Origin of the sequence: Variovorax sp. PMC12 (assembly GCF_003019815.1) — a bacterium.
GTDB lineage: Bacteria > Pseudomonadota > Gammaproteobacteria > Burkholderiales > Burkholderiaceae_C > Variovorax.
Genome location: NZ_CP027773.1, coordinates 781,980 through 1,004,970 on the forward strand (window position 1 = coordinate 781,980; position 222,991 = coordinate 1,004,970).

Genomic DNA, 222,991 nt, shown 5'->3' on the forward strand with positions numbered 1-222,991 from the left:
CATCACCGCCACCGGATTGCCCGGCAGGCCGAACAGCACGGCCGGCCGCGGCGAGCTTTCACGCGGGATCAGGCCCACGGCCAAGGGACGGCCGGGGCGCATCGCGACGCGCCAGAAGGCCATGTCGCCCAGCTGCTGCATCACGTCGCGCGTGTGGTCGGCCACGCCCGCGCTCACGCCGCCGCTGCTGACGATGGCGTCGGCCTCGCGCGCGGCGCGTTGCAATGCCGCGGCGAGCGTGGCCGGGTCGTCGCGCACCAGGCCCAGGTCGATGATGTCGCAGCCAAGCCGGCTGAGCAGGCCGAACACGGTGTAGCGGTTGCTGTCGTACACGGCGCCTTCGCGGGGTGCGTCGCCCAGGCTCAGGATCTCGTCGCCGGTAGAAAAATACGCCACGCGCAGCCTGCGCAGCGCAGGCACGCCCGGCAGGCCCAGGCTGGCGACCATGCCCAGCGCGGCGGGCGACAGGCGCTCGCCCTTGCGCAGCGCGGGTTGGCCCTGCATGAGGTCTTCGCCGGCAAGGCGGCGGTTGGCGCCGCGGCGCAGCACGCGCGCGGGAAAGCTCACCTTGTCGCCGTCGACCTTGCAGAACTCCTGCGGAACCACGGTGTCCAGCCCCGCCGGCATCATCGCGCCGGTCATGATGCGCACCGCGTCGCCGGCCGCCAGCTCGCCACGCCAGGCCGCCCCGGCCAGCACGGTGCCGGCCACGCGCAGAGTGACGGAGGCGTCGATGGGCGCATCGGCGGGCAGCACCGCGCCGTCGAATGCGTAGCCGTCCATCGCGGAGTTGTCGTGCGGCGGCACGCTGATGGGCGAGACGATGTCTTCGGCCAGCACGCGGCCCAGGGCGTCGAACAGCGAGACGCTTTCGCGCTGCGTGACGACGGCCTTGGCCGTCAGCTGCGAGAGAAAGGCATGGACGGCCTCGACGCTCAGGTCGGCGGCGTCGTAGCCCGAAAGGGTGGAGGCGATGTCTGCGATGCGACTCATGGGCTCATCGATTTTCGAGTGCGTGCAGTTCGGCAAGGGTGTTGGCGTTGAAGAAGGCGTCGGGCGCGTCGCCCGGCCGGTCGAAGGGTACGCGCACGGTGCGGTGCTGCGCGGTCCAGGCCTGGACCTTGCGGCCGCCGGCTGCGGTGTAGCGCCGCAGGCTTTCCAGCAGGTCTGCGCGCAGCAGGCAGAAGACCGGCTGGGGGCGCAGCATGGGGGCAGCGTCTCCGGTTCCGGAGGCTTCGGGCGCGACGGCCATCGCGATCTCCGCGTCGCCTGTGGCGGCCGCTTCGGCCAGCCGCGCGGCCAGGTCCGGCGGGAACAGCGGGGTGTCGCAGGGCACGGTCAGGAGCCAGGGCGTGCGGCAGTGCGCAAGCCCGGTCAGGAAGCCCGCGAGCGGGCCGGGGTAGCCGGCCAGGACGTCGGCATGCACCGGCGCGCCGAAGGCCTCGTACTCCTGCAGGTTGCGGTTGGCATTGAGCATCAGCGTGCCGACCTGCGGGCGCAGCCGGCGTATGGCATGCAGCGCCAGCGGCTCGCCGTTGAACGGCTGCAGACCCTTGTCGATGCCGCCCATGCGCGAGCCGAGGCCGCCGGCCAGCAGCAGCCCGGTGATGTCGGCTGGCGCGATGGCGTGCGCGGGCATGGCGGGCGCCTGCGTCATCCGCCGATGTAGCTCATCTCGACGCGGCGGGGTGCCTTGTCGCCGGCAGCGTCGTCGGCGTCTGTGGTGCGCAGGGCGCGCAGCTCGGAATAGCGGTCGGCGCGGCCCTGCCAGATGTGGCCGATGGCGGAGGCGATGTCTTCATCGCTGGCGGTGCCGCGCAGCAGGGGGCGCAGGTCGTGGCCGGCGCTGGCGAACAGGCACAGGTAGAGCTTGCCCTCGGTCGAAAGGCGCGCGCGGCTGCAGTCGTGGCAGAAGGCCTGGGTGACGCTGCTGATGACGCCGATCTCGCCGCCGCCGTCGGCATAGGCCCAGCGCTGGGCGGTCTCGCCGGGCGCGCTGGCCTGCAGCGGCACCAGCGGGAACTCGGCGTGTATGCGCGCAATGACCTCGGCCGAGGGCAGCACCTCGTCCATGCGCCAGCCGTTGGTGGCGCCCACGTCCATGTATTCGATGAAGCGCAGCACCACCTTGCCGCCGTGCTGCTCGCGGAAGTAGCGCGCCATCGGCAATATCTCCTGCTCGTTGGTGCCGCGCTTGACCACCATGTTGACCTTGATCGGGCCCATGCCGACGGCCAGCGCCGCGTCGATGCCGGCCAGCACGTCGGCCACCGGAAAGTCGACGTCGTTCATGTGGCGGAACACGGCGTCGTCCAGGCTGTCGAGGCTCACGGTCACGCGCTGCAGGCCGGCGCTCTGCAGCGCGGCGGCCTTGCGCCGCAGCAGCGAGCCGTTGGTGGTGAGCGTCAGCGCCAGCGGCTCGCCGGCGGGCGTGCGGATCTCGGCGAGCTGCGCGATCAGGCCCTCGATGTTCTTGCGAAGCAGGGGCTCGCCGCCGGTCAGGCGGATCTTGCGCACGCCGTGGCTCGCGAACAGGCGGGCGAGCCGGGTCATTTCCTCGAAGCTCAGCAGCGCGCTGTGGGGCAGGTACTGGTAGTCCTTGTCGAACACGTCCTTCGGCATGCAGTAGCTGCAGCGGAAGTTGCAGCGGTCGGTCACGCTGATGCGCAGGTCCGTCAACGGCCGGCCCAGCCGGTCCAGCAACTGGCCGTTGGCGGGGACGGCGATTTCCGGCACGGCCACGGCGGGATGCGCGCGGCCGACCGCGGAGATCGGGATGACAGTGCTGCTGCTGTGCTTCATGTGGGGTAGGGGGAGGGCCCGATTTTGCGCCATCGCCCATGGGCCCATTGGCTGCAGGCTACTTGCGCCCGCCGCGGTGCGCCCGGGGGTTATCCCCTGCAGAGCTTCAGGTTCGTGCGGGCGGCGCGCACCACGGGCAGGAAGATCTCGGCGTCGGCGGGCGGATAGTTTTCCTTGATGCCGTCGTCGGTGCGGGCGGCGTCCTCGGCCAGCGGCTGCAGCGTCTTGAGGCAGGCCGCGCGGTCATTGAGCTTGAACTGCGTCAGCGCGATGTCGTTGCGTATCCAGTCCTTGGTGATCCAGTCGAGCGTCTTCTCGCACTCCGAAAGCAGCGGCGACAGGGTGGCCAGGGCGGTCGAATAGTCTTTCGCGTCGTATTGGCGCTTGAAGCTCTTGCGCGAACTGGCCACCGCCTTGTCGGTGCAGGCCGGGGTGGGGCGGGTGTAGGTGCCTTCGAAGGTGGCGCGCATGCCGCAGTTGTCGCGGCATTGCTCGTCGCCGTTGGTCGAGACCGCCACCTTGTCGGCGTTGACCGCGAAGCTGACCACGCAGCCGCTGTCGGCCAGCTTCGCCTTGCCGCGCACGATGGTGCCGTCGAGCGCGCAGGTGTGCGCGTTGGCGCCGATGGTGGTGATGTCGAAGCGTCCGTCGGCCTTGACGCGGAGGGCGCCGCTGCCGCCCTCGTAGATGTAGTCGCCGGCCGGCGGCGTGGAGACCTGCGCCGAGGCCGGGCCGGCGCCGAGCAGCAAGGCAAGCGCCAGTGCGAAGGGCAGGGTGTTCTTGAATTTCATCGTTGGAATCTCCCGGGGAAACATGCCGCGGGGCAGTGTATCGATCGTTGCCGGAAGTTTTCCGACGCTGGCCGGTTTTCGCCATCCCCGATGAGATGTCTTGACGGAGCCAATGAGAATTCCTATCATTTGAGCGCCTGAATACGCAGCACGTCGACAACGCAAAGGGCTCTTCCAACCAAGGAGCCTCCCGACCGTGCCGTACACCCTCCCAGCCTTGCCCTATGCCTTCGATGCGCTCGAGCCTCACATCGATGCGCAGACGATGGAAATCCACCACGGCAAGCACCACCAGACCTATGTGAACAACCTCAATGCCGCGTTGAAAGACACGCCGCACGAGGGAACGCCGGTCGAAGAACTCATCGCCGGCGTCGAGCAACTGCCCGAGCCGCTGCGCGCCCCGGTGCGCAACAACGGCGGCGGCCACGCCAACCACAGCCTGTTCTGGACCGTGATGGCGCCCGTGGGCCAGGGCGGCGGAGGCGCACCCGCGGGAGCGCTGGCCGAGGCCATCGACGCCGACCTGGGCGGCTTCGACGCCTTCAAGGACGCCTTCACCAAGGCCGCGCTCACGCGCTTCGGCAGCGGCTGGGCATGGCTGACGGCAGGCCCCGGCGGCAGGCTCGCCGTGGAGAGCAGCGGCAACCAGGACAGCCCGCTGATGCGCGGCATCGGCTCCGGCAACACGCCGATCCTGGGGCTGGACGTGTGGGAGCACGCGTACTACCTCAAGTACCAGAACCGCCGCCCCGAGTACATCGCGGCCTTCTACAACGTGGTGAACTGGGCCGAGGTGGCCCGGCGCCACGCCGCCGCAACCGGCGGCTGAGGCGCGCGGCCATGAACGACCCCCGGCAGGTGGCGGTGGCGGGTACGCGGGCCAGGCCCGCCCGCCCGACGCGCGAGTGGATCGGCCTTGCCATCGTCGCCGCCGGCGCGCTGGTGGGGCTGTCGCGGTTCTGGACATTCGTGCGCGGCGATCCGATGGTGTGGAACGCATTGCTTGGCGGGTCGGTCGCGGCGCTGGCCACGGCGCTCGGCACGCTGCCGGTGCTGTTCTCGCAGAAGCTGCCCGAGCGGCTGCAGGACACGCTGTTCGGCTTCGGTGCCGGCGTGATGCTGGCCGCCAGCGCCTTCTCGTTGATCATTCCCGGCCTGGAAGCGGCCAGGAACGTGGGCGTTTTCGGCGGCGGCAGCTGGGCGGCGGGCGGCGTGATCGGCTCGGCCATCCTGCTCGGCGGCGCCGCGCTGATGCTGATGGACCGCATGCTGCCACACGAGCACTTCATCAAGGGCCGCGAAGGCCATACGGCGCGGCAGCTGCGGCGCACATGGCTCTTCGTGTTCGCCATCGCGCTGCACAACGTGCCGGAAGGGCTGGCCATCGGCGTCGGCTATGCGGCCAACAACGGGCTGCGGGCGGATGCGCTGGCCACCGGCATCGCGATCCAGGACGTGCCCGAGGGGCTGGTCGTGGCCGTGGCTCTGCTGGCGGCCGGCTACAGCCGGGTCTTCGCGGTGCTGATCGGCATGGCTTCGGGGCTGGTCGAGCCGCTGGGCGCCGTGCTGGGCGCAGCGGTGGTCGGCCATTCGGCGATGCTGCTGCCCTGGGGGCTGGGCTTCGCGGCAGGCGCGATGCTGTTCGTGATCAGCCACGAGATCATTCCCGAATCCCACCGCAAGGGGCACGAGGCCTTCGCCACCAGCGGGCTGATGGTCGGCTTCGTGCTGATGATGCTGCTCGACACGGCGCTGGGATAGCGCCGCAGCCGCTCAGCCGTGCTTGACGGCCACGGTCTTCAGCGTGGTGAAGCCGTACAGCGCCTCGAAGCCCTTTTCGCGGCCGTAGCCGGAAGACTTTACACCGCCGAAGGGCAGCTCGACACCGCCGCCCGCGCCATAGTTGTTGATGAACACCTGGCCGCTGCGCACGCGCCTGGCCATGCGGAACTGGCGCGAGCCGTCGGCCGTCCACACGCCGGCCACCAGGCCGAACTGCGTGGCGTTGGCAAGCGCCACGGCCTCGTCTTCATCGGCGAATTGCATGGCCGCCAGCACCGGGCCGAACACTTCTTCCTGCGCCAGGCGATGGTCCACGGGCACGTCGCGCAGCAGGGTCGGCGCCTGGTAGAAGCCGGTCTCGGGCGCTTCCTCGACCACGATGCCCTGCGCCACCATCGGGATGCCGGCATGTTGTGCATCGCTCAGGAAATCCCACACGCGCTGCTGCTGCGTCTGGCGGATCAGCGGGCCGACGTCGAGGTCCATGGCGGCGGGGCCCACGCGCAGTGCCTCGAAGGCGTGGCCCAGGCGTTCGAGCAGCGGCTCGTAGATGTCGCGCTGGATCAGCACGCGCGAGCCGGCCGAGCAGGTCTGCCCGGCGTTCTGCACGATGGCGTTGATGACCACGGGAATGACCGCGTCCAGGTCGGCATCGGCGAACACGATCTGCGGGCTCTTGCCGCCCAGCTCCAGCGTGACTGGGCAGTGCCGCTCGGCCGCCACCTGCTGGATCAGCGTGCCGATCTTCGGGCTGCCGGTGAAGCTGATGTGGTCGATGCCTTCGTGCCGCGCCAGCGCGTCGCCCACCTCGTGGCCGTAGCCGGTCACGATGTTCAGCGCACCGGCCGGGAAGCCGACCTCGGCCGCCAGCTGTGCCACCCGGATCAGCGAGAGGCAGGCGTCTTCCGCCGGCTTGACCACGCACACGTTGCCCGCCGCCAGGGCGCCGCCCACGCTGCGCCCGAAGATCTGCATCGGGTAGTTCCAGGGAATGATGTGGCCGGTGACGCCGTGCGGTTCGCGCCAGGTGAAGACGCTGTAGCCGTCCTGGTAGGGGATGGTTTCGCCGTGCAGCTTGTCGCAGGCGCCGGCGTAGAACTCGAAATAGCGCACCAGCGCCACCGCGTCGGCCCGGGCCTGCTTGACGGGCTTGCCGCAGTCGCGCTGCTCGATGAGCGCGAGTTCGTCGACGTGCTCGGCGATCTTCTGCGACAGCTTGTAGAGCAGGCGGCCGCGGTCGGCGGCGCTGACCTTGTGCCACACGCCCTCGAAGCAGTCGCGCGCGGCGCGCACGGCCGAGTCGATGTCGGCGGCGTTGCTGCGCTGGATTTCGTCGAAGGCCTGGCCGTCGGAGGGGTCGATGACCGGCAGGGTGCGGCCGGAGGAGGACGGAACGTCCGCGTTGGCGATGTAGTTGAGCTGCATGGGGCTGGATTTTGCGCGAAGCGCGCAAGAAGCGTGGGCGCCCCGGCCGCCGGCCCTACCTGGCGGCGGCGCTGGCCCGGGGCAGGGCGCGCACGGCGTTCAGCATGCGCTCCACGTGCTTGTCCGGGTTCAGGTTCTGGTAGTAGTAGGCCACCTTGCCGTCCGGTGCGATCACGTAGGAAAGCCGGTTGGCGAAATCGGGCTTGGTCTGCATGAGGGCGTCGAAGCCCTGGATCACGGTCTTCGACTCGTCGGACGCCACCGGAAACCGGCTCTGGCACGACTTGACCGAGAACTTCGACAGCGTGCCGATGTCGTCCGCCGATACGCCGATGACGGTGGCGCCCAGCGCGGCGAACTTGTCGATGGCTTCGGCGAAGGCGTGGGCCTCGATGGAGCAGTCGTTCGAGTCGGCCGCCGGGAAGAAATACACCACCACCGGGCCCTTGGCCAGCGCGTCGGCCAGCGAATAGCGGAAGGTCTTGCCGCCCAGCGCGGCGTCGGCGGTGAAGCGGGGCGCCGGGTCGCCGATGTCGAGCGCGGCCCAGGCGGGATGCGAAAGCATCGCAAAAACAGCCGTCAAGGCGATGCGTGAGAGGTTCGTTCGGGCCATGATGCAACTCCGCAGCTGTGTGGCCGGAATTCTAGGCTCCAGGGGCGGCGCCTGAAACCGTCACCCCACGGCAGGCGTACGGAACAAGACACGGACACCTGGACCAATGAAGCAACGGAAGCACTTTTCATGAACGCCTGGCTTCTACCTTTGCGCATCGCGCTTGCCGGCCTGCTGGTCGCGGCGCTCGGCGCCTGCGGCTCGCTGCCGGTGGCGCGCGAACGGCCCGCCGAGAATTCCGCGGCTGCGGATCCGACCACCTCGCTCGCGAAGATCGTGGCCGCCTCCACCCCGCCCGGGGAGCATTCTGGCTTCCGGCTGATGCCGCTGGGCGTGTACTCGCTCGACGCCCGCATCCAGCTCGCCCAGCGGGCCCAGCGCTCGCTGGTGGTGCAGTACTACCAGCTCGAGAACGACGCCGTGGGCCGCCTGCTGCTGCGCACCCTGCGCGAGGCGGCGGCGCGCGGCGTGAAGGTGCGGGTGCTGGTGGACGACCTCTACACCGTCAAGAGCCAGCAACTGCTGCTCGCGCTGTCCGAGACGCCGAATGTCGAGGTGCGGCTCTTCAATCCGTTCTGCTGCGGGCGCAACGGCTTCCTGTCGCGCTTCGCGGCGTCGCCGTTCGAGATCGGGCGGCTCAACCACCGCATGCACAACAAGCTCTTCATTGCCGACGGCGCGATGGCGGTGGTGGGCGGGCGCAACATCGCCGAGGAATATTTCGTGCTGAACGAGGCGCAGAACTTCATCGACATGGACGCGCTGGTCGTCGGCAAGGTGGTGCCGCAGCTCGAATCGATCTTCGACGCCTACTGGAACAGCGTGCAGGTCTGGCCGATTGCCGACATCGTGGCGGGCGAGGGCGGCCGCAAGCCGGGCACCGCCGATTTCGACGAGTGGGTGGACATGGCCGCGCCGCCGCCGAAGATCGTGCTGCCGCCGTCGGACATCCTGGGCTACGGCCCCATCGCCGAAGAGCTGGACGGCGGGCGCATGGGCCTGCTGTGGGGCGAGGCCCGCGCCATTGCCGATCCGCCCGGCAAGCCAGCGACCATGACGGCCGACGAAGCCATCGCCACCAGCGTGACCATGCAGGTCTGGGCGCTGATGCTCGACGCCAAGACCGAGGTCGACCTGACCTCCCCGTACCTCGTGCCCGGCGAGCGCGGCATGGCCGCGTTCCAGGAACTGACCCAGCGCAAGGTCAAGCTCACGCTCGTCACCAACTCGCTGGCCGCCAACGACGAGCCGCTGGTGCACACGGGCTACGCGCGCTACCGCGAACGGCTGCTGCAAGCGGGCGCCGACCTGTACGAGCTGAGCCCGCAGCGCACCAGCGCGGGCGAGCGCTTCGGCATGTTCGGCAAGTCGCTCGGGCGGCTGCATGCCAAGACGGCCGCCATCGACAAGACGCGCATCTTCATCGGCTCCATGAACCTCGACCCGCGCTCGGCCAGCCAGAACACCGAGATGGGGCTGGTGGTCGACAGCCCGCAGCTCGCGCGCGAGATGCTGCGGGTCATCAACATCAGCAAGCTGCAGAACTCCTACCGGCTGCGGCTGGCCAAGGGCACCGGCACGCTGCAGTGGCTGACCAACGACGGCGAGAAGGAAATGATCCTGACCTCCGAGCCGGAGTCGAGCTTCTTCCAGCGCTTCTACAACATGCTCATTGCGCCGGTGGTCCCCGAGATGCTGTTGTAGCCTCGGGGGATGGCGCAGACTTTCACTTCGTTGTCGGCCCCGCAGGTCATGCGGTGGGGCCTGCTTTTCTTTGGCGGGATCTATCTCTGTTTCGGCGGACTGACCTGGCTGCTGACGAAGCGCCTGCTGCCCGCGCTGGGCATCGGGCGGCCGCTCGATCCGCGGCCGCTGCAGCCGGGGCAGTTGCGGCGCGAGCTGGGGCAGTCGGGCGTGTCGGTGCTGATCTTCGGGCTGGGCATGGTGTTCCCTTGGGGCTTGCTGCAGCTGGGCTGGGCGCGGCTCGACGGCGATGCGGGCTGGCTGCAGATCACGCTCGAGATTCTCGTGCTCGCGGTCTGGAACGACGTGCATTTCTGGGTCAACCACCGCCTGCTGCACACGCGCTGGCTGCGGCGCTTTCACGGGCCGCATCACCGGTCGTTCGTGACCACGCCATGGGCCACCTACAGCTTCCACCCGATCGAGGCGCTGATGCTGGGCAACGTGATCCTGCTGCCGATGGTGCTGCACGACTTCAGCTTCTGGTCGCTCGCGGCGGTGCCGGTGTTCAGCCTGTTCTTCAACTGCGTCGGGCATTCGAACTACGACTTCTTCACCGGCGTGTCTTACAGCCACTGGTTCGCGGCGAGCCGGCGGCATCATCTGCACCATGCCGTGCACAACGGCAACTACGGCTTCCAGTTCACCTTCATGGACAGGCTCTTCCGCACGCGCATTGCCGCGGACGCCGCCGAACCGCTCTTCCGGGCCTTCCACAAGAAGCATGGCGCGACCACCGCCTGACGCGCGACCCCGGCTGCCGAGGCTGCGCCACTGGCGGGACTGGCAGAGCCTTGTCTACCTCGCGGCGCTGCCCGCACTGGCGGCATGGCAATGGGTGCACGGCTTCAACATCGTGATGTATGGGCTGATGTTGTTCCTCACGCTCGGCGTCGGCGTCATCCACCACAACCACGTGCACCTGCGCATGTGGCGCGGGCGGCGCCTGAACCGGCTGACCGACTTCTGGATCACGCTGCTGCAGGGGCACCCGACCTTCGTGTTCTGGCCCGCGCACGTGGCCAACCACCATCGCCATCGGCATGGGCCGAAGGACGTGGCGCGCACCTACCGTTTCGGCGGCGACACCAACCACCTGTGGGGCTACCTGCTGCATCCGTTCCAGGCGGTTTGGGTGCTCATGCCGGTGTTCTTCGGCTGGCTCGCGCGGCTGCGGCGGCACCGGCGCGGCGCGTGGCGCTACTGCATGGCGCAGTACGCGCTGTGGCTGGTCAGCTGGACGGTGCTGCTGGCCGTCGACTGGCGCAAGGCGCTGCTCTTCGTGATCGTGCCGCAGCTGCATGGGCTGCACTGGCTGCTGGCGACCAACTACCTGCAGCATGCGCACGCCGACGGCCGCAAGCCGGCGCCCAACGGTGTGGCCAAGGGAGCGCCGGGCGATACCCCGGGTAGCCGGCTGAACTACGCCCGCAATTTCGAGGGGCTGGTGAACCCATTGCTGTTCAACATCGGCCTGCACACCGCACACCACGAGAACCCGCATGCCCATTGGTCCGAGCTCACGCATCTGCATCGCACGCGCTACCGCGCGCGGGTCGATCCGGCGCTCAACGAGGGCGGGCTGGTGCCGTACATGGCGCGCGTTTTCGTGCTGGGGGCCGTGTGGCCGCGTTTTCGCAGCCGCTCGCTGATGCCTCCCGATTCCCCAACCCACTGAACCATGCCTGTTTCATTCCAACGCGTGTACCTAGAGAGCGCCGGCTACTTCATGCCGGGCGAACCCATTCCCAATGACCGCATGGACGCGTACATCGCGCCGCTCAACCGCATGTCGGAGCGCATCAAGCGGCGCATCCTGGCCGAGAACGGCATCCTCACGCGGCACTACGCCATTGACGCGGAAGGCGTGACGCAGCAGACCAACGCGCAACTGGCGGCCGGCGCCATCCGCGACTGCCTGCGGCGCGGCGGGGCCGAGCTGTCGCGGGTGTCGATGCTGGCCAGCGGGTCCTCTGGCGGGGACACGCTGATGCCGGGCTTCGCCAACATGATCCAGGGCGAACTGGCGGCGCAGCCGATGGAAACGCATTCGGTGCACGGCATCTGCGCGGCGGGCGTTTCGGCGATCCAGGCGGCGGCGCAGGGCATCGAGCTGGGCGCGCACCGCTCGGCGTTGGCAGTGGCCAGCGAGATGCCGTCGCGCCTGTTCAAGCGCTCGCGCTTCGCCGCGCGCGGCTACGAGACCGACTTCGACTCGCACTTCCTGCGCTGGATGCTGTCCGACGGCGCGGGCGCGCTGCTGCTGTCCGACGGCTCGCCGGCGCTGGCCGGGTCGCCGGGGCTCAGGCTGCGGCTGAAGTGGGTGCACCAGCGCGCCTTCTCGGGCGACTATCCGGTGTGCATGCAACTGGGCCTGACCGAAAACCGCGATGAGCACGGACGAGGCCACCTCGACTTCGGCTCCTGGGCCGAGGCCGAAGCCGCGGGCGCGCTCTCGCTGCGGCAGGACATCCGCCTGCTGCCGCACCTGTTCGACATCGGCATCCACGAATACGCGGGGCTGGTGCGCGACGGCTGGGTCGATCCGAAGCGGGTCGACCACTTCCTGTGCCACTACTCGTCGGAAAAATTCATCCCGGTGGTCGAAGACCTGATGGCCAAGGCCGACCTGTCGATTCCGCGCGAGCGCTGGTGGAGCAACCTCGCGTGGCGCGGCAACACCGGGGCGGCGTCGATCCTCGTGATGCTGGCCGAGTTCCTGCACACCAAGACGCTGAAGCCCGGCGAGCAGATCTTCTGTTACGTGCCGGAGTCCGGGCGCTTCATGGCGGCGTACATGCTGCTCGAAGTCGAAGCGGCCGATGCCGCGCCCGTGGCGGCCGCGCCCCGTGCGACCGTGGTGCCCGACGACGACCTCGTCATCGCCCCGCCGCACGACCCGGCCGCCGCGCCCGAAGGCCTCGGCGCGCTGCTGACCGAACTGGCCGCCATATGGCACGACTACCGCTCGCGCGTGTGGCGCACGCCGCTGGTGCGCCAGATCCGCGAGCGCCGCTTCGCCGTGCCCGACTACCTCAACTGGATGGAGCAGTGGGTGCCGCAGGTGCGCGAAGGCAGCCTGTGGATGCGCGAAGGCGCGGCATCGCTCAGCGAGCCCTACCAGATGCTGGCCTCGCTGATCGGCGTGCACGCGGGCGAGGAGCAGAACGACTTCAACATCCTGTTCAGCGACTACCGCAAGGCCGGCGGCACGGTCGAATCGATCGACGAGCTGCGCCGCAACCCCGGCGGCGAGGCGCTCAATGCCTACCTGCACGGCCTTGCGGCCACGCGCGACCCGATCGGCCTGCTGGGGGCGATCTACATCATCGAGGGCACGGGCCAGCGCATCGTGCCGGCGCTGCTGCCGCTGCTCAAGGCCAGCCTGAAGCTGCCGCCCGACGCCTTCCGCTTCCTCGAGTACCACGGCCACAACGACGAGCACCACCTGGGCCGCTGGCTCACCGCCGTCGAGATGGTCATGGCCGTCGAGGGGCAGGCCCGCGCCGCCCGCCAGATCACCGACACCGCGCGCCACACGGCCGCGCTGTACCTGATGCAGTTCCAGCACATCACGGAGCGAATGACAGATGCCCAGCAGAACGCCTGATTTCCTGACCCAGGCGCACGACGAGCGCGACCCCAGCCCCTGGCTGGCGCTCTACCTCGACCAGAGCACGCCGCTGCCCGACAACGTGAAGGAGGCATGGCTGGCCGATTCGAGCTCCGGCTCGCGGCAATACCTGCTGCCGTTCCTGCGGCCGATTGCGCGGCTGACGATCATCCTGATCCAGATCGTGAAAGTGTTCGTGCCGCGCAACTGGTCGCACTCGATGCTGCTGCACCGCTTCCTGGCCTGGGGGCTGAAGCGCTTTGTCTCGCCAGAGGCCAACTGGCTGATATTGCGGCACTTCCACCTGGGCTCGCAGGTGCTGGCCTTCATCGGGCGCAATTCGCCGGCGCCCGTGGCCACCAACCCGCTGGAGCCGGCCGACATCGACGCGCTGAAGGACGAGATGTTCCTCAAGCACGACCTGAACCTCTTCAACTTCGTGATCCGGCTGAACACGGCGCTGCGCGACAGGGGGCTGACGCTGTGCAAGGCGGATAAGGTCGATTTCTCGATGATCAAGGAGCCGCCCCTGCGGCTGGAGGACATGCCGCAGGGCAGGCTCAATTTCCTCGACCTGCAAAGCGCCATCGAGCTGTTCACGCCGCTCTACCAGCTGATGCTGACGGACAACGATTTCTGGCGCGCGGCCAATTCCTTGCAACTGGACGAAACCATCGGCATCTACACCGCGACCATCCTCGCCGCGCCGGAACACCTGATCCTGGTCAACAACAAGCATCCCCTGGTGCCCCTGTCGACCCTGCGGGCCGGGCACCGGCTGGTGATCCACGGGCTTTCGACCGAAATGCTGCACAGCCTGCTCCAGCGCATGCAGGCGGCGCAGCAGGCGGGGGAAGGGGAGACATCCCTGTACGACCAGCCACTTGCATAGGCGTATGCTGCCCCCAGATGCAAACCATGAACACGACCCGTAATCCGTCTCCCAAGACCGATCTGGCAGTGACCCACGTGCTGGCTCAACTGCTGGAAAAGCTCGAGCACAGCCCCGTGCCCGTCGGCGCCGAGCAATACCGCTCGGTGGTCGAGCACCTCGTCCACGAGTTCGAGGATGTCGAACAGGGGGCCGAACTGGGCCGCCTGCTCGACGCCTACCCGGCCGCGGCCGAGGTGTACGAAAATCTCAACTATCAGCACGCCGGCCTTTGCCGGTCGGCGCTCGACGCTTCTCTTTCGGCCGAAGTCAGTGCCCGTGAAGCCATTGCCCGCGCCATGCGCGGTGCCCAACCGAACAACAAGGACAAGACGCATGGCGAAGGGTGAAGTAAAGACGGCGGTGGTGGCGGACGGCCTGCGCTACAAATCGAAGACGCCGGGCTCGCCGTTCCGGGCCTCGGCATCGTTCAGCGGGGCGACCATGTCCTGCTTCATGTGCGGCAAGCACCGCGTGCGCTCGCAGTTGCGCACCCGCCAGGTGCTGGGCAAGTCGCAGACGGTTTGCGCGCCTTCCTGCAAGGCGCTCGACGAAGCCCTGGAATAAGCCCGTTCGGTCTTGCCGCTAGCACGGTGGCGAGACGTTTTGGCGACATTTCCTTGCGCCCGGGTCACGGATTGGCTTCCCCGGCGACTCGATTTGGATATACAGTTGGAAACAAATAATGCACGTAATTGCATTTATTCAAAAGTTCTAATTTCAGTCGTCTCAATGAATTGCAGCCAAGCCGTTGACGTCCTTCGCAGGGCGTGGATTTCAACGCTCGCAAAGGGGTTCAGCCATGGCTAAGCCGCGTCATGTCGTCATGCAGGTGGTCAGGCGTTCATCGGGTAGCGCCACGCACCATGTCGAATTCCTCATGGACGACAACTTCGCGGAGCGGCTGCGCCAGCTGCGTTCGCTGGTGCCGCCTCTCGGCAGCCTCAACAAGCAGCGGGATCTCGTCATCGACAAGGTGCGCGTGCGCCTGCCGAATGCCATCTGGCGCTCCGGCAACGAGATCGACGCGGACGGGGGCGTGGACGGTTCCTGCATCGTCATTGCGGCCGAAGGCTCGTTCAACTGCGGTGGCAAGGACCGCAAGACGCGCGAGAAGCTCGTGACGTACAACTTTTCGATTGCACGACTGATCGAGCTGCATGCCGAGCGCGCCGAGGGCGAAACGCTCTACATCCGTGACGGCGTGTTCGCCAACGACGAGCCTGCCGAGTCACCCGCCGGCCGCTGGGTCGCGTCGATGCACGAACTCGAAGTGGTGATGCGGGTGCCCGACGCCCCGTCGGACTTCGACACGCTGCACGACCTCACGCTGCGCCCCGAACACCAGCAGTCCGGCGGCAACACCACGCAGCGCGCCACCTTCTTCTGATCTTCTGACGCGGTAGTTCTCAGCAGCGCGCCGCGGCCGCTTCCGGCGCCGGGCCGCCGACGGGCGTGTACTGCGCCCGGTTGTTCTCCAGCCAGCGTTCGGACAAGGTGCTGTCCTGCTGCATCGGATGGAAGTCCGCGCGCAGGTAGCTGCGCCAGCCCGCGAGGTTGCCGCGCAGCAGGCCATCGCGGCTCAGCAGAATGCGCGCCGCGCTCTTCCAGGTCGACCATTTCCACAGCTGCTTCTCGTGGCGCAGGTTGTCGACGGTCTGGCGCATCAGGTCGCCCAGGAACATCATCGTCACGCGGCGGAACCAGCGCTTGCGCCATTCGTCGGAGCCGCCAGCAGCCTTGTAGATGTCGAAGGCGACGCTCTTGTGCTCCAGTTCTTCGGCGCTGTGCCAGAGCCACATGGTGCGCAGCCGGGGCTCGGCGCCGTCGAGAATGCCGGGGTGGGCGAGCAGCCATTCGGCGAACATGGCGGTGAAGTGCTCGGTGGCAGCCGTGACCGCCAGCGCATGGCGCGGATCGGCGTCTTCCATCAGTTTCAGGCGCTTGCTGGCGCGTGCCGTCCAGCCGTCGACCAGGCCCTGGCTCTCGAGATGGCTGTTGAACAGCGAGTGAATGCGCCGGTGCGTCGCTTCCTGGCCGATGAAGCCGCGCACGTCGGCGCGGTGCTGTTCCTGCACCTCGGGCGGCAGGGTGGCCACGGCGTCGCGCACGGCGTCGATGAAGAATTGTTCTCCGAAGGGGAAACTCATCGACAGGGCATTGAAGAAAGCGGTCGAGAATGCATCGCCGCCACACCAGTCTCGGGCGAACGGCGGTTGCAGGTCGATCAGAAGGCGTCGGACAACGAGCTCAGTCATGAAATCAAGCCTCGAAGAAAGCACGCAATGCGTGGGAGGAAGGTTGGTACATCTTCGTACCGCATGCCTCCATGGTGCGGTCGGTTGTTGGTACTGTCAAGTACCAGGGCGTAGGAAAATGTTCCATCCATGAGCGAAACCATTGAAAAGGCCGTGACGCCCAAGTCTCCCGACGGCCCGGCGAGCGAGCATTACAACCGGCTTCTCCAGGGCATGGCGCAGGCGGTGGCGGCCAAGGGCTATGCCGAGACGACCATTGCCGACATCGTGCGCGAGGCGGCCGTGTCGCGCCGCACGTTCTACGAACATTTCAGCACCAAGACCGAATGCCTGATCGCGCTGTATGAAACCGCGAGCCGGCTCGCCCTGCAGGCGGTGAGCGAAGCCTTCGACCCGGTGCAGCCCTGGCATGCGCAGGTCGAGCAGGCCATGACGGCGTATTTCGATTACCTCGCGCAAGACCCTGTGCTGCTGCGCACGCTCTTCGTGGAGATCCTCGGGCTGGGCATGCCGGGGCTGGTGGTGCGCCGCCGGGTGAACGACGAGATCGCCAACTTCATCCAGGTCGCCATCAACAGTGCCGGCGGCGCCGAAGAGCCCTCGGCACACCTGACGAGCGAGATGGCGATGACCGTGGTCGGCGGCATCAACGAACTGGTGCTGCAGGCCATCGAGCAGGACCGCGCGGGCGATCTGCGCGAATTGGTGGCGCCCGCGACCCGGCTGGTGCGGGCCGTGGCGGCCGAAAGCCTGCGCTAGGCGCTACGGGCTTGCGTGCTGCCGCGCGGGGTGGCCGCCAGCCACAGCGCGAGCAGGCCGGCCAGCGTCAGCGCCAGCAGTGCGCCGAGATAGGGCAGCACGTCATGCAGCGGCGCCCCCATCTGGTTGAGGCGCAGCGAGCCCTGGATGCCTGCGGTGCTCGGGAACAGCCAGCGCAGCGCCTGCAGCGGCTCCGGCAAGGCCTCCACCGGCCATGAAAAGCCCGAGAGAAACGCCATTGGCAAGGCGGTGAACAACAGCACCTGCAAGGCCCGCTCGCGGTCGCGGAACCAGCAGCCCAGCAGCAGGCCGAGCGTGCAGATGGCAGGCACATAAAAAGCGAGCAGCACCATCGCCCCCAGCGGGTTGCCGCCGCGCGGGTAGTCCTGCAGGAAGAACACCCAGCCGAAATAGAACAGCCCGCTTAGGAAGCCGAAGCCCGAAAGCGCCCCCAGCCGGCCCAGCCACGCGCCCATGGAAGCCCGCAGCCGTCCGGCTTCGGCCCAGGTGCCGGCCAGCATCGCCGCGCCCATCAGCAACGTCTGCTGCAGTATCAGCAGGGCCACCGCCGGCACCACGTAGCTGCCGTAGCCTTCGGTCGGGTTGAACAGCGCCACCAGCTGCGTGTTGAGCGGGCTGCGGCTGCGCGCCGCCTGCACCGCGCTCTGGCCGCCGGCCTGCAGCTTGCGTATCTCCACGCCTGCCGACACGGTGCCGACCGCTTCCGAGAACCCGTACAGCACCGCCTTGTTCAACAACGCATACGCGCCGTTGCCTTCGATGGTGACCACCGCCGGGGTGCCGCGCAGCACGTTGCGCTTGAGGTCCGCCGGCAGCAGCGCGTAGCCCTCGATCTCGCCGCGCCAGAGCGCCTGCTGCGCCTCGTGCACGTCGGAGGTGACCATGCGCACGTCCAGCCGCGGATTGGCCATGGCGAAGCGCGCGATCTGGCGCGACAGCGCGCTGTGGTCCTGGTCGACCACCGCCACCGGCACGCGCGTGACGGCCTGCGTGCCGTAGGGCCACGGATAGAAGAAGCCGTAGATGACCGGCGCGATCAGCATGATCAGCAGCACGCCCTTGTCGCGCAGCACCGCCAGGGGGGTGTCGCGCCAGGCGGCGCCAAAGCCGGTGCGCTCGCCCGTCGTCATCAGCGGCCTCCCCAGGTGCCGGGCGCGCGGGCCGCGCGCACCAGCGCGGCGGCCGAGGCGGCCAGCAGCACGGCCGTGCCCAGCACCATCCAAAGCGGCGTCGCCACCGAATAGAGCACCGGCGCGCCCATCTGCAGCTGTTCCATCTGCACGCGGATGTAGTGCGTGTAGGGCAGCAGGTTGGCCCACATGCGCGCGAACAGCGGCATCGCGACCAGCGGAAAGCCAACGCCGCCGAAAGCGAACGCCGGCGCGGTGATGAAGCCCGTGGCCGACAGCGCGGTGCGCAGCGAGCGCGTGAGGCTCGACACGAAGGCGCCGAGCGCCACCGACAGCGCCAGGAACACCACCAGCGCGAACAGCGTCCAGCCGAGCGAACCGACCGGGTGCCAGCCGCGTCCCGCCGTGATCCACAGCATGGCCGCGATCGCCACCGCGCAAAGGCTCAGGAAGGGCAGCGCCAGCTTGCCCGCCAATGCAGCCAGCGCCTCGTGCCAGCGCGGCGCGGCGCCGAGCCATTCGCCGATGCTGCGGTCTCGCAGCTCGCGGCCCACGGACCATGCGCCGGCCGTCATCGCGAGGATGTGGAGCAGCGCGGGAATCAGCGCCGCGCCGAGGAACTGTTCGTAGTCGGTCGAGGTGTTGAACAGCGCGACCATGCTCGCCTTGACCGGCTCCATGCTCGCGCGCGCGGCCCTCATCGATTCGCCGCGCTTGTTGCGCACGGTGAGCTCGACCCCGCCCGACACCGTCGCCACGGCGGTGCGCACGTCGCGCTGGATCAGGCTCGAATGCGTGCCCAGCTGCGCGTTGTGCAGCAGCACGACCTGGCCGACGCGGCCCTGCTTCACGTCGCGGCTCAGGTCCCGCGGCAGCTGCACCGCCGCGTCGACGGCACCGCTGGCCAGGGCGCGCGACATCTCGCCTTCGTCGCTGTATTGCTGCACCACGCGCAGGCCCGGCGTGGCGTCCAGAAAGCGCACCACCTGGCGCGAGAGCGAGGAGTGGTCCTGGTCGAGCACGCCGATGGGCAGGCGCTCGGGCAGGCCGGCGGAAAAAATCCACCAGATCAGGAAGACCGCGAGCAACGGCACCCACGAGACCATGGCCAGGTCCCAGGGGCGCGTGCGCAGCAGCGCGAACTCGCGCCGTGCGCTGGCAGCGGAAAAGCCGCGCAGGCTCATCGCGGACTCAGTCGACCAGCACGCTCATGCCGGGACGCGCGCCGTCTACGGGCTTGAGCGGGCGCGCGCGGACCTCGAAGGTGCGCACGTCGAAGCCCGCGCCGCCGCGCGTGGCGCGCCAAGTCGCGAAGTCGGGCAGCACGGCGCTGTAGTAGACCTTGAAGCGGGCGGTGCGCTTGCCTTCGGGCAGCGCGGGCAGTCGTGCGTCGAATTCATTGCCGAGCGCGAAACGGGAGAGCCGGTCTTCGCGCACGTTGAGCACCACCCATTGGTCGCTCAGGTCGACCACGGTGACGACCGCCACACCCTGCGGCGACAGTTCGCCCACCTTGGCCAGCACCTTCGCCACCTCGCCGCCGACGGGGCTGCGAAGCTCGGTCTCAGCCTTGGCGGCTTCCGCCTCGGCCACCACGCCGGCCACCTGGCGGGCCTGTGCGCTGGCGGCGGCCTTGTCCTCGGGGCGGGCGCCGGTGCGCGCCATGTCGTACTGCGCCCTGGCCGCGATGGCAGCGTCGCGCGAGGCTTTCCAGTTGGCTTCGGCCTCGTCGCGCTTCTGGTCGGCCACCAGGCCTTCGCGCGCCAGCCCGTCGACGCGGCGGAACGAGGTCTGCGCCAGTTGCGCGGCCGTTTCGGCGCGCTGCCATTGCATGCGCGCCATTTCCACTTCCTGCGGGCGGGCGCCGTTCTGCGCCTTCTCTGCCACGGCCTGCGCGGCCTGTTCGGCGGCGGTGGCCTGCGCGAGCTTGGCGCGCACTTCGGGGCTGTCCATGCGCACCAGCACCGCGCCGGCCTGGATGCGGTCGCCTTCCTTCACTGCCACTTCGGCCACGCGTGCCGTCACCTTGCCGGCGACGTCGGTCTCGCGCGCTTCCATCTGGCCCTGGAACACCTCGGGCGCGGGCTGCGACGCGCGCCAGAAACCCCAGACCAGCAGCGAAAGCACGAGCAGCGCGACCAGGATCGCGATCAGTTTTCGGGTCTTGGCACTCATCATCAATTCACCTTCACGTCTGCACGCGCGATGTAGTCGGAAAACTTCTCGGACAGGCCCGCGCTTTCGAGCAGTTGCGCGAGCGCCTGCACGTAGTCGTTGGCGGCTTGCGCGCGTTCGGTCAGCACCTTGGCCTGGTTGGTCTCGGCATCGATCAGGTCGAGCGTGGTGCTCGTGCCTTCGCGCAGGCCGGAGGTGCGCAGCTTGACGACCTCTTGCGCCAGCTCGACCGAGGCCTTCATTTCCAGATACTGGCGGCGCGCGTTTTCCAGCGCGCGCCAGTTGCGCTCGACCAGCAGCGCGATGTCGCTGCGCGCCTGGGCGCCGGTGCGCTCGGCCTGCTCGACCTGCTTGAGCGATGAGGCGGATAGCGCGTCGCGGTCGACCGAGTCGTACAGCGTCCAGCGCACGCCGACGCCGGCCACCCAGTCGGCGTTGCCGCTCTTGATTTCGCGCGTGCCGAAGGCGATGACCTGCGGGCGGCGCAGCGCTTCCTCGCCTTCGTGCAGTTGCTCGGCCTGCGACTTCTTGGCCGCGACCTTGCCCAGGCCCGGATGGCGCGTGAGCGCCGAGTCGATGAAGTAGCCCAGCGGCTCGACAGGCGTGCTGATGAGGAACAGCGGCGTCTGCGGCACCACCGTGCCGTCGGCGCGCAGCGTGCGCGCGAGCGCCACGCCGGCCAGCGCGGCGTCGTTCTCCGCCTTGCGGGCGTTGCGCCGCGCTTCTTCATAGGCGGCGCTGGCCTGCAGCCGCTCCACGCGCGAGATCACGCCGGCCGCGAGCATCTTCTGCGCCGCCGAATCGTGCTGCGCGATGGTGCGCTCGGCCTGCGCGCGCAGCACGGCCGCGCGCTGCGCCAGCTGGGCGCCGAAGTAGCGCTGCACCAGCAGCGTGTCGACCTCGTGGCCGGCCTGCTCGGCATCGGCTTCGGCCTCCCGCGTCTGCGCCGACACGAAGCCGCGCACCGCATCGGTCGCGCCGCCCAGGTAGATCGGCCACACGGCGGAGATCGAAGCGTTGGCGCCGCTGTCGTGCCGGTTCAGCGTGTAGCTGTTGGGCAGCTGCGGAATCGGCACGCGCGAGACAAGGCTCTGGATCGACGACGGCAGCGCCGAGCCGATCTGCCCGAGCTTCTGGTTGAGCGGATCGAGGTCGAGGTTCAGGTTGGCGTTGTAGGCATAGGCCAGCCCCGAGACGGCGACCGTCGGGCCGCCCAGCCCCTTGAGGCCCTGGCTCTGCAGTTCCTTGGCGTCGACGGCCGCGCGGGCGGCGGCCAGCTTGTCTGAGCGGTCGACCATGCGGGCGCGGGCGGCGTCGAAGCTCAGGGCCAGGGCGCTGTCGCCGCGGGGCTGCGCCTGGGCCTGCGCGAACGCCGGGCCGCCCAGCATCAGCAGCGCCGGCAGCAGCAACAGGGAGGGATGAAGGGGGCGGGAGCTTGTCATCGGTCAGGCGGTCTTGTGCAGCAGGGCGTCGAGTTCCTGCTGCAGGATCACGGGGAACGCGGCTTGCACCGCGCCGGTGGCGAGCGGCCGCGCCTTCTCCAGCAGCTGGGCCGTGCGCTCGGGGTCGATGGCGTCGCCCGTCAGCAGGCTGTCGGCCAGGGTGCGCAGCCAGTGCCTTGCCACGGTGCGCAGGGTGCGCGCCATGGTTTCCTGCATGCCGATGACCTGCTCCAGCGGCAGGCCGAGGGCGGCGAGCTGCTCGGCCACCTGCCCGAGTGCGGGGCTGAGCATTTGCACCTGCCCGTCGGGCAACTCGCGCATGAGCCCGGCCTTGCTGGCGCGGGCGAGCAGGGCGGGCGTCATCTGGCCGTTCCACTTGGCAGCGAGGCTCTTGGCGGACACGACCACGGGCGTTTCCGAAGCGAACAGGCTGCCCGACATCGAGCGTGCGACCGAGACGAGGTCACCCCACACGGAAGCCGGTGCACGCCCGAAGATGCGGCGGATCGCCTCGATGCCGAAGCCCTGGTCGCGCAGCTCGCGGATCAGCGCGAGGCGCTGCGCATGGTCTTCGCCATAGAGCCCGAGGCGGCCGCGCAGACGGGGCGGCGGCAACAGCCCCGCGGTGGTGTAGGCGCGGATGTTGCGCACCGTGACGCCGGTGCGCGTTGCCAGTGCCTCGATGGAAAGATCCTCGGCGGCAGGGGTGGCATCGGCAGCGGGCACGGCGGGCGTGTTCATCCGACAGATTGTATGTTACATCGGAAGTGTTGTATTCATCAGACCTGGATCGTGGGCTTGTAGTCGGCCAGCAGCACGTCTTTCCACCTGCCGAAGATGGCCATCAGCCCGACCGCCACCGCGCCCGACAGCAGCACCACGCCGCAGGCATGCACCCATCCGTTGTCGAAGGCGCCGAACATCACCGCCCGGAAGGCCTGCACCACCCAGCTGAACGGCAGCCAGCTGTGCACCGTGCGGAAGAAGCCGGCCGACAGTTCCACCGGCAGCACGCCGCCGCCGGCCGAAAGCTGCAGCGTGAGCAGCAGCACGGTCAGGATGCGGCCGAAGTCGCCGAACACATGCAGGATGGCGAACAGCACCACCAGGAACACCAGCGAGGCCAGCGCCATCGTGAGCGCCAGCGCCGCCACGTGCGGCGCCTGCACCTGCAGCACGCCCAGCAGCGTGGCCAGCACCAGCGCCGCCTGCAGCAGCACGATCAGCGCGGGCATGGTGATCTTGCCCAGCGTCTTGGCGAGCTTGGGGTAGTGCGTGTGGTCCGACAGGACGATGCGGATGTTGAACAGGTAGCCGGCCATCACCGCGCCGATCCACAGCGCGACCGACACCATGTTCGGCACGAAGGCGCTGCCGTTGTTGGCCACCGGCGCCACCACCTCCACCCTGGGCTCGACCGAGTCGGCCAGGCCCGAGGCGCTGCCCTGGATGCGGGTGATCGAAGCGGGCAATGCGGCTTCGATGGTGCGCACGCCGGTCAGCAGCCTCTGTGCGCCCTGTGCGAGCTGGGTGCCGCCCTGCACGAACTCATCGAGCTTGCGGTCTTCGGGCAGCTTGCCGGCCATGGTACGGATGCCGGCGGACAGCGCGCCCATGCCGTCGGTGAGCTTGCCGACGCCGTCTTCGAGCGCCGTGGCACCGGCGTCGAGCTTCTGGCTGCCGTCCTGTGCCTTGCTCATGGCGGCCTGTGCCTGCTCGAGCCCGCCGCGCAGCTTGTCCGCGCCCCCCGCGAGCTCGCCGGCGCCCTTGGCGATGCGTTCGCCCACGAAGGGAATGTCGGCCGACTCCCGCTGCAGCCGGCGTGCGCCGTCGCCCAGTTGCCCGGCGCCGCCGTGGAGCTGGTCGAGGCCGTCGCCGATCTGCACCAGGCCCGAGCCGAGTTCGTGCTGGCCCGCCGCGAGCTGTTGCGCGCCGGTCTTGAGCGCGCGAAGGTCCGCGTCGGCCGGCAGCTTCGACTGGATGAGGCGGATGCCGCCATTGACCTGCTTGAACCCGTTGCCCACCTCCCGCGCGGCGGTGCTGTATTGCGCGGCGCCAGCGGCGAGCGTCTGCGAGCCGTCTCGCAGGGTCAGCAATGCCTGCTTGAGCTGCTCCAGCCGCTGCTGCGAGCCGGCCGCCGCGTTGAGCACGAGAGTCCAGCGCTGCTCGTTGAGCATCTCGTTGACCTGGTGCCCCAGTTCGCCCGCGAAGCGGCGGGCGAGGCCGGCGGAGCTGTAGTTGTTGCCCTCGGAGGTGTAGACCACCAGCCGCCCCGCGCCGCGCTGCGCGCCGGGCACCGCGTCGGCGCTGAAGTCCGGCGGAATCAGCAGGGCGAAGGCGAGCGTGCCGCGCCGCACTTCGGCGCGCGCCTCTTCTTCGTCGGTCATCACGCGAAAGCCGAAGGCGCGCTTGGCCAGCAGGGTGCTCGTGAGCTGCTCGCCGACGTTGACCGAATGCGCCATGTAGGTCACGCCCCGGTCCTTGTTCACGATGGCGGCGGGCAGGTCGGCCGTGTGGCCGGCCGGGTCCCACACGCTCGTCAGGTAGATCAGCGCATAGATCGCCGGCACCATGCCGACCGCGACGATGGCCAGCAGGATGCGCGGAAAGCGCCGCACGACCGCAAGCTCCGCACTGGCAATGGCCAGGGTGCCGGCGACGAGGGCGCGGAGGTAATTCATGGAGCTACGGAGTCTTCAGCGCCATGGACGGGGCGGCGTGCGGGAGGTTTCAGGCCGGCTTCTTCTGTGCCGGGTCGTAGAAGAACTGCTCTTCGGCGATGCGCTCGCCCTCCCAGCGCTGCCATGCGATTTCTTCCATGCGCATCTTGCCGCCGCCCTTGAAGCTGAACTCGAAGATCCAGTGAATGGCGACGTGGTCGCCATTCACCAGCACCGGCCGCACGCAGGTGGACACCACCGACTCGGTGCGCGCCAGCACGGCGCTTTCCTGCGCCACCAGTGTGCTGCGGCCCCGCCGCGGCTCGGCCTGGTTCTCGCCCATGGTCGCATCTTCGGTGTAGTAGTCCTCGATGGCTTTGGCATGCGCGCCGCCTTCTACAGCGGCGATGAACGATTCGAGTCGGGCGGGTGTGGGCATCTCAAGACTTTACTTTGACTTCCACGCGGCGGGCCTCCGAAGGCGGCCCGTCGGCCTGCGATTGCTCGGGCTTGGCGAGCTCGATCTTGTCTTCGGGCGCGCCGGCCGCCTTGAGCGCGTCGCTCACGGCCATGGCGCGCTGCTTGGCCAACTCGGCATTCCTGGCCGGGTCGCCGCTGGCGTCGTGGTAGCCGCTCACCAGCACGGTGCTGCCGCTCTGCACCGCCTTGATGACGTCGGCCAGGGCTTCCTTGGCGTTGGGCGCCACTTCGGCGCTGGCGGTCGCGAAGTAGAACTTGACGACGCCGTTCTCCACCTTCACCGCGGCGGTTTCCACGGCCGACACGGCGCCTGCAGCCACCACCGCGCCGGGCGTCGACGGCGCCATGGCTGCCGGGGCCGTCGCGGCGGGCGGCGTCTCGATCTTCGTCGGCACGGCGGCCGCCGCATCGCCGGCGTGGAACTTCACCACCAGCGGCACGATGAGCAGCGCCACGATGTTGATGATCTTGATCAGCGGGTTCACGGCCGGGCCGGCGGTGTCCTTGTAGGGGTCGCCCACGGTGTCGCCGGTGACAGCCGCCTTGTGCGCCTCGGAACCCTTGCCGCCGTGGTGGCCGTCCTCGATGTACTTCTTGGCGTTGTCCCATGCACCGCCGCCCGTGCACATCGAGATGGCGACGAACAGGCCGGTGACGATGGTGCCCATCAGCAGCCCGCCCAGCGCCTTCGGCCCGAGCAGCAGGCCGACCACGATCGGCACCACCACCGGCAGCAGCGACGGGATCATCATTTCCTTGATGGCCGCGCCGGTCAGCATGCCCACCGCCTTGCCGTACTCGGGCTTGCCGGTGCCTTCCATGATGCCGGGGATGTCGCGGAACTGGCGGCGCACTTCCTCGACCACCGCCCCGGCCGCGCGGCCGACGGCTTCCATGGCCATCGCGCCGAACAGGTAAGGGATCAGCCCGCCGATGAACAGGCCGACGATCACCATCGGGTCGCTCAGGTTGAAGCTGATGGCCTGCCCGAAGCTCTCCAGCTTGTGGGTGTAGTCGGCAAACAGCACCAGCGACGCGAGCCCGGCCGAGCCGATGGCGTAGCCCTTGGTCACGGCCTTGGTGGTGTTGCCGACTGCGTCGAGCGGGTCGGTCACGGCGCGCACGCTGTCTGGCAGTTCGCTCATCTCGGCGATGCCGCCGGCGTTGTCGGTGATGGGGCCGTAGGCGTCGAGCGCGACCACGATGCCGGCCATGCTCAGCATCGACGTGGCAGCCACCGCGATGCCGAACAGGCCCGCCAGCGAGTAGGACGCCAGGATCGCGATGCACACGAAGATCACCGGCCAGGCGGTGGAGCGCATCGACACGCCCAGGCCCGCGATGATGTTGGTGCCGTGGCCGGTGGTCGAGGCCTGCGCGATGTGCTGCACCGGCTTGTACTGCGTGCCGGTGTAGTACTCGGTGATCCACACCAGCGCTGCCGTGAGCGCCAGGCCCACGAAGCAGGCGCCGAACAGCTTCAGCTGGCTGCCGCTCGGGGCGATGGCGTTGTCGGGAATCAGCCAGCTCGTGACGAACCAGAACGCGATCAGCGAGAGAACGCCGGCCACGGCCAGGCCCTTGTAGAGCGCCGGCATCACGTTGGTCATGCCCGGCGAGGCCTTGACGAAGAAGCAGCCGATGATCGACGCGATGATCGACACGCCGCCCAGCGCCAGCGGATAGAGCACCGCGTTGGTCGGCGCGGCCGTGACCATCAGCGCGCCGAGCACCATGGTGGCGATCAGCGTCACCGCGTAGGTCTCGAACAGGTCGGCCGCCATGCCGGCGCAGTCGCCGACGTTGTCGCCCACGTTGTCGGCGATGACGGCCGGGTTGCGCGGGTCGTCCTCGGGAATGCCGGCCTCGACCTTGCCCACCAGGTCGGCGCCGACGTCGGCGCCCTTGGTGAAGATGCCGCCGCCCAGCCGCGCGAAGATCGAGATCAGCGATGAACCGAAGGCGAAGCCGATCAGCGGGTTGAGGATGGCCGAGAGGCTCTGGCCCGCAGCTGGCGTGCCGCTCGCCAGGAACCAGTAGAAGCCCGACACGCCCAGCAGGCCCAGCCCCACCACCAGCATGCCGGTGATGGCGCCGCCGCGGAACGCCACGTCAAGTGCGGGGCCGATGCCGTGCGTGGCCGCCTGCGCGGTTCGCACGTTGGCGCGCACCGACACGTTCATGCCGATGAAGCCGCAAGCGCCCGAAAGCACCGCGCCCACGATGAAGCCGACCGCGGTGGTCAGGTCGAGGAAGAGGGCGATCAACACGGCGAGCACCACGCCGACCACCGCGATGGTCGTGTACTGCTTGGCGAGGTAGGCGGAGGCGCCGGTCTGGATGGCCGCCGCGATTTCCTGCATGCGCGCGTTGCCGGGGTCCTTCGCGAGAATCCAACTTCGGGCCCAGAAGCCATATGCCACGGCCACGAGGCCGCAGACGACTGCCAGTATCAGGGGGGTGTTGCCGATCATGCCTTGCTTCTCCATTCGTTCGTTGCGACTAGTGGAGACGGGCAGCATGGGCCCTTGCGTGCAACGCGTACGGGGCCATGCTATCCGTCGCGTTGCTTCCTCGAAGCTCGCTGCACCGGGGTGCGGAGCCGATTGGCCAACGGTTGCAATTTACAGGCAAAAACAGATGCGCGTGCGACCGGCCGGTGACACGGAAAGTAAACTCCGGGTTTGTCCCCATCCGTCTCATACTTTTCAACTACTCGAAAAACGTCATGTCCTTCGACAAAGTTTCCCCCGGCAAAAACGTCCCCGATGCCTTCAACGTCGTGATCGAAATCCCGATGAACGCCGACCCGATCAAGTACGAAGTCGACAAGGAATCGGGCGCGATCTTCGTCGACCGCTTCATGACGACGGCCATGTACTACCCCGCCAACTACGGCTACGTGCCGCAGACCCTGTCGGGCGACGGCGACCCGGTCGACGTGCTGGTGATCGCGCCGTACCCGCTGCTGCCGGGCGTGGTCGTGCCGTGCCGCCCGCTGGGCATCCTGATGATGGAAGACGAAGCCGGCGTCGACGGCAAGGTGCTGGCCGTGCCCACCGACAAGGTGCTGCCGATCTACAGCCACTGGAAGTCGGTCGACGACGTGAACCCGATGCGCCTGAAGGCCATCAGCCACTTCTTCGAGCACTACAAGGACCTGGAAGCCGGCAAGTGGGTCAAGGTGCTGGGCTGGGAAGGCATCGACTCCGCCAAGAAGGAAATCCTGGACGGCATCGCCAACTACAAGAAGTAAGTTCTGCTGCCGCAAGGCAGCTCTCCGGGGGCGGAATGCCCCCGGCTCGGCGGCTTCAGGCCCGGACCGCGTCCGAGGCCAGCCGCATCCACTCGCGATTGACCGATCGCGCGTGCGAGTTCCAGTGGCGTGCCGCCTGCTGTAGCTCTTCCCAGTGGCGTTGCGCGCCGCCGGCATCACCTTGCTGTGACAGCCACGCGATATAGCGGGCCCGGGTCTCGACCGTGTTGTATTGGCTCAGGGCGCTTTCGAAGGCTTCGCGCGCCTCTTGCTGACGCCCGTTGGCGGCCAGTGCGCGGGCGTTGAGCAGGGCGACTTCGTCGCGCCGGTAGTCGTCGCGCGTGGCGCGCAGGGCCTGGATCGCCTGCAGGGCTTCCTGCCCGGAGGCCGGACCGCCAGCGGCGAGCAGCGCGCTGGCAAGGCCGAACTGAAGCTCGGGGTCGGATGCCAGCGGGCCTTTGAGCGCATCGCGGTAGTGGCCCACGGCTTCGGCGGGCTGGCCCCGGTCCAGCGAAGCCTTGGCCAGGCGCAGCTTGTTCTGGGCGGTGGGCGCGAGGTCGTAGGCATCGGCAGCGGCGCGGTATTCGCGTTCGGGATCGATGAACCCGATGGCCGCGCTGGCCACCTTGCCGGCGGTGCGCTGCATGCGCGAGGCCGGCAGGTACTCGACCACGAAGTAGACGAGGCTGCCGAGCAGCGGAAAGCTGAACAGGATGATCAGCCAGTTCATCTGCTTGCCGTGGCGCATGGCATGCACGGCAAAGAACAGCGCGACAAGAACGTGCAGCCCCAGTCCGACGAATGGCATGGTGCGTTTCCCTTGGTGTTGTTGTGGATTCGGGCGTTTTTATAGCAGGCCGACATGGCACGAAAACCAGTCCGCGGTCAGGCGGCCTTGAAGGGACTGCGCTCGCCCAGGTGGTCCATGTAGTTCTCGATGCCCGCGCCCTCGCGTTCAAGGAAACGCTCGACCGCGTCCGCAAACGACGGATGCGCCAGCCAGTGGGCGCTGGTCGTCTTGACCGGCATCAGCGCGCGGGCCATCTTGTGCTCGCCCTGTGCGCCGCCCTCGAAGCGTTTGGCGCCATGCTCGATGCACCAGGCCAGCGGCTGGTAGTAGCAGGCCTCGAAGTGCAGGCAGTCGACGCGTTCCAGCGCCCCCCAGTAGCGGCCATAGGCGACCAGGGGTTCGTCGGGCTGGGTCGAGAGGGCGATCAGGCTCGAGGCCATGGGCTTGCCGTTGCGCTCGGCGATGAACAGCAGCCACGCTTCGGGCATCGTGCCGGCCATGCGGCGGAAGAAGTCGCGCGTGAGGTAGGGCGGGTTGCCGTGCTCGCGGTAGGTGCGCTCGTAGCAGCGGTAGAAAAAGTCCCAGTCGGCCTTCGAGATGTCTGCGCCGCGCGACCAGCGAAAGCTCACGCCCGCGTCGGCCACCTTGCGGCGCTCCTGGCGGATCTTCTTGCGCTTGTCGTGGGAGAGGCTGGAGAGGAAGCTGTCGAAGTCGGCGTACTGCGCGTTGGTCCAGTGGAACTGCACCGTGTTGCGCAGCATCAAGCCGCTCTCGGTGCATGCGGCAATGTCTTCGTCGGCGCCGAACAGCAGGTGCAGCGAGGACAGTTCTCCCTGCTTGCACAGGGCCACCAGGCCCTGCACCAGCAAGGTGCGGCTTTGCGCGTCCCGGGCCAGCAGGCGGGTGCCGGGTACGGGCGTGAAGGGCACCGCGACCACGGCCTTCGGGTAGTACGCCAGCCCGTGCTGCTCGTAGGCGTTGGCCCAGGCCCAGTCGAACACGTATTCGCCGTACGAATGGTCCTTGATGTAGAGCGGGCACGCTGCATGCAACTGCTCGCCGTGCCACAGCGTGACGAACTGCGGCATCCAGCCGCTCGCGGGCGTGGCGCTGCCGCTTTCATGCAGCGCCGAGAGGTATTCGTGGCGCATGAAAGGCGAAGACTCGGCCTGCGTGGCGAGCAATGCGTTCCATGCCTGCGGGCTCACGTCCGACGGCGACGACAGAACCCGAATGACATAATCGTTCAAGCCTTTTTCTTCCTTCTGCAATGACGCTCAAGCTCGCCATCGCGCAACTCAATTTTGTGGTGGGCGACCTCGCCGGCAACGCGAAGAAGATCGTCGATGCCGCGCGCGAGGCCTATTTGCAAGGCGCGCGGCTGCTGCTGACGCCGGAACTTTCCATTGCCGGTTATGCGGCAGAAGACCTGTTCCTGCGGCCCGCCTTCACTCTAGCTTGCGATGATGCCGTGAAAGGCATTGCCGCCGCTCTGGCCGACCTCAAAGACATGGTCGTGGTGGTGGGGCATCCGACCGGCGGCAGCCTGCGCAGCCGCTCGGTGGCGGTACAGCTTCGGCACAACGCGGCCAGCGTCATCAGGGAAGGCCGCGTCCTCGAGACATACGCCAAGCGCGAGCTGCCCAATTACCAGGTGTTCGACGAGCGCCGCTACTTCACCCCGGGGCAAGATACCTGCGTGTTCGAGGCGGGCGGCGTCTCGGTCGGCCTGCTGATCTGCGAGGACGCCTGGTTCGACCAGCCGGCCGAACTCGCCCGCGAAAGCGGCGCCGAGGTGCTTGCCGTGATCAACGCCTCGCCGTACCACGTGGGCAAGGAAGGCGAGCGCGTGGCACGCATGGCCGACCGGGCGCGTGCTGTCGGGCTGCCGCTGGTGTATGCGCACCTGGTGGGCGGGCAGGACGAAGTGGTGTTCGACGGCGCCTCTTTCGCGCTGCAGGCCGACGGTACCGCAGCTATGCAGGCCGAGAGCTTTCGCGAAAAGCTGGTGTTTGCCCAGCTCGAACGTACGCCGCAGGGTGGCGTGGGCTTCGTCGCCGAGGCGGGGGCCATTGCCGCGCCGCGCGACGCCGAGGCGCAACTCTGGGACGCGCTGGTGCTTGGCGTGCGCGACTACGTCGGCAAGAACGGTTTTCCGGGTGCCATCCTGGGGCTTTCGGGCGGCATCGACTCCGCCCTGGTGCTCGCCATCGCGGTCGACGCATTGGGCAAGGACAAGGTGCGCGCGGTCATGATGCCTTCGCCTTACACGGCTGACATCAGCTGGATCGACGCGCGCGACATGGCGGGCCGGCTGGGGGTGCGCTACGACGAAATCTCGATCAGGCACACCTTCGAGTCCTTCAAGGACGCGCTGGCCGAAGAGTTCAGGGGCATGCCCGAGGACACGGCCGAAGAGAACATCCAGGCCCGCATCCGCGGCACGCTGCTGATGGGGTTGTCGAACAAGTTCGGCTCCATCGTGCTGACCACCGGGAACAAGAGCGAAATGGCCACCGGCTATTGCACGCTCTATGGCGACATGGCGGGCGGTTTCGCGGTCATCAAGGACCTATTGAAGACCACGGTGTTCGCGCTGGCGCGATGGCGCAATGCCCACGACCCCTACGGCACCGGCGCCGAGCCCATTCCCGAGCGGATCATCACGCGCCCCCCCAGCGCCGAACTGCGGCCCGACCAGACCGATCAGGACAGCCTCCCGCCCTACGACATCCTCGACGGCATCCTGGCACGCTACATGCAGGACGATGAAGGCATCGACGAGATCATCGCCGCCGGCTACGAGCGCGCGGTGGTCGAGCGGGTTGCGCGGCTCATCAGGATCAACGAATACAAGCGGCGCCAGGCGCCCGTAGGCATTCGGGTCACCCATCGAAGCTTCGGCAAGGATTGGCGTTACCCTATCACCAGCAAATTCAACGAAACCGCCGGAGCAAGAAAACCATGAAGCAGATCACCGCCATCGTCAAACCCTTCAAGCTCGAGGACGTGCGCGAGGCCTTGGCCGAAGTGGGCGTTACCGGCCTGACAGTCACCGAGGTCAAGGGCTTCGGCCGCCAGAAAGGGCACACCGAGCTCTACCGCGGCGCCGAGTACGTGGTCGACTTCCTGCCCAAGATGAAGGTCGAAGTGGTCGTCAACGAGGCCGACGTGGAGCGCTGCATCGAGGCCATCGTCAATTCCGCGCGCACCGGGAAGATCGGCGACGGCAAGATCTTCGTGACCGAGGTCGAACGCATCGTGCGCATCCGTACGGGCGAAGAGAACGAAAACGCGGTCTGAAGCAAAAAAGCCTCCGGTGACGGAGGCTTTTTCAGGGTGGGCGGGCGTCAGAGGTTTTCCGACAGCCTGTCTTCCCGCGGATGGAGCGGCACCTCGGCGCGCAACGCGGCCAGAAGCTCGGTCACCTCGGTGCCGGTGCGGATCAGTTCCATCTGCCACTCGCCCATGAAGCCTTCGCGCACGCTGTGGGCCAGGAAGCCCAGAAGGCCGTCGTAGTAGCCGGCGGTGTTGAGGATGCCGGTCGGCTTGTCGTGATAGCCGAGTTGGCGCCAGGTCCAGATCTCGAAGAGTTCCTCGAAGGTGCCGATGCCGCCCGGGAGGGCGACGAAGGCGTCGGCGCGTTCGCCCATCATGGCCTTGCGTTCGTGCATGGTGTCGACCACATGGAGTTCGTCGCATAGCGAATTGGCCAGTTCCTTGTCGACCAGCGCCTTGGGAATGACGCCGACCACGCGGCCGCCGGCGAGGCGGGTGGCCTCGGCCACCGTACCCATCAGGCCGGTTCGGCCACCGCCGTAGACCAATTGGCCGCCGTGCTTGCCGATCCACTGGCCGACCGCTTGCGCGGCCTGGGAAAACTCGGGGCGCTCGCCGGGGCGCGAGCCGCAATACACACAGATCGAAAATTCAGGATTCATCCTGCCATCATGCCGCAGCCGGCATGCCTTCTCATGACAGGAAGCGTTGCCACAGCGCGGCGGCCCAGATGCCGCCGCAGAGCACGAGCGACAGCAGCACGGCCGCGCTGCCCATGTCCTTGGCGCGCTTGGACAGGTCGTGCCATTCGGGGCCGATGCGGTCGATGGCGGCTTCGACGGCGGTGTTGAGCAGTTCCACGATCATCACCAGGAGCGCGCTGCCCGCGAGCAGGGCCACTTCGACCCAGCTGCGGCCAAGCCAGAAAGCCGCCGGGATCATCACGATCGACAGGATGGCTTCCTGGCGGAAGGCGGGCTCGCTCCAGCCGGCGCGCAGGCCGTGCAGCGAGATGAGCGTGGCGTGCCAGACGCGCTCGAAGCCCTTGCGGGCCTTTTGCGGATTGACGGCGGGATCGGGAAGATTGGGCAAGGCACTCATCGGCGGCTCATCGGCTTGGAGGTGATGAGCCGCGTACCGGCCCAGGCGTCGTGCCAGAACTGGCGGTCGGGGTGAAAACGTGCAAGCAGGGCCCATATTGCGACCCAGCCGAAGATCAGGAGGGTCGATTCGCCGCCCGAGAGCTTGAAAGGGGCAAGCGCGGCCAGCGGTGGCAGGAACCAGATCCAGCTCAGCAGGTAACGTGCAAGCGCCCGGCGCTGGCTGATGGGCCGGCCTTGCAAGTCGACGATGCGGATGTTCCAGGTTTTCATGGCGAGGGTCTGGCCCTTGGTCCAGAACCAGACGAAGTACACGCCAAAAACGACGAAGAGGAAAGCCTGGAAAAGATGGCGCCGCGAATCCATGGCGTCGCGCATCTGTCCCAGCGTGCTGAAGAGCCAGCCCGAGACGAACACGACCGCGAAAAGCAGCATGCCTTCATAGAGCCAGCAGGCCATCCGGCGCCACAGGCCGGGGACTGTAGGGACGGGAGCGCTGCTTGCTGGTGGGACGGGCGAGGCCGGGTGATCGGATCCCGAGACTTCGGGAGTACTGGAAACCATCGAGGCCCTTGTGGTCAGGGAGAAGTGGCAGCCGGTTCGGCCGTGGCCGACGAAGGGGGCGGCACCTGTGCTTCCGCAGGAACTGGCGGCGCCGAGACGCCGGATGGCTGCGGCGCCGCGGGGGTCACCACGACAGCCGGAGCTGTCGAAGGCGAGCGTTCCGGCGGGGTGGCGACCATGAGTGTGGCGGGCGGCGCCGGAGGGGCGGGCGGCGGCGTCAGCAGGATCCTCGGCGTGTGCTGTACGCCGGGCGTGACCGCGGGCACGGGCACGAGCTTCTGCGAGGAAACAGGGCGCACCGGGATGGCGGCACCGCGCGGCTTGGGAGGAGCGCGCTCGGCCAGCTTTCGCTTTTCTTCCTCGCTCAGGGCTTGGTACTGCTCCCATTTGGCCTTGCGCTCGTCAGCCGGAATGCGCTTGACCTCCGCAAAGTTCAGGCGTGCCTGGGTGCGCTGCTGGTTGCTCAGTGCGGCCCACTCGATCATGCGGCTGTGAAGCGTCTTCCTGTCCTCTGCCGACATTTCCGAGTAATTGCGCGACAGCGCCAGCCATTTACGCTTTTGCCCGATGTTCAGGGTGTTCCAGTGGGGGCCGAGCGGCGCGAGGGCCTGCTGCTGCCCCGAGGTGAGTTCGCTCCAGAGCGGCTTGGTCGTCGACACGGCCTTGGGGCTGCTGACGCCCGCGGTGGCCGCAGCGGTCTCTGCACGGGGCTGTGCGCCGGCAGTCGTCAGCCCAAGGGCGGCGACCGCAAGCGCACTCGCCCAAACGACTGCGCCCGCCTGAAGCGGGCGCAGCGGGCGGGAGGAGTTCGCGCTGGGAGAGGGGCGGCGTCGCATTCGGTCAGTGAAAAGTTCAGTCGGAGGCGCTGTCGGCCTTCAGGAATTGAGCAAAACCGGGGTCGGTATAGGCAGCAGGCGGCAGGTCGCCGGTGAGCAGTGCCGAATCGACTTCGGCGAGTTCGCTGGCGCGGTCGTCGTCCTGCATCACGCTGATGGTGATGAGGCCGGCCACGAGCGCAATGAGCGGCACCACCGAGCCGATGCGGGTCCACCAGCTGCCACCCAGTATTGCCGTGTGGCCCGACTGCACCACCACGGGGGCCGCCCGCAGTTGCGGGGGCAGCTTGCGCGCGGCCACGGCCTGCGCACGAGCCACGCGGAGCCGTTCGCCGATGTCGTGCGACAACTCCTTGTTGCCGGCCGAGAGGCGGGCAGCGAGGCGCCGTCCGAACTCGTCTTCGGCGGTGAATGAGGAGGGTGAAACCTTAGTATTCATAGCGATATTCCCTTGGCCTTGAGCGCTTTGCTCAGAGCGTGAACGGCTCGCGAGCAGTGGGTTTTGACGCTGCCTTCGGAACAGCCCATCGCTGCGGCCGTCTCCGCGACGTCCATTTCCTCCCAGTAACGCATCAGGAAAGCCTCGCGTTGACGGCCCGGCAATGCTGCGATCTGTTCCTCGATCTCGTGGAAGACCTGGGCGCGGCGGGTGGTGTCTTCGGCGCTCTCCGATTCCCTAGAGTCGGTCGGCGAGACGAAGTTCTCCAGCAGGTCGAAATCGCCGTCGTCGTCGACCGAGTCGAAGTCGCTGAGGTTCGAGAACAGGGCGCGGCGGGTCTTCTGGCGCCGGAACCAATCGAGGGTGCAGTTCGACAGGATGCGCTGGAACAGCATCGGCAGTTCGTCGGCCGGCTTGTCGCCATAGTGCTGCGCCAGCTTCATCATGCTGTCCTGCACGATATCGAGCGCCGCTTCTTCATCCCGCACGTGGTAGACCGAGCGCTTGAAAGCGCGTCGTTCGACGCTTTTCAGGAAGTCGGAGAGTTCTAGTTCAGTGGCCAAGCGAGAGGGGGCGCAGGTCGCGCCGCGTGGGAAGAGGGGTCTAGCGATCGCGTATGTTTACCGCCGCGGATTATGCCTTTGTCGCTTTACGCAAGAGCTGAAGCGAATCTGAACGCCCGGAAATGTCATAATCCGCGCTGCAAGTCAAAAGGCAAACGGGTCACGGTCCGGCGGAACATCAGTCCGCTCATGGCTTTGGCCTCAAGTCCTGGCGCGGCCTCACAAGGGTTGGCAAGGGGCACCCAAGGTATTTCGTTCCCGAAATAAACAAAGGTTGATCATGGAAATCTCCAAGGCGGAAATCCTCTCCGCTGCCGCTGCGTCGTCGCACGCCGGCAACGCCACGCAAGAACTCATGGGCGCTGAAGTGCTGGTCAAGGCACTGCAGGCCGAAGGCGTGCAATACGTCTGGGGTTACCCCGGCGGCGCCGTTCTCTACATCTACGACGCGTTCTACAAGCAGGACACCATCCAGCACGTGCTGGTGCGTCACGAGCAGGCAGCCGTGCACGCGGCCGACGGCTATGCGCGCGCGACCGGCGAAGTCGGCGTGGCGCTGGTCACTTCCGGCCCGGGCCTGACCAACGCGGTCACCGGTATCGCCACGGCGTACATGGACTCGATCCCGATGGTGATCATTTCGGGCCAGGTGCCGACCGCGGCCATCGGCCTCGACGCCTTCCAGGAATGCGACACGGTCGGCATCACCCGCCCCATCGTCAAGCACAACTTCCTCGTCAAGGATCCCAAGGATCTGGCCATGACGATGAAGAAGGCCTTCCACATCGCGCGCAGCGGCCGTCCGGGCCCGGTGGTGGTGGACGTGCCGAAGGACGTTTCCTTCAAGAAGGTTCCCTACGCAGGTTATCCCGACAAGGTCGAGATGCGTTCGTACAACCCGGTGCGCAAGGGCCACGGCGGACAGATCCGCAAGGCGCTGCAACTGTTGCTGGCCGCCAAGCGCCCATACATCTACACGGGCGGCGGCGTGCTGCTGGGCAACGCCACCAACGAGCTGCGCACCCTGGTCGACATGCTCGGCTACCCGGTCACGAACACGCTGATGGGCCTGGGCGCCTATCCGGCGAGCGACCGCAAGTTCCTCGGCATGCTGGGCATGCACGGCACCATCGAAGCCAACAACGCGATGCAGAACTGCGACGTGCTGCTGGCGGTGGGTGCGCGTTTCGACGACCGCGTCATCGGCAATCCCAAGCACTTCGCGCAGAACGAACGCAAGATCATCCACGTCGACATCGACCCGTCGAGCATCTCCAAGCGCGTGAAGGTCGACATCCCGATCGTCGGCGACGTGAAGGACGTGCTCACCGAACTGATCTCGATGATCCGCGAGAGCACCGCCAAGCCCGACGCCGGTGCGCTGGCCGGCTGGTGGAAGACCATCGAGGCCTGGCGCTCGCGCGACTGCCTCAAGTACGACCGCGGCAACAAGGACGTGATCAAGCCGCAGTACGTGGTCGAGACCCTCTGGAACATGACCAAGGACGCCGACGCGTACATCACGTCGGACGTGGGCCAGCACCAGATGTGGGCCGCCCAGTACTACCGCTTCGACGAGCCGCGCCGCTGGATCAACTCCGGCGGCCTGGGCACCATGGGCGTGGGCATTCCCTATGCCATGGGCATCAAGCTCGCCAAGCCCGATTCGGAAGTGTTCACCATCACCGGCGAAGGCTCGGTGCAGATGTGCATCCAGGAACTATCCACCTGCCTGCAATACAACACGCCGATCAAGATCTGCTCGCTCAACAACCGCTACCTGGGCATGGTGCGGCAGTGGCAGGAGATCGAATACTCCGGCCGCTACAGCCACAGCTACATGGATGCACTGCCCAACTTCGTGAAGCTCGCCGAGGCCTACGGCCACGTCGGCATGCTGATCGAGCGTCCACAAGACGTGGAGCCCGCGCTGCGCGAAGCACGCAAGCTCAAGGACCGCACGGTGTTCATGGACTTCCGCACCGATCCCACTGAAAACGTGTTCCCGATGGTGAAGGCCGGAATGGGCATCACCGAAATGCTGCTGGGTTCCGAAGATCTCTGATCCGCGGAACATTCGCTCAACTCCTTACTGACGAATCTATTGCCCGCCGAGCCCGCGCATTACCGTGCACGGGGGAGGGCGGCGAAAAGAGGAGTCACGCAAACATGAAACACATCATTGCAGTGCTGTTGGAAAACGAGCCGGGTGCTCTTTCCCGCGTGGTGGGCCTGTTCTCGGCCCGTGGCTACAACATCGAATCGCTGACAGTCGCGCCGACCGAGGACTCGAGCCTCTCGCGCATGACCATCGTCACGACCGGCTCCGACGACGTGATCGAGCAGATCACCAAGCACCTGAACCGCCTGATCGAAGTGGTGAAGGTCGTCGACCTGACCGAGGGCGCCTACACCGAGCGCGAGCTCATGATGGTGAAGGTGCGCGCGGTCGGCAAGGAGCGCGAGGAAATGATGCGCATGGCGGAAATCTTCCGCGGCCGCATCATCGACGTGACCGACAAGAGCTACACCATCGAACTCACCGGCGACCACGGCAAGAACGACGCTTTCCTGGAAGCGATCGAGCGTAGCGCTATCCTCGAAACTGTCCGCACCGGTGCCAGCGGCATCGGGCGCGGTGAGCGCATCCTGCGCGTGTAGGGGGTGCAGATCCCCTCAGTTTCATCGTTTCATCGACACATGAGGAGAACGTGATGCAAGACTTGCTGGGATTCGACAAGATGGTGACGCCCATCATCATCCGGATACTGTATTTCCTTGGATTGCTGGCTGTGCTCGCAATGACCGCCACGGCGCTGTTCCAGGGGCGGATCCTGGTCGCCATCGGGGTCCTGGTTTTCGGCGCGATCATTGTTCGCGTCTACAGCGAATTGCTGATCCTGCTGTTCCGCATTCACGACAACCTCGTGTCCATCAATCAGCAAATGAAGGCCCGGAATACTTCCGGCCCACTGTGAGTGAATGCGTCCCCGCTGTTGGGGATGCTCGAGATTAAATAGGAAAGACGCATATGAAGGTTTATTACGACAAGGACGCGGACCTCAGCCTCATCAAGGGCAAGACGGTCGCCATCATCGGTTACGGCTCGCAAGGCCATGCGCACGCGCAGAACCTGAACGACAGCGGCGTCAAGGTCGTGGTCGGCCTGCGCAAGGGCGGCGCCTCGTGGCCCAAGGTCGAGAAGGCCGGCCTGAAGGTCGCTGAAGTCGCCGACGCCGTGAAGGCCGCCGACGTCGTCATGATCCTGCTGCCCGACGAGCAGATCGCGAACGTCTACAAGAACGACGTGGCTCCGAACATCAAGGAAGGCGCTTCGCTGGTCTTCGCGCACGGCTTCAACGTGCACTATGGCTTCGTGCAGCCGCGCGCCGACCTCGACGTATGGATGGTCGCTCCCAAGGCCCCGGGCCATACCGTGCGCAGCACGTACACCCAAGGCGGCGGCGTGCCCCACCTCGTGGCTGTGCACCAGGACAAGACCGGCAAGGCACGTGACCTCGCGCTGAGCTACGCCACCGCCAACGGCGGCGGCAAGGCCGGCATCATCGAGACCAACTTCCGCGAAGAAACCGAGACCGACCTGTTCGGCGAACAAGCGGTTCTGTGCGGCGGTACGGTCGAGCTGATCAAGGCCGGTTTCGAAACGCTGGTGGAAGCCGGCTACGCGCCCGAAATGGCGTACTTCGAATGCCTGCACGAGCTGAAGCTGATCGTCGACCTGATCTATGAAGGCGGCATCGCCAACATGAACTACTCGATCTCGAACAACGCCGAGTACGGCGAGTACGTCACCGGCCCGCGCGTCGTGACCGAAGAGACCAAGAAGGTCATGAAGCAAGTGCTGAAGGACATCCAGACCGGCGAATACGCCAAGAGCTTCGTGCTCGAAAACGCTGCGGGCGCTCCCACGCTGATCAGCCGCCGCCGCCTGAACGCAGAGCACCAGATCGAAGTCGTCGGCGAAAAGCTGCGCGCGATGATGCCCTGGATCAAGAAGAACAAGCTGGTCGACCAGACCCGCAACTGATCATCCGGTTGAAGGGCGCTTCGGCGCCTTTTCCCGAGGGCCACCCGTCGCGGTGGCCCTTTTGTTTGAAGGGGGCGAAGAGGTCCCCTGAACTACACTGCGAGCCATGCGATTCACAGATCAAGATGCTATCGATTGGATAGCTGTACGTGGCGTGCCCATGAGGGACGGAGGCAATTTCAATGCATGACGATACGGTTCCCGACGACGTGCAACCGCGCAAACGCCGCAAGGGCATCTACATCCTGCCGAACCTGTTCACGCTGGCGGCGCTGTTCGGCGGGTTCTATTCGGTGGTGATGGCCATGAACGCGCGCTTCGACCTCGCGGCGCTAGGCGTGTTCGCCGCGATGGTGCTCGACAGCCTCGACGGCCGCGTGGCCCGCATGACCAACACGCAGAGCGCGTTCGGCGAGCAGATGGATTCGCTGTCCGACATGGTGTCGTTCGGCGCCGCGCCCGCGCTCATCGCTTACGAGTGGTCGCTCAAGGGCCTGGGGCGCTGGGGCTGGATTGCCGCGTTCGTGTATTGCGCCTGCGCGGCCTTGCGGCTGGCGCGCTTCAACGTGAACACCGGCGTGGTCGACAAGCGTTGGTTTCAGGGACTTCCGTCGCCGGCGGCCGCGGCACTGGTGGCCGGCTTCATCTGGCTGGTGAATGAATGGGGCAAGCGCGGCGGCGACGTGCTGTACCTTTCGTGGACGCAGATCACCTGGGTCACGTTTGCATTCACGCTGTATGCGGGTCTCACGATGGTCACGAACGCGCCGTTCTACAGCTTCAAGGACATCCAGATGAAGAAGAGCGTGCCCTTCGTGGTGATCGTGCTCATCGCGCTGGGCATCGCGGTCATCAACATCAACCCGCCGACGGTGCTCTTCGGCCTGTTCGTCGCCTACGGCCTGAGCGGCTATGTCGTGTATGCCTGGCGCAAGGCCAAGGGCCAGCCGGCAAGCGTGATCAGTACCTCCACCGAAGAGCCCGACGAGCGCGGACTGCATAACTGAGGCCAGGGCAGGCCCGCTCAGCCTGTGCTACATTCGCAACCCTCATGACCAAGATTTCGCTGCTGGCCCTACTAGCCCTCCCTCACGGGCGGAGACGGTAGCGCACGCGCAAATCCCTCACCACGGCCCGTTAGCACCAGCAACGGGCCGTTTGTTTTTTGGGGTTGCTGGTCGATTACCAACCATCACAGAGAAATCGACATGCTCAAGCAACCTCAAAGCAAATACCGCGCATTCGCCCCGATCGGCCTCAAGGACCGTACCTGGCCCGATGCCGTGCTGACCAAGGCGCCCATCTGGCTGTCGACCGACCTGCGTGATGGCAACCAGGCGCTGGTCGAGCCGATGGACATCGCGCGCAAGATGCGCATGTTCGAAACCCTCGTGGCCATCGGCTTCAAGGAAATCGAAGTCGGTTTTCCCTCGGCATCGCAGATCGAATTCGACTTCGTGCGCAAGCTCATCGAGGAAGACCGCATTCCCGAAGACGTGACCATCCAGGTGCTGACGCAGGCACGCGACCACCTCATTGCACGCACCTTCGAGTCGCTGCAAGGCGCGCCGCGCGCCATCGTGCATCTCTACAACGCAGTGGCCCCGGTGATGCGCCGCGTGGTCCTCGGCATGAACGAAGACCAGATCGTCGAGCTCGCGACCACGCACGCGCGCATGTTCAACGAGTTCGCAGCGAAGCAGCCGAACACCCGGTGGACCTTCCAGTATTCGCCCGAAATGTTCTCGGGCACCGACGTGGCGTTTTCCAAGCGCGTGGTCGATGCGGTAACGGAAGTGTGGGCACCGACGCCGCAGCGCAAGTGCATCGTCAACCTGCCGACGACGGTCGAGCATTCCACGCCGAACATCTTCGCGGACATGATCGAGTGGATGCACCGCAACCTCGCGCGGCGCGATTCCATCGTGCTTTGCGTGCATCCGCACAATGACCGCGGCACCGGAACCGCGGCCGGCGAACTGGCCCTCATGGCCGGTGCCGAGCGAATCGAAGGCTGTCTCTTCGGCAACGGCGAGCGCACCGGCAACCTCGACCTCGTGAACGTCGCGCTCAACCTCTACACCCAAGGCGTTTCTCCGGAACTCGATTTCTCGAACATCGACGAGATCCGCGCGACGGTCGAGCACTGCAACCAGATTCCCGTGCATCCGCGCCACCCTTACGTGGGCGACCTCGTCTACACCTCGTTCTCCGGCTCTCACCAGGACGCGATCAAGAAGGCTTTCGCGGCGCGCAAGGAAGGCGATATCTGGGACATGCCTTACCTCCCCATCGATCCGAAGGACGTGGGCCGCAGCTACGAAGCCGTGATCCGCGTGAACAGCCAGTCCGGCAAGGGTGGCATGGCCTATCTGCTCGAGAGCGAGTACGGCATTGAAATGCCGCGCCGCCTGCAGATGGAATTCATGCAGGTCGTGCAGCGCGTGATGGACGTGGCCGGCAAGGAACTCACCGCCGCCGACCTCTGGGACCTGTTCGTGCGCGAATACGGCATCGAGACGGCGCAATCGCTCCAGCACCGTGTGATCGAGGAAGAAGGCGAGGGCGCCAACGCTTCCGTGGTCCTGCGCGGCGATCTGCTGTGGAATGGCGAAACGCGTGCCATCGAAGGCCGTGGCAACGGACCCATCGACGCCTTCACCCAGGCGCTGAGCAAGGCCACCGGCCACACGGTCCGCGTGATGGACTACCACCAGCATGCGATCGGCGCCGGTGCCGATGCGAAGTCCGTGGCCTACCTGGAACTGCGCGTAGATGAAAGCCAGACGCTGTTCGGCGTGGGCATCGACGCCAACGTGATCTCGGCGTCGCTGAAAGCGATTGTTTCGGGTGTCCAGCGTTCGCGGGCCCGGGGCGCGCACAGCGCACAATCGGTGGTTGAAGTCGCCTGACGTCGCCGCGCGGATCCGCGCAGTGCTCGGCAGGTGGCAGCGAACCAAGGAGAACCACGATGACCGAGCAACTCATAATTTTCGACACCACCTTGCGCGACGGCGAGCAATCGCCGGGCGCCTCGATGACGCGCGACGAGAAGATGCGCATTGCCAAGCTGCTGGAGCGGCTGAAGGTCGACGTCATCGAGGCCGGCTTTCCAGCCAGTTCGAACGGCGATTTCGAGGCCGTCAAGGCGATTGCCGGCACGATCAAGGACTCGACGGTGTGTGGCCTGTCGCGCGCCAATGACCGCGACATCGCACGCGCCGCCGAGGCCCTCAAGGGCGCGGCCCGCGGGCGCATCCACACCTTCATCGCGACCTCGCCGCTTCACATGGAAAAGAAGCTGCGCATGACTCCCGACGAGGTGCACGAACAGGCCCGACTGGCGGTGCGCTTCGCGCGCAACCAGATCGGCGACGTCGAATTCAGCCCCGAAGACGGCTACCGGAGCGATCCGGACTTTCTCTGCCGCGTGCTGGAGACCGTCATCAACGAAGGCGCCACCACCATCAACGTGCCCGACACCGTCGGCTACGCCATTCCAGAGCTATACGGCAACTTCATCAAGATGCTGCGCGAGCGCATTCCCAACAGCGACAAGGCCATCTGGTCGGTGCATTGCCACAACGACCTGGGCATGGCCGTGGCCAACTCGCTGGCCGGCGTGAAGATCGGCGGCGCGCGCCAGGTGGAATGCACCATCAACGGGCTGGGCGAGCGCGCTGGCAACTGCTCGCTCGAGGAAGTGGTCATGGCGGTCAAGACCCGCAAGGACTATTTCGGGCTCGACCTGCGCATCGACACCCAGCACATCGTGGCCGCGAGCCGCATGGTGAGCCAGACCACCGGCTTCGTGGTGCAGCCGAACAAGGCGGTGGTGGGCGCCAATGCCTTCGCGCATGCCTCGGGCATCCACCAGGACGGCGTGCTCAAGGCCCGCGACACCTACGAAATCATGCGCGCCGAGGACGTGGGCTGGACGGCCAACAAGATCGTGCTGGGCAAGCTCAGCGGCCGCAATGCCTTCAAGCAGCGCCTGCAGGAGCTGGGCGTGACCATGGAGAGCGAAGGCGAGATCAACGCCGCCTTCCTGCGCTTCAAGGAGCTGGCCGATCGCAAATCCGAAATTTTCGACGAAGACATCCTCGCGCTCGTCAGCGCGGAGGAGGTGTCGAACGTTGGTGAGCGGTTTGCGTTCGTTTCTCTCTCCCAGCACAGCGAAACCGGAGAGCGCCCCCAGGCCAAGGTCGTCTTCACCGTCCAAGGCAAGGAAGTCACCGGCGAATCCGACGGCAATGGCCCGGTTGATGCTTCTCTGAAGGCGATCGAGTCGCACGTCAAGAGTGGCGCAGAGATGGTTCTTTACTCTGTAAACGCCATCAGCGGCTCGACGGAAAGCCAAGGAGAAGTTACAGTCCGGTTACAAAACGCAGGGCGGGTGGTCAATGGTGTGGGTGCAGACCCCGACATCGTGGTCGCTTCGGCAAAGGCTTATTTGAGTGCGCTCAACAAGTTACAGAGCCAAGCTGAGAGAGTTGCGGCACAAGGTTAGGTTTTCAGGCGATCCTTGGTATTCGATTGAAGAAGAGGATGCAAGTAACTGATATTGCGTGCCTTTTTTGATTTCGATACACTGCGGTCCTCGTTTGTCGCCGCTGGAGATTTATTAATGCCTGAAGCCCGTCTCCGCCGAGTTTCCAGCCAGCGGTTTCTACCCGCACTCAAGTTCATCGCCGTCGCGTTCTGCGCCACGGCGTTTTTGCTGCCTGGCGCCCAGGCCGCGAAAAAAGAAAAGCCCGCCGCCTCCAAGACCACTGCCGCCAAGAAGGGCGTTGTGCCGGTCGAGGCCAAGCGCAGCGCGTCGTCCAAGACGGCTCGCGGCGCCGCAGTCGCCAGTCGTGGCGGCCGGGCCGAGAAGAACGAAAAAGTAGAGAAAGTCGTTCGTGGTGGCCGCAACGTGGTTGCCACCATCCACAAGAAGAACGGCAAGACCGTGGTGGCCGTCCAGCGCCGCTCGGTCGTTCGTGTCGAACAGCCCGCGCGCCAGTCCTTCGGCCAGATGGCCGGCCTGCACGGCACCGAAGATTCGCTCGACCTGAAGTCGAGCGTCGCGCTGGTCATCGACCAGGACACCCACGAAGTGCTGTTCAGCAAGAACGACCACGCCGTGCTGCCGATCGCGTCGCTCACCAAGCTGATGACCGGCCTGCTCATCAGCGAGGCGCACCTGCCGAATGAAGAGCTCATCACCATCACCCAGGACGATGTCGACACCGAAAAGCGCAGCAGCTCGCGCCTGACCGTCGGCACGACGCTGTCGCGGGGCGAACTGCTGCACCTGGCGCTGATGTCGAGCGAAAACCGTGCGGCGCACGCGCTGGGCCGTACCTATCCGGGCGGGCTGTCGACATTCGTCAGCATCATGAACGCCAAGGCAAAGATGCTCGGCATGAAGGACACGCGCTACGTCGAGCCCACGGGCCTGTCGAGCCGCAACCAGTCGAGCGCGCAAGACCTGGCGCTGCTCGTCAATGCAGCCTATGCAGACGCCACGGTGCGTTCGCTGTCGACCTCGCCTGAATACCAGGTGGAGGTGGGCAACCGCGTGCTGCAGTTCAACACCACCAACCGTCTCGTGAAGAGCCCCGATTGGGAAATCGGTGTGCAGAAGACCGGCTACATCTCCGAAGCCGGCCAATGCCTCGTGATGCAGGCCAAGGTGGCGGGGCGCAAGCTGATCATGGTGTTCCTGGATTCGGCCGGCAAGTTCAGCCGCATCGCCGACGCCGAGCGCGTTCGCCGCTGGGTCGAGGCCACGCATTCGATCTCCGGCTCGCCGGCCGCGTCTTCGCGCAACGTGGGCTACCAGGTCGCTGGCTGAGCTGGATCTACCCGCTCCAATGAAAACAGGCCCTTCGCAGGGCCTGTTTGCTTTTGGGGTTCTGCCAGGGTCAGGCGCCTGCCGAGGGGCTGCCGTTCGCCGGGGTGGCCGCAGCCCCATCCTTGAACCCCAGCGCGCCAGAGATCTCGTTGGCCGTGGCCTGCAGCTTGGGCAGCCAGCCTTCGTCCAGCCGATCGGCCGGGGCAGAGATGGAAAGGCCCGCCACCAGCTTGCCCTGGTCGTCGTAGATGCCGGCAGCCATGCAGCGCACGCCCAGCTCCAGTTCCTCGTTGTCGCGGGCGATGCCGTACTGGCGCGCCTTCGACAGCTCGCGCTCGAGCGCGGGCAACTGGGTGATGCTGTTGCGCGTGTGGCCGGCCAGCCCCGTGCGGGTGGCGTAGCTGCGCACGCGCTGCGGATCGTCGGCGGCCAGGAACAGCTTGCCGGTCGAGGTCAGGTGCAGGGCGGCGCGGCCGCCGATGGCGCGCACCACCTGCATGCCCGAGCGCTCGCTGTACGAGCGCTCGATGTACACGATCTCGTCGCCCTGGCGCATGCTCAGGTTGACCGGCTGCTGCGTGAGCTTGTGCAGTTCGCGCATCGGCCCCAGCGCCGCGTCACGCACGTTGAGCCGGCCCTTGACCAGGTTGCCCAGCTCCAGCAGGCGCATGCCCAGGCGGTAGCTGCCGGCCTCGGGCCGGTCGACGAAGCGGCCCACCGCGAGGTCGTTGAGGATGCGGTGCGTGGTCGACGGGTGAAGGCCGGTCTTTTCGCTGATCTCCTTCAGCGAAATCGCCTCTTCGCGGGATGCCAGGACATCGATCAGCGCGAACATGCGCTCGATCACCTGGATCACGGGAACGGCGGGAATGTCTGATTGGTTTTTTCTCATGGCGCTCTGCGGTGATGACCGGGCGCCATTTTACCTTGTGAAATCGCCGGGCGCTTGCCAGCGACCGTCCACCAACACTTCGTGCGGGGAAAAGCGCGCCTTGTAGTTCATTTTCGGGCTGTGCTCGATCCAGTAGCCCAGGTACACGTGCGGCAGGCCCAGCTTGCGCGCCTGCTCGATCTGCCAGAGCACGCTGTAGGTGCCGTAGCCGGCGCTGGTGTCGGGCTCGTAGAAGGTGTAGACGGCCGAGATGCCGTCGTTCAGCACGTCGAGGATCGACACCATCCTGAGCGCCCCGGCGCTGCCGTCAGGCAGTGTTTCGCGAAACTCCACCAGCCGCGAGTTGACCCTGCTCTGCAGCAGGAACTGGGTGTACTGGTCGATGCTGTCGTGGTCCATGCCGCCGCCCGCATGGCGGCCGTTCTGGTAGCGCAGGTAGAGCTGGTAGTGCTCCGGCACGAAGCAGAGCTTCAACACGCGCGCCTGCAGTTCGGAATGCTGTTTCACTGCGCGCCGCTGGCTGCGCGTGGGGTGGAAGCTGTTGGCCAGCACCCGCAGCGGAACGCACGCGCGGCAGCCGTCGCAGTAGGGGCGGTAGGTGAACATGCCGCTGCGCCGGAAGCCGCTGAGCACCAGGTCGGAGTAGGCGTCGTTGTGGATCAGGTGGCTGGGCGTGGCCACCTGCGAGCGGGCCTGGCGATCCGGCAGGTAACTGCAGGGATAGGGCGCCGTCGCGTAGAACTGCAGGGTGTGAAGCGGAAGGTCCTTGAGGTGCGTCACGTCGTCACATCGGGAGAATGAGGTCGCGCGGAAAGGAGTTCAGTCCAGTATACGGGCTCGAAACGCCACTGTGGCCCCTCTTCCTGCCGGGCCTGGGCCACGTGCGCGACGAAGCGCCCGCGCGGCATTTCGCGGGCGCCGAGGCTCGCGAGGTGGGATGTGTTCTGCTGGCAGTCGATCATTTGCACGCCGTAACGCCTGCAAAGCGCCACCAGCGCCGCCAGCGCGATCTTCGAGGCGTCGGGCCGGCGCGTGAACATCGACTCGCCGAACACCGCGCGGCCCAGCGCCACGCAATAGAGGCCGCCCGCCAGCTTGCCGTCGATCCAGGTCTCGACGCTGTGGGCATGGCCGGCGCGGTGCAGATCCGTATAGGCCCGCACCATGTCCGGAACGATCCACGTGCCCGACTGGCCCACCCGTGGCGAGCGCGAGCAGGCCTCTATGACGGCGCCGAAGTCATGGTCGATGCGCACTTCGCAGCCAGGCGTCTGCGCAAAGCGCGCCAGGGTCTTGCGCAGCGAGCGATGCAGGTGGAAGTCAGCTACCTGCAGCACCATGCGTGGGTCGGGGCTCCACCAGAGAATCGGCTGGTCCTCGCTGAACCATGGGAAGACGCAACTGCCGTAGGCCTGCGTCAGGGTATCGACATCCAGTGCGCCGCCGGCCGCGAGCAGGCCGGGCACCGGGTCGGCGGCCCCCCATGCCGATGCGGGATCGGGCAGCGCGTCTCCGGGTTCGAGCCAAGGCAGTTGTTGCATGTTCACAGGTATACACGGCTTATCGAAAACTGAATCCAGTTGGGGGAAAATTGCGTACGCCCCGGGTCTGCCCATCAGGCAAAGGCCCGGAGCGTAGCGACCGCTGGCACGACACACCCACAAGACCCGTCGAAGACCATATAGTCCACAGCTTGCATTCGCCACGGTACCCTCAGGTACCAGCGAATCCGGCTGGCAACTGTTTTGCGCCGGGATCAGCACAAGAGGACCACGTTGACCACTGAATCCAATCCCACACGCTTCGGCAGCGGCCAGGCAGTGCGCAGACTCGAGGACGAAAGCCTGCTGGCCGGGGCCGGACGCTACACGGACGACGTCACGTTGCCCGGCCAGGCGCACCTTGTCTTCCTGCGGTCTTCCTACCCCCACGCACGCATACTTTCCGTGGACACCAGCACGGCGGCTGCCATGCCGGGGGTGCTCAGCGTGATCACCGGGGCCGACATGGCGCGGGCCGGCGTCAAGCCGATGCCCGGGGCCGCGGGCTTCAAGCGCGCGGACGGCAGCGACAGCGCCAGCCCGCCGCGCTACGCAATGGCGCATGAACGCACGCGCTTCGTCGGAGAGGCCGTGGCGCTCGTGGTGGCCGATACCGTGCAGCAGGCGCGCGACGCCTGCGAAGCCATCATGGTCGACTACGAAGACCTGCCGATGGTGGTCGACCTTGCCAGTGCCACTGCCGAAGGCGCGCCGCAGCTCTGCGAAGCGGCCTCCGGCAACATCGCCGCCGAAATGCGCCACGGCAGCAGCGAGGCCGCCACCGCCGCATTTGCCAAGGCCAGTCATGTGGTGGCGCTCGACGTGAACAACCAGCGCGTGGTCGCGCTGACCATCGAGCCGCGTTCCGTGCTCGCCGCGCAAGACGCCGACACGGGCCGCCTCACCATCCGCATGAGCACGCAGATGCCTTCCGGCGTTCGCGATTCGCTGTGCGCGGCCATCGGGCTGCCCAAGGAGAAAGTGCGCGTGGTCGTGGGCGATGTCGGCGGCGGCTTCGGCATGAAGACCGGCGCCTACCCCGAGGACATCGCGGTCGCGTTTGCCGCGCTTCAGGTTCGCCGTCCTGTGAAATGGGTGGCCGACCGCAGCGAAGAGTTCCTGTCGAGCGCGCATGGCCGCGACATCGAGGCCCGCGCCGAAATGGCGCTGGACGCAGACGGCAAGATCCTGGCGCTGCGCATCAAGACGCTCGCCAACGTGGGCGCCTACGCCACCGGCACCGGTGTTGCCATCCAGCTGCTCATCGGCCCCTGGGTGCAGACCAGCGTCTACGACATCCAGACCATCGACTTCCATTTCAAGGCGGTGCTCACCAACACCGCGCCCACCGGCGCCTACCGCGGCGCTGGCCGGCCCGAGGCCATCTTCACCATCGAGCGGCTGATGGACGAGGCCGCGCGCCAGACCGGCATCGACCGCATCGCGCTGCGCCGCCGCAACTTCATCCGCCCCGAGCAGATGCCGTACAAGAACCCGATGGCGCAGACCTACGACACCGGCAACTTCGAGTCGGTGATGGACCAGGCGCTGGCGCTGGCCGACTGGCAGGGGTTCGAGGGCCGCGCCGCCGCGTCGGCCAGCCAGGGCAAGCATCGCGGCCTGGGCATTGCCACCTTCCTCGAATGGACGGGCGGCAACGTGTTCGAGGAGCGTGTCACGGTGTCCGTGCAGGCCGATGGCGTGATCGAGGTCTTCTCTGCCGTCAACGCCATGGGGCAGGGCATTGCCACCTCGCTCGCGCAACTGGCCGTGGACGCCTTCGGCGTGCCCATCGACAAGGTGCGCGTGGTGCTCGGCGACACTGACCGCGGCGACGGCTTCGGCAGCGCCGGATCGCGCTCGCTCTTCACCGGCGGCTCGGCCGTGCGCATCGGCGCGGAACGCACCATCGACAAGGCGCGCGAGCTCGCGGCGCAGGAGTTCGAGGCTGCCGTCGACGACATCACCTACACGCGCGGCGTGTTCATGGTGGCCGGCACCGACCTCGAGCTCGACCTGTTCACGCTCGCCGGCAAGCAGCCCGGGCGCGAGATCTTCGTCGACTCCACCAGCACCGTGGCCGGCCCGACCTGGCCCAACGGCTGCCACATCTGCGAGATCGAGATCGACCCGCCCACCGGCGAGATCAGCGTGGTGGCCTACAGCTCGGTCAACGACGTGGGCCGCGTCATCAACCCGATGATCGTGCGCGGCCAGCTCGAAGGCGGCGCGGTGCAGGGCATCGGGCAGGCGCTCTACGAGCAGGTGGTGTACGACCACGAGACCGGCCAGCCCGTCACCGGCAGCCTGATGGACTACGCCGCGCCGCGCGCCGACATCGTCGACACCATGTTCAACATGGAAATGGACGAATCTACGCCCTGCAAGAACAACCCGCTGGGCGTGAAGGGCGTGGGCGAACTGGGCACCATCGGCGCCACGCCGGCCATCGTGAACGCGGTGGCAGACGCCTTCGCGCGCAACGGCCTTGCCACCCGCGCGCCGCGGCTGCACATGCCGCTGAGCCCTGCGCGTGTCTGGCAGGCGATGCAAACGGTCGATTAGGCAATCGTTTCCGTGGGACAGAAAAAGGGCGCCTGCCATGCTCGTCACCACGGAAGCAAAGACCGACGCCATCAGCGTCGCCAGCTACCGCTGCGACGCGGGGCCTGACGCGCAGCCCTTTGCCGAACTGCACGAGGGCTACTCGGTCTCGTACGTGCGCAAGGGCAGCTTCGGCTACCGCACGCGCGGCCGGGCCTACGAACTGGTGACCGGCTCGGTGCTGGTCGGTCGCCCCGGCGACGAATACGTCTGCACGCACGACAACCATGTGTGCGGCGACGAGTGCCTCGCGTTCCACCTGTCGCCCAGGTTCGTCGACCTGATCGGCGGAGATTCGAAGGCCTGGCGCGCTGGCGGCCTGCCGCCGCTGGCCGAGCTCATGGTGATCGGCGAACTCGCCCAGGCCGCGGCCGAAGGGCAGGGCGATGCGGGCCTGGACGAATTGGGCATGTGGTTCGCCAGCCGTTTCGTCGAGGTCGTGTCCGGGCGCCGGAAATCCGCGCCGCCGTCCACGGCCGCGGCGCGAGACCGCCGTCGCGCGGTCGATGCCGCGGTGTGGATCGACGCCAACTCGCAGGGCGATATCGGCCTCGACGGCGCGGCGGCCGAGGCCGGATTGAGCTCCTTCCACTTCCTGCGGCTGTTCTCCCGGGTGCTGGGCGTCACGCCGCACCAGTACCTCGTGCGCTCGCGGCTGCGCCGTGCCGCGCGCCTGCTGGCCGAGGACCATGGCCGGCCCGTGACCGAGGTCGCGCTCGACGTGGGCTTTGCAGACCTCAGCAATTTCGTGCGCACCTTCCACCGCGCGGCCGGCGTGTCGCCCAGCGGCTTCCGCAAGGCGGCACGCGGCGACCGCAAGATTTTCCAAGACCGCATCGCAGCGCTTCTCGATGATGAGCGCCTGATCCAGCCGTCGGGCCGGGTCGCGTCACTCTGAAGCGAGGCAAGGCATGGCCACCATCTACAAGGAATTCATCGTCGAGGCGGACGCTGCCCGTGTGTGGGACGCACTGCGCGACTTCAACGCGGTGCACGTGAGGCTCGCGCCGGGCTTTCTCACCGGCTGCACCATCGATGCGGAAGGCGCCCGCGTGCTGACTTTCGCCAACGGCCTCGTGGCGCGCGAGGTGCCGGTCGGCATCGACGACACGCACCGCCGCCTGGCCTACACCGTCGCTGGCGGCAAGGCCAGCCATCACCACGCATCGGCGCAGGTGTTCACGGAGGGTCCGGGGCGCTCCCGCTTCGTGTGGATCACCGACGTGCTGCCCGATGCCATGGCTGCCTACGTGGAGCCGATGATGGTGCAGGGCGCCGCCGCGATGAAGGCGGCGCTCGAAGGGCGCACCGCCTAGAACTCTTCCAGCGGCAGGCCGACGTAGTTCTCGGCCAGCGAGGTGGATGCTGCGTGCGAGTGCACCAGGTAGTCGAGTTCCGCTTCCTGGATCTTCTGGCCGAAGGCGCCGGTTTCCGGAAAGCGGTGCATCAGCGAGGTGAACCACCACGAGAAGCGCTCGGCCTTCCATACGCGGCGCAGGCACAGGTCGGAGTAGCGGTCGAGTGCAGAAGCCGACTTCTCGCGGTAGAAGATCTCCAATGCGCGCGACAGATAGCCCACGTCGGCCGTCGCGAGGTTCAGCCCCTTGGCGCCGGTCGGCGGCACGATGTGCGCCGCGTCGCCCGCCAGGAACAGCGAGCCGAAGCGCATCGGCTCGGCAACGAAGCTGCGCAGCGGCGCAATGCTCTTCTCGATGGACGGGCCGGTCACCAGCCGTTCGCGTGCCTCGGGGTCCAGGCGTGCGCGAAGCTCGTTCCAGAAGGCCTCGTCGCTCCAGTTTTCCACGCGCTCCTCGGTCGGCACCTGCACGTAGTAGCGGCTGCGCGTGGCGCTGCGCATGCTGCACAGCGCGAAGCCGCGCTCGGTGTTCGCGTAGATGAGCTCGTGCGACACCGGCGGCACGTCGGCCAGCACGCCGAGCCAGCCGAAGGGGTAGATCTTTTCGTAGGTCTGGATCGCGTCGGGCGGCACGCTCGCGCGGCTCACGCCGTGGTAGCCGTCGCAGCCGGCGATGAAGTCGCATTCGATCTCGTGCGTCTGGCCGTCCTTCTCGTAGCGCACGCGCGGCTTGTTCGAGTCGAAGTCGTGCAGGCTGACGTTGGCCGCGCTGTAGATCGTCTTCAGGCCTTCGGCTTCACGCGCTTCCATCAGGTCGCGCGTCACTTCGGTCTGGCCGTACACCGTGACCTGCTTGCCGCCCGTGAAGCCGTGCATGTCGATACGATGGCGCGCGCCCTTGAAGAGCAGCTCGATGCCCTCGTGCGGCAGGCCCTCGGCCTTGGCGCGAGCGTCGACGCCGGCGCGGGCCAGCAGGTCCATGGTGACCTGCTCGAGCACGCCGGCGCGGATGCGCCCGAGCACGTAGTCGCCGCTCTGGCGTTCGACGATGACGTTGTCGATGCCTGCCTTGTGCAGAAGCTGACCGAGCAGAAGGCCGGCGGGGCCGGCGCCGATGATCGCGACCTGGGTGCGCATGTTCGTGTCTCCGGGATGGTTTGTTGGAGCGTAGGGCGGGCCCGCCCGTCTGTGGCGCCGGCGCGAGATGCTCTGTGCGATCATGCGAACGCGTGCGCGATGATCGCGCAACACTTCGACCCAACGACGACCCGACGACGAATGACCATCGCCAGAGCCGACTTCATCGAGGGCATTGCCAAGGGAATGGCGGTGCTCGAGAGCTTCGACACCGAGCGCCAGCGGCTCAACGCCACGCTGGCCGCGGAGCGCGCCGGCCTCACCCGCGCCGCGGCCCGCCGCCACCTGCTGACGCTGGCGCACCTGGGCTACCTGGAAACCGACGGCAGCTATTTCTGGATGGCGCCGAAGGTGCTGCGCTTCTCGGGCAGCTACCTCGCGTCGTCGCGCCTGCCACGTGCCCTGCAACCCACGCTGAACCGGCTGGCAGCACAGACGGGCGAGTCTTTCTCGGCGGTGGTGCTCGACGGCGAGGAGGTGGTCATCGTTGCGCGCAGCGGCAGCTACGGCACGCCGACGCGCGTGCTGGCCTACGGCCTGCACCTGGGCGCACGGCTGCCGGCCCATGCGACCTCGACCGGCCGCGTGCTGCTGGCCGCGATGGCGCCGACCGTGTTCACGCAATGGCTCAAGGGCCGCCACCTGGCGCGGCTCACGCCCCACACAGTGACCCAGGCGCGTGGCCTGCGCCAGCTGGTTGCCCGCGCCCGCAAGGACGACTATTGTTTTGCCAGCGAGGAACATGAACTGGGCGTGCAGGCGCTGGCGGTGCCGTTGCGGGACATGCAGGGCCACACGGTGGCGGCGCTGAACATGGTGCTGTCGGGCACGCGCTACCAGGAAGAGGCCCTGCAGCGCGACATGCTCCCGCTATTGTTCGAAGCAGCGCGGGAAGTGCGTTCGCTGCTGTGACGCTCCCCCCGTCTGAACTTTAGCGAAGGCCCGCGCCTCGAATCCCCGAAACGGACACACAACCATGCGACTCCTCCTGCTCGAAGACGACGTGATGATCGGCGAAGCCGTGCTCGACCTGCTGCGTGCCGAGCAGTACGCGGTGGACTGGGTGAAAGACGGCGAGGCAGCGGAGTCGGCGCTGCGTACCCAGCAGTACGACCTGGTGATGCTCGACCTGGGCGTGCCGCGCCGCGACGGGCTGGAAGTGCTGCGCAACCTGCGCGCGCGCAAGCAGCGCATGCCGGTGCTGATTGCCACCGCGCGCGACTCGGTGCAGCAGCGCATCGAAGGCCTCGACGCCGGCGCCGACGACTACGTGCTCAAGCCCTACGACCTCGAAGAGCTGCTGGCCCGCATCCGCGCCTTGCTGCGCCGAGCGGCGGGCCGTGCCGAACCGGTGTACGAACACATGGGCGTGAGCATCAACCCGGCCACGCGCGAGGTCTCGGTGGCCGGCCAGCCGGTGGTGCTGTCGGCCCGCGAATGGGCCGTTCTGGAGCCGCTGCTCGCGCGGCCCGGCATGGTGCTGTCGCGTGCCCAGCTCGAGGAAAAGCTCTACAGCTGGAAAGACGAGATCAGCAGCAACGCCGTGGAGGTGTACGTGCACGGCCTGCGCAAGAAGCTGGGCGCCGAACTGATCCGCAACGTGCGCGGCGTAGGCTACATGGTGCCCAAGCTATGACTCGCCCCCAGGCTGCGCGCACTTCGTGTCGCTTCGCCAACCCCCTTCCGGGGGCGACGCCTGCGGCCCGGCAGAGCCGGTTCCGCGGCGCCTCGCGAAGGGGCCGCGCATGAGGGGAATCATCGGGTCGTTGACCGGCTCTCTTCGCGCGCGGCTGCTGTGGTTCCTGCTCGCGGCCATCGTGCTGGCGGCGGGCGCGCAGGCGCTGGTGGCCTACCGCACGGTGCTTGCCGAAGCCGACGACATCTTCGACTACCACATGCAGCAGATGGCGCTGTCGCTTCGCGCCGGCCTGCCGCCGAGCGCCACGGTCGGCGGTATCGGCACCGGCGAGCAGAACTTCGACTTCGTGGTTCAGGTGTGGACCGCCGACGGCGTGCGCATCTTCGAATCCGCCGAGGAGGCGGCGCTGCCGCAGCTCGCCGTGCTGGGCTTTGCCGACGTGCATGCGCGCGGCACCACGTACCGCGTGTTCTCGATGCAGACGCGCGGGCTGGTGATCCAGGTGGCGCAGGACATGGCGGCGCGGCGGCACATGGCCGGCTCGCTCGCGTTGCGGACCATCGCGCCGGTGGCGTTGATGGCGCCGCTGCTGATGCTGGTCGTGTGGTGGGTAGTGAGCCGCTCGCTCGCGCCGGTGGCGCGCGTGCGCAAGCAGGTGGCTTCTCGCCAGGCCGACGACCTGTCGCCGGTCAGCGAGGAAAACCTGCCGGAAGAAGTGCGCCCGCTGGTGCAGGAACTGAACCTGCTGTTCGACCGGGTGCGCCACGCTTTCGATGCGCAGAAGCACTTCGTCGCCGATGCCGCGCATGAGCTGCGCTCGCCGCTGGCCGCGTTGAAGCTGCAGGTGCAGGGGTTGCAGCGCGCGCCCGACGATGCTTCGCGCGACCTCGCCGTGAGCCGTCTGGTGGCGGGCATCGACCGCGCCACGCGACTCGTCGAGCAGATGCTCGCGCTGGCGCGCCACGAGGCCAGCATGGCTGCGGGCGCCACGCCGGAGCCGGTCGATCTTTCCGAGGTGGCGCGGCTCGCGGTGTCCGATGCGGTGGCCGCGGCGCAGGCGCGCGGCATCGACATCGGCATCACCCATGCCGATGCCGCTGTCGTCAACGGCCAGCCGGAGGCGCTGCGCATGCTGCTGCGCAACCTGCTGGAGAACGCGGTCAAGTACACGCCGGTCGAGGGCCGCGTCGACATTGCCATCGCAAAGCGAGACGACGCCGTCGAGCTCAGCGTCGACGACAGCGGCCCCGGGCTGCCCGAGACGGAGCGTGAGCGCGTGCTCGACCGGTTCTACCGCTCGGGCGAGAAACAGGCGCCGGGCAGCGGCCTGGGACTGGCCATCGTCAAGTCGATCGCCGAGCTGCATGGCGCGACGGTGGCGCTCGACGCCTCGCCCAGCCTGGGCGGCCTGCGGGTGCTGGTGCGCTTTCCGGCCCACGCCTGAGCCCTTTCGCCGGGGGGCGCCGTTTAAGCGGCGCTTAAGTCAGGGCGGCGACATTCCTTTCATCGTGTTGCGTGCATACGCCTTGAAAGGAACCGACAAATGAACTCCCGTCTGACTTCGCCCCGCGCCCTGGTGATTGCCTTGGCGACCGCGGGTGTGATCGGTGCCGTCGGTGCTGGTGCCTACACCAGCGCTCGCGCCGTGGGCGCCCCGGCCACCACCAACGCGGTCGTCACGGCGCCCGCGGCCATGGTCACGCTGCCCGACTTCTCCACCATCACCTCGCGCGACGGCCCGGCCGTGGTCAACATCAGCGTGACCGGCACCATGAAGGCGTCGGACGACCAGGCCGCCGCCGAGATCCAGGGCATCGATCCCGATGACCCGATGTTCCAGTTCTTCCGCCGCTTCCAGGGCCAGATGGGCCCGCGCGGCCAGCAGCAGCAACGCGACGTGCCGGTGCGCGCGCAGGGCTCGGGCTTCATCGTCGATCCCAGCGGCATCATCATCACCAACGCGCACGTCGTGAAGGACGCGAAGGAAGTCACCGTCAAGCTGACCGACCGCCGCGAGTACCGCGCCAAGGTGCTGGGCGCCGACGCCAAGACCGACATCGCGGTGCTGAAGATCGACGCGAAGAACCTGCCGGTGCTCGCACTGGGCAACACCAAGGACCTGAAGGTCGGTGAATGGGTGCTGGCCATCGGCTCGCCCTTCGGCTTCGAGAACACGGTGACGGCCGGCGTGGTGAGCGCCAAGGGCCGCTCGCTGCCCGACGACAGCTACGTGCCGTTCATCCAGACCGACGTGGCGGTGAACCCCGGCAATTCGGGCGGGCCGCTGCTCAACACGCGCGGCGAGGTGGTCGGCATCAACTCGCAGATCTACAGCCGCAGCGGCGGCTACCAGGGCCTGTCGTTCGCCATTCCGATCGACGTGGCGATCCAGGTGAAGGACCAGATCGTCGCGACCGGCAAGGCCACGCACGGCCGCCTCGGCGTGGCGGTGCAGGAAGTGAACCAGGCCTTTGCCGATTCCTTCAAGCTCGACAAGCCCGAAGGCGCGCTGGTCTCCAACATCGAGAAGGGCGGCCCCGGCGACAAGGCGGGCCTGAAGGCCGGCGACGTGATCCGCAAGGTCAACGGCCAGCCGATCATTTCCTCGGGTGACCTTCCCGCGGTGATCGGCCAGCAGGCCCCGGGCAAGCAGGTCACGCTCGAAGTGTGGCGCCAGGGCGAACGCCAGGAGCTGCAGGCCAAGCTCGGCGACGCGAGCGACAAGCCGGCGAAGGTCGCCAAGGCCGATGCCGACGTGGGGCAGGGCAAGCTGGGGCTGGCACTGCGTCCGCTGCAGCCGCAGGAAAAGCGCGAGGCCTCCGTCGACAACGGGCTGCTGATCGAAGACGCAGCCGGTCCCTCGGCCCTGGCGGGCGTGCAGGCAGGCGACGTGCTGCTGGCCATCAACGGCACGCCGGCGCAGAGCGTGGAGCAGGTGCGCGAGGTGGTGGCCAAGGCCAGCAACAAGTCGGTGGCGCTGCTGATCCAGCGCGGCGAAGACAAGATCTTCGTGCCCGTGCGAATCGGGTGAGCCGCTCCGAAGGCGGCGGAGGGCTGTCGGCGCACATCCTGCCCACGTCGGCCACCATGATCGGCGTGTGCATGACGGTGATGTCGATCGGGCACCTCGGGCCGCGCGACGACATGCGGCTGCTCATCGACCGCCTGCTGGCCGTGGACGCGCTGGTCTTCCTGGCCAGCGCGTTGCTTTCTTTCATCTCGATGCGCTCGCACGGCTCCGGCGCCCGGCTGGAGAGCTGGGGCGAGGCGGTGTTCATTGCCGGCCTTGCGCTGCTGGCGCTCGGCGCGGTCACGCTGGCTTTCGCGCTGCGCTGAGGCAGCTCAGGCCAGCGTGCAGGGCCAGTCCAGCAGCACGCGGGTGCCGCCGGTGCGCTCGTCCGCGGTTTCTATTTGCAGCTTGGCGCCTATCGACTGGGCGCGCGCCCGCATGTTCGAGATGCCGTGCCCCGGCGGTCGGCCGTCGGCCGGCGCATTGGGCAGGCCCCGGCCGTTGTCGGTGAGCATGATGCGCACCAGCGGGGGTGACTCTTCCCCGTGCCAGCTCGCATGCATCACGATGCGCGTGGCCGACGCATGCTTCAGCACATTGGTGAAGGCTTCGAGCAGGATGCGCTGCAACTGCAGCGCGGCCTGGGCGGCGAATGGAGCCATGGGCGGAATCACGGCCACGTCCCATACCAGTTCGATGCCGGCCGCATCCAGGCGCGGCTGCAGCCTGTAGCGCAGCGTGGCGAGCACGGTGGGCAGGTCGTCGTGGGTGGGCTGCAGCGAGTCGACGGCCATGCGCATCTCGTCGAGCGCGAGCTTCACATGCTCCTCGACCACCTTGCGATCAGGCGCGGGCTGCGTCACCACGTTGAGCAGGCCGACCAGCTGCGAGCCCACGCCGTCGTGGATCTCCCGCATGATGCGCTGGCGCTCCAGCAGCACGGCCTGCTCCTGCTGCTGCTGGCGCAGCGTGTCGAACGCACCGCGCAGCTGCGCCTCGCGTTCGTCGATGCGGGCCGCGAGGTTGGCGTTGAGCGCCCTGTAGTCGGCCACGGTGCGGCTGTAGCGCTCGACCACCAGGCCGGCCAGGATCATCACGAAGAAGAACATCGCGTGCGCGGTCAGCGTGTAGTCCGCGCCGCCGAACAACCCCATGCGCACCAGCAGCAGGTCGTGCGCGCCGGCCAGTATGGCGAGCGAGCCGGCCGCCATGAGCACCCTGGCAATGCTGCGGCGCTCCACCAGCGCGCCATGCACCACATAGGGCAGGCAGACGATGCTCGTCAGCTGCAGGATGACGAGGCCGCCGGTCCACAGCTTCGGCAGCGCGAAGGCGAAAGAGGCGCAGGCCAGCGCGACCGTGGTTGCCAGCGCGGCGTAGATCGCACGCACCAGCCACGGCGGATTGCGCTCCAGCACCAGCAGCACGAAGCGCGCGATGAGCCCGATGTGGCATGCATAGCAGACCGCGACCACCGCGCCCCACAGCGGCCAGGGCACCGGCACTTCGGGCCATACACGGTCGAGGTTGCGCGCCACGCCCGAGAGCGCGGCCAGCGCGAAGCAGCCGTAGAGCGCGTCGCGCTGGCGCAGCCACAGCCCGCCGGCCATGCCGCCCATCAGCAGCAGGCTGACCGCATAGACGATGGCCGAGGTATTGCGCCAGTTCTGCTGTGCGCGGTAGATGGGCGTGAGCGCCGCCTCGGTGCCGTATTGCACGGTGGCCAGCCCCGCACCGCGCTGCCGCTGGATGGTGGTGCGCACCTCCAGCACCTGCGGCCGGCCTTCGCGGTGCAGCGCCGCCGCGACATGCACCAGGTGGTTGCCCTTGGAGGCCTCGTAGCCGGGATCGCCCAGCGTGCCGTAGCTGGCCACCAGCGCATCGTTGAAATACACGGCCACCTGGTTGCCCACGCCCGTCATCAGCAGCGCCGAAGGAGCGCCCGCCGGCACGGCGGCGTCAGGAAGCTCCATCCGGTAGCTGGCCTTGCCGCCGCGGCCGGGAAACTCGTGGTCCCAGCGAAAAGGCAGCGGCACGCGGCGTACCTGCGGCGGCAGGCCGTCGGGCTCCAGCGTCGCTTCCGCGAAGCCGACCTCCATCGGAGCGGCGGTGGCAGCGTGGGCCTGGAGCACTACCGCGAGCAGCGGCAGGCCGAGCACCGCCAGCAGCCAGCGGCGCATCCTCCGGGCGATCACGCTAGGGAAGCCAGCCGAGGGTGCGGGCCTCGAACACCGCTTCCGATTTGTTGTGCACATCCAGCTTGCCGTAGATATTGCGGATATGGGTTTGGACCGTCGATGCGGAGACTCCCATCTGCGTGCCGACTTCGACATAGGTGAAACCACGAGAGACGAGGTCGAGCACCTCGAACTCGCGCGGCGACAGGCGCTCGGGACGGATGCTGCCGCCGAAAGGCGACGGTGTTGCCGGCTTGGCCGGCGCCGCGATGCCGGCGCGAGCCTGCCAGCGGCGCAGCAGCTGGCGCGCGATCACCGGAGACATGGGAGAGCCGCCGGCGCGCAGGTGGCGGATGTGGGTGGCCAGCTCCGTCTCGGTGCCGTCCTTCAGCAGATAGCCGCTGGCGCCGGCCTCGAAGGCCTGCACCATGTTGGCCTCGTCGCCGAAGATCGACAACACCATCACCGCGCAGGCCGGCTGCATGGTGCGGCACTGGCTGATCACCTGCAGCCCGGGGTGGTCTGGCAGGCCGAGGTCCACCAGCAGCACGTCGATGGGGTTGTCGTTCAGCCACGCCAGGATGTCGGCGGCATTGGACGCGCTGAAGGCAAGGCTCAGCGACGGGTCCGCGTCGACGACACGCGCGATGCGATCGCGCATGCCGGTGTCGTCCTCGACCAGGGCAACCTGCGTTGCCTGCGTCATGCGCCGGCCTGCTGCGTCACCCAGCGCCAGGTCTTGCGGTCGATGGTTTGCGGCAGGGTGGCAGGGTCCTTCTGGAAGACCTGCACGGTGATGCGCTCGGCATCGATGTCCAGCAGGCCCCAGTTGCATTGCAGCGCGCCCAGCGTGACCAGCGTGCATATCGCCGCGCCGGACGCGGTGGCCTCGAACAGCAGCCGTCCGCGCTCGGTCGAGTACTGGGTGATCTTGTTGTGGTGCACGTCGCCGCTCAGCATGAGGATGCGGTATTTGTCGGCCAGCGCCAGCAGTCTTTCGTGTTCCTTGGCACAGCCGAGCCAGGTTTCGCCGCTGTTGGCCTCGAACACCACCCCCGAGGCCAGCAGGTGAACCGTGTCGGACGATGCGCTCGCGCAGGCGGCCTCGAAGTCGTCGAGCTGCTTGCTGCCCATCAGCGCCTTGCGGCCACGCGTGGACTTGAAGCTGCGGCCGTCGGTGAGGTGGAGCAGCACGTCATGGGCAAGAGGCACGTTGCTGTAGCCGGGCGGCGGCACGTCGGCGGCCCACGGCGGCGGCACCTGGGGAAAGCTGCCGGGCGCGAACCGGGCGGCCAGTGCCTTCCGGTAGCGCGCGAACACGGCGCGCGTCGGCGGCAGCAAGTGGCTGTACTGCGGCTGTCCCTCGATCTGCGCGCCGCATGAGCCGTTCCAGAGAAAGTCGTGGTCGTCCCAGATGGCGTGCGTGCGCAGCGTGGGGGTCTTCACGAGCGCGGAGAAAGTGGGGTGGCTGACCTGCTTGTAGAGGCGCTCATGCGCATGCAGGGCGAAGGTGTTGGCGTCCATGGCCTGGATCGCGGCGGTGCTCTGCCCGTCGGCGTCGTAGTAGGCCGAATCGCCCAGGAGCACCAGTTCGTCGCATTGAGCCTGTGCAATCTGCTCCCACACCGGTTGGTCGGGGAAGCTGTACGCGCTCATGCAGGACGTGAAGGCGATGCGCATGGTGAAGAGAAACCCTCGGAGTCTGTTTTTGAATCAGGCCGAGGGTAGGGGGCGGGGGGGCCCCTGCACATCCTATATACGAGGGAGGCGCGGCGCGGCTTTTGCCGGCTGGCTGCATGGAGCCTCGATGCGCGCGCGCCTGACCCGTAACTTGCGTTACTTGCTGCGGCGTCGGGTGGGTGCGGGCTTCTCGGCCGGCACGTAAGTCTGCGACGGCGCGGCGCCGCCATCCACGCCCAGGCGGCCACCGCCGCCGAGGCCCTGGCCGCGCACCGTCTGCGCCTTGTAGTTGCGCAGCGAGCGGACCATCTGGTTGAAGGCGTCCATGAAGGCCGCGGCAATCACCTTGCCTTGAGGCGTGCGCGTGTAGCCGCCGATGCCGCCGGCGGCGGAAAGGCCGCTCAGGTTGCCGAAGCCGCCGAAGTCGGTCTTGGAGGCGCTGCCCTCCGAGGCCGCGACCTGCACGCCGGAGCGGTTGTCGATGAGCGTCAGCAGCGCGCTGGCTTCCTTGGTCTGCATGCTTGCGCCGAGCTGCGCAATGGCGCGGCCACGGCCGCCGCCCACCAGGCCGCCAAGCGCGCCGCCCAGGCCGCCCGCGTCGCTGTTGCTGAAGACGATCTCGGGCGACAGGCCGTAGTCCGACGCCACCATCTGGCCGCGGCCGAAGTTGCTGCCGCCGCGCATTTCGCCCGACTGCTGCAGCGCGCGTTCACGCGTCATGGCGTTCATGCCGGCCGCGCCGCGCTCGACAACGATGAAGCAGTTCGATTGCTGCACCAGCAGGCGCAGCAGGTTGGCGGTGGGCGGCAGCTTGTATTCGCCGGTGAGGATGGTGTACCAGCCTGCGCTCTGGTTCTCGATCAGCGAGACGGTGCCCAGCGGGGAGTCGCAGCGCTCGAGCTGGCTGCTTTCGCCGGAGGTCGCGCCGCCGGCGGCGCTGCCGGTGGCCACGGTCTTGGCCGACTGGCTGCCCATTTGCATGTCCATGGTCTGGCAACCAGAAAGGGCCAGCAGGCCCGCGAGTGCGCTTGCGAGAGTAAGTTTGGAAAAAGCCATGTCCGGATCTGTCAAGTGAAAACAAAGCGGCGCGCCCGGGGAGGCGCCACCTGTCTCGATCGGAGATGGGGACCGCATGGCCTGTTGTGACCTCCCTGCTCGTCGCGCCAGCGACCGCGCGACGATACGGTCCGACCGGCCGGCACACCAGTGCCGAAAGTCATGTTTTGACCAAATGGTCTGCCTGGGTCAGGCCAAGTAGTTGCCGCTGGCTTCGGGCTGGAACAGCACCGACACCACGCGCGCTTCGCCTTCCGCGCCGTTGGGCATGCGCCAGCGCGCGAGTGCGCCGGTCCGCTGGCCGAGCAGCCCGATGCCGACGGGCGACAGCACCGACACGCAGCCCTTGCCTGGCTGGGCGTCGGCGGGGTAGCAGAGGGTGATCTTCTGCGTCTGGCGGGTTGCGGGGTCTTCGATCTCCACCTTGGAGTTCATCGTGACGATGTCCGCGGGTACGTCGCGGGAGGGCAGGATGTCGGCCACGTCCAGCAGGTCGGACAGCGCCGGCGGAATGGCGCCGCCAGCCAGTTTGCCGAGGCGGACGAAATCGAGTTCGGTGAGCGTGCGCTCTCCGTGAATGGTTGCAGGCATGAAGCACTCCAGTTGAATGCGAAACCGCCCATTGCCGTGGAAGAGCAGGCGAAGTCGCTACCGCGCGGTGTGGTGCCCGGCGGTCAAGGGTTCGCGCATCAAGAAAGAAGGTAGCGGACCGCCGGGCTCAGGAAAGTGCGGAGGTGCGTCGCAAGACCGTCGTCATCGCCGCAACGACGACACCTGCGCCACGGCCGGCCGCTGCCTGGAGCAGGGCTGCGCGGGCAGTGCGGTTGCGGGACGTGGACGAGGGGGCCATCGGTCGAGTGTAGGTGCGAGGGGTGGACGCCATCAAGCGAATGGCCTCACGTGTCTTGCCGATAAGGCCTGGGGCACGGCTATGCACAATCGCGCGATGCGCACTTTTCTTCTGTTCGTCGCGACGGCTCTCGCGGAGATCATCGGCTGCTACCTGCCTTACCTGTGGCTCAAGCAGGACCGCTCCGCGTGGCTGCTGGTGCCCGCGGCGATCAGTCTCGCGGCCTTCGCATGGCTGCTCACCTTGCATGAAACAGCGGCGGGCCGCGTGTATGCCGCCTACGGTGGCGTCTACATCGGCGTGGCCATCGCGTGGCTGTGGGCGGTCGACGGCATCCGCCCCAGCGCGTGGGATATCGCCGGTGTCGCGGTGTGTCTTGCGGGCATGGGGCTCATCGCTTTCCAGCCGAGGTAGGCCGCCTCACGACGAGTCGGCGCGGCGAATCGGAATCAGCAGATCGGTGCGCAACTCGGCTTGCCGCACCGTTCGCGGCGAATTCAGGTAGTGCTCCAGCGTGGGCCGGTCGTCGGGTTCGTAGCCGCTGCCCGGCAGCCATCGCGCATAGAGCGATTGCACGGCGGCATTGATGCGCGCATAGGGGCCGGCCAGGCGATGCACGGCATAGCAGCCGCCCGGGATGTCGAGCAACTCGACGCCCGAGCCATCCTCCGGCCACGGGTCAGGCGAAGCGAACGCTGCGTAGTACCGGAAGCCGCTGGTGTCCTCGGGCGCGCTGAAGGACGCGCCCCAGTGCTCCGACAGCACCCGCGTTCCCGCATGGAGGCGCAGCCGCCGATGGGTGTGGGGAATGGTCGCGAACGAGCCCTGGTGCCGCAGCGCATGCAGCCGCTGCGCGGAGCGCTCGACGATCCGCACGGCGGGTGGCGCGCCGCCGTCGTTGCCGGCCTGCGGTATCGCATCGACATCGAGCACCGCGCGCGCCATCTGCCGCTGGAACTCGCGCGGCGACTGGCCGGTGAACTGCCCGAAGGCGCGCGTGAAGGCCTGCGGGCTCTCGTAGCCCACCGCCAGCGCAACCTGCGTGATGCTCTGGCCGCCGGCTTCGAGCAGTTGCGTCGCGAGCGCGAGCCGCACACGGCGGACCGTGGCGGCCACGGTCTCGCCAGCCACGCTGGCGTAGACGCGATGGAAATGAAAGGGTGAGAAGTGCGCGAGCCGCGCGAGGTCTTCGAGCCGGTGATCGGCCATCGGGTCGGCAACGATGGCCGCGACCGCGCGTGCCACGCGGGCCCGGTAGTCCTGCTCTGTTCGACGGCTTTCCATGCGCGTCAGTGTGCGCGCTTTGCGGGCAGGGTACTTAGCGGACTTTGCTGAAATCGCGAGCCCGCACGCCGCCAAAGAAAAAGCCCGCTGTTCGTGAAAACAGCGGGCTTCTCAGAGGCCTTGCGGCTTGATTTGGCTCCTCGACCTGGGCTCGAACCAGGGACCTACGGATTAACAGTCCGGCGCTCTACCGACTGAGCTATCGAGGAACAAGCCTTAAATTATATGCAATGGATTTGCCGATTTTGAGTGTGACAGCCTGATTTTTTTATCGTCGATGCATCGACGCAAACAAGGCCCGAATGAAAATGCCCCGCTACTTTATGAGTAGCAGGGCATCTATTTGCCTTGCGGCTTGTTTTGGCTCCTCGACCTGGGCTCGAACCAGGGACCTACGGATTAACAGTCCGGCGCTCTACCAACTGAGCTATCGAGGAACAAGCCTTAGATTATAGCGTGATTTTTTGCGCCTTCTCAACCGGGCGCATCTGCATCGACAAATTTGTGAGGCTCACCACATTCACAACGCGAGGCTCACACCCAGTCGCAGCGTGCGCGGCGCCCCGGGAAAGAGATACACGTGGCTGAACTGGAACGGCGACTCCTTCCAGTAGCGCCGGTCGAACAGGTTGTCGACCGCAAGCGTCCAGCTCGTGTTCACGCCGCGCAGCCTGGTGTCGTAGCGCAGCACTGCATCGACGCGCGTCCACGAGGGCAGGGTGATCGACCCATCCGGCAGCACGTTGCGCCGGCCTTCGTACGAGAGCTGGCCAGCGATCTCCAGCCCCGGCACCGACGCGACGCGGTAGGCGGCCTGTGCCCGCAGCACTTCCTTGGGCACGTTCGTCGGCGACTGTCCGTTGAGCGCCGGGTTCTCGGTGCTGCCGCGCCGCTTGGCGTCGATCACCGCGATGCTGCCGCCGAGGCGCCACGGCCCCTGGTTCCATTGCGCGCCGGCCTCCAGCCCGCGATGCACGGCGCGTCCGTCGTTGCGCACTTCGCAGTAGCCGCTGCACAGGTCGAGGTTGGTCATCGGCCGCGAGATGTCGAACCAAGCGACTTGCCAGTTGAACGCATCGTTGCCGCCCTTCAGGCCCAGTTCCCACTGGCGCGAGGTCAGCGCGGGCAGGGCCTGCCCAGCGTTGGCGTACTGGGAGATCCTGTTCGGCACGACCTGCGATTCCACGCCCTTGCCCCAGCTCGCATAAGCCAGCAAGCCCGGTTGAATGGCATAGCTCGCGGCGATCCACGGCGTGGTCACGTCCTGCTTGTAGCCGGTCGGGTTCGATCCGTCGTTGCCGATGCTGCTGCGGTCGAGCCGCGTGTGGCGCACGCCGAGCCAGGTGGTGAAGCGGTCGTTCCAGCGGATGGCGTCCTGCACCGACAGTTCGGTCGAGCGTTCGTCGCGGTTGGTCTGCGGCGTGGTGGCATCGGGGTTGGCCGGCACCATGGCCGTGCCCCAGATGTTGCCGGTGCCCGCGTAGTTGTAGGCCTGATCCTGGAAGCGGTTGCGCACGCGGCTTTGCAGCAGGCCGAAACCCAGCTCGTGCTTCACGCTGCCCGTCGCCACGTTGCCCTTGAGGTTCAGGCTGCCCGCGGTCTGCGTGCGGCGCTCGTTGTCGCTGCGGAAGTCGTAGACGTCGAATGTGCCGTCGGAACAGTAGCGGTCGTAGTTGCCCTCGGCGCCGCAGCCGAAGGCGTAGGCCAGGCGGTCGTCGCTCTTCAAGCGCTGCTGGCCGATCTGCGCGCTCCAGCGCCAGTCGGAGTTGATTGCCTGGCTGAAGCGCACCGTGCCTGTCAGCGCCTTGAACACCGAGGGCTGCGACCACGGCTGGTTGTTGAGGTTGATGCGCGGATCGACCGGCCTGGGCAGCACGCTTCCCAGCAGGCTGTAGCCGGCCTGGCTCGGCTGCGTCTTGCGGCTTTGCTCGATCTCGAATTCCAGCACCGAGTCGCGCGTGATACGCCAGTCGGCCGCCAGCGAGAACAGGTTGCGGTTGCCGTCGAGGTCGTGCGTGATCGGCTTGAGGTTCTCGCTCGCCACGTTGATGCGGTAGCCGAACTCGCGGTTCTCGCCGAAGCGCCCGCCAAGGTCGACGGCGCCCAGCAGGCTGCCGCGGCTGTTGGTCTCGATGCGCACCGTGCGCAGGTCCTGCTCGGTCGGCCGCTTGACGACGTAGTTGACCAGGCCCCCCGGCGCGCTGGTGCCGGCCTGGATGCCGCTGGTGCCGCGCAAGATTTCCACGCGTTCCTTGTTGTCCAGCGGAATCGAGGTCTCGGCGCTGATCGGCAGGCCTTCGCGCCGGTAGTTGAAGCGGTTGTCGAGCACGAAGCCGCGCACCGTGAGGTAGTCCCAGTAGCCGGCGGAGTTGTAGGCGTCGGTGACGGAGGCGTCGAACTGGGTGAGGTCCGCGAGCCGCCGGGCGCCGCTGGCGCGCAGTTGCTGGCTGTCGATCACCGTGGCCGAGAGCGGCAGCTCGCGCAGCGGCACATCGCCGAAGCCGCTGATGTCGGCTTGCGGCGCGGCACTGCTGTCGTTGACGGTGACTTCACGCAATGCCGCCTGCTGCGCCTGCGCGCCGCAAGCGGCGGTGAAGAGAACGACCGCCAGCGCGCGCGACACGGGTGAGAGCGGCCAGGCGGAAGAAAAAAAAGAGGGCTTGGGTTGGTTCATTGTGTTCAGTTGCCGACGGCGTTGCTTTCCATCGCCGCCATCCATTGCATGGCCGTGGCCTCGGGGTCTTCCGCCGCGACCAGTGCGCGCACCACGGCGACGGAGCCAACGCCCGTGGCCAGCACTTCGGGCAGGCGCACCGCGTCGATGCCGCCGATGCCCACCTGTGGATAGCCGCGCAGCAGTCGCGCATAGGCTGCGAGGCGGGCCACGCCCTGCGGCGCGGTCGCCATCTTCTTGAGCGTGGTCGGGTAGACGGCGCCCATCGCGATGTAGCTCGGGCTCACCCTGTCCGCGCGCACCATCTCGGCGTAGCCGTGCGTGCTGACGCCGAGCCTCGCGCCTGAAGCGCGCAGCTGCGCCAGCTGATCGGGCGAGAGCGCGTCGAGGTCTTCCTGGCCGAGGTGGATGCCGTAGGCACCCGCCGCGATGGCGACCTGCCAATGGTCGTTGATGAAGAGCAGCGCATCGGTGCCGCGCACCGCTTCGACGGCCGCCTGCACTTCACGCTCGATGGCCGCCGCGTCTTCCGACTTGAAGCGCAGTTGCACAGTCGGCACGCCGGCGCGCGCCATGCGGCCGACCCATTGCGCATCGGGCAGCACGGCATAGAGGCCGAGGCGTTCGGGGCAGGGCGGGAATGCATCGTCGCGAGCGGCCGGGGGAAACGGGCGCATGCCGAAGTCTGCGGGCGCGTCGGGCCACAGCGCGGCGTCGAAGTTGCTCAGGCGCAGCGTCTGCGCGCGCCAGGCGTGGGCCAGGCATTCGGCGTCGATCTCGATGAAGCCCAGCGCCGAGCAGGCCTGCTTGGCGCCGCGGTACACCGGGTCGTCCGACGAGAAGACCGGCGCGCTCACGGGCGCGGCGGTGATCGCGCCGAAACGCAAGCCGTGGGCCGCGACGATGGCTTGCGCGATGGCGCGGGCGTCGTTCATTGAAGCTGTCATGGCGCGTGATGCCAGAAGGGCGTGCCGAGCACCGGTGTGCTGGGTTGCGCCGCGTCCTGCGCGGCCATTGCGCCGGCACGGTGTGCGGTGCGCCCGGCCTGCACCGCGTCGGCAAATGCGCCGGCCATGGCCACCGGGTCTTGCGCCAGCGCGACCGCCGTGTTGAGCAGCACGCCGTCGTAGCCCCATTCCATCACCTGGCAGGCATGCGAAGGAAGGCCCAGGCCGGCATCGACCAGCATCGGCACCTTCAGCCGGTCGCGCAGCACCTGCAGCGCATAAGGGTTGACAGGTCCACGGCCCGTGCCGATGGGCGCGGCCCAAGGCATCACGGCCTGGCAGCCCACGTCGACCAGCCGCTGGCACAGCACCAGGTCTTCGGTGCAATAGGGCAGCACCTTGAAGCCTTCGCGAATCAGCTGCGAGGCCGCGTCGACGAGGTTCAGCGTGTCGGGCTGCAGCGTGTAGTCGTCGCCGATCAGCTCGAGCTTGATCCAGGGCGTGTCGAACAGCTCGCGCGCCATCTGCGCGGTGGCGACCACCTCCTGCACGCTGTGGCAGCCGGCGGTGTTGGGCAGCACGGGCACCCCGAGGCGGCGCAGCAGTTCCCAGAAGCCGTTGCCGAGCTCGCTGTTGCCCGATCCCTGATTCGCGGTCTGCCGGCGCAGCGAGGCCGTGAGCATCGCGGGCCGGGCGCGCTTGACCGCGGCTTCGAGCAGGTCTGGCGAGGGATAGCGAGCGGTGCCGAGCAGCAGGCGGCTCTGGAAGGTTTCGCCGTAGAGAACCAGCGGGTCGTCGTGTGTGGTGTTCATCGTGTCGTCTCCGTCAATCAATCAGCCGCCCGTCACGGGGCGGATCACTTCGATGCGGTCGTCGGGTTGCAGCGCGCGCGCGGCGTAGGCGGAGCGCGGCACGAACTCGCGGTTCACCGCCACCGCGAACGGCGGCGTGGCGTCCAGCGCGGCCAGCGCATCGGTCAGCACGGCGTTGTCAGGCAGGGTGAAAGGCTTGTCGTTGATCAGGATGTTCATGCGTGGGATATCTCCATGCCGAGGCTCGCAGCGAGCGTCGAGCGGCCGTGCGCCAGCAGTTCCATCGCGGCGTCGAGCAGCGCGGGTGCGATCATGAAACCGTGGCGGTAGAGCCCGTTGATGCGCAGCACGCGCGGCTGCGGCTGCTCGATGGCGGGCAGGTTGTCGGGCAGCGTGGGCCGGCACTGCGTGGCGATTTCGACGATGCGCGCCTCGGCAAAGCCGCTGTGCACCGCATACGCGGCGCTCAGCAGTTCCAAGGTGGAGCGCACGCTGGCGGGCGACATGTCGTCCGATTCGATCTCGGTCGCGCCGATCACGAACAGGTTGCCCGGCTTGGGCGCGATGTAGAGCGGGTAGCGCGGATGCACCAGGCGCGTGGGCCGCCTCAGCGTCACTTCTGGGGCGTGCACCCGGATCACTTCGCCGCGCACGCCGCGCAGTGCGTTCCACTGGGGCCGGGCGCCGAAGCCGCGGCAGTCGATCACCCGGTCGGGCTGGCCCGGTGCGCCGGGCGTGAAGTCCGAAGGCGCGCGCGCCGATTGCCAGTGCAGCGTCACGCCGGGGCTGGCTTGCAGTGTGGCAAGCAGGGACGCGAGCAGCGCGCGGTTGTCGAGCTGACCTTCGCCCGGCAGGAACAGGCCCTGCATGAAGCGCTGCCCGAGCGAGGGCTCAAGGGCGGCGATCGCCTTGCCGTCGAGCGTTTGCATCGGCGCGAGCTCTGGCACCTGCGTGCCGGTGTTGGCAAGCACGCGCGCCAGGCGTGCGGCTTCGGCGGCGTCCTGCCGGTGCCACAGCACCAGCGTGCCTTCGCGCTGGAAGAACACGGGCTGCGCCAGCTTTGCCAGCAGCTCGGGCCAGCGCGAGAGCGCGTGCTGCCCCATGCGCACGACCGACACCGGCGCCACCGCCGATTCGGCCAGCGGCGCGAGCATTGCGGCTGCCACGCGTGCGGCAGCGCCTTCCGCATCGGGGCTGCCCGCTTCGAACAGGTCGACCTTGCAGCCCGCCTGCGCGAGCGTGACCGCCATCAGCCGGCCCATGAGGCCCGCGCCGAGGACGGCGGCGGATTGAAAAGGAAGGCTCATGGTCTCGCTCCTTCCGGCCATGGATACCGCCGATAATTTTCGGCATGACCCAAGCACCCACCCAGCGCTATGCACGCGTGCTCTCCATTGCCGGCTCCGACAGCGGCGGCGGCGCCGGCATCCAGGCCGATCTCAAGACCTTCGCGGCGCTCGGCTGCTATGGCATGACGGCCATCACCGCGCTCACCGCGCAGAACACGCTCGGCGTGTCGGGCATCCACGGCGTGCCGCCCGAGTTTCTCAAGGCGCAGATCCAGGCCGTGGTGGAAGACATCGGCGTCGATGCCGTCAAGCTCGGCATGCTGCACGCGCCCGAGATCGTCGAAGTGGTGGCCTGGGCCATCGACCGCTACCAGCTGAAGAACGTGGTGCTCGACCCCGTGATGGTCGCCACCAGCGGCGACCGGCTGATCGCGTCCGAGACGGTGCAGGTGCTGGTGCGCGAACTGTTCCCGCGCGCGCTGGTGGTGACGCCCAATCTCGACGAAGCCGCGCTGCTCATCGGCCATCCCATCGACGGTATCGATGCGCTCGACGGCGCGGCCGACGAACTGCTGGCGCTCGGCGCCAAGGGCGTGCTGCTCAAGGGCGGCCATCTGCCGGGCAACGACGTGGTCGACGTGCTGCTGCAGTCCGGGGGCGAGCGCAGGCGGCTGGCTTCGAAGCGCATCGACAGCCCCAATCTGCACGGCACCGGCTGCACGTTGTCGTCCGCCATCGCCGCGCACCTGGCATTGGGCGCGGCGCTGCCGGAGGCGGTCGAGCGGGCGCGTGCGTACATCCTCGGCGCGATGGCCGCGGGGGCGGATGTGAAGATCGGCGCGGGTCATGGTCCTCTCAACCACGGCTTTGCGCCAGTGCCGACGCACCGCTTCGCGCTGACGGCCGGCTGAGCCACGCGAGCGCGAAGGTCGCGGCCAGCGTCGGCAATGCCGAGCCGAACTGCGGTGCCCATCTGGCCAGCGCGTGGTACGCGGCAATGCCCGCGATCCAGATCAGCGCGGCGCCGAAATCGATCTTCCGCGCACCGCCCACCGACACGGACTGTCCGCTGCCAAGCCGCCCGATGATCACGCCGTAGAGCGGCACGAACACCGAACTCAACAACAGCAGGAAGGGCTCCAGCGTGTGCATCGGCAGCACCAGTGCAAAAGCGATGCACAGCGCGGCCAGCAGCAGGCCCCAGCGCTTCACGCTCCAGCGCGGCAGCAGGCTGTGCGTGGACACCGAACCCGAATACACGTCGCCGTAGGCGTTGTCGAGCTCGTCGATCAGGATCAGGCCCAGCGCCAGCAGGCCGCCTTGCGCAAGCAGCAGCGCCGTCACCAGCTCGGTGCCCGGCTCGGCCACGCTCACCACCATCACGCCCAGCGCATAGCACCAGATGTTGGCCAGCGCATAGCCGAGCCAGGTGCCGCTGAAGGCGCTCCCCAGGCCCCCGGTACCGCGCTTGCCGTGCCGTGCGTAGTCGGCCACCAGCGGCAGCCATGACACCGGCATCGCGATCACCAGGTCCAGCGCGCCGAACATGCCCATGCTGCCGTCGCCCGGCCGCGCCCAGAACGCGTCGAGTCCCTTGGCATGCAGCCGCGTCGCGAACTGCCAGCTGAGCCACAGCAGCGACAGCACCACCAGCGGCAGCCCGAAGCGGCTGACGAAGCGCCGCACCAGCTTGACCATCGAGCCCGCGAGCAGGGCCAGCAGCACCGCGCCCCAGAGCAGCGTGGTCAGCACGCCGCCCCATGCCGAGCCGATGGAAGGGCCGAAGGCCGCCTGGCCGATGGCCTGCGTGCCCTCGCGCATGACGACCAGCTCGAAGGTGGTCCAGCCCACCAGCTGCACGATGTTCAGCAGCACCGGCAGCCGCGCGAAGGCGCTGCCGTAAGTGGCGTGCATGAGGCCGGCGCTGGCGAGGCCGCTCTCGCAACCGAGCCGCGCGGTCCAGGCCAGCAGGCCCGCGCCAAGGCAGGAGCCCAGCACGATGGCGATGGCCGCGTCCCGCGTGCCCACCGCGGGCACCAGGTACGCGCCGATCTGCATCACCAGCAGGCCGACGCCCAGGCTGAACCACAGCGCGGCGTGGTCGTGCCAGCCGAACACGCGCCTGGACGCGGGCAACGGCGTCAGCGCCTCGTTGGATGAGGCGGATCCGGCGTTGCTGCTGCGATCGTCGTTGTTGTCGTCTTGTGCCATCCGTTTGCTCCAGTGCAAAAGGTTTGGCAGGTGGGCGGGGCCCGAGCGACACGGTCGTCACGCGAGACAACGTGAGCGGCCAACCGGACCAGCTTCCCTGCGCGAGGATTACCTCAATCAGGTTCAAAGGGACTTTCTCAGCCGAACGGCAAGCCGTGCAGCACCCCTAGCAATTGCGCCGCGGGCAACCCACGGCGCGGCCCGGAGTTTATCCGCTGCGGGGAAGCCGCAATGGCAGGCGTGCCTTTGCGGGCAAGGGGAAACCCTCGGGCCGGGCGTGCCCCCGCGCGAGAATCGCCGCGCCCGCAACAACAAAACAGAAGAAAAGGGCGCGCGTGCCGATAAGCAGACAGGAAACAAAAAAAGGGAGAGGGAATTGCATGGCCGATGAGGATTTCAAGGGCGCACGCCTGCGGCGTTTCAGGGTCGACGTGGGCTCCATCATCTGCGCCGTCGCGCTGGTGCAGTCGCTCTTGCTGGTGGCCTTCGGTTACTGGGCGGCGGAGAAGCTGGTGTCCAAGGTGGGCACGGCCGCGCACAAGACCAACCACGACCGTGTCGAGGACAACGTGCTGGCGTTCCTCGCCAAGACCGAGGGCGTGATCCGCGCCATCGCCGATTCGCCCAGCGTGCACGCGACCGGGGAAGACGGCGAGCAGACCGCCGAGATGCTCTGGACCATGCTGGAGCAGACCCCCGAGCTCGACAGCATCAACGTGGCCACCGACGACGGCCATGTGCTGATGGCCGTGCGCTATCCGGTTCCGGCCATCCGCCAGGTATTGCGCGGCCCCGACTTCAGCACCGAGACCTGGCAATACAAGAGCTCGCCGGACCTCGACGGCGGCGACGCCAGGCAGCGCTTCTCGACGACGTCCATCTCCTCGTACCGCAGCGACTTCGACCCCGAGAAGCGAACCTGGTACCGGGAGGCGGTGAAGGCGAAAGGCCCGGTGTGGACCGAGCCCTTCCTGATGAGCGACGCGCAGGAACTCGCCGTCGGCCACGCACGGCCTTCCGGGCGAGTCGACGACGAGGGCCACCGGCGCGGGCTCGTGGTCGACGCGAATGTGTCGCTGGGGCATCTGTCGAGGCTGGTGCGCATCTTCGGCGCGCTCGGCAGCGGCGACAGCGCCTTGCTGAGCTCCGACCATCATGTGATCGCCCGCAGCGACCATCCCGACCCGGTGCGCGAGCTCGAGTCGCCCGACACCGGCGTGCTGGGCGCCATCCACGCTCACATGCTCGCCAAGAGCACGGCCGGCGGTGCCGACGACCTGGCTTTTTCGATGGCGCACGACGGGCGCAGCTACCTCGTGCAGACCTCGCACATCCCCCACACGCGCTGGCAGCTCGTCAGCTGGGAGCCCGAGGAGACGGTGCTCGGGGGCCTGCAGCGCTCGGTGCTGTGGGCATTGCTCATGACGCTCAGCTTCCTCGGACTGGCGCTGTTGCTCTCGCTGCGCTTGTCCAAGCTGGTGACAGGGCCCATCGAGAACCTTTCGCGCGTCGCGCGCCGCATCGGTCGGCTGGAGCTGGACAACCTGCCGCTCGAGCCGAGCCGGGTGCTGGAGGTCCAGCATCTCAACCAGGCGCTGGACGAGTCGGCACGCAGCCTCCAGGCGTTCAGGAAGTTCGTGCCGGTCGACATCCTGCGCCAGCTCGTGGTCAAGGGCCACGCGCTGACGCCCGGCGGTTCGCCGCGGCGCGTCACGGTGATGTTCACCGACGTGGAAGGCTTCACCAGCATCTCCGAATCGATGCAGGCCGACGTGCTCGTGAGGCAGCTGACCGAGTACTTCAACCTCGCGTCCGGCATCTTCGCGCGGCACGGCGGCGTGGTCGACAAGTTCATGGGCGACGGCATCATGGTGCTGTGGGGCGCCCCGGCCGACCTGGAAGATGCGGAGTACCGCGCCTGCCTGGCGGCGCTCGAGCTGCATGACCGGATGAGCGCGCTCAACGCCAAGTGGCGCGCCGAAGGCCTGCACGAGTTCCGCACGCGCATCGGCATACACACCGGACTTGTGATCGCCGGCGTGCTCGGCTCGAGCAACCGACTGTCGTACACCGCCATCGGCGACACCATCAACGCGGCAAGCCGCATCGAGGCCGCCAACAAGGAACTGGGCACGCGCACGCTGATATCGCAGGACACCTTCGACGGGCTGGGCGGGCGCCTTGCCACGCGCCGCATCGAGGAGCTGGCCGAGCTGCGCGGCCGGCAGACGCGCATGGTGCTGTACGAGCTGCTGGGGCCTAGGCCCCCGGCCTGACCCTGCGCGCGAAGGCTTCGAGCCCGTCGATGGTCATCTGGATGTGGCGCTCGAAGCTGCTGTCCAGCGGCACGGCGGTGCCGTTGTCCCAGCGCATGATGAAGGCCTTGTTGGCCAGCAATGGCAGGTTGCGCGCGAGCACCGGGTGGTCGAGCGGGCGGATGGTGTGCACGCGTTCGCGCAGTTCCTCGGCCCAGGCCTGGGTGTTGTCGGCGGGCAGGGGCGAGAACTCCATCGTCAGGAAACCCAGCATCGCCGCGATCACGCAGTTGTAGGCCTCCAGCAGGGGTTCGCCCTCGAAGCCCGCCTCGGTCAATGCGGCCAGGACGCCTTCGACCAGCTCCGTCGGCAGGCTGCCGTTGGACACGAGTTGCGCGCCCAGCAGCTGCGCGACGTTTGGGTGCTGCTGCACGGCGTCGCGGCAGCGGCGGAACAGCTCCGCGATCCATGCCTGCCATTCGAGCTTGCCCGCAGGCGGCGCAACGCCGGCCATGACGGCGGCCGCCACCTCGGCCAGCAGGGCTTCGCGCGTGCTGACGTGCCAGTGCACCGTCGCCGGATACACGCCGAGCTGCGCCGCCACCTCGCGCATGCTGAACGCGCCGAGGCCGAATTCGTCGATCTGCGCCAGCGCGACTTCGGCGATGCGCTGTTTCGTCAGTTCGCCGCCGCCGGCGGGGCGGCCAGCGGAGCGGGGCTTGGGTGGCGAGGTCGTCTTCATGGTCGACGCCATTGTGCTGCAGTTCAATTGATCGTATAAACAATATTAATTGTTCAGTGACCAATTAATCCCTGTCTGCAAATTAAGGACATCCGCCATGACCCATGCCGCCATAGACCAGGCCCTTGCCGATGCGTACCGGCGCTTCACCGACGCCAATCCGGCCAGCCAGCGCCAGTTCGAGGCGCAGGCGCGCTACATGCCCGGAGCCAACAGCCGCTCCGTGCTGTTCTACGCGCCGTTCCCCCTGACCATCGCCAGGGGCGAAGGCGCCGCGCTGTGGGACGCCGACGGCCATCGCTACGCCGACTTCATTGCCGAGTACACGGCCGGTGTCTACGGCCACTCCGCGCCGGAAATCCGCGATGCGGTCATCGAGGCGATGCAGGGCGGCATCAACCTCACCGGGCACAACCTGCTCGAAGGACGGCTGGCCCGGCTGATCTGCGAGCGCTTTCCGCAGATCGAGCAGCTGCGCTTCACCAACTCGGGCACCGAGGCCAACCTGATGGCGCTCACGGCGGCGCTGCACTTCACGGGGCGCAGGAAGATCGTCGTGTTCTCGGGCGGCTACCACGGCGGGGTGCTGGGCTTCGGCGCCAGGCCTTTGCCGACCACCGTGCCGTTCGACTTTCTCGTGCTGCCTTACAACGACGCGCAAACGGCCCGCGCGCAGATCGAACGGCACGGCCCCGAGATCGCCGCGGTATTGGTCGAGCCGATGCAGGGCGCGAGCGGCTGCATTCCGGGGCAACCCGACTTCCTGCAGGCCCTGCGCGAGTCGGCCACGCAGGTCGGCGCGCTGCTGATCTTCGACGAAGTCATGACCTCGCGGCTTGCGCCGCATGGGCTGGCGAACAAGCTCGGCATCCGTTCGGACCTGACCACGCTGGGCAAGTACATCGGCGGCGGCATGTCTTTTGGTGCGTTCGGCGGGCGCGCCGACGTGATGGCACTGTTCGACCCGCGCACCGGTCCGCTGGCCCATTCGGGAACCTTCAACAACAACGTGATGACGATGGCGGCCGGCTATGCCGGTCTCACGAAGCTCTTCACGCCCGAGGCGGCCGGTGCGCTGGCCCAGAGGGGCGAGGCACTGCGCGCGCGGCTCAACGCGCTGTGCGCGAACGAGGGCGTCGCCATGCAGTTCACCGGCATCGGCTCGCTGATGAACGCGCATTTCGTGCAGGGCGATGTACGCAGCAGCGAAGACCTGGCGGCGGTCGACGGCCGGCTGCGGCAGCTGCTGTTCTTCCACCTGCTGAACGAGGGCATCTACAGCTCGCCGCGCGGCTTCGTCGTGCTGTCGCTGCCGCTGACGGATGCGGACATCGACCGCTGCGTGGCCGCCATCGGCAGCTTCATCGGCGGGCACGCGGCGCTGCTGCCCCGCGCGGACTAGCGGATCAGGCCTTGCGCACGCCCAGCAGCTCGTGCAGCCGCGTGCTGGTGGTCGTGTACTGCAGCGGCACGGCCTTGCCCGGAAACACGATGGCCGTGGCGCCCCAGGCAGCCAGCGTGGCCTCGTGGAAGCCGCAGACGATGAGCTTCTTCTTGCCCGGGTAGGTGTTGATGTCGCCGACCGCGAACACGCCGCGTTCGCGGGTTTCGTATTTCTCGGTGTCGACCGGCACCTGCTTGCGCTCCAGCTCCAGCCCCCAGTCGGCGATGGGGCCGAGGCGCGGGGAGATGCCCAGGCAGGCGATCAGCGCGTCGAGCGGCAGGTCGAGCGTGGTGGCGTCTGGCGTGACGATCTGGAGCTGTTTGCCATTGAACGCGCCGGGTTGGCCGACCTTGAAGGCCAGCTTGCCCTGCGCCACGAGCCGGCGCATGGCCGCGACCGTGGCCTCGTCGGCCTGGAAACCGTCGCGGCGATGGACCAGCGTGACATGCGCGGCCGTGCCGGTCAGCGCAATGGCGGTTTCCAGCGCGACGTCGTCGCCGCCGTTGACCACGACGGCCTGCCCGGCAAAGCGGTCCAGCGAGTCGGGGTGATAGAAAAGAGACGTGCCCTCGAAGCGCTCGATGCCTTCGACGGCGATGCGCTTGGGCACGAAGGCCCCGACGCCCGCCGCGATGAATACCGTCTTCGCCAGGAAGGCCTTGCCCGCCGAGGTTGTCAGCAGCAGCCGTTCGTCAGGTTGCCGGGCCAGCGTGGCCACCTGCTCGCCGAAGTGGAACTGGGGCTTGAAGGGCGCCACCTGCTGCAGCAGAGACTGCGCCAGGTCACGCCCGCTGGTCACGGGCGTGCCGGGAATGTCGTAGATGGGCTTGCCGCCATACAGCGCCACGCACTGGCCGCCCGCGGCGGGCAGTGCGTCGACGATGTGGCAGGAGATTTCGAGCAGGCCCAGCTGGAAGGCCTGGAACAGCCCCACGGGGCCGGCACCGACGATCAGCGCGTCGGTCTCGATGGGAGCGGCGATGGCGGCCGGCTGGTTCAGCGGACCAGCTCCCCGATCTTGTCCGTCTTGTCTTTCCACTCTTCTGCATCAGGCAGCGCAGGCTTGCGCTTGGTGATGCTCTTCCAGCCGTCGGCCAGGGCCAGCTCGGCGTTGATCTTGATGAAGGCGATCTGGTTGGCCGGCAGGTCTTCCTCGGCGTAGATGGCGTTGACCGGGCACTCGGGAATGCAGACCGCGCAGTCGATGCATTCGTCCGGGTCGATCACCAGCATGTTGGGACCTTCGCGGAAGCAGTCGACGGGGCAAACGTCCACGCAGTCGGTGTATTTGCAACGGATGCAGGCTTCGGAGACGACGTGGGTCATTTGTCTTTTTGCGTCAGAAGTGGTCGGGAAAAACCCTAGATTTTAGGCCTTTGCGGCGGCGGGCTGCACAAGTACGGCGGCAGCGGTCTTGTGGGAGGCCGTATCGACCAGCACCAGCGAGCCCAGCGCGCGCGATTGCGTGAACGGGAGCACCGCCAGCGGCTGCTGCAGCGCCAGCACCACGTCGCCGATGGAGTTGGCTTCCAGCTGCGTTGCGGGCTCCGATTCGAGCGTGGTGATGTTCACCCGGTCGACGATGCGCGCCACCTTGGCCTTGACCCAGCGGTGGCCCTGCAGCGCCCAGTACACGCGGCCCGCGACCAGCGGCTCGTCGTCGAGCCAGGCCACGGTGGCGGTGATCTCGCGCACCGGCTCGAAGGCGCCGGGCGCCAGCAGCCAGTCGCCGCGCGACACGTCGACCTCGCGGTCGAGCACGATGCCGGCGCTGTGGCCCGCGTGCACCGACTTCGGCTGGCGCGTGTGGCTCAGCACCTGCGCCACGGTGGCGGTCTGGTTGCTCGGCAGCACGGTCACGCGCTGGCCGGGCTCCACATGGCCAGAGGCGACACGGCCCCAGAACACGCGTCGGCCTTGCGAGGTGTCGGCGGAGGCCGAGAACTTCTCGACCCACTGCACCGGGAAGGCGAAGGGCACGGCCTCGTCCTGCGCGGTCACGGGCAGCTCTTCGAGCAGCTCGAGCAGGCTCGGGCCTTCGTAGCCCACCCAGTCGGCGTGGCGCGTGGCCACGTTCCAGCCCTTGAGCGCCGAGATCGGCACGATGGCCCCGACCTGCACGCCAGCCGCTTCGGCAAAGGCGGTCAGTGCGGTCGAGATGCGCTCGAAGGCCAGGCCGGCATCAGCGATGGCGTCGAGCTTGTTCACCGCGAAAACGATGGACTGCACGCGCAGCAGATGGCACAGCAGCGTATGGCGGCGCGTCTGCGGCAGCAGCTCGCGCCTGACCACGGTGCCGTCTTCCACTTCGGCGGCCCAAGCCAGCTTGGTCGCGTCGACCAGCACCACGGCGGCGTCGGCGGCCGAGGCGGCGGTGACCATGTTGCGCGTGTACTGCTCATGGCCCGGCGCGTCGCCGATGATGAACTTGCGCTTGGCGGTCGAGAAGTAGCGGTAGGCCACGTCGATCGTGATGCCCTGTTCGCGCTCGGCCGAGAGGCCGTCGGTCAGCAGGGCGAGGTCGGTTTCGCCGCCGCGCTGCACGCCGGCCAGCTGGTCTTGCAGCACGGTCTTGCTGTCGACCAGCAGGCGGCCGATCAGCGTGCTCTTGCCGTCGTCGACCGAGCCGCAGGTGATGAAGCGCAGGGCGGTGCCGGTGTCGCCGTGGACGGTGGTGTTCACAGGGGTTGCAGTCGTCGTACTCATCAGAAATACCCGTCTTTCTTGCGCTTCTCCATGGAAGCTTCCGAAGTCATGTCGTCCATGCGGGTCGCGCCGCGTTCGCTCACGTCCACCGACAGGGTCTCGAGCACCACGTCGTCGGCATCGGCCGCCAGGCTTTCCACCGGGCAGGTGGTGGTGATGTCGCCCACGGTGCGAAAGCGCACGTCGCGCACCTGCACCGTCTCGCCGTCGCGCGGCGGGGTCAGGTCGGTCACGGGCACCAGCAGGCCGCGACGCTCCACCACCTCGCGCTTGTGCGTGTAGTAGATCGAGGGCAGGCCGACTTCCTCGCGGGCGATGTACTGCCACACGTCGAGCTCGGTCCAGTTCGAGATGGGGAACACGCGGAAGTGTTCGCCCGGGGCCAGGCGCGTGTTGAACAGCGTCCACAGCTCGGGGCGCTGGTCCTTGGGCTGCCACTGGCCGAAGCTGTCGCGGTGCGAAAAGATGCGTTCCTTGGCGCGCGCCTTTTCCTCGTCGCGGCGGGCGCCGCCGATCAGCGCGTCGAAGCGGAATTCCTCGATGGCTTCCAGCAGGGTCACCGACTGGTGCGCGTTGCGCGACTCGCCCGGGTGGGCCAGGCGCACGGTGCCGCGCTTCATGGAGTCTTCGACGCTGCGCACGATCAGCTCGGCGCCCAGTTCCCTGGCGCGCTGGTCGCGATAGGCCGTCACTTCAGGGAAGTTGTGGCCGGTGTCGATCATCAGCAGGGGGTAAGGGATGCGGCCCACGCCGAAGGCCTTTTCCGCGCACTTCAGCAGCACCAGCGAATCCTTGCCGCCCGAGAACAGCAGGGTGGGGCGCTCGAAGGCGGCCGCCACTTCGCGCAGGATGAAGATGGTTTCTTCCTCCAGCGCATCGAGGTGCGTGTTGGACAGGTGTGCCGGCGGCAGCAGCAGATCGGTTTCGGTACGGGCGTTCATCGGATGGGGTGCTTGCTGGATGCTGGGAATCGGTGAGGCGCTGGCGCTCGCTCAGTGCGCGAGATGCAGGCCGCACTCGCGGTTGTCTTCGCCCTTGGTCGGGTCCACGTAGTCGAAGTTGTTCGGCAGGCCGTGCTTCACGCAGTACTCGTGAAGATCCTTGGACGACCAGTGCAGCAGCGGAGCCACCTTGATGAGGCCGTCGGGGTTCACGCTGACCGGGTCCATCTGCGCGCGCACGGCCGTGTCGGTGGCGCGCAGCGCGGTGAACCAGACCTTGGGTGCCGTCTCGCGCAACGCGCGGGCAAAGGGCTCCAGCTTCACTTCTTCTGTGAAGGCGGCGTGGCGCGGGTCGTCCAGCGCCGGTGTGGGGCCTTCCACGGCTTCGCGATGCGCACGCGAGCGGCGCGGCAGGTAGATGTGCAGGTCCAGGCCCAGCTGCTTCGTCACTTCGTCGGCAAAGCGGTAGGTGGCTTCGGTGTTGTAGCCGTTGTCCATCCACACCACGGGCACATCGCGCTTCACGCGCGTCACCATGTGCAGGATCACGGCCTCGAACGGGCGGAAGTTGGTGGTGACGATGGCGCTCTGGCCCAGGCCGAGCGCCCAGCCCACCAGGCCCTCGGCGTTGCGGCCGAGTTCGGTGTTGATGCGTGCGAAATCGATGTCCGTTGCGGTGCTCATGTCGAGGATTCCCATTCGCTCTCAGGCGCCGGCCGCGAAGTGCGGCGCGGGCTGTACCGCGTCGCCTTGGTAGAAGGCGTTGAAGCGGTCGAACTGGCGCTGCGCGTCGGAGGCGTCCACGCCTTCCTTGAGCACGGCGCTGGAGAAGCCGGTGCGCTCCATCTGCACCAGCTGGTCGATCAGCACGTCGCCCGTGGCGCGGATGTCGCCGGTGAAGCCCAGGCGGCGGCGCAGCAGGAAGGCCTGGCTGTAGGCGCGGCCGTCGGTGAACTTCGGAAAGTGCAGGTCGATGCGCTCGATGTCCGCCAGGCACACCTCGATGGCGAGCGGGTCGGCGTCGTTGGCCAGTTGCAGGACCTTCGGGTCACCGTCGTCGATGTGTTCTTCGGCCGAGAGGATGTTCAGGGTTTTTTTCATGCTGCTTCCTCCACCTTGAAGCGCGCACCGTTGGCGGCGGCCTTGAACGGATCCGGGCCCACGCGGCGCAGTGTGTCGATGAAGTTCTCTCCGTTCTCACGGGTGTCGCGGTACGTGGTGAGCACGGCCTCGATCACGCCCGGCACTTCGGCCGCCGAGAACGAGGGGCCGACCACCTTGCCGGCCTGCGGCGCGCCGCTGAGCGCGGAGCCGTCGGAGCCGCCGAGCGTGACCTGGTACCACTCCTTGCCGTCCTTGTCGACGCCGAGGATGCCGATGTGGCCGCTGTGGTGGTGGCCGCACGAGTTGATGCAGCCGCTGATGTGCAGGTCGATCTCGCCCAGGTCGTCGAGCTCGTCGAGGTCCTGGTAACGCTCGGTGATGGCTTCGGCGATGGGAATGGAGCGCGCATTGGCCAGCGCGCAGAAGTCGCCGCCGGGGCAGGCGATCATGTCGGTCAGCAGGTGCACATTGGCGCTGGCGAGGCCGGCGGCGCGGGCGGCGAGCCACAGCGCGTGCAGGTCTTCGGCATGCACCCAGGGCAGCACCACGTTCTGGTCGTGGGTCACGCGGGCTTCGCCGGCGGAGAAGCGGTCAGCCAGTTGCGCGAGGGTGTCGAGCTGGTCGGCCGATGCATCGCCGGGCGCCTGCTTCAGGCGCTTGAACGACAGCGTGACGGCGCGCAGCGCGGGGTTCTTGTGCGGCGCCACGTTGCGGGCGAGCCAGCGGGCGAACTGCACGTCGTCGGCGGCATGGGCGCGCAGTTCGGCGTCGGTCTTCTCGGCGCTCTGCAGCACGCGGGTGGCCAGCGTCGGGGGCACGAAGGAAGCGGCCACGCGGTCGAATTCGGCCTGTGTGATGGTGTGCGGCGCGCCGTCGTGCTCGAGGATCTGTTTGTACTCGGCGTCCACGTCGTCGATGTAGCGCTGGCCTTCGGCCTTCACCAGGATCTTGATGCGCGCCTTGTAGATGTTGTCGCGGCGGCCATAGCGGTTGTAGACCCGGATCACCGCTTCGAGGTAATTCATGATCTGCTGCCACGGCAGGAACTCGCGCAGCACCGTGCCCACGATGGGCGTGCGGCCCATGCCGCCGCCCACCTGCACGCGGAAACCGATCTCGCCGGCTTCGTTCTTCACGATGTGCAGGCCCACGTCATGCCAGCCGGTGGCGGCGCGGTCTTCGGTGGCGCCGGTGATGGCGATCTTGAACTTGCGCGGCAGGAACGCGAACTCGGGGTGCAGCGTGCTCCACTGGCGCATGATTTCTGCGTAGGGGCGCGGGTCGGCGATCTCGTCGACGGCGATGCCGGCGCGCTCGTCGCTCGTGATGTTGCGGATGCAGTTGCCGCTGGTCTGGATGCCGTGCATGTCGACCGAAGCCAGCAGGTCCATCACGTCGGCCGACTTGGCCAGCGGAATCCAGTTGAACTGGACGTTCTGGCGCGTCGAGAAGTGGGCGTAGTGGGTGGGCAGCTTCTGGCTGCCGAGCAGGCCTTGCGTTTCGATGGCCTTGCGGTAGACCTCGGCTTCGGGCTCGTCGTATTCGCGGGCGATGCGGGCCAGCACGCGGATCTGGCGGCTGGAGAGCTCGCCGTAGGGCACGGCCACGCGCAGCATGGGCGCGTAGCGCTGGACGTACCAGCCGTTTTGCAGCCGCAGCGGGCGGAACTCGTCTTCGTGGAGGCGGCCCTTCTGCCAGCGCTCGAGCTGGTCTCTGAACTGGGCGGCTCGTTGATGAACGAACTGGCGATCGAATTCTGTGTATTGGTACATCGTGCGTGTGTCTTGAAGAAGTGCGGTGCCGCACGTACAACGGGGCGCCCCAGCAAGAAGCCGAGATTCTGGAAGCGCGGCTTATGGAAACAAACTATTTTTTGGTTCGCGCCTTATGCGGATAAGCTTATTCGCCAGTATCCATGCGGGTTTCCAGGCAGTTTGATGCTTATTCCGGATAAGGCGAAAGCGCCTTCAAGCTGTCGCCATGCCGACCGCGGCGGACCCGGATAGCAAGGGTAAATCCTGACGCGGCGGCCGCTGTGCGGCGTTGAAATGATTATCTCGAATAATCAAATCGACGCAGGACGCAATGAATTCCAAGCCTTCCTCGACCTCGCGCCGCGGCGCGCTGATTGCCGGAATCACCGCCATGGCCACGCTCGCAGACGCGAGGGCGGCCGATGCGCCGCCATCCGGCGTCGCCACCCCCACCAGCGAGCGCATTCCCGTCGTCTTGCCGCGCACGGAATTCGTCTACGAGGCCATCGTCGACATCGCTGCGCCGATGACGCTGGGCGCCTCGCCCTTCGGCGAGCGCTTCATGGTGCCGATCACGGGTGGCTCGTTCGAGGGGCCGGGCCTGCGCGGCACGGTGCTGGCTGGCGGTGCCGACCGCCAGCTGCTGCGCCGCGACGGCGCGAAGAACCTCGATGCCGTGTATGAGCTGAAGACCGACGACGGCGTGGTGATCTCGGTGCGCAACACCGTGCTGTCGCGCAACCCGAAGAATGCGCCGCGCTATGTGTTCTCCACGCTGCAGATCGTCGCGCCCGAGGGCAAATACGGCTGGCTCAACGACTTCGTCTACGTGGGCACGCTCGACGCGCTGCGGCCGCAGCGCGAGGCCGTGGTGATCCGGGTCTACAAGGTCGTCTAGCGCAGCATCGACGACATCGCCGAGCAGCAGTTCAGCATGCGCACGGCCGCCTCCACCGTCGGCGCGGTGAAGCGCAGGGTGACGCCGTCGACGCGCTCGAACGCCGGCCACTGGCAGAACAGGTCGGCCAGGGCGGTCGACTGCGTGCGCAGCGTCACCGTCTGCGGGCCTTCGAAGACCAGCGGCCGGGCGTTCGCGCGTGCGGCCAGCGCTTCTTCCACGCCGGCGCGGATGGCGCGGCGCGACTGCTCAGGCGACAGCGACACGCCGCTGCTGAAGCCGGTCGCCTTCTTCGTTTCGACGAAGGTCGCGTGCGGAAAGAGCGGGCGGTTCTCGGCGATGAACACGTCGTCGCCGCTGCCCATGACCACGGGCGCGCCGTATTCGCCTGCCAGCGCGCCGTAGAGCCCGGCCTCGCCCAGCTCCTGCCCGCCGAGCGCGATGCCCGCGAACGCGAAGCTGTTGATGGTGTGCGCAAGAATGCCGCGCCCCTGCGCGCGCGAGTGGTAGCCCACCATGCAGACCGCGTGCACGCCTTCTTCCACGCCGGCCACCATGCTCAGGTAGCGCGGCTTGCCCTGCACCACGCGGGCGCGCGCATCCAGCACGTCGGGCGGCATGTTGCGGAAGCCGCCGTGCGAGTCGTTCACCAGCACCTCGGTGGCGCCCGCATCGAATGCGCCGGCGATGGCCGCGTTGGCCTCCTGTGCCATCAGCAGGCGTGCGCGTTCGTACTCAGGGTTGCCCTGGCGCGTCTGCTCGGGGTGGTAGACGCCGGCGACGCCTTCGATGTCGGTGGAGATCAGGACTTTCATGGGCGCAATGTGATCGGAATCAGGAAGAAAGAGAGAGGGCCGGCAGCAGGTCACGCAGCGAGGCGCGGTGGTTGCCGTCGCGCCCCGTCACGGCCGTGGCCTGCCAGAGGGCATGGATGATCGCCTGTTCCGTGCTGTCGGCGGCGGCCTGGAACAGGCCGTCGAGCAGCCCGTCGTGCAGCATCGCCACGGCAGGCATCGGGCGTTCGACGCTGCCGGGCACCGTGTAGGCGGTGGAAAAGGCCAGCACGATGTCGCCGCTGCCGTGGCCGTAGACCGACCCGGTGCGGGCCAGTCCGGCGCCCGCGCGCAGCGCCAGCCGGCCCAGCTGGCGCGCGTCGAGCGGTGCGTCGGTCGCGACCACGATGATGATCGAGCCCTTCTCGGGCTCCGTCGATGCCGGCACGCCGCGCACGGCCTGCAGCTGCGCCAGCCGGTCGCCGATTGCATGCCCGGCCAGCAGCAGCTGCGGCTGGCGCCCGTAGTTGGCCAGCACCAGCGTGCCCACCGTGTGCAGGCCGCCGCGCGCCGACACCCGGCGCGACGCGCTGCCGATGCCGCCCTTGAGCTGGAAGCTCGACATGCCGCGCCCCGCGCCGACCGAGCCCTGAGCGAAGTCGGCGGCGGCGCCGTCGTGCGCGCGCAAGTAGTCGGCCTCGCTCACCGCCAGCCGCTGTATGTCGTTGAGGAAGCCGTCGTTGCACTCGAACACCAGCGGATTGACCGTGGGCAGCGAGCGCCCGGTTTCGGGGTTGGCCGCCGCGCACTGGCGGATCTGCGCCGTCGCCACCGTGCCGACCGAGAAAGTGTTGGTCAGCGCGATCGGCGTTTCCAGCACGCCGAGCTCCGCGAGCTGCACCAGCCCCACGCTCTTGCCGAATCCGTTGAGCACCACGGCGGCGGCCGGCACCTTGTCGCGGAACGGGTCGCCCTGGTGCGGGCGGATCACCGTCACGCCGGTCTGGATGCCGCCGTCGTCCAGGGTGCTGTGGCCGACGGTGACGCCAGGCACGTCCGCGATGGTGTTGCGCTCGCCCTGCAGCAGGGTGCCGATGAAGGGCGGTGCGGTGGGCTGCGCCAGGGGAGAGGTGGAAGGCATCGGGGCGGGAGGGGGACTACTGGCGGTCGATCTTCGGATCGAGCGCGTCGCGCAGTGCGTCGCCCAGCAGGTTGAAGGCGAGCACGGTGAAGAAGATGGCCAGGCTGGGGAACAGCGCCACGTGCGGCGAGGTCACCATGTCGGCGCGGGCTTCGCTCAGCATCGCGCCCCACTCGGGCGTGGGCGGCTGCGCGCCCATGCCCAGGAACGACAGGCTGGCCGCCGTGATGATCGACGTGCCCACGCGCATCGAGAAATACACCACGATCGACGAGATGGTGCCCGGCAGGATGTGCCGCACGATGATGGTCCAGTCCGACGCGCCGATGCTGCGCTCGGCCTCGATGTAGGTCTGCTGCTTGAGCACCAGCGTGTTGCCGCGCACCAGGCGCGCGAAGGCCGGCACGCTGAACACCGACACCGCCACCACCACGTTGGTCATGCTGCTGCCCAGGATGGCCACCACGCCCAGCGCCAGCAGGATGCCGGGAAAGGCGAACAGCACGTCGGACACACGCATCACGATGCGGTCCCACCAGCCTTCGTAGTAGCCCGCCAGCAGGCCGAATGCGGTGCCGACGAAGCCGCCCACCAGCACCGACAGGAAGCCCGCCATCAGCGAGATGCGCGCCCCCATCAGGATGCGGCTGAAGATGTCGCGGCCCAGCGGATCGACGCCGAACCAGTGCGTGGCCGAGGGGCCGCTGTTCAGCATGTCGTAGTCGAAGAAGTTCTCCGCGTCGAAAGGCACGATCCACGGCGCGAACACCGCGACGAACACCAACAGCAGCACGAAGAGCGCGGCAATGATGCCCACGGGCTGCTTCTTGAAGCGGCGCCAGCATTCGCCCCAGGGCGTGCGGACCTTGCCGGCGGTTTGCACCGCGGCAACGGGAGATAGTGGAACGATGGATTCGGCAGGCACGCCGGAAGCTTGTTGCGTCATGGCTGCTTGCTCACTTGTATCGGATGGTGGGGTTGATGTAGCCGTACAGCACGTCCACCACCAGGTTGATCAGGATGAATTCGAGCGAGAACAGCAGCACCAGCGTCTGGATCACGGGGTAGTCGCGCATCTGCACGGCGTCGACCAGCAGGCGGCCGAGGCCGGGCCAGTTGAACACCGCCTCCACCAGGATGGAGCCGCCGAGCAAAAAGCCGAACTGCAGGCCCATCATGGTGACCACCGGAATCAGCGCATTGCGCAGCGTGTGCTTGAACACCACGCTGGATTCGCGCACGCCCTTGGCGCGCGCGGTGCGCACGAAGTCTTCCTGGATCACCTCGACGAAGGAAGCCCGCGTGAAGCGCGCCATCACGGCGGCCACGGCCGCACCCAGCGTGATGGAGGGCAGGATGTAGTGTTTCCAGCTGCTGGCGCCCACCGTGGGCAGCCAGCCGAGCTGGACCGAGAAGATCTGCATCAGCAGCATGCCGAGCGCGAATGCGGGAAAGGAGATGCCCGACACGGCGAGCGTCATGCCCAGCCGGTCCGGCCATTTGTTGCGGTACACCGCCGAGACGATGCCGATGCCCATGCCGAAGATCACCGCCCACACCATGCTGGTGATGGTCAGCATCACCGTCGGGAAGAAGCGCTCGCCGATTTCCACCGACACCGGCCGCCGCGTGCGGATCGAGGTGCCGAAGTCGCCTTGCAGCATGTGGGTGAAGAAGTTCACGAACTGCTGCGGCAGCGGCTTGTCGAGGCCCAGCTCCGCGCGGACCATGGCCACGGTCTGCTCGTCGGCGTCCTGGCCGGCGGCAAGGCGCGCCGGATCGCCGGGCAGCATGTGGACGAACAGGAACACCAGCACCGCCACGATGAGCAGCGTGGGGATCAGGCCCAACAGTCGTTTGAGAAAGTAATTCAGCATGGGGTGCGGTTGCCGCGAGCGGGCGATGGCGGCATGCCATCGCCCGTCGGGCATTCAGTCAGGAAACGAGGAACCGGCGATCAGTTCGACACCGCGACGGCGTCGATGTTGATGTTGCCGTCGGGCATCACGAACACGCCCGAGAGGCGCTTGGCGTGCGCCGACAGGTTCTGTTCCGTGATCATCGGCACGCGGGGCAGGTCCTTGCGGATTTCTTCCTGCGCGGTCTTGTAGAGCGCGGTGCGTTCCTTCTCGTCGACAGTCACCAGCGCCTTGGCCAGCGCGTTGTCGACCACCTCGCTCTTGTAGAACGACATGTTGTTCAGCTTGGGCGCCCAGGCTTCCGAGGCGAACAGCGGGCGCAGGCCCCAGTCGGCTTCACCGGTCGATGACGACCAGCCGGTGTAGTACATGCGGACCTTGGCCGTCTTCGGATCCGGCCATGCATCGACCTGCTCCGTGCGCTGGCCCACTTCGAGCGCCTGCACCTGCAGCTTGATGCCGATCTGCGCGAGCTGCTGCTGCACGAACTGGATCGTCTTCTGGCTGGTCGTGTTGTTGTAGGCGCTCCACAGCACCGACTCGAAACCGTCGGGGTAACCGGCTTCCTTCATCAGCTCCTTGGCCTTTTTCAGGTCATAGGGAATGGGAGCCATCTTCTCTGCGTACTTCACGCCCTGCGGCAGCACGCCCTGCGCGGGGAAGGCGTAGCCGCCGAACGCGACCTTGGCCAGCGCTTCCTTGTTGATGGCATAGCCGATGGCTTCGCGCACCTTCGGGTTGTCGTACGGCTTCTGCAGCATGTTGAATGCCAGGAAGCGCGTGATGATCGAGGGCGTGGCCACCACTTCGAGCTTGTCGCTCTTCTTCAGCAGCTCGGCCTGCTCGTAGGGGATGGGGAATGCAAAGTCGGCTTCGCCGGTCTGCAGCATCGCGGCGCGCGTGTTGTTCTCGAGCACCGGCTTCCACTGCACCGTGTCGACCTTCGGGTAGCCCTTCTTCCAGTAGCCGTCGAACTTCTTGGCCTTGACGGCTTCGGTCTGCTTCCACTCGACGAACTCGAAGGGGCCGGTGCCCACGGGGTGGAAGGCGATGTCCTTGTTGCCCCACTTCTTCAGCGCGGTGGGCGAGATCATGGCGGCCGATGCATGGGCCAGCGAGTTGATGAACGGGCCGAAGGGCTCCTTCAGCGTGATGCGCACCGTGCTCGGGTTCACCGCCTCGACCTTGCTCACGCGGTTGAACTGGTTGTAGCGCAGCAGCTTGTTGTCCTGGTTGAGCACGCGGTCGAGCACGAACTTCACGGCTTCGGCGTTGAAGTCGGTGCCGTCGTGGAACTTCACGCCGGTGCGCAGCTTGATGGTGTACACCAGGCCGTCCTTCGACACGTCGTAGCCCTCGGCGAGCACGTTCTGCACCTTCAGGTCCTTGTCGAACTGGAACAGGCCTTCATAGAAGGTCTTGGTCACTGCCGTGGTGATGGTGGTGTTTGTGTTGTACGGGTCCAGCGTTTCCGGCTGGTAGCCGATCGACAGAACCACGTCTTTCGCGGCCAGTGCAGTGCCCGAGGCGGCCAGCGCGGCCAGGCCCAGCAGCGCGGATGCCCAGCGCAGGGAGGAAGAAGATTGCTTCATGGAAGAACTCCAGTCGGTTCGAGGAAAAAGCAGGAGGGCCTGCGGGTTGAGAAAAATGAGTTGAAGAAGGTCAGAACGCGCCGCCGATGGCGTGGCGCGCGACGAAGTGGCCGGGCGCCACCTGCACCAGCGGCGGCACGTCGGGCTCGTCGCCCACCGCGCGTATCGGGCTGGGAATCTCGCCTTCGAGCAGCGCGCGCGGCTTGTGGCGGCGCGACGGGTCTGCCACCGGCACCGCGGCCATCAGCTTGCGGGTGTAGGCGTGCTGCGGTGCTTCGAACACCGCGCGGCGCGGGCCGATCTCGACGATCTGGCCGAGGTACATCACGGCCACGCGGTGGCTGATGCGCTCCACCACCGCCATGTCGTGCGAGATGAAAAGGAAGGCCACGCCCAGCTCGCGCTGCAGGTCGAGCATCAGGTTCACGATCTGCGCCTGGATCGACACGTCGAGCGCGGACACCGACTCGTCGGCCACCACCACCTTGGGGTTCAGCGCCAGGGCGCGCGCGATGGCGATGCGCTGGCGCTGGCCGCCCGAGAACTCGTGCGGATAGCGCTGCGCCACTTCCGGCGGCAGGCCGACCTTCTGCAGCAGCCAGTCCACGCGCTGCTGCGCCTCGGCGCCCTTGGCGATGCCGTGGATCAGCAGCGGCTCCATGATCGAGAAGCCCACCGTCACGCGCGGGTCGAGCGAGGCGAAGGGGTCCTGGAAGATGAACTGGATGTTGCGACGCAGCGCCTGCAACTCGCGCGTGGGCAGTTCGCGGATGTTCTGGCCGCCGAATTCGATGGCGCCGCTCTGGCTCTCGACCAGGCGCAGCAGCGAGCGGCCGGTGGTCGACTTGCCGCAGCCCGATTCGCCGACCAGCGCCAGCGTTTCGCCGGGGTACAGGTCGAAGCTGATCTTCTCCACCGCATGCACGCGGCGCTTCACGCGGCCGAAGAGGCCGCTGCGCACGTCGAAGCGCGTCACGAGGTCGCGCACGCGAAGAATCGGGCCAGCGTCGGCGCGCACGGTGTCCTGCGGCGTCGCGGGTTCGGGCGGGGCTGCATCGGCCGGGCTTTCGGTGCGCAGCAGCTCGAACTTGGCCGGCAGGTCGGTGCCCTGCATGGCGCCCAGCTTGGGCACGGCCGACAGCAGCGCGCGGGTGTAGGGGTGCTGCGGCGCCGCGAACACGGTGTCGGAGCTGCCGGCTTCGACCTTGTCGCCGCGGTACATCACCAGCACGCGGTCGGCAATCTCGGCCACCACGCCCATGTCGTGCGTGATGAAGAGCACGCCCATGCGCATCTCTTTCTGCAGCTCGCGGATGAGCTGGAGGATCTGCGCCTGGATCGTCACGTCGAGCGCCGTGGTGGGCTCGTCGGCAATCAGCAGCTGCGGCTTGCATGACAGCGCCATCGCGATCATCACGCGCTGGCGCATGCCGCCCGACAGCTGGTGCGGGAAGCGGTCGAGCACGTTGCGCGCTTCCGGAATGCGCACCAGCTCCAGCATGCGCAGCGCTTCGGCGCGCGCGGCCGAGTCGCTCTTGCCCTGGTGGATGCGGATGGCCTCGGCGATCTGGTCGCCGGCGGTGAACACCGGGTTCAGCGACGTCATCGGCTCCTGGAAGATCATCGCGATGTCGGCGCCGCGGATGCCGCGCATCGCGCTGTCGCGCGCCTGGGCCAGGTCGAGCACTTCGCCGTTGCGGCGGCGGAACATCATGCTTCCGTTGAGGATGCGCCCGCCGCCGTGCTCCACCAGCCGCATCAGCGCGAGCGAGGTGACCGACTTGCCCGAACCCGATTCGCCCACCACCGCGAGCGTTTCGCCGTGGTCGACGTGGAAAGACAGTTTCTTGACGGCATCGACCGTGCGCTCGGAAGTCGAGAAGCGCACGGTGAGGTCGTCGACGGCGAGGACGCGGCCGTCCGGCAGGGCGAGGGCAGGGGTGGACATGGGAGTGCGAGAGAAAAAGGTGGCGTGCGGCAGCGTCAGGCGAAGATGGCTGTCTGGGGCGCTTCGTTGCCGCGCGCGTGGCCGCGGTACATGCCTTCGGTGTTGAAGGCCAGGCTCAGGTTGCCGTGGCGGTCGACGGCGATCAGGCCGCCGGTGCCGCCGATGGCCGGCAGCGACTGCTGCACCACGGCGTGGGTGGCGGCCTCGAGCGTGGCGCCGGCGTAGGCCATGCGCGCGCACACGTCGTAGGCGGCGGCGACGCGGATGAACATCTCGCCGCTGCCGGTGCAGGACACGGCCGCGGTGCGGTCGTCGGCATAGGTGCCGGCGCCGATGAGCGGCGAATCGCCGACGCGGCCGACGCGCTTGTTGGTCATGCCGCCGGTCGAGGTGGCGGCGGCGAGGTGGCCGTGCATGTCGAGCGCCACGGCGCCGACGGTGCCGAACTTCCTGTCTTCGTCCAGCGGGGTGGCGGGCGCGGCCGTCATGGACGCGCCTTCATGGTCGGTCACCACGCGGCCGGTGCCGCGCACGCGATAAAGCTGCTCGCGCCGCGCTTCGGTGGAGAAGAACGAAGGCTCGACCATCTCCAGCCCGTGTTCGCGCGCGAAGGCCTCGGCACCCGCGCCGGCCAGCAGCACATGGGCGCCGTCTTCCATCACGGCGCGCGCGGCGCGCACAGGGCGGCGGACGTGGCACACGCCGGCAATCGCGCCGGCGGCGAGCGTGGCGCCGTCCATCACGGCGGCGTCGAGTTCATGGGTTTCGTCGTGCGTGAACACGGCGCCGTGGCCGGCATTGAACAGCGGGCACTCTTCGAGCAATTCGACCGCCAGGCAGGCGGCGTCGATAGCGGACGCGCCCGCGAGCAGTGCCGACTGCGCGGCGGCGACGATGCGGTTCAGCGCGTCGTGGTAGGCCTGCGCCTGTTCGGCGCTGGTCGTGGCGGCGCTGATGGTGCCGGCGCCGCCGTGGATGGCGATCACGGGCACGTGGGTCTGGGTCATCGGGGAGCTTTCTTCTTTTTCGGGCCGTCGCCGTTCGGGGCGGCGGCATCGGGAGGGGTGGCGGCATTGGCGCCGTTCGCGCGCAGGAGGCCGTTGGCACCGTGCAGCCACGGGCGCACCGCCTGCAGGATGCGGCCGGCGGACTGCACCGGATCGGGCGCGCGCAAGGCGACGGCGCTGGTCAGTGCCTCGACCAGCGCGAGCACGCTGGTCTCGCAGTTCGGGCGGTAGCTGGTTTCGGTCTGGCAGTACAGCACCACGTCGGCCAGCGGCGCGAGCGGCGAGCTGGGGCGGTCGGTCAGCGCGAGCAGGGCGCAGCCCTGGGCGCGCGCGATCTGCGCCAGTGCCACGGTGTCGGTCAGGTAGCGCGGGAACGTCAGGCCGATGAAAAGGTCCTGCGGACCCGCATGCATCAGGGTGCGCGCCGAATGCGTCACGCCGCTCACGCTGGAGAGCAGGCGCACGTCGCTGCAGCTGCCATCCAGGCCGTGCTGCAGCAGGCCCGCCAGCCAGGCGCTCGCGCCGAAACCGGCGATGTAGATCGAACGCGCCTTGCCGATGCGCTCGACCGCTGCTTCGCAGGCTGCGTAGTCCAGCGTCTGGCGCGTGGCTTCGATGTTGCGGCGGCTCTCGTCGAGCGCCGTGGCGAACACCTCGGCCACCGTGGTCGGCCGCTCCAGGTTGCCGCGCATGCGCTCCACCGGCGCCACCAGCGGCTCGAAGCCGCGCACCAGCTCGGCACGGAAGGTGGCGTAGCCATCGAAATCCAGCGCGCGCGCGAAACGGTTGGCCGTGGCCACCGACACGCCGACCACGGCGGCCAGCTCGTCGATGGGCAGCGTCGCGACCTGCAGCGGGTGCTCGAGCACGTAGTCGGCCACTTGGCGATGCGAGCGCGTCAACCGTGGCAGCGCTTGCGCGATGCGCTGTGCCACGGTGGTGCCTTGGGTGTCGACGGTGCTGTTCATGAAAGGTGCGTAGCGCCCGAAAGTGTGCTTTTTTTGAAAACCAGTTTACAAATATAAGTCAAACAAGAAAATTTTCTGTCATTTCTGATCGCTCACGCAAATACCGGGCCAGCGTCGAAGGGATTCGGCAGCGCTTCGCGGCGGGGCGCTTTCCCTCTGGCGGTGGTCGCGTAAGCTCGCCCGGATTCTGTTTCTAGGTGTTTTCCCGATGTCGTTGCTTTCCGGTTCGTCCGTCCAACCCCGCAATTTCAGGATCGACGTCCTGCGCGGCATCGCCATCTCGCTGGTGCTCCTGCTTCACTTCCACCTGTCGTACTCGCTGGTGGACAGCCCGCTGGCCGACCTTCTGCCGGCTGTTTTCATCAAGTCCCTGGCGATCAACGGCAACTACGGCGTCACCATGTTCTTCGTGGTGTCGGGCTACCTCATCACCTCGACCACGCTGAAGCGCTACGGCAGCCTGGGCAACGTGGACGTGCGCGGCTTCTACGCCTTTCGCTTCGCGCGCATCGTTCCTTGCCTGGCGGTGGCGCTGGCGGTCATCGTCGGGCTCGGCCTGCTCGGGCAGCCGGCGTTCATGAACATCGCGAAGCCGGGGTGGCCGCAGGTCGGCTATCCGGTGGCGGTGCTGTCGGTGCTGACCTTCTGGCACAACCTGCTGATGCAGCATGCGTGGTACTTCAACTACGCGATGAACATCTACTGGTCGCTCTCGGTGGAGGAGGTGTTCTACCTCGCGTTCCCGCTGCTGTGCTTCGGGCTGAAGCGGCAGTGGGCCATCGTCGCCGTGTGGCTGGTGGCGATCGTCGCCGGGCCGGTCTATCGAAGCTTCCACGCGCACGACGAGATCTACTTCATGTACGGCTATCTCGCATGCTTCGACGCCGTGGCCTTCGGCTGCTGCGCGGCGCTGGTCGCGCAGCGGGTCGGCCTGCACGGATGGGCCGGCCGCCAGATCCAGCTGGCCGCGGCGTGCCTCCTGGCCGTGACGTACCTGCGCGGGATCCACGGCAACGAAGTCTTCGGCTTCACCGCCATCGCAGCCGGAACCGCGGTTCTGCTGGTCGGCGCGCACAACGAGAAGGTATCGGCATGGGCGCTGCGCAGCAGGGCGCTCGCGGGTCTTCGGTGGCTGGGGCGGCACAGCTACGAGCTGTACCTGTTCCACATCATCGTGCTGGGCCTGATGCGCGGCGTCGTGGCGCGCGGGCAGATGCAACCCGAGTGGAAGCTGCCGGCGCTGGTGTTTTTCGTAGCGGCGTCCGTGGCTGTGGCCTGGGCCATTGCGCGCTTTTATTCGGAGCCGATGAATGCTTGGCTGCGGCGCAGGTTGCTTGCTTCATAGCCGTCGCTGTATCGACAACGTGCATTGCAATCGGTCGATCAACGGGCCTGCTCCGGCCAAGAGATACACTGCCTTTCGCACGTCAAAAAAAGGCGTGCTTGGGATTGGCGTCCCAAAGCACCTCTGCGATTCAAGCCGCAGATTCCTATGCCCACACGCTCTTCCATGCTGCCTTCCTCTCCGATCGACGAGGAAGGCACTCCACTTGACACGACGCCTGACGTCATGCCGAGGCTTTTGACTCCACCGCTGCCACCGCAGGCCACGGATGCGGATTCCATTGCACTGCAGGCGTGTGATGACGTCGACAGCCTGCGCGAGGTGTGGCGTGCTTACGTATGCCTCGAAAAACTCTTGGTGCCGCTCGAGTTGGCAGACACAGAGCAGGTCTATCCGACACGCACCGAGTTGAGTTCGCTCGTCCGCTTGATCAATGACGAAATGCATCGTCGAATCGAACTGATCGACACGACACTTCATGCAGCGCGAGCTCCATCGCGTCACCCGGTCTGAACGCCTCTCGCCGACGCATGCGCTGCGACCATCCAGCAGGCCGCCGTGTGCTCCGCGCCGAGCCACATGGAGTGCCCGAAGTTCAGGCGCATCCTGCGGGCGGCGGGCTCGGGCGTGATCAACGGAAAAGGCAAAGAGAAGAGAAAGAGCGTGCCGAAGCCGCCCGGGGCCGAAAAAACTAGGCGCGCGCCTTCTGCATGAAGACGCTGAACGGGTCGGGGCCGTAGCTGCCGAACGGGCCTCGCGGCAAATAGCCCGAGCGCGCATAGAGCGCAATCGCCTCGGGCTGGCGCGGTCCGGTTTCCAGCATGAAGGTCGTGCAGCCCTTCGCCGCGGCTTCGCGCTCCAGAAAATCCAGCACCCTGGCCGCGATGCCTTGCCCCCGGTTCTCGGGCCGCACGAACATGCGCTTGAGCTCGCCGAACTCCGGGCCCACGACGATGGCGCCGCAGCCGACGGCCTTGCCCTCGTGGTCGCGCGCTACGGCGAACAGCACGTTGGGCGCGGAGAGCGCCGCAATGTCGATGCCGTGATGGCTCTCCGGCGGATAGAGCGGCTTCTGGTACGCGTCGAGGTAGTCGATGAGCTGGATGACGTCGGGCTGGGCGGGGCTTTCCAAGGAAATCTGCATCGGTCGATGTTACTGAGCAGGCATCGCCACGCGCAGTGCCTGCGCCCACCGCTCGGCCATGGCCGGCGAGTTGAAGCAAGTGGTTTCCTCGGTCGCGCTGCAGACGGCGCGCTCGAGCAACTGGATGTCGGCTTCATGCTGCCGCGCCACATGCGGGTCTTCGAAGAAGATGACCTTGTGGCAGCGGCGGTCCAGCACCAGTTCGGCGATCTGCGCGTCGCCGCCGAGCGGGCCGCTCTGGTAGCGGGTGACCCACGGCACATCCGCCGGCCATCCGCGCGACCATGCCAGGTCGTTCAGCAGGCCGCCGGTCGTGCCGGTCGCCACGCGGTTGCGGAAGCCGGAGAGAAGATCGAAATGCAGCGCGGCAAACGCGACCATCCGCTGCTTCAGGGCATCGTGCGCAATGAGCGCAACGGTCTGCTCCTCGCGGGGCACGAACGCGTTGCCGGTGGCGTGGCCGGCCAGTGCCAGCTCGATCGCGATCCATTCCCGCGCACCGGCCGCGGTCGAGAGAAAAGGCTTGCCGTGAATCACGCACTGGCGCTTCAGCGCCTGTGCCTCGGGGTACAGGGAAGACGGATCGACCGGGTCGATGAAATAGATCACGCCGTCGATTTCATCTGCCGGCACCAGGCCGCCGGAGATCCGCGACACCAGCCGCATGAGCCCGCCGTCGGGGCCGTGAGGCAGGCGCGTAAGCGGCGCATGGCCTGCGAGCAGGCCGTCGCGCACCAGCGCGTCGTGCGTGCCGCCCACCGCAAGAAGGCCCAGGTTCAGCGTGCGGATGCCGGCCTCGCAGGCCTCGGCCCATCGGCCCAATGCGCCGACGCCTTCCTGCCGGTGCAGGCGATTGGCGACGAGGCCGAAACGCCAGGAAGCTGCCAGGGGCGCCTGCGCAGGAGGCTGCTGTGAAAGCGGCGATGCTGCCATGTGTCTTTTCACCTTTGACGGAGTTGGATGAGGTGTTCGACCATGCCCGGCTATCCGGGCGTCAGCCCGAGCACCCACCGCTTGAAGTGTTCCAGCGCCCCGGAGGCCGGCCGGCCTTCCGGGTAGGCAAAGTAGTAGCCCTGGCGCACGTCCAGGTGCCGGTCGACCGGTATCACCAGTTCGCCGGTCTTCAGCTCATGTTCCACCAGGATGCGCGGCGCAAGGCCGACGCCCATGCCGGCGGCGGTGGCCGCCACCACCATGGTGAACAGTTCGTAGCGCGGCCCGCGCGACGCATGCACCGTGTATTCCCAGCCTTGCTGCGCATACCAGTCGCGCCAGGCGTGGGCGCGCGTGCTCAGGTGCACGTGGCGGCAGCGCTCGAAGCCGGCCTCGTCCCATGGGCCGTTGGCATCGCGGAAGGCAGGGCTGCAGATGGGCACCATCTCGCCTTCGGCAAAGATCAGCCCGCCGCGCGTGTTGGGCCAGAACTGGTCGCCGAAATAGATGGCCGCGTCGTAGGCGTTCTCCTGGAAGGAAAAGGGCTGCGAGCGCGCCGACAGGTTGACGGTGATGTTCGGATGCAGCTTGCTGAACTCCGGCAGGCGCGGTATGAGCCACTGCGTGGCGAAGGTGGGCACCACGGCCAGTTCGAGCACGAAGCCCATCTCGTGGCCGGCGCTGATCTCCAGCGTGTCGCGGCGGATCTGGTCGAGGTGGCGGCGGATGCGCCCCGCGTACTCGCGGCCCACGTCGGTCAGCGTGAGCCGGCGCCGCACGCGCGAGAACAGCGGCACGCCCAGCCGCTGCTCGAGCATGGCCACCTGCCGCCCGACGGCGCTTTGCGTGAGCGCGAGTTCGGCGGCCGCGCGGGTGAAGCTCCCCAGCCGCGCCGAGGCCTCGAAGGCCTGCAGCGCGCCGAGGTTGGGAATGTCTTTTCTCATCGATTGCCAGCAGTTGTCTCAGTCTCTTTCGGCGAAGCACCCATCGTGCCCGGGGAGGCGGGGTCCGCGACGCTATTTTGCGTGCCGCCACGCAGGCGCCGCGCGGCATTTGTGGATACGCTGGCGGTGGCGCCATGGATGGCGGCCGGCAAGAAAGGCATTTCATGCGTCGTGTGGTGATCATCGGCGGCGGGGCCATCGGCTCCGCCATCGCTTACTTCCTGAGCTGCGATCCGGAGCAGGAGCCCTTCGATGTCACGGTGGTCGAGCGCGATTTCTCGTACCGGCAGGCTTCGTCGGCGCTGTCGGCCAGCTCCATCCGCCAGCAGTTTTCCACCGCGATCAACATCGAGATGTCGCGCTACGGCATTCACTTCATGCGCGCGCTCGGCCAGACCCTGCGGGTGGGCGACGAGGTGCCGAACATCGGCCTCGTCGAGCCCGGCTACCTGTACCTGGCCTCGCCGGCCGGCGTGGACGTGCTGCGCGAGAACCATGCGATGCAGAAGGCCCACGCGGTCGACGTGGCGCTGTTGACGCCGGCCGAGCTGAAAGCGCGGTTTCCGTGGATATCGACCGAGGGTGTCGCGCTGGCCTCGCTCGGGTTGTCGGGCGAAGGCTGGTACGACGGCTACAGCCTGCTGCAGGCCTTTCGCAGGAAGGCCGTGTCGCAAGGCGCCCGCTATGTGCAGGCGCACGCGACGGGCCTGCGCCGCTACGGCCGCCGGCTGACCGGCGTGCAGCTGGGCAACGGCGAGACGCTGGATGCCGACGTGGTCGTCAACGCCGCGGGCGCGTGGGCCGCAACTGTGGCGGGCTGGGCCGGCATCGAGTTGCCGGTGCGCGGCCGGCGCCGCAGCGTGTTCAGCTTCTCCTGCCCCGACGCGCTGCCGGGCTGCCCGCTGGTCATCGACACATCGGGCATCTGGCTGCGGCCCGAAGGCCGGCAGTTCATCTGCGGCTTCGCGCCGCCCGAGGCGCAGGACCTCGACGACCAGCCGCTGGACGTGGAGTACGAGGCCTTCGACAGCTTCATCTGGCCCGCGCTGGCCGAGCGCGTGCCGGCCTTCGAGGCCATCCGCATGACCGGTGCGTGGGCCGGCTACTACGAGATGAACGTGTTCGACCACAACGCCATCCTCGGCCTGCACCCGGAGTGCGGCAACCTGTACTTTGCGAACGGCTTTTCGGGCCACGGCCTGCAGCAGTGCCCGGCCGCTGGGCGGGGCGTGGCGGAGCTGATCCGCTTCGGCGGCTATCGCAGCCTCGACCTGGGCGCGCTGTCTTTCACGCGCATCCTCCAGAACAGGCCGCTGCTCGAGAAGAACGTGATCTAGCCGCCCGGATTCAAGGCGACGCCAATGCGGTGAACGGCCCTTGCTGGCCCAGCGCGGACTGCCCCTCGTTGAGCACCGCGACCAGCCTGCCGTAGAAGAATGGAAGGCCGAAGTCGATGGCGCTGCCGATGCTCGCCGCGGCCACGTTGTTGACCGCCACCGCGCCCGGGTTGCTCGTGAACAGCGACTGCGCGTTCGCGATGGCAAAGCTCTGGCTCAGCGCGGGCCCCGTGGCCGCCGTGAAACTGGCGCTGAGGTCGAGCGAACTGGGCGGGCAGTAGAAGCCCTGGTAGGTGCTGCCCTTGGCGCACTGGGCGATCGTCGAATCGTTCAGGAACAGGAAGTTCGATCCGCTGTCCAGGAAGCTGTCGGGAAAGCTGCTGTTCTTGTAGGTGGCCGAAACGCGCAGCGTGCGCGGGTTGGTCTGCAGCACCGTCGCGCCGGTCATGGCGTTGTTGGCCTGCGTGGCAACGCCGAAGTAGAGCGTGCCGACGGTCACGCCCTGGCCAGCCGAGGAAATCGCGGGCAGACCGAGCACCACGCCGTTGTTGTCCTGCGCGAAGCTGGCGACGATGTTCTGCGCCTGCTGGGCGAGCGGCACCGCCGTGTTCTGGCACTGCGCGCCCGCCTGGCAGGTGTAGTAGGTGGCCGCGACCGCCTTCTGCGCGCAAGCGCTGCCGCAGTCCTGCAGGAAGGCGGCCACGCCGATGATGCCGTTCGTTCCCAGCTCCGCGGGCGTGTCTTCGGCCTGCAGCGTGCCGTTGTCGGAGCATGCGCTGGGCACGGCGCCCGCAGCGGCGTCGCCCGTGATCTGCAGCGGTTGCGCCGCCGCCGACTTCGGCCCCAGCGTGATGTCGGCCGTGCGCATGGTTCCCCATGTGTAGCCGTCGAGGAACTGCGCGCAGGCGTTCAGCGGCGCGCCGCTCACCGACTCCTGCGGCAGCGCCGCCAGCATCGAAGAATTGAGCGCGGAGGCGGCGATGCGTATGCCGGTGGAACCGGTGTCGACCAGCACGTTGTCGATCGTCTGGCAGGTGCCGGTGCCCGGTGCGCAGAGTTTCACGCTGACCTGCGGGAGGTTGACGCCGCTCGTGTCCGTTCCGCGCGACACGGTGAGGGACATGGAGTTCTGCGAGCTTGTCGCGGGTGTGGGCGTGGGGGTGGGTGTCGCCGCCGGGGTGCTGGTGGTGGTCGGCAGCAGCGCGATCGGCAGTGCGCCGCCGCCACCGCCGCCACCGCCACCGCCACAGGCAGCGAGTACCAGCAGGCCTGCGGCGCATGCCGCCACGGCCGCCGCTTTGAGAATCAGCGTCCGTGCGCCGGCGGCGGCGCGCGGGCTGCCTGCTTGTCGTGGTTCCATGAGCATGGTGGCTGCTTGCGGGAGGGTGGATGGGTTCAGGAGTCTTGCGGGATGGTCAGCGTGTCCGGATCGAGCCCGGGCGGCAGCAGCCGTGGCAGCCAGGCGATGCCCGTCGACGAGCGCTGGTGCGCCGAGGCATGCACCGCGAACGTGTCGTCCACCTGAGAAGTGGAGCCATGCGAGCCCCGGCCCTGCTGGCGCAGTTCGCGTGCCCTGCGGGACATCTGCGTGGCGTACTGCGTGCCCAGCAACACCGAAAGCTCGGGCCGGCGGGAGCCGCGTCATGCCACCGCGAAGACCACGCCGTCGGAGTTCAGGTATTCGCGCTCGACCAGCCCGTCGGGCTGCGTGGTCTCTCGCATGGTCCAGCTGTTCGCCGTGGTGGCCTTGGCCGCGTCGGCGGCCGCAGGTGCTGCGGCCTTGCGCGATGCGTTGGCGACCCGCTGCGACGGCCCCATGGTAGGAGCGCCGCCCAGTTCCGCGAACGCGCAGGGCGTTCCGAAAACGGCGGCGGCAAGCGCAATGCCAGACAGCAAGGTGGCCGCGTTGGCGCGCCGCGCATGACATTCTCGTGACTTGCCGTTCATCCTGAGTTCCTTTCCGTCCCGACGCGCGAAGGTTAATGCGCGTTCGCGTCACCTTGGCAAAGACCCGGAGCGCCGCATAGGCTGCAATGCCAAGTCGGCCAGCGATCAGGTTCGCGGTGTTAACGAGTGGCCGGGGAGGGCGTAGGATGGCCGCCAGAGAGGTGTCACGACTCATGACTGCACAGACGTTGATCGATACCGCCAGCGCGCTCGTCGCCGGCGACAAGGGCCTGCTCGCCATGGACGAGAGCAACGCCACCTGCAACAAGCGCTTCGCCGCGCTGGGCATTCCGCAGACCGAGGCGGCGCGGCGCGACTGGCGCGAGCTGATCGTCACCGCGCCGGGCCTGGGCGAGAGCATCAGTGGCGCGATCCTTTTCGACGAGACGATCCGCCAGCGGACCGACGCAGGCAAGCCCTTTGCCCAGGCGCTGTCCGACGTGGGCATCGTGCCCGGCATCAAGGTCGACATGGGTGCCAAGCCGCTGGCCGGGCACCCAGGGGAAACCGTCACAGAAGGCCTGGACGGCCTGCGCGAACGGCTCGCCGAGTACGCCGGCATGGGCGCGCGCTTCGCGAAATGGCGCGGCGTGATCGCCATCGCCGACGGCCCGGGCGCGGGCCTGCCCACGCCGGCCTGCATCGACGTCAATGCCCATGCGCTCGCGCGCTACGCCGCGCTGTGCCAGGAGGCCGGGCTCGTGCCCATCGTCGAGCCCGAGGTGCTGATGGACGGCGGCCATTCCCTCGCGCGCTGCGCCGAGGTGACCGAAGAAGTGCTGCACCGCACCTTCGCCCAACTGCTCGCGCAGGGCGTGCTGCTCGAAGGCATGCTGCTCAAGCCGAACATGGTGCTGCCCGGCGAGAAAGCCGCCACGCAGGATTCGGTCGAGGCGGTGGCCGACGCCACGGTGGCCTGCCTGCTGCGCGCCGTGCCCGCCGCGGTGCCGGGTGTCGCGTTCCTGTCGGGCGGCCAGTCCGCGCAACTGGCCTCGGCGCGGCTGGATGCGATGAACACCCGGCACAAGTCGCGCCTGCCGTGGGCGCTGACCTTTTCTTTCTCGCGCGCGGTGCAGCAGCCGGCGCTCGATGCGTGGAAGGGCGATGCGGCCAACGTCGCCGAGGCGCAGCAGGCGCTGGTGTTCCGCGCCCGCTGCAACCAGGCCGCGCGCCGGGGCGGCTACGACGCGAAGCGCGACGCACCCCGTTGACCCGCAACGGACCCGGCCGCACATACAACGAACAGAGACAACGCACAAAGCTTCATGACGATCCAGGACCTCTACCAGCGCAAGCTCGTTTCCGCCGCCGATGCCGTACGCCAGCAGGTGCGCGACGGCGACATGATCATCGTGCCGACCGGTGTCGGCGAGCCGCCCACGCTGCTCACGGCACTGTCGGAGCAGCGCCGGGACTTCCGCGACGTGAAGGTGGCGCAGATCCTGGCCATGCGCAAGTACGCCTACATCGACCCGGAGACGGTCGAGCATGTGCGCCATGTCGCGCTGTTCTTCGGCGGTGCCACGCGCGCGGGCGGGCAGGCGGGGTGGATCGACTTCATTCCCAACTATTTTTCGGAGATTCCCTCTTTGATCGAGCGCGGGCAGGTGCCGGCCGAGCTGGTGTTCACCATGGCATCGCCGATGGACGCGCACGGCTACTTCTCGCTGAGCCTGGGCGCCGACTACACCATGGCCGCCGTCGCCAAGGCGCGCTCGGTGGTGCTGGAGGTGAACCCGAACGTGCCCTTTGCCTGCGGCGCCTGCCATGTGCATGTGTCGCAGGTCGCGGCGCTGGTGGAGAACGACGCGCCGGTGATGGAAGTCGGGCTGCCGAAGATCGGCCCCGTGCAGGAATCCATCGGCAAATACGTGGCGGAGCTGATCGACGACGGCTCCACGCTGCAGATCGGCTACGGCGGCATTCCCGACGCGGTGGTGATGCAACTCACCGGCAAGCGGGACCTGGGCATCCACACCGAGATGATCGGCGACGGCATCCTCACGCTGGTGGAAAGCGGCGCGGTGACGAACCGGCGCAAGAACTACCTGCCGGGCAAGTCGGTCGCGACCTTCGCGCTGGGGTCGAACAGGCTCTACCGCTACATGGACCGCAATCCGTCGCTCGAGATGCACCCGGTGAACTTCACCAACGACCCCGCGCTGGCGGGACTCAACGACAACCTCGTGGCCATCAACGCGACGATGCAGATCGACCTGCTGGGCCAGTGCGGCTCCGAGAGCCTGGGGCATGCGCCTTACTCGGGAACCGGCGGGCAGTCGGACTTCGTGCGGGCGGCCAACCGCTCGCGCGGCGGCAAGGCCTTCATCGTGCTGCCGTCGACCGCCAAGGGCGACACCGTTTCGCGCATCGTGCCGTCACTTTCGCCGGGCACGCACGTGAGCACCAGCAAGAACGACATCAACTACGTCGTCACCGAATACGGCGTGGCGCAGTTGCGCGGCAAGTCCGCCGGGCAGCGCGCGCGGGAGTTGATCGCCATCGCGCATCCGGACTTCCGTGCGGAGCTGACCGAGCAGGCCAAGCGGGCGAATCTGCTGTGAGGCCCGGGCGCGACATGCGCGCGGCGGGCTGCGCATGGATTCGCTGATTGCCGCCTCGGCGCGTGCCCTGGCCGCCGGCGACGCGCTCGGCGCCCTGAAGCGGGTGGCCCTGCGCGACGACCCGCCGGCGCTTGCGCTGCGCGGCATCGCGATGGCCCAGCTTGGCGAGCATGCGCGCGCCCGCGAGTTGCTGCGCCGCGCCGCACGCGATTTCGGCGCGCATGAAGAAACCGCGCGTGCGCGCTGCGTGGTCGCCGAAGCCGAGGTGGCGATGGCCATGCGCGACCTCGGCGATTCGCCGCGCGCCCTGGCGGCGGCCGCGGCCACCTTGGAAGCGCGCGAAGACCACGCCAACGCGCTGCAGGCGCGGCTGATCGCGGTGCGGCGCCTGTTGCTGATTGGCCGGCTGGACGAGGCCGCCGGAGCGCTGGCAAGGCTTGACGCGCGCGGCCTTCCGCCTGCGCTGGCGGCAGTGGCCGAACTCACTTCGGCAGAACTCGCACTGCGCTCGCTGCGCATCGGCGATGCGCAAGCGGCGCTGGCCCGCGCGCAGGAAGCCGCCCTGCAGGCGCATGTGCCGGCGCTGCTGGCCGAGGTGGCTGAGATGCGCTCGGCGCTGGAACGCCCGGCGGCGCGACGCCTGTCCGCCGAGGGCGAACAGACGCTGCGGCTGGGCGAGGTGGCCGCGCTGCTGGCGTCCGACGCGCTGGTCGTCGACGCCTGCCGCCGCGGCCTGGGCGCGGGCGACAGCTGGCAGCCGCTGGCGCGACGGCCGGTGCTGTTCTCGCTGGCGCGTGCGCTCGCCGAGGCCTGGCCGGGCGATGTCGACCGCGAGGCGCTGATCGAATGCGCGTTCCGCACCCGCCGCCCCGACGAGACGCACCGCGCCCGCCTGCGGGTCGAGATCGGCCGGCTGCGCGCGCTCGTCAAATCGCTGGCCGGCATCGAGGCGACGGCGCGCGGCTTCATCCTCAAGCCGCGCGACGGCCGCGCGGTGGCCGTGCTGGCGCCGCCGATCGATGGCGAGCAGGCATCCCTGGTGGCGCTGCTGTCCGACGGCGCGGCGTGGTCGACATCGGCGCTGGCGCTGGCCCTGGGCGCGAGCCAGCGCACCGTGCAGCGCGCGCTGGCCGAGCTGGAAGAAGCGGGCCGCGTCCGCTCCATCGGCCAGGCCAGGGCGCGCCGCTGGCTGTCGCCACCGCTGGCCGGATTCACGACGATCTTGTTACTCCCTTCCGCGCTGCCTATTGAATAAAGTTGTCTCCAGGGCGCCATGTCAGGCGCACCAGGAGCCAACGATGAGCAACAGGACAGGCAGCGCCGCGGTGCACGCGGCAGAGATCGTGCGCGAATACGGACCCTTCGCGGGCTCCGACAAGGTGGCCGGCGTCACCCATGACGGCCAGCGCGTGTGGGCCGCCACCGGCGCCGCGCTGGTGGCCTTCGACCCCGCCAGCGGCGAGGCCACGCGCACGCTGGACGTGGCCTGCGACGCCGGCACGGCCTTCGACGGCACCCACCTCTACCAGATCGCCGATGCGCGCATCGACAAGATCGACCCCGTCAGCGGCAAGGTGCTGGCGTCCATTCCGGCCCCGGGCAAGGGGCTCGACTCCGGCCTGGCGTGGGCCGAGGGCAGCCTGTGGGTGGGCGAGTACCGCAACCGCAAGATCCACCAGATCGACCCCGAGACCGGCACGGTCGTGCGCAGCATCGAGTCCAACCGCTTCGTCACCGGCGTGACCTGGGTCGACGGTGAGCTGTGGCACGGCACGTGGGAGGACGACCAGAGCGACATCCGCCGCATCGACGCACGGAGCGGAGACGTGCTCGAGCGGCTCGAAATGCCGCGCGGCGTGGGAGTGAGCGGGCTGGAGTCCGACGGGGCGGACCTTTTCTATTGCGGCGGCGGCAACAGCGGCAAGGTCCGCGCCGTGCGGCGCCCGAAGGCGGCCAGGTCCTGATCGCCGCTTCATCACTTTCCAGCAAGGAGCACTGAATCATGAACACAGCCATTGCCGAGCCGTCAGCCATCCAGAACCATCCCGTCGTGCCGGGCGACCGCTGGCTCGCCGAGCGCAAGACGCTGCTGGCGCGAGAAAAGGAACTGATGCGCCTGCAGGACCAGATCGCCCGCGAACGCCGCGCGCTGCCGTGGGAGCGCGTTTCCAAGAACTACGTGTTCGACACGCCGCACGGCAAGCGCACGCTGGCCGAGCTGTTCGGGGGCCGCCGCCAGCTGGTGGTGCAGCACTTCATGCTCGGCCCGGGATGGGGCGAGGGCTGCCCGAGCTGCTCCTACATGGCGGACCACACCGACGGCATGAACGTGCACCTGGCGCAGCGCGACATCAGCTTCGTGGCCGTCTCGCGCGCGCCCTTGGCCGAGATCGCCCGCTTCCGCGAGCGCATGGGCTGGCGGTTCGACTGGGTGTCGTCCAACGGCAGCGACTTCAACCACGACTTCCACGTCAGCTTCACGCCCGAGGAACTGGCCGCTGGCGAGGTCGACTACAACTACGCCAGGCGCTCATTTCCGGCCTCGGAGGCGCCCGGCGTCAGCGTGTTCTACAAGGACGAAGCGGGCGATGTCTTCCACACCTACTCGACCTACGGGCGCGGCGTGGAAGTGATGATGGGCGCCTACAGCCTGATGGACCTCACGCCCGAGGGGCGCGGCGAGCGCGACGTGCCGCACAAGATGGAGTGGGTGCGCCACCACGACCGCTACGAGCCGGCGCCTGCCGCGAGGGCCGCGGCGGATTCTTGCTGCTCGCATCGCGCCTGAGCCCGGCGCTGCCGAACCGATCGCGCATGTCATGGCGAGCCTGTGGCCCTGGCTGGCCGTCGCCGGCCTCGGCGCCCTTCATGGGCTGAGCCCGGCGAACGGCTGGATGTTCGCTGCCGCATGCGGCGTGCAGGCCCGCAACGGGGCGCAGGCACGGCGGGCGCTGCTGCCCATCGCGCTCGGGCATTGCGTGTCGGTCGCCGTGGTGGCGTGGGGGTTCGCCTGGGGCATGTCGATGGAACATGCGCGGGTGCAGGGCGTGGCGGGCGGGCTGCTGCTGGGCTTGGCTGCCTATCGCTGCCTGCGCGGCGAAGCTTCGCAGGCCGGGCATGGCGCTTCAGGCATCCGCGCGGGGCAGGTCGGCATCGCGCTGTGGTCCTTTCTCATGGCCACCGCGCACGGCGCCGGCCTGATGCTGGTGCCGGCGCTCATGCCGCTGTGCCTTGCCGACAACCCGGCGCGCGAAATCACCGCTTCGGGCTCGTTGCTGCTGGCGCTGGCGGCGATCGGGGTGCACACGGCCGCGATGCTGGCGACGACCGGCGCCATCGCCGCCGGCGTGTGCCGTGGCGTGGCCTTGCATCCTCGGCTCATGGGCGATCGATTCCAGCGCCACGCCTGGACGGCCGCGCTGGCCGCCACCGGCGTGCTGCTGGTGGTGCTGCGCGGAGGCTAGCCGGCCTTGGCGGCCTTCACCAGCGAAGGCGTCGCCTTGTAGACCTCGGGGAAGAGCTTCTTCAGGTCATCGATCTTGGGCATGTCGTTGATCGCGATGTATGGCTGGCTCGGGTGCAGCGTCAGGTAGTCCTGGTGGTAGTCCTCGGCGGCGAAGAAGGGCTTCGACAGCTCGACCGTGGTGGCCAGCGGCTTGCCGTAGGTCTTGGCCTGGTTGAGCTGCGCGATGTATTCCCTGGCGATGCGTGCCTGCTCGGCGTTCTCCGCGAACACGGTCGAGCGGTATTGCGTGCCGGTGTCGGGGCCCTGGCGGTTCAGCTCGGTCGGGTCGTGCGCCACCGAGAAATAGATCTGCAGCAGCTTGCCGTAGCTGATCTGCTGCGGGTCGTAGGTGATGCGGACCGACTCGGCATGGCCGGTGCGGCCCGAGCCGACTTCCTCATAGCGCGCCGTCCTGGCGTCGCCGCCGGCATAGCCGGAGACCGCATTGCTCACGCCCTTGACGCGCTGGAACACGCCTTGCACGCCCCAGAAGCAGCCGCCGGCGAAGACGGCGGTCTCCGTCTTGGCCGTGGGGGCGGCGGTCAGGTCGGCCGTAGGAGCCGGTACGCGGCGCGAGGTTTCCGCGGACGAGGGCACCGCATACCAGACGAGGGCCGCGGCGGCCAGGGTGCCTGCGGTCAGTGCGAAGGATTTCATTGGCTTTCCTTTCAGGGGGCTCCTGTCGAATGGCGCGACATTGACGCCCAATCCGCCGTTCGTCAATGGCGGGGCGGATCGGGTGGTTCGCGCCCGGTGCTTACTTGGACATCGAGTCTTTGGACATGCTGTCCTTCGACATGGAGTCCTTCTTCATGGCGTCCTTGGACATGCTGTCCTTCGCCATCGAATCCTTCTTCATGCCGTCCTTGGACATCGAGTCTTTCGACATGGAGTCCTTCGCCATCGAGTCTTTCTTCATGGCGTCCTTGGACATCGAGTCCTTGGCCATGCCGTCCTTCGCCATTTCGTCGGCGGCAAAGGCAGAGGCGCCGGCGAAGGCGATGCAGGTAGCGAGCAGGGTTGCGGTGAGCTTGTTCATTTGGAATCTTCCAGTTGAGGTGTCATTTTTCAAAAATATCGGCCTGGTTCCTTGGAACACGGCCTCGCGCTTTCATCGGCAGTCGAGCGGCTGTGGCAGCCCCTCAGCTCCCTCCGAACCAGTTGTAGCCCTGGTCTTCCCAGTAGCCACCGGAATAGGTGTTGGTGACGAACATCGCCTTGATGTGCTTCGGGTTCTTGTAGCCAAGCTTGGTCGGCATGCGCAGCTTCATCGGAAAGCCGTACTTGGGCGGCAGCGGCTGGCCGTCGTAGGTCAGCGTCAGCAGCGTCTGCGGGTGCAGCGCGGTGGGCATGTCGATGCTGGTGTAGTAGTCGTCGGCGCACTTGAAGCCCACGTACTTGGCGGTGGTGTCGGCGCCGATGCGGCGCAGGAAGTCGGCAAAGCGCACGCCGCCCCATTTGCCGATGGCGCTCCAGCCCTCCACGCAGATGTGCCGGGTGATCTGGTCTTCCTGGGGCATGGCGCGCAGCTCGGACAGCGTCCAGGCATGCTTGTCGGCGACCATGCCGGTCACTTCGAGCCTGTAGCCGGCTTCGTCGACCACACGCACTTCGTCTTCACCGTAGTAGGCGTTGAACGGGAAGGGGCGGGTGATTTCGGCTTCGGAGTAGGTCGGCGCGAGCTGCGTGGGGCTGAAGATCAGGCCCTGCACCTTGTCGTTGAAGCGCGAGATCTTCGTCAGTGCTGCATCGACCTGCGCGTTGTCGCTGATGCTGCAGCCCGTGAGCAGCGACAGGCCGCCGAGCGTGAGCGAGCGTTGCATGAAGAGGCGGCGCGACGGCTGGTCGAGCTTCTTTTCGATCAGCGTGCGGGCTTCGCGCAGCACGGCCTCGCCGTCGATGCTGCTCAGGGTGGGTGCCTTGAAGATTTTCATGGTTGGGTCAGGCCTTGGGTGCGCGGCCGCGGAGCATGGTGAGAAGGGTGCGGGGCACCAGGGCCACCATCACCAGGTGCACGACGACGAAGGCCACGATGGCGGCCATCGCGAAGAAATGGATGCGGCGCGCGAATTCGTAGCCGCCCAGCAGGTCGCGCAGCACCGCGAACTGCACCGACTTCCACAGCACCAGGCCCGACAGCACGATCACGATCAGGTCGAGCATCACGAACAGGTAGGCCAGCTTCTGCACGCTGTTGTAGCGGCGCGGGTCGGCATGGGAGAGCTTGCCCTTGAGCGCGGCCAGCGCGTCGTGCAGCACGCCGCGCGGCGTGACGGGAAAGAACTTGGCCGCCAGCCGGCCGCTGGCGATGTTCAGCACCAGGTACACCAGGCCGTTGAACACCAGCAGCCACATGGCGGCAAAGTGCCACTGCAGCGCGCCGCCCAGCCAGCCGCCGAGCGTGACCACGGTGGGAATGGTGAACGGGAAGAAGGGCGACGCGTCGTAGATGCGCCAGCCGCTCGTCACCAGCACCAGCACCGCCAGTGCATTGAGCCAGTGCGTGACGCGCATCCACAGCGGATGGATGGGGCGGCGATCCGCCTCGGGGGCCTGGGCGGCGGGAGGAGCGATGGCTGTGCTGTTCATGGAGCGGATTGTTTGGCGCACCCCATGGCCGATTCATCACGCAAACTTCAATTAATCGTGATAACTCCAGACCGCGTATCGCGGGAGAATGCCACCCCATGGATACAGCCAAGCGCGTGCTGATCGTCGAGGACGACGCCCACATTGCCGAACTTCTGCGCATGCACCTGCGCGACGAGGGCTATGCGGTCGAGCACGCCGCCGACGGCCATGCCGGCCTGCGCGAGCTGGAGCGCGGCAACTGGGACGCGCTGGTGCTCGACCTGATGCTGCCCGGCATCGACGGCCTCGAAATCTGCCGCCGTGCCCGCGCCATGACGCGCTACACGCCGATCATCATCATCAGCGCCCGTTCCAGCGAGGTGCACCGCATCCTCGGGCTGGAACTGGGCGCCGACGACTACCTGGCCAAGCCCTTCTCGGTGCTGGAGCTGGTGGCGCGGGTGAAGGCGCTGCTGCGGCGCACCGACGCGCTGGCCCGCAACGCGCGCATGGAGTCGGGCAGCCTCACGCTGGGCAACCTCGACATCGAGCCGTTGGCGCGCGAAGTGCGGGTGGACGGCAGGCTCATCGAACTCACGCCGCGCGAGTTCGATCTGCTGTACTTCTTCGCTCGCAACCCCGGCAAGGTGTTCTCGCGGCTCGACTTGCTCAACCAGGTCTGGGGCTACCAGCACGACGGCTACGAGCACACCGTCAACACCCACATCAACCGGCTGCGAATCAAGGTCGAGGCCGACCCGGCGCAGCCGCGGCGCATCCTCACGGTGTGGGGACGGGGCTACAAGCTGTCGCCTGCCGCCAACGGGGAGGACTCGGCATGACGGCCTGGAGCACGCTGTCGCGGCGGCTCTCTGCCGTCTTCGCGGTGCTGCTGCTGGTGTGCTGCGGCGCCTCGGCGTGGCTGCAGATGCGCTCCAACGGCATTCACGAGCAGGAGGTCGTGCAGCGGCTGTCGCTCGGCCTGGCGGCGCACATCGCCGGGAACTCCGAGCTCATGAAGCCCGGCGGACTCAACCAGGAGGCGGTGAAAGACCTGTTCGACAAGCTGATGGCCGTCAATCCGAGCGTGGAGGTCTACCTGCTGGGCCTGGACGGCCGCATCAAGGCACAGGCGGCGCCGCAGGGGCACCTGAAGCGCGACACGGTCGGGCTGGAGCCGATTCGCAAGCTGCTCGCAGGCGCGCCGCTGCCCATCGGCGGGGACGACCCGCGCAGTCTCACCGCTTCCAAGGTTTTCAGCGCCGCGCCGCTGCGCATGGACGGGCGTGACGCGGGCTACGTCTACGTGGTGCTGCAGGGCGAGGACCACGATGCGCTGGTCGCCAACGTGGCAACCGACAACGTGCTGCGCACCACGCTGTGGTCGATGGGGCTGGTGGCGCTGCTCGGGCTGCTGGCGGGGCTTGCGGCCTTTCGGCTCATCACCCGGCCGCTGCGCGAGCTGACGGCGGCGGTGAAGCGCTTCGAGACCGAGGGCATCGCCTCGCTGGAGCGCGAGACGCCCACGCTGGAACGCCTGTCCCGGGGCACCGACGAAATCGCACAGCTGGGCCAGGCCTTCACGCAGATGACGCGGCGCATCGCCGAGCAATGGCGCGAGCTCACGCTGCAGGACCAGCAGCGCCGCGAACTGTTCGCCAACATCTCGCACGACCTGCGCACGCCGCTCACGTCGCTGCACGGCTACCTCGAAACCCTGCTGCTCAAGGCCGGCACGCTCAGCGAGGAAGAGCGCCGGCGCTATCTGGAAATCGCGCTCGGCCAGAGCCGCAAGGTCGGCCGCCTCGCGCAGGAAGTGTTCGAGCTGGCCCGGCTCGAGTACGGCGTGGTCAAGCCCGAGAAAGAAAACTTCGCGCTGGCCGACCTGGTGCAGGACGTGTTCCAGAAGTTCGAACTGGCGGCCGAGGCGCGCCACCAGCGGCTGAAGCCCGACATCGCGCCGGGCCTGCCGGTGGTGTCTGCCGACCTGGGAATGATCGAGCGGGTGCTGACCAACCTGCTCGACAACGCCATCCGCCACACGCCGGCGGGCGGCGAGATCGTGGTGCAGCTGCGCCCGGAGAACGCCGGCGTGACGGTGCAGGTGAGCGACACGGGCCCGGGCATTCCGGGCGAGCTGCAGAAGTCGCTCTTCATGCGCCCGGTGTTCATGAGCGGCTCGCGCACCGACAGCGCCAGCAGCGGCGGGCTGGGCCTGGTGATCGTCAAGCGCATCCTGCAACTGCACGACAGCGACATCCGGCTGGTGCAGCAGCCCGACAAGGGGGCCGTGTTCCGCTTCCAGCTGGGCGGTGCGGGGAGCGCGGCAGGGGCCTGATCGGCGGTTTGCCTGTGGTGGGGGGCGATGCTACAAGCGTGGCGCGACCCGTTCCAACACACAGGAGACAAGAGACCATGCCAGTTTTCGACACCGTCCTGATCGACAAGGATCCGCAGCACCCGCGCATCGCGCGCCTCGTGCTGAACCGCCCCGAAAAGCTCAACGCCATCGGCGAGACCACGCCCTCGGAAATCCGCCGTGCGGTCGAGTGGGCCGAGGCCGACGACGAGGTGCACGTCATCGTGGTCGAGGGCGCGGGCCGCGCCTTCTGCGCCGGCTACGACCTTGGCGACTACGCCGAGGGCCAAGGCCGCGAAGGGCAGGGCGACCACCCCTGCCGGCAGGAGAAGACGCCGTGGGACCCGATGCTGGACTACGCCGCCATGAAGGGCAACACCGACGACTTCATGGCTCTCTGGCGCAGCCGCAAGCCCACCATCGCCAAGGTGCACGGCTACGCAGTGGCCGGCGGCAGCGACATCGCGCTGTGCTGCGACCTGCTCGCCATGGCCGACGACGCACGCATCGGCTACATGCCCACGCGCGTGTGGGGCTGCCCGACCACCGCCATGTGGACCTATCGGCTCGGCGCCATGCGCGCCAAGCAGCTCATGTTCACCGGCGACACCATCGACGGAAAGCAGGCGGCCGAATGGGGCCTGGCGAACTTCTCCGTGCCCGCCGACCGGCTCGACCAGGCCACGCTGAAGCTGGCCCTTCGCATCGCGGGCGTGCCGCGTTCGCACCTGATGATGCACAAGCTGGTGGTCAACCAGGTCTGGCATTCGATGGGGCTGGAACAGAGCCAGATGTTCGCCACCGTGTTCGACGGCATCACGCGCCACAACCCGGAGGGCATGTGGTTTCGACGGCAGGCAGAGGCAGAAGGCTTCAAGAGCGCCGTCGCGTGGCGCGACAGCGGGCGGGATATTCCGGAAGGCGACGAGGCCCGGGCCCGCATCGCGGAACTCGAAGCGAAGCTGGCCGCGCGCGGCTGACCTGGCGCCCTTCATCTCGCTGCCAATGTCACGCGACCGACATTTCCTCCCACGATGATCCGGCGCGCCTTCTGCCAATCCGTTTGACGGCAAAAGACGTGTCAATTTACATCGATGTGAACAAAAGGGAGGAATTTAAATGCAATTGCTTGATTTTTCGAGGGCCGTGCTGGCGGCTGGTGCCTGCGCGTTCATGGCGGCGTGTGGCGGCGGCAGTGGCGACGCGGGGCCGATGCCACTGCTCCTGCCGGCTTCACCTCCGCCGGCGGCTCCCGCGCCTGCGCCTGCGCCGGCCCCGGCGCCCGTGGAGGCGGCACCCCCGCTCGTCATCGGGCATCGCGGTGCATCGGCGCTTCGGCCCGAGCACACATTGGCTTCATACCAGCAGGCCATCGACGACGGAGCCGACTTCATCGAGCCTGACCTCGTGCCCACCAAGGACGGCGAACTCGTTGCCCGCCACGAGAACGCCATTGCCATCGTCAAGGACGGAAACCTCGTCGAGGCCACCACCAACGTGGCCGACGTGCCTAAGTTCGCCAGCCGCATGACCACCAAGGTGATCGACGGTACCTCGGTCACCGGCTGGTTCACCGAGGACTTCACGCTGGCCGAGCTGAAGGAGCTCAAGGCCCGTGAGCGCATTCCGAAGCTGCGCCCGGCGAACGTGTCGTACAACGACCAGTTCCAGGTGCCCACGCTCGACGAAGTGATCCAGCTCGCCAAGTCGCAGTCGGTGGCCAAGGGCCGCGTGATCGGCGTCTACCCCGAGACCAAGCACCCGACCTACTTCCGCTCGATTGGCCTGCCGCTGGAGAAGAAGCTGATCGACACGCTGCAGAAGCACGACCTGAACAAGGCCGAGGCACCAGTGTTCGTGCAGTCCTTCGAAACCGGCAACCTGAAGGACATCCGCCTGAAGAGCACGGTGAAGATCGTCCAGCTCATCGACGGGCAGGGCGCGCCCTACGACCTCGTGGCCCTGAGCGACAAGCGCACCTACGCCGATCTCGTGAAACCCGAAGGCTTGGCGGAGATCGCGACCTACGCGCAGGGCATCGGCGTGGCCAAGGCGCGCGTGATCCCGGTGGCTGACGGCAAGCTCGGCGCACCGACCACGCTCGTGAAGGACGCGCACGACAGGAAGCTGCTTGTCCATGTCTGGACGATCCGCCCGGAGAACAACTTCCTGCCGGACAGCCTCAAGAAAGAGCCGAAGACCGATCCGACCGCATACGGCGACACCGCCGGCGAGATCAAGGCCTTCCTTGACGCAGGCATCGACGGCCTCTTTGCCGACAGCCCCGCCACGGCGGTGCCGGCGGTCAGGGCGTATCGCGCGGCACGGCGCAACTAGGGCGCGCTGAACTCAGATCAGATCGGTGGCGAGCAGGACGGCAGGAGCGGGCGCACGTTGATCGTGCTCGAGCCATCGTCCACGCTAACCGCGTTGCGGGTGAAGTTGCAGCCGTACCTCGAATCCTTGATCGTGGAAGGGGTCAGAACGTCGTCGCCGGCGGGCTTCGCGTTGTTGTCCTTTTCCCAGCCGATCATGGCGGCGAAGGCTTCCTCCTGCTCCTTGATGGTGAAGTCGCAATGGGTGATGCCGCGGATGGCGCGCTGCACCAGCCACTGGCTGTTGCCCTTGGCCGCCACGCGCCTGTTGTAGATCTGTTCCATGCTGAAGGGCACGTACATGTCCCCAAGCGTGTGCAGCGTGACCACCGGGATCTTGAACTCGCCGTTGACCTTGGGAATCCAGCGCAGGCCGTCGGTGCGCAGGCGGTTTGCGTCCGGTGCGGCCGTGAGCTTTTGAGCGAGCGCGTTGAGTTCGTCCGATGCGGTGGTGTCGCCGTCGATCTTGTAGACGAAGCGGTTGGTGTCCAGCGTGCTCTTGTTGAGGATGCCGTTGACCGTGCCGTCACTGCCGAACACGCCCCACACCGCCTGGAACGAGCGGCCGTTCTGCAGGGAGAAGTTGAACAGGGGCCGCGGTCCGCCGGTCAGGTTCTCGAGCACCGAGGCGTACTGGTTTCCGACAGTGCCGTTGGGCGCGATGGCCGTGGCCGAGAAGGTGGAGAAGAGCGCCGGGGTGACCTGCGCCGCGATGTCAGCCCATTTGGGTGTCGGATAGCTCGCTTTCCCTGCCAGCGCCTGCGCGGTCACCTGCGCGGCGGCAAAGTAGTCGAACAGCTCCGTGTCGCCCACCACGCCGCACATCGGCACCGCGCCGTTGTACTTCACCTTGTGGTTGGCCGTGGCGTAGGTTTCGTCCTCGATGGCAGCCGCCGTGATGTGGCCGCCCATCGAATGGCCGGTGATGAATATCTTCGACGGCGCGGCCAGGTTGCGGCCGCGGGCCTTGGCGATGGCGTTGAACTGCAGGGCGAGGGCGTTGGTGTCTTCCACGCCGGCGCGCACGTCGTAGTAGTTCTTGCTGTAGCTGGAGGCGGCCCAGGCGTAGCCGTTCTGGATCAGGTAGCGGCGGATGGTGGGCGTGCCGGCTTGCAGCAGGTTGCCTTCGCCCGCATAGCCGTGCGCATACATCACGAGCTGGCCGTTCCAGTTGGCGGGCACTTCGACGTTGTACTGGGCGCCACCCAGCATGCCGGCCCAGCGGCTGGTCGTGCTGTTGTCGACCGTGTCGCTGCCGTCCGCCGCGAGCGCGGCGAAGGTGGTGGCCGAGGGGTCCGCCGGCGCGAACGAATTGCGGCTGTCCTGCAGGCGGGTTTCTTCGGCGACGGGAGCGGGGGGCGGCGCGGGAGGCGGCGGTGCGGCAGGCGCGGGTGCGGGCGTGGGCGCGGGAATGAAGCCGAGGCTGTTGCCGCCGCCGCCTCCACCGCCGCAGGATGCGACCGCGAGGCTGGCTGCCAGTGCAAGAAGTGTCAGGCGTGCTGAATGCATGGGGTGTCTCTCTCCGTTCTTGTGAGTTCTTGGGAAGAAATGACCGGCGCGGCGCTGCACCCGCGATCGTTCAGAACGATCGTGCTATTTCGCTGGCCGGCGGCGCAGCGTAGAGGTGTTGGGGAATGTGGCGCTGCGGGGTTTCCCGCAACGGCTATCGCCTGCGCGACAGCAGCCGTCGATCGGCGGGGGCGCGCCTCAGTTCTTGCGGCGCGTGACCACCACCGTCGCCTCTAGGCCTTCGTAGGCCTCGGCATCGCCGTACCAGCTGCCGGAGATCGGCGCCGCCTGCGCCGGATCGCGCGTGACGCCGACGCGGATCAGCTGGCCGCTGCCCATCAGGTTGTTGGTCGGGTCGAAGGCCATCCAGCCGATGCCCGGCAGGTAGGCCTGCAGCCACGCATGCGTGGTGCCGGCGCCGGTCATCGAATCGCCCTTGGCCTGCGCCGCGGTGTCGAGCGCGGCGTCGTAGATGTAGCCGGAGACGAAGCGCGTGGCGATGCCCAGGCGACGCGCCGCTTCCATCATCAGCAGCGCGTAGTCGCGGCAGCTGCCGCTGCCCAGCGCCAGGGTGGCGAGCGGCGTCTGGGTGCCTTCTTCGTCGCGCGCCTTGTATTCGAGGCTCTGGCCGATGTGCGCGTTCATGCGCGCAAGCACCTCGCGCGTGCTGTTGGGCTTGTCGGTGTGCAGGAACTGGTGGGCCCAGCGGATCAGCGTGCCCTGCGTGTCGTCGTCGTGGTGCGGGCGCAGGTAGTGCTCGAGGTCCAGGCGCTCCTGCACCGTATAGGCGAAGGGCAGGAATTCGGCGGCGGGGTCGAGCGCCAGCTGGTCCTGCTGGGCGGGCACATGCTCGATGGTGAACGAGCACACGATGCGCAGCTCGGTTGCCTCGCCCATCGGCTGCACCAGCGCGACGGAATTGGAGTGCGGGTCCTGGATGAGTCGGGTGAAGGCCTCCGGGCTCACCTGCAGGTCGGTGGCCAGCACGCGCAGGTCATGGCTGTCGCGCGGGCGGAACATCACGCGGTGCAGACCGAAAGTGACCGGCTTGTTGTAGCGGTAGACGGTGGTGTGCTTGATGTCGTATTGGGTGGCCATGCGGTGCATTCTCACGCGTTCGAATGACGGGCGGTTGGTTGATTGCAGTACCCATGCCGCAGAATCGGCCCCCGTTCGGCCTGCACAGGGCCGGGCTTTTGCCGACTTTCCCGGGAGGTTTCGATTCCGCCATGTACTCCGCCACCTTCATCTTTGCCAAGAAGCAGTTCGACGACGAGTTCCACCGCCTCGACCAGACCATCGCCGCCGCGGCGAAATCGCTGCCCGGCTACCTGGGCGAGGAGACGTGGGAGAACCCCGGCAACGGGCTGGTGTCGAACGTCTACTACTGGGACTCGCTGGACAGCCTGCAGGCGCTGATCCGCCACCCCGTGCACCAGCAAGCGAAGGCGGCGCAGGCGAACTGGCTCGACGGGTACAAGGTCGTGATTTCCGAGGTGCTGCGCAACTACGGCGACACCCGCATCGACCACATGCTGGCGCCTTCGCGGCGCCCCGGCTGACGACCTGCCCGAACGGGCGCGCCTCAGAGGCGCCGGGTGCCCAGCGCCTTGGCCAGCGTGGCTGGCAGTGGCAGCGGCTCGGCATGCCACTGCGCGGCCAGCAGTTCGGCGCACAGCGCCGCGAAGCTGAGGCCGCGCGAGCCCAGTGCGGTGCAGGCCCAGAGGCCCGTGGCGGAGCCGTCGAGCGGGCCGACCAGCGGGCGGCGGTCGCCTGAGGCGCAGCGGATGCCCACCCAGCTTTCGACATCGCCGCTCAAGAACGACGGCGCCAGCGCTGCGGCGGAAGCGGGATGCAACCGGCTCAGCCGTTCGCGGTTCGCATCGGCGTCGGCCGCTGTCGCTGCGAGGTCGGTGCTGTCGCGGTCGAAGGTCGCACCGGCCAGCCAGATCGGGGCGCCGGCGCCGTTGGGTACATGGGCGATCAGGTGGCCATCGCCGTTGATCGGGGTTGCGGGCAACGCGGCGCCATCGGGCATGGGCCCCCAGGCGACCTGGCCGCGCACCGGCTGCAGCGGAAGGGCGGGTGCGAAGCGGCCTGATTCATGGCCGGCGCAGACGACCACGCGGTCCGCCTCGGCCAGCAGCTGGCCGGCCGGGTCATGCAACTGCCAGGGTCCGCCAGGCTCCCGCTCCACCCGCGCCACACGGCAACCGCCGCGGAATTCGACGCCCGGCTGGCGCAGCCAGGCTGCGATCAGCCGGTGCGGCCGCACCCACGCCGCCTGCCCATGCCAGAGCGCGGCGGTGTCGCCGGGCAGGCCGACAGTGGCCAGTTGCCCGTCGTTCGCGGGCCAGGACTCGTTGGGGCCGCTGGCGCTCCAGCCGGCAGGCACGCGCACGTCGCCGTCAGGCCGGCGCTCGAGCACGCCGCTGGCGCGCCAGTCGCGGCCTTCTTCCAGCAGCCTCTCGAGTTCCGTCCAGGTGACGCGGATGCCGGCGCGCGTGAGCCGCGACAGCAGCGCGTCGTCCGGCGACACATGCGGCGCGAGCATGCCCACGGGCAGCCCCGACGCACCGGAGGCTGGCCAGTCGGCCGCGTCGAGCACGGTGACCCGCCAGCCGCGCCGCGCCAGGCTCGCCGCCACCGCCGCACCGGCCAGGCCGGCGCCGACGACGGCGCAGCGCCCCGGCGCCCCGATGCGCTCGGGCACGGGTTCGCGCCGGCGCACCGTCCAGGCGGGTGCGAACACGCCGCGCAGGCAGTCTCGCTTGGGTGGCAGGCCCTGGTGTTTCTCGACCGTGAAGCCGTATTGGGCCAGCGCATCGCGGATCGCCCGCGCGATGGTCCAGGTGGCGATGCGGGTGTCTTGCCGTGCGAAGCGCGACACGGCCTTCAGCGTGTCCGCCGACCACATGCCGGGGTTCTGCTGCGGGCTGAAGCCATCAAGAAAGATGCTGTCGGCGTCGAAGCGCTGCGCGCGCAGCATCGGCTGCACGTCGCCGATGCACAGCGTGAGCAGCACCCGGCCATCGTCGAAGGCCAGGCGGTGGAAGCCGGGCAGCAGCCCGTGCCATTGCGCGGCCAGTTCGCCGGCCAGCGCAGCAAGCTCGGGGTAGGCCCCGGCCGCGCGCAGCAGGTCGCCGGACGAGACCGGATGCGCCTCGATAGAGACGAAGTGCAGCATGCGCGGCCGCTCGGGATCCGCGCGCCACGCCTGCCAGGTTGTCAGGAAATTGAGGCCAAGCCCGAAGCCGGTTTCGAGAACCAGCCATTGCGGCTGTCCGGCCCAAGCCTCGGGCAGGCCGCAACCGCCCAGGAACACATGGCGCGATTGCGCCAGTGCGCCGGTTTCGGTGTGATAGATGTCGTCGAAGCGTTCGCTGCGCGGCACGCCGTCGGCGCGCCAAGTCACTGGTTCAGCCATGACGGAACGATCCAGAGGGCCTCTTCACCAGGGGTACCGCGGAACCGGCTTTGCCGGGCCGCTGGTGCCGCCCCCTGAAAGGGGGTTGGCGAAGCGACACGAAGTGCGCGAAGACTGGGGGTCAGTTTGACGGGGGTACGTAGCCTTGCGCCACGTCGGCGCCTTCGCCGAAGAAGTGCTTTTCCATCTGGCGCGCCAGGTACTGGCGGGCGCGCAGGTCGGCCAGGTTCAGCCGGTTTTCATTGACCAGCATCGTCTGCTGCTTCAGCCAGGCGGCCCAGGCCTCCTTGCTGACGTTCTCCCACAGGCGCTTGCCCAGTTCTCCGGGATAGGGCGGGAAGTCGAGCCCTTCGGCCTCTTTGCCGAGCTTGATGCACTGAACCATGCGTGCCATTTCTGTTGCCTCTGGTGGGGAAAGCGGTTGCTTAGTTGATTTAGCTATTTAGAACTGAAAACTTGGTCGTTCCAGTTTCTATATGTCGTATTGAGAATACGCAGCTTCATTGATATGCCTTTTTAGAGCAAGACACCATGAGCCTTCGCCGCGACTTTATCAAGCTTTCCCTGGGTGCCGGCGTGGCCGGTGCCATGGCCCTGTCGGCATTGCCGACGTTCGCCCAAGGCGGCGCGGGTACCGTGACGCTGCTGAACGTGTCCTATGACCCGACCCGCGAGCTGTACGTGGACTACAACCAGGCCTTCGCCAAGTACTGGAAGGGCAAGACCGGCCAGGACGTCACGGTCAAGCAGTCGCACGGCGGCTCGGGCAAGCAGGCCCGCTCGATCATCGACGGTATCGACGCCGACGTGGCCACGCTGGCCCTGGGCGGCGACATCGACGCGCTCGTCACGCACGGCGGCCTCGTCAAGCCAGACTGGCAGAAGCGCCTGCCGCACAACTCGGCGCCGTACACCTCGACCATCGTGTTCCTGGTGAAGAAGGGCAACCCCAAGGGCCTGAAGGACTGGGACGACCTGGTCAAGCCCGGCGTGCAGGTGATCACCCCCAACCCCAAGACCTCGGGCGGCGCCCGCTGGAACTACCTGGCCGCGTGGGAATTCGCCAAGCGCAAGTACGGTGGGGATGCGAAGGCCAAGGAATACATCGGCAACCTGTTCAAGAACGTGCCGGTGCTCGACACCGGCGCGCGCGGCGCGACCATCACCTTCGTGCAGCGCGGCGTGGGCGACGTGCTGCTGGCCTGGGAGAACGAAGCCTTCCTGGCGCTGAAGGAATTCGGCCCCGAGAAGTTCGAGATCGTGGTGCCTTCCATCTCCATCCTGGCCGAGCCCAGCGTGGCGGTGGTCGACAAGGTCGTCGACAAGAAGGGCACGCGTGCCGTGGCCGAGGAATACCTGAAGTACCTGTACTCGGACGAAGGCCAGGACATTGCCGGGCGCAACTTCTACCGCCCGACATCGGACAAGGCCAAGGCCAAGTATGACAAGCAGTTCCCCAAGCTCACGCTGGTGACCATCGACCAGGCCTTCGGCGGTTGGGCGAAGGCGGACAAGGAGCACTTCGCCGACGGCGGCTCCTTCGACCAGATCTACGCCCCGAAGCAGAAGTAACCCCCCAGGCTGCGCGCACTTCGTGTCGCTTCGCCCACCCCCATGCCGGGGGCGGGCCGGCCGCTTCGGGCGGCCGTGCGCGGCGGCCCCCAGGCATTCGCGCTCCTCGCTCCTCTTTACCGAACGAAAGTCTCTTGTGTCCGTTCTCCTGATTGCCGGCAGCCCTTCGGCCCCGTCCCGTTCCACCGCCTTGCTCGAAGCGGTGGGTGAGCGGCTGGCCCAGCGCCATGCGCGGATCGAGCGGCTCGCCATTCGCGACCTGCCGGCGCAGGCGCTGCTGCTGGCCGAGTGGAACCATCCGGCCATCGTCAACGCGATCGCCAAGGTGGCGGAGGCCCGCGTGGTCGTGGTGGCCACGCCGGTCTACAAGGCCGCCTACAGCGGCGTGCTCAAGGTCTTTCTCGATCTGCTTTCGCAGAACGCCCTCAAGGGCAAGACGGTGCTTCCGCTGGCCACCGGCGGCAGCCCGCACCACATGCTCGCGCTCGACTACGCCCTGCGGCCCGTGCTGCAGTCGCTGTCGGCGCGCCACATCCTGCCGGGCGTGTACGCCAGCGATTCGCAGATCACGCTGACGCCCGAGAACGCCTACCAGGTGCACCACGACCTGGCCGAGCGGCTCAACGAAGCCGTCGAAGTGCTTGCCACCGAAGGCCTGAAGCTGCCGCCAACCCACGGCTTCGAGCCGGTGCCTTTCTCGCGCGTGCGATGTAGCGTCTGAAGCCGGGGCTCCGCGCGAGCCCGGCTCTTCCGACCTCATCCCTGATCCCGCTTTTTGAGAACCGCCTGTGCGCGGCGCGGGACAGCTTTTGCCCGACGTTTTGCAACACCAAGGAATCCACGCATGAACCCCGTTGCCACCGAAGACTCCGTGCTCGATGCCTCGCCGCGCTCCCTCTGGCACGCGCTGGGCGATCTGGCTGCCAGCGTCATCGTCGTCAGCGCCATCGCGCTGATCGTGAGTTTCATCGCCGCCGCGTGAGCACGCGGCTCAACCACATCCAGGCATTGCCATGACATTGATTTCCACACCCCGCCGCCGGCTCATCCAGGGCGTTGCCGTCGCCGCCGTGCTGCCGTCTTTCGCCGCGCTGGCCCAGGCGCCCGCGCGCCAGCTCCGCATCGGCAACCAGAAAGGGCCGCTGAGCGTCCTCAAGGGCCGCGGAACGCTCGAGAAGCGTCTGGCGCCGCTGGGCGTGACCGTGAAGTGGACCGAGTTCACCGCCGGTCCCGTGCAGCTCGAAGCATTGAACGTCGGCTCGATCGACTTCGGCGACGTGGGCGAGGCGCCCCCCATCTTCGCGCAGGCTGCCGGCGCGCCGCTGGCCTATGTGGCTGCGACCGTGCCGCGTCCGAAGGCCGAGGCGGTGCTCGTGCCCAAGGGCTCGGCCATCAAGACCGTGGCCGACCTGAAGGGCAAGAAGATCGCGCTCAACAAGGGCTCGAACGTCCACTACTTCATCGTCAAGCTGTTCGAGAAGCACGGCCTGCCGTATGCCGACCTGAACCTGGTCTACCTGCCGCCGGCCGACGCGCGCGCCGCCTTCGAGAAGGGTTCGGTCGACGCCTGGGTCATCTGGGACCCGTTCCTGGCCGCGGCCGAGAAGTCGCTCGACGCGCGCATCCTGGCTGACGCCACCGGCGTGGTGGGCAACCGCGGGTACTACTTCTCGTCGCTCGACTACGTGGCCAGGAACGCCGACGTGCTGGCCATCGCGGTCGAGGAGATCAACAAGATCGACGTCTGGGGCGCAGCCAACAAGGGCGACTACGCGGGCGAGCTCGCCACGCTCTGGGGCCTGCCGAGACCGGTGGCCGATCTCTCCGTGGGCCGCGTGGACTACGGCACCGCAGCCATCACCAAGGCCATCCTCGCCGAGCAGCAACAGATCGCCGACACCTTCTTCGCGCTGAAGCTGATCCCCAAGAAGATCAACGTGCTCGAAGCAGCCGGCGCCGGAGTCGCGTGATGCAGATTTTCTGGTTCCTCCCCACGCACGGCGACAGCCGCTACCTGGGCACGAGCGAAGGCGCGCGCCCCATCGACCTGGCCTACCTGCAGCAGATTGCCGGCGCGGCCGACAACCTCGGCTACGAGGGCGTGCTCATTCCCACGGGCCGTTCGTGCGAAGACCCGTGGGTCATCGCGTCGAGCCTGATCGGCGCGACCAGGAAGCTCAAGTTCCTGGTGGCGGTGCGCCCGGGCCTGCACCAGCCCAGCCTGGCCGCGCGCATGGCCGCGACCTTCGACCGGCTCTCGGGCGGCCGCCTGCTGGTGAACCTGGTGACGGGCGGCGACCGGGCCGAGCTGGAGGGCGACGGTGTCTATCTCGACCATGCCGCGCGCTACGAGCAGTCGGCCGAATTCATCCGCATCTGGCGCGAGATCATCGCGCGCAGCCATGAAGGGCAGTCCTTCGACTACGAAGGCAAGCACCTGAGCGTGAAGGGCGCCAAGCTGCTGTACCCGCCGGTGCAGAAGCCGTATCCGCCCGTGTGGTTCGGCGGTTCGTCGGCCGCGGCGCACGATCTTGCGGCGGAGCAGGTCGATGCCTACCTCACCTGGGGCGAGCCGCCCGCGGAAGTCGCCAAGAAGATTGCCGACGTGCGCGCGCGCGCCGAGCGCAAGGGCCGCAAGGTGGAGTTCGGCATTCGCCTGCACGTGATCGTGCGCGAGACCGAAGACGCCGCCTGGAAAGCCGCGGAGGAACTCATCAGCCGCGTGGACGACGAGACCGTGATCCGCGCACAGGCCGCTTTTGCGCGCATGGACTCCGAAGGCCAGCGCCGCATGGCCGCGCTGCATGCGGGCGGCGCGAAGCGCTCGCGCGCCGACCTGGAGATCGCGCCGAACCTCTGGGCCGGCGTGGGCCTGGTGCGCGGCGGAGCAGGCACCGCACTGGTGGGCGATGCGAAGACCGTCGCCGCGCGCATCGAGGAATACGCGGCGCTCGGCCTCGACAAGTTCATTCTCTCGGGCTACCCGCACCTGGAGGAGGCGTACCGCTTCGCCGAGCTGGTGTTCCCGCTGCTATCGCGCAAGGCGAAGACGCAGCTGGCGGGCGGCTCGCTCAGCGGCCCGTTCGGCGAGGTCGTCGCCAACCTCGACGCCCCCTCGCGCCTCGTTTCCCAAAGCTAGAAGGACCGCATGCCATGACGGAACAAGTTCAGGAACTGCCGGCCGTCGCGCCGGCCGAAAGCGAGGGCAGCGTGCTCAAGTCCTTCGCGGTCAATGTCGCGAAGCGGCTGGTGCCGTGGCTCGTGCCCGTGGGGCTCATCGTGTTCTGGCAGATCGCGTCGTCGCTGGGCTGGCTCAGCACGCGCGTGCTGCCGGCACCGGTCGATGTGGTCAAGGCCGCGTGGAACCTCACGGTGTCGGGCGAGCTGTGGACGCATGTGAAGGTGAGTGCCGGGCGTGCGCTGGCGGGGCTGGCCATCGGTGGCGGGGCGGGGCTGGCGCTCGGCCTGCTCACCGGTTCGGTGAAGTTCGCCGAGACGCTGCTCGACTCCACCATCCAGATGGTGCGCAACATTCCCGCGCTGGCGTTGATTCCGCTGGTGATCCTGTGGTTCGGCATCGACGAATCGGCCAAGCTGTTTTTGATCTCTGTGTCGGTGTTCTTCCCGATCTACCTGAACACCTTCCACGGCATCCGCAACGTCGATCCGCAGCTGATCGAGATGGGCCGCACCTACGGCCTGTCGCGCTGGCAGCTGTACCGCGAGGTGATCCTGCCGGGCGCGCTGTCGTCCATCCTCGTGGGGCTGCGCTTCTCGCTGGGGCTGATGTGGGTGATCCTGATCGTGGCCGAAACCATCTCGGCGCAGGCCGGCATCGGCTACCTCACGATGAACGCCCGCGAGTTCCTGCAGACCGACATCGTGCTGGTGGGCATCCTGCTGTACGCGCTGCTCGGCAAGCTGGCCGACCTGTTCGCGCGCGGACTGGAGCAATGGTGGCTGCGGTGGCATCCCGGCTACCAGCGCAAGGCGAAGTGAGGGCAGTGGCATGACGACGCATTCATCCGACATCTCGCGCCGCACGGCCATTGCGACCCTGGCCGCGCTGGGCTCGGGCGCGGTGCTCGCGCAGGGCTTGGCCGCGCGGCCCGTGACCGTGCGGCTGGGCTACCAGAAGTCTTCCACGCTGATCGCCGTGCTGAAGGCACAGGGCGTGCTCGAAAAGCAACTGGCGCCGCTCAACGCCACGCTGAGCTGGCACGAGTTCACCAGCGGCCTGCCGCTGCTGGAGGCGCTGAACCTCGACAACCTCGACATCAGCGCCGACGTGGCCGACACAGTGCCGGTGTTCGCACAGGCGGCCGGCGCCGAGCTGACTTTCATCGCGCAGGAGGCGCCGTCGCCCGCCGCGCAGGCCATCGTGGTGCGCGAAGACTCGCCGATCAGGACCGTGGCCGATCTCAAGGGCAGGAAGGTCGGCTTCGCGAAGGCAGCCGGCGCGCACTACCTGCTGATCGCCGCGCTCGACAAGGCCGGCCTGTCGTTCAGGGACATCGAGCCCGCCTACCTCACGCCCGCCGACGGCCGTGCTGCTTTCGAGAAAGGCGCCATCGACGCATGGGTGGTGTGGGACCCGTTCCTGGCCGCAGCGCAGCGCCAGTCGAAGGTGCGCGTGCTGGCCGACGGCGCGGGCATCGCGTCTTACCAGCGCTACTACCTTGCCAGCACCAAGTTCGCGAAGGCGCGGCCCGACGTGCTGCGCGTGGTCTACGCCGAGCTGGAAAAGACCGGCAAATGGGTCAAGCAGAACCCGAAGGACGCGGCGGCGCTGCTGTCGCCCGTGTGGGGCCTGGACGGCGCGACCATCGAGCAGGCCAACGCCCGCCGCAGCTACGCGGTGCGGCCGGTCGTGGCCGAAGGCCTGACAGAACAGCAGCGCATCGCCGATGCCTTCTTCGCCGAGAAGCTGCTGCCCAGAAAAATCGATGCGCTGAATGTGGCGCTGTTCAAACCCGGAGCCTGAAGCCCATGAGTGCCGTCCTGAAAGACATCCAACCCCAGGCCCCCTCGCCGGCGATTCCCGGCGGCGTGCGCCTGGAAGCGCGCGGCCTGCACAAGCGCTACGGCGCGCGCGAGGTGCTGCGCAACACCCGGCTCGCCATCGAGCCCGGCCAGTTCATCGCCATCGTCGGACGCAGCGGCTGCGGCAAGAGCACGCTGCTGCGGCTCATCGCCGGGCTGGAGGAGCCGACCTCCGGCGGGCTCTACACCGACGGCAAGCAGGTGCACGGCCTGCACGACGACACCCGCATCATGTTCCAGGAGGCGCGCCTCCTGCCGTGGCGCCGCGTGCTCGACAACGTGACGCTGGGCCTGTCGAACGATGCCAAGGCGCGCGGCAAGGAGGTGCTCGCGCAGGTCGGCCTGGCCGACCGCGAGAACGAATGGCCGGCGCGCCTGTCGGGCGGCCAGCGGCAGCGCGTGGCACTGGCGCGTGCGCTGGTGCACCACCCGCGCCTGCTGCTGCTGGACGAGCCGCTGGGCGCGCTGGATGCGTTGACGCGCATCGAGATGCACCGGCTCATCGAGAACCTGTGGCAGCGCCACCGCTTCACCGCGCTGCTGGTGACGCACGACGTGCAGGAAGCCGTGGCGCTGGCCGACCGCGTGATCCTCATCGAGGACGGCCGCATCGCGCTCGACGAGAACATCGCGCTGGCCCGCCCACGCTCGCAGGGCGACCCGGCCTTCGCCGCAATCGAGAAACGAATCCTCGACAGGGTGCTGCAGAAGCCGGAAGACACCGCGCCCGAGAGCACCGACGCCAGCTGGCTCACGACACCGGCGCACGCATTGCGCTGGGCGATCTGAGCTTCTTCATCCATCAGCCCATCCTGAAAGGTAGTCGCATGTCGCAGAACTGGAAATTCGAAACCCTGTCGGTGCACGCCGGCTATTCGCCCGAACCGACCACGCGCGCGGTCGCGCCCCCCATCTACCAGACGGTGGCGTATGCCTTCGACAGCGCGCAGCACGGCGCGGACCTGTTCGACCTGAAGGTGCCGGGCAACATCTACACCCGCATCAACAACCCGACGCAGGACGTGCTGGAGCAGCGCGTGGCGGCGCTCGAAGGCGGCATTGCCGCGCTCGCCCTGGCCTCGGGCCAGGCGGCCGTGACCTACGCGATCCAGACCATCGCGGAGGCGGGCGACAACATCATCAGCAGCACGGCGCTGTATGGCGGTACCTACAACCTGTTCGCCCACACGCTGCCGCAGTTCGGCATCACCACGCGCTTCGCGGACCATCGTGATCCGTCCAGCTTCGAGAAGCTGTTCGACGACAGGACCAAGGCGGTGTTCGTCGAATCGCTGGGCAACCCGGCGGGCAACGTGACCGACATCGCGGCCATTGCCGAGATCGCGCACCGCCACGGCGTGCCGCTGATCGTCGACAACACCGTCCCGTCGCCGTATCTGAGCCGCCCCATCGAGCACGGCGCCGACATCGTGGTGCATTCGCTCACCAAGTACCTGGGCGGCCACGGCACCAGCATCGGCGGTGCCATCGTCGATTCGGGCAAGTTCCCGTGGGCCGAGCACAAGCAACGCTTCAGGCGGCTGAACGAGCCCGACGTGAGTTACCACGGCGTGGTCTACACCGAGGCGCTGGGCCCGGCGGCGTACATCGGCCGTGCGCGCGTGGTGCCGCTGCGCAATACCGGCGCGGCCATCTCGCCGTTCAACGCCTTCCTGATCCTGCAGGGTATCGAGACGCTGGCGCTGCGCATGGACCGGATCAGCAGCAACGCACTTGCGGTGGCGCAACACCTGAAACAGAGCAAGGCCGTGAACTGGGTGAACTACGCGGCGCTCGAAGACCACCCCGACTACCTGTTGGCGAAGAAGTACTTCGGCGGCCGCTCCAGCGGCGTGCTGACCTTCGGCATCGGCGCGGGCCGCGAGGGCGGCGCGAAGTTCCTCGATGCGCTGAAACTCTTCACGCGCCTGGTGAACATCGGCGACGTGCGCTCGCTGGCCACACACCCGGCCTCGACCACGCACCGGCAACTGTCGTCCGAAGAGCTGGCCAGGGCCGGCGTGACGGAAGACACCGTGCGCCTGTCGGTCGGCATCGAGCACATCGACGACCTGATCGCCGACCTCGACCAGGCCCTTGCCGCCGCATCGAACTGAAAGACTTTTTTTTGAAGAAATGACCGCACTGCAATCCATCCCCGAAGCCGCGCTGGACCAGCTGTTCCGCAAGGCCCGCACCGTGCACGCGTTCAAGCCGGTGCCGGTGACCGACGAGCTGATCCACAAGCTCTACGACCTCGTGAAGTGGGGCCCGACCGCCTTCAACGCCCAGCCGGCGCGCTACGTGTTCGTGCGCAGCGAAGAGGGCAAGGCGAAGCTGAAGCCGGCGGTGTCTGCTGGCAACACCGCGCAGACGCTGGCTGCCGGCGTGACGGTGATCGTGGCGCACGACACGCGCTTCTACGAGCACCTGCCCGCGCAGTTCCCGGCCTACGACGCCAAGCCGCTCTTCGAGAAGAGCGCCGAGGCCGCGCAAGCCACTGCCTTCCGCAACAGCAGCCTGCAGGGCGCCTACCTGATCCTGGCGGCGCGCGCGTTGGGCCTCGACGCGGGGCCGCAGTCGGGCTTCAACGCGGAGCTGGTCGACAAGGCCTTCTTCCCCGATGGCCGCTACAAGGCCAACTTCCTGGTGAACCTCGGCGTGGCCGACCACGCCGGCACCTTCGAGCGCGGCCCCCGGCTGGCGTTCGAAGAGGTGGCCGAGATCGTCTGACGGCAGCCACCTCATCTCATCTTTTTCCGTGCTTTTCCTCAACGAATTTCCTCAACCCGAAAGAGAACCCATCATGTCCATTCAAGCCATCAACGTACGCAACCAGTTCAAGGGCAAGGTCCGCGAAATCATCCGCGGCGACGTCGTCTCCGAGGTCGATGTCGAGACCGCCTGGGGCATCGTCACTTCGGTCATCACCACGCGCTCGGTCGACGAGCTGCAATTGAAGGTGGGCTCCGACGTGGTCGCGCTCGTGAAGTCGACCGAGGTTTCGATCGCGAAGCTCTGACGGACCCTCGGGCATCTGCGACAACCCGGCGCTGTCATGGCGCCGGGTTTTTTTGTTTCTGGGGTGATTGTTTGCAATCGCTTTGGGCGGTTTACAGGCGTGTCGAAATCGAATGTGCTGAATGTCAGGAATCCGATGAATCTTTGAAAGCCACACATCAGCCTTGAAGGGGCCGCCATAGCATGCGCCGCGAGATCGCGGTCCATGCCCTGAACCGGCTTGCGGCTCCATCTCGCGAAGAGTCGAAAAAACAAACGGAAATCTTCAGGGAGTCACCGCATGCGTGTGGAAATCGATGAGCATGGAATGATCAGTCACGCGCGAGTCAGGCACGCTCGCAGCACCCGGATCGAGAGAGGAAAGAGAACCGGAGCCATCACCGGAATCGTGGTGCACCAGACGGACGCCGATACTTCGGCGTCTTCATTGAACAGCTACAGGCAGCCGGGTGCCAACGGCGCGCACTTTCTCATCGACAAGGATGGGACGATCTATCAGACGGCAGCGATCTATCAGCGGACGAATCATGTGGGGCCGTTGAAGGCGAGGTGCCTGGTGATGCCGACGTGCAAGATGTCCGACTTTCCTCCCAAGGTAGGGCCGGCGGAGATGCATCGCATCGAGATGCTCAAGGCGCCTGCGGACCGGTATCCGAGCAATATGGAGGCTGTCGGGATCGAGATGGTTGGGAGGGCGAGGCTGCCGGCGAGTGTGAGGCTGCTTCCCACAGAGTTGACGTGGCCTCCCGAAAAGGTGCGGGCCAAGTACGCTGTATTCGACACGCCGACTGCTGCTCAAAATCAATCGCTTTCGTGGCTTGTCAGAGTGCTTCAAAATTCGATGCAAATTGCTGCGGATGAAGTCTTTCGTCATCCTGTGGTCAGCAGAAAAAATCCAACTGAGGCACAGGGCGCAGATTGGAATCTCTCGGTACCAGCACCATGACCAACTCAAGACTTTTCATGACTGCTGCGGCGCTGGCTGTGGCTGTAATTTCTTTGTCGGCGCAGGCCGCGGACCGGCGATACCCCATTGGCTATGTCAGGAAGGTGGAGGTCACGCATCCTTCACACCGAAGCGCTTGGGAAAACAAGGACTTTCTGGATTGCGACGATGTCGTCCTTACAGAGGAAGACGTTCTATATGCCCTGAGGTATATGCACAGGATTTCGTGGAAAGCCTACGATCCGGAGAAGATGGACACCACGGGCTGTGAAGGGCAAGCGCTTGTGACGTTCAAGAACGGAAAAATCCTCGCGATGGGAATCGAGCCCACCGGGCGGATCAGCACCGCAGAGTTCGATTCCAAGATGAAATCTACGGCGAGTCCCCTGGGTTTTTACGAATGCCATCCGTGCGGAGAACGCAAGATGGCTCTTCTCAAGGACGCGTTGAATCGCGCTGATGAGCGCAGGCTCAAGCGAATGGAAGCCGAAGGACGGATCCCACCTGGCGAGGCGGAAATCCTGCTGAAGAAGGCGCGGGCTGATCGTGAAAGGCCATGATTTGTTTTTCGACGCTGCATGATTCCGTGATCGCGCGCACCAGCCTATACAACGGCTGGTTGTTAAGAACCGACTTTTCGGTTGTTTGAGCTTCGGCCCCTGGCTTCTACAGTGGTGGTTATCGCCATCAGGGCGAATGCACCGCACAACAGGAGCCTCATCGCATGCCAGTGGAAGTTGAAGAAGAACTCGTCGCCTTGCCCGAAGCACTTGAACAGGCGCGCGCCAAGGCCGCCGAAAGCAATTGGCCCTATGCCGGAGGCGTGGCGCCGCCGGTGGCCTGGGAACTGGTCCGCGGTGGCCAGGCGGTGCTGGTCGACGTGCGCTCCGGCGAGGAGCGCAAGTTCGTCGGCCATGTGCCCGACAGCCTGCACGTCGCCTGGGCCACGGGCACGGCGCTCACGCGCAATCCGCGCTTCGTGCGCGAACTGGAAGCCAAGCTGGCAAAGGACGGCGGCAAGGACGCCGTGGTGCTGCTGCTTTGCCGCAGCGGCAAGCGATCGGCGCTGGCAGCCGAAGCAGCGGCCAAGGCGGGCTTCACGCGGGTGTTCAACGTGCTCGAAGGCTTCGAGGGCGAGATCGACGCGCAGCAGCACCGCGGCGGCTCCGACGGCTGGCGCTTCCACGGCCTGCCGTGGGTGCAGGACTGATCTCGCATCGAACAGACAGACATCCACGGGAGAACATTGCACATGGCCCATTTCGAAGTGAGCGACATCGTTCGCGCGTTGCACGGCGTGCGCGACGAATGGCGCGATTCGCAGCGCCGCTCGCGCGAGCCAGGCGCACGCGAGTTTCCGTCGCGCGACGCACTGGCGCAGATCGTCGAGTCGCTGAAGGGCGCGCTCTTTCCGATGCGGCTCGGCCCGCCGGACCTGCGCCATGAGAGCGAGGATTTCTACGTCGGCCACACGCTCGACGCCGCCCTGCAGGCGCTGCTGGTGCAGGCGCGGCTGGAGCTGAACTTCAACGCGCGCCACGAGCCGCGTCCCGCCAGCGATATCGACGACTCGGCCACCGACGCCATACGCCGCTTTGCCACCGCCTTGCCGGGCCTGCGCCGCCTGCTCGACAGCGACGTGCTCGCCGCCTACCAGGGCGACCCAGCGGCGCGTAGCGTCGACGAGGTGCTGCTGTGCTATCCGGGCGTGCTGGCGATGATTCACCATCGCCTCGCGCACGAGCTCTACAAGCTCGGGCTGCCGCTGCTGGCGCGCATCGTGGCCGAACTCGCGCACGGGCAGACCGGCATCGACATCCATCCCGGTGCGCAAATCGACGCGGGTTTCTTCATCGACCACGGCACGGGCGTGGTGATCGGCGAGACGGCGGTCATCGGCAAGCGGGTGCGGCTCTACCAGGCGGTCACGCTCGGTGCCAAGCGCTTTCCGACGGACGCCGAAGGCAACCTGCAGAAGGGTCTTCCAAGGCATCCGGTGGTGGAAGACGACGTGGTCATCTACGCGGGCGCAACCATCCTCGGGCGCGTCACGCTCGGCAAGGGCGCCGTCATCGGCGGCAATGTGTGGATCACCGACGACGTGCCGGCGGGCGCGAGCGTCACGCAGGCCAGCCTGCAGAACGCGCCCAAGGCAGGTGGTGCAGCATGAAAGCATTCGTCGAAGACTTCGGCGTCACCATTCGCCAGTTGCGCGAGGGCAAGGGCTGGTCGCAGGAGGAACTCGCGGAGCGTTCCGATCTGAACCGCTCCTACGTGGGCGAGATCGAACGCGGGCGCGTCATTCCGTCGATCGTCACCGCGCAGAAGCTGGCCACCGCGCTGGGCATCAACATGGTCGGCCTGCTCATGCGCTGCGAGCAGCTGGAGCAGTCGCGCCTTGCGCGAAGGATCAACTTGGCGGCTATAGCCTGTTGAGGGAAAACCCGTGGGCGCCGGACACTGGCGTCCACTTTTTCCTCAACCCACGGAGCCCTGATCCATGAGCGCAACAGTTGGTGGTACGACCGCCCTTGGCGACAACGCCGCAAGACAGCTAGCCAATGCCACCAAGACGGTACCTCAGCTCGAGACCATCAGCCCGCGCTGGCTGACGCACCTGCTGCAATGGGTGCCGGTGGAGGCGGGCATCTACCGCGTCAACAAGGTCAAGAACCCCGAGTCGATCAAGGTCACCTGCACCTCGCGCGAAGAAGAAAACCAGCTGCCGCGCACCTTCGTGGACTACGAAGAGAACCCGCGCGAGCACTACCTCAATGCCGTGAGCACCGTGCTCGACGTGCACACCCGCATCTCCGACCTCTACAGCAGTCCGCACGACCAGATCAAGGAGCAGCTGCGCCTGACGATCGAGACGATCAAGGAGAACCAGGAGAGCGAGCTCATCAACAACCCCGACTACGGCCTGCTGGCCCAGGTGACGGAAGAGCAGCGCATCTTCCCGCTGACCGGCGCACCCACGCCCGACGACCTCGACGAACTGCTGACCAAAGTGTGGAAGGAGCCCGCCTTCTTCCTCACGCACCCGCTGGCCATTGCCGCCTTCGGGCGCGAAGCCACGCGCCGCGGTACGCCGCCGCCGACGGTGAGCCTGTTCGGTTCGCAGTTCATCACCTGGCGCGGCATTCCGCTGATTCCGTCGAACAAGGTGCCGGTGGCCGACGGCAAGAGCAAGATCCTGCTGCTGCGCGTGGGCGACAAGCGCCAGGGCGTGGTGGGCCTCTTCCAGCCGGGGCTGTCTGGCGAGCAGGGTCCGGGGCTGTCGGTGCGCTTCATGGGCATCAACAACCATGCGATCGCGTCTTACCTGATCTCTCTGTACTGCTCGCTCGCGGTGTTGACCACCGACGCGCTGGCGGTGCTCGACGACGTCGAGATCGGCAAGTACCACGACTATCCCGACACCTACAAGTAAGCCGCTGTGAGCAGCACTCCATCGATTCCGGGCGAGGCGCCGTTCGACCCGGCCATCCTCGCGCGCATGGCCAGCGCCATGTTCTCCGAGGTGCCGGGCGCGCAGTTTCCCGCCAACGTCGCGCCGCCGGGCTCGCCGCTGGTGAGCCCCGCGGGCTTCGGGCCGAGCGTGCCGGGCACCCCGATTCCGCAGGGGCATATTCCGGGCGCCAACCTGGTGCCGGCATCGCCCACGCAGTTGCCGTCGCTTGCCAATCGCGCGCCTGCCTTGCTGCCGCATGCGGTGGCGGGCAACGGCGTGCCGGACAGCGTGCTGTCGGTGGCGCCGGCTTTCGAGCCGCGCTCGGGCGGCTCGGTGCTGGGCGTGCCGCAGCAGGTGAATGCGCCTTCGGCACCGCAGCCGGCAGCGTCGCCGTTCTACTTCGTGGGCAACAGCTTCGGGCATCCTTCCGCTGGCGCCACGCAGGGCATTGCAATTCACGATCCGTTCGCTGGCCTTGAAATGCCGCAACCGGCTGCGCCGGTTTCGCCGCCGAGCCCGTCGATGGCGCCCGCCGGTCGCGACGCACAGTTCTATTTCGTCGATGCGGTGCGCCTGCCCAACGGCTTCGTCACGCCGGCCAAGCCCGATCCGCGCGGCCCTGACGCCGTGCCACTGGCGGGCAGCGGCCAGCATCCGCCGTTCGACGTCCATGCCGTGCGGCGAGACTTTCCGATCCTCAAGGAGCGGGTGAACGGCAAGCAGCTCGTGTGGTTCGACAACGCGGCCACCACGCACAAGCCGCAGTCTGTCATCGACCGCATCGCGTATTTCTACGAGCACGAGAACTCGAACATCCATCGTGCCGCCCATGAACTGGCCGCGCGCGCAACCGACGCCTATGAAGGTGCGCGCGAACGCGTTCGCAAGTTCATCAACGCGCCGGAAGTTGAAGAGGTGATCTTCGTGCGCGGCACCACCGAGGCCATCAACCTCGTGGCCAAGAGCTGGGGCGGGCAGCACGTGGGCGAGGGCGACGAGATCATCGTCTCCAACCTCGAACATCACGCCAACATAGTGCCTTGGCAGCAGCTAGCCGCGGCCAAGGGCGCGAAGCTGCGCGTGATTCCGGTGGACGATTCGGGCCAGGTGCTGCTCGACGAATACCGCAAGCTGCTCAACGACCGCACGAAGATCGTGGCCGTCACGCAGGTGTCGAATGCGCTGGGCACGGTGGTGCCTGTGAAGGAGATCGTTGAATTGGCGCACCGCGCGGGTGCCAGGGCGCTGGTCGACGGCGCGCAGTCGGTATCGCACATGCGCGTGGACGTGCAGGACATCGGCGCCGATTTCTTCGTCTTCTCCGGCCACAAGGTGTTCGGTCCGACCGGCATCGGCGTGGTCTGGGGCAAGCGTGAAGTGCTCGAAGACATGCCTCCGTGGCAGGGCGGCGGCAACATGATTGCCGACGTGACCTTCGAGAAAACCGTGTTCCAGCCGATCCCGAACAAGTTCGAGGCCGGCACCGGCAACATCGCCGACGCGGTGGGCCTGGGCGCGGCGATCGACTACGTCAACAAGGTCGGCATCGAGAACATCGCGCGCTATGAGCATGACCTGCTGGTGTACGGCATGGCGCAGCTCGGCGCGATCCCTGGCGTGCGGCTGATCGGCACGGCGGCCGACAAGGCCAGCGTGATGTCCTTCGTGCTCGACGGGTACGCCACCGAGGAAGTGGGCCATGCGCTGAACGACGAAGGAATCGCGGTGCGCACCGGCCACCACTGCGCGCAGCCGATCCTGCGGCGCTTCGGCGTCGAGACCACGGTGCGGCCGTCGCTGGCGTTCTACAACACCTTCGACGAGATCGATCGGCTGGTGGCTGTGGTGCGGCGGCTGGCGGGGCAGCGGCGGGCAGGGTAGGTTCGTCAGGGCGTCGGCGCGAGGTGGCGGGTGAAGAAAGCCGTCACCTCGGCGTTGAAGGCCGCATGAAAAGCCGTGCGATCGAAGCCGGGCGCATCGCGGCAGATCTCGGACTTCGCTTCGATCTGCGCTGGCGGGCACGGCGCAAGGAAGCCGAAGTGCTCGGCTTTCTCGGCCACGCGCCATTCGGGCGCCACGGGCAGGTTGCGGCGGACCGCCGCCACGCTGTCGGGCGTGACGCCGTCGCCGCCGTAGGCCGAGGCCCAGAGCAGGATCGGGATCTTCACGTCCTTCAGGTCATCGGCGTCGAAGACCATGCTGAGCGGGTCGGCGATCACAGCGGCCTTGATGCGGGCGTCGTGGGCCAGCGGCGACGCGAGCAGTTCCTGGAATCTCCGGCGCATCAGCGCGCATGCCGGGCTTTGCAGGTCTTTGGCGCAGGGCGATGAGGGCAGGGGCGGGAGGCGCTCGAAATCGGGACGTGCGCCGGCGAGCACGAGGCCCGTGTAGCCGCCCCTGGAAAAGCCGTAGAAGCCGATCCGGTCGGACGCGATCCGGTCATGCGAGGGCCATTGCCTGAGCATGTGGTCGATCAGCCGCTTGATGTCGGTCGTTCTCGTCGCCAGGGCCGAGATCCTGTCGTCCGGGCTGCCGCGAATCTGGAAGTTGTCTTCCGAATGGCTGATGGCGGCGACCACGAAGCCCGCGTCGGCCAGCGCCTGGGCGGTGTCGTGGTGGCCGAGGAAAGAGCCCCCATACCCGTGCGACAGCACGATCAGCGGGAGCTGGGCGCCGGGCACGAGCGGGCAATCCCGCACGCCGCGGATCGTGGTCCGGCCGAGCTGGATGTCGCCGGCCGGCGCGGCGCAGGGTGTCCACACGGCGCCGCGCATTGCCGGGCCCTCGCGGTCGGCGGGTATCTCGAGGGTGCTGAAGCCGGCGGCCTGCGCGAGCGCGGCCGAGAGACAGGCGGCCGCGAGGCCGAAGGAGCGCAGATGGCGAAGGAGATGCATCGCCGCAGTGTGCTGCGCCGTGTCGCAGGCTGCTTAGCAGACTTTGCGATCTTTGCCCGGTTTACGAATGGCGCGCTATGCTTGGAGATTGTTAACACTCGTGATGCTTGCCACCGCATGTCCCTGCCTCAAGCTCCTTTGCCCGCGTCTTCGGCGGCCGACGAATCCTGCGACGTGATGGTCGTCGGCGGTGGCCCCGCCGGATCGACCATTGCCGCGTTGCTGGCCCAGCAGGGCCGCAAGGTGGTGCTGCTCGAGAAGGCGCATCACCCGCGCTTCCACATCGGCGAATCGCTGTTGCCCGGGAATGTCGAGCTGTTCGAGAAGCTCGGCGTGCGCGACCAGGTCGACAAGATCGGCATGCCCAAGTTCGGCATCGAGTTCGTCTCGCCCGAGCACGAGCACCGCAGCTATGTCGAATTTGCCGAGGGCTGGGACAAGTCGCTCGACTCCGCCTGGCAGGTGCGCCGCTCCGAACTCGATGAGCTGCTGTTCCGCAACGCGGCGACGCGCGGTGCGCAGACGATCGAGGGCTGCAAGGTGCGCGACGTGGCCTTCGATGCCGACGGCGCCACCGTCAAGGCCGAGATGGACGACGGCGCGAAGCGCAGCTGGCGCGCCCGCTTCGTGGTCGACGCCACCGGGCGCGACACCCTGCTGGCCAACAAATTCCGCTGCAAGGAGAAGAACCCCGACCACAACAGCACGGCCGTGTTCGGGCACTTCGCCAACGCCGAGCGGCTCGAGGGCAAGAAGGAAGGCAACATCAGCATCTGCTGGTTTCCGCACGGCTGGTTCTGGTTCATTCCGCTGGCCGACGGCACCACCAGCGTGGGCGCGGTCTGCTGGCCGTACTACCTGAAGACACGCGACAAGCCGCTGAAGGACTTCTTCTACGACACCATCGCGCTGTGCCCGGCGCTGCAGGAGCGGCTTCAGCACGCCACGCTGGTCGACGACGCGGTGCATGCCACGGGCAATTTCTCCTACTCCAGCACGCACGCCACCGGCGACCGCTACCTGATGCTGGGAGACGCCTTCACCTTCATCGACCCGATGTTCTCGTCTGGCGTGTACCTGGCCATGCACAGCGCCTTCGACGGCGCCAAGCTGGTGGCGACCGCGCTCGACCAGCCGGCCCAACTGGCGGCGGCGCGCCGGGGCTTCGAGGCCATGATGCGCAAGGGCCCGAGCGAGTATTCGTGGTTCATCTACCGCGTGACCAACCCGACCATCCGAGACATGTTCATGCACCCCGGCAACCCGTTCCGGGTGAAGGAGGCGTTGATGTCGCTGCTGGCCGGCGACATCTACAACGGCACGCCGATGTGGAACGCGCTGCGCATGTTCAAGGTGCTGTACTACGGCATCTCGATTGCCAACTTCCGGCGCACCTGGGCGGGCTGGAAGCGCCACCGCTTCAACACCCGCGACATGGGGATGTTGAAGGGCGAGACCATTCTCAAGTCGGAATAGCCTGCGCGTTTTTCCGGGCGATGGCGCGGAATGGCGCCGTGATTCGCTCGTCCGCGTCGACCGTCCGCCAGAACACGCTGGCAAGCTGGCGTGCCGCCTGCCATTCCCCCAGCGTCTCGACGGTCGGTGCCAGGTCGCCGGCCGCCAGGTCGCGCGGCGGCAGTTCGCCGCTGGTGGGTGCATAGAGCGTCGGCAACACGTCGTATGCGGGCGCCAGCCGCCAAGCGCCGTTCTCTATGAGCAGCGAGATGTTGCCGTAGTGTCGATCGGTGTTGCCGATGAGCCGGCCAAAGGCCTCAAGGAAGCGCAGCGTTTGGGCATCGTCTGCGCGCAACAGCCCGCGCGAAACCATGCGATTCGCAGTGGCGGCCCAGTTGTCGATCTTTCCGATGTGCTGCGCGTCGTATGCCATCAGCGAAACCATTGCGATCCGGCCCCGAGCGGTCCGGTCGAAGCGCTCGACTTCCAGGAAGACGCGGCCCGCCTCGATGAACAGGCGAGTGGTGGCCGCCGCCACGCCGGCCTCTTGTAGCGTGCGCAGCGCCAGGTGCTCGCACACGAGCAGGTCGCGCGAACGCCTGTCCGCCGGCGAAGCGCCGGATGGGGAGAACTTGACGATCACTTGCCGCCCGTCGCGCACGGTGCAGAACTTGGGCTGTTCGCCGCCGGCCGATGAGCCCGGCAATGTGCCTTGCATGGCGCTGTCCGCCATGGCGGGGTAGTCGGTGGGGGACACCTGTGGCGCTGGCCGCGCGGCAATCGACTGGAATCGTCGGAACGACTTCCCGCCGACGACCAGGTTGCCCGGCAGATCCTCGCCGCAGAGCGCCAGCGCTTGAAGCACGTCGTCATCGCGCCAGTGGTCTGGGTTGGCGGGCAGGCCGAGTTCCGGGTGGCCGTGTGCAAAGGCGCGGCCTATGAATCCCTGGGGCCGCATGTCGGCCAGGAACCATGGCAGCCCGTCATGCAGCGCGCTCGGCCCTTCTTCCTCATCCATCCAGCAGCGGCCACCTTGCAACGGCACGATGCGGCCGAACGGTGCGGCATCGCCATTCGCGTCGACCTTGATGACCGGGACTTCCGCGCCGACGCGCTCGACATGCCGGGGTGCGACATACATCTGCGAGCGCGCGGCACCCACCTTCAGGATGCTGGCGTCGCGCAAAAGAGGTGCCAGCGTTCTCGAGACTGTCGGCTGGCTTACGCGAAGCCGCGCCTGAATGTCGGCGCTGGAGGCGGCGCCCTGCGATCGGATGAATGCAAGCGCAGTCTCGGCAAGGGTCGCGGGGGTAGGGGGCATTGAATACCAATGTGAATAGATAAATTATTCTATCCTTCGCTTGGAAATTCGTCTGAGTGAATTAATTAATGAATAGATACTTGCGATTGGTTTTTGGCGGTTTGCGCCACTTGGGCCCGCATCGGATGTAAGGCGCTCAGCCCCCCGCACGGGCGCGCTGGGCTTCGTAGGCCTTGAGATGGACGTAAGCCGTGCGCAGCACCGAAGGCGCCGCCGCATGGCCCGGCGCCGCGCGGCCCAGCAGGTCGCCGACGATGTGGTCGGCTTCCACTTGCGCGCCGCGCACGATGTCCTTGTACATCGATGCCGTCATCGGCGAGCCGGCGGCGGTCATGATGGCCCGGCCGCGCTGCACTGCCGCCGGGCGCGGCGCGAAGCCGTTGTGTTCGGCGATGGCGCAGCATTCGCCGAAGATCGACAGCGCCACGTCTTCCCCGCCCGCCGCCATGATGTCGCCGATGGACGCGCGCATCAGGCTGGTGAGGCCCGCCGCCGAAGCGATGAAGACCCATTTCTCCCACATGTCCTGCAAGATGGTCTCGCTGGCGTTGCCGTCGAACCTGGCGCCCGCGAACTGCGCCGCGATGGCGTCGATGCGCGCCGAACGGCCACCGGCGCGCTCGCCGTAGCTCAGGCCGTGCGTGTCGTTGAGGTGCAGCACGCGGCCTTCGTCGTCCAGCGTGGCGGAGATCATGCACAGGCCGCCCAGCACCTTGTCTTCGCCGAAGCGCGCGACGAGGCTGTCGATGTGCTTCATGCCGTTGAGCAACGGAAGAATCACGGTGTTCGGCCCCACCGCCGGAGCGAACGAATCCATCGTTGATTCGAGGTCGTAGGCCTTGCTGCCGGCGATGACCACGTCGTAGGGCCCGTCGATGCCGTCCGCCAGCACGTGCCTGGGCGCGGGAAGCTGCAGGTTGCCGAATTGGCTCTGCACCACCAGCCCGGTCTTCGCGAGCTGCGCTGCGCGGCGCGGCCGCAGCAGGAAGGTGACGTCGCGTCCTGCTTCCAGCAGACGGCCGCCGAAGTAACCACCGAGTGCGCCGGCACCCACCACCAGAAATCTCATCGCGTGTCGCTCCTGAATCAGTCGAACCAAAAAGATCGATGGCGATGATGCCCGGGATTGCGCCGGGCTGCTTCAGGCGGGTACGCGCCAAGCCAAGAACTTTTCTGGAAAAGGTCTTGGGCGGTTCGCATAATCGCCTTCGTCAAACGACGCCCTCATTTCACAGGAGTTCCATCCATGGCCCAGATCCGCATCGCCGTTCTCGTCGGCAGCCTTCGCAAGGATTCGTACAACCAGAAGCTGGCCCTCGCGCTGGCGCATCTCGCTCCGCCCGAGCTCACCTTCGAGCATCTGCGCATCGACGACCTGCCGGCCTACAACCAGGACGACGACGGCAACCAGGCGCCCTCGGTCAAGCGCCTGAAGACCGAGATCGCCGCGGCCCAGGGCCTGCTGTTCGTCACCCCTGAATACAACCGCTCGATTCCCGGCGTGCTGAAGAACGCCATCGACCATGCCTCGCGCCCCTACGGCCAGAGCGCATGGGCCGGCAAGCCGGCGGGCGTGGTGGGTGTGTCGGTCGGCGCCATCGGCACCGCGCTGGCGCAGCAGCATCTGCGCAACATCCTGGCCTACCTCGACGTGCCGACGATGGGCGCGCCCGAAGTGTTCCTGCAGGCCAAGGACGACCTGTTCGACGACAAGGGCCACATCGGCAACGAAGGCTCGAAGAAGTTCCTGCAGGGCTGGATGGACAAGTACGTGGCCTGGGTCAAGACCCACTCGGCCTGAGCGCGTCGCGCGCCAACGAAAAAGCCGCCCGTGAAGGCGGCTTTTTTTCATGGCGGGGCAGGGTCAGGCGACTTGCGCCACGTCCTTCTGGTTGGCGGCCTCGCCGGTCGCCACCAGGATGTCGGCGCGGGCCGAGGCCAGCGCGCTGGCCCTGGCTTCGTCGCCCATGGCCACGCCTTCGGCACGCACGATGCGCACGTCGGTGATGCCGAAGAAGCCGAAGACCGCCTTCAGGTAGCTTTCCTGGTGTTCCATGGCCTGGCCGCCTTCGCTGGTCGAATAGACGCCGCCGCGCGAAGAGGCCACGATGACGGTCTTGCCGCCGGCCAGGCCGACGGGGCCCTTCTCGGTGTACTTGAAGGTGCGGCCGACTTGCCCCAGGCGGTCGATCCAGGCCTTGAGTTGCGTCGGGATCGAGAAGTTGTAGAAGGGCGTGCCGATGACGACCACGTCCGCGGCCAGGAACTGGCTCACGAGCTTTTCGGACAGCTCGTTTTCACGCTTTTGCGCTTCGGTCGGCTGGGCCTGCACGCCGATCTTGATGCCGAGCGAGTCGGCGCTGAAGTGAGCCGGGGCGTCGACGGCGAGGTCGAGGTATTCGACGGTGGTGTCGGGGTGGGCGGCGCGCCATGCGGCCACGGTCTCGGCCGAGAGCAGGCGCGAGGTGGAGTTTGCGGCGAGGATGCTGGAGTCGATGTGGAGCAGCTTCATGATCAGTCAATCACTTTCTTGGGGCTGTCGGCACTCAAGTTGGCCGGCGATGTGAGAATTCTATTTTTGGATGCAGTGGCCGATAAGTAGCCAAAATTAGCCTAGTTCGTTCTGTTTGCAGGACAATGAGCGGCATGCAAGACCTCAACGACATGGTTTTCTTCGCCGAAGTGGCCGAGCGGGGCGGCTTTGCCGCTGCCAGCCGGGCGCTGGGCATTCCCAAGTCGCGCCTGTCGCGCCGCGTGGCCGACCTGGAAGAGCGGCTGGGCGTGCAGCTGATGCAGCGCAGCACGCGGCGGCTGTCGCTCACGCCCGCCGGCGAGATCTACCTGCGCCACGCCTCCGCCATGCGCGACGCGGCGCAGGCGGCCGCCGAGGCGGTGGCGCAGGTGCAGACCGAGCCCAGCGGCCTGGTGCGGCTGAGCTGCCCCGTGACCATCGCGCACAGCGGGCTCGCGCAGCTGATGCCCGTCTTCATGGCGCGCTATCCGGCGGTGCGCATCGACATGCGCGTGATCAACCGGCCGGTCGACCTGATCGAGGAGGGCATCGACATCGCGCTGCGCGTGCGCCCCGTCATCGAGGACAGCACCGTGCTGGTGGCCAAGACCTTCGGCTACAGCCGCGGCGTGCTGATCGCCAGCCCGGAGCTGCTGGCGCTCCACGGCCCGGTCAACACGCCGGCCGACCTGGCGAAACTGCCGACCGCGGCCATGTCGGTCAACGGGGAAGGGCGCAGCGACTGGCGTCTGGAAGGCCCCGACGGCCAGAGCTGGGTGCATTCCCACGTTCCGCGCTATGTGGCGGACGACCTGGCAACGCTGCAGTTCGGCGCACTGGGCGGCGTGGGCGCGACCATGCTGCCCGACTACATGTGCCGGGCCGACGTGGACGCCGGCCGGCTGGTGCGAGTGCTGCCGGACTGGGGGCCGTCGCCGGTGGTGGCGCACATGGTGTTTCCGGCACGGCGGGCGCTGGTTCCGGCGGTGCGGCGGCTGATCGACTTCCTGACGGAGCACCTGCAGAGCGTCGACATGCGGATGTTCTGAGCGCTCGTTATGCGAAAAACGTCATATCCAAACAAGCAGATATTCGTTTGTCATTGAAGCGATGGTTCGCACAATCCGAGGCTCCCATCCAATCCAGGAGCGATCATGGCAACTCTGCGACTCGGCGACACCGCCCCCAATTTCACCCAGGACTCCAGCGAAGGCCCCATCGACTTCTACCAGTGGGCCGGCGATTCGTGGGTCGTGTTCTTCTCGCACCCGGCCGACTTCACGCCGGTGTGCACCACCGAACTGGGCAAGACGGCGGCGCTGTCGGGCGAGTTCGCCAAGCGCGGCGTCAAGCCCATCGCGCTGAGCGTCGACCCGGCCACCAGGCACAAGGAATGGATCGGCGACATCAACGAAACGCAGAACACCACGGTCAACTTCCCCATCATCGCGGACGCCGACCGCAAGGTGGCCGATCTGTACGACCTGATCCACCCGAACGCCTCGACCACGGCCACGGTGCGCAGCGTCTACATCATCGATCCGAAGAAGATCATCCGCACGACCATCACCTACCCGGCGTCGACCGGCCGCAATTTCGACGAGATCCTGCGCGTGATCGACTCGCTGCAGCTTACCGACAGCCACAAGGTGGCCACGCCCGTGAACTGGAAAGACGGCGACGACGTCGTCATCGTGCCGAGCATCCAGGACCCGGCCGAACTCGCGGAGCGCTTCCCCAAGGGCTTCAAGGCCGTCAAGCCTTACCTGCGCATCACGCCGCAGCCCAACAAGTAAGCGGGACAGGGCAGCGTCGTCATGCAGACTCGTGTCGTCATCGTGCCCGGTTGGCGCGACTCCGGGCCCGGCCACTGGCAGAGCCTGTGGGAAGAGCGCATTCCGGGCGCGGCGCGGGTGGTGCAGGACGACTGGGCCTCGCCCAAGCGCGACGCCTGGGTGCCGGCGCTCACCAAGCTGGTGCTGGAGCAGCCCGGCCCTGTGGTGATCGCAGCGCACAGCCTGGGCTGCATCGCCACGGCGCACCTGCCGCCAGAGGCCGCGGCCCGCATCCAGGGTGCGCTGCTGGTGGCTCCGGCCGACCCCGAGCGCCGGGCGGTGCTGTCCGACTTTGCCCCCGTGCCGTATGCGGCGCTGCCGTACCGCAGCATCGTGGTGGCCAGCAGCAATGACCCTTTTTGCCCGATTCGCCTGGCTGGTGCATATTCGCGCGCCTGGGGAAGCGAGTTTGTCCGCATGCAGAATGCGGGCCACATCAACATCGACTCGGGACACGGGGACTGGCCGCTGGGCCTCGCCTTGCTCCAGTCCTTGACCGACGAGCCCGCCGCCTGGTCGGCGGGCCGTGAATTTTCAGAAACTTTGGCAACCACATGACTTCCAGAATAAAGACCTTCGTCGCCGTGCTCGCGCTGGCGTCCTCCGCACTCGCCGGCAGCAGCGCCTTCGCACAGGGCTCGTCGCTGCTGAACGCCTCGTACGACGTGGCCCGCGAGTTCTACAAGGACTACAACGCGGCCTTCGTGGCGCACTACAAGAAGGCGACCGGCAAGGACGTCAAGATCGACCAGTCGCATGGCGGCTCCAGCGCGCAGGCCCGCGCGGTGGCCGACGGCCTCGATGCCGACGTGGTGACCATGAACACCTCGACCGACATCGACTTCCTGGCCAACGCCGGCGTGGTCGCCAAGGACTGGAACAAGAAATTCCCCGAGAACGCATCGCCGACCACGTCGACCATGCTGTTCCTGGTGCGCAACGGCAATCCCAAGGGCATCAAGGACTGGGACGACCTGGTCAAGCCGGGCGTGCAGGTGGTGATCGTCAACCCCAAGACCGGCGGCAACGGCCGCTACGCCTACCTGGCGGCCTGGGGCTACATCAAGAAGAAGGGCGGTACCGACGCCCAGGCCGCCGAGTTCGTCGGCAAGCTGTTCAAGAACGTGCCGGTGCTGGCGCGCGGCGGCCGCGACGCCACCACCGCCTTCCTGCAACGCAACATCGGCGACGCGCTGATCACCTTCGAATCGGAAGTGGTGTCGATCGACCGTGAATTCGGCACCGGCAAGGTCGATTCGGTCTACCCGTCGATCAGCATCGTGGCCGAGAACCCGGTGGCCGTGGTCGAGCGCACCGTCAACAAGAAGGGCACCGGCGAACTCGCCAAGGCCTACCTCGACTGGCTCTACTCCGAAGAAGCACAGGAAATCGCCGCCAAGCATGCGCTGCGTCCGCGCTCGCAGACCGTGCTCAAGAAGTACGCCTCGACCTTCAAGCCGCTGCAGCTGTTCACGGTGCAGGAACTGTTCGGCAGCCTCGGCGAAGCGCAGAAGGTGCACTTCAACGACGGCGGCCAGTTCGACAAGCTCTACACCCCTGGCGCGAAGTAAATGAGCGGCGCTGTTCCTTCGGCGCTCCCGTCCGCGGGAGCGCCTTTTTCGCGTGCCAACCGGGCAGGGGGCGCCAAGCGCGTGCTGCCGGGTTTCCACATCACGCTCGGCTTCTCGATTCTCTATCTGAGCCTGATCGTGCTGATCCCGCTGTCGGCGCTGGTCTTCAAGACCTTCACGCTGACCTGGGACCAGTTCTGGGTGGCCGTGACCGCGCCGCGCGTGATGGCGTCGTACCGGCTGACCTTCGGCGCCTCGCTGTTCGCCGCCATCGTGAATGCGGTGTTCGGCCTGCTGGTGGCCTGGGTGCTGGTGCGCTACAAGTTCCCGGGCAAGCGCATCGTCGATGCGCTGGTCGACCTGCCGTTCGCATTGCCGACGGCGGTGGCCGGCATTTCGCTGACCGCGCTGCTCGCGGGCAACGGCTGGATCGGGCAACTGCTGGAGCCGCACGGCATCAAGCTGGCGTTCACGCCCGCGGGCATCGTGATCGCGCTGATCTTCATCGGGCTGCCCTTCGTGGTGCGCACGGTGCAGCCGGTGCTCGAAGACGCCGAGAAAGAACTCGAAGAAGCCGCCACCTCGCTCGGCGCGACGCGGCTGCAGACCTTCACCAAGGTGATCTTCCCGTCGATCGCGCCGGCGCTGCTCACGGGCTTTGCAATGGCCTTCGCACGCGCCATCGGCGAGTACGGCTCGGTGATCTTCATCGCTGGCAACATGCCGATGATCTCGGAGATCACGCCGCTCATCATCATCGGCAAGCTGGAGCAGTACGACTACGCGGGTGCCACGGCGGTCGCGCTGGTGATGCTCGTCATTTCCTTCGTGCTGCTGCTGGTCATCAATGGCCTGCAGGCCTGGCAGCGTCGCAGGGCGGGAGCCTGACATGAGCGCACCTTCCAAAGTCATCCGCCGCGCGCAGGCCGGCACCACCGAATCCGCCTGGGTGCGCTGGACGCTGATCGGCATCGCGCTCGGCTTCATGTTCCTGTTCCTCGTGCTGCCGCTGGCCGCCGTGGCGACCGAGGCCCTGCGCAAGGGCGTCAATGCCTACCTCGATGCGCTGAAGGAGCCCGACGCCTGGAGCGCGATCCGCCTCACGCTGATCACGGCCGCCATCGCGGTGCCGATGAACCTCGTGTTCGGCGTGGCCGCCGCCTGGGCCGTGGCCAAGTTCGAGTTTTGGGGCAAGGCCTTTCTCACCACGCTGATCGACCTGCCGTTCGCGGTGTCGCCGGTGGTGGCGGGCCTGATCTACGTGCTGGTGTTCGGTGCCCAGGGCTGGCTCGGCCCGTGGCTCGCCGAGCACGACATCAAGATCATCTTCGCCGTGCCCGGCATCGTGCTGGCCACCGTGTTCGTGACCTTCCCGTTCATCGCGCGCGAGCTCATTCCGCTGATGCAGGCGCAGGGCACCGACGAGGAGCAGGCCGCTATCGTGCTGGGCGCGACCGGCTGGCAGACCTTCTGGCGCGTGACGCTGCCCAACATCAAGTGGGGCCTGCTGTACGGCGTGATTCTCTGCAACGCGCGCGCCATGGGCGAGTTCGGCGCGGTGTCGGTGGTGTCGGGCCACATCCGCGGCCAGACCAACACCATGCCGCTGCACGTGGAGGTGCTCTACAACGAATACCAGTCGGTGGCCGCGTTCGCCGTGGCCTCGCTGCTGGCCATCCTGGCGCTGGTCACGCTGGTGATCAAGTCGGTCATCGAATGGCGCCACGAGCGCGAGATGAAAGCCATTGCCGAGCTGCCGCCGGAACGGCCCCCTGAAACCACGGCGGCCTGAGCCTGAGAGAGAAGAAATCATGAGCATCGAAATCCGCAACATCAGCAAGCAGTTCGGCGACTTCCGCGCGCTGCGCGACGTGAACCTCGACGTCGAATCGGGCGAACTCGTCGCGCTGCTCGGCCCCTCCGGCTGCGGCAAGACCACGCTGCTGCGCATCATCGCGGGGCTGGAGACGGCCGACACCGGCAGCATCCTTTTCTCGGGCGAAGACACCACCGACGTGCACGTGCGCGAGCGCCAGGTGGGCTTCGTGTTCCAGCATTACGCGCTGTTCCGCCACATGACCGTGTTCGAGAACGTGGCCTTCGGCCTGCGCGTGAAGCCGCGCAAGGAGCGCCCGAGCGACGCGCAGATCAAGGCCAAGGTGACCGACCTGCTCAAGCTGGTGCAGCTCGACTGGCTGGCCGACCGCTATCCGTCGCAGCTCTCGGGCGGCCAGCGCCAGCGCATTGCGCTGGCCCGCGCGCTGGCCGTGGAGCCCAAGGTGCTGCTGCTCGACGAGCCCTTCGGCGCGCTCGACGCCAAGGTGCGCAAGGAACTGCGCCGCTGGCTGCGCCGGCTGCACGACGAGCTGCACGTCACCTCGATCTTCGTCACGCACGACCAGGAAGAAGCGCTCGAAGTGGCCGACCGCGTGGTGGTCATCAACAAGGGGCAGATCGAGCAGGTCGGCTCGCCGCAGGAAGTGTGGGACCAGCCGGCCAGCCCCTTCGTCTACGGCTTCCTGGGCGACGTGAACCTGTTCCACGGCCGCGCCGACAACGGCGCGGTGCAGATCGACGGCATGCGCCTGGACTCGCCCGAGCACAGCGGCGCGCGCGATGCCAAGGCCCGTGCCTACGTGCGCCCGCATGACATCGACGTGACGCGCTACGTGCCCGGCGCCTCCGGCATCGTCGCCACGCTGGCGCGCGCCATCGTCGTCGGCCCCATCGCGCGGCTGGAACTTGAGCCCACCGAATCGAATCCTGATAATCCGGGCTCCGGAACCATCATCGAGGCGCAACTCCCTGCGCAACAGTTCCGTGACCTGGGCTTGAAGGAAGGCGACACCGTCGTCGCCAACCCGCGCAAGGCCAGGGTGTTCGTAGAAGAAGATTGGGTATCTCCTTGATCGATTGGTACTTCGGCGCGCCGCGCCGCGCGTATGGGCTGATCTGCCTGGCCTGCGTTCTCATGCTGGCCTTCGGGCTCTATCTGCAGCACGTGGTGGGGCTGGAGCCTTGTCCCATGTGCATCGTGCAGCGGTATGCGCTGGTGCTGGTGGCGCTGTTCACCGGCCTGGCCGGGGTGTTCCGAAACGTCGGCCTGCGCTTCACGGGTGGGCTGCTTGCGCTGGTGGCTGCAATCGGCGGCGCCTACACGGCGGCCTCGCAAAGCTGGCTGCAGTGGTATCCGCCCGAAGTCGTGTCCTGCGGGCGCGACCTCTACGGAATGATCGAGACCTTCCCGCTGAAGCGCGCGCTGCCGATGATCTTCCGCGGCGGCGGCGACTGCTCCAAGATCGACTGGACGCTGTTCGGCCTGACGCTGGCGAACTGGTCGTTCATTGCCTTCACGGTTCTTTCGCTGCTGCTGATCGTGCTGCTGGTGCGTTCGCGCCGCGCACGCTGAGATCCATCGCATCGGGCGCAATGCCCCGATGCGGCCCCGGTTTTAGGGGGCCTTCAGAAACCGCAGCTAGGATGCAGCAGCAGCCTCCCCGTGCGTCCATCACGCGGCCATCCGGGCCCGCGCGGGCCGGGGGAGCGTTTCACTTCATCCTCGTTGCATGCAAAAAAATCCCAAGCGGCGCTCGCGCAAGCTCGTCTACGGCATCGTGGCCCTTGCGGTCCTTGGCCTGCTGTCTCTGTTCTGGCTCAGCCCCTCCAAGAAGCCCGAGTACCTCACCGCCGCGGTGCAGCGCACCGACCTCGAGAACGCGGTGCTCGCCACCGGCGTGCTGCAGGCGCTGAAGCAGGTGGAAGTGGGGGCGCAGGTCAGCGGCCAGCTCAAGTCGCTGAAGGTGGTGCTGGGGCAGACCGTGAAGAAGGGCGACTGGCTCGCCGAGATCGACCCCGTCATCTCGCAGAACACGCTGGCGCAGGAGCAGGCCAAGCTCGACAACCTGCAGGCGCAGAAGCTCGCGAAGGAAGTGCGCATCAGGCAGGCCCAGCTCAGCTGGGCGCGCCAGCAGGAAATGCTCGCCCAGGACGCCGCCGCCAGGCAGGACATGGAAAGCGCCGACGCCGAGCTGCGCGCGCTGCGTGCCGACGGCGTATCGCTCGACGCGCAGATCCGCCAGCAGCGGCTGGCGCTGGCCTCGGCGCAGACCAACCTTTCGTACACGCGCATCGTCGCGCCCATCGACGGCGACGTGGTGTCCATCAGCACGCTCGAAGGCCAGACCGTGGTGGCCTCGTTCCAGGTGCCCACGCTGATGAAGCTGGCCGACCTGTCGACCATGACCGTGAAGGCCCAGGTGTCCGAAGCCGACGTGGTGCGCGTCAAGGCGGGCCAGCCGGTGTACTTCACCATCCTCGGCGACCCCGACAAGCGCTACTACGGCACGCTGCGCGCGGTGCAGCCGTCGCCCGAGAAGATCAACAACGCGGTGTTCTTCAACGCGCTGTTCGACGTGCCCAACCCCGACCGCACGCTGCGCGTCGACATGACGGCGCAGGTCGCGATCATGCTGGGCGAGGCCAAGCAGGCGCTGGTGGTGCCGCTGACGGCGCTCGGCGCGCGCGACAAGGACGGCCGCCAGGAAGTGCGCGTGCTGAAGCCCGACCAGAGCGTTGAAAAGCGCATGGTGCGCGTGGGCATCAGCAACAACTTCCAGGCGCAGGTGCTCGAAGGCCTGAACGAGGGCGACAACGTCATCACCGGCGACGCGTCGGCCGTGGCAGACAAGCCCGACGGCGGCCCCCGGGGCAAGTCTCAATGACGCAGCAGGCCGAACGGCCGCTGCTGAGCCTGCGCGGCATCGGGCGCAGCTTTCCCTCGGGCGAGCAGGAAGTGCAGGTGCTGAAGGACGTGAACCTCGACATCGGCAGCGGGGAAATGCTGGCCATCGTCGGCGCCTCGGGCTCGGGCAAGTCGACGCTGATGAACATCCTGGGCTGCCTCGACCGGCCGAGCGCGGGCACCTACATGGTGTCGGGCAAGGACGTGGGCACGCTCGACAGCGACGCGCTGGCCGAGCTGCGGCGCGAGCATTTCGGCTTCATCTTCCAGCGCTACCACCTGATGCAGCACCTGACGGCCGCCGGCAACGTCGAGGTACCCGCGGTGTACGCCGGCACCGACGGCGAGGCGCGCGACGCCCGCGCGCGCCAGCTGCTGGCGCGGCTGGGCCTGGGCGACCGCACCGAGCACCGGCCGAGCCAGCTCTCGGGCGGGCAGCAGCAGCGCGTGAGCATCGCGCGCGCGCTCATGAACGGCGGGCAGGTGATCCTGGCCGACGAGCCGACCGGCGCGCTCGACAGCAAGAGCGGCCAGGAGGTGATCGCCATCCTGCGCGAGCTGCATGCGCAGGGCCACACCGTCATCATCGTGACGCACGACATGCAGGTGGCGAGCTGCACGGAACGCATCATCGAGATCGCCGACGGCGTGATCGTGCGCGACCGGCCGAACGTGCCCACCGCCGCGGCGCCCGCGCAGCCGGCGCAGGCCGATGCCTCCGCGGCACCAGCTGGCGCGATGACCCGGCCCAGGCTGGGCATCGCGCGCTTCAGCACCGGCTGGGCGCGATTCGCCGAAGCCTTCCGCATGGCCTGGCGCTCGATGATGGCGCACCGCATGCGCACGGCGCTGACCATGCTGGGCATCATCATCGGCATCACTTCGGTGGTGTCGATCGTGGCCATCGGGGAGGGCGCCAAGCGCTTCGTGCTGTCGGACATCAGGGCCATCGGCACCAACACGCTCGACGTGTACCCGGGGCACGATTTCGGCGACGACAAGGCCTCGAGCATCCGCACGCTGACGCCGTCCGACCTCGACGCGCTGGCGGCGCAGCCCTATGTGCACAGCGTGACGCCTTCCACCTCGCGAAGCCTGCGGCTGCGCTACCGCAGCGTGGACATCAACGGCATGGTGAACGGCGTGAGCGACAGCTTCTTCCGGGTGCGCGACATCCAGATGGCGAGCGGCGCGGCCTTCACGGCCAGCGACGTGCGGCACCAGTCGCAGGTGGCGGTGATCGACCAGAACACGCGGCGCAAGCTGTTTCCCGAGGGCACCGATCCGCTGGGCAAGATCATCCTGGTGGGCAACCTGCCGTGCACGGTGATCGGCGTGTCGCAGGAGAAGAAGAACATGTTCGGCGAGAACAAGTCGCTCAACATCTGGCTGCCCTACAGCACGGGCGCGAGCCGGATCTTCGGGCAGCAGCACTTCGACAGCATCACCGTGCGCATCCGCGACGACCAGCCGACCAAGGCGGCGGAGGACAGCGTGGTCAAGCTGCTCACCATGCGCCACGGCAGCAAGGATTTCTTCACCTTCAACATGGACAGCATCGTGAAGACGGCGGAGCGCACGAGCCAGTCGCTCACGCTGCTGCTGTCGCTCATTGCGGTGATCTCTTTGGTGGTGGGCGGCATCGGCGTGATGAACATCATGCTGGTGTCGGTGACCGAGCGCACCCGCGAGATCGGCATCCGCATGGCCGTGGGCGCGCGCCAGAGCGACGTGCTGCAGCAGTTCCTGACCGAGGCGGTGCTGGTGTGCCTGGTGGGCGGGCTGATCGGCGTGACGCTGTCGTACGGCATCAGCTTTCTGTTTTCGCTCTTCGTCAAGCAATGGCAAATGATCTTTTCGATGGGGGCCGTGGTGTCGGCGTTTCTTTGCGCTTCGCTGATCGGCGTGCTGTTCGGCTACCTGCCGGCGCGCAACGCCGCGCGGCTGGACCCGATCGAGGCGTTGGCTCGTGAGTAGCGCGCGTTCTTTTCATCGGTGCGCCGTGGTTGCGGCCGCCGCATTGGCGCTCGGCGGGTGCACGCTGTTCCAGCCGGTGGCGCGCGAGCAGCAGCCGTTGAGCGTGCCTTCGGCGTGGCGGCAGCAGGCGGCGTCGGCCGATGCATCGAATGCCGCCGCGATGCCGTCCGAGCGATGGTGGACGGCCTTCCGCGATCCGCAGCTGGACGCTCTGATCGACCACGCACTGCTCACCAACAACGACCTGGCGGCCGCGGGCATCCGCGTGCAGCGTGCGCAGTTGCAGGCCGGCCTTGCCAACACCAACCTCACGCCGAGCGTGGCGGGCCAGCTCAACACGAGTCGCGGCCATGACCTCCAGCGCGGCGGCGGAGCGGGCTCGACCTCCAGTTCGCTGGTCACGCTGAGCTACGAGCTCGACCTGTGGGGGCGCCTCGCGGCATTGCGCAGCGCCGCCGACTGGGAGTTGAAGGCCACCGTGGCCGACCGCCGGGCCGCCGCGCTCGCGCTGGTCGGCACGACGGCGGGCCTCTACTGGCAGACCGGCTACCTGAACCAGCGCATTGCACTGAGCGAAGCGGGCATCGAGGACGGCCGGCGCATCCTGGCGCTGGTGCGCACCAAGTACGCGGCCGGCGCGGTGTCGGGGCTGGACGTGGCGCAGGCCGGCCAGAACCTGGCGACGCAGGAGGCGGCGCATACGCAACTGCTGCAGCAGCGCGTGGAGGCGCGCAATGCCCTCGCGATCCTGTTCGACCTGCCGCCGGAGCCGCTGGCGGGCGAGCCCGCGCGGCTGCCGGATGCCGACGTGCCCGTCGTCGATGCCGGCGTGCCCGCCAGCCTGCTGGGCCGCCGGCCCGATCTGCAGGCGGCGGAACTGCGCTTGCGTGGCGCGCTGGCGAATGTCGACGCCACGCGCACCGGCTTCTATCCCACGCTGAGCCTGACGGGCTCGCTCGGCACTTCGAGCACGGCGCTGGGCGATCTGCTGAGGAACCCTGTGGCCACCCTGGGCGCCGGGCTGGCGCTGCCGTTCCTGCAATGGAACACCGCGCGGCTGACGGTCGGCGTGTCGCAGACGCAGTATGAAGAAGCGGTGGTGGGGTTCAGGCAGTCGCTCTACACGGCGCTGTCCGAGGTCGAGAACGCGCTGTCGTCGCGAACGCAGCTGCGCGAGGAGCGCATCAAGCTGGTGCTGGCGCTGCAGGAGGCGCAGCGGGCGGAGAGACTGTCCGAGGTGCGTTACAGGGCCGGAGCGACCGCGCTGCAGCCGGTTCTGGATGCCAAGGACCGGCGCCGCAGCGCCGAGGTATCGCTCGCGCTGAACCGCCTGAACCAGTTCAACGCGACGATGACGCTCTACAAGGCCCTGGGTGGGGGCGCGGCGGTCGCGCCGTAGCGCGCAGGCTCAGAGCGGCAGCGTGTCGAAGGCCGCGTAGGCGGTGGCCAGCCACGACTTCACGCGTTGCCGCTCCAGCAGTCCCAGCGCATGCGGCCCTTCGCGGTCGTTCACGGCCTTCCAGAAGCTCGTGTTCTGTGCATCGATCTTGCGCATGCTCGCCTCGTGCAGGCGGGGCAGCGCGATCACGCGCGCGCCGTTGGCCGTGGCCTTGGAGAGCGACTGCGAGGCCAGCAGCATCCCGAAGTCGCTGCCGCGCCCGTAGTTCTGCACCACGATGTAGTTGGGGCGGTTGCCGAAGGTGTCGATCAGGCTGCCGAGCAGGTCGGTCGAATCCTTGCCGTCGTCCAGCACGTGCCAGAAATTGACCGTGACGCCGATCTCGGCGAACACGTCGAACAGGTCCGACTCCTTGATCCAGCGCGACAGCGGCGCCAGCGTCTGCGCGGCGAGGTCGACGATCACGCTTTGCTGCGGGTTGGTCTCGAAGCCGTTCACCACGGTATCCAGGCCCTCGAAGCTGTCGACCACCACCGGCGATGCGAAGCCTTCGTAGAAGCGGGTGAACGAGCTGTGCGAGCGGTCGGTGTCGAAGCCGGTGAAGGGGCGGCTGTGGTCGATGAAGTACTGGGCCAGCACGCGTGCCGTGACCGACTTGCCGACACCGCCTTTTTCGCCGCCGATGAAATTGATGGAGCTCATGTACTGCTGCTGCCTCTGAAGGGTTGAGGGGGTAAGGGCGATTTCATTCTAGGGGCGCCGCCTTGCGGCTCCGCGTCTGACGGCCTACTTGGGCACGAGCGTGAAGAAGGGCATGACCACGCCCATGATCCAGTTCTGGCCGAAGTCGAGCGCGGCGCGGCGGTATTTCTCGTCGGCCTGCGCGGCCAGCAGGTCGAGCCGGGCCACCACCTTCGACAGCTCGCGGTCGGCCACGAGGTTGCGGCCGCGGTCGCTGATCTCGGTGGCCAGCAGCAGCGGCTGGCCGTCGGGCCCGGTCTTGGAGGAGATCAGCCAGAGCGAGATCTCGAAGTTGCGCGCGGCCCGGAAGCTGTTTTCGGCGTTCACGCCGTCGATCATGGTCTGGTCCCAGGTGTCGCCGTTGGCCTGCTTGAGCATGGTTGCCCAGCCGAACACCAGTGCCGCCACGCGGTCGCCCTGGTAGCCCTGCGGCCCGGTGTCGAAGGCCATGCGGATCGCGTCGATGCCGGTGGCGCCCTTCAGTTCGGGCAGGGGCGGGCCCTTGAGCACGGCATCCCAGGCGCGCTGGGTGGCTTCCTCCATGCTGGGCGCCGACTTGCGCCATTCGCGCGGGTTGCGCTTGTAGAGGGTGGACTGCACGCGCCTTACCGACTGGAGGTTGTCGCGCAGCGACAGGTTGGCAATGCGGTTGGCGCCGGACTGCATCCATTCCTGGCTGGCGTAGGGTTCGGCGCGCTCGGTGGATCGGACCGACGCGCAGCCCGCCACGCCGAACAGGACGGCCGCGCCCGCCAGCAGGCAGGCGCCGCGCGCCGCGAGGGTTGAAACCGGGGAATCGCTCATGCCCTGACGTTATCATCCACGGCTGGGGCGGCGGCCTGCTGCAAGCTGCAGGCCCGTGCAATTTTCCTTACAAATCAATACCTTGGCGCTATAACCAAGGCAGGCCGACAAGTCGTGCGTCTTAATTCCATCAAGCTCTCGGGCTTCAAGTCGTTCGCCGAACCCACCAACTTCCTGCTGCCGGGCCAACTGGTCGGCGTGGTCGGGCCCAACGGGTGCGGCAAGTCGAACATCATGGATGCGGTGCGCTGGGTGCTCGGCGAGTCGCGTGCGTCGGAGTTGCGCGGCGAGTCGATGCAGGACGTGATCTTCAACGGCACGACCACCCGCAAGCAGGCCAGCCGTTCGAGCGTGGAGCTGGTGTTCGACAACGCCGACCACCGCGCCGGCGGCCAATGGAACCAGTTCGGCGAAATCGCGGTGCGCCGCGTGCTCACGCGCGACGGCACCAGCAGCTACTACATCAACAACCAGCCGGTGCGACGCCGCGACGTGCAGGACGTGTTCCTGGGCACCGGCCTGGGCCCGCGCGCCTACGCCATCATCGGCCAGGGCACGATCAGCCGGATCATCGAATCCAAGCCCGAGGAACTGCGCCTGTTCCTCGAAGAGGCCGCCGGCGTCTCCAAGTACAAGGAGCGCCGCCGCGAGACCGAGAACCGCCTGGGCGACACGCGCGAAAACCTCACGCGCGTGGAAGACATCCTGCGCGAACTCAACGCCAACCTCGAGAAGCTCGAGAAGCAGGCCGAGGTGGCCGCGCGCTACAACATGCTGCAGGGCGACGCCACGAAGAAGCAGCACCAGCTGTGGTTCCTCAAGCGCAGCGAAAGCAACGCCGACCAGGCCAGGATCAAGGCCGATTCCGAGAAGGCGATCAACGACCTCGAGTCGCGCACCGCCGACCTGCGCCGCATCGAGTCCGAGCTGGAGACCGTGCGCCAGGCGCACTACGGCGCCGGCGACCTGGTCAACCAGGCCCAGGGCAAGCTCTACGAGGCCAGCGCCGAAGTCGGCCGGCTCGAAGGCGAGATCCGCTTCGTGGTCGAAGGACGCCAGCGCGTCGAGCAGCGCCTGGTGCAGCTGCGCGAGCAGATGGGCCAGTGGGGCCGCCGCCGCGAAGAGGCCGAGGCCGAGATCGAAACGCTGGCCGGCGCGGGTGTCGATGCGGAGGAGCAGGCCATCCTGCTCGCCGCCCAGCTCGAAGAACACGACGCGCGCATGCCCGAGCTCGAAGAAGCCGTGCAGCGCGCGCAAGACCAGGCCAACGCCCAGCGCACGACCGTCTCTCAGGTGCAGCAGCAGATCCAGGTGCTGGCCGCCGACCAGCGCAACATCGAAGAGCAGAGCCGCCAGCTCACGCAGCGCAGCGAACGCCTTCGCGCAGACCAGAACGCGCTGGCCGCGCCCGACGAGGCCCGGCTGCTCGACATGCAGGAGCAGCATGCCGCCGCGCAGGAAGCCGCGAGCGAGGCCGACGCGCGCCTGCAGGAACTGCAGGAATCGGTGCCGCAGCTCGACGACGACCGCCGTGCCAGGCAGCAGGCGGTCAATACGGAGGGCGCCCGCCATGCCGAGTTCTCGGCCCGCCTCGATGCGCTGCGCGCGCTGCAGGAGAAGGTCAAGACCGACGGCAAGCTCGCGCCCTGGCTCGCCAAGCACGGCCTCGACGGGCTGCAAGGCCTGTGGAGCCGCATCCACATCGAACAGGGCTGGGAAAGCGCGCTCGAAGCCGCGCTGCGCGAGCGCCTGGGTGCGCTCGAAGTCAGCCGCCTGGACATGGTGCGCGCTTTCGGCAACGACGCGCCGCCCGCCAAGCTCGCTTTCTACAGCCCGCCGGCCGCGGGCGTGCCGGAAGCCGCTGCCGCGCTGCCTCGCCTTTCGAGCCTGCTGCGCCTGAACGACGCCGGCCAGCAGGCCCTGCTGACCGACTGGCTGCACGGCTGCTACACCGCCGAGAGCTTCGAGGAAGCGCTGGCCCAGCGCGCGACGCTGCAGGCCGGCGAAGTGATCTACGTGAAGAGCGGCCACGCCGTGTCTTCGCACAGCGTCAATTTCTACGCGCCCGATTCCGAGCAGGCCGGCCTGCTGGCCCGCCAGCAGGAAATGGAAAACCTGGAGCGCCAGCTGCGTGCCCAGACGCTCATCAACGAAGAAGCGCGCACCGCGCTGGTCCGCGCCGAAGCGGCCTATGCCGACGCCGCGCAGCGCCTCGTGACCGCGCGGCGCGAAGCTGCCGAGACCCAGTCGCGCGCGCACGAACTGCAGGTCGAGACCCTGCGCATGACGCAGCTGGCCGAGCAGACCCGCGCCCGCAGCCAGCAGCTGGCCGCCGACCTCGGCGAAGTCGATGCGCAGCTCGAGGAACTACAGGAACGCCGCATCGCCGCCGAAGGGCGCTTCGAAGAGCTCGACATGCAGCTGGCCGACAGCCAGGAGCGCCACGCCGAGCTGGACGAACGCGTGATCGAGGCCGGCCGTGCGCTGAACGCCAGCCGCGAACAGCACCGCAGCCTCGAGCGACAGGCGCAGGAGGCCACCTTCTCGCAACGCACGCTCGAGGCACGCCGGGCCGAACTCAACCGCTCCATCGAAACCGCGGCGCAGCAGGTCGTGTCGTTGACCGACGAGGACGAGCGCGCTCGCGCCGAACTGAGCCGCCTGTCCGACGCCGCCGCGCAGGCCGGTCTGCAGGACGCGCTGTCGCTCAAGCTCGAACGCGAAGCGGCCCTGGGCTCGGCGCGCAGCCAGTACGACGACCTCACGCTCAAGCTGCGCGCCAGCGACGAGCGCCGCCTGCAGCTCGAGCGAGAACTCGAGCCGCTGCGCCAGCGCATCACCGAATTCCAGCTCAAGGAACAGGCCGCGCGCCTGGGCGTCGAGCAATACCAGCAACTGCTGGACGATGCCGGCGCCGACCTCGAAGCCATCGAGCAGTCGATCGAGACCGACAAGGTCAAGCTCACCGGCCTGCAGAGCGAAATCGACCGCCTCAACCGCGAAGTGGTCGCGCTCGGCGCCGTGAACCTGGCCGCGCTCGACGAACTGGCTGTCGCCAGCGAGCGCAAGACTTTCCTCGACGCCCAGTCGACCGACCTGAACGAGGCCATCGGCACGCTCGAAGACGCCATCCGCAAGATCGACGCCGAAACGCGCGACCTGCTCGGCGGCACTTTCAAGATCGTCAACGAGCACTTCAGCCGCATGTTCCCCGAGCTGTTCGGCGGCGGCAACGCCAAGCTCATGATGACCGGCGACGAGATCCTCGACTCGGGCGTGCAGGTGATGGCGCAGCCTCCCGGCAAGAAGAACCAGACCATCCACCTGCTCTCGGGCGGCGAGAAGGCGCTCACGGCCATCGCGCTGGTGTTCGCCATCTTCCAGCTGAACCCGGCGCCTTTCTGCCTGCTGGACGAAGTGGACGCGCCGCTGGACGACGCCAACACCGAGCGCTATGCAAAACTCGTCTCCGCCATGAGCCGTGAAACCCAGTTCCTGTTCATCAGCCACAACAAGATCGCCATGGAAATGGCCGAGCAGCTGATCGGCGTGACGATGCAGGAGCAGGGCGTGTCGCGCATCGTGGCGGTCGACATGGAGGCCGCCGCCTCCATGGTGGCGGCAGGCTGAGCCGGGCGGCACACCGATGAGCAGCCTCACTCTCGCCCTGACCATCCTCGGCGGCCTCGTCCTCGCGGCCGTCGTTGCCTACAACACGCTGATGTCGCGCCGCAACGCGCCGCGCCAGCCCGACGCGGTCGACGTCGCGTTGGCCGACGCCGAGCGCGCGATGTCCGGCTCGGCCGACGGCCTGGAGCCGACGCTGCACGTCGACCCCAACCAGGTGCCGGGCAGCGACCGCCACGAACCCCTGTTCGACCCCGACCTTCCGGCGCCCAGCGGCGTGCCCGTGCCGACCGGCGAGCGCCGCGGCGGGCTCGACCCGCTGATCGACGTGATCGCGCCGATCTCGCTCGACGGCCTGGCTTCCGGCGATGCCGCCATTGCCGCCATGCCGCCCACGCGGCGCGCGGGCAGCAAGCCGGTGGCCATCGAGGGGCTCAACGAACTCAGCGGCCAGTGGGAGCCACCGGTGCCGGGGCAGCGCTACAGCGCGTTCCAGGTCGGGGTGCAACTGGCCAACCGCACGGGTGCGCTCAACGAGATCGAATACTCCGAATTCGTGGTCAAGGCGCAGGCCTTTGCCGATGCAGTCAACGGATCGCCCGAGTTTCCCGAGATGCTCGACGAAGTGGCGCGCGCCCGCGAACTCGACCAGTTCGCCAGCGCGCACGACGCGCAACTGGGCTTCGTGCTGCGCGCGCTGCACGCCGCCTGGAGCCCCGGCTACGTGCAGCAGAACGCGGCGCGGCTGGGCTTCGTGCCCGGCATCATTCCGGGGCGCATGGTTCTGCCGACCAGTGAAGTGGGGCTGCCGCCGATCCTCGGGCTGGCCTTCGACACGCAGGCCGCGCTGGCCGACGACCCGGCCCAGTCGGCCATTCGCGAACTGAGCCTGAGCCTGGACGTGCCGCAGGTCGATCGCGCCGAAGAGCCATTCCGCCGCATGCGCGAAGCCGCCGCCACGCTCGCGCGCGAGATGGACGGCGTGGTGACCGACAGCGACGGCCAGCTGCTGCGCGACGAGACGATGGACGTGATCGGCAACGACCTCGAGCAGCTCTACGACACGCTCGACGGGCGCGACCTCGCGGCGGGATCGCCGCTGGCGCGCCGCCTCTTCAGCTAATTCGGACTTTCCGGAGACACCCATGACATCGCGCGACGAAGCGGCACGCGAAGCCGCCGCACTGAGCGAACAGCTCCACCGGCACGCCCACCTCTACTACGTGCTCGACGCGCCCGAACTGCCGGACGCCGAGTACGACAAGCTGTTCCAGCGCCTGCAGGCCATCGAAGCCGAGTACCCTGACCTGCGCACGGCCGACTCGCCCACGCAGCGCGTGGGCGGCAAGGTGCTCGACGGCTTCACCAAGGTTCGCCACAAGGTGCCGATGCTGTCGATCCGCACAGAGACCGACATCACCCCCGCGGGCGCCAGCGCCTTCGATGCGCGCGTGCGCAAGGAACTCGGCCTGGCCGAGGACGGGCCCCAGGTGGCGTACGTGTGCGAACTGAAGTTCGACGGCCTGGCCATGAACCTGCGCTACGAGAACGGCGTGCTGGTGCAGGCCGCCACGCGCGGCGACGGCGAGGTCGGCGAAGACGTGACGCAGAACATCCGCACGGTGCGCGAGATTCCGCTGCGCCTCGAGGGCAAGGCGCCGCCGGTGGTCGAGGTGCGCGGCGAGGTCTACATGAAGCGCGCCGATTTCGACGCGCTCAACGAGCGCCAGCGCGAGAAGATCGCGGCAGGGCAGAAAAACGAGAAGGTCTTCGTCAACCCGCGCAACGCGGCTGCCGGCGCGGTGCGCCAGCTCGACCCGTCCATTGCCGCGGCGAGGCCCCTGAGCTTCTTTGCCTACGGGCTGGGCGAGGTCACGCCGGCGAGCGAAGGCGGACCCGATTGCCCGACCCAGTTCGACTGGCTGGCGCAGTTCAGGGCCTGGGGCTTCCCGGTCGCCCGGCAGACGGCGCGGGCCACGGGCGCCATCGAACTGATCGCCTTCCACGAGAACATCGGCCGCCAGCGTGACGCCTTGCCCTACGACATCGACGGCGTGGTCTACAAGGTCGACAGCATCGAGCTGCAGCGCCAGCTGGGCTTCGTCACGCGCGAGCCGCGCTGGGCCGTGGCCCACAAGTACCCCGCGCAGGAGCAGTTGACCGAGGTGCTCGGCATCGAGATCCAGGTCGGGCGCACCGGCAAGCTGACGCCGGTGGCCAAGCTGGCGCCGGTGTTCGTCGGCGGCGTGACAGTGACCAACGCCACGCTGCACAACGAGGACGAGGCCCGCCGCAAGGACGTGCGGGTGGGCGACACCGTCATCGTGCGCCGCGCCGGCGACGTGATTCCCGAGGTGGTCGGCGTGGTGCCCGAGAGCCTCGCCAAGCCCGACGATCAGCGCGGCCCGCTGTTCACCATGCCGCACAAGTGCCCGGTGTGCGGTTCGGAGGCGGTGCGCGAGGAAGGCGAGGTCGATTACCGCTGCACCGGCGGCCTGTTCTGCGCGGCGCAGCGCAAGGAGGCCATCCTGCATTTCGCGGCGCGGCGCGCGGTCGACATCGACGGGCTCGGCGACAAGCTGGTGGAGCAACTGGTCGACGCGAACCTGATCCGCACCTTGCCCGACCTCTACAAGCTCGGCTTCACCACGCTGGCCGGGCTGGACCGCATGGCCGAGAAGTCGGCCAAGAACCTGGTCGATGCGCTGGAGGCATCGAAGAAGACCACGCTGCCGCGCTTCCTGTTCGGCCTGGGCATCCGCCATGTGGGCGAGAGCACGGCCAAGGACCTGGCCAAGCACTTCGGCAAGCTCGACGGCATCATGGACGCGACCGAGGAGCAACTGCTCGAGGTGAACGACGTGGGCCCGGTGGTCGCCCAGAGCCTGCGCACCTTCTTCGACCAGCCTCACAACCGCGAGGTGGTCGAGCAACTGCGAGCCTGCGGCCTGACGTGGGACGAGGGCGAGCCCGCGGCCCGCGCGCCCAAGCCGTTGGCGGGCCTGACCTTCGTCATCACCGGTACCCTTCCTACGCTGAGCCGGGACGACGCGAAGGATAAATTGGAAGCAGCCGGTGCAAAGGTGGCCGGCTCCGTCAGCAAGAAGACCCACTACCTGGTTGCGGGCGAAGAAGCGGGCAGCAAGCTCGACAAGGCACGGGAGATCGGGGTCGAGGTGATCGACGAGGCGCGCATGCTGGAAATCCTGGCCCGCGGCGCTGCGGATTGAGACCCGGCTTCAGGTTCTCCTTACCGGTCGTTACCCGACTTCATCGGAGCGCAGTCAACAGGGGCTACAACCTGGCGTTGAAAGAAAACTGAAAGGCCACAAGGAGTCCCTCATGCAAAAAATTCGTGTTCTTGGTGCCTGCATTGCGCTTGGCAGCGTTGCGCTGCTGACCGGCTGTGTGGGCGTGCCGGGCGATCCCTACTACGGGGGCGGCTATTCGTCGGGGTATTCGTCGGGGCCTTACTACAGCGAGCCCGCGCCTGTGGTCGTGGCGCCGGCACCTGTCTACATCAACGGTGGCGGCTACTACGAAAGCCGCCGGCCGTACTACCGCGACCGTCCGTACTACAACCGGCCTGCCTATCCTGCGGTGCGTCCGGGTTATCCCGGGGGCGGGCGACCGCCGCCGGTCTGGGGTGGCGGGCGTCCGGGCGTGGCGCCGCCTGCAGTGGCTCCCTCGGCTCCCGGGCGAAACCCCAATGCGCGTCTCTGGACTTCACCGGACCAGAAGGGCACCACGCCTCCTTGATTGATCCCGTGGCGCGCGAAGGTCGCGGGGCTGTCGCGATAATCCCGCCATGGCCATCCGCGAAATCCTGAAAATGGGCGACCCCCGGCTGCTGCGCATCGCGCAGCCGGTCGCCGCCTTCGATACCGACGAACTGCACCTGCTGGTGCGCGACATGTTCGAGACCATGCATGCCGTCAACGGCGCGGGTCTTGCGGCGCCGCAGATCGGCGTCGACCAGCAGCTCGTGATCTTCGGTACCGATGTGGTCAACCCGCGCTATCCCGACGCGCCTCCGGTGCCCCGCACGGTGCTGCTCAACCCCGTCATCACGCCCCTGAACGACGAGGAAGAAGAGGGCTGGGAAGGTTGTCTCTCGGTGCCGGGCCTGCGCGGCGTGGTGCCGCGCTTCGCCAATATCCGCTACACCGGGTTCGATCCGTATGGAGACCCGATCGATCGCGTTGCCACCGGCTTCCACGCGCGCGTGGTCCAGCACGAGGTCGACCACCTGCTGGGCAAGCTGTACCCGATGCGGGTTCGCGATTTCTCGCGCTTCGGCTACACCGAGGTCCTGTTTCCAGGCCTCGATGCCAATGACGACGATTGAAGCCTAGTTGTACTTGCTGCTCAGGGCGAAACGGCCGCCGCCCATGAAGGCGACGGCGAGCGCCGCAAACAGGAACATGCCCTGCAGTTCCAGCGCCCAGCCGCCTTGCTTGCCGAGCGAGGTCAGGTCCTTCATGTGGACCAGCGCAAAGGCCACCAGCATGTTGATGGCCACGATCCAGGCGGCAGGGCGCGTGTACAGGCCGATGATCAGCAGCACCGGCGCCACCACTTCACCGATGTAGACCAGGTAGGCCAGCGCGCCGGGAAGCCCGTGCTGGGCCAGCATGCCCGAGATGAAGCCGACGCCGCCCTGCAGCTTGGCAATGCCGTGCAGCAGTATCAGGACGCCAAGCGAAACGCGCAGGATGAACTTGCCGGTATCGTCGGATTTGACCATTTGAGTAGGTTCCAGATGAAGTGATTCGAGGGCCGTATGGTAGTGAACCTGCGTCGCTTCCGGACACATATGGATCCAACCTGGAGTTCTTTGGCAGAGTCCGGCGACGCCCCGTACACTGCCTTTTGCTTACTGTTGAGGAGAACACCAATGAACAATCGATTCCGCCCGGCGCTGCTTGCCGCCGCCTCCGTCATCGCTTTCGCGGCCGCCGCCCCGGCCTTCGCAGGCAAGACGCTCGACGCGGTCAAGCAGCGCGGCACCGTCAAGTGCGGCGTGACCAACGGCGTGGCCGGCTTTTCGGCACCGGACACGCAGGGCAACTGGTCGGGCCTGGACGTGGACACCTGCCGCGCCATCGCCGCGGCCGTGCTCGGCGACGGCAAGAAGGTCGACTTCGTGCCGCTCAATTCGCAGCAGCGCTTCTCGGCCCTGCAGGCCGGCGAGATCGACATCCTCGCGCGCAACACGACCTGGACGCTCACGCGCGACGCCTCGCTGGGCTTCAACTTCACCACCATCACCTACTACGACGGCCAGGGCTTCCTGGTGCCGAAGAAGCTCAAGGTGACGAGCGCCAAGCAGCTCAAGAACGCAACCATCTGCACCCAGTCGGGCACCACCAACGAGAAGAACGTGTCGGACTACTTCCGCGCGCAGGGCATCCCGGTCAAGACGGTGGTGTTCGAGAGCTTCGAGGCCTCGTTCAAGGCCTTCTTCTCCGGCCGCTGCCAGGCCTTCACGACCGACGCCTCGGCGCTGGCCGGACTGCGCAACAAGGAAGCGCCAAACCCCGACGACTACATCATCCTGCCCGAGCTGATCTCCAAGGAACCGCTGGCGCCGCTGGTGCGCCGCGGCGACGACGAGTGGTTCGCCATCGCCAAGTGGGTGCCCAACGCGCTCATCGAAGCCGAGGAGGCCGGTGTCACCCAGGCCAATGCCGACGAGCTCAAGGCCAACAGCAAGGACCCGGCGCAGCAGCGCCTGGTCGGCACCGGTGAAGACCTCGGCAAGCTGCTGGGCCTGGACAAGGACTGGTCGTTCCGCGCCATCAAGGCCGTGGGCAATTACGGCGAGATGTTCGAGCGCAACGTCGGGCCGAAGTCGGTGCTGAAGCTGCCGCGCGGCTCCAACAACCTCTGGAGCAAGGGCGGCCTGATCTACGCACCTCCGGTTCGATGAAGGGCGGGACGTCGCGCCGCGGCGTCTGGCTGGCCTGGGCGGTGCAGGCTGCGCTGGTGCTGGCCGTGGCGGCCGGTGCCGTCTGGGTGGTGCACCACGCGCTCGAGGTGCTCCGCGCGCGCGGCGTTCGTTCGGGCTTCGACTTCCTGACCGAGCCCGCGGGCTTTTCCATCAGCGAGGGCTGGCTCCACTTCGACGCGAGCCAGCCGTTCTGGCGCGCCTTTCTCGCGGGGCTGATCAACACGGTGCGCGCGGCAGTGCCGGCGGCCATCTTTTCGGTGGTGCTCGGCACGCTGATCGGCATCGGCCGGCTCGCGCCGCATGTGCTGCTGCGCGGCATCTGCACCGCGTACGTGGAGCTGCTGCGCAACGTGCCGCTGCTGGTGCAGCTGCTGATGCTGGCCTTCGCAATGGCGAACCTGCTGCCCGACCCGACCGAGCCAGTGCATCTGCTGCCCGGCGTGTGGCTCAGCAAGGGCGGGCTCAGCGTGCCCTGGCCCGTGGCGGCCGAAGGCGGCTGGTGGCCGACGCATTTCGAATGGCCGGAGCGCGGCGACTTCGGCGTGAGCGGCGGTGCCGCGCTGAGCCCGGAATACGTGACCATCGTCGCCGGGCTGACCTTCTATTCGGCCGCCTTCGTGGCGGAAATCGTGCGTGCCGGCATCCTCTCGGTTCCGCAGGGGCAGGTGTTGGCGGGGCAGGCGCTGGGCCTGTCTTCCGGGCAGCAACTGCGCATCGTGATCCTGCCGCAGGCGCTGCGGGTGATCGTGCCTTCGCTGACCAACCAGTTGCTGAGCCTGACCAAGAACTCGTCGCTCGCGGTGGCCGTGGGTTATCCGGAGCTGGTGTCGGTGGCCAACACCACCATCGGCTCGAACGGCCGGGCCTTCGAGTGCATCGCGATCATCATGGCGGTCTACCTGCTGCTGTCGCTGCTGATTTCCTTCGGCATGAACCGCTACAACGCGCGCGTCGCATTGCGAGGCTGGCGATGAGGAACGCCGCGCAGGGGCCCATCGCGTGGCGCAGCGAACTCTGGGGTTCGCCGCTGCGTGCGCTGGCGACGGTGCTGCTGCTCGCGCTGCTGGGGTGGGGCGGCTTCCATGTCGTCGAATGGGGCATCGTGCATGCGGTGTTCCGGCCCGACGCCGAAGCCTGCCGCGCCGTGCAGCATGGCGCCTGCTGGGGCGTGGTGGCCGAGAAGTGGCGGCCGATGCTGTTCGGGCGCTTTACGTATGAAGAGCAATGGCGCCCGGCGATCGCGGTGGTCGTGCTGTCGGCGGTGACCGTGCTCAGTGCCTGGCCGCGCAGCTGGCGCTGGTGGCTGGCGCCGCTGTGGCTGGTCGCGCTGCTGCTCTTCGTGCTGCTCATGCGGGGCGGCGTGCTGGGGCTCAGCGGCGTACCGACCAGCCGCTGGGGCGGGCTGCCGCTGACCATCGGGCTGGCGGTGGTCGGGCTGGCGCTGGCATTTCCGCTTGCGCTGCTGCTGGCGTTGGGTCGCCGTTCGGGCTGGCCGGTGGTGCGCACGCTGAGCGCGAGCTACATCGAACTGGTGCGCGGCGTGCCGCTGATCTCGGTGCTGTTCATGGCGTCGTTCCTGCTGCCGCTGTTGTGGCCGGCCGGCTGGCAGCCCGACGTGCTGGTGCGCGTGCTCGCGGGCCTTACGCTGTTCGTTGCGGCGTATCTGGCCGAGATCATCCGTGGCGGCCTGCAGGCGGTGCCGCGCGGGCAGACCGAAGTGGCGATGGCGCTGGGCTTCGGGCGCTGGCCGGTGCAGCGCGACATCGTGCTGCCGCAGGCGCTGCGGCTGGTGGTGCCGGCGCTGACCAACAGCGTGGTCGGCACACTGAAAGACACCTCGCTGGTCACCGTGGTCGGGCTGTTCGAGCTGACCGGGGCGCTGGGCCTGGCGCTGGGCGGCGACCCCACCTGGCGGCCTTTCTACCTCGAGGGCTACCTGTTCATTGCGGCCGTGTACTGGGTGCTTTGCTTCGGGCTCTCGCGCTACAGCGTGTGGCTCGAAAAGCGCCTGTCGGCCGCTTCCTGAGCCGGGCGCCGTCGGGCTGCGGTACACTCCGGCCCTTCATGCCGAGCCATAACTTCATCCCCGCATCCAGCGCAGCCCTGATGGCTCGCATGATGCCGCCTGCCTCCGCGCAGGCGATGGTTGTTGCTCGAATGATTACCACCATTACCACCGCGGCCACCTGAGCACGCGCAGGTGGCCGTTCCGGCAGCCACCTGGTGTATCGCTCTCTCCCCCGAACGAATGAACCCAGCTCTGGCAGCTGGGTTTTGTTTTTTCGTCTGGAGATGTCCATGTACCGCGATCCCGTTGAATCCCTCGAGCCCCTGCACGAGAGCCGCCCGGCCGTCACCCATACCCTGCGCGTGGGGATGATCGGCATCGGCACCGTGGGCTCGGGCACCTTCCGGGTGCTGGCCCGCAACCAGGCGGAGATCGCTGCCCGCGCCGGCCGGGCGATCGAGCTGGTGATCGTCGCGGCGCGCAATCTCGATCGCGCCGCGGGCATCGTGGGAGGGAGCGTTCCCCTCACGGCCGACCCGATGCAGGTCGCCACGCATCCTGAAGTCGACGTGGTCGTCGAAGTGGCCGGCGGCACCGGTCCGGCGCTCGAATGGGTGCTGGCCGCCATCGCACACGGCAAGCACGTGGTCACCGCCAACAAGGCGCTGCTGGCGGTGCACGGCGCCCGCATCTTCGCGGCCGCGCGCGAGCAGGGCGTGGTGGTGGCCTACGAAGGCGCGGTGGCCGTGAGCATCCCGATCGTCAAGGCGCTGCGCGAGGGACTGGCGGCCAATCGCATCGAGTGGGTGGCGGGCATCATCAACGGCACCACCAACTTCATCCTGAGCAAGATGCGCGACGAGGGCCTGGACTTTGCCGCCGCGCTCGCGCAGGCGCAGGCGCTGGGCTATGCGGAGGCCGACCCGACCTTCGACATCGAGGGCATCGACGCCGCCCACAAGCTCACGCTGCTCGCCGCCAACGCCTTCGGCATGCCGCTGCGGTTTGCCGATGCGCAGGTCGAGGGCATCAGCGGTCTGCAGGGCATCGACGTGGCCTGCGCCGAGCAGCTCGGTTTTCGCATCAAGCTGCTGGGCATCGCGCGCCGGCGTGCCGCCGGTGTCGAGCTGCGCGTGCAGCCCGCGCTCGTTCCCGCGGACCACCTGATGGCGCAGGTGAAGGGCTCGATGAACGCCGTCATGGTCAAGAGCGACGCGGCCGGCCTCACGATGTACTACGGCGCCGGCGCGGGCTCCGAGCAGACCGCATCGGCCGTGATCGCCGACCTGGTGGACGTGGCGCGGCTCGACGGCGTCGCTGCCGCGCAGCACGTGCCGCACCTGGGCTTCCATGCGCATGCGACGAATGCCCTGCAGGTGCTGCCGCGCGCGGCCGTCGACACATTGCACTACCTGCGCGTGCCGGTGCGGGCGGCCAGCCAGATCCAGGCGGTCACGGCTTGCCTCGGCGAGCAGAAGGTGCCGGTGCGGCAGGTGGCGCTGGCAGCCGAGCGGCCTGGCCAGGGCCCGCAGGTGCTGGTGTTGACCGGACCGGTGGCGCAGGGCACCGTGGACCTCGCGGTGCATGCGCTGCAGGAGCACGCGGCCGTGGCCGGCGCGGTGACGACGCTGCGGGTGGAAGAACTCGCCGGTTGAACCCGATGTTCAGGCCTTGGCGCGTGGCGCGAGTTCGGCGTAGCCCGTCGCCGGATCGAGCGCGCGCGCGAAGTGCCATTGCGGCAGCCACGCGACCAGTATCTCGGCGGTCGTGCGCACCGTGCAGCCCGGCGCGGCATGTCCGCCGAAGACACGTCCCACGGCGTCCGCCACGCTGACGTGCAGGTGCGAGCCGTCCGGCGACAGGCTGCCCGCCAGCGTGAGGATTTCCAGGTCGCCCTCGATGCGGGTGGCATTCGCCGCGCCCGCGAAACGGATGCTCGCCCCGCGCAGGCTGCCGATGCCCGAGACCACGAACGCCGCCTCGCCGCCGCCTTGCTTCAACGCGAGATCGAGCGACGCGCGCAGGTCGTCGCCGGAGTTCAGCCGCAGCACCAGCGTCCGCACGCCCTCAGCCCCCCGACAGTGCTCCGTCGACCACCTTCTGCGCCTCTTCGAGAATGCGCGCGAGGTGCTCCGTGCCCTTGAAGCTCTCGCCGTAGATCTTGTAGATGTTCTCCGTGCCCGAAGGCCGGGCCGCGAACCAGCCGTTGGCGGTCACCACCTTCACGCCGCCGATGGCCGCGCCATTGCCGGGAGCGTGGCTGAGCACGTCGACGATCTTGTCGCCCGCCAGTTCGGTCGACTTGATCTGCGCGGGCGAGAGGCTGGACAGCCGCTTCTTCTGCTCGACCGTGGCCGCCGCATCCACGCGGTCGGACACCGGCTGGCCCAGCGCCTGCGTCAGCTCGGCATAGCGTTCGCCGGGGTCGCGCCCCGTGCGCGCGGCGATCTCGGCGGAGAGCAGGGCGGGCACCATGCCGTCCTTGTCGGTGGTCCATACCGAGCCGTCCTTGCGCAGGAATGTCGCGCCCGCGCTTTCCTCGCCGCCGAAGGCCAGCGACGCATCGACCAGCCCGTCGACGAACCACTTGAAGCCCACCGGCACCTCGTACAGCTTGCGGCCCAGCCGTGCGGCGACGCGGTCGATCATCTGGCTGCTCACCACCGTCTTGCCGACGGCGGCCTGTGCCGGCCATTGCGGGCGGTGCGTGTAGAGGTAGTCGATCATCACCGCGAGGTAGCTGTTCGGCTGCATCAAACCGGTGCTGCCGGCGACGACGCCGTGGCGGTCATGGTCGGTGTCGCAGGCAAAGGCGATGCCGAACCGGTCTTTCAGCGCGATCAGCTTGTGCATCGCGTCGGGCGAGGACGGGTCCATGCGGATGCGGCCGTCCCAGTCGAGCGACATGAAGCGGAAGGTGGGGTCGACCTCCTGGCTCAGCACGTTCAGGCGGGACAGCTTGTAGCGATCGGCGATCGCCGGCCAGTAGTGCACGCCCGCGCCGCCTAGCGGATCGACGCCCAGGTCGATGTTGACGCCGCGGATGGCGTCCATGTCGAGCACCTGCGCCAGGTCTTCGACGTAGGTGTTGAGGTAGTCGTGCCGGTGGGTGGTGTCGGCGCGCAGGGCCTGCGCGAGCGGCAGGCGCTTCACGCCTTCGAGGTTGTTCGCCAGCATCGTGTTGGCTGCGGCTTCGACGGCCGAGGTGATGTCGGTGCCGGCCGGGCCGCCGTTGGGCGGGTTGTACTTGAAGCCGCCGCTCTCCGGCGGGTTGTGCGAGGGCGTGATGACGATGCCGTCGGCGAGCCCTGCGGTGCGCCCGCGGTTGTAGACCAGGATGGCGTGCGAGACGGCCGGCGTGGGCGTGTACTCGTCGTCCTTGGAGATCATCAGCTCGACGCCGTTGGCCGCCAGCACTTCCACCGCGCTGTTGAACGCCGGCGTCGACAGCGCATGCGTGTCGATGCCCAGGAACAGCGGGCCGTCGATGCCTTTCTGCCTGCGGTAGTCGCATATCGCCTGGCTGATGGCCAGCACGTGCCATTCGTTGAACGCGTTGTCGAAGGACGAACCGCGATGGCCCGAGGTGCCGAAGGCCACGCGCTGGGCCGGCACGGACGGGTCGGGCCGGCCGGTGTAGTAGGCCGAGATCAGGCGCGGCACATTGACCAGCAGGTCGAGCGGTGCGGGCTGGCCCGCGAGGGGATTGGTGGCTTGGCTCATGTCGATGGAAAGTCGAAGTTGATCAGGTCGCCGATGCGTTCGATGGTGATGTCGGCGGGAGCGTAGGCGGCGATGGCCTGCGCATCCAGCGCATAGTGCCCCTGCCGCACGAAGACCGTCGTCAGACGGTTCCCCCAGACGGCTTTCATGGCCGAGAGAATGCGCAGCTTGTCGTCGATCATCACGTAGTGCCCGGCAGGGTGGCTTTGCGCGACGGCGTCGAGCATTTCTTCCTTGTGCACGTAGATCAGCACGCGGCCGTCGGTGGCGTCCCAAAGGCCCGAGCGCTGTACCTTGCGCGGCTGGAACACCACGTCGCCGTCGGACAGTATCACCGTGGGGCCGTGGCGGCGCAGGTGTTTCAGCGCGTCGAGCGCGCCCGGGTAGAGGCGGTCGGCGAACGGGTAGTCGATCAGGAAGCCAGACACCAGCAGCAGCCGCGAGTCGCTCATGCCGCGTCGGCTTTCTTCGGCCCTATAGCGCTGCAGCGCGCCCAGGTAGTCGACATAGCCGAGCTCGGTGCGCAGGGCCTCGAGGGCGTCCCAGTAGCGCGCGGAGCTTTCGGCGCCGAAGTTTTCCTCGAGGTGGGCGTGCAGGTCGGCGATGACGCGGTCGTTGTCGAGCAGGGTGTTGTCGACGTCGATCAGGAAAACGGTGGACGGAGGTTGTGTCATGGGATGTGCGGGCGGCGGCCGTCGATTGGCGCGTCGCATCCAGCATACGCCTGGCGGCCAAGGCCCGGCGACGGCCATGCGAATTAGTTGATGCCTTGCTGCCCGCTGGCTTAACCTCTGCCGCAGAACAGCCCGCTCCCCGATTCCCGGAGTTCCTGGAGGAAATCAATGCATATGACGAACGGCAGGTGCCTCGCCCTGGCCACCCTCGTGTTCGCGCTCGCCGGATGCCAGTCACCGCCGGCCGACAGGCCGCTGACCTCCGACGTTCCCGAGCCGCCGGGCTTCGCGCCGCCGCCCGAGACCTGCCAGGCCGCCGCCGCGCGCTTCGGCCTCGGACTGCGCGTGTCGCCGTTGCTGGTCGAGGAAATGCGCCAGCGCGCAGGTGCCCGGATGGCCCGGACCGTGCCGCCCGCCGAATCCCCCGATCCGGCCCAGGACGCCACGCGGCTCAACATCCAGGTGGAGCCGGGCGGCCGCGTGGCGGGTGCCTATTGCGGTTAGGCGCGAAGATAAAGCCCTTTTTTGCATGCACATGTGTTGTGCGCACACAGCGGCTGTCACAAATCCGCGCTCCAACGCGCCGAATAGCCAGAATTGGGAGAACAATAGCCCGCGACTTTCCGGAGCCACAGTCTTTTGTCGATCAAGCAACCTCCCGTCTCTCTGCCGTCGCATTACGACGGCTCGGCACGCCTTCCGCCAGATGAAGTGCTGCGTCCCCTGATGGACGATTGGGCACGTGCGGGCAAGCGTCTCGCGGCCGTGTGCTATCTCGACGTCGATCGCTTCGCGGAACTCAACGACCGCCTCGGCATGATTGCCGGCAATGCGGCGCTCGAAGAGGTCGCGCGCCGCATCAAGGCCCAGCTGCCGCGCGAGAGCGTCATGGCCCGGGTGGGCGGCGACGAATTCGCCGCCGTGTTCGCCGGCCTGGGCACCTCGCAATGCGCGCAGGTGCTCGAACGCATCCAGAACGCGCTGGCCGAACCCTGGACCTGGCGCGACCAGACGGCGAGCATCGACGCCAGCATCGGCGCGATGATGCTCGACAGCAACGGGCCGCCACCCGAGATCGCCTTGCGCCAGGCGCAGCACGCGGCCTTCTTCGCCAAGCGCGCGGCCGACGGCAAGGTGCACTATTTCGACGCCCCCCAGGCACGTGCCGACGAGCAGGTGGTGCGCGAGCGCCAGCGCATTCAAGAGGGGCTGCTGCAGGGCGAGTTCTTCCTGGTCTACCAGCCGAAGGTCGACATGCGCCGGGGCGAGGTCGTCGGCGTCGAGGCGCTCATCCGCTGGCAGCACCCCGAGCGCGGCCTGCTGCCGCCGATCCAGTTCGTGCCGCTCATCGAAGACGACGCGCTGGTCGAGCAGGTCGGCGACTGGGCCATCGCCACGGCCTTGTGGCAGGCGCACCAGTGGCGGCTGGCGGGCCTGCAGGTGTCGGTCAGCGTGAACGTGGCACCGCGCCACATGATGCGCTGGGACTTCGTCGACCGCCTCGCGCGCCATCTCTCGCAGTTTCCCAAGCTGGGCGCGGGCATGCTCGAACTGGAGATCCTCGAGACCACGGCGATCAGCCAGTTCGCCAACGTGGCGCTGTTCGTGGAGGCCTGCAAGGCGCTGGGCGTGGGCGTGACCATCGACGACTTCGGCACCGGCTATTCGTCGCTGACCTACCTGCGCCAGCTGCCGGTGTCGGCCGTGAAGATCGACCAGTCCTTCGTGCGCGGCATGCTCGACAACGCGCAGGACCGGGCCATCGTGCAGGGCATCCTGGCGCTGCTGCATGCGCTGGGGCTCACGGCGGTGGCCGAGGGCGTGGAAACCGTGAAGCAGGGCGAAGCGCTGCTCGCCATGGGCTGCACGCTGGCGCAGGGCTACGGCATCGCCATGCCGATGGCCGCCAAGGACATCGTGAAATGGGTCGCCGCCTACGAGAGCGCGCCCCTGTGGGGCCGCGACACGACCCCCGACGAACCGGTGCCCGCGCCGCTCGCGGAACCGCCCACGGCCTGAGCCGCGGGCTTTCTTCCTCTTACAGCAGCGGCGTGTAGGGCGAGACCATCGGGCTCAGCGAGGTTCCGCCGCCGAGGCTCGGCACGCCCAGGTTGCTGGAGCCGCCGAACACATAGCGCAGGTACATGCTGCCGGTGAACTGGCGGTAGTTCTGCGCGTTGTTGAAGCCCAGCGCGCCGCCCAGGAACATCTTCGGCGCCAGCTGGTACTCCAGCACCGCGCCGAAGTTGTAGGCCAGGCCGGTCTTCGAACTGCTCGGATAGATGCCGTTGTATGCCGAGCTGCTCAGCCCCAGCGCCAGGGCCGCGTCCGCCACGCGCTGCGCATCGGTGTTGCGCGAGGGGTCGGTGGGGAAGTAGGGCGACGATTTCTGGGTGAACGACTGCACGCCCAGCGAGGCGTTCACGCGCCACGAGAACCGGTTCGCGCGGCCGGTCCAGTCGACCGGGAAGGCCACGCTCACGAAGCTCTGCGGGCTGAAGTAGCCGCCTTGCCCGAAGGTGTAGTAGCTCAGGTTCTTCTGGTAGCCCATCAGCCCGATGTTCATGCCCAGCGTGAGCTTGGAGCTGGGGCTGTCCAGCAGGTGCAGGTATGCGCCGCCGCCGGTTTCCACGCGCGAGTTGCTCGCCACGTTCTTGCCGGTGAGGCTGTGCGCCGCCAGGTAGCTGTAGATGCCGTAGGTGCCGTCGTCGTAGCCGATGTCGCCGCGCACGCCGGTGGCAACAACGCCGCCCCAGCGTTCGCCGGTGCGCCCGTCCTTCGCGCCGGCGAAGGACAGCACGCTGTCGGTCACCGCGCGGCGGGAGATGTCGGCCTTGTAGGTCCAGGAGTCGCCGAAGCTGCCCTTGAAGGTCGCGTTGCCGACCACGTTGGTGGTCGGGAAGCCCAGCGGCGTGGTGCCGATGCCGCCCTCGAAGTTCTTGCCCTCGTAGCCCACGTTCAGGCCGACGCCCGCGGCGTTCTGCTGGCCCGGCGTGGTCTGGCTGGCGATCGAGTTGTAGAAGGCCGTGGGGCCGCCGCCGAAGCGGCTGGCGGTGGAGTAGGCGGAAGAGGGCGTGCCGGCGTCGACCACCGTGGGCGTCACGCCGACGACGATCTTGCCTTCGCCCACCGGGAAGCGCGCCTGGATCGGCAGCTGGAAATCGGAGAGCTGGCTCAGGCCCGCTTCGCCCGCGCGGCTGCGGTACACCGTGCCCGCGGTGAGGCTCACCGCGCGCTGCGCTTCCAGGTCCTGCAGCTCCGACTGCAGCGAGCTTGCCGGTGCGGGCGCCGCGCGCAGCGGCGCGTTCCAGCTCGGCTCGCTGCGCGGCAGCGGCGTGTTGGCTTGCGCATAGGCCGCGTTGGCCGACGGATAGGCGGCCGGCGGATAGCCCGGCGCGGGATAGCCGGCCTGCTGCTGCGGATAGCCGGCAGGCTGCGCCTGGGGAATGTAGACCGGCTGCCCGCCCGGCTGCGCTGCATACGCCGAAGCTTGCGGCGTGTTGTTGGCGGCCTTGCTGTTGCGCGCGGTGCGCGTGTTGGCGGCGCGGCCCTTGGTGTTCGATGTTGCGGCGGGCGCGGCGCCCCAGGGCAGCGCACCCGGTGCTGCCGCCATCGGGGCTGCCGGATAGGCGGCGGGATAGGTACCGGCGGGGTAGCCTGCCGCAGGGTAGGCGGGGTAAGCCGCATTCGCCGCGACCGGGTAGGAGACGGGCTGCGAGCGTGCCTGCGCGAAGGGATTGCCACCGGCGGCCGGATAGCCGGCCGGCACGGCCGCGCTCGGCGCGCCGCCGGTCATGCCAGCGAACGGGTTGGCGGGCGGCATCTGCGAAGGCGCGCCGCCCGCTCCCGCGAAGCCAGTCGAGGCGACCTGCCGTTCGGCTTCGACCGCGGCGCGCAGGTACTGCTCGGCCTTGCGGCTTTCGCCTGCGTTGCGGTAGACGCGACCGGCGGCGGCCAGCACGCGCGACTGGTCGGGTGCCTGCTTCAGCGCGGCCATCACGTAGTTCTCGGCCTCGCCGTGCTCGCGCTGCGCGCTGGCACTGGCGGCGGCGGCCAGCAGCGTGTCGAGGTCGGTCGGGTTGCGCTGCAGGATGCGCTGGTACAGCGCCAGCGCCTGGCCTTCGTCGCGCGCCGCCGAATACAGGCGGGCCAGCGCGGCCATCGCCTGCGGGTCGTTCGGGCGCTCGGCCAGCACCGGGGCCATCGCGTTGTAGGCGGCCTCGAGGTTGCCGGCTTCGCGCAGCGCGTCGGTCTGGCGCAGCGCAAAGGCGATGCGCAGGCTGTCGAAGTCGTTGCGCTGGCTGGCCGTCATGTTGACGCCGGCAAGCTGGCGCAGCACGGCGGACAGTTCGATGTCCTGCTTCGTCTTGAGCAGCACCGACGCATACAGCAACCGGTCGCCGATGCTCGGCGTGGGCGAGCGTGCGAGCAGCTGGCGGCTCATGGCCAGTGCGCGCGGCGCGTCGCCGATCTCGGCGTATGCGCCTGCGAGCTGGCCCCACAGTTCGGCCGGCATGTCCGCGCTCAGCGCCGATTCGGCCTGGGCGAGCACGCCGCGCGCGGCGTCGACCTGGCCTTGCCGCGCGAGTGCCTGCGCACGGGCGGCCTGCGACTGCGCCCACAGGCGGCGTTGCAGCGTCGCCATGTCGCGGGTGCGCGAGCCGGCGGGGATGCGTTCGAGGTACTGGATGCCGGCGGCCGAATCGCCGGTTTCGGAGGCGAGCAGGGCGCTGGCGTACAGCGCGTCGGGCATGTCGGGCTGCGACATCAGCAGCCCTTCCATCACGCCGCGCGCTTCGGAGACCATGCCCTGCTTGCGGTAGATGTTCGCGAGGTCGAGCCGCACCCAGGGGCTGTCGGGCGCCGCGAGCATCGCGTCTTCGAGCGTGCGCTGGGCACCGGCCGCGTCGCCGGCATCCGCCTGCTGGCGGGCGCGGTTGCGCGCCTGCTCGACCTGGATGTCGCGCAGGCCGCCCATCTGCGTGGCCTGCTCGGGCGTGAGGCGGCGCGACAGCGCCAGCGCCTCGTCGGGGCGGCCGGTCTGCCCGTACACCGAGATCAGCCCGCGCAGCGCCTGCGTGTTCTGCGGCCTGCTCTCGAGCACGCGCTTGTAGCCCTGCTCGGCCTGCGCGAAGTCGCCGGCGGCGGCGCGCAGGTCGGCCAATGCGTTCTGGCCCACGGGTTCGCGCGGGTCGATGCGCACGGCGCGTTCATACAGCGACTGCGCACCGCGCAGGTCGTTCTTGCCCTGGGCGGCGCGCGCCTGCCCGACCAGCACCCAGTAGTTGGCGCTTTGCAGCGCAGAGTTCCACTTGGTGGCGCCGCCGCGCACGGCGCGCTCCAGCAGCTCCTGCGCTTCGGCAAAGCGCTCCTGGCGCATCCGCACCAGGCCCAGGCCGCCGAGCGCCTCGGTGTCGTCGGCCTTGGTGCGAAGCGCCTGCTGGAAGCGCTGCTCGGCCGTGGCCGGGTCGCCGCGTTCCAGCGCCTTGAAGCCTTCGCCCACCGGCACGTCGGGCGCATTCGCCGCGGCGGTCCTGGCGGTGGTGAGCGTTTCAAGCCGCGCGGACACGGCGGCATCGGCCTGGTTGTTGCTCAGGTAGTCCTGGTAGAGCGGGATGTCGGGCGCGCGCGCGTCGAGCCAGATCAGCGCCTGCCGCCAGGCGGCGCGCGCGGCGGTGGCCACGGCGGGCTGCTTGGCCAGCTCGACCAGTTCGCGGATGCCCGCGCGGCGCGTCGGTTCGCTGTAGGTCTTCTGCTGCGCGAGCGCGAGCCGGTAGTTGGCGTTTTCCGGGTGGTCCTTCACCAGCTGCTCGAGGCCCTTGCGGCCTTCTTCGATGCCTTGCGGGGTGCTGGCCAGCGCCTGGTAGTACTCCAGGGCCACGGCCTCCGGTGGCGGCCGGTTGTCGAACAGGCTGCGGTACAGCTCCACCGCCTCGGCGGAGCGTCCGGCACGCGCGGCGGCGCGGGCGCGCTGCAGGGTGCCGCCCTGCTGGCCGGGCTGCTGGGCCTGCTGCTGCAGGCGCGCGACGCGGGGATCGTTGGGATGCGCGGCGCGCAGGCGGTTGGTCCAGGTGCGCACCTGCTCGGCGTTGTTGCGCGACAGCTCGACCTGCGCCATGCCGTACATCGCGTCGGCGGATTGCGGGTTGACGCTCAGCAGCTTCTTCCAGCTCTCTTCGGCCAGGTCGGCGCGGCCCTGGGCCTGCCAGTAGTTGCCTTGCTCGATGAGGGCGGCGCTGGCGTCGGCCTGCGCGAAGGCCTGGCCGCCGGTGCCCAGCGCCGCGAGCATGCCGATGCAGGCCAGCCATTGCTGGGTGCGGAAGGAGGGGGGACGCTTCGGCTTCACGCCGGTCGATTGGGACGGCATAGCGTTCTCCATGATGTTTGCAGTTGGCCATTGCGGCCGAATTCATAGCGGCCGTCGAGCCAGGCCTGGCCGAACAGCAGCAGCACCTGCTCGTAATAGGGCAGGGGCGCCGCGGCGGCCGCGCCGGAAGTCGCCGCGGCCGGCAAGGCGGCACGCCCGCCCGGTACGCGGGCAACCTGCGTGGCCAGCGCCTCGGTTTCGTCCAGCGCCTTGAGGTAGGGCAGCATCGCGCCGGCAAAGCCCAGCGGCGCCATGCCGCGCACCGCACCGGTCACGGTGTCGACGTACTCGGGCACCGGCTGCTTGTCGGCCAGCAGCAGCCGCGGGCCGCGCAGTTGCGCCAGCAGCATCTTGCGGGCCGGGTCCTTGTCGGACAGCATGCCCGCCCAGAGGTAGACGCGAATGGCGTCGTAGCTGCCGATGACGCCCTTCTGCGGGTCGGCCACGAAGGCGCGCGCATCCTGCGACCAGGCGCACCAGTCGGGCGCGAAACCCTTGGGCGTGACGCTGCCGAACATGCGCAGCGTGTTGTCGGTGACTTCGTGCCACGGCCCGCTCGGGTCGGCCTGCTGGAAATAGCGCAGCAGCTGCAGCGGCATGTAGCTCGGGTTGAGCCGCCAGAGCGGCCCGCTCGCCACCGACTTGGGCCAGGGCAGCAGCATGCGGCCGAGCCCGGGCAGCGAGATCACGTCGTCGCGCACCGCCAGCGCGAGCAGGCTGCGCCCGAGCGTGCGGTAGCGGTTGTCGTTCCAGAGGCGGCCGGCCTCCATCAGCGCATAGGCGATCCAGAGGTCGGAGTCCGACGCCGCATTCGGGTCGAGCACGCCCCAGCCGCCTTCGGGCTTGCGGCCCCATTGCCAGGCCGGCAGCTGCTTGGCGAGGCTGCCGCCGGCGAGGTTGGCCTCGGTCCAGGCCAGCACGCGGGCGAAGATTTCGCGGTCGTTGTGCACGAGCGCGAAGAACAGCGCGTAAGACTGCCCTTCGGACGTGGACTGCTGCTGCGCGGTGTTGAAGTCGATCACCCGGCCGTCGGGCTGGATGTGGCGCGCGGCGAAGGCGGCCCAGTCTGTCGCCGGATGGCAGGCAGCGGCTGTGTTCGGTGCAGGCGCCGCGGCGGGCGCGGGCGCCTGTGCACCCGCCAGCTTCGGCAGTGCAAGGGCGAGTCCGGCGGCCGCCAGCAGGTTGCGGCGGCTCGCCAGCAGGAGGGCGGGAGGGCGGAAGGTCGGCAGGCGTCGCATGGGTGGATTATTTGGCCTTGTTGACCGACAGGCGACGGCGCGCCCGGATCTGCAGGCCCGCATACGACACCGCCGCACCCAGCAGGGCCAGCACGATGACCAGCGCCGCCAGTCCCAGCGGACTGCGCGACAGATGCCACTGCAGCCAGGTCAGAGGCGGCAGGCGGCCGACGTAATACGTGTCGCCGCCCAGTACGCTGTTGACCTGCGTGTCGCGCACGATGGTCATGCTGCCCTGCACGCGCTTGAGCAGGTCGGGCGTCATCAGCGCGTTGAGCAGCGCTTCCTTCGAGTCGGCGTTGGTGATGGCGGCGATCACGCTGCGGCCGCTGCGCAGCGGCGACTCGAAGCCCGCCAGCACCGCGTCGCGGCCGTCGTCGCTCACCGCGATCTGCATGCTGCCCGGCAAGTCTTCGCGGGTGCGCGCGCCGATCACCAGGTCGATGGCGTTGTCGATCCAGCTGCGCAGCTTGAGCTCAGGCGCGTTGCCGTTGCGCTTGAGCGGCATCTTGTCGGCCCACTGCGTGAACAGCGACTGGCTCTGCAAATTGCCGATCACCAGCAGGTCCTTGTCGGCCCACTGCCCGGCCTCGGCCGAGCGGCCCACCTTCACGCGCAGCGCGGGGTAGCCGGTGGAGCGGCCGATCTGACCCAAGAGACCGAGATAGGTCTCGGTGTCGGCGTCGTTGGGCTGGTCCGGCAGGATCACGGCGGTGTCCGACAGGTCGGCCATGCGCGAGAACGGAAAGCCACCGTTGGCGTAGGCCGCGAGTTCCGGCATCGCGATGAAATGCGGGAAGCCCGACACGTCGATCTTCGAGGTCGGGTCGATCGAGCCGCGCACGTTGTCCAGCTGCGGCACGCAGCGCCCGCCCACGGGCTCGAAGTAGTAGTGCAGGCGCAGCTGGCTGCGCGGGCCCATGGCCAGCGGCGGCAGGATGACTTCCTTGTGCTCGGCCAGCGTGCCGTCGGGCATCAGCTTCACGGCCAGCGGGTTCCACCAGCGGTCGCCGGCCGGATTGGCCGAGCGCAGCGGCAGGCCGCCCACGAAGTTGTCGTTGACGTTGATGTTCAGCGTCGACTGGTCGGGCCGCACGCGCGGCGTGTAGCGGTACTGCAGGTCGAGCGGAATGCCGCGGCTGCGCCAGGTGAACAGGTCGGGCGGCAGTTGCAGGTTGACGCGGACCACGTCGGGGTTGTAGCCGGTCACCGACAGGTCGGCGGCCGTGGCCAGCTCGCCCAGTTGCAGTGCCCGGTCGCTCGGCACCCAGCGCGGCGCGTCATAGGGCTTGCGCACCGGAGGTTCCTGGAAGGCGGTGACGGCCGCCTGCGCGCCCGCGAAGGCCTTGCTGTTCAGCGCCAGCGCGGCGGCGGCGGTGCGCAGGTCGGCCGGGTTGCGGCCCATCACCAGCAGCAGCTTGCCGGAGGCGTCCTGCGGGTTGTCGACCACCGCCAGCCCCGGGCCCTGTATGGACGGCAGCGTGAGCCCCGCAATGGCCGACTCCGGCGTGACGAACACCACCGCATGGCCTGCCGGCAGCTCGCCGTGCGACACCGGGAAGGTGGCACCGCGGTAGTCCGCCAGCGCACCGAACCACGAAGACAGCACGCCCGCGGCCTCGAGCATCGGCGCCGTGTCGGCGCCGCCGAAGACGAAGGGAATGCGGGCGCGCCGCACGTCGCGGCGGTCGAAGAAGGGCTGCGGCAGGGCCGCCAGGTCGTTCGTGAGCTTGAGCGGCGAGACCGTGAGCTTCAGCGTGCTCGATGCGTCCACGCGCGCCCAGAGGCTGGTGTGCGCCGGGTCTTCGCACTCGCGCGTGTAGTGGCCGATCAGCTCGACGTTGATGCGGTTGAACTCGGTGATCAGGCGCCGGTCGATCGGGATGTCGGCCGTCTGCGGCTTGCCCGCTTCGGCATGGCTGACCGGCAGCGTGGCCACCAGCACGTCGTTGACCGTCACCTTCAGGTGCGAGAGCTCGGGAATGAGCGAGGGCGAATAAGCGTAGTTCAGCCTGAACGACGCGGCCGTCACCAACTCGTCGGCGCGCACGTTGAACGGGATGCCGACAGTGCCGCTGATGCCGCGCAGCTGGATGGCGTAGTCGATGCCGAGCTGCGTGAGGTTGAGCTCGCGCACGGCGCCTGCAACGGGCGTGGTGTTGGCGGAGGCGGCTGTTGCTGCCGTCGCGGGCGCTGCCGGCAGCAAGGGCGGCGGCACCACGGCGGGCCGGGTTTGCGCCGACGTCCCGTCGGCGAGGGACACGGCGGCAAGCGCGATCGCCAGCATGGCGCAGGGCACGACGCGACGATGCGCGAAACGGGGGGGCGTCACGTGGATTCCTTCGTTTTGACGGGGCGCAGCCTTGAAATGGCCGAACGGTAGTAATGGCTGAACATGTCTCTGAAGCCGGTGCCGCTGATGCTGATGATGTGGCCCAGCACGCGATGGATGGGCACGCGCGGGTGGTTGCCCCAGCGGGCAGCCCAGATGTCGGCGCGCGCCGTGGTGCACTGAACCAGCGCGCGCTCCTGCGCGAAGCTCATGGGCGCGAACCGCAGGCCCAGGCGCCTGCCGCTGCTGAAGCGCACCGTGGAGGCGAAGCGCGATTCCTGGTCGTTGCGGTACAGCGCCACCTCGACCGGTGTCTCCATGTCGAGCTTGAGGTCGCTGGGCAGCTCCACGCCCAGGCCGCCGCTGGAGAAGTCGAAGGTGTTGCAGCGCAGCGAGCGGCCGTCGGCAAAGTACAGCGTGGCCGGCAGGTTGAGCTCCACGCGGTGCGCGCCGCGCAGCTGGCGCGACTCGTTGGCCGCGGCCACGCAGGCGCCCAGGATCATCAGGTTGTAGATGGTCCAGGCCAGGTTCAGCCACACGGTGGCGATGTTCTGCGGATCGACCCACGTCAGGCGCCACACGCCCAGGCACACGCCCACGAAGTTGAACGCCAGCAGCACCAGGCTCGCCTTGGCGATGGTGCTGTCGAAGTACTCCTTCTGGATCAGGCCACCCTTGGCCGTCACGTTGAAGCTGCCGAGCTTGGGGTTGATGAGCGCCACCAGCGTCGGGCGGAAGATGTACCAGGCCAGCACCGCCTCGTACACCTCGTTCCAGAGCAGGTAGCGAAAGCGTCCCTGGATGCGGCTGTTGGTCAGGTTTGCGTGCAGGATGTGCGGCAGCGCGAAGGCGAAGATCATCGACGCCGACGCATGGATCACGCTCGCGCCGAAGTACAGGTACGCCAGCGGCGCCGTCAGGTAGATGAGGCGCGGCAGGCCGTACAGGAAGTGCAGCATCGCGTTCACGTAGCACAGGCGCTGGGCCCAGTGCAGCCCGCGGCCGAACAGCGGGTTGTCGATGCGGAAGATCTGCGCCATGCCGCGCGCCCAGCGAATCCGCTGGCCCACGTGGCCCGACAGGCTCTCGGTCGCCAGGCCGGCGGCCTGCGGCAGCGCCAGGTAGGCCGTGCTGTAGCCGCGGCGGTGCATCTTCAGCGCGGTGTGGGCGTCCTCGGTCACGGTCTCGACCGCGATGCCGCCCACTTCCTCGACGATGGTGCGCCGCAGGACCGCGCACGAGCCGCAGAAGAAGGTGGCATTCCACAGGTCGTTGCCGTCCTGGATCAGGCCGTAGAACAGTTCGCCTTCGTTCGGCACCGTGCCGAAGGTGTCGAGGTTGCGCTCGAAGGGGTCTGCCGAGAAGAAATAGTGAGGCAGCTGCACCATGCCCAGCTTCGGGTCGCGCCCGAACCAGCCCATGGCGATCTGCATGAACGAGCGCGTGGGGATGTGGTCGCAGTCGAAGATGGCGACGAACTCGCCGGTGGTGTTCTTCAGCGCGGCATTGATGTTGCCGGCCTTGGCGTGGCGGTTGTTGTCCCGCGTGACGTGGGTCACGCCCACGTCTTCGCAGAACACGCGGAATTCCTCGCGCCGGCCGTCGTCGAGCACGAAGATCTTGATCTTGTCGCGCGGCCAGTCGATCGACTGCGCGGCCAGCACGGTGGAGCGCACCACCGACAGCGCCTCGTTGTACGTGGGAATGAACAGGTCGATGGTGGGCCACTCGGCCGGGTCGTCCGGCAGCGGCACCGGCTTGCGCTCCAGCGGCCAGGCGGTCTGCACGTAGCCCAGCAGCAGCACCACGAAGGCGTACAGCTCGGCCATCAGCAGCCCGGTGCCCAGCACCAGGTCGACCAGGTTGTCCATGAACATGGTCTCGGTCACGCGCCAGTAGGTGTAGCGCGAGGACACGACGACCGACATGAAGATCAGCACCAGGCTCGCGAAGCGGCCCTTGATGCGGTTGGTGATCAGCGCGGCCACGAAGATGCCCACCGACAGCACGATCTGCTGCTCGAAGGTCATCGGCGTGATGATCAGCGCGGGCAGGATCGCCAGCGCGATCAGCCAGCCGGCGATGCGCACCGGCAGCAGGCGCAGGAAGGCGGGGGCCGGCCGGGGCGGCGGCGCGGACGTGGGGGCGCTGTTCATCGTGTGGATTCCATGGACCTGGGCGCCTGCCGTGCAGCGGCGATGCGCTCGAGCAGACGCTCGGCGCAGGAAGCAATGTCTTGTGTCGCCTGGCTCATGGGCGCATAGCGGTGCACCGGCACCGCGGACGCCAGCGCCTCGGGCACCGACTGGTCGAGGTGCAGCACGCCGAGCAGTTCGGGCCGCAGCCGCTGGCGCAGCATTTCGAAGACGTCGTGGTTCAGCCGCTTGCCGGGGTCGACCTGGTTGACCACGTAGGCGCTGCCGGCGTAGTCGGGGCGCGGGCGGCAGTACTTGTCGACCATGCGCTCGATGATCGGCAGCGTCGCGAACGAGCCGGCATCGGCCAGCACCGGGATCACGCAGAGATTGGCGGCGCGCAGCACCTGCTGCAGGTAGACCGTGGGGCCCGGCGGGGTGTCGAGCAGCACCAGCATGCCGTCGGGCAGCGCGAAGCGCGCCAGCGTCTCGGCCAGCCACATCGGATGGCGGGCCAGTTGTTGTTCGAAGACGATCTGCCGCTCGTCATCGACGTCGCCGAAAGGCAGCAGCATGGCGCCACCGTGCGCGGGGCGGATCGCATTCGCCCACGGCATCTGGCCGGTGGCGGCATCCACCAGCCCGGAGTCGCAGGCATGCGGGTCGCTGGCGATGTGAAAGCGCAGGGCGTTCTGCGGATCGAGATCGATGGCGAGCACCTGCTGCCCGCGGGCGGCGAGCGCGGTGCACAGATTGGCTGCGATGGTGGTCTTGCCGACTCCACCCTTGGATGAGATGACGGGGATGACGACCATCGTCACGTCGGCCTTCGCCAGCGCGACATGAGGCCCGGCTGGGCGGCGCGCGGCTGCGGCGCCGCCAGTCGTTCGAACAACTGGGAAAGCGGAGTCGGCGCGGGTTCGCTGGCGGTGGCGGGCTGATGTGCCGCCGGGGGCTGGGGCTGGTGCGCCGCCAGCAGCGGGCGCGCGAAGAGAGGCGCCGGAGCCGGAGCGGGCGCAGGAACGGGTCCAGGTGCAGCAATGGGCGCGGGCACCGGCAGCGGGCGCAGTACCGGTTCGACCCTGGGCTGCGGCGCGGCGGCGACCGGCAACGGCTGCACCGGCGCCATCAAGGGAGCGGCAGGCGTGCGTGCGGCGGGTGCGGACGGGCGCTCGATCTTCTCGCCCGTCAGCAGCGGCCAGACGCGGGGTGCTTCCTCCTCCGTTTCGGGCGGAGCGAATTCCTTGTAGTCGTGGGCATCCCCGCCGAACTTGCGGAACAGGCCGGCGATGTCTTCCGGGGTCGGATCGTCCTTGCTCATGCTTGCGCCTTCGACAGACGCAGGTCGATGCGGTGGCCGGCCTGTGCGGCGTCGGGCGGGAACGCCTGCACGCGAAGGGAGGACGGCATGCGCTGCGAATCGAACCAAGCCTGGTAGATGCCCTCGAAGAAGCCGACGCTCCAGTCCGTGGCCTCGGGGCCGAAGGCCGTGGCGATCGGGCTGCAGGCGTGGGTGATGAAGACGCAGTCGGTGTCTTCGCTCAGGGCGCTGAAACCCCAGTCGATGCTGTCCCAGCGCGCGTTGAACTGGGCTTCGAGGTCGCCGAGCGTGTTACACGGGGGAATGGGCATGGCATGCGCAAGACGTTGGCCGATGCGGAAGAAAAGCTGCCGCAGTTCCTCCGGCGGCAGGCCGGCACTCAACTCCGCGGCCATGCCACGATTGAATTCCAGCCACTGCGAACTGCATGAATTTCTCTCGTAGTACTGAATGAACGGCGTCGCTGTTTCCATGTCCGAGCATTCTCTGGGATCAATTAACGCTTGACAACAAATGTGAACTTTTCGACACACGATCGAACGTGAACTGTCTGAATTCGGGGACGGTCGGTCGAACGAACCGGAACGGCTGCACGAAACCCGTGCATCGCCACCTTCGATACGGCGCAGGGAGCTTTCCGGATTCAACCCGCGCACCCAAGCGGGGCGCCGCCCGGTCAGTCTTCGATGCTGTCCGGTGTCGACCCAGCGGCGCGCATGGAGCCGTTGCCGTTGGGCGCCTGCGGCAGGCGCGGCGGACGCCCGGCGCGCACCACGCCGCGTCCCGCCGCCTTGGCGGCATAGCAGGCGGCATCGGCCGCATCGACCCAGGCGTCGACCGAGCCTATCTCATGCGACAGGCTGGCCACGCCGATGCTGGCGCCGACATGCAGGCTGCCCGACAGCCACGGCAGCGCGATCGCCGAGATCGACGCCACGATGTCTTCCGCCACGCGCACGGCGGCCTCGTGCGTGCACTGCTCCAGCAGCAGCGCGAACTCGTCGCCGCCGATGCGTGCCGCCAGGTCGCCGGAGCGCACCCGAGACATGATGGCCGCGGCCGCCGCGCGCAGCATGGCGTCGCCCGACAGGTGGCCCCCGGTGTCGTTCACCTGCTTGAAGTGGTCCAGGTCGATGAACACCAGCGCCGCCGGCAGCGAGCCCGGCCGGCCCTCGATCAGCCGCTGCGCCTGCTGGTCGAAGCGCTGGCGGTTGGCCAGTCCGGTCAGGCCGTCATGGGCGGCAGACCATTCGAGCGCCTTGCGGGCATTGCGCTGTTCCTCGATGTTGAGCACCGTCCAGATCGAGCCGAAATCGGTGTGTTCCGGGTCCACCGGCCGGCTGCGCAGCCGTGCCCAGAAGCGCGAGCCGTCGCCGCGCTGCATGCGGGATTCGCCCACGTACGAATTGCTGCTGGCGAAAGCCTCTTTCTCGAGCGCGGCGAGGGCGGGCTGGTCTTCCTCGGGCACGACGATCAGGTCCACCGGCTTGCCCAACAGCTCGTCCTCGCGGTAGGAAAGCAGGCGGCACAGTTCGTCGCTCACCAGCTCGAAGCGCCGGTCTCGGATGAAGGCGATGCCGATGGGCGCCGCGCGCATCACCGAGCGCAGCTTGCTGAACATTTCGCCGTTCAGCCGTTCCAGCTCGGCGCGCTGCACGCCGACGCGGCGCAGCACCTGGCCGAGCTGGCCGATCTCGCCGTCGCCCGTGGGCCAGCCGTCCTCGGGGCGCATGGCGTCGTCGAACATGTGCTGGGCGCGCCGCTCCAGCTTGCTCAGCGGGCGCAGCAGCAGCCACAGGCTCAAGAAGATGCCGGCCGACAGCACCGCCACCAGCGTGAAGGCCCAGACCAGCGCCAGCCGGCGCGCGGCCTTGACAGGCGCCAGCACCTCGGCTTCCGGCCGCACGCGCCACACCACCCAGTCGGGGCCCGGCACGCCGGCGACGCTGGCGATCTCCTGGGCCTGTGGCAGCAGCAGGCCCATCGGCTCGACCGGGCTGCCCGCGGCCTGCCAGGCCTTGAAGGCCCGGGCCAGCCGGGGTTCGTCGGCAATCGATTGCAGCAGCCGCTTGCCGTCGGGGTGCGCCAGCACCCGGCCCTGCGCGTCGGTCAGGACGACCAGCGCGCCGGCATCGCCTTCCTGCGGGTCGACCAGCCCCTCGAGCAGGTCGCGGCTCGACAGGCGCAGCGTGCCGCCCAGCACGGCATAGATGCCTTTGGCGCCGCGTACCGGCTGGTTGACGGCGATGATCGGTTCGCCGGTCAGCGTGCCCAGCAATGGCTCGGACACCATCGGCCGGCCCTCGGCCAGCAGCCGGCGGAAATAGGGGCGGTCGCCGATGTTCAATTCCGGCTGCGACACGCCCTTGTCGTCGCTCATCACCCGGACATTGCCGTCGGGCGTGGCGATGTAGGTGTTGGCGAAGAAGGTGCGCATCACCGGCTTGCTCTGCAGGAACGCCTTCAGTGCCGCCGGGTCGTTGAGCAGCGGCTCGTTGAGCGCGTTGCCCACCGATTCCAGCACGCGCTGCAGCTGTATCACGTTGTGGCCCAGCAGGGCGGCGGTGCGCACCGACTCGTTCAGCTCGCGCTGGCGCTGCGATTCCAGCAGGTCGTGCTCGGTCCGCCCCACGATGATGGTCGTGATCAGGCCGATGCCGAGCACCAGCGCGAAAATCCCCCCCATCGTGATCCGGGCCTTGAGCGAACCCAGGGCCTTTTCTAGGCGTACCAGCCGGTCGGTGTTCATTCAGTCGAGCTGCGTTTCCCTGGCGGGCGCCGTGGCCCGGCGCTCGCGTTTGACGTTGTACATGGCTGTGTCCGCCTGCTTCAGCGCCTCTTCCGCGGTGGTGGCGCGCGGGTCGACCGCCACCACGCCGACGCTCGCGCCGCCGTACTCGATGGTGGTCTTGCCGTTGAGCCGCAGGTCGCCGATGGTACTTTCGCCCAGGCGGTCGGCCAGCGCGCGCGCCGCGGTGCGCGGCGATTCGTCGAAGCCCGGGCCCGCGCCGATCACCACGAACTCGTCGCCGCCGAAGCGCGCCAGCACGTCGCTGGCCCGCAGCGAAGCCGACAGCCTGCCGGCCATGGTCGACAGGAAATCGTCGCCCACGTCGTGGCCGTACTTGTCGTTGATCTTCTTGAAGCCGTCCATGTCGATGAACCCGACCAGCGTGCTGCGGCCTTCGCGCTCGCACTGGGCGAGCAGCCGGCGCAGGGCGTCGATCAGCGTTCTGCGGTTGGGCAGGCCGGTGAGGCTGTCGGTCGAGGCGTAGGCGGCCAGCTCGGCGTTGGCCCGCTTGAGCTTGACGAGGAGCATCTCGCGCTCGACCTGCTGGGCCAGCAGTTTCGCGAAGAGCCGCAGCACCGGTGCCGCATGGGGCGACAGAGGCAGCTTGTCCGCGCTGGCGCCGCACAGGGTGCCGAAGAGGCCGCCGCTGTCCGTCTTGATCGGTGTGCTCACATAGGTCTGGACGCCGAGCTGGCGGGCGGCGTCGGAGTCGCCCCAGCGGGTGGCGACGTCGTCGGCGAAGGGGCGGTCTTCTTCGAGGGCGCGGCGGCAGAGGGTGTCGGACCAGGGGACGGAAAGGCCCTCGGGGATGGTCATTTCCTTCGCGTTCCGAGCGAAAAGAATGCTCTGCAGGCCCTTTTCGAGATCGATGGTCGTGAGGTAGGTCGATTCCAGCCCCGTGACCACTTCGAGCATTTCGAGCATGGGGCGAGCCAGGTCCTCGAGCGTCTTGGCCGAGGAGACCGAGTCTGAAAGCTGTTCAATCAGTGAGTCCATAGCCCACATTTTGACGGCGATGCGCCAAGGCTTCAGGCTTTCGTTGTACGAAAGTAGCGCCAGACCGGCCGCGGCGCCCGAAAAACCTGCGGCTCAGGACGCCAGCGCTTCCATCAGCTCGGTCTCGATGGCCAGCTGGGTTTTCTGCCCCTGCAGCTCGGGGCCGCTGATGAGGAAGGTGTCTTCCACACGTTCGCCGAGCGTCGTCACCTTGGCGAGCTGCAGGTTCAGGTGGTGGCGCGCCAGCACCCGGGCCACCGAGTACAGCAGCCCGGCCCGGTCGCTGGCCGATATGTTGAGCAGCCAGCGCTGGGCCTTGTCGTCGGGCAGCAGGCTGATGCGCGGCTTGATGGGGAAGCTGCGCACCCGGCGCGACACCCGGCCCATGCTGGGCGGGGGCAGGGCGCCGGCCTCGGTGAGCGTCTGCGCCAGGCCCGACTCGACCATGCTGATCAGGTCGCGGTAGTGGTCGGGCAGGAAGGTGGTCACCACCTGGAAGGTGTCCAGCGCGTAGCCGTCGCTGGTGGTGTGCACCTTGGCGTCCAGGATGCTGAAGGACGACTGATCGAAATAGCCGCAGATGCGCGCAAAAAGGTCGGGTTGGTCGGGCGTGTAGACGACCACCTGCAGGCCTTCGCCCACCGGCGACAGGTGCGCGCGCACGATGGGCGGCGCCTTCGGGTCGATCGGCACGCCCTTGGGCGGCACGAAGCGCGAGAGCTGCTTGGCGTGCCAGGCGATCTCGGTGGCGTCGTGGCGCATGAAGTAGCCCACGTCGAGCGTGTCCCACAGGGCCTTGTGCGCTTCGAAGCGCTGGGCGTGCAGGGCCAGCTGCACCAGCGCCTCGCGCTTGCGCGACTCGACCTCGGCGTCCGGGTCGGGCATGCGGCCGCCGAGCGCGCGCAGCGTGTAGCGATACAGGTCCTCGAGCAGCTTGCCCTTCCAGGCATTCCACACGCGCGGCGAGGTGCCGCGGATGTCGGCGATGGTCAGCAGGTAGAGCGCCGTGAGGTAACGCTCGTTGCCCACGCGCCTGGCGAAGGCGCTGATGACCTCGGGGTCGCTCAGGTCCTGCTTCTGGGCGACCTGGCTCATCACCAGGTGCTCGGCCACGAGGAATTCGATGAGCCTGGCGTCTTCGCGGGCAATGCCGTGCTGCTTGCAGAAGCGCTGCACGTCGCGCGCGCCAAGCGTGGAGTGGTCGCCGCCGCGGCCCTTGGCGATGTCGTGGAACAGGGCCGCCACGTACAGGATCCAGGGCTTGTCCCAGCCGGCCGCGAGCTGCGAGCAGAACGGGTACTCGTGCGCATGTTCGGCAATGAAGAAGCGCCGCACGTTGCGCAGCACCATCAGGATGTGCTGGTCGACCGTGTACACGTGGAACAGGTCGTGCTGCATCTGCCCCACGATGCTGCGGAACACCCGCAGGTAGCGCCCCAGCACCGAGGTCTGGTTCATCAGCCTGAAGGCATGCGTGATGCCATAGGGCTGCTGCAGGATCCGCATGAAGGTCTCGTGGTTGACCGGGTCGTTGCGAAACTTGCTGTCCATCACATGGCGCGCGTTGTAGAGCGCACGCAGCGTGCGCGCCGACAGGCCCTGCACGCCGATGGTCTTCTGGTAGAGCAGGAAGGTCTCGAGCACTGCGTGCGGCTCGCGCTCGTACAGGTCGTCGCTGCCGATCTCGATGAGGCCGGCGCGCTCGTAGAAGCGCTCGTTGATCGGCGTGTGCCGCTCGTCGCTGGGCTGCAGGCGCTCGGAAATGTTGAGCAGCAGGATCTGGTTGAGCTGCGACACCGCCTTGGCGGCCCAGTAGTAGCGGCGCATGAGCGCCTCGCTCGACTTGCGCTGCGACTCGCTCTCATAGCCGAAGCTGGCCGCCACGGCGGTCTGCAGGTCGAACACCAGCCGGTCTTCACGGCGGTTGGCGATCACGTGGAGCCGGGCGCGGATGAGCGAGAGCAGGGCCTCGTTGCGCTTGATCTGCTGGGCTTCGAAGGAGGTGGCCAGGCCGTTCTTGGCCAGGTCGTCCCAGCGGCTGCCGTAGCCGGCAGCCTTGGTCATCCACAAAATCGTCTGCAGGTCGCGCAGGCCGCCGGGCGATTCCTTGCAGTTCGGCTCCAGCGCGTAGGGCGTGTTGTCGAACTTCTGGTGCCGGTGCCGCATTTCCTGCGACTTGGCCACGAAGAAAGCCTGCGGATCGATGGCGCGGGCGAAGCGGCGGCGAAAGGCGGTGAAGAGCTTCTTGTCGCCGGCGATCAGCCGTGCCTCGAGCAGCGAGGTCTGCACGGTGACGTCTTTCTCGGCCTCGGCCAGGCATTCGTCGACTGTGCGCACGCTGGAGCCGATTTCGAGGCCGGCGTCCCAGCAATGGCCGATGAAGGCCTCGATGCGGGCCGGGTCGACCGCGTTCTCGTGGCCTTCGGGCGGCAGCAGCAGCAGCACGTCGACGTCGGAATACGGAAACAGCTCGCCGCGCCCGAAGCCGCCAACTGCGGCCAGCGAGAGCGCGTCGCCGAAATCGGCCTCGCGCCACAGTGCGCACAGTGTTTCGTCCGCCAGCGCCGAGAGCTGGCGCAGCACCGTGTGCACGCTGCGCGTGGGCGCGCGCGCAAAGCGCAGGGTGTCGAAAAGCGCGAGCTTCTTCGCGCGATAGGCTTCGCGCAGCGTCGCCACGTCGATCTTGGCTGCTTCGATCACGGCCGGGGAACGCGTGCGCGCGTCAGGTTTTGGTCGAGGTGACGAAGGAGGGCAGCGGAGGGCTGCCGGCGGAGAGCGTCAGCACCTCGTAGCCGGTCTCGGTAACCAGCACCGTGTGCTCCCACTGGGCCGACAGCGAATGGTCGCGCGTGACGATGGTCCACCCGTCGTACTGGCCGCCCTTGAAGTCTTCCTTCACGTCGCGCTTGCCGGCGTTGATCATGGGCTCGATGGTGAAGATCATGCCGGGCTTGAGTTCTTCCATGGTTCCCGGGCGGCCGTAGTGCAGCACCTGGGGTTCTTCGTGGAAGCGCTGGCCCACGCCGTGGCCGCAGAACTCGCGCACCACCGAGAAGCCCTGGCCTTCGGCGAACTTCTGGATCGCGTGGCCCACGTCGCCCAGGTGCGCGCCGGGGCGTACCTGCAGGATGCCGTGCCACATGGCCTCGAAGGTGATGCTGCACAGGCGCTTGGCGGCGATGGAGGCGTCGCCGATCACGTACATGCGGCTGTTGTCGCCGAACCAGCCGTCCTTGATGACGGTCACGTCGACGTTCATGATGTCGCCCTTCTTCAGGGGCTTGTCGTTGGGAATGCCGTGGCACACCACGTGGTTCACCGAGGTGCACAGCGACTTCGGGAACGGGACGCTGCTGGCGCCCATGTAGCCCACCGTGGCCGAGGTGGTGCCCTGCTTGACCATGTATTCGGCGGCCAGCCGGTCGACATCGTTGGTCGTGATGCCGGGCTTGATGAAGGGGGTGAGGTAGTCCAGCACCTCGGAGGCCAGGCGGCAGGCGACCCGCATGGCTTCGATGCCCGCAGCGTCTTTGTAGTTAATGCTCATCCCCGAATTATCCCATCGGCCCGGCTAAAATCCCGGGTTAACGCGGATGACCCCAGTCAGCGGTCATTCGCCTTTGTTCCTTGATTCCCAACGCGGCCCCCGAGGCCCCATCGACCGTGACGCAGCCCGCACCTCAAGCCCTTCCTGTCGTAACCATGTTCGAGGGCGGCAGCGCACTCAGCGATTTCCGCGCACGCCAGCTGCTGCCGAAGCTGCAGGCCATCGAGCCGCGCATCGAGGGCATTTCGGCCCGTTTCGTGCACCTGGTCGTGACCGATGCGGCGCTCGGCACGGACGACCGCGAGCGCTTTGCCGCGCTGCTGACCTACGGCGAGCCCTTCGAGGCGCCGGCCAAGGCGGGCACCTCGGTGGTGGTCACGCCGCGGCTGGGCACCGTGTCGCCGTGGGCCTCAAAGGCTACCGACATCGCCCACAACTGCGGCCTGGCGCTGCGCCGGGTCGAGCGCGTCACCCAGTACCACCTGAAGCTCAAGGCCCCGCTGATCGGCAAGGCCCCCGTGCTGGAAGGCGACCAGCTGGCCGCCGCGGCCGGCCCGCTGCACGACCGCATGACCGAATCGGTGCTGGCCACGGTCGAGCAGGCGGCCAGCCTGTTCAGCGAGCTTCCGGCGCAGCCGATGGCGCAGGTCGACGTGCTGGCCGGCGGCCGCACTGCGCTGGTGGCCGCCAACACCGGCTTCGGCCTGGCGCTGGCCGAGGACGAAATCGACTACCTGGTGGACGCCTTCACCCGCCTGGGCCGCAACCCCAGCGACGTCGAGCTGATGATGTTCGCGCAGGCCAACAGCGAACACTGCCGCCACAAGATCTTCAACGCGGACTTCACCATCGACGGCCAGGCGCAGCCGCAGAGCCTGTTCTCGATGATCCGCCACACCGAGAAGCAGAACCCGCAGCACACGGTCATCGCCTATGCCGACAACGCCTCGGTGATGGAAGGCGCGACCATCGAGCGCTTCATCCCCGCCAGCGGCTCGCAGAGCTATCAAAAAGATAGCGCCCTGAGCCATGTGCTGATGAAGGTCGAGACGCACAACCACCCGACCGCCATTTCGCCTTTCCCCGGCGCCTCGACCGGCGCTGGCGGCGAGATCCGCGACGAAGGCGCCACCGGCCGCGGCTCCAAGCCCAAGGCCGGCCTGACCGGCTTCACCGTGTCGAAGCTGTGGCCTGAAGACGTCCACTACGGCAAGCCCGAGCACATCGCCAGCCCGCTGCAGATCATGACCGAGGGCCCGCTGGGCGGCGCCGCGTTCAACAACGAGTTCGGCCGTCCCAACCTGCTGGGCTATTTCCGCGAATACGAGCAGACGGTGGCGAGCGACCTCGACACCGTGCAGCGCGGCTACCACAAGCCCATCATGATCGCGGGCGGCCTCGGCAGCATCGACGCCACCCAGACCAGGAAGATCCAGTTCCCGGCCGGCTCGCTGCTGATCCAGCTCGGCGGCCCCGGCATGCGCATCGGCATGGGCGGCAGCGCCGCCAGCTCGATGGCCACCGGCGCCAACGCGGCCGAGCTCGACTTCGATTCGGTGCAGCGCGGCAATCCCGAAATCGAGCGCCGCGCGCAGGAGGTCATCAACCACTGCTGGCAGCAGGGCGCGGCCAACCCCATCCTGGCGATCCACGACGTGGGCGCCGGCGGCCTGAGCAACGCCTTCCCCGAACTCACCAACGACGCCGGCCGTGGCGCGCGCTTCGACCTGCGCGCCGTGCCGCTCGAAGAATCGGGCATGGCGCCGAAGGAAATCTGGTGCAACGAAAGCCAGGAGCGCTACGTGCTGGCCATCGCGCCGGAATCGCTCGAGCAGTTCAAGGCCTTCTGTGAGCGCGAGCGTTGCCCGTTCTCGGTGGTCGGCGTGGCGACCGAAGAGCGCCAGCTGCTGGTGGCCGACGAAGGCGCCGAGGTGCAGCCCGTCGACATGCCGATGGACGTGCTGCTCGGCAAGCCGCCCAAGATGCACCGCGACGTGAAGACCGTGGCGCGCACCTTCAAGCCGCTCGACCTGACGGGCATCGACCTGCAGAAGGCCGCCATCGACGTGCTCGCGCATCCGACCGTGGCGTCGAAGCGCTTCCTCATCACCATCGGCGACCGCACCGTGGGCGGCCTGAGCCATCGCGACCAGATGGTCGGCCCGTGGCAGGTGCCCGTGGCCGACTGCGCCGTGACGCTGGCCGACTACAAGGGCTTTGCCGGCGAAGCCATGAGCATGGGCGAGCGCACGCCGCTGGCCGCGCTCGACGCACCGGCCTCGGGCCGCATGGCCGTGGCCGAAGCCATCACCAACCTGCTGGCCGCCCCCATCGAACTTTCGCGCGTGAAGCTGTCGGCCAACTGGATGGCCGCCTGCGGCGAGCCCGGCGAAGACGCCGCGCTGTACCAAACCGTCAAGGCCGTGGGCCTGGAGCTGTGCCCGGCGCTGGGCGTGTCGATTCCGGTCGGCAAGGATTCGCTGTCGATGCGCACGCAGTGGAAGGACGGCAGCGAAGCCAAGAAGGTCACGTCGCCCGTGAGCCTGATCGTCAGCGCCTTCGCCACGCTGGCCGACGTGCGCGGCACGCTCACGCCGCAGCTCGACGCCGACGAGGCCGACACCACGCTGGTGCTGATCGACCTGGGCCAGGGCAAGCACCGCATGGCCGGCAGCATCCTGGCGCAGACGCTCAACCAGAGCGGCGACACGGTGCCCGACCTCGACGATCCGGCGCAGCTGGTGGCGCTGGTCAATGCCGTGAACGCGCTGCGCGCCGACGGCAAGATCCTCGCGATGCACGACCGCAGCGACGGCGGCCTGTTCGCCACCGCCTGCGAAATGGCCTTTGCCGGCCATGTGGGCGTGGCGCTGAACGTCGACATGCTGGTCACCGAAGGTGACGGCATTTCCGACAGCCGCATGGAAACCGGCGACGCCAAGAACTGGGCGCAGCAGGTCAGCGCGCGGCGCGAGGAGCTCACGCTCAAGGCGCTGTTCAACGAAGAGCTGGGCATGGTGCTGCAGGTGCGCACCGCCGAGCGCAACGATGTCATGCAGGTGCTGCGCGCCCACGGCCTCAGCACGCACAGCCACTTCGTCGGCAAGACCCGCCCCGCCAGCTCGCCCATGGATGCGGGCAAGGGCAAGGTCGAAGTCTGGCGTGATGCCAAGTCGGTGTTCAGCGCCAGCCTGCACGACCTGCAGCAGGTCTGGGACTCGGTCAGCTGGAAGATCGCCCGCGAGCGCGACAACCCCGCCTGCGCCGATGCCGAGCACGCCGCAGCCGGCGTGCCGAACGATCCGGGCATGCACGTGTTCCTGCCGAATGCGCAAACCGGCTCCGCTGTTGCGCCCGCAATCCTGCAGTCGCGCCCCAAGGTCGCGATCCTGCGCGAGCAGGGCGTCAACTCGCACGTCGAGATGGCCTACGCCTTCACCGAAGCCGGCTTCGAAGCCTTCGACGTCCACATGACCGACCTGCAGACGGGCCGCGCGGACCTCGCCGACTTCAAGGGCGTGGTCGCCTGCGGCGGCTTCAGCTACGGCGACACGCTGGGCGCCGGCATCGGCTGGGCGCGCAGCATCACCTTCAACCCGAAGCTGGCCGAGCAGTTCAAGACCTTCTTCGGCCGCGCCGACACCTTCGGCCTGGGCGTGTGCAACGGCTGCCAGATGTTCGCCGAGCTGGCCGACATCATTCCGGGTGCGGAGGCCTGGCCGCGTTTCACCACCAACCAGAGCGAGCGCTTCGAGGCGCGCCTGTCGATGGTCGAAGTGCTCGAGTCGCCGAGCATCTTCTTCGCGGGCATGGCCGGCAGCCGCCTGCCGATCGCGGTGGCGCACGGCGAGGGTTACGCCAACTTCAAGCACCGCGGCGACGCCGCCAAGGCCATCGGCGCGATGCGCTTCGTCGACAACCACGGCCAGCCGACCGAGCAATACCCGTTCAACCCGAACGGCAGCGCGGGCGGCCTGACCTCGGTCACGACGCCGGACGGCCGCTTCACCGCGGTGATGCCGCACCCGGAGCGCGTGTTCCGCAACATCCAGATGAGCTGGACCTCGGGCGACAAGAGCGACCTGAGCCCCTGGATGCAGATCTGGCGCAACGCGCGTCGCTGGGTGGGCTGAAGCAGATGCTCGACCTCGATCACCCGGGAAGCCGGCACGTGCTGGAAGCGGCGCGGATCGAGGATCTGGCAGGCTTTCGTCGTGCTTGACCGCCCGGGCGACAACTTCGGCACCTGGGCGATCTGAAATAAGGACGCCCACGAAAAAGCGGCCCGCGGGCCGCTTTTTTCATTTCCAGAACACCGCGGAACCGGCTTCGCCGGGCCGCAGGTGTTGCCCCCTGCAAGGGGGTGGGCGTAGCGACACGAAGTGCGCGAAGCCTGGGGGTTATTCCACTTTCGCCTTCGCGCGCAGGTCTTCCTGGTACTTTTGGAGGCGCTGCTGCTGCAGCTGCTGCGTGATCTGCGGCTTCACTTCTTCCAGCTTCGGCAGTTGAGCCTGGCGGATGTCGTCGACGCGGATGATGTGCCAGCCGAACTGGGTCTTGATCGGGGCGGGGGTGGTCTCGCCCTTCTTGAGCTTGATCATGGCTTCCGAGAACTCGGGCACGAAGCTCGCGGGGTTGGCCCAGTCGAGGTCGCCGCCGTTGGCGCCCGATCCCGGGTCCTTGCTCTGCTTCTTGGCGATGTCTTCGAACTTGGCGCCCTTCTTCAGGTCGGCCATGATCTTCTTGGCCTGGTCTTCGGTTTCGACCAGGATGTGGCGCGCCTTGTATTCCTTGCCGCCGTTGGCCGCGACGAACTTGTCGTACTCGGCCTTCACGTCGGCGTCCGAGACGGGGTTGTTCTTGCGGTAGTTGTCGAAGAGCGCGCGGATCAGGATGGCCTGGCGGGCGAGTTCGAGCTGGTTCTTGTAGTCCTCGCTGGCGTCCAGGCCCTGCTTCTGGGCTTCCTGCATGAACACTTCGCGCGCCACGATTTCCTCGCGCAGCTGGCCTTGCATTTCAGGCGTCACCGGGCGGCCGGCGGCGGCCAGCTGTTGGGCCAGAACGTCCATGCGGGCCTTGGGCACCGGCTTGCCGTTCACGATGGCTGCGTTCTGTGCGAGCGCGGCCATGGGAATGGCACCGAGCAGCACTGCGGCCGCGACGGCCTGCAAGATTTGTTTTTTCATGGAATGAATATCGAGCTGGAAAGGAAATGCGCGTGTAGGAAAAGGCGCGGGAAAGAAAGCAGGGATAGGGAAGAAAACGGCGGGATGGCACGGCAGCCGCTGCAACCACATCGGGCGTGGCGCGCGGCCCCTTGGACGACTCAGAGCACCTCGATGGCGATGGCGTGCAGACCCTGTGCGATAAAAACTTGGAGGGCATCATACACAAGCCGATGCCGCGCCACGCGGGGCTTTCCCTCGAACCGGGGCGAGGCGATGCGGACCCGGAAATGGGTGCCGCGGCCTTGCGCATTGGCGCCCGAATGGCCGGCGTGGGCGGCGCTTTCGTCGATCACTTCGAGCTGCGTGGGGGCCAGCGCCTCGCGCAGCGCGGCCTCGAGGTCGGCCGCCGTGGGCAGGAGTGCGGTGGTGGTGTTGCTCGTCATGCGGTGGGCTTGTCGTCGTTCTTCAGGTGCGGCGCGATGTACAGGCCTTGCGCCACCAGGAAGACGATGGGAAACACGTAGCCCCAGAGCTTGAAGTTGACCCAGGCCTCGGTCGTGAAGTACGCCGCCACATAGCCGTTGATGGCGGCCATGAACAGGCAATAGCCGATCCACGCCACGTTCAGGCGGCCCCAGATGCGCTCGGGCAGCTCGAGCTGCTGGCCCAGCAGCATCTTCAGGAAGTTCTTCTTCAGCGCCCAGAGCGCCACGGCCAGCGCGAGCGCCATTGCGCCGTACAGCACGGTCGGCTTCCACTTGATGAAGCGGTCGTCGTGCAGCGCCAGCGTGAGCGTGCCGAACAGCAGGATCAGCACCAGCGTGGCCTTCTGCATGGCCTGCAACTTGCGCTCCATGGCGTAGATGATGGCCATCTGCACCACGGTGGCGGCCATCAGCACGCCGGTGGCCGTGTAGATGTCGGCCAGCTTGTAGGCGCCGAAGAACAGCAGGATCGGGAAGAAGTCGAGGATCAGTTTCATTCGGAGCGGCTCAGTCGGCCTTTTTCTGGAAGTCGAGCGAAGCCGAGTTCATGCAGTAGCGCAGGCCGGTCTCGGTCGGGCCGTCGGGAAACACGTGGCCCAGGTGGGCGCCGCAATTGGCGCAGACGTTCTCGGTGCGGACCATGCCGTGCGAACGGTCGATGATGTTCCTGATGGCGCCGGGCACCGCTTCTTCGGAGAAGCTGGGCCAGCCGCAACCGGCGTCGAACTTGGTCGAAGACTCGAACAGCTTGGCGCCGCAGCACACGCAGTGGTAGGTGCCGTCGTCCCAGTGGGCTTCGTACTTGCCGGTGAAGGGGCGTTCGGTGGCGGCGTGACGCGTCACTTCGAAGGCGGCGGGTTCGGCGCCTTTTTCAGCGAGCAGGGCTTTCCATTCGGCGTCGGTTTTCTGTACGGGAGTGGTCATGATGAGCAGCTGATTTCGATCGTGGAGGCCCAGTCGGGCGGGAAGCCGGCATAAGCATCGGCGCCGGGATGTTCTTCAAATGGGGACTCGAGCAGAGCCAGCAAGGTTGCCACACCTGAGTTGTCTTTTTGCTGACTTGCTTCGATGGCTTGCTGTCCGAGGTGGTTCCGCAGCACGAACTTGGGGTTCGACCGAAGCATCAGGCCCGCCACTCTCGCCCGGTCGGACGCCGCATGGCGCTCCGAAAACAATAGCAGCCAGGCATCGAAGCCCTCGCGGTCCAGGAACAGGTCGCGCACCGGCTCGAGCTTGCCGTCGGCCATGTAGTTCGACAGCCGGCGCCAGAAGATCGTGTAGTCGACCTTGCCCGCGGCCAGCAGCTTGAGCACGCCTTCGACGAGCGGGCGGTCGCCCTCGGCCGCGTCAGCCAGGCCCAGCTTGGCGCGCATGCGGCCCTCGAACTCGCTGGGGAACACGCTCTTGTAAGACTCCAGCGCGGCCACGGCGATTTCCTGGTCGCCGATCAGGGGCAGCAGCGCCTGCGCCAGGCAGAACAGGTTCCAGTACGCGACGTTGGGCTGCTGGTTGAAGGCGTAGCGGCCGCTGGTGTCGCTGTGGTTGCAGATATGGCGCGGATCGAAGCCGTCGAGGAACTGGAACGGCCCGTAGTCGATGGTGAGCCCCAGGATGCTCATGTTGTCGGTGTTCATCACGCCGTGGCAGAAGCCCACGGCCTGCCATTGCGCGAGCAGGGCGGCGGTGCGCTCGCTCACTGCCTCCAGGAATGCGGCGTACGCATTGCCGTTGAAGCGCCCGGTATTGCGGCAGTCCGGGTAGTAGCGGTCGATGACGTAGTCGGCCAGCGCGCGCAATTCGTCTTCGCGCTGGTTGGCGGCAAAGTGCTCGAAGTGGCCGAAGCGCACGAAGCTGGGCGCCACGCGTGCCACGACCGCTGCGCTTTCGAGCTCCTCGCGGCGCACCCGGGCGTCGGAGCCGGTCACGCTGAGGGCGCGCGTGGTCGGAATGCCCAGCCCGTGCATCGCCTCGCTGCAGAGGAATTCGCGGATGCTGGAGCGCAGCACCGCGCGGCCGTCGCCGCCGCGGGAGTAGGGCGTGCGCCCCGCGCCCTTCAGCTGCACTTCGAGCCCGCCGTCGGTCTCGCCGATCATGATGGCGCGCCCGTCTCCCAACTGGCCGGCCCACACGCCGAACTGGTGGCCGCTGTACACGGTTGCAAAGGGGCGGGTGCCCGCAATGGGCATGCTGCCCGTCAGTGCGGCCAGCGTGTCGCCCGACTCATGCCAGCCGGGCGGCAGGCCGAGTTCGCGCGCAACGGCCTCGCTGCGCCCCACCCAGTACGGATCGGGCAGGGGCGTCGGCCGCAGTTCGGTGAAAAACGCGGGGCCCAGGTTGGAGAAGCCGGGTTTCCAGCGCAGTCCCAGGTCGGCGACCGGGGTGTCTTCAGCAAGCAAGCTCATGCGCGGATTGTCCGGCAGAGCGCGAAACCCCTTGCCGCGGGGGCCATCGGGGTGGCCGTTCAGGCGGCGAGCGGCGCGGGGCTGTCCCAGATGCGTGCCCGGTACTGCGCCGGCGGCACGCCGAACCAGCGCTTGCAGGCGCGGAAGAAGTTGCTCGTGTCGACGAAGCCCAGCATGTCCGCGACGTCGGTCAGCGTATGGCGGTCTTCCGCCAGGTACTGCTGCGCAAGTTCGCGGCGGGTGCGGTCCAGCAAGCCCTGGAACGACACCGACTCCTCCTGGAGCCTGCGCTGCAGGGTGCGCTCGGCCAGGCCCAGGCCCGATGCCACGTCCTGCCGGCGCGGCTCGCCGTGTTGCAGCCGGCGCGCGATCTCGGCGCAGACGAGGCTGCTGGTGGTGGTCTGGCCCAGCAGGTCGAGCTGATCGTCGAGCAGGTGCTCCTGCAGCTCGCCCAGCGTCTCGTGATGGGTGGGCAGCGGCAGGGCCAGGTCGGCGGCCGACAGCAGCAGCCTGTTGGCCGGCGCGTTGAAACGCACCTCGCAACCGAAGGCCTCGCGGTGCGGCCGGTCGTCGGCCGGCGAGGGGTAGACGAACTCCATGGCCAGCGGCTGCAGGTCGCGCCGCGTGAGCCACTGGCATTGCATGAGCGTTGTCAGCAGGGCGTATTCGACGCGCTGGCGCGGAATCGGCAGGCTGCCGCCGGTGTGTTCCATCGCCAGCCAGCAGCCGCGCGGCTCGGGGTGCAGCGAGAAAGCTGTCGCGTCGGAGATCACCGCCATGTAGCGCGCCAGCCGCGTGAGCGCAGCCCCGAGCGTGGGGCTACAAGACATGGCATGGCCCACCGTGCCCAGCTTGCTGTGCGTGGCGGCCAGGTCGCGATGCAGGCCCAGCGTGGGCCGGGCGGCGCGCGCCACGGCCAGCTGCCACAGCACCGTGATCTCGTCGACGGGGATGCGTGCGTTCTGCCGGTGCAGGGACTCGGGGTCGAAGCCGGCCTCCAGCAGCAGCGAAGGCACGTCCAGTCCTTCGGCCTCGAACATCGACAGCACGCCTTCGAGCCACGCGGCGGAGCTGGTGCGCAGTTCCGGCTGCGGCATGCCGCCGGACCGGCGTTGCGGCCCGCGCTGGCGGTGCGACAGGGAGGCTCCTGAAGTCATTCGTTTGGCTTCCTTGCGATAGCGATGAAAACGACGCCGGTTTCTAGAATTTTTTTGCGTGCTCGGCGGCCCGGAGTATGGGTGCCGTGCGCCAGGCAAGGAATTCCGATTAACCCGGTGTGGAGACAAAAACATGAATGCAGAGACAACGACGCAAGACCAGGGCGCGGCGGCAAGGACAGCGATAGCCAGGGCCGCCGCCGCAGTGGTCGCCGTCGCGGCCCTGGCAGCGCTCTCGGCCTGCGGCGGCGGATCGTCCGGTTCGCCCGGCTTCGCCTTCCTGCCGGCTGCGCCTGCGCCGGCGCCAGCCCCCGCGCCCGCGGCCCCGCCTCCGGCCGACGGCCCGATGGTGCGCCAGACCACGGCCGGCAAGATCGAAGGCGTGGACGACAGCGCCGGCTCTGGCACCTATTACTGGAAGGGGGTCCCCTTCGCCAAGGCACCGGTGGGCGCGCTGCGCTGGCGTGCGCCGGTTGCGCCCGAAGCCTGGAGCGGCATCCGCCCGGCCGCCAGATTCGGCACTGCCTGCCTGCAGATTGGCCGCATCTTCAGCCCCGGCCTCAACAACACTTACGACGCCACCATCGGCACCAACCTCGGAAAGCCGGTCGGCAGCGAAGACTGCCTGTTCGTCAACATCTGGCGCCCGGCGACGTCCGAGAAGAACCTGCCGGTGCTGTTGTTCATCCATGGCGGCAGCAACATCTCCGGCTATACGGCCGACCCGCTGTACGACGGCGCCAAGCTGGCCAAGACCGCCAACGCGGTGGTCATCACCGCCAGCTACCGCCTCGGCATCCTGGGCTTCCTGAACATTCCGCAGCTGAAACCCGGCGGCACGCAGGGCGATGACTCGGGCAACTTCGCGCTGCTGGACAACATGGCGGCGCTGCGCTTCATTGCGGACAACGTTTCCAACTTCGGCGGCGATCCGGGCAACGTCACGCTGTCGGGCGAGTCGGCAGGCGCCACCAACCTGCTGTCGGTCATGACTTCGCCGATGGCCAAGGGCCTGTTCCACAAGGCCTTCGAGATGAGCGGCGGCATTTCGCTCGCGACCAACCTGCCGCCCGGCACGCTGCCTTCGCTCTCGCCGGCCTCGGCTTCGCTCGCGCAGGGCGCGGCCATCCTGGAGAAGCTGCTCGTGGCCGACGGCACAGCTGCCGACGAAACCGCAGCCAAGGCCTACATCGCCACCCGCACGCCGGCCCAGATCGCAGAGTACCTGCGGGCGCAGGACGGCGGTGCGCTGCTGGGCAAGGTGGCGGCGGCCGGGCTCGGCTCGGTCGCGCCGATTCCCGATGGCACCGTGATCCCGACCGACCCCATCGGCGCCATCGCGGCCGACCGGTACGTGAAGGTGCCCATGCTCGCGGGCAACACGCGCGACGAGGGCAAGCTCTTCGCCTCGCTGCTGGGGACCATCGGCTTTCCGACCTCGGGCTGGATCGTCAACGACGCCCAGCGCTTCTCGCTGATGTTCAACTTCGACCCCGATGCCGCGCCCACGCTCACGGTGAACGACATCATCGATCCGTTCTACCTTCCGGTAGACAAGGCCGGCACCGGCTACAACGCGGCCACCGCGCTCATCACGAAGGGCCTGTTCGAGGCCAACCGCGACAACCTGCTCGACACGATGAAGACGCGCCAGTCGAACATCTGGCACTACCGCCTCGACTGGTCGCAGGAGGCTTCGCCGTGGAACGACGTGTACGGGGCCTCGCACGCCTTCGACCTGCCGTTCGTGTTCGGCAACTTCGGCCCGTCGGTGCTGTCGAGCTCCATCGGCGGCAAGGCCAACGAGAAAGGGCGGCTCGCGCTGTCGAAGGCCGTCATGGCCAGCATCGGGGCCTTCATGCGCAAGGGCGATCCGAACACGCCCGAACTTGGTGCGACCTGGGCGCCGTGGCCTTCGCAACTGCTGCTGGACGCCACGCCCACGGACATCAGGATCACCCCGGTGCAATGAGCCGCTCCGTTCAATCTTGCAGTGCGGGTTTGTGTCATTGTGGAAGTGGCCGAAGCTTGCGTGAATCCGTTGTCCGCAAGTTTTCATGAAGTCATTTCACATAGGAGTCCGTAGATGCTGGGTTTGATGCAAGACCAACCGCTTTTGATCTCGTCGCTGATCGAGTTCGCCGAGCGCCACCATGGCGACGGCGAGATCGTCTCGCGCCGTGTCGAGGGCGATATCCACCGCTGCACCTGGAGCGACATCGCATCGCGCGCCAGGCAGGTGGCCAATGCGCTGGACGGCGAGCAGCTGCTGTTCAGCGACCGCGTCGCGACCCTGGCCTGGAACGGCTATCGCCACCTGGAGCTGTACTACGGCGTGAGCGGCAGCGGCCGCGTGCTGCACACCATCAACCCGCGCCTGCACCCCGACCAGATCGCCTGGATCGCCAACCACGCCGAAGACCAGATCCTGTGCTTCGACCTGAGCTTCCTGCCTCTGGTGCAGGCGGTGCACGCCAAATGTCCCACGATCCGGAAATGGGTTGCACTGTGTGATGCCGACAAGCTGCCGGCCGACAGCGGCGTGCCCGGCCTGGTGAGCTACGAGAGCTGGATGGGCGCGCAGCCCACCGACTACGAATGGCCCAGCTTCGACGAGAACTCCGCGTCGAGCATGTGCTACACGAGCGGCACCACGGGCAACCCGAAGGCCGCGCTCTACAGCCACCGCTCCACGCTGCTGCATGCGTATGCCGCGGCGCTGCCCGACGTCATGCGCCTGTCGGCGCGCGACTCCGTGCTGCCGGTGGTGCCCATGTTCCACGTCAACGCCTGGGGCATTCCGTACTCGGCCGCGCTGGTGGGCTGCAAGCTGGTGTTCCCCGGCCCGGCGCTCGACGGCAAGTCGGTGTACGACCTGATCGAGGCCGAAGGCGTGACCTTCGCGGCGGGCGTGCCCACCGTGTGGCAGATGCTGCTGGGCCACATGCAGACCAACGGCCTGAAGTTCAGCAAGCTGGACCGCACCGTCATCGGCGGGTCGGCCTGCCCGCCGGCCATGATCACGGCGTTCCAGGAGAAGTACGACGTCGAGGTGCTGCATGCCTGGGGCATGACCGAGATGAGCCCGCTGGGCACGCTCTGCACGCTGAAGAACAAGCACCTGTCGCTGCCGCCGGACGCCCAGCTCAAGATCCGCATGAAGCAGGGCCGCGCGATCTTCGGCGTCGACATGAAGATCGTCGACGGCGACGGCAACGAGCTGCCCTGGGACGGCAAGGCCTTCGGCGACCTGCTGGTGAAGGGCCCGTGGATCGTCAAGGAATACTTCAAGGGCGAGGGCGGCGATCCGCTCATTCCCGATGCGCGCAACCGCGGCTGGTTCCCCACCGGCGACGTCGCCACCATCGACGCCGAGGGCTACCTGCAGATCACCGACCGCAGCAAGGACGTGATCAAGTCCGGCGGCGAGTGGATCAGCTCCATCGACATCGAGAACATCGCCGTCGCGCACCCGGCCGTGGCCATGGCCGCGTGCATCGGCGTGTTCCATCCCAAGTGGGACGAGCGGCCCGTCATCGCCGTCGCGAAGAAGCCGGGCGCCGAAGTCACGCGCGAGGAGCTGCTGAAGTTCTACGAGGGCAAGACCGCCAAGTGGCAGATCCCAGACGACGTTGTGTTCGTCGAGGCCATTCCGCTGGGCGCCACCGGCAAGATCCTGAAGACCAAGCTGCGCGAGCTGCTCAAGGACTACAAGCTGCCCACACTCTGAAAACACAGGCAAAGCCCTGCCGCACTGTCGCGCACGCGATAGGAAAGCCGCCCCGGCGGCTTTCCTTGCGGGCAATCCCTGTGCGGTGAAAAAAAGGGCGCTTGTACGCTGCGATCCCGCATAACGAAACTGGAGACTCCTCATGCAATTTGCTATCAAGTCAGTAGCTGCCTGCGCCATGTTGGTGAGCGTTACCGCTGCATTCGCGCAAAAGGGCGAGACCGTCAAGATCGCCTGGCTCGACCCTCTGTCCGGCCTCATGGCCGCGGTCGGCACCAACCAGCTCAAGACCACGCAATTCCTTGCCGAGGAGTTCAACAAGAAGAACCAGTCGGGCGTGAAGTTCGAGATCATCGCGCTCGACAACAAGCTCAGCCCGCAGGAGACCACCGCTGCGCTGCGCTCGGCGCAGGACCAGGGCGCCCGCTACATCATGCAGGGCAACGGCTCCGGCCCGGCGCTGGCCATCATCGACGCCATCGAGAAGAACAATTCGCGCAACCCCGGCAAGGAGTTGCTGTACATGAACTACGCGGCGGTCGACCCCGACCTGACCAACAGCAAGTGCAGCTACTGGCACTTCCGGGTCGACGCCGACACCTCCATGAAGATGGAGGCGCTGACCACCTGGATGAAGGATCAGCCCGACATCAAGAAGGTCTACCTGCTCGGCCAGAACTACGCCCACGGCGTGCAGGTGGCCAAGTTCGCCAAGGAAGACCTGAAGGTCAAGCGCCCCGACATCCAGATCGTTGGCGAAGACCTGCACCCGCTGGCGCAAGTGCGCGACTTCTCGCCCTACATCGCCAAGATCAAGGCCTCGGGCGCCGACACCGTCATCACCGGCAACTGGGGCTCCGACCTGTCGCTGCTCATCAAGGCGGCCAACGACTCGGGCCTGAACGTCAAGTTCCTCACTTACTACGCGCCGGGCGCCGGTACCCCCACGGCCATGGGGGCCACTTCGGACGGCAAGGTCTACACCGTGGCCTACGCCCACTACAACATGGGCGGCGAGATCCAGCAGCTGCTCAACGGCTACAAGAAGCGCATGAACGACGACCTGACGCAGTCGTCGATCTATCACGTGTTCGCGCTGCTCGACGCGGCCTTCGCCAAGACGAAGTCGACCGATCCGGTCAAGGTGGCGGCGGCGCTGGAAGGCATGAAGATCAAGAGCTTCAACGGCGAGGTCGAGATGCGCAAGTCCGACCACCAGCTGCAGCAGGGCCTGTACATCTCGCGCTGGGAAAAGGCCAGCGCCAAGTACCCCTACGACGCGGAGAACACCGGCTACACCAACGTGCCCGTGAAGTACTACGAGTCGTACGTGGCAAGCACGCCCACCACCTGCCAGATGAAGCGTCCCTGAGGCGTCCTGGCGCGAGTCCGCTCCAGCATTTCTACCCGCTGGTAGCAGCGGTCTACCCGCGGGTAGCAATTCGGGCGCCGCGCTGTCGCATGCGCGATAGAAACGGCCCCTCGCGGCCTCGCTCTTACGGGCATTCCCTGAGGGGAGGGGCTGCAATCGCTTGTACGCTCGTACAGCGTTTTGATTCGGTTCTGATTCGGTTTGACCAGGAGATATAGATTGAATTTCGCTCTGAAAATCGCTGCCGCAGCCGTCATTGCGGCCACCGCCACCGGTGCCCTCGCCCAGAAGGGTGAAACCGTCAAGATCGCATGGCTCGACCCGCTGTCGGGCCTCATGGCCGCGGTCGGGACGAATCAGCTCAAGACCTTCCAGTTCTTCGCCGAAGAGTTCAACAAGAAGAACGCCGCCGGCGTGAAGTTCGAGATCATCGGCATCGACAACAAGCTCAGCCCGCAGGAGACCACCAGCGCACTGCGCTCGGCCCTCGACCAGGGCGCGCGCTACATCGTGCAGGGCAACGGCTCCGGCCCTGCGCTGGCCATCATCGATGCGCTCGAGAAGAACAATGCGCGCAACCCCGGCAAGGAAGCGCTGTACCTGAACTATGCGGCCGTCGACCCCGACCTGACCAACAGCAAGTGCAGCTACTGGCAGTACCGCTTCGACGCCGACACGTCGATGAAGATGGAAGCGCTGACCACCTACATGAAGGACCAGCCGGACATCAAGAAGGTCTACATCATCGGCCAGAACTATGCGCACGGCCAGCAGGTTTCCAAGTTCGCCAAGGAAGACCTGAAGCACAAGCGCCCAGACATCCAGATCGTCGGCGACGACCTGCATCCGCTCGCGCAGGTGCGCGACTTCGCGCCGTACATCGCGAAAATCAAGGCTTCCGGCGCCGATACCGTCATCACCGGCAACTGGGGCTCCGACCTCGCGCTGCTCATCAAGTCCGCCAACGACTCGGGCCTGAACGTCAAGTTCTATACCTACTACGCCGTGACCACCGGCACGCCGACCGCCATGGGCGCGGCGTCCGACGGCAAGGTCTACCAGGTCGGCTATGCCCACTACAACATGGGCGGCGACATGCAGAAGTACGCCGAAGACTTCAAGAAGAAGTTCAACGACGACCTCTACACCACCGACATCTACACCGTGTTCCAGGCCCTGACCGAAGCCTTCGTGAAGACCAAGTCGACCGACCCCGTCAAGGTGGCCGCCGCCATGGAAGGCATGAAGTTCAAGAGCTTCAACGGCGACGTCGAACTGCGCAAGGCCGACCACCAGCTGCAGCAGGGCCTGTACATCGCCCGCTGGGAAAAGGCCAGCGCCAAGTACCCGTACAGCCCGGAGAACACCGGCTACACGCTGGCACCCGTGAAGTACTACGACGCCTACGTGGCCAGCACGCCCACCAGCTGCCAGATGAAGCGCCCCTCCTGATTTCGGGAGCGCGCCAACGCGGTCGAGGCCCGACTTCAACACTCGGGCCTTTTTCTTTTTTACCTGACACGAAAGACCGATGAACGTCGAATTCTTCGTCATCTCGCTGCTCAACGGCGTGAGCTACGGCTTGCTGTTGTTCATGCTGAGCTCTGGCCTCACGCTGATCTTCAGCATGATGGGCGTGCTCAATTTCGCGCACGCCAGCTTCTACATGCTGGGCGCCTACTTCGCCTACACGCTGTCGGGCATCGTCGGCTTCTGGCCGGCACTCTTCATCGCGCCGCTGCTGGTGTTCGTGCTGGGCGCGGCCTTCGAGCGCTACTGCCTGCGCCGCGTCCACAAGTTCGGCCACGTGCCCGAGCTGCTGGTGACGTTCGGTCTTTCGTACCTCATTCTCGAAATCGTGCAGCTGGTGTGGGGCCGTTCCACGGTGCCCTATGGCCTGCCGACGGCGCTGCAGGGGCCGCTCTTCACGCTCTACGGCACGCAGTTCCCCAAGTCGCGCTCGTTCATCATGCTGGTGGCGGTGCTGATGCTGTTGTCCGTGTGGCTGCTGCTCACGCGCACCCGCATCGGGCTGGTCATCCAGGCGGCGCTGAAGCACCCCGACATGGTCGAGGCGCTGGGCCACAACGTGCCGCGCGTGTTCATGCTGGTGTTCGGCGGCGGCGCCGCGCTGGCGGGGCTGGCTGGCGTGGTCGGCGGCAACACCTACGTCACCGAGCCGGCCATGGCGGGTTCGGTCGGCTCCATCATCTTCGTGGTGGTGGTGGTCGGCGGCATGGGCTCGCTGGCGGGTGCATTCCTGGCCTCGCTGATCATCGGCATCGTGCAGACCTTCGCGGTGGCCATGGACCAGTCGCTCGCGACCGGCCTGCAGGCGCTCGGCGTGGCCGTGACCGACCAGACCTTCGGCTACGAGCTGCTCAAGCTCACCATCTCGCAGGTGGCGCCCATTCTTCCGTACCTGTTCCTGGTGCTGATCCTCATCTTCAGGCCCAAGGGTCTTCTCGGAACCCGGGAGGACTGACGCCATGAATACTGCAACCACAACCGCTTCGACCTCCACGCCGGTGCGCTACTACCGGTTCAAGCCGCTGAACATCGGCCGCATCTTCATCTGGTCTTTCTTCGCGCTGCTGCTGATCGTGGCGCCGATGATCTTCACCAGCAGCCTGGCGCTCACCATGCTGTCGCAGATCGGCTACCTGATCATCATCTGCCTGAGCTACAACATCCTGCTGGGGCAGGGCGGCATGCTCAGCTTCGGGCACGCGGTGTACGTGGGCCTGGGCTCGTTCATCGCCATCCACGCCATGAACCTGGCGGGCGCCGGCAAGCTGCCGATCCCGCTGGTGCTGATTCCGCTCGTGGGCGGGCTCGGCGGCATGTTCTTCGCGGTGGTGTTCGGCTATGTGTCGACCAAGAAGTCGGGCACCACCTTCGCGATGATCACGCTCGGCCTGGGCGAGCTGGTGGCCGCGATGGCGCTGATGTTCCCCAGCTTCTTCGGCGGCGAGGGCGGCATCACCACCAACCGCGTGTACGGCACCTCGTTCTTCGGCATCAACTTCGGGCCGCAGAACCAGGTGTACTACCTGATCGCGGTGTACTGCTTCATCTGCACCGGGCTGATGTTCGCCTTCACCGGCACGCCGCTCGGACGCATGCTGAACGCGGTGCGCGACAACCCGGAGCGCGTGGAGTTCATCGGCTACAACACGCAGCGCGTGCGCTACTACGCGTTCATCATCGCGGGCTTCTTCGCGGGCATCGGCGGCGGCCTGGCGGCCATCAACTTCGAGATCGTGAACGCGGCCGACAGCCTGAACGGGCTGCGCTCGGGCAGCTACCTGCTGTTCACCTTCCTGGGCGGCGCCACCTTCTTCTTCGGGCCGATCATCGGCGCGGCGCTGCTGGTGTTCGCGCTGGTGCTGCTGTCCGAACTCAGCAAGGCCTGGCTGCTGTACGTGGGCCTGGTGTTCCTGCTGATGGTGATGTTCGCGCCCGGCGGCGTGGCCAGCCTGATCATGATGAACGTGCGCGTGGCGCTGTTCGGCAAGATCAAGCGCTTCTACCTGCTGTACGTGGGCCTGTTCGTCGGTGCGGGCGTGATGCTCGCGGGCGCGGCGGCCATCGTCGAGATGATCTATCACATGCAGCTGAACGCGGCGCTCGGCCCCCTGGTGCCGTTCGCGGGCCTGCAGCTGGACACCTCTTCGGCCACGAGCTGGATCGTCGCGGTGGCGCTGCTGGCGGTGGGCCTGGGCATCTTCGAGGTGTTCCGCAGGCGCTTCGCGAAGGCCTGGGGCCACGCGCAGGAAGAAATCGAAGCCGAGATCAAGCGGCGGGAGACGGCATGACCTATTCACTCGAACTCAAAGGCCTGCGCAAGAGCTTCGGCAAGACCGACATCATCCGTGGCGTGGACCTGGCCGTGACGGCCGGCGAGCGCATCGCCATCATCGGGCCGAACGGCGCGGGCAAGTCCACGCTGTTCAACCTGATCAGCGGGCGGCTCACGCCCACCAGCGGCGAGGTGCTGCTCAATGGCCAGCGCATCGACGGCATGAAGCCGTACGAGATCAACCGCATGGGCCTGTCGCGCAGCTTCCAGATCACCAACATCTTCCCGAAGCTCAGCGTGTTCGAGAACCTGCGCTGCGGCGTGCTGTGGAGCCTGGGCTACAAGTACACCTTCCTGCGATTTCTCTCGAACCTGGACGACGCCAACGAGCGCACCGAGGAGCTCATCAGGCAGATCGGCCTGGAGAAGAAGCGCGACGTGCATGCGGTGAACCTCACGTACGCCGAGCAGCGCGCGCTGGAGATCGGCGTGACCATCGCTGGCGGCGCCAGCGTGATCCTGCTGGACGAACCCACGGCCGGCATGAGCAAGACCGAGACTTCGCACTTCATCTCGCTCATCAAGCACGTCACCGTTGGCAAGACGCTGCTGACGGTGGAGCACGACATGGGCGTTGTCTTCGGCTTGGCCGACAAGATCGCGGTGGTGGTGTACGGCGAAGTGATCGCCTTCGACACGCCGGCTGCGGTGCGCGCGAATGCGCGCGTGCAGGAGGCGTACCTGGGCTCCTCGGTTGCCGACGCACAAGGGGCGGGACACTGACATGCTGAAGCTCAAAGACATCCACGCCTACTACGGCAAGAGCCATGTGCTGCATGGCGTTTCGTTCGACGTGAACCCCGGCGAGATCGTCGCGCTGCTGGGCCGCAACGGCTCGGGCCGCTCGACCACCGCCAAGGCCATCATGGGCCTGGTGCATGCCGAGGGCGGACTGCACTGGAAGGGGCAGGACATCCTGCGCCGCAAGGCGTATGAGATCGCGCACTTCGGCATCGGCTACGTGCCCGAGAACCGCGACATCTTTCCCAAGCTCACGGTGCACCAGAACCTGCTGCTGGGGCAGAAGGGCTCCGGCAAGGGCAGCCGCTGGTCGTTCGACGACATGTACGGCATGTTCCCGCGCCTGAAGGAACGCCAGCACACCGAGGCCGGCGTGCTCTCGGGCGGCGAGCAGCAGATGCTCACGCTGTGCCGCACGCTGATGGGCGACCCCGACCTGATCATCATCGACGAACCCACCGAAGGCCTCGCGCCCAAGATCGTCGAGCTGGTGGGGCAGTACCTGCGCACGCTGAAGGACAAGGGCATCTCGGTGCTGCTGATCGAGCAGAAGCTCACCATCGCCATGCAGATCTCGGACCGCGCGCTCGTCATGGGCCACGGCAGCATCGTGTTCGACGGCACCCCCGACAGCCTGCGCGCCGACGCCACCACTCGCAAGGAGTGGCTGGAGGTCTAGGCAAACCCCCAGGCTTCGCGCACTTCGTGTCGCTACGCCTTCCCCCTTGCAGGGGGCAACACCTGCGGCCCGGCGAAGCCGGTTCCGCGGTGTTTCCCGAAAGCTCCGCCCTCCTCAGGCGGGGCCTTGTCTCTACAGCGACTGCGTGCCATTGTCTGGCCTCGCGAAACGCCTAGAATCCCTGAAAAAGAACACTCGTGCTTTTTCTTCTTTTCTTCACACACCAAGGAACGCAGCATGACGGCTGAATACAAAGTGCTCGGCGATGTCGCCGTGATCACCATGACCAACCCTCCGGTCAACGGTCTCGGTTTCTCGACCCGCATCGGCATCACCGATGGCCTGGCCAAGGCCAATGCCGACGACGCCGTCAAGGCCATCGTCATCACCGGTGCCGGCAAGGCGTTCTCGGGCGGCGCGGACATCAAGGAATTCGGCACGCCCAAGGCGCTGCAGGAGCCCAACCTTCTCAGCGTGATCCTCGCGCTGGAAGCTTCGGCCAAGCCCATCGTCGCGGCCATCCATTCGGTGTGCATGGGCGGCGGCCTCGAGCTGGCGCTGGGCTGCCACTACCGCGTGGCTGCCCCGGGCACCAGCGTCGCGCTGCCCGAAGTCAAGCTGGGCCTGATCCCGGGTGCCGGCGGCACGCAGCGCCTGCCGCGCGTGGTGGGTGTCGAGACCGCGCTGAACATGATCGTCAGCGGCGAGGCTGTGAAGAGCGAACTGCTCGCGAGCCTGCCCGGCCAGAAGCTGTTCGACAGGCTGGCCGCCTCGCCCGAATCGGTGTTCGAAGAAGCCGTGGCCTTCGCCAAGAGCGTGGCCGGCAAGACCGGTGAAGCGCTGCCGCTGGTGCGCAACCTGCCTTGCAAGCACCCGCAAGGCGACGCCTACTTCCAGTTCGCCAAGAACATGGTCGGCGGCATGTCGAAGAACTATCCCGCGCCGCTGCAGTGCGTGGACGCCGTGCAGGCCGCCACCAAGATGAAGTTCGACGCCGGCATGGCCGAAGAGCGCCGCATCTTCACCGCGCTGATGTTCACGCCCGAATCGCTGGCCCTGCGCCACCTGTTCATGGCCGAGCGCGCCGCGAGCAAGATTCCCGATGTGCCCGAAGACACGCCCAAGCGCGAGATCAAGTCGGTCGGCGTGATCGGCGCCGGCACCATGGGCGGCGGCATCTCGATGAACTTCCTGAATGCGGGCATCCCCGTCAAGATCCTCGAGATGAAGCAGGAAGCGCTCGACCGCGGCGTTGCCACCATCAAGAAGAACTACGAAGCCCAGGTCAAGAAGGGCAAGCTCAAGCAGGACAAGTACGAGCAGCGCATGGCGCTGCTGAGCACCACGCTGAGCTACGACGACCTGAAGGACGCCGACCTGATCATCGAGGCCGTGTTCGAAGAACTCGGCGTGAAGGAGAAGGTCTTCAAGGAACTCGACCGCGTCGCCAAGAAGGGCGCGATCCTGGCCTCGAACACCTCTACGCTCGACGTCGACAAGATCGCATCGTTCACCGAACGTCCGCAGGACGTGGTCGGCATGCACTTCTTCAGCCCCGCCAACGTGATGAAGCTGCTCGAAGTGGTGCGCGGCAAGGCCACCGCCAAGGACGTGCTGGCCACGGTCATGGCCATCGGAAAGAAGATCAAGAAGACGGCCGTGGTCTCGGGCGTGTGCGACGGCTTCATCGGCAACCGCATGATCGAGCAGTACTCGCGCCAGGCCGGCTTCCTGCTGGACGAAGGCGCCACGCCGCAGCAGGTCGACAAGGCCATCGAGAAGTTCGGCTTTGCCATGGGTCCGTTCCGCATGGGCGACCTGGCCGGCAACGACATCGGCTGGGCGATTCGCAAGCGCCGCGCCGTCGAGCGCGCCGACATGAAGTACAGCCGCACGGCCGACAAGCTCTGCGAACTGGGCCGCTTCGGCCAGAAGACCGGGGCAGGGTGGTACGACTACCAGGCCGGCAAGCGTGACGCGATTCCGTCGGAACTGGTCAACAAGATGATCGAGGACCACCGCAAGGAACTGGGCATCACGCCGCGCAAGATTTCTGATGAAGAGATCGTGCAACGCCTGGTTTACGCGCTGGTGAACGAAGGCGCGCACATCCTGGAAGACGGCATTGCTTCGAAGTCGGGCGACATCGACATGGTGTACCTGACCGGCTACGGCTTCCCGATCTGGCGCGGCGGCCCGATGCACTACGCATCGCAGGTCGGCCTGTACAACGTGGCCGAGACGATGAAGCGCTTTGCCAAGAACCCGCGCGACGACGCCGAGTTCTGGCAGCCCGCGCCGCTGATCCAGAAGCTGGTGGCCGAAGGCAAGCAGTTCAGCTGATCCGCGAAGGCAAAGGGACCGACCGCCAATGTTGAAACGCATCTTCCTTGGGCTGCTGCTGGCAATCGTCTTGCTGGTGGCCGCCGTGGCGGTCAAGACCTGGACCACGCCGTCGCAGCAGCTGGCGGTGGCGCCCGCGCCCAAGCTGGACATCGATCTGCAGGCGGCGGCCAAGCGGCTGTCCACGGCGATCACGTTCCGCACGGTGTCGGGCATGGACGACCCGGCCGCCAACGCGGCCGAGTTCGACAAGCTGCATGCCTATCTGGAGCAGCAGTTTCCCAAGGTGCACGCCACGCTCAAGAAAGAGGTGATGGGCAACAAGGCGCTGCTCTACACCTGGGCCGGCACCGATCCGCAGGCCAGGCCCATCGCGCTGATGGCGCACCAGGACATGGTGCCCATCGCGCCGGGCACCGAGAAGGCCTGGACGGTCGACCCCTTCGCCGGCGAGATCAAGGACGGCTACGTCTGGGGCCGCGGCACGCTCGACAACAAGAGCAATCTCTTCGCGCAGATGGAAGCCATCGAGCTGCTCATCGGCGCCGGCTTCAAGCCGAGGCAGACCGTCTACCTCGTGATGGGCGACGACGAAGAGGTGAGCGGCCTGCGCGGCGCGCTGCCCATCGCCGAGCTGCTCAAGTCGCGCAACGTGCGGCTGGACTGGGTGCTCGACGAGGGCCTGCTGGTGCTCGACGGCGTGCTGCCGGGCCTGAGCAGGCCGGCGGCGCTCATCGGCCTGGCGGAGAAGGGCTACGGCACCTTCTTCCTGTCGCTCGACACGGCGCCCGGCCATTCGTCGATGCCGCCGCAGCACAGCGCCATCGGCAGCATGAGCGCGGCGCTCGCACGGCTCGAAGCCAACCCGATGCCCGGCGGCATCAAGGGCATTGCCGGACAGATGTTCGGCACGCTCGCACCCGAGATGGGCGGCGTGAACCGCGTGATGCTCTCGAACCTGTGGCTCACCGAACCCGTGGTGCGGGGCATTCTCGAGAAGAGCCCCAGCAGCAACGCGATGCTGCGCACGACCACCGCGCTGACCATCGTTCGCGCCGGCAACAAGGACAACGTGCTGCCCGGGCGCGCCGAGGCCGCCGTCAACTTCCGCATCCTGCCGGGCGACACGCTCGCCAGCGTCGAGGCGCACCTGCGCAAGCAGCTGGCCAACGACGACATCAAGATCAAGCAGTACCCGGGCAACGCGGAGCCTTCGCCCGTGTCGCCGACCGACAGCACGGGCTACCGCGCGATCCAGCAGGCCGTGCGCCAGAGCTTCCCCGACGCGGTGGTGGCCCCCGGCCTCATGACCGCCGCGACCGACTCGCGCCACTTCAGCCTCGTGAGCGATGCCGTCTTCCGCTTCTCGCCGTTCCGGCTGAAGGGCGAGGACCTGGCACGCATCCACGGCAACAACGAACGCCTGGCCATCTCGAACTACGGCGAGATGATCGGCTTCTATCACCAGCTCCTGAGCAACACCAACGCTGCTCCGGCGCAATGACGACAACCTCTTTTCCCTTCCATCTGCTTCAAAGGACCTCACCATGACCAGCGCCGTCATTGTTTCCACCGCCCGCACGCCGCTCGCGAAGAGCTGGAAGGGTGCCTTCAACATGACGCACGGCGCCACCCTGGGCGGCCATGCGGTCCAGCACGCGGTGCAGCGCGCCGGCATCGACCCCGCCTCGGTGGACGACGTCATCATGGGCTGCGCCACGCCCGAAGGCGCGACCGGCTCCAACATCGCGCGCCAGATCGCGCTGCGCGCCGGCCTGCCGATCACCACGTCGGGCATGACCATCAACCGCTTCTGCTCGTCGGGCCTGCAGACCATCGCCACCGCCGCCCAGCGCATCATCGCGGGCGAAGGCGAGGTGTATGTGGCCGGCGGCGTCGAGAGCATCTCGTGCGTGCAGAACGAAGCCAACAAGCACATGCTGGCCGATCCCTGGCTCGTGAAGCACAAGCCCGAGATCTACTGGAACATGCTGCAGACGGCCGAGCAGGTCGCCAAGCGCTACAACATCGGCCGCGACGCCATGGACGAATACGGCGCCGCCAGCCAGCAGAAGGCCACCGCCGCGCTGGAAGCCGGTCGCTTCAAGGAAGAGATCGCCCCCATCACCGTGCTGGCCGGCGTGGCCGACCCCGTGATGGGCCTGCGCACCAAGGAAGTCACCGTCGAGAACGACGAAGGCATCCGACCCGGCACCACCAAGGAAGGCATCAGCGGCATCCGCCCGGCCATTCCCGGCGGCCTGATCTCGGCCGGCAACGCCAGCCAGTTCTCCGACGGCGGCGGCGCCTGCGTGGTGGTCGACGAGAAATACGCCGAGCAGAAGGGCTTGAAGCCCATGGGCCGTTTCCTCGGCTTTGCCGTGGCCGGCTGCGAGCCCGACGAAATGGGCATCGGCCCCGTCTTCGCGATTCCGAAGGTGCTCAAGCGCCTGGGCCTCACGGTCAACGACATCGACCTGTGGGAGCTGAACGAAGCCTTTGCCGTGCAGGTGATCTACTGCCGCGACAAGCTCGGCATTCCGGCCGACCGCCTGAACGTGGACGGCGGCGCCATCGCCGTGGGTCACCCCTACGGCGTGAGCGGCCAGCGCCTGACCGGCCACGCGCTCATCGAAGGCAAGCGCCGCGGCGCCAAGAAGGTCGTGGTCACGATGTGCATCGGCGGCGGCATGGGTGCCGCGGGCGTGTTCGAGATCATCTGACGCTCCCCATGCTGCGGCGCACTGCGTGTCGCCTTCGCCAACCCCCTTGCGGGGGCAACACCAGCGGCCCGGCGAAGCCGGTTCCGCGGTGTTCCACGAATGGGCCGGGCTTCGCCGGCCGACGAGCGCTGCCGGTGGAAGTCGGCAGTCTCAACATCAACATCCGACCATGAGCCTGCGTTCCACCCTCGACTTCCTGCTCTACGACTGGCTCGACGCCGAGTCGCTCAACCAGCGCGAACGCTTTGCCGACCATTCGCGCGAGACCTTCGACGCGGTGCTGGATACCTGCGAGCGCATCGCGCGCGAGAAGTACGCGCCGTTCAACCGCACGGTCGATACGCAGGAGCCGCATTTCGACGGCGAGAAGGTCATCCTGCCGCAGGCCACGCACGACGCGCACAAGGCCTTCGTCGACTCCGGAATGATGAGCGCCGCGCAGGACTACGACATCGGCGGCATGCAGCTGCCCTACACGATGCAGGCCGCCGCCAACAGCTTCTTCGCGATGGCCTCGGTGAGCATCGGCTCGAACATGCTCACCAGCGGCAACGCCAACCTGCTGATGGTGCACGGCACCGAGATGCAGAAAGAGGTGTTCGCCAAGAACGAGTTCTCCGGCCGCTGGGCCGGCACCATGTGCCTGTCGGAGCCGCAGGCCGGCTCGTCGCTGAGCGACGTGGCCACGCGCGCCGTGCCCGATGGCGCCGACTTCCGAAACGACCCGCTGGGTCCGCGCTACCGCCTCACGGGCAACAAGATGTGGATCTCGGCCGGCGACCACGAGCTGACCGAGAACATCGTGCACATCGTGCTGGCCAAGATTCCCGACGAGAACGGCAAGCTGGTGCCGGGCACGCGCGGCATTTCTTTGTTCATCGTGCCCAAGCGCATGGTCGACACCCAGGGCAATCTCACGGGCCAGCGCAACGACGTGGCGCTGGCGGGCCTGAACCACAAGCTGGGCTGGCGCGGCACCACCAACACGCTGCTGAACTTCGGCGAGGGCAAGTACCCGGTCGACGGCAAGGCCGGCGCGGTGGGCTACCTGGTCGGCGAACCGGGCAAGGGCCTGCATTGCATGTTCCACATGATGAACGAGGCGCGCATCGGCGTCGGCACCGCCGCCACCATGCTCGGCATGGCCGGCTACCACGCCTCGCTCGAATACGCCAAGACCCGGCCGCAGGGCCGCCTGGTCAAGAAGCCAGAGGCCGCAGGCGCCGCGGTCGCCAAGGACTCGGCCGCGCCGCAGGTGCGCATCATCGAGCACGCCGACGTGCGCCGCATGCTGCTGGCGCAGAAGGCGTACTGCGAAGGCGCGCTGGCGCTGGAGCTGTACTGCGCCCGGCTGGTCGACGAGCAGAAGACCGGCGACGCCCAGGCCGCGGACGACGCGCGCCTGCTGCTGGAAGTGCTCACGCCCATCGCCAAGAGCTGGCCCAGCGAGTGGTGCCTGGAGGCCAATTCGCTGGCCATCCAGGTGCACGGCGGCTACGGCTACACGCGCGACTTTCCGGTGGAGCAGTACTGGCGCGACAACCGCCTGAACATGATCCACGAAGGCACCCACGGCATCCAGGCGGCCGACCTGCTGGGGCGCAAGGTGCTGATGGAAAAGGGCCGCGGCCTGCAGCTGCTGGCCGGCCGCATGACGGCCACCATCGGCCGCACCGCCGAGGTGCCCGCGCTGGCGGCCCACACCAAGGCGCTGGGCGCCGCGCTGCAGCGCATCGGCAGCGCGACCGAGGCGGCCTGGTCCACCGGCGACCCGGCGGACGCGCTGGCCAATGCGGTGCCCTACATGCAGGCCTTCGGCCACACGGTGCTGGCCTGGATCTGGCTGGACGTGGCCAGCAGGGCCCTGGAGAACGACGGTGAAAAGGCCAGGGCGGTAACAGCTGGCAAGATCGGCGCCACGGACTATTTCTTCCACTACGAGCTGCCGAAAATCGGTGCCTGGCTCAACGTGGTCGAAACCCGCGACCCGACCTGTACCGCTTTGCCCGAGGACGCCTTCTGATGGCCATCAACAATCCGCCGAATTCCACCCCCAACACCCCCGCAAACGCACCGAAGCCGCCCAAGCCGCACGCCCGCCTGGAGAAGTGGATCTGGATCCTGATCTACGGCGGCCTGTTCCTCGTCATTTTGGGCATTTCCACCGGTCGCACCGACGCCGCCCTGGGCTGGTCGATCGCCGTTCCCGGCGGGCTGGTTTCGCTTGTGGGCTTCGTGCTCATCTACGTGCGCTCGCGGCTGGGCAACAAGTAACCCGAGGACGACGCCATGCTCAAGCACATCGTGATGTGGAAGTTCAAGGAGCACGCCGAGGGCGCCGACAAGGCGACCAACCTGCGCAAGGCCAAGGCGCTGCTCGACGCCTGCGCCAGGCTGTCGCCGGGCACGCACCGCTTCGAAGTGGCCATCGCCCAGCCCGGCCTGGAAGCCACCTACGACCTGATCCTGAACTCGGAATTCACCGACGCCGCCGCGCTCGCGGCCTATGCGGACCATCCGCAGCACGTGGCCCTGAAGCCATTCATCGGCGCCGTGCGCGAAGCCCGCCAGTGCATGGACTACGAGATCTGACCCAGAAACCGAACCCCGGAGACAACCCAATGACCGCCCGCACCGTCCAGAAACTCTTCGACCTCACCGGCAAGACCGCACTCATCACCGGCGGCTCGCGCGGCCTGGGCCTGCAGATGGCCCACGCGCTGGGCGAGGCGGGCGCGAAGATCATGCTGAGTTCGCGCAAGGCCGACGACCTGGAGCAGGCCGCGGCCGAGCTTCAGGCCGCCGGCATCGACGCGCGCTGGATCGCCGCCGACTGCTCGAAGGAGGAAGACACCCGCCGCCTGGCCGACGAGACGCTGCAGCGCATGGGCGCGGTCGACATCCTCATCAACAACGCCGGCGCCAGCTGGGGCGCGCCGGCCGAAAACCACCCGGTCGAGGCCTGGGACAAGGTGATGAACCTCAACGTGCGCGGCTACTTCATCCTGTCGCAGCAGATCGCCAACGGCTACATGATCCCGAAGAAGACCGGGCGCATCATCAACATCGCCTCGATCGCCGGCCTGAACGGCAACCCGCCCGAGATGCAGACGCTGGCCTACAACACCTCGAAGACCGCGGTCATCGGCTTCACGCGCACGCTGGCCGCCGAATGGGGCAAGTACAACATCAACGTGAACGCGATCTGCCCGGGCTTCTTCATGACGAAGATGGCCGCCGGCCTGATCAAGTCGCTGGGCGAGGAAAAGATGGCCGCGCAGGCCCCGCTGGGCCGCCTGGGCGACGACGAGGACCTCAAGGGCCTGACGCTCCTGTACGCGAGCGATGCCGGCAAGCACATCACCGGCCAGTGGCTGGCAGTTGACGGCGGCGTGAGCGTGGTGCTGGGCGCCGCTTGAAAACCGAAATGACAATTCCAGAATCCGACGACATCAACATCCGCTCGTACACGAGCCAGATTCCCTTTGCGCGCCACCTCGGCTTCGAGCTCACGAAGTTTGAAGGCGGCGAGTCCGAGATCGCCTACACCGCCAAGCCGGAGCACCTGAACACCTTCGACGTGACCCACGGCGGCGCCTGCATGACGCTGCTGGACATCGCCATGGCCGCGGCCGCGCGCAGCGTGTCGCCCGAGACCGGCGTGGTCACCATCGAGATGAAGACCAGCTTCATGCAGCCTTCCGTGGGGCCGCTGCGCGCGCGCGGCACGCTCATTCACCGCACGGCGACGCTGGCTTTCACGGAAGCCAAGATCTACGACGAGCAGGAGCGCGTGTGCGCCCACGCCACCGGCACCTTCAAGTACGTGAAGCGCCGCCTGCCGACCGGCCCCGCGAGCGCCAACGCGATGCGCCCGCCATCGACCGACTGACAGACACACACCCAACACCGGAGATACACATGCCCACCAACAAGCAGATCCACCTCGACAACCGCCCCGACGGCGAGGCCGTGGCGAGCAACTTCAAGCTCGTGACCGCGGAAACCCCGGCGCTCAAAGACAACCAGGTGCTGGTGCGCCACCACTACATGAGCCTCGACCCGTACATGCGCGGGCGCATGAACGACTCCAAGAGCTACGCGCAGCCGCAGCCTCTGGGGCAGACGATGCAGGGCGGCACGGTCGGCGAAGTGGTCGAGAGCAAGCACCCCAAGTACGCCGTGGGCGACAAGGTGGTCGGCTTCGGCGGCTGGCAGGAGTACAGCGTGGTCGACGCTTCGCAGCCCGGCGCGCTGAAGAAGGTCGACACCACGCACGTGCCGCTGTCGCACTACCTCGGCGCGGTCGGCATGCCGGGCGTCACGGCCTGGTACGGGCTGGTGAAGATCATCGCGCCCAAGGCCGGTGAAACCGTGGTCATCACCGCCGCCAGCGGCGCCGTGGGCAGTGCCTTCGGCGCGCTGGCCAAGGCGCGCGGCTGCCGCGTGGTCGGCATCGCAGGCGGCCCCGACAAGTGCAAGTACGTGACCGACGAGCTGGGCTTCGACGCCTGCATCGACTACCGCCAGCACCCCGACGTCAAGTCGATGAGCGCGGCACTGAAGGAAGCCTGCCCGAACGGCATCGACGGCTACTTCGAGAACGTCGGCGGCTACATCTTCGACGCGGTGCTGCTGCGCGCCAACGCCTTCGCCCGCGTGGCGCTGTGCGGAATGATCGCTGGCTACGACGGCCAGCCGCTGCCGCTCGCGAACCCGGCGCTGATCCTCATCAACCGCATGAAGATCGAAGGCTTCATCGTCAGCGAACACATGGAAGTGTGGCCCGAGGCGCTCACGGAACTGGGCACGCTGGTGGGCACGGGCAAGCTCAAGCCGCGCGAGTCGATTGCGCAAGGCATCGAATCGGCGCCCGAAGCGTTCCTGGGCCTGCTCAAGGGCAAGAACTTCGGCAAGCAACTCGTCAAACTGATCTGAATGAGCTGAACGCACGGCAAGGAGGCCGGTCATGGACACCACGCACGAGGTATTCAACCAGCCCACGCCGCTGGTGGACTACAACCTCTTCGATACCAACCGGCCGCTTCGCGATGCGCTGAAGTTCAACGCGCCCGCGCTGCAGACCACGCAGCTGCATGAACTGGGCGCGACCCTCGGCTCGGCCGGCATGCAGGCGCATGCGCGGCTGGCCAACATCCACACGCCCGAGCTGCACACGCATGACCGCTTCGGCCGGCGCGTCGACGAGGTGGAATTCCATCCGAGCTATCACGCGCTGATGAGCGCCGCCGTGGGCGCGGGGCTGCACGGCACGCCGTGGACCGGCGCCTCGGCGTCGCCGCATGTGCTGCGCGCGGCCGGCTTCATGCTCTTCACCGAACTGGAGCCGTCGATTCTCTGCCCCATCTCCATGACCTACGCCGTCACGCCCGCGCTGCGCGGCAATGCCGGCGTGTACGCCGACTGGGGACCTAAGCTCGGCAGCCTCCGGTACGACCCGGCGCTCAAGCGCTTCAGCGACAAGCCCGGCGTGACCATGGGCATGGGCATGACCGAGAAGCAGGGCGGCTCCGACGTGCGGGCCAACACCACCCGGGCCGTGCGCGACGGCAGCGACGCCTGGGGCGAGCGCTACGCCATCACCGGCCACAAGTGGTTCTTCTCGGCGCCGATGTGCGATGCGTTCCTGGTGCTGGCGCAGGCGCCGGCCGGGCTCAGCTGCTTCTTCCTGCCGCGCGTGCTGCCCGACGGCACGCGCAACGCCATCCAGATCCAGCGCCTGAAGGACAAGCTGGGCAACAAGGCCAACGCCAGTTCCGAGGTCGAGTTCCAGGGCGCCAGCGCCTGGCTGGTGGGCGAGGAGGGGCGCGGCATTCCGCAGATCCTCGAGATGGGCACGATGACCCGGCTCGACTGCGCGCTGGGCACCAGCGGCCTGATGCGCCAGTCGCTGGGCATCGCGCTCAACCATGCGACGCAGCGCAACGCCTTCGGCAAGCCCCTGATCGACCAGCCGCTCATGAAGAACGTGCTGGCCGATCTCGCGCTCGAAAGCGAAGCCGCCACGGCGCTGGCCATTCGCCTCGCGAGAGCCTTCGATCGCCAGGACGACGAGCACGAGCGCCTGATGGCCCGCCTGCTCACGCCCGTCGCCAAGTTCTGGATCTGCAAGCGCGGCAGCCACTTCGCGCAGGAGGCCATGGAATGCCTCGGCGGCAACGGCTATGTGGAAGAGGGCGGCGAAGGCATCATGGCCCGCATCTACCGCGAGATGCCGCTCAACTCCATCTGGGAAGGCGCCGGCAACATCATGGCGCTCGACCTGCTGCGCGGCCTGCGCAAGGGCGACGCGATTGCCGCGCTGAGGAAGGAACTGGCGCCCGCGCGCGGCCAGCACGCGGCGCTCGACCGTCTTGCCGATGCGATGCCCGCACGCATCGAGGCGATGGCCTCCGAAACAGAGGCGCGCCGCCTGGCACAGGACGTGGCATTGGCCGTGCAGGCATCGCTGCTCGCGCAGACCGCACCGGCGGCGGTGGCCGGTGCCTTCTGCGCATCGCGCCTCGGCGGCGACTGGGGCAACGCCTTCGGCACGCTCGGCGCCGGCACCGATTTCGATTCGATCATCCAGCGCGCGCAGCCCCGTTGAGCGTGCGCCGGGCCCACTGCAACGACCAAGCAACCCACAGGAAACAACCCATGGCCGACCTGATCCT

The 222,991-nt window shown here is 67.6% G+C and carries 207 protein-coding genes, 2 tRNA genes, 1 pseudogene and 1 riboswitch (2 of these 211 only partly in view); of the genes and pseudogenes, 111 read left to right on the forward strand and 99 right to left on the reverse strand.

Going from position 1 to position 222,991, the window contains the following annotated elements; all coding sequences use genetic code 11:
• From moeA to C4F17_RS03590, 4 genes are all read right to left on the reverse strand, one after another.
• A protein-coding gene (gene moeA / locus C4F17_RS03575) for a molybdopterin molybdotransferase MoeA (RefSeq protein ID WP_106934294.1) crosses the window boundary here: on the reverse strand, positions 1 to 993 show its 5' portion. It extends 318 nt beyond the left edge of the window; 993 of the gene's 1,311 nt are visible here — the first part of the coding sequence; it begins with the start codon at positions 991 to 993; its stop codon lies beyond the left edge, outside the window.
• Between the two features lie 4 nt (positions 994 to 997).
• Positions 998 to 1,657, reverse strand: a complete 660-nt coding sequence (gene mobA, locus C4F17_RS03580; RefSeq protein WP_106934295.1) for a molybdenum cofactor guanylyltransferase MobA — start codon at positions 1,655 to 1,657, stop codon at positions 998 to 1,000.
• Entirely contained in the window at positions 1,654 to 2,802 is a 1,149-nt protein-coding gene (gene moaA / locus C4F17_RS03585) for a GTP 3',8-cyclase MoaA (RefSeq protein ID WP_106934296.1), read from the reverse strand. Before moaA ends, mobA begins: the two co-directional genes overlap by 4 nt.
• An 89-nt stretch (positions 2,803 to 2,891) precedes the next feature.
• Positions 2,892 to 3,593: a hypothetical protein gene (locus tag C4F17_RS03590; protein ID WP_106934297.1), complete on the reverse strand. Its 702-nt coding sequence runs from the start codon at positions 3,591 to 3,593 to the stop codon at positions 2,892 to 2,894.
• A 196-nt stretch (positions 3,594 to 3,789) separates the two neighbouring features.
• Here C4F17_RS03590 and C4F17_RS03595 point away from each other — a divergent pair, with 196 nt between their 5' ends.
• Both C4F17_RS03595 and C4F17_RS03600 read left to right on the forward strand, forming a co-directional pair.
• The gene (locus C4F17_RS03595) at positions 3,790 to 4,425 is read left to right on the forward strand and encodes a superoxide dismutase (protein ID WP_106934298.1); all 636 of its coding nucleotides are present in this window, start codon (positions 3,790 to 3,792) and stop codon (positions 4,423 to 4,425) included.
• Positions 4,426 to 4,436: 11 nt separating this feature from the next.
• Entirely contained in the window at positions 4,437 to 5,357 is a 921-nt protein-coding gene (locus tag C4F17_RS03600; protein WP_106934299.1) for a ZIP family metal transporter, read from the forward strand.
• 12 nt (positions 5,358 to 5,369) lie between these two features.
• Here C4F17_RS03600 and C4F17_RS03605 read toward each other — a convergent pair whose 3' ends face one another.
• Positions 5,370 to 6,803, reverse strand: a complete 1,434-nt coding sequence (locus C4F17_RS03605) for an aldehyde dehydrogenase family protein (protein ID WP_106934300.1) — start codon at positions 6,801 to 6,803, stop codon at positions 5,370 to 5,372.
• A gap of 55 nt (positions 6,804 to 6,858) precedes the next feature.
• Positions 6,859 to 7,416: a peroxiredoxin gene (locus tag C4F17_RS03610; RefSeq protein ID WP_081266282.1), complete on the reverse strand. Its 558-nt coding sequence runs from the start codon at positions 7,414 to 7,416 to the stop codon at positions 6,859 to 6,861.
• Positions 7,417 to 7,545: 129 nt separating this feature from the next.
• On the opposite strand from C4F17_RS03610, the gene C4F17_RS03615 reads away from it, so the two are divergent.
• The 8 genes from C4F17_RS03615 (at position 7,546) to C4F17_RS03650 (ending at position 15,093) form a co-directional block, all read left to right on the forward strand.
• Complete coding sequence (locus tag C4F17_RS03615; protein WP_106934301.1) at positions 7,546 to 9,120, forward strand: phospholipase D family protein; 1,575 nt, start codon at positions 7,546 to 7,548, stop codon at positions 9,118 to 9,120.
• Positions 9,121 to 9,129: 9 nt separating this feature from the next.
• Entirely contained in the window at positions 9,130 to 9,903 is a 774-nt protein-coding gene (locus C4F17_RS03620; protein ID WP_106934302.1) for a sterol desaturase family protein, read from the forward strand.
• A complete protein-coding gene (locus C4F17_RS03625; RefSeq protein ID WP_106934303.1) occupies positions 9,884 to 10,837 on the forward strand; it encodes a fatty acid desaturase in 954 nt (317 codons plus the stop codon). Before C4F17_RS03620 ends, C4F17_RS03625 begins: the two co-directional genes overlap by 20 nt.
• A 3-nt stretch (positions 10,838 to 10,840) precedes the next feature.
• On the forward strand, positions 10,841 to 12,769 hold the full coding sequence (locus C4F17_RS03630) for a StlD/DarB family beta-ketosynthase (protein WP_106934304.1): 1,929 nt from the start codon (positions 10,841 to 10,843) through the stop codon (positions 12,767 to 12,769).
• A complete protein-coding gene (locus tag C4F17_RS03635) occupies positions 12,750 to 13,664 on the forward strand; it encodes a DUF6999 family protein (RefSeq protein WP_106934305.1) in 915 nt (304 codons plus the stop codon). Before C4F17_RS03630 ends, C4F17_RS03635 begins: the two co-directional genes overlap by 20 nt.
• A 17-nt stretch (positions 13,665 to 13,681) precedes the next feature.
• The gene (locus tag C4F17_RS03640; RefSeq protein WP_081266288.1) at positions 13,682 to 14,053 is read left to right on the forward strand and encodes a hypothetical protein; all 372 of its coding nucleotides are present in this window, start codon (positions 13,682 to 13,684) and stop codon (positions 14,051 to 14,053) included.
• Positions 14,040 to 14,270: a hypothetical protein gene (locus tag C4F17_RS03645; RefSeq protein WP_081266289.1), complete on the forward strand. Its 231-nt coding sequence runs from the start codon at positions 14,040 to 14,042 to the stop codon at positions 14,268 to 14,270. Before C4F17_RS03640 ends, C4F17_RS03645 begins: the two co-directional genes overlap by 14 nt.
• A gap of 235 nt (positions 14,271 to 14,505) precedes the next feature.
• Positions 14,506 to 15,093, forward strand: coding sequence for a hypothetical protein (locus tag C4F17_RS03650; protein ID WP_081266290.1), 588 nt, complete (start codon positions 14,506 to 14,508; stop codon positions 15,091 to 15,093).
• 19 nt (positions 15,094 to 15,112) lie between these two features.
• Here C4F17_RS03650 and C4F17_RS03655 read toward each other — a convergent pair whose 3' ends face one another.
• Positions 15,113 to 15,961 (reverse strand): metal-dependent hydrolase, encoded by an 849-nt coding sequence (locus tag C4F17_RS03655; protein WP_106934306.1) that lies wholly within the window; start codon positions 15,959 to 15,961, stop codon positions 15,113 to 15,115.
• 129 nt (positions 15,962 to 16,090) lie between these two features.
• Between C4F17_RS03655 and C4F17_RS03660 the strand changes: the two genes are divergently transcribed.
• The gene (locus C4F17_RS03660; RefSeq protein ID WP_081266292.1) at positions 16,091 to 16,720 is read left to right on the forward strand and encodes a TetR/AcrR family transcriptional regulator; all 630 of its coding nucleotides are present in this window, start codon (positions 16,091 to 16,093) and stop codon (positions 16,718 to 16,720) included.
• Here C4F17_RS03660 and C4F17_RS03665 read toward each other — a convergent pair.
• The 8 genes from C4F17_RS03665 to C4F17_RS03700 are packed head-to-tail and all read right to left on the reverse strand — an operon-like array spanning position 16,717 to position 27,102.
• Positions 16,717 to 17,871 carry an ABC transporter permease gene (locus tag C4F17_RS03665; RefSeq protein ID WP_106934307.1) on the reverse strand — a complete coding sequence of 385 codons (1,155 nt, stop codon included), beginning with the start codon at positions 17,869 to 17,871 and terminating at the stop codon, positions 16,717 to 16,719. The genes C4F17_RS03660 and C4F17_RS03665 overlap by 4 nt on opposite strands.
• Positions 17,871 to 19,055 carry an ABC transporter permease gene (locus C4F17_RS03670; RefSeq protein WP_106934308.1) on the reverse strand — a complete coding sequence of 395 codons (1,185 nt, stop codon included), beginning with the start codon at positions 19,053 to 19,055 and terminating at the stop codon, positions 17,871 to 17,873. The genes C4F17_RS03665 and C4F17_RS03670 overlap by 1 nt, the downstream gene beginning before the upstream one ends.
• 7 nt (positions 19,056 to 19,062) lie before the next feature.
• Positions 19,063 to 20,049, reverse strand: a complete 987-nt coding sequence (locus C4F17_RS03675; RefSeq protein ID WP_106934309.1) for an HlyD family secretion protein — start codon at positions 20,047 to 20,049, stop codon at positions 19,063 to 19,065.
• Positions 20,049 to 21,488, reverse strand: a complete 1,440-nt coding sequence (locus tag C4F17_RS03680) for a TolC family protein (RefSeq protein WP_106934310.1) — start codon at positions 21,486 to 21,488, stop codon at positions 20,049 to 20,051. The genes C4F17_RS03675 and C4F17_RS03680 overlap by 1 nt, the downstream gene beginning before the upstream one ends.
• A gap of 3 nt (positions 21,489 to 21,491) precedes the next feature.
• Positions 21,492 to 22,229: a MerR family transcriptional regulator gene (locus C4F17_RS03685; protein WP_106934311.1), complete on the reverse strand. Its 738-nt coding sequence runs from the start codon at positions 22,227 to 22,229 to the stop codon at positions 21,492 to 21,494.
• 38 nt (positions 22,230 to 22,267) lie between these two features.
• Positions 22,268 to 24,169, reverse strand: a complete 1,902-nt coding sequence (locus C4F17_RS03690) for a YhgE/Pip family protein (protein ID WP_106934312.1) — start codon at positions 24,167 to 24,169, stop codon at positions 22,268 to 22,270.
• 49 nt (positions 24,170 to 24,218) lie between these two features.
• Positions 24,219 to 24,587: a nuclear transport factor 2 family protein gene (locus C4F17_RS03695; protein WP_106934313.1), complete on the reverse strand. Its 369-nt coding sequence runs from the start codon at positions 24,585 to 24,587 to the stop codon at positions 24,219 to 24,221.
• Position 24,588: 1 nt separating this feature from the next.
• Positions 24,589 to 27,102: a sodium-translocating pyrophosphatase gene (locus C4F17_RS03700; RefSeq protein WP_106937426.1), complete on the reverse strand. Its 2,514-nt coding sequence runs from the start codon at positions 27,100 to 27,102 to the stop codon at positions 24,589 to 24,591.
• 254 nt (positions 27,103 to 27,356) lie between these two features.
• Between C4F17_RS03700 and ppa the strand changes: the two genes are divergently transcribed.
• Positions 27,357 to 27,884 carry an inorganic diphosphatase gene (gene ppa / locus C4F17_RS03705; RefSeq protein WP_081266300.1) on the forward strand — a complete coding sequence of 176 codons (528 nt, stop codon included), beginning with the start codon at positions 27,357 to 27,359 and terminating at the stop codon, positions 27,882 to 27,884.
• 55 nt (positions 27,885 to 27,939) lie between these two features.
• Here the strand turns inward: ppa and C4F17_RS03710 are convergent, their stop codons facing one another.
• The gene (locus C4F17_RS03710) at positions 27,940 to 28,692 is read right to left on the reverse strand and encodes a hypothetical protein (protein ID WP_106934314.1); all 753 of its coding nucleotides are present in this window, start codon (positions 28,690 to 28,692) and stop codon (positions 27,940 to 27,942) included.
• A 77-nt stretch (positions 28,693 to 28,769) separates the two neighbouring features.
• Positions 28,770 to 29,924, reverse strand: a complete 1,155-nt coding sequence (locus tag C4F17_RS03715) for a GNAT family N-acetyltransferase (RefSeq protein WP_106937427.1) — start codon at positions 29,922 to 29,924, stop codon at positions 28,770 to 28,772.
• A gap of 20 nt (positions 29,925 to 29,944) precedes the next feature.
• Here C4F17_RS03715 and C4F17_RS03720 point away from each other — a divergent pair, with 20 nt between their 5' ends.
• Together C4F17_RS03720 and C4F17_RS03725 are read left to right on the forward strand one after the other, a co-directional pair.
• Complete coding sequence (locus C4F17_RS03720; RefSeq protein WP_106934315.1) at positions 29,945 to 31,642, forward strand: NAD+ synthase; 1,698 nt, start codon at positions 29,945 to 29,947, stop codon at positions 31,640 to 31,642.
• Positions 31,639 to 31,977: a P-II family nitrogen regulator gene (locus tag C4F17_RS03725; protein WP_106934316.1), complete on the forward strand. Its 339-nt coding sequence runs from the start codon at positions 31,639 to 31,641 to the stop codon at positions 31,975 to 31,977. The genes C4F17_RS03720 and C4F17_RS03725 overlap by 4 nt, the downstream gene beginning before the upstream one ends.
• A gap of 47 nt (positions 31,978 to 32,024) precedes the next feature.
• Here C4F17_RS03725 and C4F17_RS03730 read toward each other — a convergent pair whose 3' ends face one another.
• From C4F17_RS03730 to C4F17_RS03755, 6 genes are all read right to left on the reverse strand, one after another.
• A complete protein-coding gene (locus tag C4F17_RS03730) occupies positions 32,025 to 32,615 on the reverse strand; it encodes a TIGR00730 family Rossman fold protein (RefSeq protein ID WP_106934317.1) in 591 nt (196 codons plus the stop codon).
• A 31-nt stretch (positions 32,616 to 32,646) separates the two neighbouring features.
• The gene (locus C4F17_RS03735) at positions 32,647 to 33,054 is read right to left on the reverse strand and encodes a diacylglycerol kinase (RefSeq protein WP_081266304.1); all 408 of its coding nucleotides are present in this window, start codon (positions 33,052 to 33,054) and stop codon (positions 32,647 to 32,649) included.
• On the reverse strand, positions 33,051 to 33,617 hold the full coding sequence (locus C4F17_RS03740; RefSeq protein WP_106934318.1) for an RDD family protein: 567 nt from the start codon (positions 33,615 to 33,617) through the stop codon (positions 33,051 to 33,053). Before C4F17_RS03740 ends, C4F17_RS03735 begins: the two co-directional genes overlap by 4 nt.
• A 14-nt stretch (positions 33,618 to 33,631) precedes the next feature.
• On the reverse strand, positions 33,632 to 34,276 hold the full coding sequence (locus C4F17_RS03745) for a DUF3106 domain-containing protein (RefSeq protein ID WP_234382533.1): 645 nt from the start codon (positions 34,274 to 34,276) through the stop codon (positions 33,632 to 33,634).
• Between the two features lie 193 nt (positions 34,277 to 34,469).
• Positions 34,470 to 34,892, reverse strand: coding sequence for a DUF3619 family protein (locus C4F17_RS03750; RefSeq protein WP_081266307.1), 423 nt, complete (start codon positions 34,890 to 34,892; stop codon positions 34,470 to 34,472).
• The gene (locus C4F17_RS03755) at positions 34,889 to 35,455 is read right to left on the reverse strand and encodes an RNA polymerase sigma factor (protein ID WP_081266308.1); all 567 of its coding nucleotides are present in this window, start codon (positions 35,453 to 35,455) and stop codon (positions 34,889 to 34,891) included. Before C4F17_RS03755 ends, C4F17_RS03750 begins: the two co-directional genes overlap by 4 nt.
• 280 nt (positions 35,456 to 35,735) lie before the next feature.
• Between C4F17_RS03755 and C4F17_RS03760 the strand changes: the two genes are divergently transcribed.
• The 7 genes from C4F17_RS03760 (at position 35,736) to C4F17_RS03790 (ending at position 44,013) form a co-directional block, all read left to right on the forward strand.
• Positions 35,736 to 37,520: an acetolactate synthase 3 catalytic subunit gene (locus C4F17_RS03760; protein WP_106934319.1), complete on the forward strand. Its 1,785-nt coding sequence runs from the start codon at positions 35,736 to 35,738 to the stop codon at positions 37,518 to 37,520.
• Positions 37,521 to 37,624: 104 nt separating this feature from the next.
• Positions 37,625 to 38,116, forward strand: a complete 492-nt coding sequence (ilvN, locus tag C4F17_RS03765; RefSeq protein WP_081266310.1) for an acetolactate synthase small subunit — start codon at positions 37,625 to 37,627, stop codon at positions 38,114 to 38,116.
• Between the two features lie 53 nt (positions 38,117 to 38,169).
• Positions 38,170 to 38,433 (forward strand): DUF4282 domain-containing protein, encoded by a 264-nt coding sequence (locus C4F17_RS03770; protein ID WP_081266311.1) that lies wholly within the window; start codon positions 38,170 to 38,172, stop codon positions 38,431 to 38,433.
• Positions 38,434 to 38,486: 53 nt separating this feature from the next.
• A complete protein-coding gene (gene ilvC / locus C4F17_RS03775; RefSeq protein ID WP_081266312.1) occupies positions 38,487 to 39,503 on the forward strand; it encodes a ketol-acid reductoisomerase in 1,017 nt (338 codons plus the stop codon).
• Between the two features lie 182 nt (positions 39,504 to 39,685).
• Positions 39,686 to 40,510 (forward strand): CDP-diacylglycerol--serine O-phosphatidyltransferase, encoded by an 825-nt coding sequence (gene pssA / locus C4F17_RS03780; RefSeq protein ID WP_081266313.1) that lies wholly within the window; start codon positions 39,686 to 39,688, stop codon positions 40,508 to 40,510.
• A gap of 201 nt (positions 40,511 to 40,711) precedes the next feature.
• Complete coding sequence (leuA, locus tag C4F17_RS03785) at positions 40,712 to 42,415, forward strand: 2-isopropylmalate synthase (RefSeq protein WP_106934320.1); 1,704 nt, start codon at positions 40,712 to 40,714, stop codon at positions 42,413 to 42,415.
• A gap of 59 nt (positions 42,416 to 42,474) precedes the next feature.
• Complete coding sequence (locus C4F17_RS03790; RefSeq protein ID WP_106934321.1) at positions 42,475 to 44,013, forward strand: 2-isopropylmalate synthase; 1,539 nt, start codon at positions 42,475 to 42,477, stop codon at positions 44,011 to 44,013.
• On the opposite strand, the gene C4F17_RS33295 is transcribed toward C4F17_RS03790, so the two are convergent.
• Positions 44,010 to 44,330: a hypothetical protein gene (locus tag C4F17_RS33295; protein ID WP_234382999.1), complete on the reverse strand. Its 321-nt coding sequence runs from the start codon at positions 44,328 to 44,330 to the stop codon at positions 44,010 to 44,012. The genes C4F17_RS03790 and C4F17_RS33295 overlap by 4 nt on opposite strands.
• On the opposite strand from C4F17_RS33295, the gene C4F17_RS03795 reads away from it, so the two are divergent.
• A complete protein-coding gene (locus tag C4F17_RS03795; protein WP_234382829.1) occupies positions 44,296 to 45,342 on the forward strand; it encodes a serine hydrolase in 1,047 nt (348 codons plus the stop codon). The genes C4F17_RS33295 and C4F17_RS03795 overlap by 35 nt on opposite strands.
• A 70-nt stretch (positions 45,343 to 45,412) precedes the next feature.
• Here C4F17_RS03795 and C4F17_RS03800 read toward each other — a convergent pair whose 3' ends face one another.
• The 3 genes from C4F17_RS03800 to aat are packed head-to-tail and all read right to left on the reverse strand — an operon-like array spanning position 45,413 to position 47,775.
• On the reverse strand, positions 45,413 to 46,234 hold the full coding sequence (locus C4F17_RS03800; RefSeq protein WP_081266317.1) for an IclR family transcriptional regulator: 822 nt from the start codon (positions 46,232 to 46,234) through the stop codon (positions 45,413 to 45,415).
• A gap of 30 nt (positions 46,235 to 46,264) precedes the next feature.
• A complete protein-coding gene (locus C4F17_RS03805) occupies positions 46,265 to 47,014 on the reverse strand; it encodes an arginyltransferase (protein WP_106934322.1) in 750 nt (249 codons plus the stop codon).
• A complete protein-coding gene (gene aat / locus C4F17_RS03810) occupies positions 47,011 to 47,775 on the reverse strand; it encodes a leucyl/phenylalanyl-tRNA--protein transferase (protein WP_106934323.1) in 765 nt (254 codons plus the stop codon). Before aat ends, C4F17_RS03805 begins: the two co-directional genes overlap by 4 nt.
• Before the next feature lie 234 nt (positions 47,776 to 48,009).
• On the opposite strand from aat, the gene C4F17_RS03815 reads away from it, so the two are divergent.
• From C4F17_RS03815 to C4F17_RS03825, 3 genes are read left to right on the forward strand one after another with little or no spacing between them, the layout of a single operon-like run.
• Positions 48,010 to 50,340 (forward strand): xanthine dehydrogenase family protein molybdopterin-binding subunit, encoded by a 2,331-nt coding sequence (locus C4F17_RS03815; protein ID WP_106934324.1) that lies wholly within the window; start codon positions 48,010 to 48,012, stop codon positions 50,338 to 50,340.
• Between the two features lie 37 nt (positions 50,341 to 50,377).
• Positions 50,378 to 51,277, forward strand: a complete 900-nt coding sequence (locus C4F17_RS03820) for an AraC family transcriptional regulator (protein WP_106934325.1) — start codon at positions 50,378 to 50,380, stop codon at positions 51,275 to 51,277.
• 13 nt (positions 51,278 to 51,290) lie between these two features.
• Positions 51,291 to 51,695 (forward strand): SRPBCC family protein, encoded by a 405-nt coding sequence (locus C4F17_RS03825; protein WP_106934326.1) that lies wholly within the window; start codon positions 51,291 to 51,293, stop codon positions 51,693 to 51,695.
• On the opposite strand, the gene pobA is transcribed toward C4F17_RS03825, so the two are convergent.
• A complete protein-coding gene (gene pobA, locus C4F17_RS03830) occupies positions 51,692 to 52,873 on the reverse strand; it encodes a 4-hydroxybenzoate 3-monooxygenase (protein ID WP_106934327.1) in 1,182 nt (393 codons plus the stop codon). The genes C4F17_RS03825 and pobA overlap by 4 nt on opposite strands.
• 141 nt (positions 52,874 to 53,014) lie before the next feature.
• On the opposite strand from pobA, the gene C4F17_RS03835 reads away from it, so the two are divergent.
• The 5 genes from C4F17_RS03835 (at position 53,015) to C4F17_RS03855 (ending at position 57,848) form a co-directional block, all read left to right on the forward strand.
• On the forward strand, positions 53,015 to 53,785 hold the full coding sequence (locus C4F17_RS03835; RefSeq protein WP_106934328.1) for an IclR family transcriptional regulator domain-containing protein: 771 nt from the start codon (positions 53,015 to 53,017) through the stop codon (positions 53,783 to 53,785).
• Positions 53,786 to 53,849: 64 nt separating this feature from the next.
• Positions 53,850 to 54,509, forward strand: coding sequence for a response regulator (locus tag C4F17_RS03840; protein ID WP_081266325.1), 660 nt, complete (start codon positions 53,850 to 53,852; stop codon positions 54,507 to 54,509).
• A gap of 109 nt (positions 54,510 to 54,618) precedes the next feature.
• A complete protein-coding gene (locus tag C4F17_RS03845; protein WP_199851912.1) occupies positions 54,619 to 55,956 on the forward strand; it encodes an ATP-binding protein in 1,338 nt (445 codons plus the stop codon).
• A 99-nt stretch (positions 55,957 to 56,055) separates the two neighbouring features.
• Complete coding sequence (locus C4F17_RS03850) at positions 56,056 to 57,543, forward strand: DegQ family serine endoprotease (protein ID WP_081266326.1); 1,488 nt, start codon at positions 56,056 to 56,058, stop codon at positions 57,541 to 57,543.
• The gene (locus C4F17_RS03855; protein ID WP_234382536.1) at positions 57,540 to 57,848 is read left to right on the forward strand and encodes a hypothetical protein; all 309 of its coding nucleotides are present in this window, start codon (positions 57,540 to 57,542) and stop codon (positions 57,846 to 57,848) included. The genes C4F17_RS03850 and C4F17_RS03855 overlap by 4 nt, the downstream gene beginning before the upstream one ends.
• Before the next feature lie 6 nt (positions 57,849 to 57,854).
• Here C4F17_RS03855 and C4F17_RS03860 read toward each other — a convergent pair whose 3' ends face one another.
• The 5 genes from C4F17_RS03860 to C4F17_RS03880 form a co-directional block, all read right to left on the reverse strand.
• Positions 57,855 to 59,717: a sensor histidine kinase gene (locus C4F17_RS03860; RefSeq protein ID WP_234382539.1), complete on the reverse strand. Its 1,863-nt coding sequence runs from the start codon at positions 59,715 to 59,717 to the stop codon at positions 57,855 to 57,857.
• Position 59,718: 1 nt separating this feature from the next.
• On the reverse strand, positions 59,719 to 60,405 hold the full coding sequence (locus C4F17_RS03865) for a response regulator transcription factor (protein WP_081266328.1): 687 nt from the start codon (positions 60,403 to 60,405) through the stop codon (positions 59,719 to 59,721).
• Positions 60,402 to 61,379, reverse strand: coding sequence for an alkaline phosphatase D family protein (locus tag C4F17_RS03870; RefSeq protein WP_106934330.1), 978 nt, complete (start codon positions 61,377 to 61,379; stop codon positions 60,402 to 60,404). The genes C4F17_RS03865 and C4F17_RS03870 overlap by 4 nt, the downstream gene beginning before the upstream one ends.
• A gap of 156 nt (positions 61,380 to 61,535) precedes the next feature.
• On the reverse strand, positions 61,536 to 62,435 hold the full coding sequence (locus tag C4F17_RS03875) for a CsgG/HfaB family protein (protein ID WP_106934331.1): 900 nt from the start codon (positions 62,433 to 62,435) through the stop codon (positions 61,536 to 61,538).
• A 189-nt stretch (positions 62,436 to 62,624) separates the two neighbouring features.
• Positions 62,625 to 63,026, reverse strand: coding sequence for a GreA/GreB family elongation factor (locus C4F17_RS03880; protein ID WP_106934332.1), 402 nt, complete (start codon positions 63,024 to 63,026; stop codon positions 62,625 to 62,627).
• 355 nt (positions 63,027 to 63,381) lie between these two features.
• Here C4F17_RS03880 and C4F17_RS03885 point away from each other — a divergent pair, with 355 nt between their 5' ends.
• On the forward strand, positions 63,382 to 63,699 hold the full coding sequence (locus C4F17_RS03885) for a YnfA family protein (RefSeq protein WP_081266380.1): 318 nt from the start codon (positions 63,382 to 63,384) through the stop codon (positions 63,697 to 63,699).
• A gap of 6 nt (positions 63,700 to 63,705) precedes the next feature.
• Here the strand turns inward: C4F17_RS03885 and C4F17_RS03890 are convergent, their stop codons facing one another.
• The 8 genes from C4F17_RS03890 to C4F17_RS03925 all read right to left on the reverse strand — a co-directional run bounded on the left by C4F17_RS03890 (position 63,706) and on the right by C4F17_RS03925 (position 70,309).
• Positions 63,706 to 64,569 (reverse strand): AraC family transcriptional regulator, encoded by an 864-nt coding sequence (locus C4F17_RS03890; protein WP_081266332.1) that lies wholly within the window; start codon positions 64,567 to 64,569, stop codon positions 63,706 to 63,708.
• A 133-nt stretch (positions 64,570 to 64,702) separates the two neighbouring features.
• Positions 64,703 to 64,778, reverse strand: a tRNA-Asn gene (locus tag C4F17_RS03895).
• A gap of 152 nt (positions 64,779 to 64,930) precedes the next feature.
• Positions 64,931 to 65,006 (reverse strand) — tRNA-Asn (locus C4F17_RS03900).
• An 83-nt stretch (positions 65,007 to 65,089) separates the two neighbouring features.
• Positions 65,090 to 67,243 (reverse strand): TonB-dependent siderophore receptor, encoded by a 2,154-nt coding sequence (locus tag C4F17_RS03905; RefSeq protein WP_106934333.1) that lies wholly within the window; start codon positions 67,241 to 67,243, stop codon positions 65,090 to 65,092.
• A 5-nt stretch (positions 67,244 to 67,248) separates the two neighbouring features.
• A complete protein-coding gene (thiE, locus tag C4F17_RS03910; protein WP_199851913.1) occupies positions 67,249 to 68,190 on the reverse strand; it encodes a thiamine phosphate synthase in 942 nt (313 codons plus the stop codon).
• Positions 68,187 to 69,002 carry a thiazole synthase gene (locus tag C4F17_RS03915; protein ID WP_081266335.1) on the reverse strand — a complete coding sequence of 272 codons (816 nt, stop codon included), beginning with the start codon at positions 69,000 to 69,002 and terminating at the stop codon, positions 68,187 to 68,189. Before C4F17_RS03915 ends, thiE begins: the two co-directional genes overlap by 4 nt.
• Before the next feature lie 21 nt (positions 69,003 to 69,023).
• Complete coding sequence (gene thiS / locus C4F17_RS03920) at positions 69,024 to 69,221, reverse strand: sulfur carrier protein ThiS (protein ID WP_081266336.1); 198 nt, start codon at positions 69,219 to 69,221, stop codon at positions 69,024 to 69,026.
• Complete coding sequence (locus tag C4F17_RS03925) at positions 69,218 to 70,309, reverse strand: FAD-dependent oxidoreductase (protein ID WP_106934335.1); 1,092 nt, start codon at positions 70,307 to 70,309, stop codon at positions 69,218 to 69,220. The genes thiS and C4F17_RS03925 overlap by 4 nt, the downstream gene beginning before the upstream one ends.
• 44 nt (positions 70,310 to 70,353) lie before the next feature.
• Here C4F17_RS03925 and thiD point away from each other — a divergent pair, with 44 nt between their 5' ends.
• Entirely contained in the window at positions 70,354 to 71,202 is an 849-nt protein-coding gene (thiD, locus tag C4F17_RS03930) for a bifunctional hydroxymethylpyrimidine kinase/phosphomethylpyrimidine kinase (protein ID WP_106934336.1), read from the forward strand.
• Here thiD and C4F17_RS03935 read toward each other — a convergent pair.
• A complete protein-coding gene (locus tag C4F17_RS03935; RefSeq protein ID WP_106934337.1) occupies positions 71,147 to 72,502 on the reverse strand; it encodes a purine-cytosine permease family protein in 1,356 nt (451 codons plus the stop codon). The genes thiD and C4F17_RS03935 overlap by 56 nt on opposite strands.
• Before the next feature lie 77 nt (positions 72,503 to 72,579).
• A riboswitch (TPP riboswitch) is annotated at positions 72,580 to 72,680 on the reverse strand.
• A gap of 202 nt (positions 72,681 to 72,882) precedes the next feature.
• Here C4F17_RS03935 and C4F17_RS03940 point away from each other — a divergent pair.
• On the forward strand, positions 72,883 to 74,778 hold the full coding sequence (locus C4F17_RS03940) for an adenylate/guanylate cyclase domain-containing protein (protein WP_106934338.1): 1,896 nt from the start codon (positions 72,883 to 72,885) through the stop codon (positions 74,776 to 74,778).
• Here the strand turns inward: C4F17_RS03940 and C4F17_RS03945 are convergent.
• A complete protein-coding gene (locus C4F17_RS03945; protein ID WP_106937429.1) occupies positions 74,762 to 75,499 on the reverse strand; it encodes a TetR/AcrR family transcriptional regulator in 738 nt (245 codons plus the stop codon). The two genes, C4F17_RS03940 and C4F17_RS03945, sit on opposite strands and share 17 nt — an antisense overlap.
• Positions 75,500 to 75,596: 97 nt before the next feature.
• On the opposite strand from C4F17_RS03945, the gene C4F17_RS03950 reads away from it, so the two are divergent.
• Positions 75,597 to 76,901, forward strand: coding sequence for an aspartate aminotransferase family protein (locus C4F17_RS03950; protein WP_106934339.1), 1,305 nt, complete (start codon positions 75,597 to 75,599; stop codon positions 76,899 to 76,901).
• A gap of 4 nt (positions 76,902 to 76,905) precedes the next feature.
• Here the strand turns inward: C4F17_RS03950 and C4F17_RS03955 are convergent, their stop codons facing one another.
• The 8 genes from C4F17_RS03955 to C4F17_RS33085 form a co-directional block, all read right to left on the reverse strand.
• A complete protein-coding gene (locus tag C4F17_RS03955; protein WP_106934340.1) occupies positions 76,906 to 77,982 on the reverse strand; it encodes an NAD(P)/FAD-dependent oxidoreductase in 1,077 nt (358 codons plus the stop codon).
• The gene (fdxA, locus tag C4F17_RS03960) at positions 77,940 to 78,269 is read right to left on the reverse strand and encodes a ferredoxin FdxA (protein WP_056599092.1); all 330 of its coding nucleotides are present in this window, start codon (positions 78,267 to 78,269) and stop codon (positions 77,940 to 77,942) included. Before fdxA ends, C4F17_RS03955 begins: the two co-directional genes overlap by 43 nt.
• A gap of 42 nt (positions 78,270 to 78,311) precedes the next feature.
• A complete protein-coding gene (locus C4F17_RS03965; RefSeq protein ID WP_106934341.1) occupies positions 78,312 to 79,649 on the reverse strand; it encodes a sulfate adenylyltransferase subunit 1 in 1,338 nt (445 codons plus the stop codon).
• Entirely contained in the window at positions 79,649 to 80,590 is a 942-nt protein-coding gene (gene cysD, locus C4F17_RS03970; protein WP_081266344.1) for a sulfate adenylyltransferase subunit CysD, read from the reverse strand. Before cysD ends, C4F17_RS03965 begins: the two co-directional genes overlap by 1 nt.
• A 51-nt stretch (positions 80,591 to 80,641) precedes the next feature.
• Positions 80,642 to 81,274: a phosphoadenosine phosphosulfate reductase domain-containing protein gene (locus C4F17_RS03975; RefSeq protein ID WP_106937430.1), complete on the reverse strand. Its 633-nt coding sequence runs from the start codon at positions 81,272 to 81,274 to the stop codon at positions 80,642 to 80,644.
• Positions 81,275 to 81,295: 21 nt separating this feature from the next.
• Complete coding sequence (locus tag C4F17_RS03980; protein ID WP_106934342.1) at positions 81,296 to 81,691, reverse strand: DUF934 domain-containing protein; 396 nt, start codon at positions 81,689 to 81,691, stop codon at positions 81,296 to 81,298.
• Positions 81,688 to 83,466 carry a nitrite/sulfite reductase gene (locus tag C4F17_RS03985; protein ID WP_106934343.1) on the reverse strand — a complete coding sequence of 593 codons (1,779 nt, stop codon included), beginning with the start codon at positions 83,464 to 83,466 and terminating at the stop codon, positions 81,688 to 81,690. Before C4F17_RS03985 ends, C4F17_RS03980 begins: the two co-directional genes overlap by 4 nt.
• Positions 83,467 to 83,661: 195 nt before the next feature.
• Positions 83,662 to 83,841, reverse strand: a complete 180-nt coding sequence (locus tag C4F17_RS33085) for a hypothetical protein (protein WP_199851996.1) — start codon at positions 83,839 to 83,841, stop codon at positions 83,662 to 83,664.
• Between C4F17_RS33085 and C4F17_RS03990 the strand changes: the two genes are divergently transcribed.
• Positions 83,840 to 84,346, forward strand: coding sequence for a DUF3237 domain-containing protein (locus C4F17_RS03990; RefSeq protein WP_234382542.1), 507 nt, complete (start codon positions 83,840 to 83,842; stop codon positions 84,344 to 84,346). The genes C4F17_RS33085 and C4F17_RS03990 overlap by 2 nt on opposite strands.
• On the opposite strand, the gene C4F17_RS03995 is transcribed toward C4F17_RS03990, so the two are convergent.
• The 8 genes from C4F17_RS03995 to C4F17_RS04030 all read right to left on the reverse strand — a co-directional run bounded on the left by C4F17_RS03995 (position 84,343) and on the right by C4F17_RS04030 (position 93,694).
• The gene (locus C4F17_RS03995; protein WP_106934345.1) at positions 84,343 to 85,161 is read right to left on the reverse strand and encodes a M55 family metallopeptidase; all 819 of its coding nucleotides are present in this window, start codon (positions 85,159 to 85,161) and stop codon (positions 84,343 to 84,345) included. The genes C4F17_RS03990 and C4F17_RS03995 overlap by 4 nt on opposite strands.
• A gap of 19 nt (positions 85,162 to 85,180) precedes the next feature.
• A complete protein-coding gene (locus C4F17_RS04000) occupies positions 85,181 to 86,260 on the reverse strand; it encodes a P1 family peptidase (protein ID WP_106934346.1) in 1,080 nt (359 codons plus the stop codon).
• 16 nt (positions 86,261 to 86,276) lie between these two features.
• Complete coding sequence (gsiD, locus tag C4F17_RS04005; protein ID WP_106934347.1) at positions 86,277 to 87,206, reverse strand: glutathione ABC transporter permease GsiD; 930 nt, start codon at positions 87,204 to 87,206, stop codon at positions 86,277 to 86,279.
• Positions 87,207 to 87,216: 10 nt separating this feature from the next.
• Complete coding sequence (gene gsiC, locus C4F17_RS04010; protein ID WP_081266383.1) at positions 87,217 to 88,137, reverse strand: glutathione ABC transporter permease GsiC; 921 nt, start codon at positions 88,135 to 88,137, stop codon at positions 87,217 to 87,219.
• Between the two features lie 80 nt (positions 88,138 to 88,217).
• Positions 88,218 to 89,771, reverse strand: a complete 1,554-nt coding sequence (gene gsiB, locus C4F17_RS04015; RefSeq protein ID WP_081266351.1) for a glutathione ABC transporter substrate-binding protein GsiB — start codon at positions 89,769 to 89,771, stop codon at positions 88,218 to 88,220.
• 70 nt (positions 89,772 to 89,841) lie between these two features.
• Positions 89,842 to 91,719, reverse strand: coding sequence for a dipeptide ABC transporter ATP-binding protein (locus C4F17_RS04020; protein ID WP_106934348.1), 1,878 nt, complete (start codon positions 91,717 to 91,719; stop codon positions 89,842 to 89,844).
• A 35-nt stretch (positions 91,720 to 91,754) separates the two neighbouring features.
• Complete coding sequence (locus tag C4F17_RS04025) at positions 91,755 to 92,726, reverse strand: isoaspartyl peptidase/L-asparaginase family protein (protein WP_106934349.1); 972 nt, start codon at positions 92,724 to 92,726, stop codon at positions 91,755 to 91,757.
• Entirely contained in the window at positions 92,723 to 93,694 is a 972-nt protein-coding gene (locus C4F17_RS04030; RefSeq protein ID WP_106934350.1) for a MurR/RpiR family transcriptional regulator, read from the reverse strand. Before C4F17_RS04030 ends, C4F17_RS04025 begins: the two co-directional genes overlap by 4 nt.
• Before the next feature lie 208 nt (positions 93,695 to 93,902).
• On the opposite strand from C4F17_RS04030, the gene C4F17_RS04035 reads away from it, so the two are divergent.
• Positions 93,903 to 95,039 (forward strand): acyltransferase family protein, encoded by a 1,137-nt coding sequence (locus tag C4F17_RS04035; protein WP_106934351.1) that lies wholly within the window; start codon positions 93,903 to 93,905, stop codon positions 95,037 to 95,039.
• Between the two features lie 165 nt (positions 95,040 to 95,204).
• Positions 95,205 to 95,552, forward strand: coding sequence for a hypothetical protein (locus C4F17_RS33300; RefSeq protein ID WP_234382545.1), 348 nt, complete (start codon positions 95,205 to 95,207; stop codon positions 95,550 to 95,552).
• Positions 95,553 to 95,730: 178 nt separating this feature from the next.
• On the opposite strand, the gene C4F17_RS04050 is transcribed toward C4F17_RS33300, so the two are convergent.
• The 3 genes from C4F17_RS04050 to C4F17_RS04060 are packed head-to-tail and all read right to left on the reverse strand — an operon-like array spanning position 95,731 to position 98,060.
• Positions 95,731 to 96,183, reverse strand: coding sequence for a GNAT family N-acetyltransferase (locus tag C4F17_RS04050; protein WP_106934352.1), 453 nt, complete (start codon positions 96,181 to 96,183; stop codon positions 95,731 to 95,733).
• Between the two features lie 9 nt (positions 96,184 to 96,192).
• Complete coding sequence (locus tag C4F17_RS04055) at positions 96,193 to 97,116, reverse strand: methylglyoxal synthase (protein ID WP_106934353.1); 924 nt, start codon at positions 97,114 to 97,116, stop codon at positions 96,193 to 96,195.
• 50 nt (positions 97,117 to 97,166) lie between these two features.
• On the reverse strand, positions 97,167 to 98,060 hold the full coding sequence (locus C4F17_RS04060) for a LysR substrate-binding domain-containing protein (RefSeq protein ID WP_106934354.1): 894 nt from the start codon (positions 98,058 to 98,060) through the stop codon (positions 97,167 to 97,169).
• 164 nt (positions 98,061 to 98,224) lie between these two features.
• Between C4F17_RS04060 and C4F17_RS04065 the strand changes: the two genes are divergently transcribed.
• Entirely contained in the window at positions 98,225 to 99,397 is a 1,173-nt protein-coding gene (locus C4F17_RS04065) for an NAD(P)/FAD-dependent oxidoreductase (RefSeq protein ID WP_106937432.1), read from the forward strand.
• Positions 99,398 to 99,407: 10 nt separating this feature from the next.
• Here C4F17_RS04065 and C4F17_RS04070 read toward each other — a convergent pair whose 3' ends face one another.
• Positions 99,408 to 100,757, reverse strand: coding sequence for a DUF3443 family protein (locus C4F17_RS04070; RefSeq protein WP_159053601.1), 1,350 nt, complete (start codon positions 100,755 to 100,757; stop codon positions 99,408 to 99,410).
• 35 nt (positions 100,758 to 100,792) lie between these two features.
• Positions 100,793 to 101,344 (reverse strand): annotated as a pseudogene (locus C4F17_RS33305) (DUF2844 domain-containing protein).
• Between the two features lie 173 nt (positions 101,345 to 101,517).
• On the opposite strand from C4F17_RS33305, the gene C4F17_RS04085 reads away from it, so the two are divergent.
• From C4F17_RS04085 to C4F17_RS04110, 6 genes are read left to right on the forward strand one after another with little or no spacing between them, the layout of a single operon-like run.
• A complete protein-coding gene (locus C4F17_RS04085) occupies positions 101,518 to 102,555 on the forward strand; it encodes a class I fructose-bisphosphate aldolase (protein ID WP_106934358.1) in 1,038 nt (345 codons plus the stop codon).
• A 54-nt stretch (positions 102,556 to 102,609) separates the two neighbouring features.
• Complete coding sequence (locus C4F17_RS04090; protein WP_106934359.1) at positions 102,610 to 103,908, forward strand: acetyl-CoA hydrolase/transferase family protein; 1,299 nt, start codon at positions 102,610 to 102,612, stop codon at positions 103,906 to 103,908.
• Between the two features lie 34 nt (positions 103,909 to 103,942).
• Positions 103,943 to 105,163, forward strand: a complete 1,221-nt coding sequence (locus C4F17_RS04095; protein WP_106934360.1) for a helix-turn-helix domain-containing protein — start codon at positions 103,943 to 103,945, stop codon at positions 105,161 to 105,163.
• Between the two features lie 43 nt (positions 105,164 to 105,206).
• Positions 105,207 to 105,872 (forward strand): Vgb family protein, encoded by a 666-nt coding sequence (locus tag C4F17_RS04100; protein ID WP_106934361.1) that lies wholly within the window; start codon positions 105,207 to 105,209, stop codon positions 105,870 to 105,872.
• 38 nt (positions 105,873 to 105,910) lie between these two features.
• A complete protein-coding gene (locus C4F17_RS04105; RefSeq protein ID WP_106934362.1) occupies positions 105,911 to 106,696 on the forward strand; it encodes a DUF899 domain-containing protein in 786 nt (261 codons plus the stop codon).
• A 31-nt stretch (positions 106,697 to 106,727) separates the two neighbouring features.
• On the forward strand, positions 106,728 to 107,372 hold the full coding sequence (locus tag C4F17_RS04110; protein ID WP_106934363.1) for a hypothetical protein: 645 nt from the start codon (positions 106,728 to 106,730) through the stop codon (positions 107,370 to 107,372).
• Here C4F17_RS04110 and msrA read toward each other — a convergent pair.
• The 4 genes from msrA to C4F17_RS04130 form a co-directional block, all read right to left on the reverse strand.
• Positions 107,369 to 108,070 carry a peptide-methionine (S)-S-oxide reductase MsrA gene (msrA, locus tag C4F17_RS04115; protein WP_106934364.1) on the reverse strand — a complete coding sequence of 234 codons (702 nt, stop codon included), beginning with the start codon at positions 108,068 to 108,070 and terminating at the stop codon, positions 107,369 to 107,371. The genes C4F17_RS04110 and msrA overlap by 4 nt on opposite strands.
• Before the next feature lie 100 nt (positions 108,071 to 108,170).
• Complete coding sequence (locus C4F17_RS04120; protein WP_106934365.1) at positions 108,171 to 108,452, reverse strand: pentapeptide MXKDX repeat protein; 282 nt, start codon at positions 108,450 to 108,452, stop codon at positions 108,171 to 108,173.
• 103 nt (positions 108,453 to 108,555) lie between these two features.
• Positions 108,556 to 109,347, reverse strand: coding sequence for a molybdopterin-binding protein (locus tag C4F17_RS04125; protein ID WP_106934366.1), 792 nt, complete (start codon positions 109,345 to 109,347; stop codon positions 108,556 to 108,558).
• A gap of 7 nt (positions 109,348 to 109,354) precedes the next feature.
• Positions 109,355 to 110,002 (reverse strand): cytochrome b/b6 domain-containing protein, encoded by a 648-nt coding sequence (locus C4F17_RS04130; protein WP_106934367.1) that lies wholly within the window; start codon positions 110,000 to 110,002, stop codon positions 109,355 to 109,357.
• 98 nt (positions 110,003 to 110,100) lie between these two features.
• On the opposite strand from C4F17_RS04130, the gene C4F17_RS04135 reads away from it, so the two are divergent.
• From C4F17_RS04135 to C4F17_RS04150, 4 genes are all read left to right on the forward strand, one after another.
• Positions 110,101 to 110,826 (forward strand): response regulator transcription factor, encoded by a 726-nt coding sequence (locus C4F17_RS04135; protein ID WP_081266371.1) that lies wholly within the window; start codon positions 110,101 to 110,103, stop codon positions 110,824 to 110,826.
• Positions 110,823 to 112,322 (forward strand): sensor histidine kinase, encoded by a 1,500-nt coding sequence (locus tag C4F17_RS04140; protein ID WP_106934368.1) that lies wholly within the window; start codon positions 110,823 to 110,825, stop codon positions 112,320 to 112,322. The genes C4F17_RS04135 and C4F17_RS04140 overlap by 4 nt, the downstream gene beginning before the upstream one ends.
• A gap of 38 nt (positions 112,323 to 112,360) precedes the next feature.
• The gene (locus C4F17_RS04145) at positions 112,361 to 113,323 is read left to right on the forward strand and encodes a crotonase/enoyl-CoA hydratase family protein (RefSeq protein ID WP_267898707.1); all 963 of its coding nucleotides are present in this window, start codon (positions 112,361 to 112,363) and stop codon (positions 113,321 to 113,323) included.
• Between the two features lie 139 nt (positions 113,324 to 113,462).
• Positions 113,463 to 114,680, forward strand: a complete 1,218-nt coding sequence (locus C4F17_RS04150) for a glycerophosphodiester phosphodiesterase (RefSeq protein WP_234382548.1) — start codon at positions 113,463 to 113,465, stop codon at positions 114,678 to 114,680.
• 17 nt (positions 114,681 to 114,697) lie between these two features.
• Here C4F17_RS04150 and C4F17_RS04155 read toward each other — a convergent pair whose 3' ends face one another.
• Together C4F17_RS04155 and C4F17_RS04160 are read right to left on the reverse strand one after the other, a co-directional pair.
• Entirely contained in the window at positions 114,698 to 116,227 is a 1,530-nt protein-coding gene (locus C4F17_RS04155) for an alpha/beta hydrolase family protein (RefSeq protein ID WP_106934371.1), read from the reverse strand.
• Positions 116,228 to 116,425: 198 nt separating this feature from the next.
• On the reverse strand, positions 116,426 to 117,325 hold the full coding sequence (locus C4F17_RS04160; RefSeq protein ID WP_234382551.1) for a transglutaminase family protein: 900 nt from the start codon (positions 117,323 to 117,325) through the stop codon (positions 116,426 to 116,428).
• Positions 117,326 to 117,456: 131 nt separating this feature from the next.
• Between C4F17_RS04160 and C4F17_RS04165 the strand changes: the two genes are divergently transcribed.
• The gene (locus tag C4F17_RS04165) at positions 117,457 to 117,789 is read left to right on the forward strand and encodes an antibiotic biosynthesis monooxygenase family protein (RefSeq protein ID WP_106934373.1); all 333 of its coding nucleotides are present in this window, start codon (positions 117,457 to 117,459) and stop codon (positions 117,787 to 117,789) included.
• Positions 117,790 to 117,812: 23 nt separating this feature from the next.
• Here the strand turns inward: C4F17_RS04165 and mnmC are convergent, their stop codons facing one another.
• Together mnmC and C4F17_RS04180 are read right to left on the reverse strand one after the other, a co-directional pair.
• Positions 117,813 to 119,654, reverse strand: coding sequence for an FAD-dependent 5-carboxymethylaminomethyl-2-thiouridine(34) oxidoreductase MnmC (gene mnmC, locus C4F17_RS04170; RefSeq protein WP_106934374.1), 1,842 nt, complete (start codon positions 119,652 to 119,654; stop codon positions 117,813 to 117,815).
• A 121-nt stretch (positions 119,655 to 119,775) separates the two neighbouring features.
• Positions 119,776 to 120,048, reverse strand: a complete 273-nt coding sequence (locus C4F17_RS04180; protein WP_012748083.1) for an oxidative damage protection protein — start codon at positions 120,046 to 120,048, stop codon at positions 119,776 to 119,778.
• Between the two features lie 137 nt (positions 120,049 to 120,185).
• Between C4F17_RS04180 and C4F17_RS04185 the strand changes: the two genes are divergently transcribed.
• The 18 genes from C4F17_RS04185 to C4F17_RS04265 all read left to right on the forward strand — a co-directional run bounded on the left by C4F17_RS04185 (position 120,186) and on the right by C4F17_RS04265 (position 135,571).
• Positions 120,186 to 121,226: a sulfate ABC transporter substrate-binding protein gene (locus tag C4F17_RS04185; protein ID WP_106934375.1), complete on the forward strand. Its 1,041-nt coding sequence runs from the start codon at positions 120,186 to 120,188 to the stop codon at positions 121,224 to 121,226.
• 136 nt (positions 121,227 to 121,362) lie between these two features.
• A complete protein-coding gene (ssuE, locus tag C4F17_RS04190) occupies positions 121,363 to 121,947 on the forward strand; it encodes an NADPH-dependent FMN reductase (protein ID WP_106934376.1) in 585 nt (194 codons plus the stop codon).
• 123 nt (positions 121,948 to 122,070) lie between these two features.
• Positions 122,071 to 122,208 carry a hypothetical protein gene (locus tag C4F17_RS33095; RefSeq protein ID WP_172839890.1) on the forward strand — a complete coding sequence of 46 codons (138 nt, stop codon included), beginning with the start codon at positions 122,071 to 122,073 and terminating at the stop codon, positions 122,206 to 122,208.
• A gap of 31 nt (positions 122,209 to 122,239) precedes the next feature.
• Positions 122,240 to 123,196 (forward strand): sulfonate ABC transporter substrate-binding protein, encoded by a 957-nt coding sequence (locus tag C4F17_RS04195; protein WP_106934377.1) that lies wholly within the window; start codon positions 122,240 to 122,242, stop codon positions 123,194 to 123,196.
• Entirely contained in the window at positions 123,196 to 124,365 is a 1,170-nt protein-coding gene (gene ssuD, locus C4F17_RS04200) for an FMNH2-dependent alkanesulfonate monooxygenase (protein ID WP_106937433.1), read from the forward strand. The genes C4F17_RS04195 and ssuD overlap by 1 nt, the downstream gene beginning before the upstream one ends.
• 14 nt (positions 124,366 to 124,379) lie before the next feature.
• A complete protein-coding gene (gene ssuC, locus C4F17_RS04205; protein ID WP_106934378.1) occupies positions 124,380 to 125,225 on the forward strand; it encodes an aliphatic sulfonate ABC transporter permease SsuC in 846 nt (281 codons plus the stop codon).
• 10 nt (positions 125,226 to 125,235) lie between these two features.
• Complete coding sequence (locus tag C4F17_RS04210; RefSeq protein ID WP_081269381.1) at positions 125,236 to 126,210, forward strand: aliphatic sulfonate ABC transporter substrate-binding protein; 975 nt, start codon at positions 125,236 to 125,238, stop codon at positions 126,208 to 126,210.
• Between the two features lie 5 nt (positions 126,211 to 126,215).
• Positions 126,216 to 127,058: an ATP-binding cassette domain-containing protein gene (locus C4F17_RS04215; RefSeq protein ID WP_081269382.1), complete on the forward strand. Its 843-nt coding sequence runs from the start codon at positions 126,216 to 126,218 to the stop codon at positions 127,056 to 127,058.
• 38 nt (positions 127,059 to 127,096) lie between these two features.
• Positions 127,097 to 128,386, forward strand: coding sequence for an O-acetylhomoserine aminocarboxypropyltransferase/cysteine synthase family protein (locus tag C4F17_RS04220; RefSeq protein WP_106934379.1), 1,290 nt, complete (start codon positions 127,097 to 127,099; stop codon positions 128,384 to 128,386).
• A gap of 19 nt (positions 128,387 to 128,405) precedes the next feature.
• Entirely contained in the window at positions 128,406 to 129,002 is a 597-nt protein-coding gene (locus C4F17_RS04225) for a malonic semialdehyde reductase (protein WP_081269384.1), read from the forward strand.
• Between the two features lie 73 nt (positions 129,003 to 129,075).
• Positions 129,076 to 129,291, forward strand: a complete 216-nt coding sequence (locus tag C4F17_RS04230; protein WP_007829250.1) for a TOBE domain-containing protein — start codon at positions 129,076 to 129,078, stop codon at positions 129,289 to 129,291.
• A 279-nt stretch (positions 129,292 to 129,570) separates the two neighbouring features.
• Positions 129,571 to 130,236 carry a peptidoglycan recognition protein family protein gene (locus tag C4F17_RS04235; protein ID WP_081269385.1) on the forward strand — a complete coding sequence of 222 codons (666 nt, stop codon included), beginning with the start codon at positions 129,571 to 129,573 and terminating at the stop codon, positions 130,234 to 130,236.
• A complete protein-coding gene (locus C4F17_RS04240) occupies positions 130,233 to 130,796 on the forward strand; it encodes a hypothetical protein (RefSeq protein ID WP_081269386.1) in 564 nt (187 codons plus the stop codon). Before C4F17_RS04235 ends, C4F17_RS04240 begins: the two co-directional genes overlap by 4 nt.
• 164 nt (positions 130,797 to 130,960) lie before the next feature.
• Entirely contained in the window at positions 130,961 to 131,446 is a 486-nt protein-coding gene (locus tag C4F17_RS04245; RefSeq protein WP_081269387.1) for a rhodanese-like domain-containing protein, read from the forward strand.
• A gap of 42 nt (positions 131,447 to 131,488) precedes the next feature.
• Positions 131,489 to 132,406: a serine O-acetyltransferase EpsC gene (epsC, locus tag C4F17_RS04250; RefSeq protein WP_106934381.1), complete on the forward strand. Its 918-nt coding sequence runs from the start codon at positions 131,489 to 131,491 to the stop codon at positions 132,404 to 132,406.
• Positions 132,403 to 132,672, forward strand: a complete 270-nt coding sequence (locus C4F17_RS04255) for a helix-turn-helix domain-containing protein (protein ID WP_081269389.1) — start codon at positions 132,403 to 132,405, stop codon at positions 132,670 to 132,672. Before epsC ends, C4F17_RS04255 begins: the two co-directional genes overlap by 4 nt.
• Before the next feature lie 64 nt (positions 132,673 to 132,736).
• On the forward strand, positions 132,737 to 133,669 hold the full coding sequence (locus C4F17_RS04260; protein ID WP_106934382.1) for a family 2A encapsulin nanocompartment shell protein: 933 nt from the start codon (positions 132,737 to 132,739) through the stop codon (positions 133,667 to 133,669).
• Between the two features lie 66 nt (positions 133,670 to 133,735).
• Positions 133,736 to 135,571, forward strand: coding sequence for a family 2A encapsulin nanocompartment cargo protein cysteine desulfurase (locus C4F17_RS04265; protein ID WP_106937434.1), 1,836 nt, complete (start codon positions 133,736 to 133,738; stop codon positions 135,569 to 135,571).
• Between the two features lie 5 nt (positions 135,572 to 135,576).
• On the opposite strand, the gene C4F17_RS04270 is transcribed toward C4F17_RS04265, so the two are convergent.
• Complete coding sequence (locus tag C4F17_RS04270; RefSeq protein WP_106934383.1) at positions 135,577 to 136,584, reverse strand: alpha/beta hydrolase family protein; 1,008 nt, start codon at positions 136,582 to 136,584, stop codon at positions 135,577 to 135,579.
• Between the two features lie 117 nt (positions 136,585 to 136,701).
• On the opposite strand from C4F17_RS04270, the gene C4F17_RS04275 reads away from it, so the two are divergent.
• Positions 136,702 to 138,060 carry an NAD(P)/FAD-dependent oxidoreductase gene (locus C4F17_RS04275; RefSeq protein ID WP_106934384.1) on the forward strand — a complete coding sequence of 453 codons (1,359 nt, stop codon included), beginning with the start codon at positions 136,702 to 136,704 and terminating at the stop codon, positions 138,058 to 138,060.
• Here the strand turns inward: C4F17_RS04275 and yjjJ are convergent.
• Both yjjJ and panE read right to left on the reverse strand, forming a co-directional pair.
• Positions 138,047 to 139,360 carry a type II toxin-antitoxin system HipA family toxin YjjJ gene (yjjJ, locus tag C4F17_RS04280; protein ID WP_106934385.1) on the reverse strand — a complete coding sequence of 438 codons (1,314 nt, stop codon included), beginning with the start codon at positions 139,358 to 139,360 and terminating at the stop codon, positions 138,047 to 138,049. The genes C4F17_RS04275 and yjjJ overlap by 14 nt on opposite strands.
• Before the next feature lie 136 nt (positions 139,361 to 139,496).
• Positions 139,497 to 140,429, reverse strand: a complete 933-nt coding sequence (gene panE / locus C4F17_RS04285; protein ID WP_106934386.1) for a 2-dehydropantoate 2-reductase — start codon at positions 140,427 to 140,429, stop codon at positions 139,497 to 139,499.
• Positions 140,430 to 140,606: 177 nt separating this feature from the next.
• Between panE and C4F17_RS04290 the strand changes: the two genes are divergently transcribed.
• Positions 140,607 to 141,161, forward strand: coding sequence for an NADPH-dependent FMN reductase (locus tag C4F17_RS04290; RefSeq protein WP_106934387.1), 555 nt, complete (start codon positions 140,607 to 140,609; stop codon positions 141,159 to 141,161).
• A gap of 63 nt (positions 141,162 to 141,224) precedes the next feature.
• Here the strand turns inward: C4F17_RS04290 and C4F17_RS04295 are convergent, their stop codons facing one another.
• The gene (locus C4F17_RS04295; RefSeq protein WP_106934388.1) at positions 141,225 to 141,872 is read right to left on the reverse strand and encodes an FMN-dependent NADH-azoreductase; all 648 of its coding nucleotides are present in this window, start codon (positions 141,870 to 141,872) and stop codon (positions 141,225 to 141,227) included.
• A gap of 134 nt (positions 141,873 to 142,006) precedes the next feature.
• On the opposite strand from C4F17_RS04295, the gene C4F17_RS04300 reads away from it, so the two are divergent.
• From C4F17_RS04300 to C4F17_RS04350, 11 genes are all read left to right on the forward strand, one after another.
• Complete coding sequence (locus tag C4F17_RS04300; protein ID WP_081269545.1) at positions 142,007 to 142,921, forward strand: LysR family transcriptional regulator; 915 nt, start codon at positions 142,007 to 142,009, stop codon at positions 142,919 to 142,921.
• A gap of 105 nt (positions 142,922 to 143,026) precedes the next feature.
• Positions 143,027 to 143,668 (forward strand): peroxiredoxin, encoded by a 642-nt coding sequence (locus C4F17_RS04305; RefSeq protein WP_081269397.1) that lies wholly within the window; start codon positions 143,027 to 143,029, stop codon positions 143,666 to 143,668.
• A 21-nt stretch (positions 143,669 to 143,689) separates the two neighbouring features.
• Positions 143,690 to 144,265 carry an RBBP9/YdeN family alpha/beta hydrolase gene (locus C4F17_RS04310; RefSeq protein WP_106934389.1) on the forward strand — a complete coding sequence of 192 codons (576 nt, stop codon included), beginning with the start codon at positions 143,690 to 143,692 and terminating at the stop codon, positions 144,263 to 144,265.
• The gene (locus tag C4F17_RS04315; protein ID WP_106934390.1) at positions 144,262 to 145,278 is read left to right on the forward strand and encodes a sulfate ABC transporter substrate-binding protein; all 1,017 of its coding nucleotides are present in this window, start codon (positions 144,262 to 144,264) and stop codon (positions 145,276 to 145,278) included. The genes C4F17_RS04310 and C4F17_RS04315 overlap by 4 nt, the downstream gene beginning before the upstream one ends.
• Positions 145,279 to 146,166 (forward strand): sulfate ABC transporter permease subunit CysT, encoded by an 888-nt coding sequence (gene cysT, locus C4F17_RS04320; protein WP_106934391.1) that lies wholly within the window; start codon positions 145,279 to 145,281, stop codon positions 146,164 to 146,166.
• 1 nt (position 146,167) lies between these two features.
• Positions 146,168 to 147,070: a sulfate ABC transporter permease subunit CysW gene (cysW, locus tag C4F17_RS04325; RefSeq protein WP_106934392.1), complete on the forward strand. Its 903-nt coding sequence runs from the start codon at positions 146,168 to 146,170 to the stop codon at positions 147,068 to 147,070.
• A 19-nt stretch (positions 147,071 to 147,089) separates the two neighbouring features.
• Complete coding sequence (locus C4F17_RS04330; RefSeq protein ID WP_106934393.1) at positions 147,090 to 148,187, forward strand: sulfate/molybdate ABC transporter ATP-binding protein; 1,098 nt, start codon at positions 147,090 to 147,092, stop codon at positions 148,185 to 148,187.
• On the forward strand, positions 148,184 to 148,687 hold the full coding sequence (locus tag C4F17_RS04335; RefSeq protein ID WP_106934394.1) for a disulfide bond formation protein B: 504 nt from the start codon (positions 148,184 to 148,186) through the stop codon (positions 148,685 to 148,687). Before C4F17_RS04330 ends, C4F17_RS04335 begins: the two co-directional genes overlap by 4 nt.
• Positions 148,688 to 148,844: 157 nt before the next feature.
• Positions 148,845 to 149,999 carry a macrolide transporter subunit MacA gene (gene macA, locus C4F17_RS04340; RefSeq protein WP_106934395.1) on the forward strand — a complete coding sequence of 385 codons (1,155 nt, stop codon included), beginning with the start codon at positions 148,845 to 148,847 and terminating at the stop codon, positions 149,997 to 149,999.
• Entirely contained in the window at positions 149,996 to 151,996 is a 2,001-nt protein-coding gene (gene macB / locus C4F17_RS04345) for a macrolide ABC transporter ATP-binding protein/permease MacB (protein ID WP_106934396.1), read from the forward strand. Before macA ends, macB begins: the two co-directional genes overlap by 4 nt.
• A gap of 25 nt (positions 151,997 to 152,021) precedes the next feature.
• The gene (locus C4F17_RS04350) at positions 152,022 to 153,395 is read left to right on the forward strand and encodes an efflux transporter outer membrane subunit (RefSeq protein ID WP_106934397.1); all 1,374 of its coding nucleotides are present in this window, start codon (positions 152,022 to 152,024) and stop codon (positions 153,393 to 153,395) included.
• A 9-nt stretch (positions 153,396 to 153,404) separates the two neighbouring features.
• Here C4F17_RS04350 and C4F17_RS04355 read toward each other — a convergent pair whose 3' ends face one another.
• Together C4F17_RS04355 and C4F17_RS04360 are read right to left on the reverse strand one after the other, a co-directional pair.
• Positions 153,405 to 154,097: a mobilization protein gene (locus C4F17_RS04355; RefSeq protein ID WP_106934398.1), complete on the reverse strand. Its 693-nt coding sequence runs from the start codon at positions 154,095 to 154,097 to the stop codon at positions 153,405 to 153,407.
• A gap of 84 nt (positions 154,098 to 154,181) precedes the next feature.
• A complete protein-coding gene (locus C4F17_RS04360; RefSeq protein ID WP_081269407.1) occupies positions 154,182 to 154,940 on the reverse strand; it encodes a hypothetical protein in 759 nt (252 codons plus the stop codon).
• Positions 154,941 to 155,054: 114 nt separating this feature from the next.
• On the opposite strand from C4F17_RS04360, the gene smc reads away from it, so the two are divergent.
• The 5 genes from smc (at position 155,055) to def (ending at position 162,915) form a co-directional block, all read left to right on the forward strand.
• Positions 155,055 to 158,570 carry a chromosome segregation protein SMC gene (gene smc / locus C4F17_RS04365; protein ID WP_106934399.1) on the forward strand — a complete coding sequence of 1,172 codons (3,516 nt, stop codon included), beginning with the start codon at positions 155,055 to 155,057 and terminating at the stop codon, positions 158,568 to 158,570.
• Positions 158,571 to 158,586: 16 nt separating this feature from the next.
• Complete coding sequence (locus C4F17_RS04370; RefSeq protein ID WP_081269409.1) at positions 158,587 to 159,690, forward strand: cell division protein ZipA C-terminal FtsZ-binding domain-containing protein; 1,104 nt, start codon at positions 158,587 to 158,589, stop codon at positions 159,688 to 159,690.
• Between the two features lie 22 nt (positions 159,691 to 159,712).
• Complete coding sequence (gene ligA / locus C4F17_RS04375) at positions 159,713 to 161,797, forward strand: NAD-dependent DNA ligase LigA (RefSeq protein ID WP_106934400.1); 2,085 nt, start codon at positions 159,713 to 159,715, stop codon at positions 161,795 to 161,797.
• A 112-nt stretch (positions 161,798 to 161,909) separates the two neighbouring features.
• The gene (locus tag C4F17_RS04380; RefSeq protein ID WP_106934401.1) at positions 161,910 to 162,326 is read left to right on the forward strand and encodes a hypothetical protein; all 417 of its coding nucleotides are present in this window, start codon (positions 161,910 to 161,912) and stop codon (positions 162,324 to 162,326) included.
• Between the two features lie 49 nt (positions 162,327 to 162,375).
• Positions 162,376 to 162,915 (forward strand): peptide deformylase, encoded by a 540-nt coding sequence (gene def, locus C4F17_RS04385; protein WP_106934402.1) that lies wholly within the window; start codon positions 162,376 to 162,378, stop codon positions 162,913 to 162,915.
• Between the two features lie 3 nt (positions 162,916 to 162,918).
• Here the strand turns inward: def and C4F17_RS04390 are convergent, their stop codons facing one another.
• Positions 162,919 to 163,314 carry a DoxX family protein gene (locus C4F17_RS04390; protein ID WP_081269413.1) on the reverse strand — a complete coding sequence of 132 codons (396 nt, stop codon included), beginning with the start codon at positions 163,312 to 163,314 and terminating at the stop codon, positions 162,919 to 162,921.
• 150 nt (positions 163,315 to 163,464) lie between these two features.
• Here C4F17_RS04390 and C4F17_RS04395 point away from each other — a divergent pair, with 150 nt between their 5' ends.
• From C4F17_RS04395 to C4F17_RS04410, 4 genes are all read left to right on the forward strand, one after another.
• The gene (locus C4F17_RS04395) at positions 163,465 to 164,499 is read left to right on the forward strand and encodes an amino acid ABC transporter substrate-binding protein (RefSeq protein ID WP_081269414.1); all 1,035 of its coding nucleotides are present in this window, start codon (positions 163,465 to 163,467) and stop codon (positions 164,497 to 164,499) included.
• Positions 164,496 to 165,494 (forward strand): amino acid ABC transporter permease, encoded by a 999-nt coding sequence (locus tag C4F17_RS04400; protein ID WP_106934403.1) that lies wholly within the window; start codon positions 164,496 to 164,498, stop codon positions 165,492 to 165,494. Before C4F17_RS04395 ends, C4F17_RS04400 begins: the two co-directional genes overlap by 4 nt.
• Positions 165,491 to 166,546: an amino acid ABC transporter permease gene (locus C4F17_RS04405; protein ID WP_106934404.1), complete on the forward strand. Its 1,056-nt coding sequence runs from the start codon at positions 165,491 to 165,493 to the stop codon at positions 166,544 to 166,546. Before C4F17_RS04400 ends, C4F17_RS04405 begins: the two co-directional genes overlap by 4 nt.
• 272 nt (positions 166,547 to 166,818) lie before the next feature.
• A complete protein-coding gene (locus C4F17_RS04410) occupies positions 166,819 to 168,183 on the forward strand; it encodes a homoserine dehydrogenase (RefSeq protein WP_106937435.1) in 1,365 nt (454 codons plus the stop codon).
• A 9-nt stretch (positions 168,184 to 168,192) separates the two neighbouring features.
• On the opposite strand, the gene C4F17_RS04415 is transcribed toward C4F17_RS04410, so the two are convergent.
• From C4F17_RS04415 to C4F17_RS04425, 3 genes are read right to left on the reverse strand one after another with little or no spacing between them, the layout of a single operon-like run.
• On the reverse strand, positions 168,193 to 168,591 hold the full coding sequence (locus tag C4F17_RS04415; protein WP_106934405.1) for a PPC domain-containing DNA-binding protein: 399 nt from the start codon (positions 168,589 to 168,591) through the stop codon (positions 168,193 to 168,195).
• 4 nt (positions 168,592 to 168,595) lie between these two features.
• Positions 168,596 to 170,251 (reverse strand): phosphoglucomutase (alpha-D-glucose-1,6-bisphosphate-dependent), encoded by a 1,656-nt coding sequence (gene pgm, locus C4F17_RS04420; RefSeq protein ID WP_106934406.1) that lies wholly within the window; start codon positions 170,249 to 170,251, stop codon positions 168,596 to 168,598.
• Positions 170,248 to 170,925, reverse strand: a complete 678-nt coding sequence (locus C4F17_RS04425; protein WP_106934407.1) for an HAD family hydrolase — start codon at positions 170,923 to 170,925, stop codon at positions 170,248 to 170,250. The genes pgm and C4F17_RS04425 overlap by 4 nt, the downstream gene beginning before the upstream one ends.
• A gap of 174 nt (positions 170,926 to 171,099) precedes the next feature.
• Between C4F17_RS04425 and C4F17_RS04430 the strand changes: the two genes are divergently transcribed.
• Both C4F17_RS04430 and C4F17_RS04435 read left to right on the forward strand, forming a co-directional pair.
• Positions 171,100 to 171,429, forward strand: a complete 330-nt coding sequence (locus C4F17_RS04430) for a hypothetical protein (RefSeq protein ID WP_234382554.1) — start codon at positions 171,100 to 171,102, stop codon at positions 171,427 to 171,429.
• A 222-nt stretch (positions 171,430 to 171,651) separates the two neighbouring features.
• Entirely contained in the window at positions 171,652 to 172,944 is a 1,293-nt protein-coding gene (locus C4F17_RS04435; RefSeq protein WP_234382557.1) for a putative bifunctional diguanylate cyclase/phosphodiesterase, read from the forward strand.
• Between the two features lie 19 nt (positions 172,945 to 172,963).
• On the opposite strand, the gene C4F17_RS04440 is transcribed toward C4F17_RS04435, so the two are convergent.
• From C4F17_RS04440 to map, 11 genes are all read right to left on the reverse strand, one after another.
• Positions 172,964 to 177,292 carry a cellulose synthase subunit BcsC-related outer membrane protein gene (locus C4F17_RS04440; protein ID WP_106934409.1) on the reverse strand — a complete coding sequence of 1,443 codons (4,329 nt, stop codon included), beginning with the start codon at positions 177,290 to 177,292 and terminating at the stop codon, positions 172,964 to 172,966.
• The gene (bcsZ, locus tag C4F17_RS04445) at positions 177,268 to 178,530 is read right to left on the reverse strand and encodes a cellulose synthase complex periplasmic endoglucanase BcsZ (protein WP_106934410.1); all 1,263 of its coding nucleotides are present in this window, start codon (positions 178,528 to 178,530) and stop codon (positions 177,268 to 177,270) included. The genes C4F17_RS04440 and bcsZ overlap by 25 nt, the downstream gene beginning before the upstream one ends.
• A 7-nt stretch (positions 178,531 to 178,537) precedes the next feature.
• Entirely contained in the window at positions 178,538 to 180,862 is a 2,325-nt protein-coding gene (bcsB, locus tag C4F17_RS04450) for a cellulose biosynthesis cyclic di-GMP-binding regulatory protein BcsB (protein WP_234382560.1), read from the reverse strand.
• Entirely contained in the window at positions 180,859 to 183,018 is a 2,160-nt protein-coding gene (bcsA, locus tag C4F17_RS04455; protein ID WP_106934412.1) for a UDP-forming cellulose synthase catalytic subunit, read from the reverse strand. Before bcsA ends, bcsB begins: the two co-directional genes overlap by 4 nt.
• Positions 183,015 to 183,812: a cellulose biosynthesis protein BcsQ gene (bcsQ, locus tag C4F17_RS04460; protein WP_106934413.1), complete on the reverse strand. Its 798-nt coding sequence runs from the start codon at positions 183,810 to 183,812 to the stop codon at positions 183,015 to 183,017. The genes bcsA and bcsQ overlap by 4 nt, the downstream gene beginning before the upstream one ends.
• 2 nt (positions 183,813 to 183,814) lie before the next feature.
• The gene (gene bcsR, locus C4F17_RS04465; RefSeq protein ID WP_106934414.1) at positions 183,815 to 184,318 is read right to left on the reverse strand and encodes a BcsR/BcsP family cellulose biosynthesis protein; all 504 of its coding nucleotides are present in this window, start codon (positions 184,316 to 184,318) and stop codon (positions 183,815 to 183,817) included.
• A complete protein-coding gene (gene bcsD, locus C4F17_RS04470) occupies positions 184,315 to 184,791 on the reverse strand; it encodes a cellulose biosynthesis protein BcsD (protein WP_081269428.1) in 477 nt (158 codons plus the stop codon). Before bcsD ends, bcsR begins: the two co-directional genes overlap by 4 nt.
• Before the next feature lie 203 nt (positions 184,792 to 184,994).
• Positions 184,995 to 187,067: a sensor domain-containing diguanylate cyclase gene (locus tag C4F17_RS04475; RefSeq protein ID WP_106934415.1), complete on the reverse strand. Its 2,073-nt coding sequence runs from the start codon at positions 187,065 to 187,067 to the stop codon at positions 184,995 to 184,997.
• Positions 187,068 to 188,105 (reverse strand): GGDEF domain-containing protein, encoded by a 1,038-nt coding sequence (locus C4F17_RS04480; protein WP_106934416.1) that lies wholly within the window; start codon positions 188,103 to 188,105, stop codon positions 187,068 to 187,070.
• A gap of 93 nt (positions 188,106 to 188,198) precedes the next feature.
• Positions 188,199 to 190,805, reverse strand: coding sequence for a [protein-PII] uridylyltransferase (locus C4F17_RS04485; protein ID WP_106934417.1), 2,607 nt, complete (start codon positions 190,803 to 190,805; stop codon positions 188,199 to 188,201).
• Between the two features lie 22 nt (positions 190,806 to 190,827).
• Positions 190,828 to 191,652 carry a type I methionyl aminopeptidase gene (gene map / locus C4F17_RS04490; protein WP_081269432.1) on the reverse strand — a complete coding sequence of 275 codons (825 nt, stop codon included), beginning with the start codon at positions 191,650 to 191,652 and terminating at the stop codon, positions 190,828 to 190,830.
• Positions 191,653 to 191,807: 155 nt separating this feature from the next.
• Here map and purL point away from each other — a divergent pair, with 155 nt between their 5' ends.
• Positions 191,808 to 195,785: a phosphoribosylformylglycinamidine synthase gene (purL, locus tag C4F17_RS04495; RefSeq protein WP_106934418.1), complete on the forward strand. Its 3,978-nt coding sequence runs from the start codon at positions 191,808 to 191,810 to the stop codon at positions 195,783 to 195,785.
• Between the two features lie 267 nt (positions 195,786 to 196,052).
• Here the strand turns inward: purL and C4F17_RS04500 are convergent, their stop codons facing one another.
• The 6 genes from C4F17_RS04500 to C4F17_RS04525 all read right to left on the reverse strand — a co-directional run bounded on the left by C4F17_RS04500 (position 196,053) and on the right by C4F17_RS04525 (position 200,846).
• Positions 196,053 to 196,838: a peptidylprolyl isomerase gene (locus C4F17_RS04500; protein WP_081269435.1), complete on the reverse strand. Its 786-nt coding sequence runs from the start codon at positions 196,836 to 196,838 to the stop codon at positions 196,053 to 196,055.
• 140 nt (positions 196,839 to 196,978) lie between these two features.
• Positions 196,979 to 197,263, reverse strand: coding sequence for a BolA family protein (locus tag C4F17_RS04505; RefSeq protein ID WP_081269436.1), 285 nt, complete (start codon positions 197,261 to 197,263; stop codon positions 196,979 to 196,981).
• Positions 197,260 to 197,802, reverse strand: a complete 543-nt coding sequence (locus tag C4F17_RS04510) for a septation protein A (RefSeq protein ID WP_081269437.1) — start codon at positions 197,800 to 197,802, stop codon at positions 197,260 to 197,262. Before C4F17_RS04510 ends, C4F17_RS04505 begins: the two co-directional genes overlap by 4 nt.
• A 10-nt stretch (positions 197,803 to 197,812) precedes the next feature.
• Positions 197,813 to 198,229, reverse strand: coding sequence for a peptide-methionine (R)-S-oxide reductase MsrB (msrB, locus tag C4F17_RS04515; protein WP_081269438.1), 417 nt, complete (start codon positions 198,227 to 198,229; stop codon positions 197,813 to 197,815).
• Positions 198,226 to 199,707 (reverse strand): protein adenylyltransferase SelO, encoded by a 1,482-nt coding sequence (locus C4F17_RS04520; protein ID WP_106934419.1) that lies wholly within the window; start codon positions 199,705 to 199,707, stop codon positions 198,226 to 198,228. Before C4F17_RS04520 ends, msrB begins: the two co-directional genes overlap by 4 nt.
• Positions 199,708 to 199,766: 59 nt before the next feature.
• Complete coding sequence (locus C4F17_RS04525; protein WP_106937436.1) at positions 199,767 to 200,846, reverse strand: AraC family transcriptional regulator; 1,080 nt, start codon at positions 200,844 to 200,846, stop codon at positions 199,767 to 199,769.
• 151 nt (positions 200,847 to 200,997) lie between these two features.
• Between C4F17_RS04525 and C4F17_RS04530 the strand changes: the two genes are divergently transcribed.
• From C4F17_RS04530 to C4F17_RS04625, 19 genes are all read left to right on the forward strand, one after another.
• Positions 200,998 to 202,836 (forward strand): carboxylesterase/lipase family protein, encoded by a 1,839-nt coding sequence (locus C4F17_RS04530; protein ID WP_106934420.1) that lies wholly within the window; start codon positions 200,998 to 201,000, stop codon positions 202,834 to 202,836.
• Positions 202,837 to 202,950: 114 nt separating this feature from the next.
• Complete coding sequence (locus tag C4F17_RS04535) at positions 202,951 to 204,594, forward strand: 3-(methylthio)propionyl-CoA ligase (RefSeq protein WP_081269441.1); 1,644 nt, start codon at positions 202,951 to 202,953, stop codon at positions 204,592 to 204,594.
• A 142-nt stretch (positions 204,595 to 204,736) separates the two neighbouring features.
• A complete protein-coding gene (locus tag C4F17_RS04540; protein WP_081269442.1) occupies positions 204,737 to 205,966 on the forward strand; it encodes a branched-chain amino acid ABC transporter substrate-binding protein in 1,230 nt (409 codons plus the stop codon).
• A 219-nt stretch (positions 205,967 to 206,185) separates the two neighbouring features.
• A complete protein-coding gene (locus tag C4F17_RS04545) occupies positions 206,186 to 207,418 on the forward strand; it encodes a branched-chain amino acid ABC transporter substrate-binding protein (protein WP_081269443.1) in 1,233 nt (410 codons plus the stop codon).
• Positions 207,419 to 207,497: 79 nt separating this feature from the next.
• Positions 207,498 to 208,451: a branched-chain amino acid ABC transporter permease gene (locus C4F17_RS04550; protein WP_106934421.1), complete on the forward strand. Its 954-nt coding sequence runs from the start codon at positions 207,498 to 207,500 to the stop codon at positions 208,449 to 208,451.
• A gap of 4 nt (positions 208,452 to 208,455) precedes the next feature.
• On the forward strand, positions 208,456 to 209,784 hold the full coding sequence (locus C4F17_RS04555) for a branched-chain amino acid ABC transporter permease (RefSeq protein ID WP_106934422.1): 1,329 nt from the start codon (positions 208,456 to 208,458) through the stop codon (positions 209,782 to 209,784).
• Positions 209,781 to 210,551: an ABC transporter ATP-binding protein gene (locus C4F17_RS04560; RefSeq protein ID WP_081269446.1), complete on the forward strand. Its 771-nt coding sequence runs from the start codon at positions 209,781 to 209,783 to the stop codon at positions 210,549 to 210,551. Before C4F17_RS04555 ends, C4F17_RS04560 begins: the two co-directional genes overlap by 4 nt.
• Before the next feature lies 1 nt (position 210,552).
• On the forward strand, positions 210,553 to 211,248 hold the full coding sequence (locus tag C4F17_RS04565; RefSeq protein ID WP_093056893.1) for an ABC transporter ATP-binding protein: 696 nt from the start codon (positions 210,553 to 210,555) through the stop codon (positions 211,246 to 211,248).
• A 237-nt stretch (positions 211,249 to 211,485) separates the two neighbouring features.
• The gene (locus tag C4F17_RS04575; protein WP_081269448.1) at positions 211,486 to 213,591 is read left to right on the forward strand and encodes a 3-hydroxyacyl-CoA dehydrogenase NAD-binding domain-containing protein; all 2,106 of its coding nucleotides are present in this window, start codon (positions 211,486 to 211,488) and stop codon (positions 213,589 to 213,591) included.
• Between the two features lie 28 nt (positions 213,592 to 213,619).
• Positions 213,620 to 215,095: a M20 family peptidase gene (locus C4F17_RS04580; RefSeq protein ID WP_106934423.1), complete on the forward strand. Its 1,476-nt coding sequence runs from the start codon at positions 213,620 to 213,622 to the stop codon at positions 215,093 to 215,095.
• Between the two features lie 43 nt (positions 215,096 to 215,138).
• On the forward strand, positions 215,139 to 216,314 hold the full coding sequence (locus C4F17_RS04585) for an acetyl-CoA C-acyltransferase (RefSeq protein ID WP_106934424.1): 1,176 nt from the start codon (positions 215,139 to 215,141) through the stop codon (positions 216,312 to 216,314).
• A 169-nt stretch (positions 216,315 to 216,483) separates the two neighbouring features.
• Positions 216,484 to 218,337: an acyl-CoA dehydrogenase gene (locus C4F17_RS04590; RefSeq protein WP_106934425.1), complete on the forward strand. Its 1,854-nt coding sequence runs from the start codon at positions 216,484 to 216,486 to the stop codon at positions 218,335 to 218,337.
• Positions 218,337 to 218,588 carry a hypothetical protein gene (locus C4F17_RS04595; protein ID WP_081269452.1) on the forward strand — a complete coding sequence of 84 codons (252 nt, stop codon included), beginning with the start codon at positions 218,337 to 218,339 and terminating at the stop codon, positions 218,586 to 218,588. Before C4F17_RS04590 ends, C4F17_RS04595 begins: the two co-directional genes overlap by 1 nt.
• A 15-nt stretch (positions 218,589 to 218,603) precedes the next feature.
• Positions 218,604 to 218,906: a Dabb family protein gene (locus tag C4F17_RS04600; protein ID WP_081269453.1), complete on the forward strand. Its 303-nt coding sequence runs from the start codon at positions 218,604 to 218,606 to the stop codon at positions 218,904 to 218,906.
• Between the two features lie 29 nt (positions 218,907 to 218,935).
• Positions 218,936 to 219,733 carry an SDR family oxidoreductase gene (locus C4F17_RS04605; RefSeq protein WP_081269454.1) on the forward strand — a complete coding sequence of 266 codons (798 nt, stop codon included), beginning with the start codon at positions 218,936 to 218,938 and terminating at the stop codon, positions 219,731 to 219,733.
• Between the two features lie 8 nt (positions 219,734 to 219,741).
• Positions 219,742 to 220,206: a PaaI family thioesterase gene (locus C4F17_RS04610; protein ID WP_106934426.1), complete on the forward strand. Its 465-nt coding sequence runs from the start codon at positions 219,742 to 219,744 to the stop codon at positions 220,204 to 220,206.
• A 29-nt stretch (positions 220,207 to 220,235) separates the two neighbouring features.
• On the forward strand, positions 220,236 to 221,252 hold the full coding sequence (locus tag C4F17_RS04615; RefSeq protein ID WP_081269456.1) for an NADP-dependent oxidoreductase: 1,017 nt from the start codon (positions 220,236 to 220,238) through the stop codon (positions 221,250 to 221,252).
• 31 nt (positions 221,253 to 221,283) lie between these two features.
• The gene (locus C4F17_RS04620; RefSeq protein ID WP_106934427.1) at positions 221,284 to 222,924 is read left to right on the forward strand and encodes an isovaleryl-CoA dehydrogenase; all 1,641 of its coding nucleotides are present in this window, start codon (positions 221,284 to 221,286) and stop codon (positions 222,922 to 222,924) included.
• A 50-nt stretch (positions 222,925 to 222,974) separates the two neighbouring features.
• Positions 222,975 to 222,991 carry the 5' portion of a glutathione S-transferase family protein gene (locus tag C4F17_RS04625; protein ID WP_106934428.1) on the forward strand. Its footprint extends 922 nt past the window's final position, so only the first 17 of its 939 coding nucleotides appear in the window; it begins with the start codon at positions 222,975 to 222,977; its stop codon lies beyond the right edge, outside the window.

What these genes read in the sequence shown, in the direction of transcription:
- mnmC (WP_106934374.1), bottom strand. Translation starts at nt 119,654, where the DNA reads ATGGCTGAACCAGTGACTTGGCGCGCCGACGGCGTGCCGCGCAGCGAA.
- def (WP_106934402.1), top strand. Translation starts at nt 162,376, where the DNA reads ATGGCCATCCGCGAAATCCTGAAAATGGGCGACCCCCGGCTGCTGCGC.
- C4F17_RS03880 (WP_106934332.1), bottom strand. Translation starts at nt 63,026, where the DNA reads ATGCCTGCAACCATTCACGGAGAGCGCACGCTCACCGAACTCGATTTC.
- aat (WP_106934323.1), bottom strand. Translation starts at nt 47,775, where the DNA reads ATGCAACAACTGCCTTGGCTCGAACCCGGAGACGCGCTGCCCGATCCC.
- bcsD (WP_081269428.1), bottom strand. Translation starts at nt 184,791, where the DNA reads ATGGAAACAGCGACGCCGTTCATTCAGTACTACGAGAGAAATTCATGC.
- C4F17_RS04165 (WP_106934373.1), top strand. Translation starts at nt 117,457, where the DNA reads ATGTACTCCGCCACCTTCATCTTTGCCAAGAAGCAGTTCGACGACGAG.
- C4F17_RS03700 (WP_106937426.1), bottom strand. Translation starts at nt 27,102, where the DNA reads ATGATCGGCAACACCCCCCTGATACTGGCAGTCGTCTGCGGCCTCGTG.
- gsiB (WP_081266351.1), bottom strand. Translation starts at nt 89,771, where the DNA reads ATGAAGCAATCTTCTTCCTCCCTGCGCTGGGCATCCGCGCTGCTGGGC.
- C4F17_RS03740 (WP_106934318.1), bottom strand. Translation starts at nt 33,617, where the DNA reads ATGGTTTCCAGTACTCCCGAAGTCTCGGGATCCGATCACCCGGCCTCG.
- C4F17_RS04185 (WP_106934375.1), top strand. Translation starts at nt 120,186, where the DNA reads ATGAGCCTTCGCCGCGACTTTATCAAGCTTTCCCTGGGTGCCGGCGTG.
- C4F17_RS03825 (WP_106934326.1), top strand. Translation starts at nt 51,291, where the DNA reads ATGGCCACCATCTACAAGGAATTCATCGTCGAGGCGGACGCTGCCCGT.
- C4F17_RS04380 (WP_106934401.1), top strand. Translation starts at nt 161,910, where the DNA reads ATGCAAAAAATTCGTGTTCTTGGTGCCTGCATTGCGCTTGGCAGCGTT.
- C4F17_RS03670 (WP_106934308.1), bottom strand. Translation starts at nt 19,055, where the DNA reads ATGAGCCTGCGCGGCTTTTCCGCTGCCAGCGCACGGCGCGAGTTCGCG.
- C4F17_RS03600 (WP_106934299.1), top strand. Translation starts at nt 4,437, where the DNA reads ATGAACGACCCCCGGCAGGTGGCGGTGGCGGGTACGCGGGCCAGGCCC.
- C4F17_RS03655 (WP_106934306.1), bottom strand. Translation starts at nt 15,961, where the DNA reads ATGACTGAGCTCGTTGTCCGACGCCTTCTGATCGACCTGCAACCGCCG.
- C4F17_RS04135 (WP_081266371.1), top strand. Translation starts at nt 110,101, where the DNA reads ATGGATACAGCCAAGCGCGTGCTGATCGTCGAGGACGACGCCCACATT.
- panE (WP_106934386.1), bottom strand. Translation starts at nt 140,429, where the DNA reads ATGAGATTTCTGGTGGTGGGTGCCGGCGCACTCGGTGGTTACTTCGGC.
- C4F17_RS03660 (WP_081266292.1), top strand. Translation starts at nt 16,091, where the DNA reads ATGAGCGAAACCATTGAAAAGGCCGTGACGCCCAAGTCTCCCGACGGC.
- C4F17_RS04360 (WP_081269407.1), bottom strand. Translation starts at nt 154,940, where the DNA reads ATGAGCGATTCCCCGGTTTCAACCCTCGCGGCGCGCGGCGCCTGCCTG.
- C4F17_RS03630 (WP_106934304.1), top strand. Translation starts at nt 10,841, where the DNA reads ATGCCTGTTTCATTCCAACGCGTGTACCTAGAGAGCGCCGGCTACTTC.
- cysD (WP_081266344.1), bottom strand. Translation starts at nt 80,590, where the DNA reads ATGAACGCCCGTACCGAAACCGATCTGCTGCTGCCGCCGGCACACCTG.
- C4F17_RS03905 (WP_106934333.1), bottom strand. Translation starts at nt 67,243, where the DNA reads ATGAACCAACCCAAGCCCTCTTTTTTTTCTTCCGCCTGGCCGCTCTCA.
- C4F17_RS03870 (WP_106934330.1), bottom strand. Translation starts at nt 61,379, where the DNA reads ATGCGCATCGCCTTCACGTCCTGCATGAGCGCGTACAGCTTCCCCGAC.
- C4F17_RS04300 (WP_081269545.1), top strand. Translation starts at nt 142,007, where the DNA reads ATGCAAGACCTCAACGACATGGTTTTCTTCGCCGAAGTGGCCGAGCGG.
- C4F17_RS03980 (WP_106934342.1), bottom strand. Translation starts at nt 81,691, where the DNA reads ATGAAAAAAACCCTGAACATCCTCTCGGCCGAAGAACACATCGACGAC.
- C4F17_RS04065 (WP_106937432.1), top strand. Translation starts at nt 98,225, where the DNA reads ATGCGTCGTGTGGTGATCATCGGCGGCGGGGCCATCGGCTCCGCCATC.
- C4F17_RS04500 (WP_081269435.1), bottom strand. Translation starts at nt 196,838, where the DNA reads ATGAAAAAACAAATCTTGCAGGCCGTCGCGGCCGCAGTGCTGCTCGGT.
- C4F17_RS04510 (WP_081269437.1), bottom strand. Translation starts at nt 197,802, where the DNA reads ATGAAACTGATCCTCGACTTCTTCCCGATCCTGCTGTTCTTCGGCGCC.
- C4F17_RS04090 (WP_106934359.1), top strand. Translation starts at nt 102,610, where the DNA reads ATGACGATCCAGGACCTCTACCAGCGCAAGCTCGTTTCCGCCGCCGAT.
- C4F17_RS04370 (WP_081269409.1), top strand. Translation starts at nt 158,587, where the DNA reads ATGAGCAGCCTCACTCTCGCCCTGACCATCCTCGGCGGCCTCGTCCTC.
- fdxA (WP_056599092.1), bottom strand. Translation starts at nt 78,269, where the DNA reads ATGACCCACGTCGTCTCCGAAGCCTGCATCCGTTGCAAATACACCGAC.
- C4F17_RS03760 (WP_106934319.1), top strand. Translation starts at nt 35,736, where the DNA reads ATGGAAATCTCCAAGGCGGAAATCCTCTCCGCTGCCGCTGCGTCGTCG.
- C4F17_RS04265 (WP_106937434.1), top strand. Translation starts at nt 133,736, where the DNA reads ATGGCCAGCGCCATGTTCTCCGAGGTGCCGGGCGCGCAGTTTCCCGCC.
- C4F17_RS04030 (WP_106934350.1), bottom strand. Translation starts at nt 93,694, where the DNA reads ATGAACAGCACCGTCGACACCCAAGGCACCACCGTGGCACAGCGCATC.
- C4F17_RS04590 (WP_106934425.1), top strand. Translation starts at nt 216,484, where the DNA reads ATGAGCCTGCGTTCCACCCTCGACTTCCTGCTCTACGACTGGCTCGAC.
- C4F17_RS04605 (WP_081269454.1), top strand. Translation starts at nt 218,936, where the DNA reads ATGACCGCCCGCACCGTCCAGAAACTCTTCGACCTCACCGGCAAGACC.
- C4F17_RS03610 (WP_081266282.1), bottom strand. Translation starts at nt 7,416, where the DNA reads ATGGCCCGAACGAACCTCTCACGCATCGCCTTGACGGCTGTTTTTGCG.
- C4F17_RS04035 (WP_106934351.1), top strand. Translation starts at nt 93,903, where the DNA reads ATGTCGTTGCTTTCCGGTTCGTCCGTCCAACCCCGCAATTTCAGGATC.
- C4F17_RS04595 (WP_081269452.1), top strand. Translation starts at nt 218,337, where the DNA reads ATGGCCATCAACAATCCGCCGAATTCCACCCCCAACACCCCCGCAAAC.
- C4F17_RS03850 (WP_081266326.1), top strand. Translation starts at nt 56,056, where the DNA reads ATGAACTCCCGTCTGACTTCGCCCCGCGCCCTGGTGATTGCCTTGGCG.
- C4F17_RS03975 (WP_106937430.1), bottom strand. Translation starts at nt 81,274, where the DNA reads ATGAGCACCGCAACGGACATCGATTTCGCACGCATCAACACCGAACTC.
- C4F17_RS04540 (WP_081269442.1), top strand. Translation starts at nt 204,737, where the DNA reads ATGCAATTTGCTATCAAGTCAGTAGCTGCCTGCGCCATGTTGGTGAGC.
- pgm (WP_106934406.1), bottom strand. Translation starts at nt 170,251, where the DNA reads ATGAGCCAAGCCACCAATCCCCTCGCGGGCCAGCCCGCACCGCTCGAC.
- C4F17_RS04240 (WP_081269386.1), top strand. Translation starts at nt 130,233, where the DNA reads ATGACCAACTCAAGACTTTTCATGACTGCTGCGGCGCTGGCTGTGGCT.
- gsiC (WP_081266383.1), bottom strand. Translation starts at nt 88,137, where the DNA reads ATGCTGAATTACTTTCTCAAACGACTGTTGGGCCTGATCCCCACGCTG.
- C4F17_RS03800 (WP_081266317.1), bottom strand. Translation starts at nt 46,234, where the DNA reads ATGAGAAAAAACCAATCAGACATTCCCGCCGTTCCCGTGATCCAGGTG.
- C4F17_RS03680 (WP_106934310.1), bottom strand. Translation starts at nt 21,488, where the DNA reads ATGACAAGCTCCCGCCCCCTTCATCCCTCCCTGTTGCTGCTGCCGGCG.
- C4F17_RS04395 (WP_081269414.1), top strand. Translation starts at nt 163,465, where the DNA reads ATGAACAATCGATTCCGCCCGGCGCTGCTTGCCGCCGCCTCCGTCATC.
- C4F17_RS03820 (WP_106934325.1), top strand. Translation starts at nt 50,378, where the DNA reads ATGCTCGTCACCACGGAAGCAAAGACCGACGCCATCAGCGTCGCCAGC.
- C4F17_RS04270 (WP_106934383.1), bottom strand. Translation starts at nt 136,584, where the DNA reads ATGCATCTCCTTCGCCATCTGCGCTCCTTCGGCCTCGCGGCCGCCTGT.
- C4F17_RS04130 (WP_106934367.1), bottom strand. Translation starts at nt 110,002, where the DNA reads ATGAACAGCACAGCCATCGCTCCTCCCGCCGCCCAGGCCCCCGAGGCG.
- C4F17_RS03840 (WP_081266325.1), top strand. Translation starts at nt 53,850, where the DNA reads ATGCGACTCCTCCTGCTCGAAGACGACGTGATGATCGGCGAAGCCGTG.
- C4F17_RS04400 (WP_106934403.1), top strand. Translation starts at nt 164,496, where the DNA reads ATGAAGGGCGGGACGTCGCGCCGCGGCGTCTGGCTGGCCTGGGCGGTG.
- C4F17_RS04475 (WP_106934415.1), bottom strand. Translation starts at nt 187,067, where the DNA reads ATGAACACCGACCGGCTGGTACGCCTAGAAAAGGCCCTGGGTTCGCTC.
- C4F17_RS04195 (WP_106934377.1), top strand. Translation starts at nt 122,240, where the DNA reads ATGACATTGATTTCCACACCCCGCCGCCGGCTCATCCAGGGCGTTGCC.
- C4F17_RS04305 (WP_081269397.1), top strand. Translation starts at nt 143,027, where the DNA reads ATGGCAACTCTGCGACTCGGCGACACCGCCCCCAATTTCACCCAGGAC.
- C4F17_RS03685 (WP_106934311.1), bottom strand. Translation starts at nt 22,229, where the DNA reads ATGAACACGCCCGCCGTGCCCGCTGCCGATGCCACCCCTGCCGCCGAG.
- C4F17_RS04255 (WP_081269389.1), top strand. Translation starts at nt 132,403, where the DNA reads ATGAAAGCATTCGTCGAAGACTTCGGCGTCACCATTCGCCAGTTGCGC.
- ssuC (WP_106934378.1), top strand. Translation starts at nt 124,380, where the DNA reads ATGACGGAACAAGTTCAGGAACTGCCGGCCGTCGCGCCGGCCGAAAGC.
- C4F17_RS04025 (WP_106934349.1), bottom strand. Translation starts at nt 92,726, where the DNA reads ATGACCCAGACCCACGTGCCCGTGATCGCCATCCACGGCGGCGCCGGC.
- C4F17_RS04110 (WP_106934363.1), top strand. Translation starts at nt 106,728, where the DNA reads ATGGCGAGCCTGTGGCCCTGGCTGGCCGTCGCCGGCCTCGGCGCCCTT.
- C4F17_RS04220 (WP_106934379.1), top strand. Translation starts at nt 127,097, where the DNA reads ATGTCGCAGAACTGGAAATTCGAAACCCTGTCGGTGCACGCCGGCTAT.
- C4F17_RS04560 (WP_081269446.1), top strand. Translation starts at nt 209,781, where the DNA reads ATGACCTATTCACTCGAACTCAAAGGCCTGCGCAAGAGCTTCGGCAAG.
- thiS (WP_081266336.1), bottom strand. Translation starts at nt 69,221, where the DNA reads ATGAACATCCTGATCAACGACAAGCCTTTCACCCTGCCTGACAACGCC.
- C4F17_RS04260 (WP_106934382.1), top strand. Translation starts at nt 132,737, where the DNA reads ATGAGCGCAACAGTTGGTGGTACGACCGCCCTTGGCGACAACGCCGCA.
- C4F17_RS03935 (WP_106934337.1), bottom strand. Translation starts at nt 72,502, where the DNA reads ATGGCACAAGACGACAACAACGACGATCGCAGCAGCAACGCCGGATCC.
- mobA (WP_106934295.1), bottom strand. Translation starts at nt 1,657, where the DNA reads ATGACGCAGGCGCCCGCCATGCCCGCGCACGCCATCGCGCCAGCCGAC.
- C4F17_RS04615 (WP_081269456.1), top strand. Translation starts at nt 220,236, where the DNA reads ATGCCCACCAACAAGCAGATCCACCTCGACAACCGCCCCGACGGCGAG.
- C4F17_RS03845 (WP_199851912.1), top strand. Translation starts at nt 54,619, where the DNA reads ATGAGGGGAATCATCGGGTCGTTGACCGGCTCTCTTCGCGCGCGGCTG.
- C4F17_RS03645 (WP_081266289.1), top strand. Translation starts at nt 14,040, where the DNA reads ATGGCGAAGGGTGAAGTAAAGACGGCGGTGGTGGCGGACGGCCTGCGC.
- C4F17_RS04100 (WP_106934361.1), top strand. Translation starts at nt 105,207, where the DNA reads ATGAGCAACAGGACAGGCAGCGCCGCGGTGCACGCGGCAGAGATCGTG.
- bcsR (WP_106934414.1), bottom strand. Translation starts at nt 184,318, where the DNA reads ATGAGCAAGGACGATCCGACCCCGGAAGACATCGCCGGCCTGTTCCGC.
- C4F17_RS03720 (WP_106934315.1), top strand. Translation starts at nt 29,945, where the DNA reads ATGACGCTCAAGCTCGCCATCGCGCAACTCAATTTTGTGGTGGGCGAC.
- purL (WP_106934418.1), top strand. Translation starts at nt 191,808, where the DNA reads ATGTTCGAGGGCGGCAGCGCACTCAGCGATTTCCGCGCACGCCAGCTG.
- macB (WP_106934396.1), top strand. Translation starts at nt 149,996, where the DNA reads ATGACGCAGCAGGCCGAACGGCCGCTGCTGAGCCTGCGCGGCATCGGG.
- C4F17_RS04245 (WP_081269387.1), top strand. Translation starts at nt 130,961, where the DNA reads ATGCCAGTGGAAGTTGAAGAAGAACTCGTCGCCTTGCCCGAAGCACTT.
- pobA (WP_106934327.1), bottom strand. Translation starts at nt 52,873, where the DNA reads ATGCGCACCCAGGTCGCGATCATCGGCGCCGGCCCCGCCGGCCTTCTG.
- gsiD (WP_106934347.1), bottom strand. Translation starts at nt 87,206, where the DNA reads ATGACGCAACAAGCTTCCGGCGTGCCTGCCGAATCCATCGTTCCACTA.
- C4F17_RS33085 (WP_199851996.1), bottom strand. Translation starts at nt 83,841, where the DNA reads ATGGCGGTGATTCCGGCAATCAGCGCGCCGCGGCGCGAGGTCGAGGAA.
- epsC (WP_106934381.1), top strand. Translation starts at nt 131,489, where the DNA reads ATGGCCCATTTCGAAGTGAGCGACATCGTTCGCGCGTTGCACGGCGTG.
- leuA (WP_106934320.1), top strand. Translation starts at nt 40,712, where the DNA reads ATGCTCAAGCAACCTCAAAGCAAATACCGCGCATTCGCCCCGATCGGC.
- ligA (WP_106934400.1), top strand. Translation starts at nt 159,713, where the DNA reads ATGACATCGCGCGACGAAGCGGCACGCGAAGCCGCCGCACTGAGCGAA.
- C4F17_RS03725 (WP_106934316.1), top strand. Translation starts at nt 31,639, where the DNA reads ATGAAGCAGATCACCGCCATCGTCAAACCCTTCAAGCTCGAGGACGTG.
- C4F17_RS03915 (WP_081266335.1), bottom strand. Translation starts at nt 69,002, where the DNA reads ATGAACACCACACACGACGACCCGCTGGTTCTCTACGGCGAAACCTTC.
- C4F17_RS03730 (WP_106934317.1), bottom strand. Translation starts at nt 32,615, where the DNA reads ATGAATCCTGAATTTTCGATCTGTGTGTATTGCGGCTCGCGCCCCGGC.
- C4F17_RS03985 (WP_106934343.1), bottom strand. Translation starts at nt 83,466, where the DNA reads ATGTACCAATACACAGAATTCGATCGCCAGTTCGTTCATCAACGAGCC.
- C4F17_RS04020 (WP_106934348.1), bottom strand. Translation starts at nt 91,719, where the DNA reads ATGTCCACCCCTGCCCTCGCCCTGCCGGACGGCCGCGTCCTCGCCGTC.
- C4F17_RS04295 (WP_106934388.1), bottom strand. Translation starts at nt 141,872, where the DNA reads ATGAAGCTGCTCCACATCGACTCCAGCATCCTCGCCGCAAACTCCACC.
- C4F17_RS04425 (WP_106934407.1), bottom strand. Translation starts at nt 170,925, where the DNA reads ATGACACAACCTCCGTCCACCGTTTTCCTGATCGACGTCGACAACACC.
- msrB (WP_081269438.1), bottom strand. Translation starts at nt 198,229, where the DNA reads ATGACCACTCCCGTACAGAAAACCGACGCCGAATGGAAAGCCCTGCTC.
- C4F17_RS03690 (WP_106934312.1), bottom strand. Translation starts at nt 24,169, where the DNA reads ATGAATTACCTCCGCGCCCTCGTCGCCGGCACCCTGGCCATTGCCAGT.
- C4F17_RS04060 (WP_106934354.1), bottom strand. Translation starts at nt 98,060, where the DNA reads ATGAGAAAAGACATTCCCAACCTCGGCGCGCTGCAGGCCTTCGAGGCC.
- ssuD (WP_106937433.1), top strand. Translation starts at nt 123,196, where the DNA reads ATGCAGATTTTCTGGTTCCTCCCCACGCACGGCGACAGCCGCTACCTG.
- C4F17_RS04330 (WP_106934393.1), top strand. Translation starts at nt 147,090, where the DNA reads ATGAGCATCGAAATCCGCAACATCAGCAAGCAGTTCGGCGACTTCCGC.
- yjjJ (WP_106934385.1), bottom strand. Translation starts at nt 139,360, where the DNA reads ATGCCCCCTACCCCCGCGACCCTTGCCGAGACTGCGCTTGCATTCATC.
- C4F17_RS03665 (WP_106934307.1), bottom strand. Translation starts at nt 17,871, where the DNA reads ATGACGACGGGCGAGCGCACCGGCTTTGGCGCCGCCTGGCGCGACACC.
- C4F17_RS03590 (WP_106934297.1), bottom strand. Translation starts at nt 3,593, where the DNA reads ATGAAATTCAAGAACACCCTGCCCTTCGCACTGGCGCTTGCCTTGCTG.
- C4F17_RS03710 (WP_106934314.1), bottom strand. Translation starts at nt 28,692, where the DNA reads ATGCCATTCGTCGGACTGGGGCTGCACGTTCTTGTCGCGCTGTTCTTT.
- cysW (WP_106934392.1), top strand. Translation starts at nt 146,168, where the DNA reads ATGAGCGCACCTTCCAAAGTCATCCGCCGCGCGCAGGCCGGCACCACC.
- bcsZ (WP_106934410.1), bottom strand. Translation starts at nt 178,530, where the DNA reads ATGCGACGCCTGCCGACCTTCCGCCCTCCCGCCCTCCTGCTGGCGAGC.
- C4F17_RS04095 (WP_106934360.1), top strand. Translation starts at nt 103,943, where the DNA reads ATGGATTCGCTGATTGCCGCCTCGGCGCGTGCCCTGGCCGCCGGCGAC.
- C4F17_RS04535 (WP_081269441.1), top strand. Translation starts at nt 202,951, where the DNA reads ATGCTGGGTTTGATGCAAGACCAACCGCTTTTGATCTCGTCGCTGATC.
- C4F17_RS03640 (WP_081266288.1), top strand. Translation starts at nt 13,682, where the DNA reads ATGCAAACCATGAACACGACCCGTAATCCGTCTCCCAAGACCGATCTG.
- thiE (WP_199851913.1), bottom strand. Translation starts at nt 68,190, where the DNA reads ATGACAGCTTCAATGAACGACGCCCGCGCCATCGCGCAAGCCATCGTC.
- C4F17_RS04565 (WP_093056893.1), top strand. Translation starts at nt 210,553, where the DNA reads ATGCTGAAGCTCAAAGACATCCACGCCTACTACGGCAAGAGCCATGTG.
- C4F17_RS03635 (WP_106934305.1), top strand. Translation starts at nt 12,750, where the DNA reads ATGCCCAGCAGAACGCCTGATTTCCTGACCCAGGCGCACGACGAGCGC.
- C4F17_RS03885 (WP_081266380.1), top strand. Translation starts at nt 63,382, where the DNA reads ATGCGCACTTTTCTTCTGTTCGTCGCGACGGCTCTCGCGGAGATCATC.
- cysT (WP_106934391.1), top strand. Translation starts at nt 145,279, where the DNA reads ATGAGCGGCGCTGTTCCTTCGGCGCTCCCGTCCGCGGGAGCGCCTTTT.
- C4F17_RS04430 (WP_234382554.1), top strand. Translation starts at nt 171,100, where the DNA reads ATGACGAACGGCAGGTGCCTCGCCCTGGCCACCCTCGTGTTCGCGCTC.
- C4F17_RS04585 (WP_106934424.1), top strand. Translation starts at nt 215,139, where the DNA reads ATGACCAGCGCCGTCATTGTTTCCACCGCCCGCACGCCGCTCGCGAAG.
- C4F17_RS03925 (WP_106934335.1), bottom strand. Translation starts at nt 70,309, where the DNA reads ATGAGCCTTCCTTTTCAATCCGCCGCCGTCCTCGGCGCGGGCCTCATG.
- C4F17_RS04125 (WP_106934366.1), bottom strand. Translation starts at nt 109,347, where the DNA reads ATGAAAATCTTCAAGGCACCCACCCTGAGCAGCATCGACGGCGAGGCC.
- C4F17_RS04600 (WP_081269453.1), top strand. Translation starts at nt 218,604, where the DNA reads ATGCTCAAGCACATCGTGATGTGGAAGTTCAAGGAGCACGCCGAGGGC.
- C4F17_RS04150 (WP_234382548.1), top strand. Translation starts at nt 113,463, where the DNA reads ATGCAATTGCTTGATTTTTCGAGGGCCGTGCTGGCGGCTGGTGCCTGC.
- C4F17_RS04620 (WP_106934427.1), top strand. Translation starts at nt 221,284, where the DNA reads ATGGACACCACGCACGAGGTATTCAACCAGCCCACGCCGCTGGTGGAC.
- C4F17_RS04085 (WP_106934358.1), top strand. Translation starts at nt 101,518, where the DNA reads ATGACTGCACAGACGTTGATCGATACCGCCAGCGCGCTCGTCGCCGGC.
- C4F17_RS03615 (WP_106934301.1), top strand. Translation starts at nt 7,546, where the DNA reads ATGAACGCCTGGCTTCTACCTTTGCGCATCGCGCTTGCCGGCCTGCTG.
- bcsA (WP_106934412.1), bottom strand. Translation starts at nt 183,018, where the DNA reads ATGAACAGCGCCCCCACGTCCGCGCCGCCGCCCCGGCCGGCCCCCGCC.
- C4F17_RS04410 (WP_106937435.1), top strand. Translation starts at nt 166,819, where the DNA reads ATGTACCGCGATCCCGTTGAATCCCTCGAGCCCCTGCACGAGAGCCGC.
- C4F17_RS04435 (WP_234382557.1), top strand. Translation starts at nt 171,652, where the DNA reads ATGGACGATTGGGCACGTGCGGGCAAGCGTCTCGCGGCCGTGTGCTAT.
- C4F17_RS03770 (WP_081266311.1), top strand. Translation starts at nt 38,170, where the DNA reads ATGCAAGACTTGCTGGGATTCGACAAGATGGTGACGCCCATCATCATC.
- C4F17_RS04105 (WP_106934362.1), top strand. Translation starts at nt 105,911, where the DNA reads ATGAACACAGCCATTGCCGAGCCGTCAGCCATCCAGAACCATCCCGTC.
- C4F17_RS04610 (WP_106934426.1), top strand. Translation starts at nt 219,742, where the DNA reads ATGACAATTCCAGAATCCGACGACATCAACATCCGCTCGTACACGAGC.
- C4F17_RS03950 (WP_106934339.1), top strand. Translation starts at nt 75,597, where the DNA reads ATGACCCATGCCGCCATAGACCAGGCCCTTGCCGATGCGTACCGGCGC.
- moaA (WP_106934296.1), bottom strand. Translation starts at nt 2,802, where the DNA reads ATGAAGCACAGCAGCAGCACTGTCATCCCGATCTCCGCGGTCGGCCGC.
- msrA (WP_106934364.1), bottom strand. Translation starts at nt 108,070, where the DNA reads ATGAAATCCTTCGCACTGACCGCAGGCACCCTGGCCGCCGCGGCCCTC.
- C4F17_RS04160 (WP_234382551.1), bottom strand. Translation starts at nt 117,325, where the DNA reads ATGGCCACCCAATACGACATCAAGCACACCACCGTCTACCGCTACAAC.
- C4F17_RS04355 (WP_106934398.1), bottom strand. Translation starts at nt 154,097, where the DNA reads ATGAGCTCCATCAATTTCATCGGCGGCGAAAAAGGCGGTGTCGGCAAG.
- C4F17_RS04215 (WP_081269382.1), top strand. Translation starts at nt 126,216, where the DNA reads ATGAGTGCCGTCCTGAAAGACATCCAACCCCAGGCCCCCTCGCCGGCG.
- C4F17_RS03695 (WP_106934313.1), bottom strand. Translation starts at nt 24,587, where the DNA reads ATGCCCACACCCGCCCGACTCGAATCGTTCATCGCCGCTGTAGAAGGC.
- C4F17_RS04225 (WP_081269384.1), top strand. Translation starts at nt 128,406, where the DNA reads ATGACCGCACTGCAATCCATCCCCGAAGCCGCGCTGGACCAGCTGTTC.
- C4F17_RS04055 (WP_106934353.1), bottom strand. Translation starts at nt 97,116, where the DNA reads ATGGCAGCATCGCCGCTTTCACAGCAGCCTCCTGCGCAGGCGCCCCTG.
- ppa (WP_081266300.1), top strand. Translation starts at nt 27,357, where the DNA reads ATGTCCTTCGACAAAGTTTCCCCCGGCAAAAACGTCCCCGATGCCTTC.
- map (WP_081269432.1), bottom strand. Translation starts at nt 191,652, where the DNA reads ATGAGCATTAACTACAAAGACGCTGCGGGCATCGAAGCCATGCGGGTC.
- C4F17_RS04575 (WP_081269448.1), top strand. Translation starts at nt 211,486, where the DNA reads ATGACGGCTGAATACAAAGTGCTCGGCGATGTCGCCGTGATCACCATG.
- C4F17_RS04530 (WP_106934420.1), top strand. Translation starts at nt 200,998, where the DNA reads ATGAATGCAGAGACAACGACGCAAGACCAGGGCGCGGCGGCAAGGACA.
- ilvC (WP_081266312.1), top strand. Translation starts at nt 38,487, where the DNA reads ATGAAGGTTTATTACGACAAGGACGCGGACCTCAGCCTCATCAAGGGC.
- C4F17_RS04000 (WP_106934346.1), bottom strand. Translation starts at nt 86,260, where the DNA reads ATGCCTTCCACCTCTCCCCTGGCGCAGCCCACCGCACCGCCCTTCATC.
- C4F17_RS04230 (WP_007829250.1), top strand. Translation starts at nt 129,076, where the DNA reads ATGTCCATTCAAGCCATCAACGTACGCAACCAGTTCAAGGGCAAGGTC.
- C4F17_RS03650 (WP_081266290.1), top strand. Translation starts at nt 14,506, where the DNA reads ATGGCTAAGCCGCGTCATGTCGTCATGCAGGTGGTCAGGCGTTCATCG.
- C4F17_RS03835 (WP_106934328.1), top strand. Translation starts at nt 53,015, where the DNA reads ATGACCATCGCCAGAGCCGACTTCATCGAGGGCATTGCCAAGGGAATG.
- C4F17_RS04050 (WP_106934352.1), bottom strand. Translation starts at nt 96,183, where the DNA reads ATGCAGATTTCCTTGGAAAGCCCCGCCCAGCCCGACGTCATCCAGCTC.
- C4F17_RS03875 (WP_106934331.1), bottom strand. Translation starts at nt 62,435, where the DNA reads ATGGCTTTTTCCAAACTTACTCTCGCAAGCGCACTCGCGGGCCTGCTG.
- C4F17_RS03965 (WP_106934341.1), bottom strand. Translation starts at nt 79,649, where the DNA reads ATGAGTACGACGACTGCAACCCCTGTGAACACCACCGTCCACGGCGAC.
- C4F17_RS04405 (WP_106934404.1), top strand. Translation starts at nt 165,491, where the DNA reads ATGAGGAACGCCGCGCAGGGGCCCATCGCGTGGCGCAGCGAACTCTGG.
- C4F17_RS33095 (WP_172839890.1), top strand. Translation starts at nt 122,071, where the DNA reads ATGAACCCCGTTGCCACCGAAGACTCCGTGCTCGATGCCTCGCCGCGC.
- C4F17_RS04390 (WP_081269413.1), bottom strand. Translation starts at nt 163,314, where the DNA reads ATGGTCAAATCCGACGATACCGGCAAGTTCATCCTGCGCGTTTCGCTT.
- C4F17_RS03890 (WP_081266332.1), bottom strand. Translation starts at nt 64,569, where the DNA reads ATGGAAAGCCGTCGAACAGAGCAGGACTACCGGGCCCGCGTGGCACGC.
- C4F17_RS04120 (WP_106934365.1), bottom strand. Translation starts at nt 108,452, where the DNA reads ATGAACAAGCTCACCGCAACCCTGCTCGCTACCTGCATCGCCTTCGCC.
- C4F17_RS04315 (WP_106934390.1), top strand. Translation starts at nt 144,262, where the DNA reads ATGACTTCCAGAATAAAGACCTTCGTCGCCGTGCTCGCGCTGGCGTCC.
- C4F17_RS03865 (WP_081266328.1), bottom strand. Translation starts at nt 60,405, where the DNA reads ATGACGCAGGCAACGCAGGTTGCCCTGGTCGAGGACGACACCGGCATG.
- C4F17_RS03625 (WP_106934303.1), top strand. Translation starts at nt 9,884, where the DNA reads ATGGCGCGACCACCGCCTGACGCGCGACCCCGGCTGCCGAGGCTGCGC.
- C4F17_RS04275 (WP_106934384.1), top strand. Translation starts at nt 136,702, where the DNA reads ATGTCCCTGCCTCAAGCTCCTTTGCCCGCGTCTTCGGCGGCCGACGAA.
- macA (WP_106934395.1), top strand. Translation starts at nt 148,845, where the DNA reads ATGCAAAAAAATCCCAAGCGGCGCTCGCGCAAGCTCGTCTACGGCATC.
- C4F17_RS04555 (WP_106934422.1), top strand. Translation starts at nt 208,456, where the DNA reads ATGAATACTGCAACCACAACCGCTTCGACCTCCACGCCGGTGCGCTAC.
- C4F17_RS04235 (WP_081269385.1), top strand. Translation starts at nt 129,571, where the DNA reads ATGCGTGTGGAAATCGATGAGCATGGAATGATCAGTCACGCGCGAGTC.
- C4F17_RS04580 (WP_106934423.1), top strand. Translation starts at nt 213,620, where the DNA reads ATGTTGAAACGCATCTTCCTTGGGCTGCTGCTGGCAATCGTCTTGCTG.
- C4F17_RS03735 (WP_081266304.1), bottom strand. Translation starts at nt 33,054, where the DNA reads ATGAGTGCCTTGCCCAATCTTCCCGATCCCGCCGTCAATCCGCAAAAG.
- ilvN (WP_081266310.1), top strand. Translation starts at nt 37,625, where the DNA reads ATGAAACACATCATTGCAGTGCTGTTGGAAAACGAGCCGGGTGCTCTT.
- C4F17_RS33300 (WP_234382545.1), top strand. Translation starts at nt 95,205, where the DNA reads ATGCTGCCTTCCTCTCCGATCGACGAGGAAGGCACTCCACTTGACACG.
- C4F17_RS03995 (WP_106934345.1), bottom strand. Translation starts at nt 85,161, where the DNA reads ATGAAAGTCCTGATCTCCACCGACATCGAAGGCGTCGCCGGCGTCTAC.
- C4F17_RS04310 (WP_106934389.1), top strand. Translation starts at nt 143,690, where the DNA reads ATGCAGACTCGTGTCGTCATCGTGCCCGGTTGGCGCGACTCCGGGCCC.
- C4F17_RS04440 (WP_106934409.1), bottom strand. Translation starts at nt 177,292, where the DNA reads ATGCCGTCCCAATCGACCGGCGTGAAGCCGAAGCGTCCCCCCTCCTTC.
- C4F17_RS04070 (WP_159053601.1), bottom strand. Translation starts at nt 100,757, where the DNA reads ATGGAACCACGACAAGCAGGCAGCCCGCGCGCCGCCGCCGGCGCACGG.
- C4F17_RS04210 (WP_081269381.1), top strand. Translation starts at nt 125,236, where the DNA reads ATGACGACGCATTCATCCGACATCTCGCGCCGCACGGCCATTGCGACC.
- C4F17_RS03605 (WP_106934300.1), bottom strand. Translation starts at nt 6,803, where the DNA reads ATGCAGCTCAACTACATCGCCAACGCGGACGTTCCGTCCTCCTCCGGC.
- C4F17_RS04290 (WP_106934387.1), top strand. Translation starts at nt 140,607, where the DNA reads ATGGCCCAGATCCGCATCGCCGTTCTCGTCGGCAGCCTTCGCAAGGAT.
- C4F17_RS03945 (WP_106937429.1), bottom strand. Translation starts at nt 75,499, where the DNA reads ATGAAGACGACCTCGCCACCCAAGCCCCGCTCCGCTGGCCGCCCCGCC.
- C4F17_RS04155 (WP_106934371.1), bottom strand. Translation starts at nt 116,227, where the DNA reads ATGCATTCAGCACGCCTGACACTTCTTGCACTGGCAGCCAGCCTCGCG.
- C4F17_RS03750 (WP_081266307.1), bottom strand. Translation starts at nt 34,892, where the DNA reads ATGAATACTAAGGTTTCACCCTCCTCATTCACCGCCGAAGACGAGTTC.
- C4F17_RS03990 (WP_234382542.1), top strand. Translation starts at nt 83,840, where the DNA reads ATGGCCACGCTCGCAGACGCGAGGGCGGCCGATGCGCCGCCATCCGGC.
- C4F17_RS04520 (WP_106934419.1), bottom strand. Translation starts at nt 199,707, where the DNA reads ATGAGCTTGCTTGCTGAAGACACCCCGGTCGCCGACCTGGGACTGCGC.
- pssA (WP_081266313.1), top strand. Translation starts at nt 39,686, where the DNA reads ATGCATGACGATACGGTTCCCGACGACGTGCAACCGCGCAAACGCCGC.
- C4F17_RS03675 (WP_106934309.1), bottom strand. Translation starts at nt 20,049, where the DNA reads ATGATGAGTGCCAAGACCCGAAAACTGATCGCGATCCTGGTCGCGCTG.
- C4F17_RS04480 (WP_106934416.1), bottom strand. Translation starts at nt 188,105, where the DNA reads ATGGACTCACTGATTGAACAGCTTTCAGACTCGGTCTCCTCGGCCAAG.
- C4F17_RS04505 (WP_081269436.1), bottom strand. Translation starts at nt 197,263, where the DNA reads ATGACGAGCAACACCACCACCGCACTCCTGCCCACGGCGGCCGACCTC.
- C4F17_RS04180 (WP_012748083.1), bottom strand. Translation starts at nt 120,048, where the DNA reads ATGGCACGCATGGTTCAGTGCATCAAGCTCGGCAAAGAGGCCGAAGGG.
- C4F17_RS03940 (WP_106934338.1), top strand. Translation starts at nt 72,883, where the DNA reads ATGGCCGATGAGGATTTCAAGGGCGCACGCCTGCGGCGTTTCAGGGTC.
- C4F17_RS03790 (WP_106934321.1), top strand. Translation starts at nt 42,475, where the DNA reads ATGACCGAGCAACTCATAATTTTCGACACCACCTTGCGCGACGGCGAG.
- bcsQ (WP_106934413.1), bottom strand. Translation starts at nt 183,812, where the DNA reads ATGGTCGTCATCCCCGTCATCTCATCCAAGGGTGGAGTCGGCAAGACC.
- thiD (WP_106934336.1), top strand. Translation starts at nt 70,354, where the DNA reads ATGACCCAAGCACCCACCCAGCGCTATGCACGCGTGCTCTCCATTGCC.
- C4F17_RS04550 (WP_106934421.1), top strand. Translation starts at nt 207,498, where the DNA reads ATGAACGTCGAATTCTTCGTCATCTCGCTGCTCAACGGCGTGAGCTAC.
- C4F17_RS03620 (WP_106934302.1), top strand. Translation starts at nt 9,130, where the DNA reads ATGGCGCAGACTTTCACTTCGTTGTCGGCCCCGCAGGTCATGCGGTGG.
- C4F17_RS04140 (WP_106934368.1), top strand. Translation starts at nt 110,823, where the DNA reads ATGACGGCCTGGAGCACGCTGTCGCGGCGGCTCTCTGCCGTCTTCGCG.